Below are 230,686 nucleotides of genomic sequence, written 5' to 3'. Positions count from 1 at the left end.
GGAGATCGCCGGCCTGCTGGAGAAGCAGGGCATCTCCACCACCGTCGTCGACCCGCGCTGGGTCAAGCCCGTCGACGAGGCCATGGCCCCGCTCGCCGAGCGGCACCGCGTGGTCGTCACCGTCGAGGACAACAGCCGCGTCGGCGGAGTCGGCTCGGCGATCGCACAGGCCCTGCGCGACGCGGGCGTCGACGTCCCGCTGCGCGACTTCGGCATCCCGCCCCGCTTCCTCGACCACGCCTCCCGCGCCGAGATCATGGCCGAGATCGGGCTGACCGCGCCCGACATCGCCCGCCAGGTCACGGGTCTCGTCTCGAAGCTGGACGGCCGGTACGACAGGGCCCCCGCCGAGGCGGAGCCCGCCCGCGACTAGCGCCTTCCCAGCTCGGCCGTACGGGCCGGTGACACCACTCTTGGCAGTGGTGTCACCGGCCCGTTCGCGTGAATACGCCCGTGCCGGGGCATACGACCTACGCCCCCTCTCGATCATGTCGGGGACGACACAGCGTGGGAGGTACCCGTGAGCAGCACCCTCTTCCGGACGAAGAAGGTCGAGCAGTCCATCCTCGACACCGAGGAGCCAGAGCACGCGCTCAAGAAGTCCTTGTCCGCGCTGGATCTGACCGTCTTCGGCGTCGGTGTCATCATCGGCACCGGCATCTTCGTCCTGACCGGCACCGTCGCCAAGAACAACGCCGGCCCGGCGGTCGCCCTGGCCTTCGTCGTGGCCGGCGTCGTCTGCGCGCTCGCCGCGCTCTGCTACGCCGAGTTCGCCTCCACCGTCCCGGTGGCCGGGTCGGCGTACACCTTCGCCTACGCCTCCCTCGGTGAACTGCCCGCCTGGATCATCGGCTGGGACCTGGTCCTGGAGTTCGCGCTGGGCACGGCGGTGGTGTCCGTCGGCTGGTCCGGCTACATCGCCTCGCTGCTGGACAACGCGGGCTGGCATCTGCCGGCGGCGCTCGGCAGCCGTGACGGGGCCCACGGCTTCGGCTTCGACATCCTCGCCGCCGCGCTCGTCCTGGTGCTCACCGGAATCCTCGTCCTCGGCACCAAGCTCTCCGCGCGCGTGACCTCGATCGTCGTCGCCATCAAGGTGGCGGTCGTGCTGACCGTGATCATCGCGGGCGCCTTCTTCATCAAGGGCGACCACTACGACCCGTTCATCCCGAAGGCCCAGGACGTGCCGGCCGGTGACAGTCTCCAGTCACCGCTGATCCAGCTGATGTTCGGCTGGGCGCCCTCCAACTTCGGCGTGATGGGCATCTTCACCGCCGCCTCCGTCGTCTTCTTCGCCTTCATCGGCTTCGACGTCGTCGCCACGGCCGCCGAGGAGACCAGGAACCCGCAGCGCGACATGCCCCGCGGCATCCTCGGCTCCCTCCTCATCTGCACGACCCTCTACGTGGCCGTGTCGATCGTCGTCACCGGCATGCAGAAGTACACCGACCTGTCGATCACGGCCCCGCTCGCGGACGCCTTCAAGGCCACCGGCCACCCCTGGTTCGCGGGCTTCATCAGCTTCGGCGCCGCGGTGGGCCTCACGACGGTGTGCATGATCCTGCTGCTGGGCCAGACCCGGGTCTTCTTCGCGATGAGCCGCGACGGACTGCTGCCCACGTTCTTCTCGCACGTCCACCCGAAGTTCAGGACCCCGCACCGCCCGACCATCCTGCTCGGCGTGATCATCGCGATCGTCGCCGGCTTCACGCCCCTGAGCGAACTAGCCGAACTGGTCAATATCGGCACCCTGTTCGCCTTCGTGGTCGTCGCCATCGGCGTGATCATCCTCCGCAGGTCCCGCCCCGACCTGCCCCGCGCCTTCCGCACCCCGTGGGTGCCGTTCATCCCGATCCTGTCGGTGGCGGCCTCCCTCTGGCTGATGCTCAACCTCCCGACCGAGACCTGGCTGCGGTTCGCGATCTGGATGGTCATCGGCTTCGCCGTGTACTTCCTCTACGGCCGCAGCCACAGCCGCCTCGGCCGGAGCACGGCGACGACGGCCGGCAGGACGGAGTAACCCGGGGGTGCAGCCAGGCAGGCGGCTGCACCCACCTCCGGACGGCACAACGGCGTACATCGGAACGCGCTCACGGCCGAACCGTCCGCGGCCCCGCCACCTCCGCTCCCAACTCGCCGACCCGCCGCCGAAGTTCACGATCCGCGGTGACCACCAGCACAGGCCGCTCGCCGGCCTGTGCCACCAGCTCCACCATCCGGTCGTCCCCGCTTCCCGCGGCCGACTCCACCCGGACCCCCGGCACGGACTCCACCCCCCGGGCCGCCCCCTCCACCACCAGCACGATCTCGACCGCCCCGGCCCGCCCCGGTACCCCGTCCACCGCCAGCCGGTCCCGCAACCGCTCCGCGGCCCCCCGCCGGTCCCGCCACCATCCGTCCGGCACCGACCCGACGACATTCGCGGCATCCACGACGACCAGCAGCACGTCACTCATGCCCCCAGCGTCCCACGACCGGCCCACCCGAAGACGGTGCCAACAGCCCGATTAGAGTGGGCCCGTGTCAATGGTCCGTACAGTGAACGGCGACTGGCTCATCCGCGCCCGCGACGGCCGACTCGGCGTCTACGCCACCCGTGACGAAGCGGTGTGGTGCAGGGCGGAGAGCCGCCCGGGCGGCGACACCTGGCTGCCCTGGCGCAAGGTCGGCGGCGAGCAGCGCCTGCACCCCGGCCTCGCCGTGGGACACGGGGCCGACGGCTACGCACACCTCGCCGCCTGGCGGCCCACCAAGGGCCAGGAGTCGGGCCTGGTCCACTCCACGCACTTCCGCGTCCACCTCGCCGCCCTCGACTGGAGTCCGGTCGGCCACCCCGACAGAGCCGGCGCGCGCACCGGCACACCCGCCGTGGCCGTCGACGCGGAGGGCCGGGCGCATGTCTTCGTCCGCAACCGCGGCGACGGTGTGCACGCCCTCATCCAGAAGGAGCGCGGCGGCTGGAACGCCTGGGCCGACGTCGGGGGGACCGGCGTGCACGAGCAACTGACCGCCGTGACAGGGGAGTCGGGCCGGATCGAGCTGTACGGCACCGACCCGGCCGGCCTCCTGCGCTGGCGCCAGGTCGCGGCGGGCGCGCCTCCCGTCCCCGCCGACCCGCTGCCGGTGCGCGTCGAGCCGGGCACACTCAGCGCGCTGCCCACCTCGAAGGAGCACATCACCCTGTTCTTCGCGGACCCCGAGGGCATGCTCTACGCCTGGCGCCCGGACACCGAGCCCACCCCGCTGCTGGCGGCGGCGGGCCCCGGCCCGGCGGCCCTGCTGCGCTGCACCCTCGAGGGCCACGACTGCACGCTGCTCGCCCAGCGTTCGGCCTCCGGCCGGGTGGCCTTCGCCGCCTGTCCGACCGAGCAGGAGTCGGCGGGTCTGTGGTGGACGGAGTCCGGGCCGCAGTTGCCCGCGGGCACGGCCGTGGCCCTCGCCGAGGACGCGGACGGCCGTATCGTCGCCGCCACGGTGACCCCCGACGGGGACCTCCGGATCGCCCGTCAGAAGGACGAGCCGGGCCTGGCACTGGCCGCCTGGCAGGAGGTCTGACGGCCCGCCGCGGACAGCCGGGCCACGGGCGTCCCAGGGGTGGTGACCGTCGCTGCGAACGGCACGGAGGCGGTCGCGCCCACCCGGTTCCGGACCCGCGCGGCCTCGAAGAACCCGAGCTGTGCCGACGGTCCGGACGCCGACGGCTCGGCGCGGCCGAATCCGGCGAGGGCGGCGCGTGAGGGAAGCGACCTCCGAACAACTCGTCGCCGGGCCGAAGAATGCCGGGCCGCCGCCGGGACCGAACGCCGGAGGGCCTCCGTCCGGAAGCCCGGAGCGGAGGCCCTCTTCACAGCTGTACGAGCGTTACGCCGGAACCGACGCCACGCCCGGAGCCAGGAACTTCTTGCCGTTCACGCGCTCGGAGACACCCTCGCGGTCCAGGTACGGCGTGATGCCGCCCAGGTGGAAGGGCCAGCCGGCGCCCGTGATCAGGCAGAGGTCGATGTCCTGCGCCTCGGCGACGACACCCTCGTCGAGCATGAGCCCGATCTCCTGGGCGACGGCGTCGAGAACGCGCTCGCGGACCTGCTCCTCGGAGAGGACGACATCGCCCTGCTTGAGCAGCGCCGCGACCTCGGGGTCGAGCTCGGGCTTGCCACTGTCGTAGACGTAGAAGCCGCGCTTGCCCGCCTTGACGACGGCCGCGAGGTTCGGGGAGACCGTGAAGCGGTCCGGGAAGGCCCGGTTGAGGGTCTCCGAGACGTGCAGACCGATCGCGGGACCGACCAGCTCCAGGAGGACGAGAGGAGACATCGGCAGGCCCAGGGGCTCCACCGCCTTCTCCGCCACGTCGACCGGGGTGCCCTCGTCGATGACGTTCTGGATCTCGCCCATGAAGCGGGTGAGGATGCGGTTCACGACGAACGCCGGGGCGTCCTTGACCAGCACCGCGGTCTTCTTCAGCTTCTTGGCGACGGCGAAGGCGGTGGCCAACGACGCGTCGTCGGTCTGCTCGCCGCGGACGATCTCCAGGAGGGGGAGGATCGCGACCGGGTTGAAGAAGTGGAAGCCGACGACCCGCTCGGGGTTCTTCAGCTTCGACGCCATCTCGGTGACCGACAGCGAGGAGGTGTTGGTGGCGAGGATCGCGTGCGCCGGGGCGACCGCCTCGACCTCCGCGAACACCGTCTGCTTGACGCCGATCTCCTCGAACACGGCCTCGATGATGAAGTCCGCGTCGGAGAAGCCCTCCGCCTTGTCCAGCACACCGGTGACCAGGGCCTTGAGGCGGTTGGCCTTGTCCTGGTTGATACGGCCCTTGCCGAGCAGCTTCTCGATCTCGGCGTGGACGTAGCCCACACCCTTGTCGACGCGCTCCTGGTCGATGTCGGTCAGCACGACCGGCACCTCCAGGCGGCGCAGGAAGAGCAGCGCGAGCTGGGAGGCCATCAGACCGGCGCCGACGACGCCCACCTTGGTGACCGGGCGGGCGAGCGACTTGTCCGGGGCACCGGCCGGGCGCTTGCCGCGCTTCTGCACCAGGTTGAACGCGTAGATGCCGGAGCGCAGTTCGCCACCCATGATCAGGTCGGCGAGGGCCTGGTCCTCGGCGTCGTAGCCCTGCTGGAGGTCGCCGTTCTTGGCGGCGGCGATGATGTCGAGGGCGCGGTAGGCGGCCGGAGCGGCCCCGTGCACCTTCGAGTCCGCGATGAAGCGGCCCTTGGCGACGGCCTGGTCCCAGGCCTCACCGCGGTCGATCGCCGGGCGGTCGATGACGATCTCGCCCTTGAGGACGGACGCCGTCCACAGCAGGGACTGCTCCAGGAAGTCCGCGCCCTCGAACAGCGCGTCCGCGATGCCCAGTTCGTAGACCTGCGCGCCCTTGAGCTGCTTGTTCTGGTTGAGCGAGTTCTCGATGATGACCGAGACGGCCTTCTCGGCGCCGATCAGGTTCGGCAGCAGGGTGCAGCCGCCCCAGCCGGGGACCAGCCCGAGGAAGACCTCGGGGAGCGAGAAGGCGGGCAGGGCCGCGGAGACCGTGCGGTAGGTGCAGTGCAGACCGACCTCGACGCCACCGCCCATCGCCGCGCCGTTGTAGTACGCGAAGGTCGGCACCGCGATGCCCGCGAGGCGCTTGAACACCTCGTGGCCGCCCTTGCCGATGGCGAGCGCGTCCTTGTGCTCCTTCAGCAGCTCGACGCCCTTCAGGTCGGCGCCGACGGCGAAGATGAACGGCTTGCCGGTGATGCCGACACCGACGATCTCGCCGGCCGCGGCCTCCTTCTCGACCTGGTCGATGGCGGTGTCGAGGTTCGCCAGCGAGGCCGGGCCGAAGGTGGTCGGCTTGGTGTGGTCGAAGCCGTTGTCCAGCGTGATGAGGGCGAAGCGCCCCGCGTTGAACGGCAGGTCCAGGTGGCGTACGTGCGCCTGGGTGACGACCTCGTCCGGGAACAGCTCGGCCGCACCCTTCAAAAGCTCCGTGGTGCTCACTTGCTGCCTCCGGCGTCCTTGTGGTTCGGGTTCTCCCAGATGACCGTCGCGCCCATGCCGAAGCCGACACACATGGTGGTCAGGCCGTAGCGGACCTCGGGCTGCTCCTCGAACTGACGGGCCAGCTGCGTCATCAGACGCACACCCGAGGAGGCCAGCGGGTGACCGTACGCGATGGCGCCGCCGTACTGGTTGACGCGCGCGTCGTCGTCCGCGATGCCGTAGTGCTCGAGGAAGGCGAGGACCTGGACCGCGAAGGCCTCGTTGATCTCGAACAGACCGATGTCGGAGATGGACAGCCCCGCCTGCGCGAGGGCCTTCTCCGTGGCCGGGATCGGGCCGTAGCCCATGACCTCGGGCTCGACACCCGCGAAGGAGTACGAGACCAGGCGCATCTTCACCGGCAGGTCGTTCTCGCGGGCGAAGTCCTCGGAGGCGATGAGGGAGGCGGTGGCGCCGTCGTTCAGACCGGCCGCGTTACCGGCGGTGACCCGCCCGTGCACACGGAACGGCGTCTTCAGACCGGAGAGGTTCTCCAGGGTGGTGCCGGGACGCATCGGCTCGTCGGCCGTCACCAGACCCCAGCCGGTCTCGCCGGCCTCCGGGTTGGTGCGGCGCACCGAGATCGGCACCAGGTCGGCCTGGATCTTGCCGTTGGCGTACGCCTTGGCGGCCTTCTCCTGGGAGCGCACGGCGTACTCGTCGGCGCGCTGCTTGGTGATCGTCGGGTAGCGGTCGTGCAGGTTCTCCGCCGTCATGCCCATGAACAGGGCGGACTCGTCGACCAGCTTCTCGCTCACGAACCGCGGGTTCGGGTCCACGCCCTCGCCCATGGGGTGGCGGCCCATGTGCTCGACACCACCGGCGATGGCGATGTCGTACGCCCCGAAGGCCACGGAACCGGCCACCGTGGTGACGGCGGTCAGCGCACCGGCACACATGCGGTCGATGGAGTAACCGGGTACGGACTGCGGCAGACCGGCGAGGATCCCGGCGGTACGGCCGATGGTGAGCCCCTGGTCACCGATCTGCGTGGTCGCGGCGATGGCGACCTCGTCGATCTTCTTGGGGTCGAGACCCGGGTTGCGGCGCAGCAGCTCCCGGATCGCCTTCACGACGAGGTCGTCGGCGCGGGTCTCGTGGTAGATGCCCTTCGGGCCCGCCTTGCCGAACGGGGTGCGGACGCCGTCTACGAAGACGACATCCTTGACGGTACGAGGCACGATGGCTCTCCTCCAGATGCGGGATCTGCACTGCTGCGATGCGCTGAGCGCGCGCTCAGGACCCATGCTACTTATGAGTAACGTGACTGCACAGTCCTGGGGGAGGGAGCGGCGAAGGTCACACCGCGGGAGGCGCCGTGGAACCCCGCGGTGTCAGTACCGGAGTGGGTACGGGGTGCGAGCCGGGCCCCTCGCCGGTGATTACTCCGAACAGGGTCCGAGCCGCCTCGGCACCGAATCCGTGCACGTCGTGGCTCATCGCGGAGAGCGTGGGATGAGTGAGCCGGCACAGCTGGGAGTCGTCCCAGGCGAGCAGCGAGACGTCGCGCGGGACGTGCAGGCCCATCTCCGCGGCGACCGACAGCCCGGCCACCGCCATGATGTCGTTGTCGTAGACGATCGCCGTCGGCCGGTCCGTCGGCGGGGAGGTCAGCAGGGACCGGGTGGCCCGCCCTCCGGCCTCTCCCGAGTAGTCGGTGGTCACCTGCCAGGCCCCGGCCAGCCCGAGCCCGCGCGCCGCGTCGTCGAACGCGGCCGTCCGCATCGCCGTGTGCCCCAGCGCCGCCGCACCTCCGACCCGGGCGATCCGCCGATGTCCCAGTGCGGCCAGATACCGCACGGCCTCCGTCACGGCGGTCGCGTCGTCGGTCCACACGGAGGTGAGACCGCCGGTGAGGGAGGGATGCCCTACGGCCGCCACCGGCATCCCCAGCCGTTCGGCCGCCGCGACACGCGGATCGTCCGCCCGGAAGTCGACCAGGATCGAACCCCCGACCTGCCGTCCCCGCCACCACGACTCCTGGAGCCCGACCTCCTCCTCCACGTTCCGCACGAGCCGCAGCAGCAGGGAGCAGTTCCGCTCGATCAGCACGCTCTCCACGCCCGACACGAACTCCATGTAGAAGGGCTCGAGCCCCAGCAGCCGCGCCGGCCGGCAGATCGCGAGCCCCACCACGTCCACCCGAGACCCGGCCAGCGTCCGTGCCGTGAGGTTCGGCGCCCAGCCCAGCTCCCGCGCGGCCCGGAAGATCCGGTCCCGGGTCGCCTCCGACAGCCCCGGCTTGTGGTTGAAGGCGAGCGACACGGCCCCCTTCGACACGCCGGCGCGCGCGGCGACGTCCTTGATGGTGACGCGCGAGGCCGGCTGGGCTGTCATCGGCCGGGCTCCAGGCAGTACAGGGCGGACCGGGCGGCATCCGCGTCAGGAGTCTCCCAGCCGCTGACCCCGATGGTCACCCGCTCCCCGGGCAACAACGTCACCAGCCCCCGGTCGGCCCGCGCCGCCGGATCCAGCCGGTCGGCCTGAAGCAACAGATCCCGCACGAGGGTGCGCGCGGTCACCGTCACGGCGCCGGGCGCCACGGACACGTCGAACTCGGGCCTGGGATAGGGAATGTCACGATCGGGAGCGGGAAAGTACAGAGCCCTGAACGCCTCCGACATCTGGCCGCCCGCGGAGTCCTGGCCCGCGCGCGGGGCGGATTCGGAGTCCAGGCCCGTATCCGAGGCGCTTCCCCCCGCGTCCGCCACCAGGAACTCCTTCGCCCCCGCCGGCTCCAGCTCCGGCGGTACCGCCACCTCCGCGACCGCCCGCCGGTCCGCGTGGAACGCCACCTCGGTCTCGCCGATCAGCTCGCCGTCCACCGACATCCGTCGTAGCCGCAGCACCCCCGCCCACGGCTCGCCCACCTGATTGACGACGGCCAACACCCGCCCCTGGTCCCGCTGTTGAACCGTCAGCAGCCGGTCCGCGTACAGTCGCCGCAGCTCGTGGTAGAGCGGCTTCTCCCGTCCGTCCCCGTCGACGGCCGCCCAGGACGTCACCGGCCAGCAGTCGTTGAGCTGCCACACCACCGTCCCCGCACACACCGGCCAGTGCGACCGCCAGTGCTCGATCCCGGCGGCCACGGCCCGCGCCTGGTTGACCTGCATGAGGTAGTGCCAGCGGTCGAAGTCGCCCTCGGGGAACACGAAATGGCGCTCCAGGCCGCGCCGGAGCTTGCCGTTCCCGTCGTCCGCCTTCTGGTGGTGCAGCACACCGGGGGAGTCCGCGACGAGCTCCTCCCCGGGCAGCGCACGCGCGAGCGTCGCGTACGCGGGCGGTGCCTGCCACCCGAACTCGGCCACGAACCGCGGGACGTCGTCGCGGTACCCGGCGTAGTCGAGACGGTTCCACACCTCCCAGGAGTGGTGCGTCCCGTGCGCCGGGTCGTTCGGATGGTGCTCCCACGACCCCGACCAGGGACTGCCCGCCGCGTACGGCCGGGTGGGGTCCAACTCGGCCACCACCCGCGGCAGTACGCCCAGGTAGTACCCCTCGCCCCAGGAGTCCCCGGCGAGCCGCGCCTCCCAGCCCCAGTCCCGAAAGCCCCACAGGTTCTCGTTGTTGCCGTTCCACAGCACGAGCGAGGGATGCGGCATCAGCCGTACGACGTTCTCCCGGGCCTCCGCCTCCACCTCGCCCCTGAGCGGCTGCTCCTCCGGATAGGCCGCGCACGCGAACGGGAAGTCCTGCCAGACCAGCAGACCGAGTTCGTCGCAGACGTCGTAGAAGTCCTCGCTCTCGTAGATCCCCCCGCCCCAGACCCGCACGAGATCGACGCCCGCGCCGGCCGCCTGCCCGAGCCGCTCCCGGTAGCGCTCGCGGGTGATCCGGGAGGGGAACACGTCGTCCGGGATCCAGTTCACGCCGCGCGCGAAGAGCCGCTCGCCGTTGACGACCAGACAGAACCCGGTGCCGTGCTCATCGGCCGACCGGTCCAGCTCGACACTCCGGAAGCCGACCCGGCGCCGCCACACGTCCAGCGGGCCGCCCTCGTTCAGCAGCGTCAACTCCACGTCGTACAGCGGCTGTTCACCGTAACCGCGCGGCCACCACAGTCGCGCCTCCGGCACCTCGAGGCGTACGGTCCCCGAGGTCCCGTCGATCGCGGTGCGTGCCCGTACCCCGCCCACGGAAGCCTCCAGCGTCAGCGGCGCCTCGACCCTGGCCCGCTCCACGTCGACCGCCAACTCGACTACGCCCACGCCCTGTTCGACGCTCACCAGCGGCCGCACCCGGGCGATCCGGGCCGTCGACCACCGCTCGAGCCGCACCGGTCGCCAGATCCCGGCCGTCACCAGCGTTGGCCCCCAGTCCCAGCCGAACGAGCAGGCCATCTTGCGGAGGTACTGATAGGGCTCGGCATACGCGCCGGGCCGCTCGCCCAGCTTCCCGCGCACCGCCTCGGCCTCGGCGTAGGCGGAGACGAACCGCACGGCCAGCCGCCCGGACATGCCGGTCACGTCGAAGCGGTACGAGCGGTGCATGTTCCGTGTCCGGCCCAGGAGTCGGCCGTCGAGCAGGATCTCGGCCGCGGTGTCCAGGCCGTCGAAGACGAGGTCGGTCTGCTCGTGCCCGTTCGTGGGGGCCAGGTCGCGCTCGTAGGTCCACTCCCGCCGCCCCACCCACGCGACCTCACTCTCGTTGCGCCCGAGAAAGGGATCCGGAATCACCCCCGCGGCCAGCAGATCGGTGTGCACACAGCCCGGCACGACGGCCGGCAGCGCACCCCCGTCGTGCCGCAGGATCCATCCCTCGGTGAGCGGTGTGGCCTGAAGCATGTACCCACTCCCTAAACCGATCAAGTCCCGTACTGCGGAAGCTTTTTGACATCGCTGCCATCGTTGGCGAGATAGGGACTTTACCGGTTAAGAAAACGTTGTCAGAGTACCGAACCAGCCAACCCGCTCGTGCTCGTCCGTCCCGTGAACGGAGCTGATGCACATGAACCGCCGTACAGTCCTGGCCATGGCCGTGGGAGCCGCCCTGCTGATCCCGGGGTGCACCGGTACCGGAGGCTCGTCGAAGGGCGCCGACGCCAAGGCCGCTGCCGACCCGTCAAAGGTCTCCGGAACCATCAAGGTCCTCACCGTCCGCACCGACCTCGTGCAGGACGGCACGATGAAGAAGTACGCCGCCGAGTTCAACAAGACCTACCCCAAGGTCAAGGTGGAGTTCGAGGCCCTCACGAACTACGAGGCCGAGGTCAAGATCCGGATGAACACCGAGAACTACGGTGACGTCCTGCTGATCCCCGCGGTCATCAAGAAGGCCGACTACCCGAAGTTCTTCGCCTCGCTGGGCACCGAGGCCGAGCGCAGCAAGAAGTACCGCTTCACCGACTACACCACCGTCGACGGCAAGGTCTACGGACAGAGCCCGATCGGCGTGGCCCCCGGGTTCCTCTACAACAAGCGGATCTGGAAGGAGGCCGGGGTCACCGCATGGCCCACCACCCCGGCCGAGTTCCTCAAGGATCTCAAGGCCATCAAGGCCAGGACGGACGCGATCCCGTACTACACCAACTTCGCGGCCGGCTGGACGCTCACCTCGTGGACATCCGTCGACGGCGCCGTGCACTGCGATCCGCAGGCCACCACCAAGCTCGCCGAGGGCGACCCGTGGGCCAAGGGCGCCGATCTGCGGGTCGGTGACACCCTGCTCCACGACATCGTCAAGGCGGGCCTGGTCGAGAAGGACCCGACGACCAGCAACTGGGAGGAGTCCAAGCCCCGTACCGCCAAGGGCGAGATCGCCACGCAGTGGCTCGGCACCTGGGCGATCGTGCAGTTCCAGGACGCCGCCAGGAAGGCCGGGGTGAACCCCGACGACATCGGCTTCATGCCCTTCCCGTCGCAGACGGACGGCAAGTTCTGCGCGACCGTCGCGCCGGACTACAACCAGGCCGTCAACGTCCACTCCAAGTACAAGGAGGCCGCCCGCGCCTGGATCGACTGGTTCACCGACAAGTCCACGTACGGGAAGGACAACCTGGCGATCTCGCCGCTGAAGAACGCCTCCATGCCCGAGGTCCTCAAGCCGTACGAGGAGCAGGGCGTGAAGCTCATCGAGGTGGACGACTCCAAGGGCGCCCAGGTCAAGCAGGTCGACAGCGACTCAGAAGTGGGCATCTACGCCCCCGAGTACCGCCAGAACCTCGTCGACCTCGCCCGCGGAGCCCGCAAGGGCAGTCTCGACGGCTTCCTCGCCGATCTGAGCAAGCGCTGGACGGACGCCCAGAAGAACCTGGGGTCCTGATGACGGACACCACACAGAAGGCGGCCGTGGAGGTGATCCCGGCCGCCCCCGTCCCGGAGCCCGCCTCGCGCCGGACCCGGACATGGCGGCGCCTCACGCCCTGGCTGTTCCTGATCGCCCCCCTCGCCCTGCTGATCACCTTCACCTACGCGCCGATCGTCAACATGCTCGCGTACAGCTTCACCGACTGGGACGGCGTCAGCCCCGTGCTGCACTACACGGGCGCGGAGAACTACCAGGAGGTGTTCACCCGCCCGGATCTCTTCGAGGTCTTCTGGGTCAGCGGCTACTACCTGGCCGCCTCCGCGGTCCAGATCGTCCTGGCGCTCTACTTCGCGACGGTCCTGAGCTTCAACGTCCGCTTCCGGAACTTCTTCAAGGGCGTGCTCTTCTTCCCGTACCTGATCAACGGGGTCGCGATCGGGTTCGTGTTCCTCTACTTCTTCCAGGACGGCGGCACCCTCGACTCGGTGCTGAGCCTGTTCGGCGTGCACACCGACCACGCCTGGCTCGGCACCCCGGCCTCCGCCAACACCTCGCTGGCCGGCGTCTCGGTCTGGCGCTATCTGGGCCTGAACTTCGTCCTCTTCCTGGGCGCGATCCAGTCGATCCCGGGGGAGCTGTACGAGGCGGCGGAGCTGGACGGGGCGGGCCGCTGGCACCAGTTCCGCCACATCATCGCGCCGGGCATCAAACCGATCCTGACGCTGACGGTGATCCTCTCGATCTCCGGATCGCTGTCGGTCTTCGAGATCCCGTACATCATGACCGGCGGCGCGACCGGCACCGAGACCTTCGTGATCCAGACGGTCAACCTGGCCTTCCGGTTCAACAAGACGGGCCTGGCCTCGGCGGCCGCCGTCGTCCTCCTGCTGATCATCCTGCTGGTGACCTGGGTGCAGCGGCGCCTGGTCCCCGACGACAAGGTGGACCTCGTATGACCCGCCGTACGATCACCCGCGTCCTGGTCCAGCTGTCGCTGATCGCCGCGACGGTGGTGGTCCTGCTCCCGCTCGTGGTCGTCCTGCTGACCTCCCTCAAGTCGGAGAAGGAGATGGCGAACACCAGCGGCGCCCTCGACCTCCCGCACGACCCGCTGAACTTCCACAACTACGTGGCGGCGTTCCAGGACGGCGGGATGCTCTCCGCCTTCACCAACACGGCGATCATCCTGCTGGTCTCGGTCAGCGGCACGGTCCTCATCGGCTCGATGACGGCCTACGCCATCGACCGCTTCACCTTCCGCTTCAAGAAGCTGGTGGTGGCGCTCTTCCTGACGGCCGCCCTGGTGCCCGGCGTCACCACCCAGGTGGCGACGTTCCAGATCGTCAACAGCTTCGGCATGTTCGACTCGCTGTGGGCGCCGATCGCCCTCTACATGGGCACGGACATCGTCTCGATCTACATCTTCCTGCAGTTCGTCCGCTCGATCCCGATCTCCCTGGACGAATCGGCCCGCCTGGACGGCGCCAACGCCTTCACGATCTACCGGAAGATCATCTTTCCGCTGCTGAAGCCGGCGACGGCGACCGTGGTGATCGTGAAGGGCATCACCGTCTACAACGACTTCTACATCCCGTTCCTGTACATGCCCTCGAAAGATCTTGGCGTGATATCGACGTCGTTGTTCCGCTTCAAGGGCCCGTACGGCGCCCACTGGGAGGTCATTTCGGCGGGAGCGGTCCTGGTGATCCTGCCCACGCTCATCGTCTTCCTGTCGTTGCAGCGCTTCATCTACAACGGCTTCATGCGGGGCGCGACCAGATGACTCCCCAGGGGCGCGGGGAACCGCGCGAGCAACCACCACGCACCCGCAGCCGCCGTGCCTCAGGAATCACCCACGGCGGCTAGGCGGAAAGCGCGGCCACCAACACCGGAGTCACCTGTTCCACTTGCCACGCTCGAGCCCCGTAACCGGCCAACGCCGCTCCCACCGACTCCGCACTGACATCGGCCGGCGGCTCCCAGCAGACCCGCCGCACGGTGTCCGGGGTGATCAGGTTCTCCTGAGGCATGTTCAGGGTCTCGGCCAACGCGGAGACCGCGGCTCGGGCGGCGGACAGCCGGGCGGCCGCCGCGGGATCCTTGTCGGCCCAGGCGCGCGGGGGCGGAGGCCCCGTCACCGGCTGGCCGGGCTGCGGCAACTGCGCCTCGGGAAGGGCCCTGGCCCGGTCCACGGCCGCCTGCCACTGCTCCAGCTGGCGCCGCCCCATCCGATGCCCGAACCCGTTCAACGCGGCCAGCGCATGCACGGTGACCGGCACGGCGAGCGCCGCCTCGACGATCGCCGCGTCGGACAGCACCTTGCCCGGCGACACGTCCCGCCGCTGGGCGATCCGGTCCCGTGCCTCCCACAGCTCCCGCACCACGGCCAGCTGCCGGCGCCGCCGTACCTTGTGCATCCCGGAGGTCCGGCGCCAGGGTTCCTTGCGCGGCTCGGCCGGCGGGGCCGAGGCGATCGCGTCGAACTCCTCGAGCGCCCACTCCAGCTTGCCCTGCCGGTCGAGCTCCTTCTCCAGCGCGTCCCGCAGATCGACGAGAAGCTCCACGTCCAGGGCGGCGTACCGCAGCCAGGGCTCGGGCAGCGGACGGGTCGACCAGTCGACGGCCGAGTGGCCCTTCTCCAGCACGAAGCCCAGCACGCCCTCGACCATCGCGCCGAGCCCGACCCGGGGGAACCCGGCGATCCGCCCGGCCAGCTCGGTGTCGAAGAGGCGGGTGGGGATCATGCCTATCTCGCGCAGACACGGAAGGTCCTGTGTGGCGGCGTGCAGCACCCACTCCGCGCCGGAGAGGGCCTCGCCCAGACCCGAGAGATCGGGACAGGCCACGGGGTCGATCAGCGCGGTCCCCGCTCCCGCGCGGCGCAGCTGCACGAGGTACGCGCGCTGTCCGTAGCGGTAGCCGGACGCCCGCTCGGCGTCGACGGCGACGGGGCCGGAGCCCGCGGCGAACGCGGTGATCACCTCGGCGAGCGCGTCCTCGTCGGCGATCACGGGCGGGATGCCCTCGCGCGGCTCCAGCAGAGGGATCGGAGCCTCCGCGACAGAAGATCCGCCATCGTCCGGAGGGCCGCCTCCGGTGGTTCGCAGTGAAACGTCTGCTGCGGTGTCTTGGGCGTCGGTCACATGTCAAGGGTATCTGTGTATGGACAGCGCCTGCCGACGGAACGTTCCGTCGGCAGGCGCTTGGGGGTCGTAAACCAGTCAGCTCGGTGAAAGCCCTGGTTCACGTCCGTGAACAGTGCGGCTCGAAGAGCCTCAGTGGATGATGCCGGTACGGAGGGCCACCGCCACCATCCCGGCGCGGTCTCCCGTGCCGAGCTTGCGGGCGATCCGGGCGAGGTGGCTCTTGACGGTGAGTGCGGACAGGCCCATCGAGACGCCGATCGCCTTGTTCGACTGCCCTTCGGCCACCAGCCGCAGGACCTCGACCTCACGGCCGGAGAGCTCGCGGTAGCCGCCCGGGTGGCTCGGGGCACCCGGGGGGCGGCGGTGCATACGGGCGGCGGCGGCGCCGATGGGGGCGGCTCCCGGTCGGGTGGGGAGCCCGAGGTTGGTACGGGTGCCGGTGACGACATAGCCCTTGACGCCGCCCGCGAGGGCGTTGCGCACGGCGCCGATGTCGTCGGCCGCGGAGAGGGCGAGGCCGTTGGGCCAGCCCGCGGCGCGGGTTTCGGACAGCAGGGTCAGGCCGGAGCCGTCGGGGAGGTGGACCTCGGCGACGCAGATGTCTCTGGGACTGCCGATTCGGGGACGGGCCTCCGCCACGGACGAGGCCTCGATGACATCGCGCACACCGAGCGCCCAGAGGTGACGGGTGACGGTGGAGCGGACACGCGGGTCGGCCACAACCACCATGGCGGTGGGCTTGTTGGGGCGGTAGGCGACCAGGCTTGCGGGCTGCTCGAGGAGAACGGACACCGGGCCTCCTGGGGTGCGGGACGGCTTGGGAAGGTCACAGACGTCTTCGGCACCGAACCCGGCGTCCTTTAGAGAATGATCACGATCTAGTGAGTAACAATTAGTGCAATTCGGACGTACGGTCGATCGTTCGGTGAGCAAATCGGTTCGTTCGATGGCTCACTCCTGACTGAAAGTGGCCGTATCGACAAATTGATGCTCCATGTGGGTGGCCAGTACCGCTGGTCGGGCAGGGGGTCAGCGCGCCTGGGGATCCCGCCGCTGCGGCAACGTCACGACCGACGCGTCACCCGGGCCGGCCGGCGGCAGACCCGCGACCTGGGCCAGCAGATCGCACCAGGCGATGAGGTGCCCCGCCGTGTCCGGCACCCCGCCGAGGCCCTCGCGGGGCGTCCAGGAGGCACGGATCTCGATCTGCGAGGTCGCGGGGCGCTCGGACAGGCCGCCGAAGTAGTGCGAGCTCGCGCGCGTGACGGTGCCGCTCGGTTCGCCGTACGACAGCCCGCGCGCTGAGAGCGCGCCGGTCAGCCACGACCAGCACACCTCGGGCAGCAGCGGGTCGGCGGCCATCTCCGGCTCCAGCTCCGCGCGCACCAGCGTCACCAGCCGGAACGTGCCCCGCCAGGCGTCGTGGCCGTCCGGGTCGTGCAGCAGCACGAGGCGCCCGTCGGCGAGGTCCTGGTCGCCGTCGACGACGGTCGCCTCCAACGCGTACGCGTGCGGGGCGAGCCGCTGGGGCGCGCGGGTCGGCTCGATCTCGATCTGCGGCCGCAGCCGACTGCCGCGCAGGGCGTGAACCGCGGCCTGGAAAGCCGGCGGAGCCGCACCGCTCCCCTCCCGGTCACTCCCCTTCGCGTCGTCCATTCCACCCGAGTCGTCCGACAGTCGTCCCTGTGCCGCAGCCATGCGGGAAGGTTAAGGGGAAGGGGGGCGTGGTGCGGCCCTAGACACCCTGACTCGACTCCATGCCCACACAGACACCGCGCACTCGGCACTCATCGCACCGTGCGAGACTTTCCGACGTGAGTGCACTCGAGACGCCGCCGTCAGCCACGTACGAATCCGCCTTCCTCAAGGCCTGCCGGCGCGAACCCGTGCCGTACACCCCGGTGTGGTTCATGCGCCAGGCCGGGCGCTCACTGCCGGAGTACCGCAAGGTCCGCGAGGGCATCCCGATGCTCGAGTCGTGCACGCGTCCCGAGCTGGTCACCGAGATCACTCTCCAGCCGGTCCGCCGGCACGGCGTCGACGCGGCGATCTACTACAGCGACATCGTCGTCCCGCTCAAGGCCATCGGCATCGACCTCGACATCAAGCCCGGTGTCGGCCCGGTCGTCGAGCACCCCATCCGCACCCGAGCCGACCTGGCCCAGCTGCGCGACCTCACCCCCGAGGACGTCTCCTACGTCACCGAGGCCATCGGCCTGCTGACCCGCGAGCTCGGCCCGACCCCGCTCATCGGTTTCGCCGGCGCACCTTTCACCCTCGCGAGCTACCTCGTCGAGGGCGGCCCGTCCCGCACGTACGAGAACGCCAAGTCGATGATGTACGGCGACCCCGAGCTGTGGGCCGACCTCCTCGACCGCCTCGCCGAGATCACCGCCGCCTTCCTCAAGGTCCAGATCGAGGCCGGCGCCTCCGCGGTCCAGCTGTTCGACTCGTGGGCCGGCGCCCTCGCCCCCGCCGACTACCGCCGCTCGGTCCTGCCCGCCTCCGCGAAGGTCTTCGAGGCGGTCGAGGGGTACGGCGTCCCCCGCATCCACTTCGGCGTCGGCACCGGTGAGCTGCTGCCACTGCTGGGCGAGGCCGGCGCGGACGTCGTCGGCGTCGACTGGCGTGTCCCGCTCGACGAGGCCGCCCGCCGTGTCGGCCCCGGCAAGGCGCTCCAGGGCAACCTCGACCCGACGGTCCTGTTCGCGTCCACGGAGGCCGTCGAGGCCAAGACCCGCGAGGTCCTCGACTCGGCCCAGGGCCTGGAGGGCCATGTCTTCAACCTCGGCCACGGCGTCATGCCGTCCACCGACCCGGACGCGCTGACCCGCCTCGTGGAGTACGTCCACACGCACACCGCCCGCTGAGTCACCACGTGTGCCGGGGCCGCGCCTTCCTGCCGAACAGCAGACCGCGCGGTTCCGGCGGCGGGGGAGTGCCCGGCTTCAGCGGCCAGGCGAGCAGCATCCCGGCGAGGAAACCGACCACGTGCGCCGCGTACGCCACCGTGCCCGCCGCGGAGACGCCCTCGCCGGACGAGTACACCGCCTGGAGCCCGAACCAGAAGCCCAGCACCAGCCAGGCCGGCAGTCGCAGCGGCAGGAAGACCAGGAAGGGCACCAGGACCCACACCCTGGCCTTCGGATACAGCACCAGATAGGCGCCCAGGACCCCGGCGATCGCCCCCGAGGCGCCGATCAGCGGGTCACCCGAGTCGGCGTTGAGCAGCGCGAAGCCGTACGACGCCGCGTAGCCGCAGACGACGTAGAACAGCGCGAAGCGCACATGCCCCATGCGGTCCTCGACGTTGTTGCCGAAGATCAGCAGGAACAGCATGTTGCCCAGCAGGTGCAGCCAGCCGCCGTGCAGGAACATCGCGGTCAGGACCGACAGCGCGGGCGACTTGTCGTAGTCGGGCGGGGCCACCACACAGCCCGCCGAGCCCTGTGCGCTCGTGCCGACGTCGCCCGTGGGGACGAGCCGCGGCATCTGATGGTGGATCAACTCCTGTGGGACCGCCGCCCAGTGGTCCAGGAACGCCTGGAGATGGCACAACTGCGACAGGCTGCTGTCGCCCGCCCCGGAGCCGGCCAGGCCGGGTGTGTACAGGAACACCAGGATGTTCGCGGCGATGAGCGCGTATGTCACCACGGGGGTGCGGCGCACGGGGTTCACGTCATGGACGGGGATGACCACAAGGAAGTACTGCCCCCGATGGGCCCCTCGAATCGGTGCCTTGTCGGTGAACACCCGCACGCACGCGTGCGTATGTCTCCTCAACCGCCCGCGGCACGGGGAAGGCGGCCCGCGGGGACTACGTGAGGAACAGCGATGAACGACCGTATTACTCCGCCGATGCACGCTCTTCCCGACGGTGAGGCCGAACTCTCCCTGGTGGTGCGACTGCCGTGGGAGGACGTGGCCAGGCTCGGTCAGGAGGCCGGGCGGCTGGCGGCCCAGATGCAGCGGCCGGTGACGCTCGACGAGGCGGTGAGCAACCGGCTGCGCTCCACCCGGGCCGCGTCCCACGCCAAGCCGGCGGGTGAGCAGCCGGCCGCGATGCCCGGCAGCGCCAGCGCCTCCGTCTCGGCGCTGCCGCCCAGGCCGCCGGCCGACCAGGCCCGCCAGGCCATCGAGCGGATCAACGGGACGGCGTAGCGCTCAGGAGCCCCGCACCTTCGCGACGGCCTTCCTGGCCGCCACCAGCACCGGATCCCATACCGGGCTGAACGGCGGCGCGTACCCCAGGTCCAGGGCCGTCATCCGTTCCACCGTCATCCCCGCCGTCAGGGCCACCGCGGCGACGTCGACCCGCTTTCCGGCGCCCTCTCTCCCGACGATCTGCACGCCGAGCAGCCGCCCCGTGCGGCGCTCGGCGAGCATCTTCACCGTCATGGGGGAGGCGCCCGGGTAGTAGCCGGCCCGGCTGGTGGACTCGATGGTGACCGACACGATCTGCAGGCCCGCCCGACGGGCGTCCTTCTCGCGCAGTCCGGTGCGGGCGATCTCCAGGTCGCAGACCTTGCTGACGGCCGTGCCGACGACCCCGGGGAAGGTCGCGTAGCCGCCGCCGACGCCCGTGCCGATGACCTGGCCGTGCTTGTTCGCGTGGGTGCCGAGCGCGATGTGGCGCTCCTGCCCGGACACCAGGTCGAGGACCTCCACGCAGTCACCGCCCGCCCAGATGTTCTCGTGGCCGCGCACCCGCATCGCCAGGTCCGTCAGCAGGCCGCCGTGGCTGCCCAGCGGCAGCCCGGCCGCCCGCGCGAGCGTCGTCTCCGGGCGCACGCCGATGCCGAGCACCACCACGTCCGCCGGATACTCCGCGTCCTCCGTGGCCACGGCACGCACCCGGCCGTCCTCGTCCGTGAGCACCTTGGTCACCGCGGCGTCGTTGACCATGGTGATGCCGAGCCCCTCCATCGCCTCGTGCACCAGCCGGCCCATGTCCGGGTCGAGCGTCGACATGGGCTCACTGCCCCGGTTGACGACCGTGACCTCGTAGCCGCGGTTGATCAGGGCCTCGGCCATCTCCACACCGATGTAACCGGCGCCCACCACCACCGCCTTGCGGCCACGCGTGCGTGCCAGCGTGTCGATGAGCGCCTGCCCGTCGTCGAGGGTCTGCACCCCGTGCACACCAGGGGCGTCGGCGCCCGGCATGTCCGGGCGGATCGGGCGGGCGCCGGTCGCGATCACGAGTTTGTCGTACGACGTCCAGGACTCGGCCCCCGAATCGAGGTCACGCGCGCGTACCCGCTGCCGCTCGACGTCGATCTCCGTGACCTCGGTGCGCATGCGCAGATCGATGCCCCGCTCCCGGTGCTCCGCGGGCGCACGGGCGATCAGCTGGTCCGGCCCGGTGACGTCACCGCCCACCCAGTACGGGATGCCGCACGCCGAGTAGGAGGTGAAGTGGCCCCGCTCGAACGCCACGATCTCCAGCTCGTCGGGGTCTCTCATCCGGCGTGCCTGCGACGCCGCGGACATCCCCGCGGCGTCGCCACCGATCACGACCAGACGTTCCCTCGTGTCCCGCGTACGGCTCATGTTCATGTGAACACGCTACGAGGGCGGGGCATTTCAGCGAATTTTTGCGAGGAACCTCGGGCGTTTACGCCCGGGAGGAATCGCATCCCTGTGGTTGCGGCGCGGAGCGCCGCAGCATCACTGTGTCGGCTCGGCCGGGTGATGCGAGCGCGTGGTCGGTTGAGTCACTCGATGTGATGAGCGCGGCCGAACGCGTGGTGGCATCTCGTACGGGTGCCTACGATCAGTGATCGTGAAGCTGGTGGTGCAGGTCAAACTGGAGCCGACACCCGGACAGGCGGCGGCGCTTGAGGCGACCCTGCGCGGCTGCAACGAGGCCGCCACCTGGGTAAGTGAGATCGCTTTCGAGCGCGGGGAGTTCAAGAACTTCCCCCTGCGCAAGCACACCTACGCCGAGGTGAAGTCGAGGTGGAGCCTGGGCGCGCAGGCCGCCCAGCACGTGATCAAGAAGACCTGTGACGCGTACACCACGCTGAAGGCGAACCTGAAAGCCGGCAACCTCGGCAAGCCCGGCTCGAAGCGCTACCGCAAGGCCACCGAGAAGCCGATTGCCTTCCGCCCCCGGGGTGCCCAGCCCTACGACGACCGGATGCTCTCGTGGCAGATCGCCGAGCGCACGGTGTCGGTCTGGACCACGTCGGGGCGGGTCAAGAATGTGGCCTTCACCGCCTCGGTGGAGCAGCTCGCCACGCTCGCCCTGTACCGCAAGGGCGAGTCCGACCTGCTGGAACGCGACGGCATGTGGTTCCTCAGCGCCACATGCGAGGTCCCCGAGGCGGAGCTGAACACGGCTGCGGCGGACTTCCTCGGCATCGACCTGGGCATCGTGAACATCGCCACTACCAGCGACGGCGAGATCATGGCCGGGCGCGAACTCAACCGCGTCCGGGTCCGCGAGCGCGGCCTGCGCACCAAACTGCAGAAGAAGAACACCCCGTCCGCGAAACGGCGCCTGAAGAAACGCAGGCGCAAGGAGGCGCGGCGGGCGAAGGACATCAACCACAAGATCGCGAAACATGTGGTGGCCGAGGCAGAACGCACCGGTCGCGGAATCGCCCTGGAAGAGTTGACGGGCATCCGTGAGCGGGTACGGCTTCGCAAGCCCCAACGGGCCACCCACTCCTCCTGGGCGTTTTACCAGCTCGGAGAGTTCATCGCGTACAAGGCCCGCAAGGCCGGGGTGCCAGTAGTGCACGTCGACCCGGCGTACACCTCGCGCACCTGCGCCGAATGCGGGCACATCGACGGGGCGAACCGGGTCTCCCAGGCATTCTTCGCATGCCGGAACTGTGGATTCGTTGATCACGCAGACCGGAACGGCTCCCGCAACATTCGCGCCCGGGCGCGGGAGTTGTGGCGACGCGGGGCCCAGTCAACGGCCCCCGCCCCACCCCGGACATCCCGGGGTGGGGCTGGACGCAAACGCAGCATCACAGCCAGTGATGCCCGTTGTGCAAGCCCGGGACTTTAGTCCCGGGTAGTTGACTCCCGCTCGCCCCGCTCCTGCGTGCGTCCCGGCCCCTCCGCGCCTCCCGCGTCCGGGGCGGGACGCGCCACGGGCAGCGGGCCCAGCGCGGTCGAGGCGGCCGCGGGCGCGGGCCGGCGCGGCAGCCGGGGCCGGACCAGCCGCAGCCACACCAGCACGAGCAGCGCGATTCCCGCGAGGAACGGCAGCACCGCGGCCACCGCCACCACGACCCAGCGCAGCATGGTCACGAACGCGTCCCAGCCACCCGCCAGCGCGTCCACGACACCGGGGTCGTCGTCCTCCGCGGCCTCGACGACCGGCGACTCGGACAGGGAGAGGGTGATGGTGGCCAGGCTGGTGCGGTCCTTCAGGGAAGCCTGGCGGGCGAGCAGCGACTCCAGGTCGGCCTGGCGGGTGCTCAGTTCGCCCTCCAGGGTCACCACGTCGCTCAGTTTGGTCGCCTTGTCCATCAACTCGCGGATCCGCGCCACACTCGCGCGCTGCGTCGCGATCCGGCTCTCCACGTCGACGACCTGGTCGGTGACGTCCTGTGCGTTCGCGGTGCGCTCCAGGAGCTTGCCCGCGCCCTCCAGGTCGGCGAGGACCTCGTCGTACTTCTCGACGGGTATCCGCAGCACCACCTCCGTCTGCTCCCGGCCCTCCTCGTCCCGGGAGGTGGACTCCTTGCCGACGAACCCGCCCGCGCTCTCGGTGGTGGTGCGGGCCGCGGCGAGCGCCTTCGGCACGTTCTTGACCTGCACGGTCAGCGTGGCGGTGCGGATGATGTGGTTCACCGCGGGCTGGGGCGCGGTGGTGGCCTGCTTGCCGCCCGCGCCGGCCTCGGCGCCGGCCGCGCCGTCCGCCCGACTCTGCGCCGCCTTGTCGTCGGACAGGGCGCTGCCGCCGTCGCTGCTGCTGGCGCCTCCGCTGCACCCGGTCAGGGCGAGGCCCGCGGCGAGCAGGAGGCCGGCCAGGGCCTGCGCGGGCCGTACGAAACGTCGTGAATGTGATGTGCGCATGGGCGTCCCCCCGAGGGTCGTGAACAACTGACGGTCCTTCGACGCCGGAGGGGGCGCGAACGTTGGACTCCGGCGGTTCCGATGCGGTCACGGTCAGGACTCGTGAAGGACACCGGGCCGCCGGAGCACTGTCAGTGGGGTCTGAGAGGCTGGGGTCATGAGCGGATCACAGGTCGTCGTCGTCGGAGCCGGCATCGCGGGGCTGGCCGCGGCCCACCGGCTGCTGCAGAGCGGCGCGCGCGTCACCGTGCTCGAGGCGTCGGATCGCGTCGGCGGCAAACTGCTGCCCGGCGAGATCGCGGGCGCCCGCGTCGACCTCGGCGCCGAGTCGATGCTGGCCCGCAGGCCGGAGGCGGTGGCCCTCGCGCGTGAGGTGGGCCTCGACGAGCGCCTTCAGCCACCGGCCACCGCGACCGCCTCGATCTGGACCCGCGGTGCCCTGCGCCCCATGCCCAAGGGTCACGTCATGGGCGTCCCCGGCACCGCCGAGGCCCTCGCCGGGGTGCTCTCCGAGGAGGGCCTGGCCCGCATCGAGCAGGACACCGGCCTGCCCCGCACGGAGGTCGGCGAGGACGTGGCGGTCGGTGAGTACGTGGCGGCGCGCCTGGGCCGCGAGGTCGTCGACCGCCTCGTCGAACCCCTCCTGGGCGGGGTGTACGCGGGCGACGCGTACCGCATCTCGATGCGCTCGGCGGTCCCGCAGCTCTTCCAGGTGGCCAGGACGCACTCCTCGCTCACCGAAGGCGTGCGCGAGATCCAGGCGCGCATGGCGGCCAACCAGCAGACCGGGCCGGTGTTCATGGGCATCGAGGGCGGCGTGGGCACCCTTCCGCTCGCCGTCGCCGACGCGGTCCGCGCGCGGGGCGGCGAGATCGCCACCGGCGCCCCGGTGAGCGAGCTGCGCCGCGAGCCGTCCGGCGGCTGGAAAGTCGTTGCCGGGGACCGCGTCCTGCACGCCGACGCCGTGATCGTCGCCGTCCCCGCCCCGGCCGCCGCGGGCCTGCTGCGCGCCGAGGCCCCCGAGGCCGCCACCGAGCTCGACACCGTGGAGTACGCCTCCATGGCCCTGGTCACCCTCGCCTACCGCCGCTCCGACACGGCCCTGCCCGCGGGCAGCGGGTTCCTGGTCCCGCCGGTCGACGGCCGCACCATCAAGGCGTCCACCTTCGCCTCCCAGAAGTGGGGCTGGATCGCCGACGAGAACCCGGACGTCGTCGTCCTGCGCACCTCGGTCGGCCGCTACGGCGAGACGAAGATCCTGGAGCGCGACGACACCGACCTCGTGGACGTCTCCCGTCGCGACCTGCGCGAGGCGACCGGCCTCGACGCCACGCCCCTGGAAACCCGCGTCACCCGCTGGACCGACGGCCTGCCCCAGTACCCCGTCGGCCACCACGCGCGCGTGGCCCGCATCCGCGAGCACGTCGCCAAGCTTCCCGGCCTGGCGGTGTGCGGCGCGCAGTACGACGGCGTCGGCATCCCCGCCTGCATCGCGAGCGCCCACGCGGCCGTCGACCAGATCCAGGGCGACCTGACCGCCGTACGGGAGCTCACGGCCAACCCGGTGCAGAGCCTGCACGGCGGAGCGGGAGAATAGGGGCCATGAGCAACGACGCCCCCACCCCCGAGTCCGGCAGGGTCCCGAACAAGGGCAAGCTGGCCAAGGACCTCAACGAGGTCATCCGTTACACGCTCTGGTCCGTCTTCAAGCTGAAGGACGTGCTCCCCGAGGACCGCACCGGCTACGCCGACGAGGTCCAGGAGCTGTTCGACCAGCTCGCCGCCAAGGACGTCACGATCCGCGGCACCTACGACGTGTCCGGGCTGCGCGCCGACGCCGACGTCATGATCTGGTGGCACGCGGAGACCAGCGACCAGCTGCAGGAGGCGTACAACCTCTTCCGCCGCACCAAGCTCGGCCGCGCCCTGGAGCCGGTCTGGTCGAACATGGCGCTGCACCGCCCCGCCGAGTTCAACCGCTCGCACATCCCGGCGTTCCTCGCGGACGAGAACCCCCGGGACTACGTCAGCGTCTACCCGTTCGTGCGGTCCTACGACTGGTACCTGCTGCCCGACGAGGACCGCCGGCGCATGCTCGCCGACCACGGCAAGATGGCCCGCGGCTACCCGGACGTCCGCGCCAACACCGTCGCCTCCTTCTCCCTGGGCGACTACGAGTGGATCCTGGCGTTCGAGGCCGACGAGCTCTTCCGCATCGTCGACCTCATGCGCCACCTGCGCGCGTCGGAGGCGCGTATGCACGTCCGCGAGGAGGTCCCGTTCTACACGGGCCGCCGCAAGGACCTCGGCGACCTCGTGGCGGGCCTCGCCTGATCAGCGGGCCGGTGTGCCGGCCGCCTTCCGGGAGCCGCCCTTCGGCTCGGGCTCGGGGTGCGGGGCGCACGCGGCGCGCCGCACCGGGAGGCGGCCGTCCAGCAGGTAGGCGTGCAGGTATCCGTTGACGCAGGGGTTCGGGCCGCCCGCGATGCCGTGCGTGCCCGCGTCCCGCTCGGTCACCAGCACCGAGCCGGACAGCCGCCGGTGCAGCTCGAGCGCACCCTCGTACGGAGCGGCCGCGTCCCTCTCGGCGGCCAGGATCAGCGTCGCGGCCAGCTCACCGGGCCCCGTCCGCACGTCCAACGGCTCCTGCCGGGCCGCCGGCCAGTACGCGCAGGGCAGGTTCATCCACGCGTTGTCCCAGGTCTCGAACGGCGCCACCCGTGCCAGCCGGGTGTTGTCCCGGTCCCACACCTTCCAGTCCGTCGGCCAGGGAGCGTCGTTGCATTCGACGGCCGTGTAGACCGCGTTGGAGTTCTCCGCCTCCTTCGCCGCCTCCTGATGCGGTCCCGCCTGCTGGATCAGCGGCTTCGGATCGCCCTTGAGATACGCCGACAGCGCCTGCGCCCGGTGCGGCCACAGGTCGTCGTAGTAGCCGGCCGACAGGAAGGCCCCCTGGAGCTGGCCCGGTCCGACCTTCCCGCCGGCCGGCTCGGCGGCCAACTGCGCCGCCGCCCTCTCGTAGCTGAGCAGCACGTCCTCGGCCGTGGCTCCGAGCCCGTACACGTCGTCGTGCCGGGCGACCCACTCCCGGAAGTCCGTCCAGCGCTCCTCGAAGGCGGCCGACTGGTCCAGGTTGTTGCGGTACCAGACCTGCTCGGGGGCCGGGTTCACCGCCGCGTCGAACACCATCCGCCGGACATGCGAGGGGAACAGCGCCGCGTACAGCGCGCCGAAGTACGTCCCGTACGACGCACCCATGAACGTCAGCCTCCGCTCGCCCAGCGCGGCCCGCAGGACGTCGAGGTCCCGGGCGTTGTTCAGGGAGGTGTAGTACGGCAGAGCCGCGCCCACCCGGTCCGCACACCCGTGCGCGTACGCCTTCGCCTGCTCGACGCGTTCCTTCTTGTACGACGGCGAGGGGTGCGTCGGCGCCTGCGTGGGCGCCTTGAGGTACTGCTCGGGGTCCGTGCAGGACAGCGGTGCCGAACGGCCCACCCCGCGCGGGGCGTAGCCCACCAGGTCGTAGGCCGCGGCGAGCCCCTTCCACCCGGGGAGAGCGCCGACCAGCGGGAAGTACATGCCGGAGGCGCCGGGCCCGCCGGGGTTGAAGACCAGGGCGCCCTGCCGGGGCACCCGGCGCTTGCTGTTGTGCGGGTCCTTCTGGGTGGCCCGCACCCGGCTGACGGTCAGTTTGATCTGCCGCCCGTCGGGGCGCGCGTAGTCGAGCGGGACGGACACCGTGCCGCACTGGACGCCGTCGGGCAGGTCCTCCACCGCGGGGCAGGTGCCGAAGCGGACGCCGGCCGCCCCGGCGCGCGCGGCGGCGACGGCGGTGCCGTGGAGCTCCGCCGCGCCCGGGGCGGCCGGAGCGCCCCCGGCCGGTGCGGCGGTGAGCGTGGCCAGGAGCAAGGATCCGGCGGCCGTGTAGAGGGCGGGAGCTCTCATCGGTGTCCCTTCGGTGCGCGGCGGCGACAAAAGGGAAGTTTCGTCCGGCTGTGGGCGAGGGCAAGCATCGCCCCGCCGTTGTCGGCCCCAATGCCTCCGTGCGCCCCCGGGCGGGCTCAGTCGCGGTGCGGGCGGCGGTGTTTCTCGCCCTGTCCGCCGGGCCGCTCTCCGCGCCGCTCCTCGCCGTGACGGGCGTGGTGCTGCTCACGGTGGGCGAAGGCCGCGCGCAGGTCCGGTTCGCCGACCGCGCTGATGCCGCGCACGGCGACGCAGGTGAGATACGTCCGCTCGTCCGTGCCGCCGGCGCGCCGGGTCAGGGCGCCGAGCAGCCGCTGGCCCGCCGGGGACGCCCAGCGCGAGTACGGGTGGACCTCCATCCGCGCGATGGCCAGACAGCTCAGGCTGAGGGCGAGCGGCAGCGCGAACCAGAGGGCGACCAGGTGCCGCGGCATCTCCGACGGGGCGGGCGCCAGCAGCGCGATCGCGCCCAGCGCGACGACGGCCCCCGCGGCCAGCCGTACCTGGCGGACGCCCGCCGCCATGCCGGACCGGGCGCCGTCGGGCACGGCGAGCCCCGCGTCCACCAGCCGGTCGGCGAGGCTGCGCACCGCGTCCGCCGAGGCCGCGTCCGCCCGCACCGGAGCGATCCGGGACTGCCCCTCGGGCCCGATGGCCCCGATGACCGTGCGCTCCATCTCGTCCCGCCCGCGCGGATCGACGACGGTCGCCCAGCCGGTGTGGGCCAGCAGCAGCCGGCGCTGCCGGGCCATCGAGACGAGCGTGAGATCGGCGACCCGCCGCGGGCCGCCGGAGAGGAACGCGGCCTCGTACAGCGTCAGATCGTGTGCCCGGGCATCCGCGTCCGGGGCCGCCGCGTGTACGGCGGCCAGGCACAGCCGCGTACACGCGGTACCGGCGGCGGCCCAGGCCAGGAGCAGAAGCAGAACCCAGAACATGCCGCGTTTCTATGCCAAAGGCTCCTGGCGGCGCCATGGGCTGTTCACGATCCGGACGATGTGTTGTCGGTGTGTGACGTTCCGTTTGTCCGCGAGTGCACTACGACGGGACGGGCGCCGGGGGCGGACTGGAGGCGGCGGGAGGAAGGGTGAACGTCGTGGCGTACGGCGACGGGGTGACCGGGACGACCGCCCCCGGGTCGGCCGTCGGACCGGGCGGCGCGGGGGAGTTGGTGATCGGCGGGGTGCTGCCCGCGGCCAGGTCCCGGGCTAGGGCGCCGAAGTCGACGTATCCGGTGGCCTCCAGGATCTTGATGTGGTCCAGCACCGTGCTGTTGGCGTCGTCGGCCAGGGCGCGGACCAGGGAGTTCTGGGTGCTCGCGCGGACCTCGGCGACGACGGAGAACACCCTGCCGTGCGCGAGGCGCAGGATGTTGGCGAACTGGCGGTCGTAGTCGACGCCCTGGGCCTGGTTCAGGGTGCTGAGCCACTGCTTCTGCTGCTCGTTGGGCTCGTTGGGCAGGGCGAGTCCGAGCTTCGAGGCCACGTCACGCACGCGGGCGTCGAGGAAGGTGTGCCCCTCCACGAGGTGCTGCCCCGCCGTCCGTACGGCCTGCGTGGTCCCCTTCTGCTGCGCCTGCTGTCCCGCGGGCAGCTCCCACAGCCCCGCCAGCCGCACCTTCGTGACGAAGTCGCGGTCCAGCGCCGAGAGCGGCCCGTACGGCGTCGTCACGGTCCCGGCGTTGAGCACGCTCACTCCCGTGCCGGAGCGGTCGGCGTAGGACCAGATCGGGACGAGCAGCGCCACGAGGGTCGCGGTCAGGCCGGCGATGATGACGCCGGTGCCGGAGAAGATGCCTCGTCCCTTGACGGGCGGTCGTGGTCGCGGTCGCATGGTGCCTCCTGTTGCGGCACCGCACGCTAGTGAGTTTCAGGTGCGGGGTTGACATATTACTGCCGGGTCAATGTCGACTTCCCCGCGCACGTCCGCGACAGCGGCCGGTGCCCCCGGCCCTCCGTCCCGTCACCGCCGCAGCAGCACCCTCCGCGTGGCCCGGGCCAACCGGAGCGTCGGCCTCCGGGATCTCGGTGCCGGTCCCGACCGCTCCAGCCACCACTCCCGCAGCTCCCGCCGCACCCGCGCGTCCCCCGCATCCCCGCCCAGCGGCAGCTCCCCGCCCAGCAACAGCTGCTCGGCGAAGTTCAGCGCGTCCCGCCGGTACCCGTCCGTCATCGGCGCCCCCTGCGCATACCTCAGGAACGCCGGCCGGTACCCCGCCCCGAGGATCACCGGCAACTCCGGCGCAACCTTGGCCACCACATCCGCCCGCTTCCCCGCGAGCGCCCGCGCCTGCACCCCCAGCCGCACCCGGTCGAAGCCCTCCGGCACCGGCGTCCCGGCCACGAGCGCGGACAGGAGCGCGGTCTGGGCGAGGGCGAGCCGCTGGCGGGCGGAGTCGGTCGGGACGCTCGACGGCTCGGCGGCAGCGCGCCACTCGCCATTGGTCCGGGCACCGCCCCCCTTCTCCACCGCCTCCCGGATCGCCGCCAACTCCCCTTCCAGTTCGGCCGGTTCGGGAAAGTTCTCGTCCCGCTCCAGCAGCACCCCGGGCGGCGAGATGCGGGACGCGAGGTCGGTGAGGATGTCGAGGACCGGCCGCGGAACCGGGTGGGCGTGGCTGTCGTGCCACACCCCGTCCCGCTCGAAGCCGCCCGCGACATGGACGTAGGCGAGGGCCTCCAGGGGAAGCCCGGCGAGCGCCTCGGCCGGGTCCTCGCCGCGGTTGACGTGGTTGGTGTGCAGGTTGGCCACGTCGATCAGCAGCCGTACCCCCGTCCGGTCCGCGAGGTCGTACAGGAACTGGCCCTCGGTCATCTCCTCGCCCGGCCACGAGATCAGTGCGGCGATGTTCTCCACGGCCAGCGGCACCGGCAGCGCGTCCTGCGCGATGCGGATGTTCTCGCAGAGGACGTCCAGGGCGTCCCGGGTGCGCGGGACGGGCAGCAGATGTCCCGCCTCCAGTCGCGGGGAGGCGGTCAGCGGGCCGCCCGCCCGGACGAACGCGATGTGCTCGGTGACCAGCGGCGAGCCCAGCGCCTCGGCCCGCTCGGCGAGCGCCTGGAGCCGCCCGGCGTCGGGCCGGTCCGCTCCGCCGAGGCCGAGCGAGACGCCGTGCGGCACCACGGTCACCCCGCGCTCGCGCAGCCGCCGCAGCGACTCGGGCAGGTGCCCGGGGCAGACGTTCTCGGCCACGACCTCGACCCAGTCGATGCCCGGCATGCCCTCCACGGCGTCCGCGATCTCCGGCCGCCACCCGATACCCGTGCCCAGTCGCTCCATGGTCCGTCCCCTCCTCGGCCGCTCCCGCATCCGCTCCGGTCGTAGCCCCCTCGGCGTGACGGAGGTATGGCCCCGGGGCCCGCGCCCCAACCGTCCCGGCAGGACGTTCAGAGCAACATTTGAGGTTCGGGCGGGCGAGGTCACCCGCCCGTTCCGGGCCACGACTGCGGCTCCCGGCCCAGCAGCCGCAGCGTCTCCTCCAGCGGCCCTGCCCCCTCCGGAACCTTCAGCGCGGGCGCGAACGCGAACCCCGGGCCACGGCCGGCCGGATCCACCGGCACGCGCCGGGCCACCGCCAGTGCCGCGACGAGGACCTCGTCGGCCAGCCGGAGCCGCACGCCGAGCGCGGCCGCCACGTCCCACGCGTGCACGACGTAGTCGACGAAGTGGAAGCCGATCGCCGTACGGCCGGCGAACCCTCCGCCCAGCTCCGGCAGCACGAACTCCCTTTCCGGCATGCCCGGTTCGGCGAACGCCGAGAGCACCGCGTCCGCGGCCGCGCGATGCGCCGCGGTGGGGTCGCCCACCCCGTCCGGTTCCCGCCAGTACTCCAGCTCGCCGCCCACGCCCCGTGCCGCGGCCGCGAACCCGCGGTGCTGCGCGGTCATGTGCACCACCAGCCGCCGCAGGTCCCACCCCGCGCAGGGAGTGTCCCGCGCCCAGTCCCCGTCGTCTGCGCCCCGGGCCAGCTCCACCACCCGCACGGCCTCCCGTACGGCGATCCGGTCCAGCTCGACGACATCCATCCGAACTCCCATGAAGTCGGTGCCCATGCCCCGACCCTAAAACTAAACGAACGATCGTGCTACTAGTTTCCGAGAGTGAACCAGCTCTGCGACCGGCCCGCTCCAGCTCTCAGCCCCGCAACCGTGAGGCGATGCCCCGCCGGGCCCTGGCATAAGGCGCGGCCTCGCCGTGCAGCACCGACATCGCGTTCGCCGTCTCCATCAACGCGACGACCTCGAAGGCGAGTTGGGCCGGATCGGTGTCCGCGCCCAGCTCACCCGCGGCCCTCGCCCGCTCGGCACACCTCTCCAACTCCCCGAGCCAGGCGCGCTGTGCCTCGACGAGGGCGTCATGCACCGCCCCCTCGCGCGCGTCGAACTCGGCCATCACCCCATAGAAGAAACAGCCCCCCGGGAAGATCCGCTCCTCGGAATAGCGCAGCCAGCCCTCGCACAGGCCCCGCAGCCGGGCGAGCCCGTCGGCCGCCTCGGACACCGGGTCCAGCACCTCGGCGACGAAAATCCGCGAGGCCTCCCGCACGGTCGCCAGCTGCAGCTCCTGCTTGGACCCGAACAGGGCGAACACCCCGCTCTTGCTCAGCTCCAGCTCCCCGGCCAGCCGCCCCACGGACAGCGCCTCCAGCCCCTCGACCGAGGCGATGTCGACGGCCCTCCGCAGCACGGTCCGCCGGGTGCGGTTGCCCCGCTCGACGCGCCCGTCGACCCCGGTCATCGCAGCGCCGGATGGTCCGCGACGACCGTGCAGGAGCCCGGCGCGATCTCGGTGAAACCGGCGTCGCGGACCAACGGCAGCCCGCTGCCGGTCAGTTCGGCCCAGCGCCTGGGCTCCGCCGTCCGCACGGCGAGCGGGAACCCGGCGTCCCGCCAGGCCGCCTGCTCCTCAACCGACAGTTCCCACCAAGCCAGTTGGGCGCCGTGACCGGCCTGGGCCATCGCCTTGCCGGCCGACATGTCGAGATCCGGGTTCAACCACAGCACGGGGGCGGTCGTATCCGCCTCGACGGGTGGCTCGGGGTCGTCGAGGTCCGTACCGGAGACCTGGAGCCTGGCCAGCTCCTTGGGCCACCCGTCCAGGGGCACGGGCGGAAACACCCGCACCTCCGCCGACTTCCCCGTCACCGTGATCCCGGGCAACGCCTCGGCCCGCCGCCACTCGGCACCCCGGGCCCGCCGTACGACCTTGCGGATCCGGGCGTCCTGCCAGTCCCGCACGGCCTCGGCCCACTCCCCGTCGCCGGCCGAACGCTCGTCGCCGAGCAGGACGAGAACGGCGCGGGCGGCGGTCTCCAGAGCGTCGGTACGGGCGGGCGGAGCGGCCTTCTCGATGCGGACGACCAGGGGCAGCACGAACTGGGGTGCCTGGTCGCGTGCGGTCGGCTCGGTACGGAAGGGGCTGTCGGTCGAAGGCGTCACGTCGTGGCTCACCCGGACAACCCTAAGGTCACCCGGAGCAGGCCGTCCGCTGCGCCTCCTGCCACTCGCACACCGGGCACAGCGTGATCCCCTTGTACGACTCCGGATACTCCGTCGGCTCCCGGCACACCACGCACTCCGCGTACGGCGGCCCGTCGGCAGCCGGAGGCTTCGGCCCCTCGCCGGTCGTGCAGTAGTCCTCGCTCATACCTCCAGCCTAGAACCCGATCAGCCTAGGAACCGATCAGCTCGGACACCTTCACGAACCGGAACCCCCGTGCACGCAGCTCGGGCACCACCGCCCGCACCACCCGCTCAGTCGTCGGCGCGGCACTGCGCGTGCAGTGCATGACCACCACCGACCCCGGCCGCACCCCCTCCAGCACCTGCCGGGACACGGCCTCCGCGTCCGTGGCGAACGCGTCCCCGCTCACCACGTCCCATTGCACGGCGGTCACCCCGACCGGGGTCAGCGCCTTCAGGGCCCGCCGGTCGTAGCACCCGCCGGGAAAACGGAAATACGGCCTAGCGTCCGGCACCCCCGCCCTGCGGAACGCCGCGTACGCCCGCTCCACGTCGGCCCGCATCCGGTCACCGGAGACGGTCGGCAGCCCGTAGCAGTCGTCGGTGAAGGCGTAGTGGCTGTAGGAGTGGTTGGCGATCTCGAAGAGCGGGTCCCGCCCGATGGCACGGGCCTGCCGTGGGTACTCCTCGGCCCACCGTCCGGTCATGAACACGGTGGCCGGCACCTTCAGTGCCCGCAGCGCCGCGATCAGCCCGGGGTTGTCGAAGTGCTCGCCGGCCGCCGCCCGGGCCCCCTGGTCCGCGGTCATGTCGGCGTCGAAGGTGAGCGCGACCGTCCTGCCGTGGGTGCGGGAGCCGTTCGTGAAGACGGGGGTCAGGCCTCCGGGGCCGGGGGCGAGGGTGGGGGGCGCGGAGGGTGCGGACGTCGCGGAGGGTGCCGGGCGGGCCGGCCGAGAGGCCTGGTGGGGAGCGGCGGCGCAGGCCGTGAGGGCGGCGCCGAGGGCACAGACGGCGGTGACGCGTCGTACGAGAGTGATCACCGTATGAAAATATGGCGAACTGTCCTATTTACCTCTCACCCCGGCCGTGGACGTCACCCGCTCAGATGTCCCGCCGCTCCAGCGGCTTGGTCGCCGGTCCCTGGATCACCTTGCCGTCCGTGTCGAAGCGGGAGCCGTGGCACGGGCACTCCCAGGCGTCCTCGGCCCCGTTGAACGACACCAGGCAGCCGAGGTGGGTGCAGCGGGGGGAGACGGCGTGGAGGTTGCCGTCGTCGTCGCGGTAGACCGCGAGGCGGTCGCCGTTCACCCTGACCACGGCGCCCTCTCCCGGCGGCAGGGACTCCAGCGGGGGTGCGGGGCGCAGACGGTCGCCGACGAAGTGGCGGGCCACCTTCCCCTGCGTCTTGAGGAAGGTCGGGGCCTCGCGGACCGCCGACAGCAGGCGGCGCGGGTCGTACAGCTCGCTCCACGCGCACTGCTCGCCGGTGATCTGGGCCGCGAGCAGCCGGCCCGCCATGATTCCGCCGCTCATGCCCCAGCCGCCGAAGCCGGTGGCCACGTAGGTGTGCCGGGCCCCCGGGTGCAGCGGGCCGACGAGCGGCACGGTGTCGGTGGGGTCGTTGTCCTGGGTGGCCCAGGCGTGGGTGAGCTCGACGTCGGGGAAGTGCCGGGTGGCCCACGCGGAGAGGGCGTCGAACCGGGCCCGGGTGTCGCCCGTGCCGGGGGTGAAGTGCTCGCCGGTGACGATGAGCAGGCGCCGGTCGGCGTCCCAGGGGGCCGTACGGACCGAGCGGGTGTCCTCGTCCGGCGTGATGTACATGCCGTCCGGATCCTGCTCCCGGTCGATGGTCCCCGCGACGACCAGCTCACGGCGCGGGGAGAGCCGGGTGAACAGCAGGGCCCGGTCGAAGATCGGGTAGTGGGTGGCGACCACGACGTCCCGGGCCGTCACCGTGGCACGCGTGTCCGTCGACAGCCGGCACGGCTCGCCCTCGTCGAGCCCGAGGACGGCGGTGTGCTCGTGGACGGCCGCGCCGGAGGCGACGAGGTCCTCGGCCAGGGCCAGCAGGTACTTGCGCGGATGGAACTGCGCCTGCCCGGTCACCCGCACGGCGCCCGCCACCGGGAACGGCAGCCCGGTCTCCGTCACGAACGACGCCGGCAGCCCCGCCTCCCGGGCGGCCGCCGCCTCGGCCCGCAGCTCCTCGACCCGGCTCTCGTCACGGACGTAGGTGTAGGCGCTGCGCTGCTCCCAGTCGCAGTCGACACCCAGCTCCTCCGCGATCTCGGCGGCCCGTGCGATCGCCTCGCTCTGCGAGCGGGCGTACAGCCGGGCGCCCTCGGGGCCGCGGGTGCGGCGCAGCTTGTCGTAGATCAGTGTGTGCAGGGCGGTCAGTTTGGCGGTGGTGTGCCCGGTGACGCCGGCGGCCACCTGTCCGGCTTCCAGGACCGCCACCCGCCGCCCGGCCCGCGTCAGCTCCCATGCCGTGCTCAGCCCGGCGATGCCGGCGCCGATGACGGCCACGTCGACGTCGAGGTCCTCGGTCAGCGGCGGCCGGGGTCCGCCGGGTGCCGTCTCCAGCCAGTACGAGCCCTTGACATGCCGGTTCTCGGTCATGTGCCCCGGGTACCCCGGGAATCACTGTTCCAGCAGCCGCCTGCGGGCTTCCTCCACGTCGAAGTCCGCCTTCGGGTAGCGCGGGTCCAGCTCCGACAGGTGCTCCAGGAGGAGTCGGCTCACCGCCCAGTTGCGGTACCACTTGCGGTCGGCGGGGACCAGGTACCAGGGGGCGTGCGGGGTCGAGCAGCGCTCCAGGGCGAGCTCGTACGCCTGCTGGTAGGCGGGCCACAGGGCGCGGTCGTCGATGTCCGAGACGTTGAACTTCCAGTGCTTGTCCGGGCGGTCGAGGCGCTTGAGCAGGCGGTCGCGCTGTTCGCCGTACGAGATGTGCAGGAAGCACTTGACCACGGTGACGCCGTCGTCGGTGAGGGCCTTCTCGAAGCGGTTGATCTCGTCGTAGCGGCGCTCGATCTCGGCGGCCGGGGCGAGCGCGCGGACGCGGGCGATGAGGACGTCCTCGTAGTGCGAGCGGTCGAAGATGCCCAGCTCACCGGCGTGCGGGAGGGCCTTTTTGACCCGCCAGAGGAAGGGGTGTCCCAGTTCTTTCGGCGTGGGTGCCTTGAAGGCCCGGATACGGCAGCCGGACGGGTTGAACAGACCGATGGCGTGCTTGACCGTGCCGCCCTTGCCGCTGGTGTCCATGCCCTGCAGCACCAGCAGGACCCGGCGCCGGTCGCCGGCCGTGCTCGCCGCCCACAGGCGTTCCTGCAGGTCGGCGAGCGGGGTGGCCACGTCCGTCATCGCGGCCAGGCCCGCCCGCTTGTCACGGGGACCGGCCGGGGTCTCCCGGGCGTCGTGGGCGCTCAGGTCCACCGGCTCGCCGCCCGGCACGCGCAGCAGCTCGCGCAGGGCGAGGTCGTCCGCGCCCTGCTTCTTCGCCTTCTTCGCCGCGTGGGTCTTAGAGCCCTTCTTCGCCATGGGGCACCCCTTCCGGTCCGGGTCCGGCCCCTCGATCCTGCGCCGGGGGACCGGAGCGCGCCAGCCGTCGTGGAGGGCGGCTACCTGCGCCAGGGCCCCGTCACCGCGAAGGTTGTCCCGGGCGTGTAGCAGTTGACGTACATCGTCTGCCCGTCGGGGGAGAAGGTGACGCCGGCGAACTCGCCCCACTCGGGTGCTTCCGGGGTGCCGATGTTCTGCCGGCCGCGGGCCATGGCGTAGACCTCGCCGTGCCGGGTGACGCCGAAGACGTGCTGGGCGCCGCTGCCGTCCTCGCACACCATCAGGCCGCCGCTCGGGGCGAGGCAGATGTTGTCCGGGGACTCGCCGGGCAGCTGCACATCGGTGTCAGGGCCGAAGACGATCACCAGGGTCAGTCGGCGCTCCGAGGGGTCGTAGCGCCAGATCTGCCCGAAGTGGTCGGCGGCCGAACCCTCGGCGCTGTGCGCGAACGACGACACGAAGTAGACGCTCTTGCCGCCCCAGTAGCAGCCCTCCAGCTTCTGGGCGTGCGTGATGCCCTTCGGGCCGAAGTCCTGGAGCCGGACCGGGGTTTGGGTGGCAAGCGGGTCCGGTACGTCGACCCACTCGATGCCCTCGAAGCAGGCACCGGTCTCCTGGATCGCCGAGAGGTCCGGCACGCCCGGCACCCGCATCGCCTGGAGCCGGCCGCCCGCGCGCAGTGAACCGAGGCCGCCCTCGGGCCTGTTGGGCAGGAAGCGGTAGAAGAGGCCGAAGGGCTTGAGGAAGGCGTCCTCGGTCTCGTAGACGATGCCGCGTTTCGGGTCGATCGCGATGGCCTCGTGCTGGAAGCGGCCCATCGCGGTCAGCGGGACCGCGCCACTTTTGTGCGGGTCCGTCGGATGGACCTCGAAGATGAAGCCGTGGTCCTTGGTGTAGCCGTTGGTGCCGGCCCTGTCCTCGGTCTCCTCGCAGGTCAGCCAGGTGCCCCAAGGGGTGGGCCCGCCCGCGCAGTTGACGGCGGTGCCGGCGATGGCGACCCGCTCCGACAGCACGTTGTTGCGGGAGTCCAGCGTGAGGGCCGTACAGCCGCCCTTGCCCGCCGGGTCGTAGGTCAGGCCCTCGACGGTGGGGACGGCGATGGCCGCGGTGGGGCGGTTCTCGTGGTTGCGGACCAGGTGGACGCGACCGTGTCTGCCGGGCAGTGCGGTCATGCCGTCGTGGTTGGAGGGGACCTTGCCCTCGCCGGAGCGGAGCTGGTCGCCCTCGCGGGACAGGACCTTGTAGCGGAAGCCCTTCGGCAGGTCCAGCAGCCCCTTCGGGTCGGGGACGAGGGGGCCGTAGCCGGTGTGGCCGAGGGACTGGGCGGCGGCGGTGCCGGCGAAGAGTTCGGACAGGGCGCCGGTGAAGGCGATGCCCACGCCCAAGGCGCCGGTGCGGGCCAGGACCTGACGTCGTGTCGCCGGAGAACCGGACAGAGACATGGCGAAGCAACCTTCCTGCTGGCGGACAGGACTGTGACGTCGCTGTGTCTATCACCTGGGTCGGCTCGCGGGAACCACGCGCGTAGCGTGTCCCTGCCCCTCACGTCCCGGTCGGGCGCTCCTGCGCCCGTTCCAGGAAGCGCAGCAGCTCCACCGGGAAGGGCAGGACGAGCGTCGAGTTCTTCTCGGCGGCCACCGCCACGACCGTCTGCAGCAGCCTGAGCTGGAGTGCGGCGGGCTGCTCGGACATCTCCTTGGCGGCCTCCGCGAGCTTCTTGGAGGCCTGGAGCTCGGCGTCGGCGTTGATGATCCGGGCCCGCCGCTCACGGTCGGCCTCGGCCTGCCGGGCCATCGACCGCTTCATCGTGTCCGGCAGCGAGACGTCCTTGATCTCCACGCGGTCCACCTGCACACCCCAGCCGACGGCCGGGCTGTCGATCATCAGCTCCAGGCCCTCGTTGAGTTTCTCGCGGTTGGACAGCAGGTCGTCCAGCTCGCTCTTGCCGATGATCGAACGCAGCGAGGTCTGGGCCATCTGGGAGACGGCGAACCGGTAGTCCTCGACCTTGACCAGGGCGCTCGCCGCGTCGATGACCCGGAAGTAGACGACCGCGTCCACGCGCACGGTGACGTTGTCCCGGGTGATGCCCTCCTGGCCCGGCACCGGCAGCGTGACGATCTGCATGTTCACCTTGTGCAGCCGGTCCACGAACGGCACGACCACCGTGAACCCGGGCTCGCGCACCTCGCCCGCGAGGCGTCCGAGGCGGAAGACCACCCCGCGCTCGTACTGCTTGACGACCCGGGCCGCCGCCGCGAGGTAGACGACCCCGGTGGAAGCGGCCGCCACGGCCGCCGTCAACAGTTCCTGGAGCATTCCGACCCCCTCGTCGAGAGGTCTGTATGTCTGCTCCTGCAACGATATGCCCGGTGCCCGGTCCGGGGCCACGACGGGCCCCGGACCGGACGGGGAGCGCTACGGAGTGGTGGCCTTCGCCGGCTCCGGCTCCGTGACCCGGACGGGTTCGGTGCCGACCGCGCTGTGCCGCTCGGCCCAGTTCTCCAGGGCCGTACGGCAGGCGTGGTCCAGGTGGTGCAGACCGGACAGGTTCAGCTCCACGGGCCGGTCCTGGGGCAGCGACTCCAGGGTGTCGAGGATCTTCGGCAGCCGGAGGAAGGTCGCGTTGCCCGACAGGTGCGCCTGGATGGGGCCCGCGCCCTTGTCGACGATCTCCAGCTTGAGGTGCGAGGCCTCCCAAGCGGTCTTGACGACCGCCAGGGCCAGACCGATCAGCACGCCCTCGAACATGTTCACCGCGACGATCGAGACGGCCGTGGCCACCAGGATCAGCGCCTCGCCGCGGTGGCCGCGCCACAGCGACACGATCTCCCGGAAGGGGATCAGCTTGAAGCCCGCGTGGATCAGGATGCCGGCGAGCGCGGGCAGCGGGATCAGCGCCAGCGTCGAGGGCAGCAGGGCCGCGAACAGCAGCAGCCACACGCCGTGCATGACCCGGGACGCCTTGGTCTTCGCGCCCGCCTGGACATTGGCGGAGCTGCGCACGATGACCGCGGTCATGGGCAGGGCGCCGAGCGCGCCGCACACCGCGTTGCCCACGCCCTGGGCCATGAGCTCCTTGTCGTACTCGGTGCGCGGACCGTCGTGCAGCCGGTCCACCGCAGCTGCGCTGAACAGGCTCTCGGCGGAGGCGATCAGGGTGAAGGCGATGATCGTGCCGAAGATGGCGGGGCTCGCCAGTTCGCCGAAGGCGTCCATGCCGGGCGGCTGGATGGAGTCCAGCAGGCCGTTCACCTCGACGGTGGCGACCGGCGCGTCGAGGACCAGCGTGGCCAGGGTGGCCAGCAGGACCGCGGCGAGCGCACCCGGTACGGTCTGTGCCTTCTTGGGGAGCCTCTTCCACAGCAGGAGCACCGCGATGGTGCCCGCGCCGACGGCGAGCGAGGCGAGCGCCGTGGTGCTGCCGAGCGCGTCGACGGCGGCGCCGGGCAGCCCCAGGATCTTGTCGAGTCCGGAGGTGGGGGCCTTGAGACCGGCCGCCGAGTACAGCTGGCCCGCGATGATCACGAGGCCGATACCGGCCAGCATGCCCTCGACGACCGAGACGGATATCGCCCGGAACCAGCGCCCCAGCTTCAGGGCGCCCATGGCGAGCTGGATCAGTCCGGCGGCCAGCACGATGACTCCGAGCGCGGGGAGCCCGAACTCGTCGACCGCCTCGAAGACGAGCACGGTCAGACCGGCCGCGGGCCCGGAGACCTGGAGGCTGCTGCCCCGCATCAGGCCGGTGACTATGCCGCCGACTATGCCGGTGATCAGGCCGAGTTCGGCCGGGACACCGGAGGCGACGGCCACGCCCACGCAGAGCGGGAGCGCGACCAGGAAGACGACCAGGGAGGCGGCGAAGTCCTGCCGCAGGTGAGGGTATTTGGTCATCATGCCGATCACAGACCCTCGAACGCGTCGGTCTCGGCGCGGTGGACGCGCACCGCGCCCGTGTGCACCTCGTAGTACCAGGCGTGCAGGGTCAGTTGGTCCTCCGCGAGCTTCTTGTCGATGAAGGGGTACGACCTCAGGCGCAGGATCTGGGCGAGGACGTGGCTCTGCACGCCCTCGGCCACGCACGGGTCCTCGGCGGCTCCCGCCGGGCGGGGGGTGGCGCGCGTGAGCCAGTCGCGCACGGCCGGTACCGCGTCCAGGTCGTCGCCGCGGACGAGGGCGCCGACGGCGCCGCAGTGCGAGTGCCCGCAGACCACGATGTCGCGGACGCCCAGCACCTCCACGGCGTACTCGATGGTGGCCGCCTCGCTGGTGGGATGCTCCGAGGCGTAGGGGGGAACGATGTTGCCCGCGGTGCGCAGCTCGAAGAGCTCGCCCGGGCCGGCGCCCGTGATCAGGGCCGGGACGACCCTGGAATCCGAGCAGGTGATGAACAGGACCTGGGGGGACTGGCCTTCGGCCAGCTTGGCGAACTCCTCAGGGCGCTGTCCGAACGTACGGGCGTTGTCGATGAGGGGCTGCATGTGGTGACTCCTCCTGGCGCGCGTGGGGGCGCGTCCGGGTTACCTGGCGCGCCGAAGGGCGCGTCGGCTTACATGACAGGTGGGGGAACGCAGGTGGGGGGCTGCTCTGCTGTCAGCAGCGGAAGACCTGAAGTGCCGCCGGGGCGTGGGCTGTCGAGGGTCTCGACAGGGGGAATTCGCCCGATGCGACCCGCGCGGGCATGGCCGCCGCCCCCTGAGCCGCCAGTGAGCGCTCGGGCCCCTCGGGGGCGAAGTCGACGGCGCGGTGCCGGTCGCGGGTGCGCAGGGGACCGGTCGGGTCCCCGACGTGGTTGCAGTGGCGCTTGCCCAGGGCTTCGGCGCGTGACGCCTTGCCGGAGAGCTTGATTGCGGGAAGGGCTTTGGCCTCAGCCTGACGGCCTGTGTGCGCGGTTGCGAATGCCCCGGAGGATGCGAAGAAGGGGAACGCCAGAAGAACGGCGGCGAGGAGCGCTACCACGGTCCGTACCGTCGTACCTCGGAACATGCACCCCCCTCTCGACAGTTGGCACTTCTAGTCCAGACCAAGCACTGGTCAACGACTGGTCAAGAAACACCTTAGCTCGGCAAAGTCGTTTGCTGGGTTAACTTAACGTTTCCGGCTGAAGAGAGGCTGAAGCGCGCCGGGTCGCTGACGCGAACTGGCCCTTGACGTGCGAGGTTCCGCTGATTAACGGACGAGACCCTTGGCGTCGCGCGCCAGTGCCGTCAGCCGGGATATCGCACGGAAGTACTTCTTGCGGTAGCCGCCGTTCAGCATCTCGTCGCTGAACAGCCGGTCGAAGGGCAGCCCGGAGGCCAGCACCGGGACCTCGCGGTCGTAGAGGCGGTCCGCGAGCACCACGAGTCGCAGCGCCGTCGACTGGTCCGGCACCGGCTGCACGTCGGTGAGGCAGACCGCCCTCAGGTCGTCGGTCAGCGCACCGTAGCGGCTGGGGTGGACCTTGGCGAGGTGCGCAAGGAGGCTCGGGAAGTCGTCGAGCGAGGCGCCCTCGGTGGCGTACGCCGCCCCGGTGACCTCCTCGTCGGAGAACGGCGCCGGCGCCTCGGGCAGCCCGCGGTGACGGTAGTCCTCGCCGTCGATGCGCAGCGGGCGGAAGTGGGCCGACAGGCCCTGGATCTCGCGCAGGAAGTCGACGGCCGCGAACCGGCCCTCGCCGAGCTTGCCCGGCAGGGTGTTGGAGGTGGCGGCGAGCGCCACGCCCGCGTCGACCAGCTTGCCCAGCAGGGTGGAGACCAGGACGGTGTCGCCCGGGTCGTCCAGCTCGAACTCGTCGATGCACAGCAGACGGTGGCCGGAGAGCGTCTGGACGGTCTTCTGGAAGCCGAGGGCGCCGACCAGGTTGGTCAGCTCGACGAAGGTGCCGAAGGCCTTGAGGGAGGGCTCGGCGGGCGTGGCGTGCCAGAGGGAGGCCAGCAGGTGGGTCTTGCCGACGCCGTACCCGCCGTCGAGGTACACACCGCGGGGGCCCGCCGGGGCCTTGGCCGCCCGGGCCTTCCCGAAGCCCTTTCCGAGACCGAGGAAGCCGCGCTTGCCGCCGACCGCGTGCGCGCCGCCGAGGCCCGCCGCGAAGCCCTCCAGGACCCGGACGGCCTCGGTCTGGCTGGGCTGGTTAGGGTCCGGGATGTACGTGTCGAAACGCACCGAGTCGAACCGCGGCGGCGGCACCATCTCGGCGACCAGCCGGTCCGCGGGGACGTGCGGCTCGCGGTCGCACAGGGACGGCGGGACGGTCTCGGTCATCGAGCCGGACCCGGACGCGGCGGGGGAAGTAGACACGGTTCACCATGCTAAGCGCCGTGCCACACTGCACGACATGCGACGCCTGTTCCCTGTGACCGACGAGACAGTGACCCGGAGCCCGGAAGCCGAGGCCGACCATGACTGGAGCCTCGCCGAGCTGGCCGCCGCCTACGCGTACCCCGAGCTGGGGCCCGGCCCCGGGGGCCCCGAGGTGTGGCTGCGCGCCAACATGGTCTCCACGCTGGACGGGGCCGCCCAGCACGACGGCCGCTCGCACCCCATCTCCACCGCGACCGACATGCGGATCTTCGGGACGCTGCGGGCCCTCGCGGACGTGGTGATCGCCGGTGCGGAAACGGTCCGGCAGGAGGGTTACCGGCCCGCACGCGTGCGTGACGAGTTCGCGCAGGCGCGGGAGGCGGCCGGACAGGGCCCGGTGCCGGCGATCGCGGTGATCTCCGCGAGCCTCGACCTGGACTTCTCGCTCCCGTTGTACACCTCGCCCCTGGTGCCCACGCTGATCCTGACGGGCGCGGCGGCGGCCCCCGATCGGATCGCCGCTGCCGAGAAGGCGGGCGCGCGGGTGGTGATCGCCGGGGACGGTGTCGGCGTGGACCCCGCGCGGGCCGTACGGGCGCTGGCCGAGCTGGGGCACACCCGACTGCTGACCGAGGGCGGCCCGCGGCTGCTCGGGCAGTTGGTGGCCGCCGGGGTGCTCGACGAGCTCTGCCTGACCCTGTCCCCGATGCTCACCGCGGGAAGCGCGCAGCGGATCGCCGGGGGGCCGTCGGTGGCCGTGCCGGCACGGTTCGTACTGGACTCCCTGCTGGAGGAGGACGGATTCCTCTTCAGCAGGTATCGCAGGCACTGACCGTCCGGATGCGGGTTCGATCGGCATCGTCAGGACCGACATCGTCGGAATCTGTCGTTCCGGTTGGCTTCCGGCGGGCAAACTGAATCCGGCAGTACCCGTGCGATAACGGGGGCAGGATGGTTTCCGCAGCGCGCAGAGAAGGGGACGCCCGGTGTTCACCAGCGTTTTGATGATCGAGAAGGCCCTGACGTCCGCCGACGTGGAGTTCGTCACCACGTTGCACGGTGACGAGTCGGTCGCGTTCCATGTCCTGCTCCAGCCGCGCGGGGACCAGGCCGACCGGCTGTTGCGGGCCATCGACGACGTGGCGCTGGGCGAGCTGGACGAGGCCGTACGGGAGCGGGAGACGCCCGAGGGTGAGGCCGCGAAGGGCGTGGGGGAGCGGGCCCTGGAGGTCTCCCTGCAGGCGCTCAGGGTCTCCGGGAGCGAGGCGGAGGGCCGGCTCATCGAGGACCACCCCCTGGACGCGCTGAAGTCCCTGGTCGACGAGATCGGCGCGGACGAGGTGATCGTCCTGACCGACCCCCACTACGTGGAGGAGTTCTTCCACCGGGACTGGGCGTCCCGGGCCCGTCACAAGGTGGGCGTACCGGTGCTGAAGCTGTTCTCGCACAGCAAGGCATAGGCTGAGCCCGGCATCCGTACCGCACCACCTTGGGGAGACACACGCATGGCACCCGGCCTTCCTACCGCCATGGACCGACCGCACTTCATCGGGATCGGTGGGGCCGGGATGTCGGGGATCGCGAAGATCCTCGCGCAGCGCGGCGCGAAGGTGGCCGGCAGTGACGCCAAGGAGTCGGCGACCGCCGAGGCGCTGCGGGCGCTCGGCGCGACCGTGCACATCGGGCACGCGGCCGAGCACCTGGCGGCCGACGCCACCTGTGTCGTCGTGTCGTCGGCGATCCGGGCCGACAACCCCGAGCTGGCCCGCGCGGCCGAGCTCGGCATCCCGGTCGTGCACCGGTCCGACGCCCTCGCCTCGCTGATGGACGGCCTGCGCCCGATCGCGGTCGCGGGGACGCACGGCAAGACGACCACGACCTCGATGCTGGCCGTCTCCCTGTCCGAGCTGGGCCTGAAGCCGTCGTACGCCATCGGCGGCGACCTGGACGCCCCCGGCTCGAACGCGCTGCACGGCGAAGGCGAGATCTTCGTCGCCGAGGCGGACGAATCGGACCGCAGCTTCCACAAGTACGCCCCCGAGGTCGCGATCGTCCTCAATGTCGAGCTCGACCACCACGCCAACTACGCGTCGATGGACGAGATCTACGAGTCCTTCGAGACCTTCGTGGACCGCATCGCCAAGGGCGGCACGCTGGTCGTCAACGCGGACCACGAGGGCGCCCGGGAGCTGACCCGGCGGGTCACGGCGAGCGGCGTGCGCGTGGTGACGTACGGCGACGCCGAGGACGCCGACGTGCGCGTTCTGTCGGTCGCGCCGCAGGGCCTCAAGAGCGAGGTCACCGTTCTCCTCGACGGCGGGCAGCTCACCTTCACGGTCTCCGTCCCCGGCCGCCACTACGCCCACAACGCGGTGGCCGCGCTGGCCGCCGGTGTGGCCCTCGGGGTGCCCGCCGAGGATCTGGCGCCGGCCCTGGCCGCCTACACCGGGGTCAAGCGGCGCCTGCAGCTGAAGGGCGAGGCGGCCGGAGTGCAGGTCATCGACTCCTACGCCCACCACCCCACCGAGATGACGGCCGACCTGGAGGCCATGCGCGCGGCCGCCGGGGACGCCCGCATCCTCGTCGTCTTCCAGCCCCACCTGTTCTCGCGGACCCAGGAGCTCGGCAGGGAGATGGGCCAGGCCCTCGCACTCGCGGACGGCTCGCTGGTCCTGGACATCTACCCGGCCCGCGAGGACCCGATCCCCGGCGTGACGAGCGAACTGATCATCGCGGCGGCCCGGACCGCGGGCGCGGACGTGACACCGGTCCACGACAAGGCGGACGTGCCCGAGGCGGTCGCGGGAATGGCGAAGGCCGGTGATCTCGTTCTCACCATGGGCGCGGGTGACGTGACGGACCTCGGCCCGCTGATCCTGGACCGTCTCGCGAAGTAAGGGGCTGAGCTTCATGTCGTACGACGTCGAAAAGCCGGACGAGCAGTGGCGTGCGGAGCTGAGCCCGGCCGAGTACGCCGTACTCCGCCAGGCCGGGACGGAACCCGCCTTCACCGGTGAGTACACCAACACCAAGACCACAGGCGTGTACTCCTGTCGCGCCTGCGGTGCCGAACTGTTCACCTCCACCACGAAGTTCGAGTCCCACTGCGGCTGGCCGAGCTTCTACGACCCGAAGGACACGGACGCGGTCGAACTGATCCAGGACCGCTCGCACGGGATGGTGCGGACCGAGGTGCGCTGCGCCCGCTGCGGCTCCCATCTCGGCCACGTGTTCGAGGGTGAGGGGTATCCGACGCCCACCGACCAGCGGTACTGCATCAACAGCATCTCGCTGCGGTTGACGGCGGACGAGGACTGACAGAGCGGTTCCGGTCAGGTGTCCTTCGGGCACCGACCGATCAACTCCGGCCATGTGGGCCTTCTTTGTGATGCGGTGCCGAGTGCGCGGGCGGGATACGGTGCGGACTCGGTGATCCAGAAGGAGGCCCGATGCGCGTCGGGACAGTGTCCGAGGTCCGGCCCGTGTCGGAGTTGCTGGTCGAGAACGCCTCGCGGTACGGCGGCAAGCTCGCCTTCGCCGACGACCGGCGGGCGGTGAACTGGGCCGAACTGGACCTGCGCACACGGCGGTTGGCGGGCGCGCTCGGGGTGCGGCGTGGGACCAGGGTGGCGTTCTGTCTCGACAACAGCGTCGAACTGGTGGAGGGGTTGCTCGCCACGGTCCGGGCCGGTGCCGTCGGGGTGCCGCTGAGTCCGCGCGGGACCCATGCCGAACTCGCGGCACTGCTCGCCGACTGCGATCCGGACGTACTGGTCGTCGACCGGCGGCAGTTGGCACGGATCGCCAGCGTGGTCGGCGAGCGGTCACCGCGGCTGGTGGTGACCGGGGAGGGGCCGGCACCGGAGGGGGTCGTGCACTTCGACGACCTGATGGCGCACGGCAGTTCACCCGGGCCCCGCGACGACCTCGGTCTGGACGAGCCCGCCTGGCTGCTGTACACCTCCGGCACCTCGGGTACCCCCAGGGCCGCGGTCGCCAGCCAGCGATCCGCGCTGTGGTCGCCGGTCGCCTGCTATGTGCCCCGGCTGGGGCTCTCGGCGGACGACCGGCTGCTGTGGCCGCTGCCGCTCGCGCACACCTACGCCCACTCGCTCTGTGTCCTCGGTACGACCGTGGCGGGCGGCAGCGCGCGGATCACCGCGGAGCGGGAACCGGCCGCGCTGGTACGGCTGGTCGAGGAGTTCGCGCCGACCGTGCTGGGCGGAGTGCCGCTCACCTACCAGCAGTTGCTCGACGCCGGACTCGGCGAGGTGCCCTCGCTGCGGGTGTGTGTCACCGCCGGGGCACCGAGCGGTCCGGAACTGCGGGAACGGGTCGAGGAGCGGCTCGGGGCACCGCTGCTCGACGGGTACGGCAGCACCGAGACCTGCGGCAAGATCGCGATGGAGTCGCCGGCGGGGCCGCGGGTGCCCGGCAGCAGCGGGGCCGTGCTGCCCGGCATGGAGGTCCGGCTCGTCGATCCCGGCACCGGGGCGCAGGTCGTGGGCGCCGAGGGGGAGATCTGGGTGCGCGGGCCCGGCGTGATGCTCGGTTACCGCGACGGGGCCGGGGTGGACGCCGACGGCTGGTACCGCACCGGTGACCTGGGGCGGCTGGGCGAGCACGGGTACCTGACCGTCACCGGGCGCGCGAACGACCGGATCGTCCGGGGCGGGGAGAACGTCGACCCCGTCGAGGTCGAGCAGGTGCTGCGCGCTCTGCCCGGGGTGCTGGACGCGGCCGTGGTGGCGCGACCGCATCCGCTGCTCGGCGAAGTCCCGGTCGCGTTCGTCGTACCGGGGGAACGGGCCCTCGACACGGGCGCCCTGCTGCGGGCCTGCGCCGAGGTGCTCTCCGCGCACAAGGTCCCCGAGGACGTGCTGTTCACCCCGGCCATCCCCCGCACCGCGGCCGGAAAACCCCGGCGGGCCGTCCTCCGGGAGGGCCTCGCCGCCCGCCCGGCGGAGGAGGCCCTCGCCGGGCTCGCCGACCGGCCCCCGGCGGAGCGCCGGGCGGCGCTGACCGAGCTGGTGTGCGCACAGACGGCGGCGGTCGGCGGGGCGGGGAGGCCCGGTGGACCGGAGAACCCCGGCGAGCCCGTCGCGGCCGGCGCCTCGCCGGTCCCGGGCGGATCCGCGAGCACCCCGCCGGCCGTCCTTGGCGAGGCCCCCGTCACCGACGCCTCCGCGATCGACCCCCACACCGCCTTCACCGACCTCGGTCTCACCTCCATGGGCGCGATGACCCTGTGGCACCGGCTCGGCCTGCGCACCGGACTGCGGCTGCCCGCCACCCTGGTCTGGGACCACCCCACGCCCGCCGCGGTCGCCGCCCACCTGGACGAGCGGCTGCACGGCGGCGGGCAGGAGAGCACGGCCCCGCGCCGCGGCCCCGCCGCCGAGCCGATCGCGATCGTGGCCGTCGGCTGCCGTTACCCGGGTGGGGTGCGCTCGCCCGAGGACCTCTGGCGGCTGGTGTCCGACGGGGTGGACGCCACCGGGGAGTTCCCGGCCGACCGGGGCTGGGACGTCGACGCCCTGTACCACCCCGACCCCGACCGGCTCGGCACGACGTACACCCGGCGCGGCGGCTTCCTCACCGACGCGGCCGACTTCGACCCGCTGTTCTTCGGGATCTCGCCGCGCGAGGCCACCGCCACCGATCCGCAGCACCGGCTGCTGCTCGAAGTCGCCTGGGAGACGCTGGAGCGGGCGGGCATCCCCGCGCCCGCGCTGCGCGGCAGTGCCACCGGCGTCTACGTCGGCCTGATGCACGGCGGATACGGCGGCGGGGCCTCGCAGCACCCGCTGGAGGCGCACCTCGGCGCCGGTTCGGCGGGCAGCGTGGCCTCCGGGCGGATCTCCTACGTGCTGGGCCTGCGCGGCCCGGCCCTGACCGTCGACACGGCCTGCTCGTCCTCCCTGGTCGCCATGGACCTGGCCGCCGCGGCGCTGCGCGCGGGCGAGTGCACCCTCGCGCTGGCCGGCGGGGTGACCGTACTGGCCAGCCCGAAGCCGTTCGTGGTGTTCAGCCGGCAGCGCGGACTGTCGGCGGACGGCCGCTGCCGGTCCTTCGCGGACGGCGCCGACGGCACCGCCTGGGCGGAGGGCGTCGGCCTCGTGCTGCTGGAGAAGCTGTCCGACGCCCGGCGCAACGGCCACCCGGTCCTGGCCGTGCTGCGGGGCTCCGCCGTCAACCAGGACGGCGCGTCCAACGGGCTCACCGCACCCAACGGCGAGGCCCAACGGGAGCTGATCCGGCTGGCGTTGGCCGACGCCGGACTGGACACCGCCGATGTGGACGTCGTCGAGGGCCACGGCACCGGGACCGCGCTCGGCGACCCCGTCGAGGCGGGCGCCCTGCTGGCCACCTACGGCCAGGGCCGGGACCCCGGCGACCCGGTGTGGCTCGGCTCGGTCAAGTCGAACGTCGGGCACACCCAGGCCGCGGCCGGGGTGGCCGGCGTCATCAAGATGATCGAGGCCATGCGCCACGGCGAACTGCCCAGGTCGCTGTACGCGGAGCAGCCGTCGCCGCATGTCGACTGGTCCGGCGGGGCGGTACGGCTGCTGGAGCGGGCCCGGCCCTGGCCGGAGCGCGACCGGCCGCGCCGGGCGGCGGTCTCGTCCTTCGGGATCGGCGGGACCAACGCGCACGTGATCATCGAGGAACCGGAGGAAGCCGAGGCGGAGGACCGGCCGGAGAGCGTCCGCCCGGAGCCGGGCACAGTCATCCCCTTTCTCGTCGGCGCCAGCGACGAGGCCGGACTGCGCGCCCACGCACGGGAGTTGGCGGCCGCGCTGGCCGACGTCGACGGGGAAGCGGACGTCCTGGACGTCGCGTACTCGCTCGCGACCACCCGCGCGCCCCTCCGGCACCGCGCCGCCGTACTGGCCACCGGCGCCGACGGACTCCTCGCAGGACTGAGGGACCTGGCCGACGGCACCGACAGCCCCGCACTGCGCAAGGACACCGCGCGCGACACCTCCAAGGTGGCGCTGCTCTGCGCGGGCCAGGGCTCCCAGCGCACCGGCATGGGTCGTGAACTGGCAGCCCTGTTTCCCGTGTTCGACGCGGCTTACACCGAACTGTGCGATGCCTTCACCCCGTTGCTCGACCGACCCCTGCGCGAGGTGATCGACGACCCCGACAGCGAGCTCCTGCACCGCACCGACTACGCCCAACCGGCCCTGTTCGCCTACGAGGTCGCGCTGCACACCCTCCTCGCCGACTGCGGAGTACGGCCGGACTTCCTGGTCGGCCACTCGATCGGCGAACTGGCCGCCGCGCACATCGCGGGCGTGTTCTCGCGGGCCGACGCGGTACGGCTGGTCGCCGCACGTGGCCGCCTGATGGCCGAACTGCCCGCAGACGGCGCCATGTTCGCCGTACGAGCGCCACTGGCCGACGTGGTGAAACGGCTCGACGAGGAGCCCGGTGACCGGGTCGCCGTAGCGGCGGTCAACGGTCCCGAGTCCGTGGTGCTGTCCGGTGACGAGGAGGCGGTGTCCGCGCTGGCCGCCCGACTCGGGCGTACGGCGACCCGGTTGCGGGTCAGCCACGCCTTCCACTCGCCGCTGCTCGACCCCATGCTGGACGGGCTGCGGGAGGTCGCCGAGTCGGTCACCTACCACCGGCCGTCCCTGCCGGTGGTGTCGACGCTGACCGGCCGTCCGGAGCCGGACGCGATCCGGACCGCCGAGTACTGGGTACGGCAGGCGCGGGAGACCGTGCGGTTCGCCGACGCGGTGCAGTGGCTGGCGCGGACGGGCGTGACGGCGTACCTGGAGGCCGGGCCGGCGGCGGCGCTGAGCACGGCGGCCGAGGAGTGCGTCGAGCCGGGCTCCGGAGTGCTGTTCACCTCCGGGGCCGAGGCGGCCGTGGCCTTGGCGGAACTGCACGTCCACGGCGTGCCGGTGGACTGGCGGGCCGTGTACACGGGAACCGGCGCCCGGCGGCGGCCGTTGCCCACGTACCCCTTCCAGCGGCAGCGCTACTGGCTCGACGTGAGCGAGCGCGGCGGCGGTGACGAGGGGAAGCTGGTCGGCGAGGCGCAGCCGGACGCCGACGGGCCCGGGACCCGGTACAGCGGTGCGTTGTCCACCGCGCGGCAGCCCTGGCTCGCGGACCATGTGATCGGCGACCGGGTGCTGGTGCCCGCGACGGTCTTCGCCGAGCTCGCCTTCCGGGCGGCGGGGGCGGGCGTGGCGGAGGGCCCGCTACGGCTGTCCGAGCTGGTCCTCCACGAGCCGCTGGTGCTGACCGCGTCGGAGCAGGTGCCGATCCAGGTGGTCGCGGACGCCCCGGACCAGGACGGCAACCGGCCGGTCACCGTGTGGGCACGAGCGGGAGAGAGCTGGACCCGCCATGCCGGGGCGTCGGTCGCTCCGGTCGGCACACCTGCCGCGGTCGCTCAGGGCACGCCGTGGCCCCCTGCCGGTGCCGAGGAGGTGGCCGTCGGCTATGAGCGGCTCGCCGCGTACGGGCACCACTACGGGCGGGCCTTCCGCGCGGTCACCGGGCTCTGGCGGCGGGGTGCCGAGATCTTCGCCGAGGTGGCGCTGCGGCCGCGGGAGGCGGCGGAGGCCGGCGCGTACACCCTGCACCCGGCGCTGTTCGACGCCGCCCTGCACGCCGCGCTGCTGGCCGAGGGGCCGGGCGAGGGGCCGGGCGAGGCGCGGGTCCCGCTCGCCCTCACCGGCGTGACCGTGCACGCGAGGGGTGCCACCGCCGCGCGGGTACGGCTGGAGCGGCTGGGGGCCGACGAGGTACGGGTGACGCTGACCGGTGTGGACGGGCGGCCGCTCGCCACCGTCGATTCCCTGGTCACCCGGGTGACGAAGGTCCGCCCGGCGGAGCTGTACAAGGTGGCCTGGCGGCCCGCCACGGAAGACGGCCGCGCCGGTACCGAGCATGAACTCCTCGACACGGCAGACCTGTTGGCCGAGCCGTACGAGGACATGCCGGGCCGGGTGCGGGAGCTCGTCACGGCCGCCCTCGCCCGGGTGCGCGAGTGGGTCGCCGACACCCGTCCGGGCCGACTGCTGGTGCTCACCCACCACGCCACCGGGGACGACCCGGATCCGGCGCAGGCCGCGCTGGCGGGGTTGGTGCGCAGTGCCCAGTCCGAGCATCCGGGCCGGATCGTGCAGATCGACCTCCGCGGCGGCACCGCCACGCGCGCGGCACTGAACGCCACACTGGGCGCGGCACTGGACGCGGCCCTGCGCACCGGCGAGCCTCAACTCGCCCTGCACGACGGCACGGTCCTGGTGCCCAGGCTGGTCGCCGCGGGCCCCGCGACGGCCGCCCCGCCCGCCCTGGACCCCGACGGCACCGTGCTGATCACCGGCGGCACCGGAGCGCTCGGCGCGAGCCTCGCCCGGTATCTCGTGGCCGAACACGGGTCCCGGCACCTGCTGTTGGCGAGCCGTGGCGGCCGTACTCCCGACTGGGCCGCCGAACTCCCCGCGGAGGTAAGGGTGGTGGCCTGTGACGTGAGCGACCGGGCGGCCGTCGACGCACTGGTCGAGTCCTGTCGGCCGCCCCTGACCGCTGTGTTCCATCTCGCCGGAGTGGCGGCCGACGGCGTGGTGGACGGCATGACCCCCGAGCGGTTGGCGGAAGTGCTGGCACCCAAGGCGGACGCCGCCTGGCATCTGCACGAGGCGACCGCGGACCTGGGACTGGCCGCGTTCGTGCTGTACTCCTCGGCCGCCGGAGTGCTGGGCAGGCCGGGACAGTCCAACTACGCGGCCGCCAACGGCTTCCTCGACGCACTCGCCCAGTACCGGACCGCCCGTGGGCTGCCCGCGCGGTCCCTCGCCTGGGGCCCCTGGACCACCGCGCACGACGACGGCGGCATGGCCGGCCGGGTCGCGCCGCACCTGCTGACCGAGGGCGGGGTGCCCGCCGTCACCGAGCCGGAGGGCGTCGAACTGCTGGACTCCGCGCTGCGTACGGCGGCACCGGTGCTGGTGCCCGTCCCGTTCGCCCGCGCCACGCAGAGCGGCTCGCCGCTCCCGCTGCTCGCCGACCTGCGTCCGCAGCGCCCGGCCCCGGTCACCCTGTCACCGGCGGCCGACCAGGCTCCCGGCGCCTGGCGCAAGAGGCTCGCGGGCACTCCAGAGGCCGATCGCTCCGGGGTGCTGGCCGGTCTGCTCCGCGCCGAACTGGCAGCAGTGCTCGGCTTCCCAGACGCGGACGCGTTCCCCGCCGACCGCGAGTTCGGACAGCTCGGCTTCGACTCGCTGACGGCTCTCCAGTTCCGCAACCGGCTCAGCGCGTTCACCCGGGTGCGGCTGGCGCCGACGGTCGTGCTCGAACACCCCACGCTGGAGGGGCTGTCGGCGCACCTCCTCACCGCGTTGAGGGAGGCGGGTGCGCTGCCGGAGACGGCGGACACCCCGACGGCGGAGACGATCGCTCAAGTACCCGAGTCCGCGTACCCGTTCGCCACCCTCTACCACCGCGTCCTGCGCGAGCAGGGCCCGCTGGAGGCGATGACCCTGCGGTACGTCGCCTCGTACGCCCTGCCGTCCTTCACCGCGGCCGACCGCACCCGGTACTCCGTCGAACCCGTCCGGCTCGCCCGCAGCGGCAGCGGCGGGCAGGCTACGGCGCTCGCCTACCTCCCCGACTACCTCGCCCCCTTCCACCGTGTCCCCACCGGACTGGCCGCACAGTTCGACGGGGAACGGGACGTGTACCTGCTGGAACACCCTGGGTTCGGCGCCCGCCGGGCGATTCCCGACTCGATGGAGACGCTGGCGGGGGCGCACGCCGACGCGGTCCGCGAGCTCACCCGGGGCGGTCCGGTCGTCCTGGTCGGTTACTGCGCCGGCGGCGTGATCGCGCACGAGGTGGCACGCCGACTGGCGGCCGATGGAGTGCCACCGGCCGGTGTCGTCCTGATCGACTCCCACGCGGGCGTGCTCCAGCGCGGTGACGCACGCGCCCTCGCCCTGATGGCGGCCGGTGCCGCCCTGCCGGAGGACGTGGTCGCGGAGTTCGACGACTCGTTGCTGATCGCGGGCGGCGGCTATGCGCGCGTTCTCGAGGGATGGCAACCTGAGCCGGCCCCCGAGCCGTCCCCCGTACCGACGTTGCTGCTGCGCGGCCGGCCGACCGCCGAGATGCGGAGAACCGACTCCGAAGGGGACTGGCCGCCGCACTGGCCGCTGCCCCACGACGCCGTCGACGTCCCCGGCGACCACTACTCCGTCGTCCACCAGGACGCCGACACCACGGCCGCGGCGATCCGCGCGTGGCTGACCGCGTAACTCGTCCGATTGAGAAGTTGGAGTGCACCGATGAATCCCGAGTACGACCTGATCGTCGTCGGTGGCGGGCCGGCCGGCTCGACCGCCGCGGCTGCCGTGGCGATGCGCGGACACCGGGTGCTGCTGCTGGAGCGGGAGACCTTCCCGAGGTACCAGATCGGCGAGTCGCTGCTGCCGGCGACCGTGCACGGCCTGTGCGGCATCCTCGGTGTCGCCGACGAGGTCGCCGAGGCCGGGTTCACCCTCAAGCGCGGCGGCACCCTGCGCTGGGGGCGCGACCCGAAGCCGTGGCAGTTCTCCTTCTCCATGACACCCCGGCTGCCCGAACCCACGGCGACCGCCTTCCAGGTGGAGCGCTCCCGGTTCGACGAGATCCTGCTGCGCAACGCCGCCCGCGTCGGCGCCGAGGTCCGCGAGGGCAGCCCGGTGCGCCGGATCGTCGCCGACGACGAGCGGGTGCGCGGGGTCGAGTACACCGACAGCGACGGCAACGCCCGTACCGCGTACGGCCGTCACGTCATCGACGCGTCCGGCAACACCGGCCGGGTCCACTCCGGGGTGGACGGGAGGCGCGTGTACTCCGACTTCTTCCGCAACCTCGCCGTGTTCGGGTACTTCGCGGGCGGACGCCGGCTGCCCGAGCCGAACCGGGGCAACATCTTCTGCGCCGCGTTCGACGCCGGCTGGCTCTGGTACATCCCGCTGCGCGACGACCTGACCAGCGTCGGCGCCGTGATCTCGCCCGAGCACCACCCGGCCGTCCAGCGGGACCCGCGGGCCGCATGGCAGGACCTGATCCGCGCCTGCCCGGAGGTCGCCGAGCTGCTCGACGGAGTGCCGGCCGCGACCGAGCCGCCGTACGAACGGGTGCGCGTGCGCAAGGACTGGTCGTACTGGAACACGTCCTTCTGGACGCCCGGCATGGCGCTCGTCGGCGACGCCGCCTGCTTCGTGGACCCGGTGCTGTCCTCCGGGGTCCATCTGGCCACCTACGGCGCCCTGTTGGCGGCCCGCGCCGTCAACTCCGCGCTCGACGGCAGTGTGCCCGAGGAGCGCGGATTCGCCGAGTTCGAGGCCCGCTACCGGCGCGAGTACGGGGTGTTCTACGAGTTCCTCATCGCCTTCTACGACATGGAGCGCAACGACCAGTCGTACTTCTGGTCCGCGAAGAAGGTCACGAAGGTCGACAGCACCGAGGTGGCGGCCTTCGCCGAGCTGGCCGGCGGACTGGTCTCGGGTGATGCGGCGGTGCTGGGACCGGAGCGGTTCGGGGCCCACTGGAGTGCCGCGGCGGCCGAACTGGACGGCGCTGTGGGTCGGTTGGCCACGTCGGACGAGCGGACGAACCCGCTGCTGTCCACGCGGGTCGTCGGCGAGACCTTCCGGACGGGCAACGACCTCCAGGAACAGGCGCTCTACGGCGGCCCGCTGGACGACACCGCGCCCGCCGCGCCGGGCCACCTCGTCGCCTCCGCCGACGGGCTGGGCTGGGAGCGGGGGCTGTGAATGGCCGAACCACTGGTCTGTTGACTTTCGGCTGAGCGAGCCAGAGGATTCCCGGGGTGACCCCTACCGAGCACCCGTCCGCCCGCACCGCCCTCCCCGTCGACCTCGACGAGGCCGCCCACCGCTGTCTCGTCGCCGGGTTCGAAGGCACCACGGCCGTCCCCGACACCCTCAAGCGGCTCATCGACCGAGGGCTCGGCGGGGTCATCCTGTTCACCCGCAACGTGCGCGACGCGGAACAGGTGCGCCGCCTCACCGACACCCTGCGGGCCCTGCGCCCCGACCTGCTGGTCGCCATCGACAACGAGGGCGGCGGCATCGGGCACCTGGTCGCCGCGGGTGCCCCGGAGGTCCCCGGCTCCTACGCCCTCGGCGTCGTCGACGACCCGCACCTCACCGCCCGCTGCGCCGACGCCCTCGCCGGACACCTGGCCACCCTCGGCATCACCGCCTCCTACGCTCCCGTCGCCGACGTCCAGCGCGAGGCCGGCAACCCGATCGTGCGCACCCGCGCCTTCGGCACCGACCCCGAACTGGTCTCCCGGCACCTGAGCGCCTGGATCGCGGCCACCGAGGCACGCGGCATCGCCTCCTGCGCCAAGCACTTCCCCGGGCACGGCGGCACCCTCACCGACAGCCACCACGAAGTCGCCGTCGATCCGCGGCCGTACGAGGAACTCGACCTCGGCCCCTTCCGGGCGGCGATCGCCGCGGGCGTGCCGATGCTGATGAGCGCGCACGTCGTCTTTCCGGCGCTGGACGCCAACCGGCCGGCCACGCTCAGCCGGCGAGTCATCGGGGATCTGCTGCGGCACGAGCTCGACTTCGACGGGGTGCTGGTCAGCGACGCGCTGGAGATGAAGTCGATCGCGGACCTGTACGGGGAGGCCGCGGGGGCGCGGATCGCCCTCGCCGCCGGAGCGGACCAGGTCATCGTCGCCGTGGCGGATCTGGGGGTGACCCTGGAGTGCCGGGACGCCGTGCTCGAAGCATTGCGGGACGGGGTGCTGGGCGAGGAACGGGTTCGGGAGGCGGCGGGGCGGGTGCAGCGGCTGGTGGAGCGGTATGCGACGCCGGCGGACGAGGTCGCCGTATGGGACGAAGGGGCGGGCCTGGAGGCGGCTCGGCGGGCGGTGCGGGTACCTCCGGTGGGTCTGCGGGGGGCCCATGTCGTGGACCTGTTCCCGGCGCCGCACCCTGCTTTGAACTGGGGCGGGGAGGACCTGTTGACCGAGGTGCTGGCCGTTGACCCCACTGTCACGGGGACGGCGGTCGCGGGGGAGCCGGCGGATCTGGACGGTGTGGTCGAGGGGATTCTGGCCAAGGCCGGGAGCGCGCCGCTGGTGGTGGCCACGTGTGATGCGGGGCTGCATCCCTGGCAGGCCGGCATGCGGGACGAGCTGGTGGCCCGGCGGCCGGGGGTGGTGCGGGTGGCCACGGGGCTGCCGGAGGAGGGGGCGGTTTGTTCCTACGGGCGGGGGACGGTCAATTTGCGGGCGGTGGCTGAAGTACTGGTCGGGGCGCGGTGATTCGTCTGCGGGCCGGTGGGGGCTGGTCGCGCAGTTCCCCGCGCCCCTTAAGGGCGCTCACCTTCACGGAAACTGTATGAGCTCCTTGACTCCTCTTGCCGACAGGTAGGCCTCGTCCTCCGCCCGTTCCGCCAGTACCACCGCAGGACGCACCCCCTGCTGGCGCAACCGCATCCACTCCTCGAAGTACGCCCCGCCCGGTCCCGACACCGATCGCGTGGACGGTGTGCAGTCCAGGACCAGGGCCGTTTCGCGTGGCTCAGCCGACAGTGATCCAGCGCGCAGTTCGGCGATCGTCGCCGCCACCGCCTCCGCGATCGGCTTGGGTCGTCCCTCCGAGTCGAAGAGCCCCAGCGTGTACTCCAGTTCCGGGAAGTCCGACAGTGAGCGGTCCACGTCGTGGGAGCACCACCAGGTCACGCCCCACAGGCCCGCGCACCCCGAGGCGTTCAGGATCGTCTCGCGGGCGAAGTGCGGGGCGTCGGCGGCCGGGATGTGGGGTTCGGGGGCGCCCGTCTCCTGGATCCAGACCGGGCGGGACGGGTCCTCGGCGTAGGCCTTGGCGAGTTCCGTGCCGTACTCGGCGAGGTGCAGGACCTGGGGGGAGCGGGGGCCGTAGCGGCTCGCGCAGCCGCCGGAGAAGACCCAGGGGTGGACGGTGGTGACGTCCCCCTTGCGGGCCGAGGCCTCAGGGGTGAAGGGATGGTCGTCGCCGTACCAGGCCGCGTCGTACGCGGAGTGCGTGACCAGGCCGCCGGCCGTGCCGAGGCCCTCCCGGGCGGCCGCCAGCAGGGAGTCCAGGTAGTGGTCGACCTCGGCCGCGGTCACCGGGTTGTGCTCGACGAGGTTGTTGAGCTCGTTGCCCAGCTGGAGGCCGATGAGGTTCGGGCGGTCGGCGAGGGCGCGGCCGAGGGTGCGGAGCAGGTCCGCCTGGGCGTCGATCGCCTCCGGGTCGGTGAAGACGTTGCGGTGGTGCCAGCTGCGGGTCCACTCCGGGTAGAAGTCGAAGCTCGACAGATGACCCTGCACGCCGTCCACCAGCACGTCGAGGCCCGCCTCGGCGGCCAGGTCGACCAGCTGGGCCAGCTGGTCCACGGCGGCGGTGCGGATCAGCGTGCGGTTGGGCTGCAGGAGCGGCCAGAGGTGGAAGACCCGGACGTGATCGAGGCCGAGCCCCGCTATGTGGTCCAGATCCTCGCGGGTGCGGACCGGATCGAAGTCGTGCCAGGCGTGGAACCAGCCGTGGCGGGGCGTGTAGTTGACGCCGAAGCGGAGCGTGGGAATGGGATCCTCCTCGGGCCGGGCCTTGTCCTGCGCGAATGTATCAATCACCATAGTCATCGATGGGTAATGATTTGAACCAAGAGTTGGTCGTCGGTGAATTGGTCGTCGGCCTCGACGCCGGCGGCACCCGCACCCGTGCGGTGCTCGCCGCCGCCGACGACGGCCGGGTGCTGGGCGAGAGCACCGGCGGACCGGGCAACGCCATGACAGTCCCGGCCCCGCAGCTCACCGACCACCTCACCGAGACACTCGCCCGGGTGGTGCCCGAGAAACTGCGCCCCCGGGTGGTGGCCGTGACCGGCGGTTTCGCGGGCGCCACGGCGGCCGCCGAGGACGACCCCGGCACCGGCAGGGCCCGCGCCGCCCTCACCGAGGCCCTGCGCCGCCTCGCCGTCCCGACCGGTCGGGTCGGTGTCTGCAGCGACATCGAGGCCGCCTTCGCCGCCGCCCCCGGCACCCCCTCCGAGGGCCTCGCCCTGGTCGCGGGCACGGGCGCGGTCGCCATGCGCATCACCGGCTGGCATGCCACGACCACCGTGGACGGCGACGGCTGGCTCCTCGGCGACGAGGGCAGCGGCTTCTGGATCGGCCGCAGCGCGGTCCGCGCCGCCCTGCGCATGGCCGACGGCCGCGGCCGTCCGACGGTCCTCGCGGGCTGGCTCGGCCACGCCCTGGACCTGCCGGTCGACGTCCTCCCGAAGGGCGGAATCCCTTCCTACGACCGTGGCGGCACCGTCCTGCCGAGCGGTGCCGCGGCCCACCCCACCGGCGTCCCCGGCTGGGAACGCGCCCGGCGTGAGGACTTCCGCCGCCATCTGCTGCCCGCCGTCCTGGCCGATCCGCCGATCCGGCTGGCCCGTTTCGCCCCGCTGGTCGCCGAGGCGGCCGCCGAGAAGGACGCCGTGGCCGAGACCATCCTGAGCGAGGCGGCGGACCACCTGCTGGAGTCCGTACGGGCGCTGGACCCCCGCCCCGGTGAGCGGATCGTTGCCACCGGCGGGCTCCTCGGTCCCGAGGGGCCGCTCACCACCCCGCTGGCCGAACGGCTCCAGGCGCACGGCCTGACCCTGGACTGGGTGGCCGACGGCTGCCCCGGCGCGGTCGCCCTCGCACGGCTGGCGCACCTGTCGTGAGCGATGCCGTGTACCGCGACCCCGCCGCCCCCCTCGACGCCCGCGTCCAGGACCTCCTGTCCCGGATGACCCTGCGCGAGAAGGCAGGTCAGCTCAACCAGCGGATGTACGGCTGGGACGCCTACCGCCGCACCCCCGACGGCGGCTTCGAACTCACCGAGGCCCTGCACGCCGAGACCGACCGCTTCGAGGGACTCGGCGCCCTGTACGGCCTCCAGCGTGCCGACGCCTGGTCCGGCGTGGATCACGGGAGCGGACCCGGCGCGCGGGACGGGGCCGCCCTCGCCGAGCTGGTGCAGCGGCATGTCGTGGCCCGGAGCCGGCTCGGCATCCCCGCGCTGTTCGTCGAGGAGGTCCCGCACGGTCTCATGGCCCTCGACGGCACGGTCCTCCCGGTCAACCTGGCGATCGGAGCCACCTGGGACCCCGCCCTGTACGAGCGTGCCGCCGCCCACGCCGCCGCCGAACTGCGCGCCCGTGGTGGTCACGTGGCCCTCGTCTCGGCGCTGGACATCTCCCGCGACCCGCGCTGGGGCCGCACGGAGGAGTGCTTCGGCGAGGACCCGTACCTCGCGGCCCGGCTGACGCAGGCGCTGGTCCGGGGCATGCAGGGAATGCAGGGCAGCTCCCCGGAGGGCCTCTTCGCCGCCGACAAGGCGCCCGTCGTCCTCAAACACTTCGCCGGGCAGGGTGCCACCGTCGGCGGCCGCAACTCCGCCGAGTCCGAGCTGGGTTGGCGTGAGCTGCACGAGATCCACCTGCCCGCCGCCCGGGCCGGTGTCCGCGCGGGTGCCGCCGCCGTCATGGCCGCGTACAACGAGGTCGACGGCATGCCCTGCTCCGGCAACCGCGCCCTGCTCACCGGGCTGTTGCGCGAGGAGTGGGGCTTCGACGGGCTCGTCATGGCGGACGGCCTTGCCGTCGACCGGCTGGCCCGGATCACCGGCGACAAGGTCTCCGCAGGTGCTCTCGCTCTCAACTCCGGTGTGGACCTGAGTCTTTGGGACGAAGGCTTCACCCACTTGGAGGAGGCGGTCGAGCGGGGACTGGTCAAGGAGGCCGTTCTCGACGCCGCCGTCGCCCGCGTCCTGCGCCTGAAGTTCCGGTTGGGACTGTTCGAGCGACAGCACCCGACGGCCCCCGCGCCGGCCGGCGGGGACGAGCTCAGCAAGGAGGTCGCCCGGGCCGCCGTCACCCTCCTGCGCAACGACGGTGTGCTCCCCATCGGCGGGAACGTCTCACGGATCGCCGTGCTCGGGCCCCAAGCTGCCACCACCGCACACCAGTTGGGCGACTACACGGCCCCTCAGCCTCCCGGCACCGGCAGCAGCGTCCTCGACGCCCTGCGCAGACTCGCCCCACCCGGCCTGGACATCCGTCACACCCAGGGCTGTGCCCTCACCGGCGACGACCTCTCCGGCATCCCGGCGGCGATCGCCCAGGCCGCCGCGTCCGACCTCGCCGTGCTGGTACTGGGCGGCAGCAGCGCCCGTACGCCCGGGACCGAGTTCGACGCCAACGGGGCCGCGCGCACGGCGGTCTCCGAGATGACCTGCGGCGAGGGTGTCGACCTCGCCGGGCTGCGGCTGGGAGGCGCCCAGTACGCGCTGTTGGACGCCGTGGTGGCGACGGGCACACCGACCGCGGTCGTGCTGGTCCAAGGGCGCCCGCACGTCCTGCCGGACACCGCGCCCGCCCTGCTCACCGCCTGGTATCCCGGCCCCTGGGGCGGCGAGGCGATCGCCGAGGTGCTGCTCGGACTCACCGAACCGGCGGGCCGCCTGCCGGTCTCCGTCCCCCGCTCGGCAGCCCAACTCCCCGTCCACTACAACCACAAGGACACCGAGTACGGCGGATACGTCGACGAGAGCGCCGCGCCGCGGTACTCCTTCGGCCACGGGCTGTCGTACACGAGCTTCGCGTACGGCGAGCCGCGGTCGAGGGGACTCACCGTCGAGGTGGACGTCACCAACACCGGTCGGCGCTACGGTCGTTCGGTCGTCCAGGTCTATCTGCGCCGGCTGATCACCCCCACCTGGCCGCGCACCCTCGAACTGTGCGCGTTCGAGGGGGTGAGCCTGGCGCCGGGCGAGCGCCGCACGGTGACCCTGCCCCTGGAGGGCTTCTGCGGCACGGTCGAGATCAGGGTCGCCGCGTCCGCCCGGGAGGCGCTCGAAGCCCGGGGTCAGAGCTTGACGGCCCCCGACGAGACGCCCTTGTAGAACCAGCGCTGGGTGATCACGAACAGCACCAGCACCGGGACCACCGAGATCACCGAACCGGCCATGACCATCCGCTGGTCGTAGCCGAACGACGAGCTCTGCAGGCGCGAAAGCCCCAGCGTCAGTGTCATGTTGCTCTCGGAGCGCAGCACGATCAGCGGCCACAGGAAGTCGTCCCAGGCGCTGATGAAGGTGTTGATGACGACCACCAGGATCGCGCCCCACGCGGACGGCAGATACAGGTGCCGGAAGCGCTGCCACTCGTTCGCGCCGTCGAGCATGGCCGAGTCCTCGATCTCGCGCGGGACCGCGAGGAACGCGCCGCGCATGAGGAGGACGTTGATGGCGCCGACGAAGCCGGGCAGCCACACGCCGGCCAGGCTGTCGACCAGGCCCATGTCCCGGATGCTCAGGAACAGCGAGACCATGATCGACTCGAAGGGGAACATCATCGAGGCGATCAACACCACCCACACCGCCCTGCGGCCCTTCCAGCCGGGCTTGGAGAGCATGTAGCCGGCGGTGGTGGAGAACACCAGCTGACTCGTCACCGACAGGGCGACCACGATCAGGCTGTTCTTGATGTACGTGCCGACCGGCACCTGGTCGAAGACGGTCCGGTAGGCCCGCAGGGTCGGGTGGTGGGGGAGCAGGGTGGCGTTGGAACCGAAGACGTCCTCGCCGGTGCTCTTCAAGGAGGCCAGCAGTTGCCAGAGGAGCGGGCCCACGGTGAGGCCGAGGACCAGGAACAGCAGCAGATAACGGACGATCAGCTCGCGGGGGCGGCCGTAGTCCCGCCAACGCGGCGTCAGGCGGCGGCGCTTGGGAGCGACAGCGGTCGTCGTCATGCCTCGTCCTCCTTCGTCAGGCGCTGCGCCAGCAGGGTCAGCCCCAGCGTCAGCAGGAACAGGGCCACGCTGACGGCCGAGCCGTAGCCGGCGTTGCCGGTGAGGGGGTCCAGGCCGACGTCCCGGATGTAGAAGGGCAGGGTGCGGTCGGCGCCGCCGGGGCCGCCGGTGGAACTGCCGAGCATGTAGATCTCGGTGAACACCCGGAGCGAGCCGATGCCGGTGAGGGTGCCGACGAGCATCATGGCCTGCCGTACGCCGGGCACGGTGATGTGCCAGAAGCGGCGGGCCGCGCCGGCGCCGTCCATGGCGGCCGCCTCGTGGAGCTCCTTGGGGACGTTCCCGAGGGCGGCCAGGTAGAACACCATGTACCAGCCGAGGCCCTTCCACAGCGTCAGGCCCATCGCGGACAGCAGGATCAGCCAGGAGTCGGAGAGGAAGGGGATCGCCGACCGGATCAGATGGGCCTTCTGCAGCCAGGTGTTGACCAGTCCGTCGTCAGCCAGCAGCCACTGCCAGCTCAGACCCACGACCACGCTGGAGGCCAGCACCGGGGTGTAGAAGGCGGACCGGAAGAAGCCGATGCCCGGCAGGTTCTTCTCCACCAGCACGGCGAGGAGCAGGGGCAGCAGCACCATCAGCGGTACGACGATCAGGGCGTACAGGACGCTGTTGCGGGTCGCGAGCCAGAAGTCCGAGTCGTCCAGCATCCGCGTGTAGTTGGCGAGCCCGACGAAGCTCGACGCGCCGCCCAGCGGCTTGGCGTCGGTGAACGACAGCAGGACCGTGTTGAGGAACGGGAACACGCCGAAGATCACCGCGCAGGCGATCGCGGGCGCGGTCCACAGCCAGGGCAGCCACCAACGGCGGTACCTGGCAGCCCCGTTGGCGCCGGGAGCGGGTCCCGGCAGGACGGCCCTGGCGAGGCGGCGGGCGCGGGACGGGGCCGGGCCCGGTACGGAGACCTTCGCCTCCGTACCGGGCGCGGACACCGGCTGCGTGGTGTGCGTCGCCGCCATCAGCTGCTCTGCTTCAGCAGCTCGTTCGCCTTCTCCTGGGCGTCCTTGACCGCGTCCGCCGCGCTCTTCTTGCCCTGCATGGCGAGCTGCACCTGGCCCACGATGGCGTTCTGCACGGCCGAGGAGATGTTGGTCTGGTACGCGGTCGCCGTCTTCAGCTGCTCGGCGACCAGCTTGCGGGCCTGGGCGAACGGATCGTCACCGGTCACCTTCTGGAAGAACGGGTCGTCCAGCGAGGCCGAGGTGGTCGGGAAGATCACCACGTTCGGGTCCTTGCACCAGGCCGTCTGGTTCCGGGCGTCGGTGAGGAACTTCGCGAACGCCAGGGCCGTGGGGGCGTTCTTGCTGGTCGCCGCGGTCGCGATGTACTGCGGGGCGCCGGTGGTGTGGCCGAGCGCGTCGAAGGGCTGCTGGCCCACGGCGGTCCTGTCGTAGACCGACGGGCTGTTCTGCTTCACGAACCGCACGAAGCTCGGGTTGGTCGAGCCGTAGGCGACCTTGCCCTGGCTGTAGAGGGTGGAGGGGTCGTTGCTTGAGGACAGCGAGTCCTTCGGCATCGCGCCCTCCTTGTACAGCTTGGTCATCCATTCGACCCACTGGACCGTGCGCGGGTCGTCGGCGAAGACGGCGGACCTGCCGTCGGCGGAGAGCGTCCTGATGTTCATCTGGTCCCAGTCGGCCGGGATCCGCCACACCGGGTTGGCCATCGTCGCGTAGAACTTGCCCTTGCCCGCCTCGGCGACCTTCTCGTAGTCGGCGAACAGCCCGAAGATCGTGGTCGGCGGCTTGGCCGGGTCGACGCCCGCCTGCTTCAGCAGATCGGTGTTGTACGTCAGCACGATGCCGCCGGTGTACCAGGGCAGCACGGTGTGCACCGAGGCGCCGGAGGCATCCTTCATCACGCTGGACTTCCAGAAGGCCGGCACGAACGGCTTCGAGGCGTCCGGGTCCTTGACGCCCAGGTTGAGCAGGTACCCGGCCTTGGTGAGCGAGGTCGCGGTCGGGGAGTCGGTGTTGAGGACGTCCGGGAGGGTGCAGGCCTGGGCGTCGGCGACCGTGCGCTGGCTGAAGGTGGCGTCACCGGGGTCGTCGATCCACTTGACCTCGGTGCCGGGGTGGGCCTTCTCGAAGTCCTTGATCACGCCGTTGAAGAAGGTCCCGAAGTCTTTCTTCAGGTTGGTCGTCTGGAAGGTGATGCTGCCCTTGACCTCACCGGTGAGCCTGCCCGACCCGACGTTTCCCTTGTCGACCTTGCAGCCGCCGGCGGTGGCGGCACCGCTGTCGGATCCGCCGCCGAGGCCGCAGCCGGTGGCCGCGAGTGACAGAACGGCGATACAGGTCAGGGTGCGGGTCAGTCTCTTTGCGCTCATGTGATGCCCCTCCATGGCTGGTTCAATGAACCAACTCCGACTCTGATTGATGAAAATGTGGACCAGAATTCATCGGAGGTCAATGGTTCCCGTGTTGCGTTTAGGTTCCGTACGAGATCAGTGCCGGTGTTCGTGGTCCGGGTGCGAGGGATCGCCGGGGTGTTCGTGCCCGTGGGAGTACACGACGGTGCTCCTCGCCTGGTCCAGCCAGCCGAAGAAGGCACGTCTGCCAGCCGCCCTCCGCAACTCGCGTGCGATGCCGTCGCGGGCGGTGTCGTACGGCAGGAGGTCCTCCGGTGCCGTCGTCTCACCGAAGGGGTCCTCGCCCTGCCTGAGGGCCTCCGGAGTGAGGAAGCGGTCCCGGTTGCGGTCGTAGTAGTCCCGTACCGCCGTCTCCGGGACCGTCTGTTCGGCTTCCAGAGCGGCGAGGAGGGCGCGGGCGGCGGGAGAGTGGGCGAGGGCCGCGGCGACGATGCTGCCGAGGTCTGCCACGTCCGTCTCGGCGACGGCCAGGACGGAGACGGGGGACGCCTCTTCCGGCACCTTCAGGCCCCGGTCGGCGCAGGCCCTTCGGGCGAGTTCGTCGGTGACGATCACTTGGGTGGCCCAGCGGCGGCGTTGTCTCGCGACGGAGGGCGCCTCTGACTGTCGTCGGGCGGGTGCGTGTTCGTGGTGGCCGGCCGGCGCTTCCAGGAAGGCGTTCACCCGCTCTGTCGGGAGTGGCTCACCGTCTATCAGTGCCGCGTGTTCCGGCGTCACGGAGTCACCTCCAGGGCGATGGCCTTCGTGTACGCAACCTGGCCGTTCCACGCGGCCTTCGCCATGAGCCAGTACGCGCCCGGTGGGATCGACGAACCGTCCACCTCGATCACGAACTCCCGCTGCTCCCCGCCCGGCACCGTGAAGCCCTGCAATCCCGGCCCCACCCCCCGCCACGTGCCCCAGGGCGACACCGCCCACAGCTGACCGCCGACCGGGCCCCGGGTGGTGTTGCGCAGGCTCACCGGAACCTGAGCCCGCTCACCCCCGCGCACGGTGACCCGGTCGGCGGCCAGGTCGCACACCAGGCCCCGCCCGGGGGGCGGTCCGCCTGGTACGTCGAGGCCCACGACGTCCTCGTACGTCTGGCCGCCGTACGGCAGCCGGGCCGTGAGCCAGTGCCGGCCGGACTCGGCGCCCGGCGGCGGTGTCACCGTCACCTCGGCCAGCGAGAAGCCGCCGGGCCCGAGCGTGTACGGCAGTTCGGGGGGCTCGGCGGACCAGCCGGGCGGCACGTCGAAGACCACCGTGCCGTTCGCCGCCGTGTCCGTGAGCTCGGAGCTGATCCGGACGGTGGTGGTGACGGGGCCGCTCGCGGTGAGCGCGGTGGGGGAGAGGTGGACGGACACCGGCATGTTGCCGCGGGGGGCGGGGCCGGAGTTGTGCAGCCAGTAGCGGGTGTGGACGGGCTGGGCGGGCTCGTGGGCGGCGACGCCGGGGTCGGTCCTCGGCTCGGGTGCCAACGGGGGTACGGCCAGGACGGTGGCCACCTCGAAGCCGGTGAGCCCCGCCTCCAGTGCGCCCTCGCCGTCCGGCAGCAGGGACTCCCCGGGCCTTTCCAGTACGTCCGCCCGGGCGCCCTCGGTCCAGGCGACCGGCCCGCGCACCCGCGCCCGTACCGGCCGCCCGTTCACCTCGTGCACGCGGACCACGACCCCGCGCCCCGGATCCGCGGGCGCCGCGCTGCCCCTGGCCAGCGGGGAACCGAGCGGCTTGAAGGCGTCGAGGAGCACCTCGCGGGCCGGCTCCACCGCCAGCAAGGAGGTCTGCCGGGGCAGGAGCGCGGATTCGTTCCCGCCGCGCAGCCGGGCCGTGAGCGGATGGTTGAACTCATGCCCACGCGCGGGGAGTTGCAGGTCCCGCCAGTCGCCCTCGCCCGCGACGACCGCGTACTCGAAGGTGTGCGACCAGCGCTGGAGCTGGAAGCCCGAGCCGTCGGGGGTCGTGCGGCCGGGCGGGTCGATCCAGACGCCGGACGGCCAGCCGGTGCAGGAGCGCATCAAGGACATGTAGAGGTCGCCGGAGGTGGTGACCACACAGCCGGGCGTGCCCCGGTTCAGTACGGCGAACCCGCGCCCGTCCCAGGCGTCACCGGGCGGGAGCGCCTCGCCGCCGCCCGCCGCCGTGGCCGTGACGGTGAAGTCCTCCAGGTCCGCGATCAGCGCGTCGACGGCCTTCGCGTCCCCCGTATGGTCGGCGCCGGCGATCACCAGCAGCGGCAGCCGCTCCAGGTCGCGCAGGTCGGCGCCGGGCACCCACTCCTCGCGCAGGGAGGCGCGCGGCGCTACCCATACCGCCGCCACGCCCCGTTCGGCGACCTGGCGGCGCAGCTCGCGGCCGGCGGCCGGGTCCATGGCGAGCGCCTCGGCGACCAGGGAGTTGCGTTCGGGGCCGCCGACGGCGATCCGGATGTCGGGAAGGTTGGAGTCGACCTCCAGGTCGCCGTAGCGGGGGCCGCCCGCGATGGTCGAGGTCGCGGTGACGCCCGCACGGACCAGGGCCGCCGCGAGCGGGGTGCCCAGCTCACCCGCCTCGTCCCAGTCGGCGTACACCAACTCCGCCACGCCGATGGACCGTTGACCCAGCAGGGCGCCGGAGTCGTTCCGCAGGGCCACCCGTGCCGTGGACCCCAGGGCGAACCAGGTGTTGGCCGGGTTGTCCAGCGTCCACGGGAACCGCTCGCTGTCCACCTCCACGAACCCGAACCCCCGCCCGATCACCGCGTCGGCGACCTCGTGCACGGGCAGCCCGCCGCGCACGTCGGAGGGCCAGCGGACCCGGATGAGGCGGTCGGCGCCGTCGTAGCCGTCGATCGTCGTGGTGATGTCGAGACGGTCGACGCCCGTCCAGAGAGTGAGCGTCTGCGTGTACGTGAACAGGCCGAGGTCGGCCCGGACGGTGATCCGGGACCCGGCCGGGGAGTGCTCGAACTCGATGTCGGCGGTCACGTCGCGGCTGCGCGCGGCGGTCGTGCCGGTCGGGGTGAGGTGCCAGGGGCCCTCGCCGAAGCGCGGGTGCCTCGGGAATTCCTCCTGGACGACCAGTTCGTTGCCGAGGTCACCGGCGGGCAGCAGTTCCCGGCCGCCCTCGGCCAGGGCGCGCAGGCTGCTCACGGTCCCGCCGCGCGCGGGGTCGACCGTCACCTCGTAGAACTCGTTGCGGATGCTCGTGCCCTCGCCGGAGGTCCACTCGGGGAGTGAACCGGCCGCCAGGGGAAGGGACTTGAGACCCATGCCGGGCACCTGCGGGACGACGACCCGGAGGGTGCCGTCCTTCTCGCGTACGGCGGACAGCGGCTGGAAGTCGTCGCCGACCGGTACCAGGCCCGGGTCGTCGACGGTCAGCACGTCCTGCCGTTCCCAGGTGGCGGAGTTGAAGACCACCAGGTCGGGGCCGGTGCCCGGCTCGACCCGGTCGGCCAGCGCCTTCGTCGCGTCGGCGTGCACGGTCTCGGCGAGGTCGGCCAACTCCCGCCAGCCGGTGAGGAGATCGATGTACACCTGGTCCGACTCGGAGCCGGTGACGGCGTCGTGGTGGGCGCCGTAGACCAGTTGCCGCCAGGCCTTGTCGAGGGCCGCGTCCGGATACGGGTGCCCGGTGACGAGGGAGGCGAGGGTCGCCCAGGCCTCCGCGTCGGCGAGGAGCGTCTCGCCGTACCGCTGGGCCTGCTTGGTGTCGATGTAGGAGACGTCCTTGCCGGTGTAGATCGGGTTCATGTCCCGCGTCTGCGGCGAGGCCTTGCGGCCCTCTGTCTCCAGTTCGGCGCGTACGGCGGCGAAGAAGTCCCGGGGGATGCCGGAGACGAACCGCGGCCACACGTACCGGGCGTTCCAGTCCCGGTGGATGTCCATCACCCAGCGGCACGGCGGCGCGTAGTCCCCGCCGACCGGCAGCAGCACGTTCCGGGTGAGCGCGACCTTCTTGAGTCCCTTGAACAGCTTGAGGGCGGCGGCCTCCGCTGCGGGCAGGTCCGGCGCGCTGTCGATCGCCCAGCCGGCGGCGTAGTGGTTGACCATGTACGCGGTCAGCAGCCCGCGTCCCGAGGGGGCGATCCACTCGAACTCGGCCGGGAACTGCATCCGCCCGGGATCGCGCGGCTCCTCCCCGAAGACGGACATCGTGGGCCCCCACTGGTGGTGCGGCCCGCGCGCCCACGAACTGGAGGTCACCCCCGCATCCGCCATCAGCCCCGGGAACTGCGGATCGTGCCCGAACGCGTCCAGCTGCCAGGCGGTCTGCGGGGACGCCCCCATGATCCCGCGCTGGAACCCGTCGCCGTACAGCGCGTTGCGTACGGTCGCCTCGGCGCCGGTGAGGTTGGTGTTCGGCTCGTTGTAGGTGCCGCCCATGACCTCGACGCGCCCGGTGCGGATCAGCTCCCGCAGGAAGGCGCGCTCCTCCGGGAAGGCGTCCCAGTAGGGCTTGAGGTAGTCGACCTCGGCGAGCACGAAGGTGTACGCCGGGTCGCGCCGGGCCAGCTCGCTGTGCGCCCGCACCAGGCTCATCCCGGAGTCGCCGCGGTAGCCGAACGGGCGGGCGGGCAGGCCGGTGGCGGCGGGGTCGTCGACGACGTCCCAGGTCTCGGTGTAGGCGGCCTGGGTGTTCCACCAGACGGGGTCGTAGTGGAAGTGGCTGACCATGAACATGGTCCAGCCGGGCTCGGCGACCGTGAACTCCCCGGTGCCGCTCGCGGTCTCGTCCCCGTCGGTCGCGGTGACCGTGATCGGTCCGCCGGCGCCGGTCACGGGTATCTCGGCGCGTACGGTGCCGTCCTCGCCGACGGTGACGACGGTCTCCCCGGTGCCGCGTCCCTCGACCCGCACGTGGACCGAGCGGCCCGGGAGGTGCCCGATGTCGGCCGACACCACCTGGAGCGGTTGCTCGGGGGTACCGACGAACAGCTCGGTCGACTCAACAGAGGTGACGCGCATGGGGCTCCTACGAGATGACTCGGGGGAGCCCCATCCTGGCACCGAGAGGATGATTCAAACAACCATCATTGTGTTATCTCGGTGGTTCATCCATGCATGATCGTCCACGGTCAACGCGTGCGGCGGGCCTTCACCGCGTGCTGCGGGGTGATGTGGTCGGTCAGGGCGAGGGAGGCGCTGGCCCGCTGGTAGGCGACCTGGCCGACCCGGACGTAGAGGCAGTCGATGATCATCAGGACGGAGTGCCGGCCGCCGATGCTGCCGGTACGGAAGCTGGTCTCCGAGGTCGATGAGATGAGCCGGATGTCGGCGGCCCTGGCCAGCGGGGAGCGCGGGTCGGTGGTGATGGCGACGGTGGTCGCGCCCCGCTCCTTGGCCATCTCGAGGGGTTCGAGGGTCTCGCGGGTGGCGCCCGAGTGGGAGATCCCTATGGCCACGTCGGCCGGGGTGAGCAGGGCCGCGGAGGTGGCCGCGCCGTGCACCTCGGTCCAGCCGCGGACCTGGCAGCCGATACGGAACAGCCGGGTCTCGGTCTCCTGGGCGACCGCACCGCTGCCGCCGACGCCGTACACATCGATACGGCGGGCCTTGGCCACCGCCTGGGCGGCGCGTTCCAGGGAGTCGAGGTCGATGCGCTCGATCGTCTGCTGGATCGCGCGCAGATCCGCGCTGCCGACCACCTGGACGACCCGCTCCAGACTGTCGTCCGGGGAGATGTCGGGACCGATCTCGGCCGAACCCCAGTCGGAGACCTCGCCCCGGCCGCGCTCCTGCGCCAGCTCGATCAGCAGATGCTGGTAGGAGTCGAGTCCGACGGCGCGGCAGAACCGGGTCACCGTGGCCTGCGAGGTCCCGGTGCGGCGGCCCAGCTCGGCGGCGGAGCAGTGGGTGACGGCGGCCGGATCCTCCAGGATCAGCTCGCCCACTTTCCGCAGGGATCCGGGCAGCCGGGGCAGCTCGGTGCGGATCAGTGTGGTGACGTCGGTCGGAGGCATGGAAAGAAGGTAACAGCCACCCTTGGAGCCGTTGATTGAATACCAGGACCATACGGCTGCGGTTTGTTCATTCAATGATGGATAATTGTATGGTGGTTCAATCCATCAGTGGGGAGTGTCGCGTGTCCGTCGAGTCAGTCAGCGCCCAGGGCTTCGCCGAGCAGAGCCTGGAGGTCCTCCGTCGCGTCACCGAGGCCGCCCGCGAGGACGTGCGCCGCGCCGCCGGGCTGATCGTCGACTGCATCCGCGCCGACGGTGTGATCCAGGCCTTCGGCACCGGCCACTCCCAGGCGATGGTCCTGGAGGTCGCCGGCCGGGCGGGCGGCCTGGTACCCACGAACCGGATCCAGATGTCCGACCTGGTCCTCTACGGCGGTGCCGCGCCGAGCGTGCTCGACGACCCGCTGCTGGAGCGCGAGCCGGGGGTGGCCGGGCGCCTCTACGAGCTCGCCGCTCCCCGGCCCCGGGATCTCTTCGTGATCATCTCCAACTCCGGTGTCAACAGCGTCATCGTGGAGATGGCGCTGCACGCGAAGTCGCGGGGGCACAAGATCCTCGCGATCACGTCCCTCACGCATACGGGGGCGGTGCCCGCGGGGCATGCGAGCGGCAAGAAGCTGGTGGACCTGGCGGACGTGGTGCTGGACAACGCGGCACCGGTCGGGGACGCGCTGCTGCCGCTGCCCGGAGGTGGGGCGGTGGGGGCGCTGTCCACCCTGACCGGCGTGATGCTCGTGCAGATGGCTGTCACGGAGGCTTCGGGACTGCTGCTCGCCGCGGGCGAGCGGCCGCCGGTGTATGTCTCGGCCAACGTGCCCGGTGGGTTCGAGGGCAACCTGGAGTTGGAGAAGCGGTACGCGGGGCGGGTTCGGCGTACGGCGACCTAGGCGTTCAGGTGCCGCCGGGTGTTCACAGGGCCTTTCGGTGCACCAGGGCAGACATGCACAGCACCCCGGGCAGCAGCGGCAGCCACACCGTCAGGGCGCGGTAGCCGATGAGGGTGGCGGTGCCGACGCTCACCGGGACGCCGTAGACGGCGAGGGTGAAGACCATGGCCGCGTCCACCGGCCCGATGCCGCCGGGCGCGGGCACGGACCCGACCGCGCTGCTCGCTGCGAGGTAAGCGAACGCGACCTGCGCCCAGGACAGCGTCACGCCGAGCGAGGCGCCGACCGCGTGGATCACGCTCGCCTGGAGCAGCGGTGCGGCGGCCGCGCCGCCCCACAGGGCGAGGACCCGGCTGGGCATGGTGTGCAGACGGCGGGCGTCGGTCAGGGCGGTGCGCACGAACGTGACCGCCGGGCGGCGCAGCGGGCGGACGAGGGTCAACAGCAGCAGCGTGGCGCCGAGTCCGAGTCCCGCGGCCACCAGGGGCAGGAACAACATGCGCCGGTCCGGGACCAGATCACCGAGCCGCAGCAGGCCGGGCAGGGCGACCACGAAGCCGATCAGGACGAGCGTCTTGGCGATCGGCCTGACCAGCGTGTACAGGGCGAGCGAGGCGGTGGCACGGGCCAGCGGGACGCCCTGCCCCCGAAGGAAGCGCAGGGTCACGGCGTGGGCGCCGAGGCTCGCCGGCAGGACGTGGTTGGCGGCGCCGGCGGCGAACTGCGAGGCCACCAGGAGCCCCGACGGCAGCCGCTCGGGCAGCGCGCCCTGCCGTACGACGGAGGCGGAGAGCCAGCCCAGGCAGGTGTAGCAGAACCCGACGAGCAGCCAGCCGGGGTCCGCCGAGGCCAGCCGCGCGGTGCCGTCGTACAGGGCACGCCAGTCCAGCACCGCCCAGACCCCGATGAGCAGGAGGGGGAGCACGGTGAACAGACGGCGGCCGAGGCGGCTCAGGGAGCGGCGGGAGGCGGCGGGAGCGGGAGCCGGGGCGCTGATCGGAAGCGGGACCGGGGCGGGCGCGGGGAGCGGCCCCGGGGGACCTTCGAGCGGAAGCAGGGACACGGCGCACGTCGTCCTTTCGCGTCATGTCCCGTGCGGGACAGGGGGCATGACGGAGGCAAGGCGATGCAGAGGGGACGAGGGAAACGTGCCCACTCGGCGTGACGTTCAAATGTCCGGCAGCCGAAGGAGCGCGGGCGGGTGGGCGACAGGGGGTGCGGCGGACCCGGCGGTCGGGTGCGGCGGCCCCGGCGGCCGGAAGCAGAGAGTCCGTTGCGAGAAATATCGGAGAGCCCTCATACGAGCGCCCCCGGCCGGCCGTCCCTCAGCTGAGGACCATCTCTGCCCGCTGTCGAAATCCAGCCAACCGGCATTCGGAGGGGAAGCCCGGAGTCCGGCCGTCCCACACCGGTGCGAGGCCCTGATCAGGGTCGCGGCACGGCGACCGGCTGGCCCGATCCGGCCAGAGCCGCCCCGATCCCGTCGTCCGCGGACACCGCCCGTCGATATCGTCGAACACGCATCCGTGGGGCGGGCGGTACGGCGATCGGGGAACGATGCTCCAGGTACGTCTTCTCGGTCCGGTGGAGGTCTGGGAGGGGAACCGGCGGGCCCCGCTCGGCGGGGTCAGACCCCTGGCGGTACTGTCCGCACTCGTGGTCCACCTGGGCGAGGTGCTCTCCACCGAACGGCTCGTGGACTGTGTCTGGGACGAGCAGGCGCCCGCCACCGCCAGCGCCCTCGTCGCCACCCATGTCTCCGCGGTACGCCGTGCCCTGGCCCGCGTCGGCGAGGCGGAGGTGATCCGCACCCGGCCGCCGGGATACGTCGCCGACCTCGACGCCGGCCAGGTCGACGCCCGCCGCTTCGAGGAACTGCTCACGTCGGCCCGGGCGGAGGCCGCCGGGGGCCGCGCGGGCGAGGCCGCCGAGCTGCTGTCCGAGGCGCTGGGGCTGTGGCGGGGACAGGAGGCTCTCGAAGGGCTGGGCCAGTCCTTCGCCCGGATCGAGGCGGCCCGGCTCGCCGAACTGCGGCTGGTCGCCCAGGAGGAGTCCTTCGGCCTCCAACTGGAACTCGGCCGCGCGGACCGCACGATCGCCCCCCTGCTCGCGCACGTCGCCGCCCACCCCCTGCGGGAACGGCCACGCGGCCAGCTGATGACCGCCCTGTTCCGCACCGGACGGGTCTCCGACGCCCTGCACACCTACCAGGAGGGCCGCGAGGTCCTGCGCGAGGAGCTGGGCATCGACGCCGGGCCGGAACTGCGGGCGCTGCACAAGTCCGTCCTCACCAACGACCCCGCACTGCTCGGCCCCGGCCCCGAACCCCGCGGCGCCTCCTCGCGGCAGGGCACCGGCACCCGGCCGCCCCACGCCGCCTCCTCGCCGCACGACACCGGCTCCCGCCCCTCGGCCCAGGACGCGGACGGCTCCGCGCGGGCCCGGCAGCGGGCCACGGACCCGGCAGCGACGGCCGGCGGCACCGGCCCCGGCACCACGCAAGCGCGGCCCGCGCCCTCCCATCTCCCCCCGGACATCGCCGACTTCGTCGGCCGGGCGGACCAGATCGACTGGGCCGTCTCGCTGCTGGGCCGCGTCGACGACCTCGGCCGTACCGCCCCGCCGATCGGGGTGATCTCCGGGCGCTCCGGAACCGGCAAGACCGCCCTCGCCGTCCACGTCGGCCACCGCACCGCCGAACTCTTCCCGGACGGCCGCCTGTTCGTGGACCTGCGGGCCGCCGACACCGCCCCGCTGCAACCCGCCGACGCCCTCGCCCGGCTGCTGCGCGCCATGGGCGCCGGACTCGAGACCCTGCCGAGCTCCGTCGAGGAACTGACGGGGCTGTACCGCACGTACACCGGACACCGCCGCATCCTGCTGATCCTCGACAACGCCGCCGGCGAGGCGCACGTACGGCCGCTGCTGCCGCCCGGCCCCGGCTCCGCCGTGCTCGTCACGAGCCGGCGCCGGCTGGTGGCGCTGGAGGGAGCCGCCCACCTCGATCTGACCGTGCCGGACGAGGAGGAGGCCCTCGAACTCCTCGGACGGGTCGCCGGAGCGGACCGGGTGCACGCGGAGCCGGAACAGACCGCCGAGATCGTCTCCCTGTGCGGGCGGCTGCCGCTCGCCGTGCGCATCGCCGGGGCACGGCTCGCCGCCCGGCCGCACTGGGTGCCCGGCAGGCTCGCCGCCCGCCTGCGGGACGAGCGGCTGCGGCTCAACGAACTGCGCGCCGGAGACCTGGAGTTGCGCACCAGTCTGGAACTGGGTTACGCCGACCTCGATCCCCAGCAGCGGCGCGCGCTGCGCCGGCTGGCCCTGCTCGACCTGCCCGACTTCGCGGCCTGGATCGCCGCGCCCCTGCTGGACATCGGCACGGAGGAGGCCGAGGAGGCCGTCGAGCGGCTGGTGGACTGCCACTTCATCGATGTGATCGGCGTGGACGGCACGGGCCGCGGCCGCTACCGCATCCACGACCTGGCGCGCGAACACGCCCGCGAGCGATGTCTGTCGGAAGAGAGCGCCGAGGAGCGGGCGGCTGCCGTGCGGCGCCTCGTGGAGTGCTGGCTGGGGCTGGCAGAGAAGGCCGCTGCCCGGGGCCCCGGCGGCACGGCACGGTACTTCCCCGAACCGGCCGCCGTACGGCCCCTCGACCCGCTCGACCCGCGGGCCGAGGAGGAGCTGCTCGAACGGCCCGCGGCCTGGTTCGCCGCCGAACAGGCCGGTCTGCTGGCGGCGGTGGAGTACTGCGCCGACCACGGGATGGACCGGGCCGCCCGGGACCTCGCCGGGGCGCTGATCGCGAGCTCGGTCGCGCTGTACAACCAGTTCGACGCCTGGTCCCGCTCGCATACCGCGGCCATGGCGGCGGTGCGGCGCAGCGGGGACGGCGAGGGCGAGGCGTGGCTGCTCACCGGTCTGGGCCAACTCCGCTACGAACAGGACGAGTTCGAGGAGTCGTATGCCTACTTCCGGGACGCCCTGCGGCTGTTCGAGGCCCATGACGACGCGCAGGGTGTGGCCCAGGCCCTGCTCGGCATGGCCACGGCCCGGCGTGAACAGGCCTGCTACCCCGAGGCGTTGGAGCTGCTCGACCGGGCGCTGGAAAAGTACGGGCGGCTCGACGACCGCGGTGACCTGGCCCGGGTGCTCTACGGCCTCGGCTACGTGTACCGGGAGCAGGGTGACGACGCCGCCGCCCGCGAGGCCTTCGCCCAGGCCCTGGAGCTGTACCGGGCGAAGGACGACCGGCACGGCGAGGCACTGGTCCTGCGCGCGGTCGCCCTGTGCCACCGGGCGCAGGGGCAGTACCGGGACGCCGAGCGGCTGCTGCGGGAGGTGCTGCGGGTCTTCGCCGGCCTCCACGACACGTTCGGCGTGATGTACACGGAGCAGTCGCTGGCCAAGGTGGAGCTGCGGCTGGGGCTCCTGGACGCGTCGCGCGAACGGCTCGGGCGATGTCTGGAGCTGGCCCGGGAGCGGCAGGACCGGTTCGGCGAGGCGCTGGTGCTGCGGACGCTGGGGGAGTGGCAGCTGGCCGCCGGTGACGCCGGGAGCGCGCGGGACCCGCTGGAGCGGGCGCTGTCGCTGTGGGAGGCGTTGCGGCTTCCGCTGTGGCGGGCGCGGACGCTGTGGGACCTGGCGCGGGTGTGGGAGGCCGCCGGGGAGGCGGACGCGGCCGCGGGGGCCCGTGCCGAGGCGCTGCGCGTGTTCCGGGAGTCGGGGGCGCGGGAGGCGCGGGAGCGGGCGTAGGCGGGACGTGGGTGAGGGGGCGGTGAGGGTGGCGAAAACGCGGGGGTGGTCGCGGACGGTGGAGGGGATGTCGAGGCGGTCGTCTCCTGCCAGGCGAATCCGCCCTCGCCGCCACTGTTGCCCGCGACCTCCAGCACAACCGCGAAACCGCCCGCGAAGCCCTGGGCGACCATGCCGCGCTGTCGCTGCAGGCCCTCCCTCCGGCGCCTGCAGGTGATCTGCAGAGCATTTGCAGAGGACTCCGAGACGCTCTTCCCGTGACAGACATCATCACGCTCGCGGACCCCAGGGTCGCCGCGGTGACGCACGACGAGTGCGGGGAACCGCTCGTCGACCTGCGGGAGGAGGGGCAGTTGCTCCTCGATCCCCGGCAGGCCGACGACGAGGGCAGCTACGCCCATCTGAGGGCCGGCGCGCTGCGGCGGCTCGTGCGGGCGCAGCGGCTGCTGCCCATGGGGATCCGGCTGCTGGTGGTGGAGGGGTACCGGCCGCCCGACCTCCAGCGCCGGTACTTCGAGCAGTACGCGGCGACCATGCGGCGGGCCCACCCGGACGCGGCTCCCGAGCGGATCCGTGAACTTGCTAGCGCGTACATCTCGCCGCCGGAGGTCGCCCCGCACGTCAGCGGCGGCGCGGTCGACCTGACCCTGTGCGACCACGCGGGCCGCGAACTGCCGCTCGGCACGGAGGTCAACGCCACCCCGGAGGAGAGCGCGGGCGCCTGCCGCACCGACGCGCCCGGCATCGGCGCCCAGGCACGGGAGTACCGGGCCCTGCTGGGGCGGGTGCTCTCCGCGACCGGGTTCGTCAACTACCCGACCGAGTGGTGGCACTGGTCGTACGGCGACCGGTACTGGGCCCTGCTGCGCCGCGTACCCGCCGCCCGCTACGGCCCCGCCGACCGGCCCCGCCCTCCGGCCTGACCACCGGAAGCGGGACACCGCAGGAATCACCGCAAGGGGGAAACAAAATGCACCACAGCCACGCCACCTGTCCGCCTCCACCGCGTGAGGCGGACAACCGGATGAGCCCGGGGGACTTCGACGCGTCCTTCACGGCCGACATGCCACGCCTGCGACGACGGCTGCTGGCGCTGACGGGCAATCCGCACGACGCCGACGACCTGCTCCAGGAGACCTATCTGCGGCTCTCCCGGCGGGCCCGCTCCCAGAGCCTGACCCAGCAGCAGCACCCGTACGCCTACACCTGCGCCGTCGCCCTCAACCTGCTGCGCGACTCCTGGCAGCACCCCTCCCGCCGCGAACGCACCACGGACCAGCTGCCGGAGGCCGGCTGGGACGGCGGACTCGACTCCTACGAGGCCTCCGCCACGGCGCTCGCGCTGCTCGGCATGCTCTCCGAGAAGGAGGCCGCCGCGGTGATCCTCGTGGACCTGGAGGGACTCACCCACGACACGGCCGGGGAGCGGCTCGGCGCCCATCGCGGCACGGTCCAGCGCAACCGCCTGCGCGGCCTCGCCAAGATGCGCGCCGCCCTCCGCAACTAGCCCGGGTGGCACACCCTCACGGGGGTGGGGTGTGCCACCCGTGTCTCCGCCTCGTCACCGCGTCACCGCGACGCCTCGACCTAAGGAAGAGTCCTTGAAGACCATCAGCACGCGCCGTCGGACCAGCGGCGCGATCCTGGGCGCCTCGGCACTGGCGCTCACCGCCTTCTTCTCCGCCCCGGCCCACGCCGCCCAGGACGCCACCTGCGGTGTCCTCGCGCCCGGCGCCTCGGCCACCGCACAGGCCGCCGTCGACGCGGCCTGTTCGCAGATCGGCGTCTGGTACAGCTGGGGCGGCGGCCACGCGGCCACGCCCGGCGCCAGCTACGGCTTCTACGACGGCTCCGACCCGGACAGCCTCCACGACGGCGAGCGCAAGGGCTTCGACTGCTCGGGCCTGATGCGGTACGCCTACTACCGGGCGACCGGCAGGGACCTGCTCAACGGCACGGCCGACGACCAGTTCCACAGCTCGCAGGCCACCGCCCGGTTCTCCGCCGGACAGGGCACCGCCCCGCTGCTGCCGGGCGACCTGATGTTCTGGGGCAACGGCCACATCCACCATGTCGCCATGTACCTGGGCGGCGGCCAGATGGTCGAGGCGTACGAGTCGGGCACCCACATCCGGGTCACGTCCGTGCGCACCGGCGGCGACTACGCGGGCGCGATCCGGATCAACGGCTCCGGCACGCCCGTCCCGCCGCCCGCGAACGGCGGCACGGTCTTCGAGACCTGGGGCACCGGCGTGCGCACGCACCGGTCGCCGAGCGTGGGCTCCGACGTCGTCGACACCTTCCCCGGACCGACCCAGGTGTCCGTCCAGTGCCAGCAGCACGCGGAGACCGTGACCGCCGAGGGCTACACCAACGACGCCTGGGCCAAGCTCGCCGACGGCTCGTGGGTGACCAACATCTACATCAAGGGCCCGGCCTGGCTGCCCGGCATCCCGGACTGCGGCGGCAGCAGCACCCCGCCGCCGTCGGGTGGCAGCAAGGCGTTCCAGACCTGGGGCACCGGGGTGCGCACCCACAGCGAGCCCAACGTCAACGCCAGTGTGGTCGACTACTTCGCCCAGCCGACCACGGTCAACGTCGTCTGCCAGAAGCACGCCCAGGAGGTCACGGCCGACGGCTACACCAACGACGCCTGGTCGAAGCTGACCGACGGCTCGTGGCTGACCAACATCTACATCAAGGGCCCGGCCTGGCTGGACGGCGTGGCCACCTGCTGACCGAGCTGCCGCCGGCGTGACGGCTCACCACCCCGTGAGCAGCAGATGGTTCAGGAGCAGTGCGAGCACCGCCTGCCCGATGAGCCAGCCCCGCACCCCCGTCAGAAACGCACACGCCGGCAACAGCCACACCGCGAACGGCAACCAGATCCGCTCGGTCTCCGCCTTGCTCATCCCGGACAGATCCGCGATGAGCAGGGCCAGAGCGGCGGCGAGCACCAACACCGCCAAGGGGTGCGGGGAACTGCGCGACCAGCCCCCACCCGGCCGCAGCCGAACGGCGGCCCGCCGCACCCCCGCCACCGTCGCCGGCCCCACGATCAGCACCGTGCACGCGAGGTTCGCCCACACCCAGTACCCGTACGGCCGCACCCCGCCCGCCCCCTGGTAGTAGCGGGTCACGAGGATCCGATACCCCTCCCACCACGCGAACCCCAGCGCGGTGAAGACGACCGGCACGACCACGAAACCGGCCAGGGCGAACCACACGGGCCGACGGGAGGACCCCAGCCACACCACCGCCCCCGCGACGACGACCATCAGCGTCAGGCCGTACGACAGATAGACGGTCAGCCCGAACAACAACCCCGAGCAGAAGCCGTTCAGCCCCGGCCGGACCCCCCGCACCGCGAGGGCGAGCAGGGCCACCGCCCACGCGGCCACCGCCGCGAAGTACCCGTCGGCCGACGTGCCCACCCAGACCGCGGCCGGGGCCAGGACCAGGAAGGGGGCGGCGCGGCGGGCGAGCGACTCGTCGGCAAGGGCGCGTACGGCGACCAGGACCGCGACCGCCGCGGTCGTGCCGACGGTGATGCACCAGGTTCCCGCCCAGCCCCCGCCGCCCAGCCCGACCCGGTCCAGCAGGACGAAGGTGAGGGTGGCGCCCGGCGGATGCCCGGCGACATGGGCGCCCCAGTTGTCCGGCGAGCCGATCAGGATGTGCCGGGTGAAGTCCCGCAGGGCCGCCGGGATGTCGTGGAAGCGGCCGACGGCCCGGAGGTACTCGTTCTTGGTGGTGAGCTGCTCGGCGACACCCCGCTGCCAGCCGTCCACGAGGGCCAGGGACCACGTCCAGGCCATGCCCGCACCCCAGACGGCGAGCAGCAGCGGACGCCAGGGGAGCCGGGCGGCGAGCGAGGGCCCGTACGCCACCACGGCGGCCGCGACGACCACCGCGGCCGGGGTGCCGGGGCCGACGTGCGGGTCCCAACTCGCCAGCAGGGGCGGCCAGCCGACCCGCAACGAGCCGTTCCGGTGCTGGATCGCTGTGCCGACCAGTACGGCGGTCAGCACGAGGAGCGCGGCGCACACAGCCGCGTACAGGTCACGAACAAGGTCCCGGTTCACGCGGACGACGCTAGGCCGCACGCTCACCCGTGTGGGGCTGACATGCGACGACGTCAGAGTTTCGTCATGGTTCGCGGACCCGTTCCCGGGGTGGCGCGGGCCTACCGTCGGGGCATGGCACGGTCTCCCTTCACCCCCTCCTTCTGGCGCAGCCCGCTGCGCGGCCCCTGGCTCACCTCCGTCCTCGGGGTGGTGCTGCTCGGCGGCATCACGCTGCTGTTCGTGACGGGACTGCTGTCGTACGCCGCCTACAACCCCGATCTGTCGCCGGTGAACGACAAGACCCCGGACAAGGGGATCCTCGGCTTCTACCTCTTCTCCTGGCCCACCGACCCGCACTGGCTGTACCGGCTGACCCAGGGTGTCCACGTCACCCTCGGCATCACCCTGATCCCCGTCCTGCTGGCAAAGCTGTGGTCGGTGGCGCCGAAGCTGTTCACGCTGCCGCCCGCGCGCTCGCTCACGCACGCGCTGGAGCGGCTCTCGCTGCTGCTCCTGGTCGGCGGTGCGCTCTTCGAGTTCGTGACCGGGGTGCTCAACGTCCAGCTGGACTACGTCTTCCCGGGCTCCTTCTACCCGCTGCACTTCTACGGGGCGTGGGTGTTCTTCACCGCGTTCGTCGCCCACGCCGTACTGAAGATGCCGCTCGCCCTGCGCAACCTGCGTCACCTCAAAGAGGAACGCACCGAGTTGGTGTCACCGAACCCCGCCGAGCCGACCGTGTCGCGGCGCGGGGCGCTCTGGTTCGTCGCAGGCGGTTCGCTTCTGCTGTTCCTCACCACGGCCGGGCGGAGCTTCGACGGCGCCCTGCGCGAGACCGCCCTCCTCACCCCGCACGGCGGCGACGAGCCGGCCTCCGGGCCGGGCGGCTTCCAGATCAACAAGACCGCCGCGTACGCGGGGATCGACCCGGCGGAGACCGGCGAGGAGGCCTGGCGGCTGGTCGTCACGGGACGCGACGGCCGCACTGTTCGCCTCAGCCGTGCCGAACTCCTGCAACTGCCCTCGCACAGCGCGTCGTTGCCCATCGCCTGTGTGGAGGGTTGGTCGACCTCCGACCAGGAGTGGCGCGGGGTGCGGCTGCGGGACCTCGCGGCGCTCGTCGGGTACGGGGACGCCGCGCCGGACGTCCTCGTGGAGTCGCTGCAACGGCACGGCGCCTTCCGGCGGGCGGCCCTGCGCGCCAACCAGGTCGCCGACCCGCGGTCCCTGCTCGCCCTGTTCGTCAACGGCGCGGAGCTGACCCCCGACCACGGCCACCCGGCCCGGATCATCGTGCCCGCGGCGCCCGGTGTGCTGAACACCAAGTGGGTGGCGCGGCTGACCTTCGGAGACCTGTGATGCGGATCCCTCTCGGCAGCCCCCTCCAACTCCTCCTGCTCATCTGCTCGTTCGCCCTCGCGGGGTACGCGGGGGTGCGGCTGCTGGCAGGGGACCTCTTCGGGATCGCGCTGTGGTTCGTCGGGGCGGCCGTCCTGCACGACCTGGTGCTGTTGCCGCTGTACGCGGCGGCGGACCGGGCGCTGGTGAGGGCGGCGGGGTGGCACGTCCTGTACGTGCGGGTCCCCGCCGCCCTCTCCCTGCTGCTCCTGCTCGTGTGGTTCCCGCTGATCAGCGGGCAGGTCGCGGACCGTTACGCGTCGGCGAGCGGCTTGTCCCCGGACGGCTTCGCGGCCCGCTGGCTGCTGATCACGGCGGTGCTTTTCGGCGGTTCGGCGGCGGTCCTGGTCGTACGGCAGGGCAGGGCGAGGGTCCTTCGGCGGCGCAGGGCGACGAAGGAACGGCCGCCCGCCGTCCACTGATCCACCGCCGCCCATCCGGTGCGGGCCGCGTGCCGCAGCAGGGCGGGGGTGCCGAGCCGGGCCCACGGGAACGGGTTGCCGACGGCACCGCGGGCGTCGGTGACATGCACCTGGACGCGCTCGTCGAGGTCCGGGCCGGTGACCGTCTCGGCGATCAACAGGCCGCCCGGCGTGAGCAGTTGGGCGGTACGGTCGAGCAGGGCCTGCGGGTCGCCGCCGATGCCGACGTTGCCGTCGATCAGCAGCGCGGTGCCCCAGCGGCCCTCGCCGGGCAGGGACTCGAAGACGGACCGCCGCAGGGCCTGTCCGCCGAGCGCGACGGTCCGCGCGACCGCCGCCTCGCTCACGTCGATGCCGAGCACCCGCCGGCCACGGGCCCCGAGTGCGGCGACGAGCCGTCCCGGACCGCACCCGACGTCCAGCACCGCACCCTCGCAGCGCCGCAGCACCTCCAGGTCCGCGGCGTCCGCGGCGGCGCACCAGCGCTCCAGTTCGAGCGGGAGCAGCCAGCCGTCGGAGCGACGCAGGAAGAGGGGCCCGCGGCCGGTGCGCAGGGCCCGGGCATAGGGGTCGGCGGACCAGGTGCCGTCGTCGCGGCTGCCGTCCGTCGCGAGCGGCCCCGGGTCACCGGCGCCGGGTCCACCCGGCCCTGCACCCCGCTCGCCGTCCTGCGGCCCCGCGAGTGCCGTGTCCGTGGTGGGCCGTGTCACGACGGCGACCCGCGGCCCCCTCATCGCGGCACCCCCGCGAGCCGGGCGAGCTCCGCCGCGAACCGTCCGTCCGAGGCCGCTCGCGCGACCAGTTCCGCGTCGTACGCCGTGTCCACGTCCCGCAGCGGCGGCAGCTCCCGTACCCGCAGTCCGGTCAGCCGGGCGCGCTGGGCCGCGCCGGTGTGCGGTGTCGACATCGGGACCCCGCGCAGCCGGGAGGGGTCCGGTTCCGCCAGACCCAGTGCCCAGAAGCCGCCGTCCTCGGCCGGCCCGAAGTAGGCGTCGCAGTCGGTGAAGTCCACCGTGAGGAGCTCTGGGGTGACCTGGGGCGTGTCCATGCCGATGAGCAGGGCCGGTCCCTCGCAGCCCGCGAAGGCCGCGGCCAGCCGTTCGTCGAGGCCGCCCGCGCACTGCCGTACGACCTCGAAACCCGGCGGCAGCCAGGGGCCCGGCGTGCCCTCCAGGACCAGGACCCGGCGCCGGGCCGGGGTGCGGGCCACGACGTCGAGGGTGTCCGCGAGGGACGCCTCGGCCAGCGCGGCCGCCTCCTCGGGCGTGAACGGCGGGGTGAGCCGGGTCTTGACCCGCCCCGGCCGCGGCTCCTTGGCGATGACGAGCAGCGTGGTCATGCGTGCACCCCCTGCTCCGACTCGGACAGGACCTGGCTCATGTCCCGCACCGCCTGCCACGTGCCCCGCCAGGTGCCCGTCACCTTGGAGGTGCCGGTGCGCGGCCGGTACGGCACGTCGTGCTCGGCGATCCGCCAGCCCGCGTCGGCCGCCCGCACCACCATCTGCAGGGGGTAGCCGCTGCGCCGGTCCGTCAGGCCGAGGGCGAGCAGCGGCTCGCGCCGTGCGGCGCGCAGCGGCCCGAGGTCGTGCAGCCGCAGACCGGTGCGGCGGCGCAGCAGCCGGGCGAGCGCGAGGTTGCCCGCCCGGGCGTGCGGCGGCCAGGCACCGCGGGCCTGCGGGCGGCGCCGGCCGAGCACGAGGTCCGCCTCGCCGGCCAGCACCTCGGCCACGAACGGCACCAGGTCCGAAGGGTCAAGGGAAGCGTCGCAGTCGCAGAAGCACACGATATCGGCCGTGGCCGTGGTCAGCCCCGCATGGCAGGCGGCGCCGAAACCGCGCCGCTCCTCGCGGACCACGGTCGCGCCGAGAGCGTGGGCGATGCGGGCCGAGCCGTCCGTGGAGCCGTTGTCCACGACGAGCGCGCGCCAGCCGGGCGGGATGCGTTCCAGCACCCACGGCAGGGCCCCGGCCTCGTCCAGACAGGGCAGCACGACGTCCACGGACGCCGCCGGTTCGTTCACTGAAGGGGTCGTCACACCTCTCACCCTACGAACGCGAATCGGGCGAATCGGACTCCGGCTCCTTACGAAACAAGGACGTCGGCGGCCGTCCGCAGCGCATTCGCGCGCGTGGTGCGAGGCTGGCGGCATGGAGCAGCAGCATTACGCACAGACCCGGCCGCGGGTCCTCGTCGTCGACGACGACCCCACCGTCGCCGAGGTGGTCGCCGGCTACCTGGACCGGGCCGGCTACCTCGTGGACCGGGCCGCCGACGGCCCCGAAGCCCTCGCCCGCGCCGCCGCGCACCGCCCGGACCTCGTCGTCCTCGACCTGATGCTGCCCGGCATGGACGGCCTGGAGGTGTGCCGCCGGATGCGGGGGAGCGGGCCCGTCCCGGTCATCATGCTCACCGCCCGCGGCGACGAGGACGACCGCATCCTGGGCCTGGAGGTCGGCGCCGACGACTACGTCACCAAGCCCTTCAGCCCCCGCGAACTGGTCCTGCGCGTCGAGTCCGTGCTGCGCCGCTCGCGGCCCGCCCGGCAGACCGGCCACCTGGGCGCCGCCGGACTCTCGATGGACCCCGCGGCCCGCCGCGCCCTCAAGGACGGCACCGAACTGGCCCTCACCATCCGGGAATTCGACCTACTCGCGTTCTTCCTGCGGCACCCCGGCCGGGTCTTCAGCCGCGAGGACCTGATGCGCGAGGTGTGGGGCTGGGACTTCGGCGACCTGTCGACCGTCACCGTCCATGTGCGCCGGCTCAGGGGCAAGGTCGAGGACGACCCGGCCAGGCCCCGCCTGATCCAGACCGTGTGGGGCGTCGGCTACCGCTTCGACGGCTCACACGCGGAGGTGTGACCCGTGAACGACATGCTCCTCATCGCCCTCTACGCCTTCCTCGGCGCCGTCGCCGCCGGACTCCTCGGCGCCTGGGTGCTGGTGCTGGTCCGGCGCCGTTCGCTCTCCCTGCACCTCGCCGTGGTCGCCGCGGTCGGTGTCACCGCGATGCTCGCCGGGACCCTCGCGGTCGCCCAGGCCATGTTCCTGTCCGGGCACGACCTGCGGGTCGTCACGACCGTCGTCCTGATGGCCGCCGTGGTCTCGCTGGCCACCGCCCTGCTGCTCGGCCGCTGGGTCACCGGCCGCAGCCGGGCCCTCGCGCTCGCCGCCCGCTCCTTCGGCGACGGCGGCGACTTCACCTCGCCCGGCGGCTCCACGACCGCCGAACTCACCGAACTCAGTAGGGAGTTGGAGGCCACCAGCGCCAAACTCGCCGAGTCCCGGGAGCGGGAACGCGCCCTGGAGTCCTCCCGGCGCGAACTCGTCGCCTGGATCTCCCACGACCTGCGCACCCCGCTCGCCGGGCTGCGCGCGATGTCCGAGGCCCTGGAGGACGGCGTCGCCGCCGACCCCGCCCGCTACCTGCGGCAGATCCGCACCGAGGTCGAACGCCTCAACGACATGGTCGGCGACCTCTTCGAACTCTCCCGCATCCACGCGGGGGCATTGGCGCTGAGCCCGAGCCGGATCTCCCTGTACGACCTCGTCTCGGACGCCCTCGCGGGCGCCGACCCCCTGGCGCGCGAACACGGCGTACGGCTGGTCGGTCACCGGGTGGCGGCCGTGCCGGTCGAGGTGGACGGCAAGGAGATGAGCCGCGTGCTGGGCAACCTCCTCGTCAACGCCATCCGCCGCACGCCCGCCGACGGGACGGTCGCGGTGGCCGCCGAGCACCGCGCCGAGGGTGTCGTCGTGTCCGTCACGGACGGCTGCGGCGGCATCCCCGAGGAGGACCTGCCCCGCGTCTTCGACACCGGCTGGCGCGGCACCCACGCCCGGACTCCGCCTGCCGGGGCGGGACTCGGCCTCGCGATCGTCCGGGGCATCGTGGAGGCCCACGCGGGCCGGGCCACCGTACGCAATGTGCCGGGCGGCTGCCGCTTCGAAGTGCTGCTGCCGTCGGCCGCCTCCTGAAATGAAGAGGGGCCCCTTGAAGAGGGGCCCCTTGAAAATGAGGTGGTGCCGCCCGCGGCCGCTTTCTTTCACGGGCGGCACCACCGGTCCACCGCGGGCTACGCGTCCCGCATCCCGGCGCCCGCGAACTCCCGCATTCCCTCGGCGAATCCGACCTCCGCCTTCCACCCCAGCTCGGCCCGCAGCCGCGCCGAGTCCGCCGTGATGTGCCGTACGTCCCCAAGGCGGTACTCCCCGGTGACCACGGGCTCGGGACCGCCGTACGCCTCGGCCAGCGCGCGGGCCATCTCGCCCACCGTGTGCGGCTCGCCGCTTCCGGTGTTGTACGACGTGAGCGCGCCGCCCCTCGAACTCGCCTCCAGCGCCGCCACGTTGGCCGCGGCCACATCCCGTACGTGGACGAAGTCCCGGCGCTGACCGCCGTCCTCGAAGACGCGCGGGGCCTCCCCGCGGGCGAGCGCGGAGCGGAAGAAGGAGGCGACGCCGGCGTACGGGGTGTCGCGGGGCATGCCCGGCCCGTAGACGTTGTGGTAGCGCAGCGCCACCGCCGAACCGCCCGTGGCCCGCGCCCAGGACGCCGCCAGATGCTCCTGGGTGAGCTTGGTCGTCGCGTACACGTTCCGCGGATCGACCGGGGCGTCCTCGCCGACCAGACCGGGGGAGAGGTCCGCGCCGCACCGCGGGCACGGCGGCTCGAAGCGCCCCGCGTCCAGGTCGGCGACGGCGCGCGGGCCCGGCCGTACGGTTCCGTGCCGGGCGCAGGTGTAGCGGCCCTCGCCGTACACGACCATCGACCCGGCCAGCACCAGCCGCCGTACTCCCGCCTCCGCCATCGCGGCGAGCAGGACCGCCGTGCCGAGGTCGTTGTGGGAGACGTAGTCCGGGGCGTCGGCGAAGTCCACGCCCAGTCCGACCATGGCCGCCTGGTGGCACACCGCGTCCACTCCGCCCAGGGCGTCGCGGACGGCACCGTGGTCCCGTACGTCGGACGCCGGGTCGGCCCGGACGTCGTACAGGAGGGGCTCGTGGCCGTGTGCCGCGAGCGCTTCGACGATGTGGGACCCGATGAAACCGGCACCGCCGGTGACCAGTACGCGCATGCCCTCAACCTAGGGCCGTGAGCTGCCCGGACGGCCGGACCGCGGCCGTCACGTCACGGCTTCGTAAGACTCACGGCCGGGTCAGGCTCAGCGGCAGCGACACCGTGAACACCGTCGAGCCGGGTTCACTGCTCAGCTCGATCGTGCCGCCGTGCGCCCGGACCAGGGAGCTCGCCACCGCGAGGCCGAGACCGCTGCCGCCCCGGTCCCGGCTGCGGGCCTTGTCGACGCGGTAGAAGCGGTCGAAGACCCGCTCCTGGTCGGCGGCCGGAATGCCCGGCCCGGCGTCGGCGATCCGCACCTGGGCGTGCCCGCCCCGCACCCGCACCCCGACCGACACCTTCGTGCCCGCCGGGGTGTGCACGGCGGCGTTGGTGAGGAGGTTGTCGAGGACCTGGCGCACGCGCTGCGGGTCGAGCCGCAGCTTCAGTGCCTGGGGACCCGGCGCCACCGTCAGCGGATGGTCCGGGTGGCTCGCGCGCAGGGCGTCGGCCGCGTGCTCCACCAGCTCCACCAGATCCGTCTCGACGGGCCGGAGCGGGGTCTCCACCTCCGCCGCGTCGAGGCGGGCGAGCAGCAGCAGGTCGTCCAGGAGGAAGCCCATGCGGGCGGCCTCGGCACGCAGCCGGGCCAGGTGCCTGTCACGCTCCTCGGGGGCGTTGGCGGCGGCGTACTGGAAGAGGTCCGCATATCCCCGTACGGACATCAACGGCGTGCGCAGCTCGTGCGAGGCGTCGGCGACGAACCGGCGCAGCCGCTGCTCGGCCTCCGCGCGGACCGCCAGGGAGTCGTCGATGTGCTCCAGCATGGTGTTGAACGCCGTCCGCAGCTCCTCGACCTCCGGACCGCCGCCCCGCTTGTCGGCACGCAGCGGCAGCCGGGCCGCCGACTCGGTCAGGTCGTGCAGGGCGATGCCGTGCGCGGTGTGCGCCATGTCGCTCAACGGCTTCAGGCCCCGGCGCAGCAGTCTGCGGCCGACCACCACGAGAGCCAGCAGCGCGAGCCCGAAAGCGACGACCTGGACCGTGATCAGCCGCCGTACCGTGGCGTCGATGTCGTCCATGGGAGCCGCGCTGACCAGGACCACACCGGGCTCGACCTCACAGGCGCGCAGCCGGTACTCGCCCTGCCCCTTCAGGTGCTCGGTGGCCAGGACCTCGGTGTGCGCGAGGGTCTGCGTCTTCGCGACGGCGGTGAACGCGTCGACGTCCTCCGGCAGATCGGAGGGGTCCTCGGGCGTGCGCAGCCGCGGGGTGCCGTCCTTGACGTCGTACACCGCGTAGTACCAGCTCCAGTACTTCTTGCCCGTGAGCGTGCCGGACTCGGCGATGCTCTTCGACTGGGCGACCTGGGCGAGCGACAGCTGCTCGTTGAGCTGGGCCGACAGATAGTCCCGCATGTACGTGGTCAGCGCGGTGCCCACCACCGCGAACACCACCAGGGCCACCGCCCCGAGCCCCAGCGCGAGACGGGTACCGAGCCGCATCCTCCGGTACGCCGGACGCAGCCGACCGAGAAGGGACCTCACTCGGCGGCCTGCCGGATGACGTACCCGAAGCCCCGCACGGTGTGGATCAGCGGCACCCTGCCGTCGTCGGGCTCGTCCAGCTTGCGGCGCAGCCGGCTGACGACCAGCTCGACGACGTTGGAGCGGCCGCCGAAGCCGTACTCCCACACATGGTCGAGGATCTGCGCCTTGGTGAGCACGGTCGGCGACTTGCGCATCAGGTACCTGAGGACCTCGTACTCGGTCGGGGTGAGCGTGAGCAGCTTGTCGCCGCGCCGCACCTCACGGGTGTCCTCGTCCATCGTGAGGTCCGCGACCGCGAGCACCGAACGCTGGAAGCCGGGTCCGGCGCTGCGCCGCAGCACGGTCCGCAGCCGGGCCATCAGCTCCTCCACCGCGAACGGCTTGACCAGGTAGTCGTCGCCGCCCCGGGTCAGCCCCGCCACCCGGTCGGCGACCGCGTCCCGCGCCGTGAGGAACACCACGGGCACCATCGTGCCCGAGCGCCGCAGCCGGTCCAGGACGCCGAAACCGTCGATGTCGGGCAGCATCAGGTCGAGCACCACGATGTCCGGGCGGAACTCCGCGGCGCGGCTGAGCGCCTCCTCGCCGGAGTTCGCGGTGACCGCCTCCCAGCCCTCGTAGCGGGCGACCGTCGCCACGAGATCGGCGATCGGCGGGTCGTCGTCCACGACGAGGAGTCGTACTTTTTCCACCCGCTCATAGTGCTTCACGGCGCCCGGAAAGCCAGAGCCGGATGGGCCCCGTAAGCAGATCGATAACCTCTTGAAAGTTGTACGACAGCTGATCGACAGCTCCCACCGGAGAAGCTCGATAATCCAGAGGCCCCGATCAAGGAGCTACGACCCGTGACCACCGTCCAATCGCCCCCCGCGCCCCCCACGGCGATCAAACGCCCCAGGGTGGTGGCCCGCACCGGGCTCTACGCCGTGCTGGCCGCCAACGTGGCCGTGGTGGCCTGGTTCTTCGCCCAGGCCGGCTTCGCCTCCAACGCGCTCATCGTGCTCGGCCGCCTCACCGGCCTGTACGCGGCGCTCATCATGGCCTTCCAGCTGATCCTGGTGGCCCGCCTGCCCTGGCTCGACCGCCGCATCGGCATGGACCGGCTGACCTCCTGGCACCGCTGGACCGGCTTCGGCATCCTGTGGACGCTCCTCGCGCACGTCACCTTCATCAGCTTCGGCTACGCCGAGGGCACCGACGTGGGCCCGGTCGGCGAGATCGTCGACCTCGCCGAGACCACCGAGGGCGTACTCCGCGCGGTCGTCGCGTTCTTCCTGATCCTCGTGATCGGCGCGGTCTCCGCCCGCTACGCCCGGCGCCGCCTCGCCTACGAGACCTGGCACTTCATCCACCTGTACACGTACGCCGCCGTGGTGCTGGCCTTCACCCACCAGGTCGCCGTCGGCACCACCTTCACCGCCTCCTCCGTCGCCACCGGATACTGGTACGGCGTCTGGGGCGTCGCCCTCGGCTCGGTCGTCCTGGGCCGCGCGGTGCTCCCGCTGTGGCGCAACTGGCGCCACCAGTTCCGCGTCACGGCCGTCGTCCCCGAGAGCGACAACGTCGTCTCGATCTACATCAGCGGCAAGGACCTCGACCAACTCCCCGCCAGGGCGGGCCAGTTCTTCCTGTGGCGGTTCCTGACGGCCGACCGCTGGTGGCAGGCCAACCCCTTCTCCCTGTCCGCCGCCCCCGACGGCAGGACCCTGCGCCTGACCGCCAAGGCGGCCGGCGAGGGCAGCGCCGCCCTCAGGCACCTCAAGGTCGGCACCCGCGTCTTCGCCGAGGGCCCCTACGGAGCCTTCACCGCCCTGCACCGCACCCGCCCCGAGTCCGTGCTCATCGCCGGCGGCGTCGGCGTCACCCCGATCCGGGCGCTGCTGGAGGAGGTGCAGGGCCACGCCGTCGTCATCTACCGCGTCGGCTCCGACCGGGACGCCGTCCTCTACGACGAGCTGCGCGACCTCGCGCTCGCCAAGGGCGCCGAACTCCACCTGGTCACCGGCCCGCCGGTGCCTGACAAGCTCGCGGCGGGTGAGCTGGCGCGGCTCGTGCCCGACATCGCCGAGCGGGACGTCTTCCTGTGCGGACCGCCCCCGATGATGACCGCGGTCCTGGGCAGCCTGCGCGAGCTGGACGTGCCCAAACCGCAGATCCACTTCGAGCGCTTCAGCCTGGCGGGATGAGGAACAGACCGTGAAACGAGCCATACCTGTCGTCGTCCTGAGCATCGCCGGCCTGGTCCCCGTCTGGCTGTACCAGCCGTCGTCCGGCACCTCCACCGCCCAGGCCACCACGCCCGCGCCCTCGACGTCCTCCTCCGGGACGTCCGGAGCCTCCGGCACGAACGTGGTCAAGACCACCACGATCGACACGGAGAAGGGGCCCGTACAGCTCCAGGTGACCTTCGACGGTACGAAGATCACCGCCGTGAAGATGCTCCAGCAGCCCGACCACCCGCAGACCACCGCGGCCGTACCGAAGCTGATAGCCGAGACGCTTGAGGCACAGAGCGCGGACATCGACACCGTCTCCGGCGCGACCATCACCAGCGACGCCTACAAGGAGTCCCTCCAGGCCGCGATCGACGACAACGCGAAGGCGGCGTCGGCCTCACCCTCGGCGTCCGCCTCCGAGGCGTCTTCCCAGACCGTCGACGGTTCGGCCCTCAGCACGGAGAAGGGCCCCGTACAGGTCCAGGTGACCTTCGACGGTACGAAGATCACCGCGGTGAAGATGCTCCAGCAGCCGAACCACCCGCAGACGACGGCCGCCGTGCCGGTGCTGGTGGCGGAGACTCTCGAGGCGCAGAGCGCGGACATCGACACGGTGTCCGGTGCGACCATCACCAGCGAGGCATACAAGGAGTCCCTGCAGGCCGCGATCGACGCGAGGGGCTGAGGTACCGACCATGCTGCACCGCGTCGAACACGTCATGGGCTTCCCGGTCTCGCTCCGGGTCGACGACGAGCACGTCCCCGAGTCCGCCGCCGACGCGGTCTTCGCGTGGCTGCGCGAGGTCGACGCCCGGTTCAGCCCGTTCAAGGAGGACAGCGAGGTCTCGCGGTACGACCGCGGCGAACTGTCCGCGGACGTGCTGAGCGCGGAGCTGCGCGAGATCCTCGACCTGTGCGAGCACTACCGGGTCGCCACCGGCGGCGCCTTCGACGTACGGCTGCCCGGTCGCCGGCTCGATCCCTGCGCGGTGGTCAAGGGTTGGTCGGTGCAGCGGGCGGCGGAGCTGCTGACAGCGGCCGGCGCGACGCGGTTCGTCCTCAACGCCGGCGGTGACGTGGTCACCGCCGGCGGCCCCTGGCGGGTGGGCGTACGGCACCCCGAACACGCCGACAAGCTGTGCACGGTCCTGGAGCTCACCGACGGCGCGGTGGCCACCTCCGCCCGTTACGAACGCGGCGACCACATCCTCGACGCCCGCACCGGCCGCCCGGCGACGGGCCTGCTCAGCCTGACGGTCGTGGCCCCGACGCTCACGGAGGCCGACTCGGTCGCCACGGCGGCCTTCGCCCTGGGCCCCGGGGGCGTCGACTGGGCTGCCTCCCTGGACGGCTGCGAGGTGTTCGCGGTGGACGCGGAGCGACGGGTGCTGCGTACGCCCGGTTTCCCGGCCGTTCCCTGACAGCACCCGCCCTCCGCGTGACCGTGTATCGCGTGCTCGTCAGCCGAGGCGGTACAGGCCGCTGTAGGCGGAGACCGCCGTGCCGTTCTTCTTGACCCAGGTGGAGATCTCGGAGTTCGAGGAGCCCTGGCCGCTGCTGCTGATGACGATGTAGTGCAGCTTGCCGGACTTCACGAGGCTCTTGAGCTTGGCGAGGGTCATGGCGTTGTCGGAGCCGGACCAGCCGCCCATGGAGATCACCGGCTCGCCGGACTCCAGGATGATCGAGGAGGCGGTCTGGTCGGTGGCGACCGCGACCAGCCAGGTGGCGCCGTCCTGGTTCTTCTTCAGGTACGAGATCATCGCGGAGGAGACTTGGGCGTCACCGCCCATGCCGCCGGCGGTACGGCCGGACGCGGACTGGCTGCCGGAGCTGGAACTGGAGCTGCCGGAGCCGCTCGGCGCGCTGCCGCTGGTGCTCGTGCCGGTGCCGCCGTCGGGACCGCCGGTGCCGCTCGGCCGCTGGCCGCCGCCCATGCCGCCACCCCCGCCCACGCCGCCCATGCCGCCCGTGCTCGGACCGGCCGTCGGATTGGTGCCGTTGGTGCTGGAGGTGGCCGCCGAGGCGGAGTACGCGGCGGGACCGGCGAGCAGGGCGACGACCGCCGCGAGGGCCGCGATGCCCGTCAGCCGCTGCCGCCCCGTGAACCGGCCGAGCAGCAGCCCGATCACGGCGACCGCACCGGCGACCCCGGCCACCACTTCGGCGACCGTGTACAGCGTCCCGGAGCCGGAGACCCGTTGGAGCAGGACCACCGCCCACACCGTGCTGCCCGCGATCGCCGCGGGCAGCACCCACGCCCACTTCGCGGCCGCACCCTCACAGAAGGCCTGGTGGAGCATGACGCCGCCGATACCGGCCAGGGCCGCGATGCCGGGTGCCATGGCGGTGACGTAGTACGGGTGGAAGGTGCCCTCGGCGAGGGCGAAGGTCAGGTAGTGCAGGACGAACCAGCCGCCCCACAGCAGCAGCGCCGCCCGCTTGGCGTCCGTACGCGGGGCCCGGCCGCGCAGCACCAGACCGCCGATCAGCGCGACGAGGGCGAAGGGGATCAGCCAGGAGATCTGGCCCCCCATGATGCTGTTGAACAGCCGGTACAGACCCGCCTCGCCGCCGAAACTGGCGCCGTTGCCCTGCGAGCCCACCGACGAACTCGCCCCGAAGATCCGGCCGAAGCCGTTGTAGCCGATGACCAGGTCCCACACCGTGTTGTCGGTGGAGCCGCCGATGTACGGCCGGGAGGACGCGGGGATGAGGTCGACGACCACCATCCACCAGGCGCTGGAGACGACCAGCGCGACGGTGCCGACGGCGAGGTTGCGGATGCGGCGGCCGAGCGAGCCCTTCGCCGCCCACAGGTGGACCAGGAAGAAGGCCGGCAGGACGACGTACGCCTGCATCATCTTCGTGTTGAACGCGAAGCCGATCGCGACCCCGGACCACACCAGCGGCATGAGCCGTCCGGTCCGCACGGCCTTCATGAGCGCGGCCGCGCCCAGCAGCATCAGGAAGACGAGGATCGGGTCGGGGTTGGTGTCCCGGTCGATGGCGACGGTGATGGGCGTGAGGGTGAGCGCAAGCGCCGCGATCGTGCCCGCGACGGCACCGAAGTCCCGCTTGACCATGCGGTACAGCAGGGCCACCGAGCCGGTGCCGACGGCGACCATCGGCAGCATCAGCTGCCAGGTGCCGTACCCGAAGACCCGGGCGGAGAGTCCCATCACCCACAGGGCGAACGGCGGTTTGTCGACCGTGATGAAGCTGCCGGAGTCCAGGGCGCCGAAGAAGAACGCCTTCCAGCTCTTGGTGCCGGAGTACACGGCCGCGTCGTAGAAGGTGTTGCCGGTGAGGGACGACAGGTTCCAGGCGTACAGCGCCGTGGCCAGCACCAGGATCGCCCACAGCGCCGGGCGGGCCCAGCGGGGGTCATCGGGGGCACCGGTGAACATCCTGCGCAGCCGGCTGCTCGCGGCGGGCGGCAGGGCCCGGTGCCGGCCGTCCTGGGTGGTAGGCGGGGGCGGTGGGGCGAGGGTCGTCATGGCACGTACTCCAGGTCTCCGAGCGGTGGTGATGACGACCCTCGGGCCCGGTGCTGGGCGAACCCTGTGGCTTCGCTGAACGAAGGATGAGAATCAGGGAACTCACAGGTCGCGCACAGTGGGGGATCGACGCCACTGTTCGAATGTCTGCAACACAAGCGGTCTAGACTCAGCCGGACGGCCTGCTGGGCCGGCCGAACGCGGACAACTTCTGGCAGACCCGAAGGGTATGCGGCGCTTTGATACGGATAGATTCAGTCACCAAGCGGTACCCGGACGGCACGGTGGCGGTCGACCGCCTCTCCCTGGAGATTCCCGACCGTTCGATCACCGTCCTCGTCGGTCCCTCGGGCTGCGGCAAGACGACGACCCTGCGCATGATCAACCGGATGGTCGAGCCCAGCGAGGGGACCATCCTGATCGACGGCAAGGACAGCCGGCAGCAGCACGTCAACACGCTGCGCCGGTCCATGGGGTACGTCATCCAGAACGCCGGTCTCTTCCAGCACCGCACGATCGTCGACAACATCGCCACCGTGCCCCGGATGCTGGGCTGGGGCAAGGAGAAGGCACGGGCGCGGGCCCGCGAGCTGATGGAGCGGGTCGGCCTCGACGGCTCGCTCGCCAAGCGGTATCCCTACCAGCTGTCCGGCGGACAGCAGCAGCGCGTCGGGGTGGCGCGGGCGCTCGCCGCCGATCCTCCGGTCCTGCTGATGGACGAGCCGTTCTCGGCTGTCGACCCCGTCGTCCGCAAGGGGCTCCAGGACGAACTCCTGCGCATCCAGGACGAGTTGGGCAAGACCATCGTCTTCGTCACCCATGACATCGACGAGGCAGTCAAGATCGGCACGATGGTCGCCGTGATGCGCACCGGCGGCAAGCTCGCCCAGTACGCGCCGCCCGCCGAACTGCTCTCCAGCCCCGCCGACGCGTTCGTCGAGGACTTCCTCGGCACCGACCGCGGCATCCGGCGGCTCTCCTTCTTCCCCTCCTCCGGACTCCGGTTGCTCACCGGACCGGTCGTCGCCGTCGACGCCACCGCGGAGCAGATCGCCGCCCGCGACACGGCCGAGGCCTCCTACCTCCTCGTCACCGACGTGGACGGAAGGCCCCTCGGCTGGATCGAGCCGGGGAACCTGACCGCGGGCAGTGTCGACGCGACGCGACTGGTCTCGTACGGGCGGCCCTTCGTGGCCGGCACCGACTCGCTGCGGGCCGCGCTGGACTGTGCCGTGCTCTCGCCCACCGGGTGGGCCGTCGGCGTCGACGCCGAGGGGCGGGTGGCCGGAGTGGTCTCCCAGCAGGCCATCGGCGAGGCGATCCGCGGAGCGCACGCGGAGGGCCGTACGGACGCCAAGGCCGCCCGGTGAACGGCTTCTTCGACATCCCGAGCGACCTCCAGCACAGCTGGCTCGGGCTGATCGGCCTGCACCTCAGGGAAGCCCTGCTACCGGTCCTCGCCGGGCTGCTGGTCGCCCTGCCGCTGTCCCAGCTGTGCGTGCGTTTCCGGTTTCTGTACCCGCCCGTGCTGTGGGTGACGACCGTGCTGTACGCGATCCCGTCGCTGGCCTTCTTCGTGGTCCTGATCGACTACACCGGCCAGACCGAACTCACCGTGATGATCCCGCTCACCGTCTACAGCCTCGTCATCCTGGTCCCGGCGATCGTCGACGGCGTCCGTTCGGTGCCGCAGGAGACCCTCGCGGCGGCGACGGCGATGGGCTTCGGGCCCGTACGGCGATACGTGCAGGTCCAGTTGCCGATCGCCGTGCCCGCCATCATCGCGGGGCTGCGGGTGGCGACCGTGTCGAGCATCTCCCTCGTCAGCGTCGGCGCCCTCATCGGCAACCAGGGCGCGCTCGGCAACCTCATCAACGACGCCAACATCTACAACCGGCCCGAACTCGCCGTGAACGCCGTGCTGACCATGGCGGTCCTCGCGATCCTCGCCGACGGGCTGCTGGTCGTCGTACGCCTGCTCCTGACGCCGTGGATGCCGAGCGGCGCGCGTGCGCGGCGCTCGGAGCGGCCCGAACCGGAGGTCGCCGCCCGGTGAACGTCCTCAACTTCATCAACGCCTTCTTCAGCGACAGCGCGCACTGGCAGGGCTACGACGGGATTCCCACCCGGCTCGGCGAGCACGTCCAGTACACCCTGGAGGCCCTCGCCATCGCCGCGGCGATCGGGCTGCCGGTGGGACTCGTCACCGGGCACTACGGGCGGGGTGGCAACGCGCTGGCCTTCATCGCCGTCGCCGGGCGGGCCGTACCGACCTTCGGTCTGCTGGTCCTGATGACCCTGTCGCTCGGCTTCGGACTGATCAACGTGATGATCCCGCTGGTCGTGCTCGCCGTGCCGCCGATCCTGGTCACCACCTACGAGGCGATGCGGTCGGTGGATCCCGCCCCGGTGGACGCGGCCCGGGGGATGGGCATGCACCAGATCGAGGTGCTCTTCCGGGTCGAACTCCCGGTCGCCCTCCCGCTCATCCTCGGCGGACTGCGCTCGGCGGCCATCCAGATCGTGTCGACGGCCACCATCGCCGCGTACGTCTCCCTCGGCGGCCTCGGCCGCTACATCGTCGACGGCCTCTACCAGCGCAACTACGAGAAGGTCGTGGGCGGCGCCACGCTGGTCGCCCTGATGGCGCTGGCGACGCTGGCGCTGTTCTGGGGGATCACCCGGCTCACGGTCTCCCGCGGGGTGCTCAGGAGCAACTAGGACTTACCCGCCCGACGTGTATCCGTTCGTGTCCTGTGGGACCTCGTGATCGTTGCAGTGACCGGAGCCGAGAAGTGACGGCGTTCGGTCGGGGGCGCAGCGATGTGGAGGGTGCGGTGGTGAGCTCGCTCGACCCGGTGCTGCGGGTGCGAGGGGTGCGGAAGGGCTACCGGCGGCGTCCTGTCCTGCGCGGGGTGTCGCTCGACCTTCTTGCCGGTCAACTGGTGGGCATCGTCGGTGAGAACGGCGCCGGCAAGAGCACACTGCTACGCATCCTGGCCGGAGATCTCGTCGCGGACAGCGGGGTGGTGGAGCGGGCGGGCCGGCTGGGCAGCTGCCCGCAGGACACCGTGCTCCACCAGGCGTTTACCGTCGAGCAGCACTTGCACTTCTTCCGGACCGCCTACGGCATCAGCAGCCTGACCAGGGCCTTCGAGCTGTTGGAGCGGTTGAACTTCAGCGACTACCGGCACGATCGGGTGGCGGCGCTCAGCGGCGGCACGCGCCAGAAGCTCAATCTGGTTCTCGCCCTGATGCACGACCCCCAGGTGCTGCTTCTGGACGAGCCGTATCAGGGCTTCGACTGGGACACCTACCTGCGGTTCTGGGATGTGGCAGCCGACCTGCGGGACCGGGGCTGCGCGGTACTGGTGGTCTCCCACCTCGCGCATGACGCCTCCCGCCTGGACACCCTGTACCGCCTTGAGGCCGGCGTACTGCGGGAGACGGAACAGACCGGAGCAGGGATGGCGGCGGTATGACGCGGTGGTGGTCCTGCTTCCGTACGGCCGTGCGGTTCGCGCTGATCGAGCAGGCGCGCAACCGGCTGGCGCTGCTCATCGTGGTCCTGTTCGTGCCGTTGTGGACCACGCTGGCGTTCACGGTGGTGGCGTCCGCCCCCTTGCGGTTCCGGATCCGTCCGGTCGGCCGCACGGTGGTCATGGACGGCAACATCCTGCTCCAGATCAACGGTGCGCTGCAGGCCCTGTCGCTGGTCATCGCGTTCATGATGTTCGTCGCCACGGTGCGTTCCGCGCCGTTCGACCAGCGTTTGGTGCGGGCCGGCCTTCCCCGGTCGTGTCTCGCGCTCGCCAAGTGCAGTGCGCTCCTTCTGGCCGCGGCCGTGGTCGCCGCCTACACCACCGCGTGGATGCACTTGTTCTGGCGGCCCGAGCAGCCCCTGGTGCTCGCCGCGGGCATGTTCACCGGCGCCGTGGTCTACGGCGGAATCGGGATGGTGCTGGCGGCCGTGGTGCGCAGCGAGCTGGCCGGCATGTTCCTCGCCATCATGATCAGTTCCATTGATCTGGTGCTGCAGAACCCGCTGATCAACCCGGAAGCGGACAGTCTCGTGGTGCGTCTGCTGCCGGCCTACGCGGCGGTGCAGACCTCGGTGGCGGCTGCCGGTCTGCGGGTGGTGCCGGCCGGGTGCCTCCTGCTGGGGGGAGGCTGGGCGGTCGGCATGGCCGCGCTGGGCATCGCCGCCTTCGCCGCCCGGACCCGCACCCGCGTCCCGCGTACGGGGGACGAGGCACCGTCGGCGGGCGTCGAGCAGGCTGCGCCGGTGTCGTGACCGGCCCGGTGTGCGTGTCGTTCGGACGATGAACGCCGTGTACGGCGACAGCGTGACCACGTGAGGGACGGGAGAGCGCGGCGGTGCAGGAGGCGGTGCCTCGAACGGAAGCGCGCTGGGCGTGGCTGCTCAGCGACGGCGGCGAGCCCCGGAACTGGATGCTGCTCCTGGCCCCCCTGCTGGGCCGGCACACGGACGGCTGGGCCGGCCTCGGCTGGGGCGTGGTCGCGGCGGTGTTCACCGCGGTGCTGCCCACGGTGATCCTGCGGTTCGGCGAGCACCGCCGGTACTGGGGAGACCGCCATGTGCGCCGTCGGCAGGACCGCATCGTGGCGGCCCCGGCAGTGATGGCCTCGGTCGTCACCGGCACCGTACTGCTGTATGAGCTGGATGCTCCCGTCGAGGTGACGGCGCTGGTGACGGCGATGCTCGCCGTTCTCCTCGCCCTCCTGGCGATCACCTTCTTCTGGAAGGTGTCGGTGCACTCCGCCGTCGCCTCCGGTGCCCTGACCATCCTCGCGACGGTCTTCGGTCCCTGGTCGCTCGTGCTGGCTCCCGTGGTGGTGTTGATCGGCTGCTCCCGCCTCCGGCTGCGCTGCCACACCGCCGGCCAGGTCGGCGTCGGGTTCCTCATCGGCGCGGCCGTCAGCTCCCCCGTCTTCGACCTCGTGAGGTGATGGGCATGAACCCGTTCCCGGCTCCCGGCCCCGCCGATCTCGTCCTGGTCAGGGCTGAACAGCTTGCGGAGCATCCGGACGCCCACGCGAGGATCGGGGCAGTACTGCACCTGACCGGCGCCGTGCCCGATCTCGCCGGCCTGCGCGAGCACGTCACCGTCCATCTGGACGAGCTGCCCTGTCTGACGCATGTCCTGACCGGCGACGGACCGACCGCACAGTGGATGCGGGCCGACCTGGACATGACCTGGCACCTCCGCGCCCAGCATGTCGACGGCGAACCGCAGGCTCTCGAGGCAGCGGTGCGTCTCGCGCTGAAAGAGCCGTGGCCGGAGAAAGTGCCGGCCTGGCGCATGTTCCTTCTGCACGGTCACGTGCCCGACGGGTCCGCTCTGCTCTATCTCACGCACCACGCCGTTCAGGACGGCGCCAACATCGGCACGGTGCTGGACACGCTGTTCGGCCCGCGTCCGCTGCCCCGATTCCCCGCGCCCGCCCGGGCCGGCCTGCGCCGAACCGCCCGCAGTGCCGTGAGCCTGCTGCGGCACGCGCGCCGGGACCGCCTGTGGCAATCCGCCGCGCATCCGCTGTCGAGCCGCCGCCACCTGCTGTGGGCCCAGGCACCCTCCGCCGGTCTGCGCGCCGCGGCCCGCATCGGCGGGACCAGCGTCAACGACGTCTACCTCACCACTGTGGTCCACGCGATCACCCAGTGGGCCGAGGACGCCTGGCCCCACGCCACCGGCACGGCGATCCCCGTGATGGTCCCCGTCAACGTGCGCACGCCCGACGAGGTCGCGGCCCCCGGCAACCGGCTGTTCCTGACCCGGCTCGATCTGCCCGGCGGGACCATGCCGGTGGACCGGCGCCTGGCACGCACGGCGGCCGTCACCTCCGTACTCAAGTCCGCCGGACACAAGGCGGTGCTGAGAGCGGCCCTCACCCGGCTTCCCCGGCGGCTGCTCCAGCTCCTCGTGGACGCGAGCACGGTCCCTGGCCGGCTCACCATCTGCGCCTCCTACCTCGTGGTATGCCATCGCCTGTCCTACGGCGAGGCTGCCGTGCACCGCATCGACCCCATCATGTGCTGCCCGCCCGGCGTCCCCCTGGCCGTCGCGGCGACGACGTACGAAGACACCACCAGCGTCTCCTTCCGCATCGACACGGCCCTTCCCGGCGCCGACAGCATTCCCGAACGCTGGCGCGAGGCCGTCGCGGAGCTGACGCGCTCGGCCCCGCCACCAAGCACCTTGTAGGTGCGGCCGGTCACCTGGTGCGGTTGACGCTCCACAGCGGCAGCTGCTCGAAGAAGGTGACCGCCTCCTCCCGCCACCGGGACCGCCAGTCGGCGGCCACCGTGGACGCCTGCTGCGCATGGCGGTGCATGTCGGTTCTCAGTCGGTCCGCCACCCCGCGGCGTTCGCCGATCTCCCTGACGGCCGCGACGGTCTCCGGCGTGCAGGACGCATCGCCGAACGCGGCTTCCACCACGCGACGCTCCGGGCCGTCAACGGCTGCGAGCAGGGCGTGGAGAGCGTAACTGTGCTTGCCGTCACGGATGTCGGCGCCGGTCGGCTTGCCCAGAACGGCAGGGTCTCCGAACAGATCCAGGTAGTCGTCGCGCATCGTTTCGCTGATGCCGACCAGCCGGGCGTAATCACGCAGCTCCTTCTCGAAGAGGGAGGGCTGTTCGCCTGCGGCCAGCAGTCCCAGCTGCATGGGTGCGAGAAGCGAGTAGCGTGCGGTCTTGTAGTCGGACACGCAGTGCAGGATCTCTTCGTCCGGGGCGGCCATGAAGTCCCGCTCGACGTCGATGATCTGCCCCATGAACGTGTCCGCCGCAGCCCGGGTCTGGACCTCGACCATGGCCTGTCGCACCCCCACGGGCGCCTTCGTCTCCAACAGCACCTGCAGCGACAGGGCGAGGGCGAGGTCCCCCGCGAGCACGGTCAGACCGATCGCCGTGTGCGGATGATCAGGGAACCTCTCCCGGTAGACGTAGTAGGTGGACGGGCCTCCCCGGCGGACAGGACCGTCATCGATCACGTCGTCATGCACCAGGCCGGAAGTGTGGAGCAACTCGATGCTCAGCGCCGCCGCGTCCAGACCTTCGACCGGTTCGGCGGTCACCAGGCGAGCTGCCTCGTTCACTGCCACGGCCCTGAACCGTTTTCCGCCACGCAAGGAGAAATCCCGCAGCAGATCAATGCACTCCGGGGTGAAACGGCTGAACGGCGGCGCGTCCAGCCGGTCGCTCAACGTGTCGAAGTACTCCTCGAAGCGCGTGTTGAACCAGCGCTCATATCCGGCGACACGATCGAGAACCTGCTCGGTCATCACGAGTTCTTCCTGCTCGGGGGTCGGGTGACACTGCTGTGGTCGCGGCACGGGTCAGGAGGTGTACCGGGTGGCCCTGACCGCCAGGCGACGCAGAGCACGATCCGCGGACTGCGGGAACCCGGCCCCGTCGAGAACGCGCAGGACGTGTTCGTAGCGGGAAGCGATCATCTCTTCGGTCTCCTGTCGTGCCCCCGTCGCGAGCAGGATGGCCCGGATCTCCGCCGCTTCCCGCTCCTGAAGGCCGGCCCGGCCCACCAGCCGGCCGAGCCGCTTCCGCTGGACCGGGTCGGCGTTCCGCAGGGCCAGGGCCAGCAGCACGGTCCGCTTGCCCTCCCGCAGGTCGCTCAGGCCGGGAGCGCATGCGCCGTCCGGGCTGCCGAACACGTCCAGCAGGTCGTCCCGCAGCTGGAACGCCTCCCCCAGCGGCCGGCCCAGCCGGGTGAACACCTCCATCGTGGCCTCGTCGGCCCCGGCGACGGCAGCCCCCAGTTGCAGGGGTCGTTCGATCGTCGCGGTGGCGGTCTTGTAGTGGACGATCCGCAAGGCCGCCTCGACGTCATCGGCGTCACGGCCGGTACCCATGACGTCCAGGTACTGCCCGTACATCACCTCTTCCAGCATCGCGTCGTACAGCCCATGGACCAGCCGCCGCCGGCCGGAGTCCATCGGGGTGGTGTGCAGCAGTTCCTGAGCCCACATCAGAGCCAGGTTGCCCACCAGCAGCGCGCCGCCCGCACCCAGCCGCTCGGTCCGCTCGCCGGCTCCCAGCCGGGCACGCATCACGCGGTGCACAGCGGGCCGGCCGCGGCGGCTGGCCGAGTCGTCCATGATGTCGTCGTGGATGAGCGCGAAGGCCACGAACAACTCCAACGACGCCGCCACCCGCACCGCCGGTGCCACGTCACCACGGCCACCGGCGGCGTGCCAGCCCACGACGCACAAAAGCGCCCGGATCCGCTTCCCGCCGGCTGCCAGGAAGTCCCGTACGGTCTGCACCACCTCCGGCGGAAGCCCCCGGCCGGCCCCCGCACGAGCCTTCTCGGCCAGGAAGTCCTCGAGCACGCCGTCTACTTGGCGCTGCACCGCAGGCAGATCGAGCCGCGTCACCGATGTGGTCTGCATGATCCGTCCAACGACCCACACCGCTGAACAGCACGCGCGGCATTGTCGGCCTGCACGCCCGTGTCGTGGGCGAGCGTCAGGCCTCCGTGCGCGCCAGCGCCTGTTCCAGTACGACCAGCAGCGCGTCCCGTACCGAACCGCGCTCCCGCGCGTCGAACACGATCACCGGGACACGGTCGTTGACGTCGAGGGCCCAGCGGACCTCGTCCAGGGTGTGTTCGACCCTGCCGTCGAAGGCGTTGACGGCGACCGCGAACGGGATCTGCTTGTGCTCGAAGTAGTCGACCGCGGCGTAGCAGTCGTCCAGGCGGCGGGTGTCGACGATGACCAGGCCGCCGAGCGCGCCCTCGACGAGGTCGTCCCACATGAAGCCGAAGCGTTCCTGGCCCGGCGTGCCGAACAGGTACAGCTTCAGGGTCGGGTCGACGGTGATGCAGCCGAAGTCCATCGCGACCGTCGTCGTGGTCTTGCGCGGGGTGTGGCTGAGGTCGTCCACGCCCGCGGCGACCTCGGTGATGGCGGCCTCGGTGGTCAGCGGCTCGATCTCGGAGATCGAGCCGACCGCGGTGGTCTTGCCCACCCCGAAGCCGCCCGCGATCACCATCTTGACCGGCAGCGGCGGTCGTACGGCGGCGGCGGACGCGGCCGAGGGCCGGGTGGCCGGATCAGTCGGTGTCACGGAGTACCCCTCGGGAGTCGGGGATGGCGCGCAGGCCGTCGATGAGCCTGCGCAGGACGGAGGCGTCGTGGGTGACGTCGGTGTCGGGCACGTGCACCGTCAGCTGACCGGCCGTACGTAGGTCCTCGGCGAGGATCCGCACCACGTTCAGGTGCAGCCGCAGCCGGGCCGCGATCTCCGCGATGGACTGCGGGATCCGGCACGCGGCGACGATGTCGTGCTCTTCGAAGGCAAGCCGGTCGAGCACGGCGAGTCCCTCGGCGGTGGCCACCACCTGGGTCTCGACGGGCATCGTCCGGCCGGACGGATCGGGTGCCACCCGGCCGGCGGTGACGAGGAACGGCCGTACGGCGGGCACGGGACCGCCCGGCTCCGGACTCGGAGGCGTGCTGCCGTCCGCCATGACTGCGCTTCCTCCTCGGTCAGCGCTTCGACGCGGTGCCGACGCTGTTCTTCAGTTCGAGCACGAGCTGGGGGCTGAGCGCGCTGCCGGCCCGGTTCGCGAACAGCGTCATCTCGTACGCGATGTTGCCGAGCTTGGCCTCCTTGTCGGTGACGACGCCGAGCACGGCGCCGCTGCCGATCGCGGAGACCAGGACATGGCCGCCCTCCAGGTCGATGATGACCTTGTTGAGGCCACCGAGGCCGTAGTTGCCGGAGGCTCCGGCGGCCAGGCTCGTGATACCGGAGACGATCGCGGCGAGCCGCTCGGAGTCCGCGTGCTCACGCAGCTCCGACACGGCGATGAGCAGCCCGTCCGAGGAGACGGCGATGGCGTCGACGACGCCCGCGGTCTCCGTCGCGAAACGGTTCAGCAGCCAGGTGAAGTCGGCTGCGGCGGCCTGCAGGTCGGCGGGCGTGGTGCCTTCCGTAGGCGTGTCACCTGTGGACGTGCTCACTGCTCCGCTCCTTCCGGGGAGTGGTTCTGTTCGTGCGGGGGGTTGGATGCGGTCTGACGGGTTTCCACGTCGTCCCTGGGTACGGGTCTGGGGTGGCTGCCGGTCTCACTGTCCCGGTGGGCGCGCTCCACGGCCGCCTCGAACTCGTCGAGCGCGTCGCGTACGGCCTCCGCGTCGGCGGGCCGGACGGGCGCCGTCTTCTGTACGGCCTCGGCACCGACGGTGGTACGCAGCGTGGCACCACGGACCCGGCGGCGAAGGGGGCGGGCGCCGTCGCCGCCGTCGCCGTCGCCGTTCGCGGGCACCTCACCGGTGCGGGCCTGCGGGATGAACGGGGCTGCGGGGGAGGGAAGTTGAGCTGACGCGGCCGTGTCGCGGTGCGGAACCCGGCGGGGGAGAGGCGCGTGATCGCCGTCGGCGGAGGCGGCCACCGTGACGCCGGGCTCGGGGGCCGCCGTGCCCCGGGTCGTCGGGCCCGCGGCCGGCTCCTGGCCCGACTCGGGCCGTACGGCCGTAGGAGCTGCCGTCCGGACCGGATCCGGGACCGGTGCCGTCTGCGAGCCGGTGTCCGAGGCCCAGGCCGGTGCCGGGCGCGTACCCGTGGCCGTGCCCGGACCGACGCCCGCCACCGAGGCGGTACGGGACTTTGCCGCCGTACTCGACACGGGGCTCATCGTCAGCAGGAGGGAGGTGGGGATGGTCACCTCGGCCGTCACGCCGCCTCCCGGTGTGCGGGACAGGACCACGCTGACGTCCCAGCGGCGGGCCAGTGTGCCCACCACGAACAGGCCGAGGACCTTCGTGGGGACGAGGTCGAGGCGCTCGCGGCGGATGAGGCGGGCGTTCTCCTCCTCCAGGCGCTCGGCGCTCATGCCGAGACCGTGGTCGGAGATCACGACCAGTGCGCCCTCGTGGCTGTCCTTGACGATCACCTCGACGGGACTGCCGACGGGCGAGAAGGACACGGCGTTCTCGACGAGTTCGGCCACCATCAGGGTGAGGTCGCCGATGATGTCGGGCTCGACCATGGCTTCCGTGCCGGCCTGCAGGGAGACCCGCCGGAAGCCCTCGATCTGGCCGAGTGCGGCGCGCACCACGTTGGTGAGGGCGAGCGGTCCGGAGTCCAGGACCGTCTCGCGGATGCCGGCGAGCAGCATCAGGCTGTCGGCGTTGCGGCGCAGGCGGACCGCGATGTGGTCGATGCTGTAGAGGCGTTCCAGGAGCGCCGGGTCGGTCTCGCCGCGCTCGACCGCGTCGATCAGGGCGAGTTGCCGGGTGGTGAGGTTGCTGACCCGGCGGCCCACGTTGCCGAACATCTCGGCGACGTTGCGGCGGCTGAGCACCTGGCGTTCGAGGAGCGCGACCGCGGTGGTCTGCACCTGGTTGAACACGTCGGCGAGATCGCCGATCTCGTCCTTCGCGGTGACCGGCACCTCCTGGAGCCGCGGTGTTCCGGTGTCCTCGGTGTCGTCGTCGGCCACGCGGGCGAGCTCGCGGCCCGCCACCTCGGCGACCTGCCTCGCGGCACCGGTGAGCGCCTGCACCGGGCGCACCACCGAGCGTCGTACGGCGACCGAGAAGGCGAGCCAGAGCACGAAGCCCAGCAGGGCCGATCCGAGCAGCCAGGCGGCGTTGGAGCGCGCGTCGCGGGAGGCGGCGTCGGCGCGGTCGGCGATCTGGCCGATGAGGGAAGTGGTGGTGTTCAGCCGGGTGCGGGCCTGGGCGCGGTAGTCCGGGTAGGAGTCGAGCGCCGTCTGGAAGGCGTCCTTGATCTCGGACGGGGTCCCCGCCTGGAGCGAGCCGGGGTCGATCTGGAGCTCGGCGTACTGCCGGGCGATCGCCGCCTGGTGCGTGTTGTGCTCGATGTCGCCGAGTTCCTCGGCCTGCTGGGCCGTGGCGAACCGGCCGAAGCGCTCGACCTGGTGGGTGTACTCGTCGTAGGAGCCGATCGCGCCGATCAGCTCGATAAGGGCGTTGGAGTCGCCCGTCGTCGCGGAGAAGACACCGGTCTCGAAGGAACCGTGCGCGGCGTCGGCGCGCAGCAGGGAGTCGAGCAGGTTGCCGGTGAAGGTGGCGGCGAGGGCCGGGTTGCGGTCGAGCCCGAGGCCGTCGATCAGGCCCTTGGCGGCGTCGCTGTAGGCCGGGTCGATGTTGTCGGCGGGCAGGTAGGCCTTCTCGATGGTGTTGCGCAGGTCCTCCAGGCCGTTGACCTCGCGAAGGGCTTGGGCCTCCTCCTGCGGCAGCCGGCCGCCGAAGACCTCGCGGACCTTCTCGACCTGGTTGTCCACCCGGATCTGCGCCTCGCGGTAGGCGGCCTGCGAGGGGGCGCGGCCGTCCCAGCTGGACTGGTGGCGCACGGAGAGCAGGACGGCCTGCTGGTGCTCGGCCTCCAACTGCCCGACGAGCTTGGCCACTTCGGCGCTGTCCCGCACGAGCTGGGCCGCGTCCGACGCGTCCCGGGACTGGCCGACCTGGTCGGCGAAGAGATAGGCCAGCAGTACGGCGACCACCGCGAGGGGCACGCCCACCAGGATGTTCAGCTTGCGCCGGAACGGCCAGCGCTCGGCGAAGTCCCGTAGTCCCCGGTCGCCGCGTGCGCCGTCCCGGTTCGGCGGCGGTGCCGACCGGGTGGACACGTCCACCTCGTTCGTGGACACCAGCCCTCCTTCGTGGGTGTCTCGGACCGCGCGCGAGAGCGCGCCTGACCGATTCTGATCGCTACGGGACGGTGCGTAGGGACACCTGAGTGGCTCCTGCACGCCTGTGTGACCGGCGCCAACTGCGGCGAGACTACAGCCTCTTCGGACAGCGCTTGTTGCCGCCCTGAGTCAAGAATCCGTTACAACCCGAGTCGTACCCCGCGTGCCGGTTTCGCGTTTCCTTCACAATCGATCACGGGCTGATGCCAATTGTGACCAGGTCGCTCTTGACTGCGGGAGAACAGGCTGGATTGGATCAGTGCAAGGGCTTCCCCTCCCGGACGCCCCGAACACCTTGCATCCCCCTGAGTTCCGGAACGGGAATCGTGACTTCTACCGCCGCACACCGCAGGTCCCTCAGGAAGAACCCCGGCGTGGCCGCCGTCGCGCTCGCCGCCGCCACGGTCCTGCTGGCGGGATGTGGGTCCTCCGACGACGGCTCCGACCCGCTGAACGAGGACACGGGAGGCGCCGCCTCCGGCGACACTGTGGTCGTCGGCTCGAACAACTTCGCCGAGAGCATCCTGCTCGCCGACATCTACGGTGAGGCTCTGAAGGCCAAGGGCGTCAAGGTCACCTACAAGCCCAACATCGGCAGCCGCGAGACCACCTACGGTCTGCTGAAGAACGGCTCGATCACCGTCCTGCCCGAGTACAACGGCTCGCTGCTGGCCTATCTCGACAAGGACGCCAAGCAGGAGTCCGCGCAGGCTGTGAACGCCGGGGTCAAGGCCAAGCTCGACTCCAAGCTGACGCTGCTGGAGTCGGCGCCCGCGGAGGACAAGGACTCGGTCTCGGTCAACGCGGAGACCGCGAAGAAGTACAACCTGACCGCCGAGTCCACCCTCGCCGACCTCAAGGACATCGCCCCGAAGCTGGTCATCGGCGGCTCGCCGGAGTTCCAGACCCGGCAGCAGGGTCTGCTCGGCCTGGAGTCGCAGTACGGCCTGAAGTTCGAGTCCTTCAAGGCCCTCGACGCGGGCGGTCCGCTGACCCAGGCGGCGCTCAAGAAGAACACCGTGCAGGCCGCGGACATCTTCACGACCGACCCGACCATCACCAAGGAGAAGTTCGTCGTCCTCCAGGACCCGAAGAACCTCTTCGGCTTCGCGAACGTGACCCCGCTGGTCTACAAGTCCGGTCTCTCCCAGGAGGGCGTGGCCGCCCTGAACGCGGTCTCGGCCAAGCTGGACACCAAGGCGCTGCTCGACATGGACTCCCAGGTCCAGCTGGACAACAAGGACCCGCTGGACGTGGCGAAGGCCTGGCTGAAGACGAACGGCCTCGGCTGATCCCGGCCGGCGACCGGCGCGGGGGGTCTCCGCTGTAGCGGGGTTCCCTCATAACGGAGACCCGCGCCGGTCCCGACGGGGTCGTGCCCGGCCTGGACGCGAGCGTCGTGCTCGGCCTGGTCGCGGGCGAGGCCATGCTCGGCCTCGGCGCGGGCGACGCTGGGGCTCGGCTTCGGCATCGGTGACGCTGGGGTTCGGTCCCCGCTCGGCCGGGGCCGGGCTCCCACCCCGCCCGGTTCGCGCGACGCGCGCACCGCCCGGGGCGGCGTCCTGCCTGGCCTCCGGCCGGCCCGGTTTCTGTCCCGCTGGGAAGCGGCTTGTACTTCGCCTGGGCTCGGCTCCCGCTTCGCCGAGGTCCGGTTATCGCTCCTCCGGGGCCCGGCTGCCACCTCGCCGGGGCCTGGGGCCCACCCCTCCGGGGCCCGGCTCCCACCCCGCCCGGTTCGCGCGACGCGCGCACTGCCCGGGGCGGCGTCCTGCCTGGCCTCCGGTCGGCCCGCAGGTCAGATTGCGAGTTCCGCTCGCACCCGGGCCGCCGCGCCCACCGTCACCGCGTCCTCGCCGAGCAGCGCGGGCAGCACTCGTACCGGATGCCCGCTGACCGGTGGTTCGGCGGTCAGGGTTCGCAGGATCCACGGTTCGAGGAGTGGCCAGGCGCGGCTGACGCCCCCGCCGATCACGACGGTGGTGACGTCCAGGAGCCCCGCCGTGACGAGGAGCGCGCGAGCGACCGCGGCACCCGCGTCCTCGTACACCGCGAGCGCGTCCGGGTCGCAGGACTCCGCCACTTCGCGCGCGCTCAGTTGCCGCCCGGTCCGGTTCCCGTACCGCGCCGCGATCGACCGCCCCGACGCCAGCGTCTCCAGATGGCCGCGCCCGCCACAGGTGCACGGCAGGTCGCCGAAGCCCGGCACGTGCCCGATCTCGCCCGCCGCACCGTGCGGCCCGTCGTACAGAGCCCCGTCCAGCCACAACGCCCCGCCGACCCCGGTCCCGAGGGTCATCCCGAGGACATGCGGTTCGCCCGCGACCGCGCCGACCGTCGCCTCGCCGCGCAGGAACGCGTTGACGTCGTTGTCCAGGAACGCCGGCACCCCGAGCGCCTCCTCGAACGCGGACGTCACCGCGAACCCGGCCCAGTCGCGGAAGGAGTCGCTGGCCACCAGGATCCGCCCCGCGTGCGCGTCCACCACACCCGCCGCCCCGACCCCGACACCCAGCAGCCGTGCCGGCGTACGGTCGAGCAGCAGGATCGGTGCCACGGTCACCGCCGGTGCCGAGGTCGACGACCGGCACGCCGGCCCGCTCACCCTGACCGGGGTGGTGCACGCGATCCGGCACGGTGACGCGCACGCGGTGACCGAGGCGGTGCTGCGGGTGGGGAGCGTGTACGTGATCCTGACGCGGCTGAGAAAGCCGTACCACCACGAACACGACTTCACCGACCTGGAGTTGGCGCCGCGCGAGGCGGACGTCGTGCTCGTCAAGATCGGGTATCTGGAACCCGAGTTGTTCGCGATGGCCGCCGACTGGAAGATGGCCCTCACTCCGGGCGGCGTCGACCAGGACCTGCCGCGTCTGGGACACCACCGCATCCGCCGCCCGATGTTCCCCTTCGACCGCGAGATGCCCGACCCGGACCTCGGGGCCCGGCTGATCCCCTCCTCCGACGAGGAGCTGACGGGGCCGGACGAGTGAGGCGCCGCTACTCGACGGCCGCGGCGATCAGCAGGTCCATGAGGGCGATCAGCACGTCCCGGGACGACTCGCGGCGCCGTGCGTCGCACAGCACCACCGGAACGTCCTCCGGGAGGGCGAGGGACTCCCTGATGTCCTCGGCCGGATAGGGGTGCCGGCCCTCGAAGCCGTTCACGGCGACGACGAAGGGGATGCGCCGGCGTTCGAAGAAGTCCACCGCGGCGAAGCTCGACTCCGGGCGGCGGACGTCGAGGAGGACGACCGCGCCCAGGGCACCGACGGCCAGGTCGTTCCACATGAACCAGAACCGCTGCTGGCCCGGCGTGCCGAAGAGGTAGAGCACGAGTTCGTCGCTGATGGTGATCCGGCCGAAGTCCATGGCCACGGTGGTGGCCCGCTTCTCCTCGATCCCGGCGAGGTCGTCGACGCCCAGGCCGGCGACGGTGAGGGGTTCCTCCGTGCGCAGCGGAGTGATCTCGCTGACCGACCCGACCATGGTGGTCTTGCCGACGCCGAAGCCCCCGGCGATGAGGATCTTGACGGTGTCGGGTGCCGCGGGAGTACCGGCTGCCCCGGTGGCGAGCGTGTCAGAGCCGGCCAAGGCCTTCCCTCACTTTCTGCAGCAGGTCCAGGTCCGGCGAGCGGGGCGAGACCGGGCGCGGCGGGCGCGCGGTGATCAGGCCCGCTTCCAGCAGATCGCACAGCATGATCACGACCACGCTGACCGGGAGGTCGAGCCGCGCGGCCAGCTCCGCCACGGCGACCGGGCGGGCGCACCGGCGCAGGATGCGGGTCTGCTCGGCCTGCGGCCGCGGGGCCCCTTCCGGCGGCGGATCGACCGCGGTCACCGTCGTGATGAGGGTGAAGTCGGCGCGGCTGGGCCGGGTCCGTCCGCCGGTCAGGGCGAACGGTCGCACCATCCGGCCGGACGCGTCACTGTCGGTCACCTCACCCGCCGGTGGGGCCGATGCCGGCCCGTGGTGCCGCGCTCAGGTGCTCGCCGATCTTCTTCACCAGCATGTTCATCTGGTACGCCACGACCCCGACGTCGGCGTTCGGCCCCGTGAGGACGACGAGGTGGGCGCCGGGTCCCGCGGAGGTGAGGATCAGGAAGCTGTTGGCCATCTCGATGAGCGCCTGGCGCACCGGGCCGCCCCGGAAGTCCATGCTGACGCCCTTGCTCAGGCTCATCAGACCGGACGCGGTCGCCGCCAGCCGCTCGGCGTCGTCGCGCAGGAAACCGGTGGACTTGCTGACGACCAGCCCGTCCTCCGAGAGCACGACCGCCTGCGTCACGTCGGCGACCCGCTCCACGAGTCCGGTGAGCAGCTGGTCCAGCTGGGTGTGCGTGGCGGGGGTGGGGCGTGTCATGGCATGTCCTTCATGAGCGATCGGTGTGGGGAGTACGGGCGGCGACGGGCGGACCGTTCGTGTCGGCGGTGCACACTTCCTCGGGGGTGTCGAGCGGGTCGTCCTCGTCCCGGGCGCGGAGCGTGCCGCGCTGGAACCCGGCCAGCGAGGAGGCCGCGTGGTCCGCGGTGAACTCGTCGGCGTCCTCCTCCTCGCGAACGGCCGAGGCCTCCTCACGAAGCTCGACGGCGAGACTGGTCTGCGGCACCCGCCGGGGGAGCGGGGTGAGGCCGCCGGGGCGGGGCGTGCCGGTCTCAGGCGCCACGGGGTCCGCCTGGGCCCCCGTCCGCCCGGACGCGGCCCCGGCCGCCGACTCCGCGTCCGGCGCACCCACCGACTCCGCCGGGTCCGTCGTACGTTCCGTACCGGTCGGGGGAGCCGTAACCGCGTCCGTCTCCCCGGCCGTCACCCCTGCGGTGGCCGCTCCCGGCACCTCACCCCGGCCCTCCGGCTCCGGCTGCTCCTCCTCCCGTACGACGATCTCGTGCGGGATCAGGACGATCGCCGTCGTTCCGCCGTACGGCGAGGAGCGCAGGGTCACCTGGATGCCGTGGCGGTTGGCGAGGCGGGCGACGACGAACATGCCGAGGCGGAGGTCGTCGGCGAGGGCGACCACGTCGAACTTGGGGGCCTGGGCCAAGTGGGTGTTGAAGGCGGCGTACTCGTCCTCCGACATGCCGAGGCCCCGGTCCTCGACCTCGACGGCCAGCCCCTTGGCGACCAGCCCGGCCCGTACCCCGACCGGACTCGGCGCGGGGGAGTACAGCGTGGCGTTCTCTATCAGCTCGGCCAGCAGGTGGATCACGTCCGCGACCGCGGGCGGGGCCAGGCAGACCTCCTCCTCGGTGTGCACCTCCACCCGCTGGTACTCGGCGACCTCACCCACCGCACTGCGCAGGATGTCGATCAGCGCGACCGGCTCGGTCCAGCTGCGCCGCGGCTGCCCGCCGCTGATGATGACCAGGTTCTCCTCGTACCGCCGCAACTGGCTGGCCGTGGAGTCGAGTTCGTACAGTCCCGACAGTACGTCCGGGTCCTGGTGCTCGCGTTCCAGTGTGTCCAGCCGGCTGAGCTGCAGGTTGACCAGGTTCTGGCTCTGCCGGGCGATCCCGAGGATCACCTTCTGGAAACCCCGTCTGGTGTCGGCGAGTTCGACGGCGGTCACCACGGCCGTGCGCTGTGCCGCGTTGAACGCCTTGGCCACCTGGCCCAGTTCGTCCGAGCCGTAGTCCAACTCCGGTGCGGCCCGGTCCACATCGACCTTCTCGCCCCGCTCCAGCCGCGCGACCACATCCGGCAGCCGTTCCTGGGCGAGGCCCAGTGTGGCCTCCCGCAGGCCCCGCAGCCGCCGGGACAGCGATCGGGTGATCCGCCAGGACATGACGAGGCAGATCAGCAGCGCGATCAGACCGCCCGCGCTCAGCGACGCCGCCGTCAGCAGCTGCTCGTGCGCCTTGTCCGCGCTCCGGGTCAGCAGAGCGGAGGTCTGCTGCCGGATCAGGCCGGTGTAGCGGACGGAGACCTTCTCCATCGCGGCCGTCCACCGCTTGCCCGCGTCCGGCAGGGCCACCCGCCCGGTGCCGGCGGCCGGCCGCGCGGCGAGGACCTGGTCCTCGACCGCCGTCAGGGTCCGCCAGTCCGCGCTCGCCAGGATCCGCTCGGTCTGCGTCTTCGCACTGCCGCTCAGCGCGGGCACGATCTGGTCCTGGACCAGCCACCGGCGCGTGTTCACCAGCTGGACGAAGTGCTCCCAGGCCTTCTCGTCGAGATGCCCGGACGGCCAGGCCAGGGTGAGCGCCACGTCCTCCTGCGAGGTCAGCTCCGCCGCGTGCTCGAGGGCGACGAGCGGCCCGGCCTGCGAGGTGAGGTCACCGTCGTCGACCTGCGAGAGCTGCTGGAAGGCGTGTATCTGGGCGTCGATGATCGACGTGTACTGATCCAGGGCCTGCTCGGCGGTGATGTCGGTGGGGTGGTCCACCTGGTCGCGGTAGTACTCCAGGCTGCCCACCGAGCCGAGGACGGAGTACAGCTGGTCGGCGATGCGCGCCGGCGCCCGCTGGATCTCCTCGGTTCGCCCCACCAGCTTGGCGACCGCCGCGTCCGTGGCCGCCCGCTTCTCGTCCAGGGCGGCCTGGGAACCGGGCACCCTGGCCAGCCGGGCGGCGGACATCGCGCGTTCCCCCTGCAGCGCGAGGGTCGCCTCGGTGCCCATCGCACCGGTCGACCTGCTCAGGTCGGTCTGCGAGCGCAGCCGTAGGCCCTCGGAGAACAACTGCGTGGTCGTCACACCCCACATCGCCGCCAGCGTGACGCTCGGCACCAGCGCCAGCATGATGAGGGAGAGACGTATGGAGCCGAGACGGCGCCGGGCGCCTTTCCGGTCGGGCATGGTCGTCCTTGGGCGGTGGGGTGTTCCGGGGAGGGGGAGCGGTTGTCGGGACGGGGAGGTCACCGGGTGCCGGCGGCGGCGAACCTCGCGACCGCGGCGACGTTCGTGCGGGTGACGAACGCGGGCCCGGTGAGCACGGGAGCCACACCGCCCCCGCTGACGTTGCCGTTGGTCCTGTACAGCCACAGCGAGTCCACGGCGAGGTAGCCCTGCAGGTAGGGCTGTTGGTCCACCGCGAACTGCACGCTGCCGGCGCGGATCGCCTTGGTCAGGTCGCTGTTGAGGTCGAAGGTGGCGACCTGGGCCCTGCTGCCGGCGGCCTTCACCGAGTCCACGGCGTCCAGCGCGAACTGCGCGCCGAGCGTGACGACCTCGTCGATGCCGGGGTCCTGCCGCAGCCTGGAGGTGAGCACGGTGTCCACGGCCTCGGGGTCGGTGCCCTCCACGTAGAGGTTCTCGGTCTCGCCGCCGAACGTCTTCTTCACACCGGCGCAGCGCGCCTCCAGGGCGACGTTGCCCCGCTCGTGGATGACGCACAGCGCGTGCTTGGCCTTCAGGTCGTTCAGCTTGCCGCCGACGGCCGCTCCGGCCTCGATCTCGTCCTGGCCGAAGTACTCCAGCAGCCCCTGCGACTTCCAGGCGTCGATGCCGGAGTTGAGGCCGACCACCGGGATGCCGGCCGCCCGTGCCGCGGCCACCGGGGCCTTCATCGCGGCCGGCTTGGCCAGCGTCACCGCGATGCCGTCGACCCGATCACCGATCGCGTCGCGCACCAGCCGGGCCTGCCCCGCCGGATCGGAGTCGTTGGCGTACGTCAGCTCGATGCCGTCCTTCGCGGCGGCGGCCTCGGCCCCCTTCTGCACGAGCTCCCAGAAGGCGTCTCCTTCGCCGCCGTGGGTGATCAGGGCGACCCGCAGCCCCGCGGAGTCCGCCCCTTTCGCGGCGCTCGTACCCGTGTCGAGCCGGGAGTCGCCGCCGGAGCAGCCTACGAGCAGCAGGAGGGCGACGGAGGTGAGGGCGGCCAAGCGCAGGGATCTCACGGAAGTCCGAGGTGGGGGAGGAGTGTTCATGGGGTGCGGCACCTCGCTGTGCGGCCTGGCAGGCGGAACGCGAAAGTGCGGCCGGACGCGGGCGCGCCGACCGGTTGAACTTTCACTGGCCAGGAGCCAACCGCGTGTGACCGCCGGTAGTCAAGTGATCAGCCCCTTGTAATGACTTCTCGGTTCCGCATCGTAATGATCTTCACGGCGACGTGAGTCCTCGGGGAACGCGTCGGACCGCGCAGGCTGCCCGGTGTGTGGGGCATGCCTGCGCGGTCGAGGCTGCGGAAAAGGAAGGTGGCTCCGGGTCCGGGACTACTGCGCGGTCCTCGGTGCCACGGCCACCGTTCCCGACTGAGCCGTGTGGGTGTCGGTGCCGGCCGGGCCCGTCTCGGTCGGCCCGTTCTGTGTCGCCTGTTGGGCAGGACCGCGGCGCTCGCGGCGGCTCACTCGCGCGTCCTGGTCGGGCAGCCAGCCGAAGGTCAGGACGCTGCCCACGACCCCCAGGAGGAGGCCGACCATGAACCCGCCCATGTTCGAGGTCACCCAGGTGCCCATGGAGACCAGCACACCGGTGATCGAGTAGAAGAGGCGCTGGTCGGGGCTGAAGAGGATCAGGAGCCCCAGCAGCACCATCAGCGTCGGCAGGAGGTAGCCCGCCGCCCCCTGCATCCCGACGTGCAGGACGACCTTCAGGGAGGCCTTCATGGTGAGCAGGATCCATGCCCCGCCCAGGGTGAGCCACAGCCCGCCGAAGAAGGGCCGTCCATACACCCAGCGGGTGAACGCGTCCTGGCCGGCCGCGGGCTGCTGCTGAACGCCCGCCGGCTCCTGCCCCTCCATCAGCAGGCCTTGCTGCTGAAGCTCAGCTTGAGGCCGGGCAGCTTGAAGACACCAGCCGTGGTGGCGTAGTTGGTCTGCCGCAGGGTGTCGATGTACACGTGGTCGGCCTGCTGGCTGAAGACACCGAGGGGACCCTTCACGCCCGCCTTGGTGAGGGTGCTGGCGTCGTTGCCGATCTCGATGTTGTCGAATTTGGCGTTACCGGACATCTCGGTCGAGTCCGTGGTCAGGTCGGTCGCCTGGACCTTGTCCTTCCCGTTGCCCGCCTCGATCCTCAGGTTGGTGCCGCCCAGGTCGACGCTCTGGCACAGCTTGGAGAGGGTCGCGCTCTTGATGGCGGAGGTCACGATCAGCACCTGGCCACCGGTGTCACCGGCGTTCGGGCTGTTGTCCGCCATGTTGTCGAGGCCGCCGAACTGCTCGAACCCGGTGCCGTCGAGGCTCTCCGCGGTGACCGTGAAGGGCATGCCGGAGATGGCGAACTGGACGCCCAGCGCGCCCTGGGCGGTCATGATCGCGAGACCCGCGGTGATCGCGACGGCCGGCACGGCCATGATCGCGGCCCGACGACCGCGGACCCGCCCGCGTCTCGCCGGGCTGTCGGGGGCTTGAGGTGCGGAACCGCTTTCGGGGGTCTCGGAGGTGGTGCCGACGGACGAGGCCATGTGCTGCTCCCAGGGACATAGTCAACGCAAGTGGGGCTCACGTGCGGATGTGCGGCTTCAGGGCTTGCTGTCCTGGCGCGGACGGCGGCTGCGGTGCACGTCTCCTCCCGGCCCCCGGCGGCTGCAAGGGCTTTCCCGTACTCCGCAGTAACGCCACGGAAGTTACCGGCGGTTACGCCCGTGGGTCAAGCAAGTTGTGAGTAAAGGGTGTTGATTATGTGCCAGCCGTGATCAACAAGGCCCCTGACGACGGCAAAACCCGTCGATTCAAGATCAACTCCCGTGCCACACCTTGACGTTGACGGATGATCAGGTCTACAACTCTCCCTGGCTTCCCCGGATCCGTGGCGCCGGATCCAAGCCGTCGGGCGGCACCTGACCGCATTCCCGGACCAGCTGTCCCTCACGGGCTCTTCACCGCCCGAGTCCGACACCCTCCACGGCACCCGCACCGGCCGTTTCTCCCTGGGCCGTACCGGGATCGCCCTTTCTCGCCCGGCCCGGCCGGAGCCCTCCCCCATAGGGCCACCGACCGGTCGCCGGCCCGATGCCGTTGCCGGTCCGTCACGTACGGAGAAGGCGTGACGGTCGGCAACGGCGGACGCCGACGTGCGTCCGCGCCCCCCCACACCCACCCTCACCTCATGAAAGAGGCAATCCCCCATGCGTATGCGTTCTCTGCTCTCCCTCACCGCCGCTGCCGCCGTCTTCGCGCTTCCCGTGGCCGTGGCCGCGTCCGCCCCCGCCGCCGCGGACGACGTCGCGGTCCTCACCACCGGCTCGGTCGGCGGCCCCAGTGTCGCCGAGGGCACCACCATCAGCGCGTCCCTGGCCGCCGGCACCAACGCGACCCTCTACTCCAGCTCGACGGGCACCAGCGGAATCAGCTGCACGGCCTCCACCTTCACCGCCACGGTCGGCAGCAACCCTGCCGCGCCGGGCACCGCCGTCGAGTCCCTGACCGGGCAGACCTTCAGCAACTGCACCTCGAACGTGGTCGGTGTCCTCGGCGTCACCAGCATCACGGTGAACAACCTGCCGTACACCACCGACGTGTCCTCCGACGGCACCGTCTCCGTCACCCCCGCGAGCGGTTCCGCCATCCAGACCACCGTCGTGCTGCGCACCCTGCTGGGCAGCGTCAGCTGTGTCTACCAGGCCGCCTCCGGCCTGTCCGGCACGGCCGACAACGCCGACAACAGCATCACCTTCGCCAACCAGCAGTTCAGCCGGACGTCCGGTTCCTCGCTCTGCCCCGCCAGCGGTTTCTGGACCGCGAAGTACAGCCCGGTGACCGCGGGCGGCGAGCCGGTCTACGTCAACTGAACTCCGTAACCGCGTAGTTCAGCGCCGGCGCAGACGAAGCGCCAGGGCGGCGCCCCCGGTGAGCACCAGCACCGCGGCGGCGCCGCCCGCCATCATGGGCGCGGACGGTCCGGAGCCGGGATCGGCGTCGGCGGCCACCGGAGTGGAGTCGGGGGCGGCGGCACCGCCCGCCGAACGGACCACCGAAGGACTCGGCGTGGGCGCGGGGGCCGAAGTGGACGGCACCGGACTCTTCTCGGGCTCCTTCGCCTTCTCCTTCTGCACCGCCTTCGACGCCGTGGGCGACGCGGCGGCGCCCGCCCCGGCCCCGCCCTTGTCGGCCGCCGCCGGGAACACCACGTCCGAGCACGAGTAGTACGTGTCCGCCGTACTGCTGTTCTGCCAGATCGTGTACAGCACCTGCCGACCCGTCCGGTTCTTCGGCAAGGTCATCCTGATCCGGTACGCGCCGTCCGTCAGCGCCGGGTCCTTCACCTGGGCGAACGGCTGCTCCGGCAGATCGGACCACGTCAGCGGCTTCGACGGGTCGTAGCCGGGCTCGGTGAGGTACATGCGGAACGTGCCGGTGTGCGGGATCGTCGAGACGTACTTCATGGTCAGCGTCGCACCGGGGGACAGGCGCGTGGCCGGCCAGTCGGAGCGGGCCAGGTCGAGGCCCTTGTAGGCGGGCAGGCCGCCGCTGCACAGCTTGCCGTCGGGGATCGTCTGACGGTCCCGGCCGTTCACGTTCGCGACCCGCAGGTTGTCCCACGCCGTGAAGGGCGAGCCGTTCGCCGCCACGGCCGCCCGGCACGCGGCCGTGCCCGAGGAGGCGCCGTCGGGGGAGCAGGCGAAGACCCGGCTGACCGGATCCGTGGGAGCGCCGTGGGCGTGCGCGGGCGCCGCCGCGAACACGGTCAGCAGGAACGGGGACAGGGCGGCGACCGCCGCACTCGTACGGCGGGCGGTTGTCCAGGGCATCCGGGCCATCCGGAAACGCCTCCTCGGGCGGCGCGGGAACTACGGGCTTCCGTGCAGTACGGAACACGACCCTCACGCGTTCACCGGCGCACCGGACCGTCCGCCCGCCGGCTGACCTGATGCAGACCCGGCAAAGCGGCCATCCACGGTCAACCGGCCACCGCGCAGGGTGAGTTTCCGGCCGGGTCAAGGGTTTCCCCTGTATCCGCATGACCTGCTCTTTGCCTATCGTTCGACCACAGCTGACCCACAGGTAACCCCGAACGGGTCATGCGCCTCCAGCTGGCCGGCCGCCGCGCTCCAGGCTTCACCCCTGCCGCTTCACCCCCCGCCGCTTCACCCCCCGCCGCTTCACCGACGAAGCGATTCGACCGCCGCTCCGCGCTGCCCGGAGCACGGCCCCGAAAGGCAAGCCCTTGCGTACCTCCCCCTCCCTCCGGCGGAAGCTGATATCCGCCGCCGCCGTGTCCGCCGCCCTGCTCTCGGTCGGTACGGCCTCCGTCGCCGTCGCCCAGGACGCCCCCGCCCAGCAGGCCGCCGTCCCGGCCGCGCTCACCGAGGCCGCCCCCGGCATCCAGGCCGAGCGCCTCATCGTCGGCTACAAGTCCGGCGCCGCCGAGGCCACCTCGAACAAGGCCGCCGAGGCCGACGCCGCCGCCAAGGACGCCGACTTCCAGCGCAGACTCGGCACGGGCGCCGCCCTGGTCGACCTGGGCGCGGACCCCAGCAAAGCCGAAGTGGCCGACGCCGTCGCCGAGTTCAAGGCCGACCCGCAGGTCGCCTACGTCGTACCGGACCGCCTCAACAAGCCGCAGGCCGACCCGAACGACACCGAGTACGCCAAGCAGTGGGACCTGTTCGAGTCCACGGCCGGCATGAACGTGCCGGGCGCCTGGGCGACCTCGACCGGCAGCGGTGTCACCGTCGCCGTCATCGACACCGGCTACGTCACCCACTCCGACCTCGCCGCGAACATCGTCGGCGGCTACGACTTCATCTCGGACACCGCGGTCTCCGTCGACGGCGACGGCCGCGACAGCAACCCGGCCGACCCGGGCGACTACTACGCGGCCAACGCGTGCGGCGCGGGCATCCCGGCCTCCAGCTCCTCCTGGCACGGTACGCACGTCGCCGGCACCATCGCCGCGGTCACAAACAACGGCAAGGGCGTCGCGGGCATCGCGTACGGCGCGAAGATCTCCCCGGTGCGCGTCCTCGGCAAGTGCGGCGGCTACGACTCCGACATCATCGACGCCATCACCTGGGCGTCCGGCGGCACCGTCTCCGGCGTGCCCGCCAACACCAATGTCGCCAAGGTCATCAACATGAGCCTCGGCGGCGACGGCGCCTGCACCTCGGCGACCCAGACCGCCATCAACAACGCCGTGGGCCGCGGTACGACCGTCGTCGTGGCCGCCGGCAACGACAACGAGAACGTCTCCGGCCACTCGCCCGGCAACTGCAACAACATCATCTCGGTCGCCGCGACCAACCGCTCCGGCGCCAAGGCCTCCTACTCCAACTACGGCTCCCTGGTGGACATCTCGGCGCCCGGCGGCCAGACCAGCACCGGCACCGCCAACGGCATCCTGTCCACGCTCAACTCCGGTGCCTCGACGCCCTCTTCGGAGTCGTACGCCTACTACCAGGGCACCAGCATGGCCACCCCGCACATCGCCGGCCTGGTCGCCCTCGTGAAGTCGGCGAACCCCTCGCTGACCCCGGCGCAGATCGAGACCGCCATCAAGAACAACGCCCGCCCGCTGCCGGGCGCCTGCTCGGGCGGTTGCGGCGCGGGCCTCGCCGACGCGGCGAAGACGGTCGCGGCCGTCAGCGGCGGCGGTACGACGACGGGGACGACCTTCTCCAGCACCACCGCCGTCGCCGTCCCGGACAACGGCTCCGCGATCGAGTCCCCCATCACCGTCACCGGCCGCACCGGCAACGCGCCCTCGACCCTCCAGGTCGGCGTCGACATCACCCACACCTACCGCGGTGACCTGGTGATCGGCCTGGTCGCCCCGGACGGCACGGTGTACAGCCTGAAGGCGGCGAGTTCCTCGGACTCCGCGGACAACGTCAACACCACCTACACCGTGAACGCCTCCTCCGAGGTGGCCAACGGCACCTGGAAGCTCCGCGTCCAGGACACGGCGGCGCAGGATACGGGCACGCTCAACGGCTGGAAGCTGACGTTCTGAGCGAACTCCCCCGAACGAGCGGGCCGGCCGGTGCGGATGGGGCACCGGCCGGCCCCTCTTGCGTGGTGCCCGTACCCGATCGCACCTCCGCGCCCACCAGTTCACCCTTCGCGATGGAGGCCAGCACCCGAGCCCCGCGGTCGGGCCGGCTGTCGAGGCCGACCAGCAGCCCCGGCACCGCGATGCTCGGCAGCAGATGGGCCCACATCACGGAGATCCGGTGCCCGAGATCATCCCGCCCGCTCAGCGCCCGTGACATCAACTGCACCCCGGCGAACGCCCCCACCAGCAGATCCGCCGTGTCCCGCGGCTCCACCGTCGGCAGCAACTCGCCCTGCTCCCGGGCCGCTTGCAGCACCGCCACCAGATGCTCGCTCCACTGCCGGAACGGCCCCGTGTGATCGACACCGGGCGGCGCGCACTGGTCCACGGTCAGCCGCACGCTCCCCTTCAGAAGGGAGTTGGTCCGCAGCCGCTGCCCGAAGACGAACGTCATGTCGACGATCTCCTGCACCTTGCACGGACGCGGCGGAACGGCGCCCAGCGACAACTGCTCGTCGAGCACCGCCTGGGCCAGGGACTCCTTGGAGGGGAAGTGAAAATACAGGGCACCTTTGGTGACGTCGGCCCGCTCCAGGACCATCGCGATGGTGCTCGCGGCGTACCCGTGTTCGTCGAAGACGGCGCCTGCGGCCTCCACGATCGTCCTGCGTGTCCTGATGGCGCGCTCCTGTTTCGCCATAAGAACCCCTCCCATGCGCCGAGTTCGAATCTCGTCCCGGTCTTGCGGTCACGTTGAAAACAGACCGGAATCCCTCGTACTCTATCGCTCACCGGCGCGGACACCTCACCGTCCGTCATCGCTCAGGAGGAACGAGGGGGAACATGCCAGAGTTACGGCAGTTCGCGCAGACTCCGGCCGGGCCCTGGCCCGGCCGGTTCACCGTCGCCGCCCGGCGGTCGCGCGTCCACCAGTTACACGTGTCGCCGGATCGCTCGGCGCACGAGCTCCTGTGGGTTGCAGATGCAGTCCGCCAGCGTGGGGCGCTACTCGCCCGCAAAGCCCGCGAGGCCCATGAGGCCCCGCTCGGGCACCAGTTCGTCCTCCAGGGCCACCCCGCCGCACCGCGCGCCGGCGTCGGTGCCCTGCGGCTGCCTCGGCCACTGTGGGTCAATACCGCATACCCTGTTTTCTTCCACAACCCCCTGGGCCGCATCCCCGGCATGCTCCTGCTGAAGGCGGCCCGCCGGGCCGTACGGGCAGACGGAGGGGGTGGTGCCGCGTGCCGGTGGCGTTCCATTCCACGTTCCACCAGTACGCGGAGCTCGACAAGCCGGTCTGGACACAAGTGAGCGACGAGGCCGGCAACGACGTACAAGTCATCGCGTCGCAAGGGGAGTCGGTGGTCTTCGAGTGCAGGGTGGGCGTCGCCAAAGGGTGAGATATCGTCTACAAGGAGTAAGAAGCAAACGGCATGGGCCGTTCTTTTCCGTACCAGGAGGGTGCAGTCGATGGCGAGGCAGTTACGCGCTGAACAGACTCGAGCGGCGATCATCACCGCCGCTGCCGATCTGTTCGACCGTCGCGGCTATGAATCGACCAGTCTCAGCGACATCGTCGCGCACGCCCACGTCACCAAAGGCGCGCTGTACTTCCACTTCGCGGCGAAGGAAGATCTCGCGCACGCGATCATGGAGATCCAGTCGCGGACGTCGCGGCAGCTGGCGGGGGACGTGGACGCCCGGGGGTACACCTCGCTGGAGGCGCTGGTCCGGATCACCTTCGGGATAGCCCGATTGTCGGTGGAGGGGCCGTTGCTCCGGGCCGGTCTTCGACTGGCCACCGGGGGAGTCGAGGTGCGGCCGCCACTGCGGCATCCGTTCACGGAGTGGCTGGACCTGGCGTCGGGCAAGCTGCTGGGGGCGGTCAAGGAGTCCGACCTCCACCCCGACATCGATGTGGACGCGGTCGCGCACTCGCTCGTGTGCTCCTTCGTCGGCACCCGGGTGGTGGGGCGGCACCTGGAGCCGGTGGGACGGCAGCCGCGGCGGCTCGCGCAGATGTGGCACGTGATGATCCGGGGGCTGGTGCCGGTTCCACGGCGGGCGCGGTACCTGGCTCTGGTCAGTCAGCTGGAGCAGGAGAGCAGGGGCGGCTGAGCCGCATTTCGACGCGGCCCCGCCCGATCGAGGTGGCTACAGTCACCCGCATGTCTCCTTCCGCGGCCGTCATCCTCAGCAACGAACCCGGCTCCTTTCCGCACGGCGTGCTGGCCGAGCGGCATCCCGCGATCATCGGGCAGGTGCGGGAGGCGTTTCCCTACGGGCCCGAGCAGCACCGTGCGCTGGACGCGCTGCTCGACAACTGCACCAAAGGCGTGATCGAACCGCTCCCCGACGGGGCGTGGGCCGAGTGGGGAATCGACGACCACGTCGGCAAGTCCTGGTTCGACGTGCCGTGGCTCTGGTCCGAGAGCTACTTCTACCGGCGGCTTCTCGATGCCGTCGGGTACTTCGGGGACGGGCCCTGGCACGGCATCGACCCCTTCCGGCCCTCCAAGCTCGCCGAGCTCGGCTCCCGCGAGACCGACGAGGAGCTGGCGGCACTGGACGAACTCGCCGCCCTGCCCGTCGAGGAGCGGGGGGCGGCCCTGTTGCACGGGTCGCTGTGGGGGAACCGGGCCGACCTCGGGTTCCGGCTCTCCGAGGGGGAGGCCGAGGGACGGGACGCCGTGCCCGACCTGGTCGCCGACGACAGCGACCGGCTCCGGTCGCTGCTCGACGGTGCCGGCACCCTCTGCCTGATCGCCGACAACTCCGGACGAGAGCTGATCCCCGACCTCCTGTTCGTGGCGCACCTCCTCGAACACGGCCGTATCGAACGGGCCGTACTGCACGTGAAGCCGTACCCCTACTACGTCTCCGACGCGACCACCGCCGACGTGGTCGACGCCCTGCGCCGGCTCGTACGGGCGCCGGGGGAGGCCGCGGTGTACGGGAAGCGGCTGTGGGACGCCATGGCCGACGGGCGGCTCGAAGTCCGTGCGCACCCGTACTCCTGCGCTCCGCTGCCCTACGCGGAGATGCCCGACGACCTGCGTGCGGAGATCGCCGGGGCCGCGCTCACCGTCCTCAAGGGAGACCTCAACTACCGGCGCCTGGTGGGCGACCGGTGGTGGGCGCCGACCACACCGTTCGCCGACGTGACCGCGTACTTCCCGGGACCGGTCGCCGCCCTGCGCACGCTGAAGTCCGATGTGATCACCGGGCTCGACGGGCGCACGGAGAGCGCGCTGGTCGAGGCGGAGGGGCGGCGCTGGCGGACGAGCGGGACCCATGCGCTCATCCAGGCCCGTTCCTGAGGAGCGTTATGCTGCCGACCTGTACCGGTGGGCTGCGTCCCGCCGACGGGCAGCGAAAGAGGACGTCATTGACCCCGCGGTACCTGAGCAATCCTGGGGAGCCCGTCTACGACGTGGACGCGCGGCGCTATCTCGACGTCACGGACGCCCCCGACGAGGCCGACCTGCACGACGTGTTCACGGACATCTACCGCACCAACCGCTGGGGCTCCGACGAGACCCGCTCGGGACCGGGCTCCGAGCTGCAGCGCATGAAGCGGGTGATCGCCCGACTCGGCGCCCTCATCAAGGACTTGGGGGTGCGTTCGGTGCTGGACGCGCCGTGCGGGGACCTGAACTGGATGCGGCACGTCGAACTGCACGGCGCCTCCTACCTCGGCGGGGACGTCGTCGCGGAACTCGTCGCGGCCAACCGTGCCGAACACCCGGGCCCGGAGCGGGAGTTCCAGCTGCTCGACTTCACCGCCCAGCCCGTGCCGCGCGTCGATCTCATCGTGTGCCGGGACGCCCTCGTGCACTTCTCCTACCAGCACGTGGTGGAGGCGCTGACCCGGTTCCGGGAGAGCGGCTCGCGCTATCTGCTCACCACGACCTTCTCCAGGACGGCCGCCAACACCGACATCGTCACGGGCTGGTGGCGGCCGATCAACCTCCGGCTCGCCCCCTTCCGGCTGCCCGAACCGCTCCAGGTCATCGGCGACGACGAGTCCGACGACTTCTACGACGACAAGACCCTCTCCCTGTGGGACCTGGCGCAGATCCCGGCACGCTTCCCGGGCTACGAGCCGGTGGCCGCCGAGTCGGGATCCCTGGGCGCCTGATCCTCGGACCGCAGGCGGGCGAGGGCCTCCTGAGCGGCCAGTGTCCGTGGATGCCGTAACCCCAGGACCTCTTGGCAGGCATCCCGCACCTCCGTGAACTCCGCCTCGGCAGCCGTGAGTTCCCCCTTGAGGCAGAGCAGTCCTGCGAGGTTGTGCCGCACCGACAGGGTGCCCGGGTGCCGGGGCCCCAGCGTCTCCACGCAGTCCGCGAGCACCGTCCGGTACTCCGCCTCCGCCTGCTCGACGTGCCCGCGCAGATGCAGGACGTGCGCGGCACCGTGCCGCACGGACAGGGTGAGCAGATGCTGTTCGCCCAGCACGGTCCGCCGGGCCTCGTAGACCTCCCTGAACTCCTGTTCCGCCGCGGCGAGCCGGCCCTGGTCCTTGAGCAGGTCGGCGAGGTTGTGGCGGACCGCGAGCGTGCCCGGGTGGCGGGGGCCCAGGGTCTGCACGCAGTCCGCGAGCACCGTGCGGTACTCGGTCTCGGCCCGGTCGGTACGGCCCCGCAGGTGCAGGACGTGTGCGGCACCGTGCCGTACCGACAGGGTGAGCAGGTGGTGTTCGCCGAGCACCTCCCGGCGCGCCGCGTACACCTCCCTGAACTCCGTCTCGGCTGCCTCCAGTTGGCCCCGCTCCATCAACAGGTCGGCCAGGTTGTGCCGGACCACCAGGGTGTGCGGGTGCATGTCGCCGAGCAGTCTGCGCCGGACCTCGAAGACCTCCCGGAACTCGGTCTCCGCGTCACCGGGCCAGCCCCGGTCACGCAGCACGGTGGCCAGGCCGTGCCGTGCCGCCACGGTCTCGGGATGGTCCTCGCCGTAGGTGTCGGCGCGCAGCCCGAGCACGGTACGGAACTCGTGCTCGGCCTCGGCCAGCAGACCGCGGTCGCGCAGGACGTCGGCGAGGTCGTGGCGGACGGCGAGAGTGCCCGGGTGACGCTCGCCCAGTACGTCCTTGCACACCTGGAGCGTCTCCCGCAGCTCCTGCTCGGCCTGGCGGAACATGCCCCGCTCGTGCAGCACTTGGGCGGTGTCGTGCCGGGCGGACAGCGTGTCGGGGTGGCGGTCGCCGAGCGCGTCGCGGTAGGCGTCGAGCAGCAGGCGGTGCTCCTCCTCGGCCTCCGCGAGCAGCCCGCGCTGCTGCGACATGCGGGCCACGCCCTTGCGGGCGGCCAGGGTCTGCGGGTCACGGTCGCCGAGCAGGGTGCGACGCGTCGCGTACACCGAGCGGTACTCGACCTCGGCCTCCGCCGGCCGGCCCCGGTCGCAGAGCAGTTCCGCGAGGGCGTACCGGGCGTCGGCGGTCTCACCGGAGCCGTCGCCGAACAGGGCTCGCGTGTCCTCCAGGACCGAACGCACCAGTGTCTCGGCGGCGGCGAGCCGGCCTCGCAACTGGAGCAGGTGGGCAGCCGCCGAACGTACTTCGAGCGCGTCGGGGTCCCGCGGACCGCACGCGAGCACCACCGGCTCGCACGCCCCCAGCACCTCCTCGGCCCGGTCCAGCCAGCCCCGCCGGATCAGATGCCGGGCCCCGGCCGCCGCCGCCCGCAGCGCCTTGGAGACCAGGTCGTCCTCCGCCTCGTAGGGGTCGCCGATCAGGGCCAGCGGGGCGTCGCAGTGCGGGAGCAGCAGCCGCCAGCGCGGCCAGTCGCGCGGGTCGTCCTCGCTGAGCTCGGCGGTGGCGCAGACGACCAGGTCGGCGACGACGGCCGCGTACTCCCTCATGTGCTCGGCGAGGTCCCGCTGGAGCCGGCCGGCGTCCCGGACGAGGGGGTGCATCAGCAGGGTCCGCGTGTGGTCGTCGCCGCCGCGCGGGGTGTGCAGCTCGACCAGACCGAAGTCGGCCAGCGAGGTGAGCGCGGTGAACAGCTCCTGGGGTGTGACACCGGGCAGCAGCGAGGAGTCCGCCAGCCGGTCGGGGCGCAACAGACCGACCAGCGGCACCGGCGCCTCCCCCAGACAGCACAACAGCCGCATCAGGGGCCGGGCCTGGACGATGCCCCGCCGCTCCAGCAGGTCCAGCGACAGCTCCCAGGTGCCGGTCACCGGAACGGAGTAGTTGCTGCCCTGCTGCCCGGGCGGGCGCTCGTCGAGGAGTTCGGCGAAGCGCTCGTCGAGGGCCACGCGGTAGTCGGCGTACGTCCGCACGGTCGTGGTGCCCGGCCAGGCGGGGAACGCCGAGGCCGCCGCGAGATGCGAGCCCGCGATGCGCAGCGCCAGCGGCAGCCCGCCGAGCCGCCGGGTCAGCAGCCGGGCGTCCTCACGTGAACCGGCCCGCTCCCCGGCGAGGTCCCAGAGCACCTCGGTGGCGTCGGCCTCCTCCAGGGCGTCGACCGAGTGCAGCGTGGCCCAGGGCCCCCAGGTCGTCGGGCTGCTGTCCCGGCTGGTGATCAGCACCAGGCCTGGCAGTTCCGCGGCGGGCCGGATCCAGCCTCTGCCCTCGGCCAACCGGCCGTAGGGCGCCAGGTGTTCGGGCTCGTCGGCGTTGTCCACCACCAGCAGCCAGGGGTTCGGGGTGTCGCACAGCCGCCGCCACAGCAGGTCGGTCGCGCTGGAACGCCCCGACCAGGCACGGTCGATGAGATCCGCCGGGGTGCCGAGGGCGGCCACCACCTCGCGCATTCCGGCGCTCAGCGTGGCGGGGTTCTTCGCCGTCACCCACCACACGTCGACGTTCAGCGCGGCGGCGTAGGCGGCGATCTCCAGGGCGACCGTCGTCTTCCCGCTGCCGCCCATGCCGTGCAGCACCCGCACACCCGAAGTCGGCTTGCCCACCAGCTGTTTGAGGGTGTCCAGGAGTGGCTCACGGCCTCGCACCCGGCGGTCGAGCCGGCCCAGCGGAGGCGCGACGGTCAGCGCCCCCGGGGCCCGGACGGGCTCCAGCGGGGCCGGTGCCGGCTGGACCTGGATGAAGACCGGGCGCGCGAAACCGGAGAACTCCTGGACGAACTCGGCCAGCCGACCGGACAGCGCGGGATCCCGGGCCAGCAGATCGCGCAGGGTGGTGTCCCACTCCTGCCGCTGCTCGCGCAGCATGATCTCCTGCCGGTCCGGCGGCGCCGCGTCGAGTGCCGCTCGCGCCCGGTCCAGCCGCTCGACGTCCTCCCGCCGCAGGAACCGCGCCATCCGCTGCCGGGCCGCATGCCAGGCATCCGTGGTCATCAGTCCGACCATCGTGCCCGCGGCGGCTGCAGCGGTCTGGGTGAACAACTCTCCGCCGAACATCGAGGACCCCCCTGTCGGCACACACCTCGACGGTTACGTCCGAACCCCTCTCCCGTCTTCAGGTTCTCATGTCACGTGCCCCCGCAGGGACTTGATCCCGCCGATGAAGTGCGAAAAACGAGCCGTCCGGGCGTCTCGCCGGCCGTCCCGGTGGCCGTTTCCGTGGCGCGGCGAGGGATGAGCGGCGGCCGTCGCCTTGTTGGCCCAGGAGCACCACCCCCTGTCACCCCATCCCAAGGGAGTCGCACCGCATGCGTCTGGGAGTCGCACCGCACCGTCTGTGGCCCGCTCACGAGGACGAGCTCGACGACGTCCTCGAAACCGCCCGAACCGCCGAGGAGTTGGGCTTCGACCACCTCATCGCGAGCAGCCATCTGCTGGCGGGCGCGGTGGGCGTGACCCCGGACCCGGTGGTCCTGCTGTCCGCCGTGGCCGGGGCGACCACCCGGATCGGGCTGGTGACCAGCGTCCTGATCCTGCCCCTGTACAACCCGGTCGTCGTCGCCCACCAGGCCGCCACGCTCGACCGGCTGTCCGGCGGCCGCTTCACGCTCGGAGTCGGCACCGGCTGGGACACCGCGGAGTTCGACGCCGCCGGCGTCCCCTTCGCCGGGCGGGGCCGCCGCGCCGACGAACAGCTGGACACCGTACGGAAGTTGTGGCGCGAGGAGACCGAGGTACGGCTCGGGGTGCGGCCGCGCACACCCGGTGGGCCGCCGGTGTGGGTCGGCGGCCACAGCGACGCGGCCCTGCGCCGGGCCCTGCGGTACGGCGACGCGTGGCACGGTTCCGGGCTCGACGCGGCCGGACTCGCCGAGGTGCGGGGCCGGTTGGCCGAACTCGGGCGGGAGGCGGGGCGGGATCCGGCCACGCCGTTGGAGCTGACGGCGGGCCAGGTCCTCGTACCCCCGGGCTTCGAGGCGGCCGTACGACCGCCCGGTCGGCGCCCGTTGGGCGGGGCGGATGCGTCCGCCGAGCGGGTGCGCGAGGAACTCCGGCAGCTGGCCGACGCCGGGCTCACCGCCTGCTCGCTGTGGCTGCCGGTCGCCGGCGAGGCACTGCCGGACGCGCTCGGCTGGGTCGCCGAGGAGGTCCTTTCACGTGTCGCCGAGGAGTGAACGACGCGGCGTCGTCCTCGACCGGAGCGTTCAGGAGAGCGGCCAGGGAGTTCAGGGCACCTGAACGTCCTGCCGACTGTCCGAACGCCACACGTCCCGCCGAGAACTCCCGAGTTCCGCCCGGATTCACGCAATGGTGTGATCATGTGTGCCGCCACGGATGCCCGCCAAGAGCCATGGGTAGGGCCCGGTTCATGACGCAGCAGCCCTTCGAACTCCCGCACTTCTACATGCCGTATCCCGCGCGGTTGAACCCGCGCCTCGACGAGGCCCGCGCCCACTCGTCCGTGTGGGCGCGCGAGATGGGCATGCTGGAGGGGTCCGGGATCTGGGAGCAGTCCGACCTCGACGCGCACGACTACGGCCTGCTCTGCGCCTACACACACCCCGACTGCGACGGCCCCGCCCTCTCGCTCATCACCGACTGGTACGTGTGGGTGTTCTTCTTCGACGACCACTTCCTGGAAACCTTCAAGCGCACCCAGGACCGCGCCGGCGGCAAGGCATACCTCGACCGGTTGCCGCTGTTCATGCCGATGGACCTGTCGACCCCGATGCCCGAGCCCGAGAACCCGGTCGAGGCCGGCCTCGCCGACCTGTGGACGCGGACCGTGCCGTCGATGTCCGCCGGCTGGCGCCGCCGCTTCGCCGTAGCCACCGAGCACCTGCTCAACGAGTCGCTGTGGGAGCTGTCCAACATCAACGAGGGGCGGATCGCCAACCCCGTCGAGTACATCGAGATGCGCCGCAAGGTCGGCGGCGCCCCCTGGTCGGCCGGTCTGGTGGAGTACGCGACGGCCGAGGTGCCGGCGTCCGTCGCCGGAACACGACCCCTGCGTGTGCTGATGGAGACCTTCTCCGACGGCGTCCACCTGCGCAACGACCTGTTCTCCTACCAGCGCGAGGTCGAGGACGAGGGCGAGCTCAGCAACGGCGTGCTCGTCCTGGAGACCTTCTTCGGCTGCACCACCCAGGAGGCCGCCGACACCGTCAACGACGTCCTCACCTCCCGCCTCCACCAGTTCGAGCACACCGCCCTCACCGAGGTCCCCGCGGTCGCCCTGGAGAACGGTCTGTCGCCGGGCGAGGTGACCGCGGTCGCCCGGTACACGCAGGGCCTCCAGGACTGGCAGTCCGGCGGCCACGAATGGCACATGCGCTCCAGCCGCTACATGAACGCCCGTGCCGACACCACCTCGCCCTGGCAGGCCCTGACCGGCCCCGGCACCTCGGCCGCCGATGTCGGCGCCCTGCTCGCCGCGGCCGGCGCCGAGCGGCTGCGCGCCCACCGGCACGTGCCGTTCCAGAAGGTCGGCCCGTCCCTGCTGCCCGACTTCTACATGCCGTTCCCGACCGAACTCAGCCCCCACCTGCCCGGCGCCCGCCCCCGCCTCGCCGAGTGGGCGCACCGCATGGGCATGCTCCAGGAGGGCGTCTGGGACGAGGACAAGCTCGCCGCGGCCGACCTCCCGCTGTGCTCCGCGGGCATCGACCCGGACGCGAGCCCGGAGGCCCTCGACCTCAGCTCGGACTGGCTGGCCTGGGGAACCTACGGCGACGACTACTACCCGCTCGTCTACGGCGGGCGCCGCGACCTCGCCGCCGCCCGCCTGACCACCCAGCGGCTGTCGGACTGCATGCCCCTCGACGGCGAGCAGGTCCTCGTCCCCGCCAACGCCATGGAGCGCGGCCTGATCGACCTGTGGGCCCGCACCACGGCCGAGATGACCCCCGCCCAGCGGCGCACCCTCAAGGACTCCGTCAACGTGATGACCGAGAGCTGGGTCTGGGAGCTGGCCAACCAGATCCAGCACCGCGTCCCCGACCCGGTCGACTACCTGGAGATGCGGCGCGCCACCTTCGGGGCCGACCTCACCATGAGCCTGTGCCGCATGGGCCACGGTCCCGCCGTCCCGCCGGAGATCTACCGCAGCGGCCCCGTGCGCTCCCTGGAGAACGCCGCCGTCGACTACGCGTGCCTGGTCAACGACGTCTTCTCCTACCGGAAGGAGATCGAGTACGAGGGCGAGGTCCACAACTCGATCCTCGTCGTGCAGAACTTCTTCGGCATCGACTACCCGACCGCGCTGCGCGTCGTCCACGACCTGATGACCCAGCGCATGCAGCAGTTCGAACATGTCGCCGCGCACGAACTGCCTGTGGTCTACGACGACTTCGGGCTCTCGGAGGAGGCGCGCGAGGTCATGCGGGGCTACGTGACCGACCTCCAGCACTGGATGGCGGGCATCCTGAACTGGCACCGCACGGTCGACCGCTACAAGCCCGAACACCTGGCCGGCCGCACCCACGGCTTCCTCCCGGACCGACCTCCGGCCCTCCCCTTGGCAGGCTGACGAGCGGGGCCCCGACCACCTGGGACGTCCCGACCGCCTGGGACGTCCTGCCCGCTGGGGCTCTTCGACCGCCCGCGTGCCCACAGTCCGGCGGCTGCCGGAATGCCGGAAAGGGCCGGGTCCTGCTGCCCCTGTCGGCGGCCACCGGTGTACACGGGTGCGCCGAGCGGGGCGGCGGCGGACCTCGTCGACCCGCTGGTTCCGGCGGCTTCCCGTTCCTGACCACCCGTCAGTCTCACTCTTTCGTGGCTCGTCGCGGGCCCGTACGCCGGGTAGACACCAGCCGGTGGTGATCCAGCCGGAGGCGATCCATGGAACAGACTGCGTTGCGCCCCAAGCCGATGCCCGGTCGGGAGCCCGGCGGGGGCGGGAAGCCCGAGCCCGTCCGGCGCCCGCACGCCGCGCGCCGGCGCGGACGCCGGTTCACGACCCTGCTGTCCGGCGTGTTCGTCGCGGTCGTCCTGGTGTTGTCGGGGGTGGGACTCGGGACGGTCGCAGCCACGGTGATCGGCATGAGCAGACTGGCCGAACTCCAAGGGCAGACAGCGCCTCACCAGGGCGGCCCGCCCGCCTGGGCGCACCCGGGCCCCTCCGCGTCGTCCGCGGCTCGGTCGACCGCCCCCTCGCCCGCACCCGCCGTCGCGACCCTCGGCGTGGAGGCCGTGGACGCCGAGAAGGCGGGCGCGCTGGTGGTCGGCGTCCACGTCCCCGGCCCGGGCTACGCGGCGGGCCTGGTCCGCGGCGACGTCCTCCTCGCCTTCGGCCGGACCCGCATCAACACGGCCGACGACCTCGCACGCGCCGTCGCGGACGCCCGAGCGGGCCGCGAGATCGTACTGACGATCCGCCACCGCGGCGGCACCTACCAGCAGCTGACGGCCGTACCGGGAGTCGTCACATGAACTGCCGTCCCCGCCCCCGGCGTCACGGCACCACCCGGAAGTGCGTCGTCAGTCGTCCCTCGTCGTCCAGTACGTGGAAGGCCAGACCCACCGGCGCGTCCCGGTCCGCGATCTGTTCGCCCTCCCAGGGCAGCCGTAGCGTCCAGGTCACCCCCGGCCCGACGACCAGCGGCCGCCCGGCGAACACCGTCGCCGCGGGCGTGTGCGCGTGACCGGTGATCAGGCCGGCGATCTCGGGCCGCCGCTCCAGCAGTGCGGCCAGTCGGCCGGGCCCGGTCAGCTGGTAGGAGTCGGGCAGTGGGTGGTGCAGGGCGACCGGCGGATGATGGAAGGCCAGCAGAGCCGGAAGACACCCGTCCAGTGCGTCGAGCGTCGCCTCGATCCAGTCGTACGTCTCCTCGTCCAGGGCCCCTGCGTCGCTCCCCGGGATGCTGGAATCGCACATCAGTACCGCACCGCCGGCGAAGACCCGCACGTTGTTCACCGGCCCGTCGGCCACGGGCTCCCGCAGGAGCGCCTTGCGGTACGGGGCGCGGCTGTCGTGGTTGCCGGGGCAGGTGAGCACCGGGAACGGGGCGTCGCCCTCGTGCAGTCCGAGGATCCGCGCGGCCTCCTCGTACTCCGCCTCGGCGCCGTGATCCGCGATGTCACCGGTCACCAGCAGGGCGTCCACCTGCCCCGGCAGCTGCCACAGCCGGTCACGCACCCGCTCGGCGCGCTCCGTCGCCCGTGCGGTCCCGTCGAGATGCAGATCGCTGATGTGTGCGAGCACGAGCACGACGTACCCCCCGTCTAATGGTTGACATTGATACAAGCATTAGAAGTGATGCCCGATCAAGTCTCTCGAGTCCCTTCCGTCAGCCGGGGCGGAAAACCACTGGTCCGGATCCGGCCGCCGAGGTCACGATGAACCCATGCCGACCACGCTCCTCGCCTTCCTGGGGGCCTGCACCCTCATCGCCGCGTCACCCGGCCCGAGCACCGTGCTGATCATCAAGCAGTCGCTGCACAGCCGACGCGCCGGTTTCCTGACCGTCCTCGGCAACGAGACCGGGGTGTTCATCTGGGGCGTCGTCGCCGCCCTCGGCCTGACCGCGCTGCTGACGGCCTCCGAGATCGCCTACGACGTGATGCGGATCGTCGGTGCCGTCGTGCTCGTCGCCTTCGGCGTCCAGGCGCTGCGGCAGGCGCGCCGCGCCAAGGGGGCGGCCGACGACGGTGGCTGGGAGAGCACCGGCAGGACCGGTTGGGCCGCCTACCGCGCGGGACTGCTCCTCAACCTCGCCAACCCCAAGGCGGCCGTCTTCGCGATGTCCTTCCTCCCGCAGTTCGTGCCCCAGGGCGCCCCGCACCTGCCCACCATGGTGGGGCTAGCCGCGCTCTGGGCGGTCTACGAGATCGGCTACTACAGCCTCTACGTGTGGTTCGTCGGCCGGTTGCGGACCGTGCTGTCCCGCGCGGGCGTGCGCCGGCGACTGGAACAGGTCTCCGGAGGCGTCCTGCTGCTCCTCGGCGTCCGCATGGCCCTGGAGAGCTGACGTACGCCCGGCGCCCCGTCCGGGCCGACCGAAGACACGTCGACCGAAAGACGTGCCGACCGGCTCGCGCGCCCCTCGCCGTCCGGGCAGGATGCTGCCCAACGACCCTCACCCGCCCCAGGAGGCCCGGATGACCGGCATCGCAGCGCCCTTCGTCGCCGACGACTACAGGGCCCGCATGGAGCGCGCGGCACGGTCGGCCGCCGAGGCCGGGCTCGCCGGACTCCTGGTGGCCCCGGGACCGGACCTGGTGTGGCTCACCGGCTACGCGCCCCCCGCCGTCACCGAGCGGCTCACCCTGCTGGTCCTCGCCCCCGGACAGGACCCCGTCCTCGTCGTGCCCACCCTGGAGGCACCGGACGCCGCCAAGGCCGTCGGCGCCAGCGCCCTGACCCTGCGGGACTGGACCGACGGCAAGGACCCCTACGCCGCCACCGCCGCCCTCCTGGACGCCGGCGGCCGGTTCGGCATCAGTGACAACGCCTGGGCCATGCACCTGCTGGGCCTGCAGAAGGCCCTGCCCGGCACGTCGTACGCCTCCCTCACCGATGCCCTGCCGATGCTCCGCGCCGTCAAGGACGCGGCGGAACTGGAGCTGCTGGCTGCCGCGGGCGCGGCCGCCGACGCGACGTTCGAGGAGATCCGGAACGTTCCCTTCGGTGGCCGCAGGGAGTCGGAGGTGGCCGCCGACCTCGCCGATCTGCTGCGCCGCTTCGGTCATTCCCAGGTCGACTTCACCATCGTCGCCTCGGGACCCAACGGCGCCAACCCGCACCACGAGGTGGGGGACCGGGTCATCGAACGCGGCGACATGGCCGTCCTCGACTTCGGCGGCCTCAAGGACGGCTACGGCTCCGACACCTCCCGCACGGTCCACGTCGGCGAACCCACCGACGAGGAGCGCCGGGTGCACGACCTCGTGCGCGCGGCACAGGAGGCGGGCTTCCGGGCGGTACGGCCCGGCGTGCCCTGCCAGGAGGTCGACCGGGCCGCCCGCGCGGTCATCGCCGACGCCGGGTACGGCGAGTACTTCATCCACCGCACCGGGCACGGCATCGGCGTCACCACGCACGAACCGCCGTACATGATCGAGGGCGAGGAGCAGCCCCTCGTGGCGGGCATGTGCTTCTCCGTGGAGCCCGGCGTCTATCTGCCGGGCCGTTTCGGGGTACGCATCGAGGACATCGTCACGGTCACCGAGGACGGTGGCCGCAGGCTCAACGACACCACCCGCGAGATGGTCATAGTGGACTGACCGACCCTCCCAGGAGCCCCTCCACCCTTCGAGCGACTACGGCGCGACCATGACCCAGGCACCGACACCCACCGCGGACACGGTCCGCCGGCTGGTCCGTTCCCTGCTCAAGGACAGCACGCCCGACACGGGCGGACCCGAGATCCGGCCGGTCACCGAGGGCGGGCCGTCCACCTGGTGGGTCGGCACCCGCCATGTCCTGCGTCTCGCCGGCGACCGCGAGGCCTCCACCCTCAGCCGCCGCGAACTGCGGCTGCGCGACCTGGTCCGCCCGCACGTGCCGGTCGCGGTGCCGACCAGCGTGGCGCAGGGCGAGTGGGCGCCCGGGCTGGCCTACACGCTCGACACCAAGGTTCCCGGCGGTTCGGCGGAGGAGCACGACGTGTCCGCCGTAGGCGAGGCCGACCTGGCCGGCCTGCTCACCGGGCTGCGCGAGGTGCCGGTACGACAGGCCGAGGCGCTCGGCGTCCCGCGCGTCGCCCCGCGCTCCCTGGAAGCGCTGCGCCGGGAGGCCGGCCGGGCCGCGGAACGCCTCCGCGCGGCCGACGAGTTCGACCCGGCCCGGCTCCAGCAGCTCACCTCGCCGGCCGCGGTCCAGCTCGCCGCGCAGTCGGGCGGTGCGGTCCTCGTGCATCACGCGCTGACCGGCGAACACCTCGTGATCAGCGCCGACGGCCGGGTGCGCGGCGTCCTGGACTGGACCGGGACGGTCGTCGGCGACCCCGCCGAGGACATCGCGGGTCTCGCCCTCGCCGTCGGCTCACCCGCCGCCGTCCGCGCCGCCACCCTCGCCGGATACGGTGCCAGGCCCTGCCTACGCGGTCTGTGGCTCGCCCGCTGCGACACCGTGATCCGCCTCGCCGCCGGCCTGGACGGGCGCGTCACCGAGCCCCTGCCCCTGCTGCGCACCCGGCTGTGGCGGGCCTGGGAGGCGATCCTGCTGGAACGCGTCACCGAGCTGCGGGACGAGGAGACGGACGACGCGGAGTTGTAGGCGGCTCCACCCGGTCTTTTCCACCCTCGTTCCACCCACGGGTCGAGGCGCGCGACCGTGCCGGAGCCGGATGGTCGAGGCATGACGATCTCCCGATCCTGCTGCCACTGGCGCTGATCGGCTGGGCGGCCGCCACCTGCCTTCACGACATCCCCACGGCGGGCAACGACCCGGTGCTGATCGGCGCGTTCACCGGCACCGGCGCCGAGCACACGGCCCGTTTCTCCGTCGACCACGACATCAACGGCGCCCCGGCATGGGTCGCCGCCCTGGTCCTCATGGTCTTCGGCGAGCTCGTCGCCCGTCTCGCGGTCATCGTTGTCCGCGGCCGCATCCTCCGGACCCGCGCCGGCCTGCAGGCGCGACACGCCCTTCCGGTCGCCTCATGAACCGGGGGAGCCCATGAGGTCACGCCTGCAGCAGCACCACGCACGACTCCCCGGGCACATGCAGCACCCCGTCCGCGCCCGGCGCGTCCACCGGCTCCCAGGCGGCCAGGACGCGGGCCTCGCGGGGACCCAGGGGGATGGCCACCGGGGACTTCGCGAGGTTCACGGCCACCCGGACGTCCCCGCGGCGGAAGGCGAGCCAGCGCTGGTCCGTTTCGTAGGCGACCTTGGTGTCGGCGAGGTCGGGGTCGGTGAGGTCCGGCTGCTCGTGCCGCAGTGCGAGAAGCCGGCGGTACCAGGCGAGCACACGCGCGTGGGGCTCGCGGTCGAGCTCGGACCAGTCGAGGCAGGAGCGGTCACGGGTCGCCGGGTCCTGCGGGTCGGGCACGTCCTCCTCGGCCCAGCCGTGCTCCGCGAACTCCCTCCTCCTGCCCCGCCGTACGGCCTCGGCGAGCTCGGGGTCGGTGTGGTCGGTGAAGAACTGCCAGGGCGTGCTCGCCGCCCATTCCTCACCCATGAACAGCATGGGCGTGAAGGGCGCGGTCAGCACGAGCGCCGCCGCACAGGCCACCAGGCCGGGGGAGAGGGACGCCGCCAGCCGGTCGCCCTGGGCGCGGTTGCCGACCTGGTCGTGGGTCTGGGAGTAGCCGAGCAGCCGGTGCGCCGCCGCGCGGGTACGGTCCAGCGGACGCCCGTGGCTGCGGCCGCGGAAGCTGGAGTAGGTGCCGTCGTGGAAGTAGCCGCCGGTGAGGGTCTTGGCGAGCGAGGCCAGGGGCGCGCGGGCGAAGTCGGCATAGTAGCCCTGGGACTCGCCGGTCAGCGCGGTGTGCAGGGCGTGATGGAAGTCGTCGTTCCACTGCGCGTGCAGCCCGAGACCGCCCTGGGCGCGGGGCGTGATGAGCCGCGGGTCGTTGAGGTCGGACTCGGCGACGAGGAACAGCGGCCGTCCCAGTTCGGCGCCCAGGTTGTCGACAGCCGTCGACAGTTCCTCCAGGAAGTGGCACGCGCGCGTGTCGGCGAGCGCGTGCACCGCGTCCAGGCGCAGTCCGTCGATCCGGTAGTCCCGCAGCCAGGACAGCGCGCTGCCCAGCAGATAGGCGCGCACCTCGTCGGAGCCCGGGGCGTCCAGGTTGACCGCGGAGCCCCAGGGCGTGTGGTGCGTGTCCGTGAAGTACGGTCCGAAGGCGGGCAGATAGTTGCCCGACGGGCCCAGGTGGTTGTGCACCACGTCCAGGACGACCCCGAGGCCCACCTCGTGCGCCCGGTCGACGAAACGCTTCAGGGCCTCGGGACCGCCGTAGGGCTCGTGCACCGCCCACAGGGAGACGCCCTCGTAGCCCCAGCCGTGCCGTCCCGGGAAAGGACACAGCGGCATCAGCTCCACGTGCGTGACGCCGAGTTCGACGAGATGGCCGAGTCGGGCGGCGGCCGCGTCCAAGGTGCCCTCGGGCGTGTAGGTGCCCACGTGCAGCTCGTAGAGGACCGCTCCCGGCAGGGGACGGCCCGCCCACCGGGTACGCCAGGCGTACCGCTCGTGCTCGACGACCGCGCTGAGCCCGTCCGGGCCGTCCGGCTGACGGCGTGAGCGCGGGTCGGGCAGCACCGGGCCGTCGTCCAGCGCGAAGCCGTACCGGCTGCCGTCCCCGGCGTCCGCCTCGCCCCACCACCATCCCGAGCGCTCCGGATCGCGCTCCAACGCGCGCGTGGCGCCCTCGCAATGGAGCGTCACACGGTCGGCCTGCGGTGCCCACACCTCGAACTGCACGGACGGTCCCCTTCGTCTGCTCCCCGTGATGTAGCCCGTCCATGGTGCTTCAAACGCGATCAATCCGCCGTGAAATCTTCCCCCTTGCGGCAGGTGTCGTCAGGTACGCACCGGTGGCGGCCGTTGTCTCGTTTTCTGGACACCCGGGGTTCGCTGCCCGACAATCACCAACGTGACGTCGTCCTTCGAGTTCAACACGTACCCCGCGCGCCTGTCCGACGCGGAGCGCGACAAGGTGCTGAAGGTGCTCCGTGACGGCGTCGCCATGGGCCGCCTGTCGCACGACACGTTCGTGCGCCGCATGGAACTGGCCCTCATCGCGCGCCGGTCCGACGAACTCGCGGTGCTCACCGCGGACCTGCCCCAGGAGAGCCGCGTCTCCCGGCTGGTGTTCGGCACCGTCGAGGCCGTCTCCGGCTTCACCGTGCGGCTGCGCAGGGCGTGGCAGGCCGAGCGCCTGCCCAAGCTGCTGCTGCCCCACCCCGGCAGCGGCCACGCGCTGCGCATAGGCCGCGACCCGGCCAACGGACTGCGGCTGACCCACGAGACGGTCTCCCGTGTCCACGCCGAACTCAGCCGTCAGGGCGGCATGTGGGTCCTGCGCGACCTCGGCTCCACGAACGGCACCACGGTCAACGGCCGACGGGTCATCGGCGCCGCCGTCGTCCGCGAGGGCGATCAGGTCGGGTTCGGCCGGATGGCCTTCCGGCTCGCGATCAACTGAGCCCGACCTCACCTCTGGCCTGGGCTTTACCTGCGGTCGCGGCCCAAAGCCCTTTCCGCCGCACGGTGTTGACGTACCTCTCAAGTCGTGACTGACTGTGCGTACACCGTGCACACCAGGTGAACCGACGGCACCACATTGTGGAGGTGTGCCCTGCCGCCCCTCCTCCGCTACCCGACCGTCGACGATCTCGGCGCCCGGGCAGCAGCGTTCGTCGCCCGTCATCCCGCAGACGCCCGGCTGCGCCGCGCCGGCACCTCCCGCGCGGGCAACCCCCTGTGGCTGCTCTCCGTCGGCCACGGCAGCCGCCAGGCCCTCGTCGTCGCCGGCCCGCACGCCAACGAGCCCGTGGGCGGCGGCACCGTCCTCAGACTGGCCGAGCGCGTGCTGGCCGACCCCCGGCTCACCGTCGGTGCCGACGCCACCTGGAACCTGCTGCTCTGCCTCGACCCCGACGGCCTGCGCCGCAACGAGGGCTGGCTGCGCGGCCCGTACTCCCTCGGCCGCTACTTCCGCAACTTCTTCCGGCCCGGCTTCGGCGAACAGCCGGAGTGGCTGCCCGACGGCGCGGACGCCGCCGCACTGCCGGAGACCCGCACCCTCCTCGCCCTCCAGGACGAACTGCGGCCCTTCCTGCAGTGCTCCCTGCACGGGGTCGACGTCGGCGGCGGCTTCGTCGAACTTACCCGCGACCTGCCCGGCCTCGCCCGGCGCGTCGCCCACACCGCGGCCCGGCTGCGCATCCCGCGCGAGCTGGGACCGTACGACACCCTCTACTGGCCGTGTCTGGGACCCGCCGTCTACCGCATCCCGCCGCCCCGCCGCGGCGACCTGGCCGCCGCCATCACCGAGGCCGCCGTCGAGTCGACGTGGTACCACCCGCACCGGCACGGCACCGTGACCGCCGTCGTCGAGGCGCCCATGTGGGGCGTGGCCGCCGTCGAGGACGGCAGCACACCCACCGACGCGGCCGCCGTACTGCGCACCGTCAGCCACACGCTGCGCCGCGACGCACGGCTCCTGGAGGGCGTCCTCGCGCGGATCCGCCCGCATGTCTCGGCCGCCCCGGACGCGGCCCGGCTGCTCGCCCCGGTCGAGGACTATTTACTGGTCGGCCCCGGACTCGCCGACGCCTGGGACCCCGACGTCACCGACGGCGGCCGCCCGCTGCCCCCGCTCAACACCGGTCATCTGGCCGCGCTGCGCATCGCCGGACGGCGCCTCGCCCTGCGCACGGCCGGGCTCCTGCACCAGCTCGTGACCCGCGCGGGCGCCGATCCGGCCGGCGCGCTGCCGGAACTGGACGGGCTCATCGACCTGTGGTGCGCCGACTACCGCGACGGCTGCGGCGCCCGCTGGATCCCTGTCCCGCGCCAGATCGAGTACCAGTCCCGGGTCGTGCTCGCCGCCTTCGACCTCGCCGTACGGCACGCGCCCGCGTGTTCCCGTTCGGGTGAGCCGGGCTGGGGATCCGAGGCCGTCGTGCCGATGCATCGGGAATGACGTACACGAGCACACCGACAGCGGTACGGCGAGCGGCACACCTGGGCCTGACGGCGGCAGCCGCCCTGCTCCTGGCCGCCGCGGCCCCCGCGACGGCAGGATCCTCCGCCGGCGGCGACCATCTCTACCTCATGGTGACCACGGGCGACGGCCGCTCCAGCGAGACCCGCGGCACCCTCCTGCTGTGCGACCCGCCCCAGGGCCACGGCCGCGCCGCCGAGGCCTGCGCCCAACTGGACTCCGTCGGCGGTGACATCGCGGCCCTTCCGCCCGCGGACGTCTACTGCCCGATGCTCTACGCGCCGGTCGCCGTCCAGGCACGCGGACAGTGGAACGGCCGACCGGTCGAGTACCGCCAGACCTTCTCGAACGGCTGTGTGATGAGGGCGCGGACCGGGGCGGTCTTCGCACTGGAGAGCTGACGCCCACGCGTGCGGGGCGGGGCGGTGCGCGGGGCGGGCTCAGTCCGCCCGCACGCGCGCTTGCAGCGCCACCGCCACGACCGTGCGGGCCTGATGCTCCACCTGGTGTTCCAACGGCACCCAGCGGGCCCCGAAGCGTTCCGCGAAGGAATCGCTCCACGCCTTGACCAGCCGTTCGAGACGCGGGGCCGCGGGGTCGTCGGCCTCCCGCAGGACCCGTAGCAGCATGGCCGCGGCCCGCAGGGGCAGCCGGCGGGAGAACGCGTCCACACTGCCGATGTACGCCTTCGAGTCGTCCGCGGGCCGGGTGTGGACCCAGTCCGCGGCCAGCCCCGGCACCAGCTCCAGACCCCAGGCGGCGGCCCGCAGCAGCGGCCCGTCCACGCCCTCCAGACGCGGCAACGCCTCCGCCAGCACATGGTCCACCGCCCGCGACTCACACAGCAGCCGGCCCGCCAGCCGCCGCATCGCCGCCGCCGGCGCCGGATGCGGGGCCGGATCGTCCACCAGGTCGCTCGCCCACATCGGTACCTCGACCACCGCGGTCAGACCGCCGTAGCGGTGCGCGTGGTGCCAGGTACTGCGCCGCGCGTCGTCCGGCATGCTCGGGTACGCCGCCCCGGCGCCCGGCGCCGGCATCACATGCACCCCGGGCCCGGACGCCGGCCAGCCCGCCGCGTCCGAGGCGCCGGTCTCCACCGGGATGTGCAGCTCCGCCGCGGACTTGGCGAACGGTTCGGCGACACCCGGGACGTCCTTCGTCAACTGCACCCAGCTGCCGCCCAGGTCGGTGCCGTGCAGCGTCACCTGGAGGTAGGGCCGCAGTTCGTCGATCACCCCGGTCAGTGCGCGGGTCTCCGGCGGCAGCCGGTCCGGCGGCAGCATCGCCGGGGCCCACTCCGGCTGCTCCGGCCCGGCCGGCCGGAAGAAGCCGAGGTGGTAGTCGAAGAGGCTGCGCGGTGCCGGGGTGACGTGGAGGCTCGCCGCGTCGGGATCCGCGCACAACAGGAAGTGCCAGGACGTGTCCGACCGCAACTCCTCCTCGGCCAGAACCCGTCGGGCCACGGCCAGAGCCGCGGGGCCGCCGGCCGGTTCGTTGGAGTGGGCGCCCGCGACCACCAGGACGGCTCTGCGGGCCCGGCCGATCGACAGCACATGCAGGGGCCTGCCCGCGCGCGAGACACCCACCTGCCTCAGCCGGCAGACGCCGGGCCACTGTGCGGCCAGCGCCCGCGCGGACCGGACCAGTTCCGTCACCGTGGGGTAGCGCAGCTCCGGCAGCAGACTCACCCCCGACACGTCCGACCGGCGTCGCCATCCGCAGTACCCCACGGTCTGGTTGCGCTGTCAAGCACGCCGTGGGGGAGCCTCCCGGGGGCGCCCGGAAGCACGTCCCGGCAACCGGCACGGCCGATGGGCGCCAGCGACCTTGCCCGCGCTCCGCCACCCGGGCTCCCGGGCTCCCGCACAGGACGCGGCCTCACTCACCCGCGCCCCGTCAATCCGTGGCGACCCGTTCCAGCAGCGCCACCGGCGACTCGCCCAGCAGCTCCGCCACGCGCACCTGCCCGGAGAACTCCCGCTCCGGCACCAGCACGTCACGCCAGACGCCCGGCGGTAGCGGCAGCACCGTCTCCCGCCAGCCGCCCGCCTCCGCCAGCCGCAGCGACAGCCGGGTCACCGCGGTGATCACCTCCCCGGAGCGCGCGAACGCCACGCAGTGCGCCGCGGCCGGCCCCTCCGCGGCCAGCGGCGTGTACGTCGCCGCGTCGCCGAAGACATCCGGCCGGCGTCGGCGCAGCCGCAGCGCGGCGGCCGTGAGCGCGCCCTTGTCACCGGCCTCCTGCGGCGGGAACCCCACGGCCCGCCGGTTGTCCGGGTCCACCAGCGCCAGGTACCTGCCCTCCGTGCCCTGGTACACATCCGGCACCCCGGGCATCGTCAGCTGCACCAGGGCCGTGCCCAGCTCGTTCGCCCGGATGTGCGGTTCGAGTCGGCTGCGCAGCGCGGCCACCTGCTCGCCCTGGGGCCCGCCCGGGCCGGCCGCGACGAAATCCGCCACCGCCTCCTCGTACGCCGGCTCCTGTTCCGTCCAGCTCGTGTACAGGCCCGCCTCGCGCACATGCTTCAGCAGCGCTTCCCGCACCCGTTCCGGGTCCGCGGGGCCGAGCCCGAACACCGTCTGCCAGGCCGCCCACGCCAGCTGTGCGTCCGGATCGCCGTCGCCGGCACGGGTCACCTCGGCCAGCGTGTCCGCCCACCACTCGGGACACTCGGTGAGCACGGCCAGGGCCGCGCGCACATCGGCACTGCGCTTGGTGTCGTGCGTCGACACCACGATTCCCGTCAGCGGCCAGTCACGCTGCGCGCGCGCGCAGTAGGCGTGGAACTCCTCGGGTGCGACGGCCGGGCTCCCGGGGTTGCCGCCCACCTCGGTCGCCGACAACAGCGGCACGTACCGGTAGAACGCCGTGTCCTCCACGGACTTGGCCCGCAGCGCCGACGCCGTCTGCGCGAACCGGGTGCGGAACTCCACCTGGTCCGGCCCGTCACCGGCCCGCCCCAGCACCAGATCCCGTACGACGTCGACGGCGCCCGCCTCCTCCGGGACCGCGAAAGCGAGCCGGGCCTCGGCCGCGGCCTCCTCCGTGACGACGGACGCGGCGTCCGAGGAGCCGTAGGGCCGGTAGACCTCCATCCGCACCAGCAGTTCCTGGAGCGCCGTGCGCAGCGCCCAGGGCGCGCGGTCGCGCAGCGCGGGCTCCGAGGACGTGGCACACACGCGTGCCGCCACCCGGGTCAGCCGGTCGGTCTCCGCGGCCAGCTCGTGCGTGATCACCTTGTACGCCGCCCGCCTGGCCGTCGCGGCCCAGTCGCCGCCGCGGTCGGTCTGCGGGGCCGCGAACCTCCGGTACTGCCCGAGGAGTTCCCCGAACCCCGCCGGGTCCGTGAACAGCCCGTCGATGTGCCGCAGCGCGTCGTACCCCGTCGTGCCCGCCACGGGCCAGGACGCCGGGAGCCGTTCCCCGTCCGCCAGGATCTTCTCCACGACCGTCCAGCGCCCGCCGGTCGCCTCGTGCAGCCGTTGGAGGTAGGCGCCGGGGTCGGCGAGGCCGTCGGGGTGGTCGACCCGCAGCCCGTCCACCACGCCCTCGTGCAGCAGCTGGAGGATCTTGGCGTGGGTGGCCTCGAACACCTCGGGGTCCTCGACCCGCACCCCGATCAGCTCCGAGATGCTGAAGAAACGCCGGTAGTTGAGCTCCGTACGGGCCAGGCGCCACCACACCGGGCGGTACCACTGCGCGTCCAGGAGCTGCGGCAGAGGGAGGTCCCCGGTGCCCTCACGGAGCGGGAACACGTGGTCGTAGTAGCGCAGGACGTCGCCGTCCACCGTGAGGTTGCCGAGCTCCGCGCCGACCGGGTGCCCCAGCACCGGCAGCAGCACCTGTCCGCCCTGTGCCTCCCAGTCGATGTCGAACCAGCGCGCGTACGGCGACTTCGGGCCCTCCCGCAGCACCTCCCACAAGGCGCGGTTGTGGCGCGGGGCCATCGCCATGTGGTTCGGCACGATGTCCATCACCAGGCCGAGCCCGTGCTCCCGCGCGGTCCGCGACAGCGCGCGCAGCCCGTCCTCGCCGCCCAGTTCGTTGCGCACGCGCGCGTGGTCCACGACGTCGTAGCCGTGCGTCGAACCCGGGACGGACTCCAGGACGGGGGACAGGTGCAGGTGCGAGACGCCCAGCGAGGCCAGATACGGCACGGCGGCCGCCGCGGCCGCGAACGGGAACTCGGGCTGCAGCTGCAGCCGGTACGTGGCCGTCGGCACCGACGGGTCGGGTCGCTCAGATGTCATGCAGACCTACGTACCCGCCCTGCCGCCTTTCGTGTCATCGCGTGCTCCATGTGTACGGAACACCGATGCCGGGACCCCGACGTCGGGACGGTCCCGTCCCGTCCCGACGTCAACGTGCTAGACAGGCCGTTGCAGCACCACCATGCTCCGGTCCACCAGCGTCAGCTTGTCCCCGGCCTGCACCTTGGGTCCCGTGCCCGGCGGCACCCCGTCCGGACGGGCGGTGTCGACCACGACCTCCCACTGCCGGCCGTGGTTGACCGGCACCACGAAGTCCAGCGATTTCGGCGAGGCGTTGAACATCAGCAGGAACGAGTCGTCGACGATCCGTTCCCCGCGGGCACCGGGTTCGGAGATCGCGTTGCCGTTGAGGAAGACCGTCAGTGCCGACGCCTGCGCCCGGTCCCAGTCATGCTGGGTCATCTCCTTGCCCTCGGGAGTGAACCAGGCGATGTCCGACAGCTCGCCGTGGGTCCCCTCCACGGGCCGCCCGTGGAAGAAGCGGCGGCGCCGCAGGACCGGATGGTCCTTGCGCAGCCACACCATCGCGCGCGTGAAGGCCAGCAGCTCGGCGCCGAGCCCCGCAGCCCCGTCCCCGGCCTCCTCCGGCCACCGCACCCAGGCCAGCTCGCTGTCCTGGCAGTAGGCGTTGTTGTTGCCGCGCTGGGTGCGCGCGACCTCGTCGCCGTGACTGATCATCGGCACGCCCTGGGACAGCATCAGCGTGGCGATGAAGTTGCGCATCTGACGGGCGCGGAGCTCCCGCACCGCGGGATCGTTGGTCTCGCCCTCCGTCCCGCAGTTCCAGGACCGGTTGTGGCTCTCGCCGTCGCGGTTGCCCTCGCCGTTGGCGTCGTTGTGCTTGTCGTTGTACGAGACCAGGTCGTGCAGGGTGAACCCGTCGTGGCAGGTGACGAAGTTGATCGAGGCCAGCGGACGCCGGCCGTCGTCCTGGTAGAGGTCGGAGGAGCCGGTCAGCCGGGACGCGAACTCCGCCAGCGCGCGCGGCTCGCCCCGCCACAGGTCCCGCACGGTGTCGCGGTACTTGCCGTTCCACTCCGTCCAAAGCGGCGGGAAGTTGCCCACCTGGTAGCCGCCCTCGCCGACGTCCCAGGGCTCCGCGATCAGCTTCACCTGGGAGACCACCGGGTCCTGCTGCACCAGGTCGAAGAACGAGGACAGCCGGTCCACCTCGTGGAACTGCCGGGCCAAAGTGGCCGCCAGGTCGAAGCGGAAACCGTCGACGTGCATCTCGGTGACCCAGTACCGCAGCGAGTCCATGATCAGCTGAAGGACGTGCGGGGACCGCATCAGCAGGGAGTTCCCGGTGCCGGTGGTGTCCATGTAGTACTGGGGATCCTCGGTGAGGCGGTAGTACGACGGGTTGTCGAGCCCCTTGAAGGACAGCGTCGGGCCCAGATGGTTGCCCTCGGCGGTGTGGTTGTAGACGACATCCAGGATGACCTCGATGCCGGCCTCGTGCAGTGCCCTGACCGCCGACTTGAACTCCAGGACCTGCTGGCCGCGGTCGCCCCAGGAGGCGTACGCGTTGTGCGGAGCGAAGAAACCGATCGTGTTGTAGCCCCAGTAATTGTTCAGGCCCATGTCGACCAGACGGTGGTCGTTCACGAACTGGTGGACCGGCATCAGCTCCAGGGTGGTGACGCCGAGCTCCACCAGGTGCTCGATGATCGCCGGGTGCGCGAGCGCGGCGTAGGTGCCGCGCAGCTCCTCGGGCAGCCCCGGGTGCTGCATGGTGAGGCCCTTGACGTGCGCCTCGTAGATCACCGTCTCGTGGTACCCGATCCGCGGCCGCCGGTCGTCGCCCCAGTCGAAGTAGGGGTTGACCACGACCGACGTCATGGTGTGCGGCGCCGAGTCGAGGTCGTTGCGCTTGTCGGGCGAGTCGAAGTGGTAGCCGTACACCTCCTCGCCCCAGCGGATCGAACCGCTGATCGCGCGGGCGTACGGGTCGAGCAGCAGCTTCGACGAGTTGCAGCGCAGGCCGCGCTCAGGCGCGTACGGTCCGTGTGCGCGGAAGCCGTAGCGCTGCCCGGGCATCACGCCCGGCAGATACGCGTGCCGGACGAACGCGTCGCTCTCGCGCAGTTCCACCGCCGTTTCCGAGCCGTCGTCGTGCAACAGACACAGCTCTACTCGGTCCGCGGCTTCGGTGAAGACCGCGAAGTTGGTGCCGGCGCCGTCGTACGTGGCACCGAGTGGATACGCCTCTCCAGGCCAGACCTGCATGAACCGACTCTTTCAGCTGTCCCGCGCCGCATGGGGCCCCTTGGCCCCGAGTGTCCACGAAAGTGATGGAACCACCTATGACTTACATCCCTCTTACCGATCGACCAGTGCACGGGGCGATCACAGGATCGTCCTGTGCCGAACCAGTGGGGCAGACACATACTCCCGGAGCTTGCCCGGGGAGTAGGGGGAAGATGTGCGCAAGATAGTGCACCGCCACCTCGGGAAGGTGGTGGCAGGTGCGGCCATCGCGGTGGCAGGGACCGCCGTGATGGTCGGGATCACCCTGCCGGGCACCGCGGGGGCGGACGACACGGGGGGCGGCAAGACGGCCTCGGGACAGTCCGCGGCGCAGGCGGGACAGGGTGCGGACGGGGCCGTCGCGCCCGGGGTCGTCGAAAAGGCGCCGGCCGCCGAGGGGGCGAAGGGCAAGGGCCGTGACCCGCTCACCGACGACGAGATCCAGCGGGTCGAGCAGATCGCCGTGAACCCGCAGCTGCTCAACGCCAGTGAGGACGTCGAGGGCGACCGCGGCCCCGAGCGGCTCACCGTGGACCTCGCCGACCCGAAGGTCGGCGAACTGGACGACCCGAACGCGCCCCGCCGCGCGAATGTGACGTTCTACGACTACCGGGACGACACCCTCGTCACCAGGACCGTCGACCTCGACGGCGGCAAGGTCGTCGCGACCGGCACCCAGCACGGCGTCCAGCCGCCGCTGAGCAGTGCCGAGTACGCGGAGGCCGCGAGTCTTCTGATCGCCGACCCGCTCGGCGCGGACCTGAAGGCCGACTACAAGGACGCCACCGACAAGGAACTCACCGACCCGAATCAGCTGCTGCTGACCGGCGCCGTGTACCGGGCCGTCCCGGGCGGGCAGCCGGCCGTGCTCGACAAGTGCGGCGAGCACCGCTGTGTGCGGCTGTTCCCGAAGGTGAAGAACGGTCCCTGGATCGACGCCAGGTCCTTCGTGATCGATCTGAGCGCCCGCAAGGTCGCCAAGCTCGACAGCTGATCCGCCCTCTTCGTCCGCTATTCCCACCTTGTCCTTCCGCAAGGGAGTCATCTCTTCATGCGTGTCAACAGAATCAGCCGCGCGCGCAGGCACGCGGCCCTCGGCGTGTCCGTGGCCGCGCTGGCCGCCGGTGTCACCACCGGTGCGGGACCGGCCGCAGCCCAGCCGAAGGCCGCCGCCGCGGCCGCGGCGGAGTGCAGCACCGCCTACAAGATCGAGCAGAAGCTCTCCAGCGGCACGACCTGGCGGATGTGCTGGCGCTACGACAGCAAGGCCGGCCTCGTCCTGGAGGACATCTCCTACCAGCCCAAGGGCGAGGCCGCGCCGATCAAGGTCCTCAACAGTGCCCGGCTCGGCCAGATCCACGTCCCCTACGACGACGGCAGCGTCGAGTACGACGACCTGACGGGCTTCGGCTTCGCCCAGGGCCTGATGAACCTGGACCCGGGCGAGTGCCCCGGCGGCACCATCAAGAGCGTCAAGGTCCCCGACTCCTGGGACCCGGACAACTCCGACGTCAACGGCCTGTGCACCACGACCCGTTCGCGCGGCCACGCCTACCGCATGCAGGGCGACAGCGCCAACAAGGTCTACCAGGCCCAGGGCAAGGACCTGCTCGTCTACTCGGTCAACCAGGTCGGCTGGTACGAGTACATGACCGAGTGGCGCTTCCAGGACGACGGCACCATCACCATGAACCTCGGCGCGACCGGCAGCCTCTCCTTCGAGGACTACGACGCCGGGGACGGCCGCGGCTGGCCCATCGGCAAGGGCCCCCGCGCCCAGGCCACCAGCCACAGCCACAACGCCTTCTGGCGCCTGGACTTCGCCCTCGACGGCTCCTCCAAGAACCGGGTCGAGCAGTACGACTCGACGGTCACCGCGGCCGCCCAGGGCCAGCAGGCCGCGACCGTCAAGACCACCCGCACCCCGGTCACCAAGGAACTCGCCGGCGACTCCAAGAGCTACCGCTGGTGGCGCATGGTCAGCGCGGCCGGCAAGAACAAGGACTGGCACCAGCGGTCGTACGAGATCGTCCCCGGCCCGACCACCAGGTACCCGGGCCGCAGTTTCACCAAGCACGACGTGTACTTCACCGAGTACAACCCGTGCGAGCAGTTCGCCAGCAACAACACCGCCGACTGCGGTGCCGGAGCGGGCAAGTCCGTCGACAAGTGGGTCAACGGACAGACCCTCACCCACCCGGTGGTCTGGATGAACGTGGGCTTCCACCACATCGCCCGGGACGAGGACCAGCAGCCCATGCCGGTCCACTGGCAGGGATTCTCCATCGCCCCCCGGGACGTCACGGCTATGAATCCGCTCACTCCGGCCGAGCTCGCCGGGCAGAACGGGCACTGGGAGTTCGGTAGTTGAGAAAGACCCTGTCCATCCGGCTGCACCGCCGACCGCTACCGGAGTACCCTTCCTTGATCGTTGGCAAGGGGAGTGCTCGGGGGAGCGGAAGGCGGTGCGCGGGTGGGCTCGGGAGGGCTGGAGTTGCCCCCTGGTGACGAGGGTCACGAGGGGAACTCCGCAGACGCCCCGCCCGGCACGGTGTCCCTGGCACGGCCGATGGACGCGGGAGCGACGATCGGGCCGGAGCTGGACTGGGACGCCGACGCCTGGCGCGAGGTACGTACGCGCGCACAGCGGGCCGGCCGGGCCTACATCTGGCTGAACCTCGTCGAACAGCGGCTGCGGGCCGTCGTGGCCGCCGTTCTGCGTCCCATCTACGAACCCGTCCACGGCCACGACGACTGGGTGGTCGCGGCCGCCGGACCCGCCGGACAGGAGTGGGTCCAGCGTGCGGTCGCGGTCCGCGAAGTCAGCCGCCGCAAGGGTTACTTGCTCGACCCCGCCGACGACAACGTCCTCAGCTTCCTCACCCTGCCCCAGCTGCGTGAGCTGATGGTGCAGCACTGGCCGTGCTTCGAGCCCTACTTCGACGACCGCCGGGACGTCGAACTGGCCCTGGACGAGCTGGAGGTGACCCGTAACGTCGTCTCCCGCAACCGGGCCCTGTCCGAGGCGGTCCTCGGCCAGGCCGAGCGCGCCGCCGCCAAGCTGCTGGAGATACTCGGCACCGGCGGTGACGTGCCGTCCGCCCGTCGGCTGCCCGTCGACGCGGTCGAGGACCTGGTCGGCGACCGGTACGCCGACGTGGTCGCCGTACACCCCGACCGGGTGCGGCTGCTGCGCCAGTTCCCCGCCGAGGACATCTTCGGCGGCGCCCGTCGCCTCGACGCCGTCGGTATCGGCCTCAACCTCCTCGTGCAGAACTTCTCGGGGCGCCGCCTGGTGCGCCTGGCCGAGGCAGGGTGCCGGGCGCGGCTGCTGTTCCTGAACCCGGCCTCCAGCGCGGTCAAGCGGCGCGAGCGGGAACTGGGCATGAAGCGCGGCGAGTTGAGCCGCGCCGTCGAGATGAACATCCTGCACATGCGCCGGGTCCGGTCGAAGCTGCGCGACCCCGGCGCCTTCCAGATCCAGGTCTACGACGACACCCCCCGCTTCTCGGCCTACCTGGTGGACGGCGACGGCTCGGACGGCATCGCGGTCGTGCAGTCGTATCTGCGCCGGTCGCGGGGCATGGAGGCACCGGTTCTCGTGCTGCGCAGCGGCAACCGGGTGGTCAAGGCGGGCGACGTGGACGACAGCGGCCTCTTCCCGACCTACCGCGAGGAGTTCGAGACGAACTGGGCGGATTCGCGGCCGGTGTCCTGAACGTCCCGTGGTGCAGCGCGTCAAGCGGAACGCGGTCCTCTGATTGTCAGTGGCACATGGGAAGGTGGGGACCACTGGGGGAAAGCACCACCAAGAAGGGGGACCGCCCATGGGCTGGCACCGAGAGCTGCTGATCGGCTTCGACCTGGAAACCACCGGCACCGATCCGCGCGAGGCGCGCATCGTCACGGCAGCCGTGATCGAGGTCAGGGACGGGCAGCCCATGGGGCGCCGGGAGTGGCTGGCGGATCCGGGCATGGAGATCCCCGCGGAAGCGGTGGCGGTGCACGGCATCAGCAACGAGCGGGCGAGTGCCGAGGGCCGCCCCGCGGACCAGGTCGCCGACGCCATCGCGGACGTCCTCGCTACCTACTGGAAGACGGGCGTCCCGGTCGTCGCCTACAACGCCGCCTTCGACCTGAGCCTCCTCTCCGCCGAACTGCGCCGCTACGGCCTGCCGTCCCTGCGTGAGCGCCTGGGCGGCCTCGACCCCGCACCCGTGATCGACCCGTACACCATCGACCGCTCGGTGGACCGCTACCGCCGCGGCAAGCGCAACCTCGAAGCGGTCTGCACGGAGTACGGCATCGCCCTCGACACCGCCCATGACGCCGGCGCCGACGCCCTCGCCGCGGCCCGGCTGGCCTGCGCGATAGCCGCGCGCCACCCCAAGGTCGCGGCCCTCGGCCCGGCGGACCTGCACCGCCGTCAGATCGAGTGGTACGCGGAATGGGCGGCGGACTTCCAGAACTTCCTGCGCCGCAAGGGCGACGAGACAGCGGTGATCGACGGCACGTGGCCCCTGCGCGAGCCGGCGGACGAGACGGTGTGACGGGGGCGTTGGCGGGCGGCGGTTTCCGGCCGGCGCATTACTCCGGCGCCGGACCCGCGATGGGCTCCACCCGCGGGTTCGCCGACCGTTCGTAGTCGGGCCCCGACAGGCACAGCGACCTGTCGAGTCGGGCGGCGTTGAAGTAGAGCCGGGGCTGCTTGACCACGTCCGGGTCGGCGACGAGCTCCAATTCGGGGTCGAAGCTGAACGGCAGGACCGTGCCGGGGATCGCCCGGGCCAGCCGCTCGGCGGTCTCCGCGTCGCTGAACCCGACATAGCGCGCGGCGAACAGCGTCCGGATCGCGTCCAGGTCCACGCGCCGGTCCCCGGGGACGACCGCGAGGACATGCCGGGTCGTCCGGCGGTCCACCTTGACCCGCAGCACGATGCACTTCGCCGCCTCCGAGGCAGGGTGCCCGCGCAGCGCGCACACGGCGTCCGTGGTGCCCTCGGGCGCGTGGTCGATCAACTGGTAGTCGACCGAGGAGGTGTCGAGCAGGGTGATCAGACGGTCGTAGGTGTCGTACGGCTCGTAGGCGTCGTCGTCTGGCATCGGGTGTCCTCTCCGGTGGGCGTGGGCTCAACTTCGGTGCGGGACAAGGCGGTTGCGCGGTGGGAGCGTTCCACGGACTGCCCCCAGTACGTGCCGGTGATCATCATGACCGCCCCGAGCCCGGTCAGTGCGGTGAAGTGCTCCCCGCCCAGGGCGACCCCCGCCGCCGCGGCCCAGATCGGCTCCGTGCCCAGCAGCAGACTGGCCCGGCTGGCCGAGGAGCGCTGCACCGCCCAGGTCTGGGCGAGGAAGGCGAACACACTGCAGAACAGGGCGAGATAGACCAGCTGCGTCCAGGTCGCCGAGTCCGCGTGGACCAGGGCCGGAAGGTCGCGCGCGGCCAGAGGGAGGAACAGGACCGTGCCGACGAGGGTCTGCACGGTCGTGAGGTGCAGCGGCCGTACCGCCCGGCCCGCGGTGAGCCGGCCGACGAGTGCGACATGACCGGCCCGTACGACCGCGGCACCCAGCATCAGCAGGTCGCCGAGGCGGGGCGCGTGGAAGCCGTTGCCCGCCATGAGGATCCCGACGGCCAGCACGCAGACCCCGGCGGCGGCGTAGAACACGGGCGGCAGGCCGCCCCGGTGACCGGTGCGGTCGAGGAGGGGGGTCAGGACGATGGTCAGGCTGATGATCAGCCCAGCGTTGGCGGCGCTGGTGTGGGCGACGCCGTAGGTCTCGACGACCAGGACCGCGGCCTGGGTGAGACCCAGGGGCAGCCCCGCCCGCAGTTCCTCGCGGGTCCACCGGCGCGGGCCTCGCCCGGGGAGGACGACGACTCCCAGGCAGGCGAGCGCGGACAGGGCGTAGCGGGCGAAGAGCACCAGCAGGACGGGGAGAGCGGACGTCGCGGTCTGGGCGGAGAGATAACTCGAACCCCAGACGATCGCGACCAGCAGAAGTACCAGGTCGGTACGGCGGGCGTCGGACACCCGTCCACCCTGCACCGAGCCGTCCCTGAAGCCCAGAACCAGTTCCTTCAACGATCTTTTAGTACTCCTACACTGTCGAGATGGACGAACGACAGCTGCGGATCCTGCGGGAACTCGGCGAACTGGGCAGCGTCACCGCCGTCGCCGAAGCGCTGCTGGTGACCCCGTCGGCGATCTCGCAGCAGCTGAGGCTGTTGCAGCGTTCGGTCAAGGTGCCGCTGACCGAGCGCGAGGGCAGACGGCTGGTGCTCACGGACGCCGGGCAGGCCCTGGCGGGCGCCGCCATCGAGGTGGAGACGGCGCTGGCCCGCGCCCGGCACACGGTCCAGGAGTTCGTGGACCGGCCCGAAGGCGAGGTCTCGGTGGCCGCCTTCCACAGCGCGGGCGCGGCCTTCTTCCCCCTGCTGCTGCGTGCCCTCGCCGACCCCGGCACCCCCGTCCCGAGGCTGGCCGACGAGGACGTACCGCAGGAGGACTTCCCGCGCCTGACCCGCACGTACGACATCGCCCTGGCCCACCGTCTCGACCACGCCCCCGCCTGGCCGCCCACGGTGACGGCCACCACGCTCCTGCGGGAACCACTGGACGTCGCCATGCCCGCCGACCACCCGCTGGCGGCCGGACGCCGGGTGACCCCGGCGGACGTGGCGGGCGAGCCCTGGATCACCGCCCACGACGGCTTCCCGATCGTGGCCACCATCGAGGCGATCGCGGCGGCGGCGGGCCACCGTCTGCACCTGGCCCACCGCATCAACGAGTTCTCGGTGGCGGCCGAGGCGGTGGCGGCGGGCGGAGGCCTGGCGTTGATGCCCCGCTGGACGATGCGCCGGCATCCGGCCCTGGCGCTCAGACCCTTGAGCGGCGTCCAGGCGAGACGTCACATCGACGCCCTCTACCGCCCGGAGAGGACGGCGAGGAGAGCGGTGCGTACGGTCCTTGCGGAGCTGAGAAGAGCGGCACGGACAATCCAGGGCGGAGATGACCCACACAGGGACGCGGGTAACGGCGCGACCAGCCACGACGGATCCGCAGCCGCCTCTTGATCAGAACGCGTACCAGCGCACTTCCTCATCGCCGTCCCGCAACGAGGCAACCCTGCGCTCGAACTCGGCCAACGCCTTGGGATTCGACGGCGCATGCTGCGCCACCCACGCACAACTGGCCGTCTCCCGAGCCCCCCGAAGCACCGAGCATCCCTCCCACTCCCGCACATCCCACCCGTACGCGGCGGTGAAGGAGTCATAGGCCGCCGCAGGCAACCCGTACCGGTCCCGGGACAGCACCATGACCACCAGATCGTGCTCCCGCAGATCCGAGGAGAAGGTCTCCAGGTCGACAAGGACGGGCCCGGACGGACCGACGTGCACATTGCGGGGAAGCGCGTCCCCATGGATCGGCCCCGGCTCCAACCGAGGCGTGACCGCGGCCGCCGCCCCCGCGAAGCCGTCCCGGCGCTGTCGCAGATAGTCGGCGTCGGCGGAAGAGATCGCATCGCCCGCAAGCCGCAGCCACCGCTCGACACCGCCCAGCAGCTCACGGGGAGGCAGGGCGAAGGACGGCGCGGGCAGCGCGTGCACCACCCGCAGCAGCTCGGCCAAATCCCGCGCCTCGGCGGGCCGTACGGCATCCGGAAGCCGGTGCCACAGCGTCACCGGATGTCCCTCGACCAACCGTGCCTTCGGCTCGGCCGCCCGCACCGCCGGCACCTCCGCCTCCGCCAGCCACACGGCGATGTCCAGTTCCCGGCGTGCCCGGTCGAGGAGCTCGGCGTCGCGCCCCACCTTGACGACCAGGTCACCGGCGGCGAACACGGCGTTCTCGCCCAGGGCGATCAACTGGGCCGACCCCGCAGGCAACCCCGCCGCGGCCAGTACGTCCCGTGCCCGTGCCTCGTCCATCGTCCGGCCTCCCGGTTCTGACATGTCCCGCATGCCTGTGCAGTGCCACCGCGAACGGCGTCGACTTCGCGCCAACGCCCCGGTCAGTCTCGCATTCCCACAGGTGGGCCGGTGTGCGTGCTGTCTTGACGGCGCATACCCCCTTCACGACCATGACGGGGTCCCAGGCCAGGAGGGCCGGATCGTCACGAGCCGTGCGAAGGAGCCGATGACGTGACCTTGGTGACCGCGAAGGAGCGGTCGGCGCAGGGCGCACCGCGCGCCGAGGGGGACCGTCGCCCGACCGACCGCGCGGCCTGGTTCCTGGTGCTGCCCGCGCTGATCCCGATCCTGGTGCTGAGCGTGGGGCCGCTGCTGTACGGGATCCTGCTGGCCTTCACCGACGCCCAGTCGGGCCGGACCCGGGCCACCCAGTGGATCGGCGGCCTCAACTTCCAGGACCTGCTGCACGACACGCTGTTCTGGGAGTCGTTCCGGATCGGCCTGGTGTGGGCGGTCGGCGTGACCGTCCCGCAGTTCCTGCTGGCGCTCGGTCTCGCCCTGCTGCTCGACCAGGACCTCAAACTGCGCTGGCTCGCCCGCGCCCTCGCGATCATCCCCTGGGCCATGCCCGAGGTCGTCGTCGGTGTCATGTGGCGTCTGGTCTACAACCCGGACGCCGGTGTCCTCAACGAGACCCTGCGCACCCTCGGTCTCGGCGACGGCCGGGACTGGCTCAGCGGCCTGTCCACCGCCCTGCCCGCCGTGATCGTCGTCGGCGTCTGGGCCGGGATGCCGCAGACGACGGTCACTCTGCTCGCCGGCCTCCAGAACACCCCGCGCGAACTCCACGAGGCGGCCGCGATGGACGGCGCGGGTGCCTGGCGACGATTCCGCACGGTCACCTGGCCCGCCCTCAGACCGGTCGCGCTCGCGATCACCGCGCTCAACTTCATCTGGAACTTCAACTCGTTCGCCCTGGTGTACGTGCTGACCAGCGGCGGACCGGGCGGCCGCACCCGCCTGCCCATGCTCTTCGCCTACGAAGAGGCCTTCCGCTACGGCCAGTTCGGCTACGCGGCCGCGATGGGGCTCGTGATGGTGGCCGTGGTCTCCGTCCTGCTCGCCCTGTTCCTCATGGGCCGTCTCAAGGGAGGTGACGACGCGTGAGGACCAGCCCCTCAGGCCGCGTCGGCCAGTACGCCGCCCTCCTCGCCTATCTCGTCTTCCTCGCCTTCCCCTTCCTCTGGCTGGTCTCCACTGCCTTCAAGTCCCCGCGGGAACTGGGCAGTCTGCACCCGACCTGGATCCCCCGGGATCCCACCCTCGACAACTTCCGGCAGGCCTTCGACGAACAGCCCCTGCTGCGCGCCGCCGGAAACTCCCTGCTCGCCGCGCTCACCGCCGCGGTGATCGCCGTACTGATCGCGACCCCGCTCGCCTATGTCATGGCCCGCCACCGCACCCGGCTCGCCAAGGCCGCCACCGGCTGGGTGGTGGTCAGCCAGGCGTTCCCGCTCGTGCTGGTGATTATCCCGCTGTTCCTGGTCCTGAAGAACCTGCGGCTGATCAACTCCCTGGTGGGGCTGGTGCTGGTGTACGTCGTGTGGGCGCTGCCGTTCGCGCTGTGGATGCTCGTCGGATACGTCCGTGCCGTGCCGACCGAACTGGAGGAGGCGGCGGCCGTCGACGGGGCCGGGCGCCTGCGGACCCTGGTGTCGGTGACGGCGCCGCTGCTCGCGCCGGGGATCGTGGCGACGGCGCTGTTCGCGTTCATCACCGCGTGGAACGAGTTCTTCTTCGCGCTGGTGCTGCTGAAGACCGCGGACAAACAGACCCTGCCGGTCGTCCTCACCCACTTCATCGGAGCGGAGGGAGTCGCCGACCTCGGCCCGCTGGCGGCGGCCGCCTTCCTCGCCACCCTTCCCTCGCTGATCATCTTCGCGATCATCCAACGCCGTATCACGGGAGGCATGTTGACCGGGGCGGTGAAGAGCTGATGCGCGCACGTTGGATCGTGGGAGTCCTCGTCCTGCTCCTGGCGGGATGCACCGGCACGGGCACGCCCGAGGACGAGGACGGCCGTATCACCCTCCGCTTCCAGTCCCTCGCCTGGCAGGAGGAGTCCGTCGAGGCCAACAAGGCTCTCGTGGAGGAGTGGAACGCGACCCACCCCGGCGTCAATATCGACTACGTGCAGGGGAGTTGGGACAGCGTCCATGACCAGTTGCTCACGTCGTTCGAGGGCGGCGAGGCACCGGACATCATCCATGACGCCTCCGACGACCTCGCGGACTTCGCCTACGGCGGCTACCTCGCCGATCTCAAGGGCCTGCTGCCCGAGCGGCTGAAGTCGGACATCCCACAACGGAGTTGGCAGACCGCCACCTTCGGCGACGGCGTCTACGGCGTGCCCTTCCTCCAGGAGCCCCGCGTCCTCGTCGCCAACGCCGACTGGCTGAAGGAGTCCGGCGTCCCGATCCCCACCCCCGAACACCCGTGGACCTGGCCGGAGTTCCGGCGGATCACCGGGCAGCTCAGCGGTGCCGGCAAGTACGGCGTGGCCTGGCCGCTCAAGGAGCCCGTCTCCGCGACCCTCAACCTGTCGCTGTCGGCGGGCGGAGAGCTCTTCCACCGGGGCGCCGACGGAAAGGTCACCGTCCGCTTCGAGAAGGCCGACGAGACGGTGCCCCGCACCATCCACGACCAGGCGAACACCGACCACAGCGCCTCGCCCACCACGCTCGGCAGCGGCGGCTCCGACACCCTGCCCGGCTTCTTCGGCGGCAAGTACGCGATGGTGCCGCTCGGGTTCTCCTACCGTCAGCAGATCGCGCAGCAGGCGCCGAAGGGCTTCCGGTGGCAGGTGCTGCCCGCCCCGGCCGGCGCCGAGGGGCTCACCCAGGGCGTCAGCCCGCAGACCCTGTCCGTCGCCGAGGACAGCCCGCACAAGAAGGAGGCCGCCGAGTTCATCGCCTTCCTGCTCCGGCCGAAGAACATGGTCCGGCTCGCGCTGGGGGACTGGATGCTGCCCACGGGGACGCGGGCGCTCGCCGATCCGGCCCTGCACACCACGAAGGACGGCTGGGCCACCGGCACGGCCCTCGCCTCCCACCTCACCACGGCCCCCGCGCAGTCCGTCCGCGGCTACCCGGAATGGAAGGACAAGGTCGCCACACCGGCCTTCCAGGAGTACTACAGCGGTGCCATCGGCCTCGGTGAGCTGCGAAAACGCCTGGAGGACGACGGCAACCTGGTGCTGGCCCGCTACCAGCGCTGAGGGATCGCGGTCGTCGGCCGGCGACCGCGATGCCGCTCGGTAATCACTTTGCACGATACGTATCGTCTCGCTTAGCCTCGCTCCCATGACCCCTCGCTCGCACATCGCCATGTTCTCCATCGCCGCCCACGGCCACGTGAACCCCAGCCTGGAAGTGATCCGCGAGCTCGTGGCCCGCGGACACCGGGTCACGTACGCCGTTCCGCCCCTCTTCGCCGACAAGGTCGCCGAGACCGGGGCCGAGGTGAAGCCGTGGAACTCGACCCTGCCCGGTCCCGACGACGACCCGTCGGCCTGGGGCACCGAACTCCTCGACCACGTGGAACTCTTCCTCGCCGACGCGATGCAGGCCCTGCCGCAGCTCGCTCAGGCGTACGACGGCGACGCACCGGACCTCGTCCTGCACGACATCACCGCCTACCCGGCCCGCGTCCTCGCCCACCGCTGGGGCGTGCCCGCGATCTCCCTGTCGCCGAACCTCGTCGCCTGGGAGGGCTACGAGGAGGAGGTCGCCGAGCCGATGTGGGCCGGGCCGAAGAGCACCGAACGCGGGCAGGCCTACTATGCCCGGTTCCAGAAATGGCTGCGGGACAACGGGATCGACCTGCACCCCGACCCCTTCGTCGGCCGCCTCGACCGCTCCCTCGTCCTGATCCCCAGGGCGCTCCAGCCGAACGCCGACCGGGTCGACGAGAGCGTGTACACCTTCGTCGGCGCCTGCCAGGGGGACCGCGGCTCCCAGGGGGAGTGGCAGCGGCCGGCCGGAGCCGAGAAGGTCGCTCTGGTCTCCCTCGGCTCCTCCTTCACCAAGCGGCCCGACTTCTACCGGGAATGCGTCCGGGCCTTCGGCGACCTCCCCGGCTGGCACCTCGTGCTCCAGATCGGCAGGCACGTGGACCCGGCCGAGCTGGGCGCCGTACCGGACAACGTCGAAGTGCGTTCCTGGGTGCCGCAGTTGGCGGTCCTCAGGCAGGCCGACCTGTTCGTCACGCACGCCGGCGCGGGCGGCAGTCAGGAGGGACTGGCGACCGGCACGCCGATGATCGCCGTACCTCAGGCCGTGGACCAGTTCGGCAACGCCGACATGCTCCAGGACCTCGGGGTCGCCCGCCGGATCGACACGCAGGACGCGACCGCCGAGGCGCTGCGGGAGGCCGCCCTCGCGCTCGTCGACGACCCGGAGGTGGCCCGCAGGCTCAAGGAGATCCAGGCGGAGATGGCCCAGGAGGGCGGCACGCGCGGGGCCGCCGATCTCATCGAGGCGGAACTGCGCGCATGAGTGAGGGCCCGTTGGCACCCCGGTTGCCAACGGACCCTCGGTAGAAGGGGGTTCAGCCCTGTCGCCAAGGGGCTCAGACCCTCAGCGGCTCACCCTCGTCGTCCCGCGCCGTGGGCGCGGCCACCGCGTCCACGGCCTCGTCGTGAGTGAGGTCGGGCAGCCGGTGCAGCCACTTCGGCAGGTACCAGTTGCGCTCGCCGAGCAGTGCCATGACCGCCGGGAGCAGCACGCCCCGGATGATCGTCGCGTCGATGAGCACCGCGGCCGCGAGGCCCACACCCATCTGCTTCATGGACTGCATGGACAGCGTCCCGAAGATCGCGAACACCGCGACCATGATGACGGCGGCGCTGGTGACCACACCGGCCGTGGTGACCACGCCGTGCTGGATCGCGTCCTTCGTGCTGCGGCCCCGCAGGTGCGCCTCGCGGATCCGCGAGACCACGAACACGTGGTAGTCCATCGACAGGCCGAACAGGATCACGAAGAGGAACAGCGGCAGCCAGGTGATGATGGCGCCGACACCCTCCGCGCCCACCAGCGAGGCGCCCCAGCCGTGCTGGAAGACCGCGACGAGGATGCCGTAGGCGGCGCCCACCGACAGCAGGTTGAGCACGATCGAGGTGATCGCGACCGTCAGCGAGCGGAACGACAGCAGCATCAGCACGAAGGCGAAGACCACGACGAACGCGAACACCGGGACGACCGCTCCGGCCAGTTGGTCGTTGAAGTCCTTGGAACCGGCGACCTGTCCGGTGATCGGTGCCTCGACACCGTCGACCTTGCCCAGGGTGGCCGGACGCACCTCGTCGCGCAGTGTGTCCAGGCTCCGACCGGCCTTGTCGAGGTCGGAGCCGCCCACCAGCGGGACGTACACGAAGGCGAGGTTCTGCGCGTCGTGCAGCTTGATCTCGACCGGGCCGCGCGAGGCGCCCGAGGAGATCGCCTTCGCCTTGAAGTCGGCCAGCGCGCCGGTGACTGCGGGGGCGTTGATGTCGGCCGCCTTGACGACCACCTCGGCCGGCTCGGAGCCGCCGGGGAAGGCGTCGTTGACCCGGTTGTAGGTCTGCACGATCGGCAGCGAGTCGCCGAACTCCTGGTCCAGGGTGAGGTTCTGGGTCTTCATGCCGAGCGCGGGCGCCGAGATGGCGAGCAGCGCGCCGGCCGCGACCACGACCGAGATGACGGGCCTGGCGAGCACGCCCTTCAGTACGGCGGTCCAGAACCGGCTCTCCGGGTTGACGCCCCGCTTGCGGCGCAGCCGGCTCTCCGGGTGCAGGAAGGGGATCTTGCCCTTCTCGACCCGCCCGCCCAGCAGGGAGAGCAGCGCGGGCAGCACGGTCACGGAACCGACCATGGCGACCGCGACGACCATCAGCGAGGCCAGGCCCATCGCCTCGAACTCGGCGAGCCCGGTGAACAGCATGCCCGCCATCGCCACGCACACCGTGACACCCGAGACGATGATCGCGCGGCCACTGGTGGCGGCGGCGATGCGCAGGGCGGTCTGGGCGTCCCGTCCGGCCTGCCGCTCCTCGCGCTCACGGCGCAGATAGAACAGGCAGTAGTCGACGCCCACGGCCAGGCCGACCAGGAGCATCACCGAGTTGGCGGTGTCGCTCATCGGCATCACATGGCTGACGACGCCCATCAGGCCCATCGTCGCCATGATCGCGGTGACCGCGAGGGCCACCGGCAGCAGCGCCGCGACCAGCGCGCCGAACGCGATGAGCAGGATGCCGAGGGCCACCGGTACGGCGGAGAGCTCGGCCTTCTCGAAGTCGTCGCCGAACGCGTCGTCGAACGTCTTCATCATGCTGGCGCCGCCGATCTCCTCGATCCGCAGCGACCCGTGCTCCTTCTGCACCCCCTCGACGGCCTTCAGCACCGGCTCGACCCGGTCCCCGGCGGTGTCCGCCTCGCCGCGCATGTCGAACTGCACGAGCGCGCTGCGGCCGTCCTTGGAGATCGTGTTCGTGTCGTACGGCGAGGTCACGTCGGTGACCTTGCCGGTGCCCTCGACCGCCTTCACGACCGCGGTGACGGCCGCCTTGAAGTCGGCGTCGGTCGCCTTGCCACCGGCGTCCTTCGCCTGGATCAGCACCGTCTCACTGGCCGGCTCGTCGATCCCGGCGTCCTCGATGATCTTCGCGGCGGTGTGGGTCTCCCCCTTGAGCTGGTCGCTGTCCTTGACGTCGACCCGGCCCGCCGCCGAGCCGAGTCCCATCGCCAGGACGACGAACAGCACCCAGATACCGACGGCAGCCCATCGGTGCCGTGCGCTCCAGCCGCCGGCCCGGGCGGCCAGGCCACGCACCCTTGTGTCTCCGTTCCCCATGACGGGCTTGCCCCCTTGTGAGCGGTGGCAGCCCCCTGCCGCCACCTTTCACTTAGAAGGTATGAGCCGGATAAACCCCTCTCGTCGTGCTGTCCGGTGAAGTGCGGGGACCGCAGGCTCCTCCCAAGGGACCGCGCGCCCTCCGTACTGGGGAGGACCGTGACCCTTACATCTAAAGAACCGTGTGCGGGGCGGTGATCGGGGTCCGCGCGAGCGCCGTCCTAGGGTGGGCGCATGACGACCACGTACGCGGCGCTGCTGCGCGGAATCAACGTCGGCGGCAGCAGGAAGGTCCCCATGGCCGACCTGCGCACGCTGATGGAAGACCTCGGACACAGCGGGGTACGCAGCTACCTCCAGAGCGGGCAGGCCGTGTTCACCGCCGACCACGGCGACGAGGACTCCCTGGCCGCCGAACTCACGGACGCGATCGAGAAGCGGTTCGGCTTCACGGTCGACGTGATCGTCCGCGACCACACCTACCTGAAGGCGATCGCCGACAACTGCCCTTTCCCGGCCGCCGAACTGGAGGGCAAACAGCTCCACGTCACCTACTTCTCCGCCCCCGTCGACGCGGCCCGCTTCGCGGAGGTCGACCAAGCCGCCCACCTCCCCGAGGAGTTCCGCCTCGGCGACCGCGCCCTGTACCTCTACGCCCCGAACGGTCTGGGCCGCTCCAAGCTCGCCGAGCAGCTGTCGAGGCCGAGGCTGAACAAGGGCGTGATCGCCACCAGCCGCAACTGGAACACGGTCGTCAAGCTGGTGGAGATGACGGGTGCCTGACCGCGACCCCGCCGTGGAGGCCGCGGTTCAGGGCGAGTTGCGGCTCCTCGACCCCGAAGTTCGCGCCTCGCCCGAGGCGGTGAGCGCGCTGCTGCACCCCGAGTTCCACGAGTTCGGCGCCTCGGGGCGGCACTGGGACCGAGCGTCGATCATCGCCGCCCTGGCCGGGGCCTCGGATCAGCAGGCCGGGCCGATCGCGGCGTTCGGGATGAAGGGGGTCCGGCTCGCGCCCGACGTCGTTCACATCACCTTCGAAACGGAGCACAACGGCAGCCGGGCGCACCGCAGTTCACTGTGGCGGCGCACGCCGAGCGGATGGCTGCTGTACTTCCACCAGGCCACGCCGTTCGCAGAATGACCGGCTGGACGCACAGCGGCCGACACCCCTGTGCGAGGCTCGTCCCATGCGTTACATCATCATCGGGGCAGGGGCGGTCGGCGGGGCCGTCGGGGGGCGGCTCGCGGGAGCCGGGCACGAGGTCGTGCTGGTCGCGCGGGGTGCGCACCTCGCGGCACTCAGGGACGGCGGACTGCGGCTGAGAGTGCCGGACGGCGAGTTCACCCACCGGCTCCCGGTCGTGGACGGACCGGCCCCGCTGGGTGCCCTGCGCGCCGACGACGTGCTCGTCCTCGCCGTGAAGACCCAGGACACGCAAGGCGCCGTGGACGCCTGGGGCCCGGCCCCGGTCCAGGGCGGTGGCACGGCGGCCGAGCGGCTGCCGCTGCTGTGCGCGCAGAACGGCGTGGAGGGCCAGCGCATGGCCCTGCGCCGCTTCCGGCACGTCTACGGCGTCTGCGTCTGGCTGCCGGCGACCTTCGTGGAACCCGGTGTCGTCAGCGCCGCCTGCGCCCCGCTCACCGGGATGCTGCACCTCGGCCGTTACCCGCACGGCATCGACGAGATCCTGCACCGGATCGCCGCCGACCTGGAGAAGTCCAGGTTCGAGGCGCCGGTCGTGGCGGACGTGACGCGTTGGCAGTACGCCAAGCTGCTGACCAACCTCGGCAACGCCCTGATGGCCCTGAGCGGCCCCGACGACGGCGGAGCGGACAGCAGGTCCCTGCGCCGTCGGGTCCGTGCCGAGGGCGAGGCGGTGCTCGACGCGGCAGGGATCCCGTACGCGAGCGCCGAGGAGCAGCGGACGACCCGCGGCGACAAGGTCACCGCCGTCCCGCTCGACGGCGTCCCGGTCGGCGGCTCCTCCTGGCAGTCCCTCGTCCGCGCCACCGGCACCATCGAGGCCGACTACCTCAACGGTGAGATCGTCCTCCTGGGCCGCCTGCACGGCGTCCCGACGCCGCTGAACGAACTTCTCCAGGGCCTGGCCAACACCTTCGCCCAAGAGCGCAGGGCAGCCGGGTCGCTGCCGGTGGGGGAGTTGGCACGGCTGGCCGACGAGGCGGTGGCGGCTGCCGAGGAGTAACTCCTAGGCGCTCACCGTCAGCCGCGGCAGCCCCCGCGCCGCCGCCGCGTCGTACCGCCGCAACAGCACCCGCGCCACCTCCGGCGCCGGCCCCAGCACCCCGGCCAGGACGTCCGCCTCGGCCGCGCCCCGTGCGATCCGGTCGGGCAGGAACCCGGGAGCGAGGACGTACGGCGCCACGGCCACCTTCGCGCAGCCGAGAGCCCGCAGTTCGCGCACCGCGTCCTCGGTGCGGGGCAGGGCCGCGGAGGCGAACGCAGGCCGCACGGCGCACCAACCGGTGTGCCGCCACTCCCGCGCGATGTCAGCGATCACTGCGATCGCCTCCGGGTCGGTGGACCCCGCCGAGGCCAGTACGACCCCGGTCGAGGACTTGTCGGCGGGCGTCAACCCAGCCTCGTACAAACGCCGTTCGAGCGCGGACAGCAGCAGCGGGGACGGGCCCAGCACCTCCGCCTGCCGGATGCGGAGCTGCGGCGGCGCGTCCCTGAGGACCGCGGGGATGTCCGCCTTCGCGTGGAACGCCCGCGTCAACAGCAGCGGCAGCGCTACGACGTCACGGACGCCCTCCGCCGCCAGGGACTCCAACACCCCCTGCACGGAAGGGATGTTGAAGTCCAGGAAGCCCGTCTCCACCCGTACGTCCGGGCGCAGCGAGCGCACCCGGCGGACGAGGGCGTGCACCGTCGCGGCGTGCCGAGCATCGCGGCTGCCGTGGGCGATGACCAGGAGAACGGGCTTCATGGACTCAGCTCTTCACCAGCAGACCGCGGCTGCGCAGCACCCACCGCTCCAGCGGGCTGAAGATCAGCAGGTCGATCGCGATGCCGACGAACAGGATGAGGAGGATGGCCTCGAACACCATGGCCATGTCGCTGTTGGTGCGGCCGTTCTCCAGCAACTGGCCGAGGCCCACGCCCAGGTCGGGGAACTGGGCGATGATCTCCGCGGCCATCAGAGAGCGCCAGGAGAAGGCCCAGCCCTGCTTGAGGCCCGCCACATAGCCGGGCAGCGCGGCCGGCAGCGTGACGTGCCAGATGCCCTTGATGCCCGTCGCACCCATGGTGCGGCCGGCCCGCAGGAACAGCGGCGGCACCTGGTCGACGCCGGACACCAGGCCGTTGGCGATGGAGGGGACCGCGCCGAGCAGGATCACGGCGTACATCATGGAGTTGTTCAGGCCCAGCCAGATCACGGCCGGCGGCACCCACGCCACCGAGGGCAGCGACTGGAGACCCGACAGGATCGGGCCGATGGCCGCGCGGATGAACTTCACCCGGGCCACGATCAGGCCCAGCGGGGTGCCGATGAGCAGGGCGAAGAAGAAGCCCAGCAGACCGCGCGAGACACTGGTCCAGATGTAGCCGAGCAGATCGCCCTGGAGCCATGCCTCCTTGAACGTGGCGCCCACGGCCGCCGGCGACGGCAGCTTGGACGGGTCGTCGACGACCGGGTAGAGGAGCGTCCAGATCACGAGGACCACCGCGAGCGCGATGACCGGCGGCAGGATCTTGTTGACGAGGGTCTGCCGGAGGGTCGGGCGGCCGGTGGCCCGGGTCTCCAGCGCGTCGAGGCCCGCCTCTACGCTCCCGGCGTCCTGGGCCGGTGTCGTGTCAGTGCTGGCCATGACGGCGGATCTCCCCACGCAGTTCTTCGGTGATCTCACGGGCCAGTTCGGCCACGGGCGCGTCCTCGATGCGGCGCGGCTGCGGGATGTCGACCGTCCACTCGCGCGCGATCCTGCCCGGGCGGGAGGACAGCAGGATCACGCGCTGCGCGAGCCGTACCGCCTCGCGCACGTTGTGCGTGACGAACAGGACGGAGATCCCGGTCTCCGTCCAGATCCGGGTGATCTCGTCGTGCAGCACGTCCCGCGTGATGGCGTCGAGGGCCGCGAACGGCTCGTCCATCAGCAGCAGGTTGCTCTCCTGCCCCAGCGCGCGGGCCAAAGCCACGCGCTGGCGCATGCCGCCCGACAGTTCGTGGACGCGCTTGCCGTACGCGCCCTTCAGTCGGACCAGTTCGAGCAGCTCCTCGGCCTTGCCGCGTCGCTCGGGTTTGGGAACTCCCCTCAGCTTCAGGGCGAGTTCGATGTTCTTGCCCGCGGTCAGCCACGGGAAGAGGGCGTGCTCCTGGAACATCAGGGCCGGGCGGCCGTCGGTCGTGATGGCGCCCGTGCTCGGCTGGTCCAGCCCCGCCACCAGGTTCAGCAGCGTGGACTTGCCGCAGCCCGAGGCCCCCAGGAGGGTGACGAACTCGCCCGGCGCGACATCGATGCTGATGTCGTCCAGGACGAGCTGCTGTCCACCCGGTCCCGCGAAGGACTTCGAGACGTGCTCAAGGCGTGCGGCGTACTCGACGGACTCGTCGGCCTTGGCGAGCGTCGTGGTCGTGGCCATGGTCGTCACCTCCTGGGAACTCTTCGGGAACCGGACTCAGCTGGTGCCGAGACCGGCGGCGTCGACCGTGGACTCGCCGTCGGCCTTGAGGACCTTGTTGAGGATGGTGAGGTCGTAGATCCCGTTCAGGTCGGGCTTCTTGAGCAGACCGGCCTTGACCGCGTGCTCCGCCTCCGTGTTGAGCGTGGCGGCCAGCGGGTCGTTGGTGAACTGGATCGACTTCCAGGCCGGGTCCAGGACCTCGGGCTTGAGCGCCTTCCCGGAGTCCGCCTCCAGCTGCTTGTTCGCCGCCGCCTTCGCCGCGTCCGGGTTCGCGTTGATCCACTTGTTGGCTTCCACCGACGCCTTCAGGACGGCCTCGACCGCCTTCGGGTGCTCCTTGAGGAAGTCCTGGCGCACGATGATGTTCGTGATCACGAACTTCTTGTCCGGCCACAGCGACGCCTCGTCGAGCAAAACCTTGCCGCCCTCGGCGACCAGCTTCGACGCGGTCGGCTCCGGCACCCAGGCGCCGTCGATGGAACCGGACTTGTAGGCGTCCGGCGTGATCTTGTTGTCGGTGCGGACGACGGTGACGTCACCCTTGCCGCTCTGCGCGTCGACCTTCCAGCCCTGGTCGGCGATCCAGTTGAGGAACGCCACGTCCTGCGTGTTGCCGAGCTGCGGGGTGGCGATCTTCTTGCCCTTGACGTCCTTGAGGGATTTGATCTTGTCGGGGTTGACGACCAGCTTCACACCGCCGGAGGCCGAACCGCCGATGATCTTCAGGCTCTTGCCGCCCGACTTGACGTAGCCGTTGATCGAGGGGGAAGGGCCGATCCAGCCGATGTCGATCGACTTGGAGTTGAGCGCCTCGATCTCGGACGGGCCGGCGTTGAAGGTCGCGTACGAGGCCTTGGTGGCCCCGAGCTCCTTCTGGAAGAACCCCTTGTTCACCCCGACCAGCGCGGTGCCGTGGGTCAGGTTGCCGAAGTAGCCGATCTTGACGGAGTCGAGCCCGTCGATCTTCTTGGCCCCGGCGGCGACCTTGGCGGTGCCGTCGTCCTTGGCCTGGGAGCCGTAGCCGCAGGCGGCGAGGGTGAGCAGTGGGAGCGCGGCGATGACCGCGAGGCTGCGGCGAAGAGCGGATGTAGCAGGCACGGGAGGTGTTCCTCTCGGAGGCCCGGCGGTCACGGTCTCTCAGGTCGTGGCCGGGAGGTCGGCAGGTCTGCGTCTACGGCTGTGGGGGGACGGGGCGCGCAAGCGGTGCGCGTACGTCAGCGCACACATCGCGCAACTCCGCCCTGCCCGCTGCCGAGCGCGCCGCTGCCTACGCGGCCGCCCTCCTTCGCGAACGTGGACCAGTAGTCGGTGGAGTTCATGTCAGAAGTCCCACCCGTCGTCCTCGGACTCGTCCTTGACGGGCTCGGGGGACGCGAACGACTCGCCGACCATGCCCGCGGTGAGGGTGGTGCCGTCGTTCGGGTCGATGAGGATGAACGAACCGGTGCGCCGCGAGTCGGAGTAGGAGTCGACGGGCAGCGGCTCGGCGGTACGGATCTTCACCCGGCCGATGTCGTTGGCGACGAGCTGCCCCGGATGCGGGTGCAGGGACAGGTCGTCGAGCGTGAGCCGGGACGGGATGTCCTTGACGATCGCCTTGACCGTGCGGGTGCCGTGCTTGAGCAGCACCCGGTGGCCGACGGTCAGCGGCGCGTCGGCGACATGGCAGACGGTCGCCTCGATGTCCTGGGTGGTCGGCGGGGCGTCCTTGCTGGGCACCAGCAGGTCGCCGCGCGAGATGTCGATGTCGTCCTCCAGGAGGATCGTCACCGACTGGGTCGTCCAGGCCACGTCGACCGGCTCACCGAGCAGGTCGATCCCGGCGATCTTCGTGGAGCGGCCCGAGGGCAGCACGGTGATCTGCTCGCCCACGTGGAACGAACCGGCGGCGATCTGACCGGCGTAGCCCCGGTAGTCGGGGTGCTCGGCGGTCTGCGGCCGGATCACGTACTGCACGGGAAGGCGGGCGTGGCAGTGGCTCAGGTCATGAGCGACCGGGACCGTCTCCAGGTGCTCCAGGACGGTCGGACCGCCGTACCAGTCCATGTTGGCGGACGGTTCCACCACGTTGTCGCCGGCGAGCGCCGAGATCGGGATGGCGGTGACGTCCGGGACGCCCAGCTCGGTCGCGTACGCCGTGAACTCCTCGGCGATCGCGGCGAAGACGGGCTCGGCGTAGTCGACGAGGTCCATCTTGTTGACCGCGAGCACCACGTGCGGCACCCGCAGCAGCGCGGCGAGGGCCGCGTGCCGGCGGGTCTGCTCCACGACCCCGTTGCGGGCGTCGATCAGGATCACCGTCAGCTCGGCCGTGGAGGCACCCGTCACCATGTTGCGGGTGTACTGCACATGGCCGGGGGTGTCGGCGAGGATGAACCGGCGCCTGGGCGTGGCGAAGTAGCGGTAGGCCACGTCGATGGTGATGCCCTGCTCGCGCTCGGCGCGCAGACCGTCCGTCAGCAGCGCGAGGTCGGGCGCTTCCTGACCCCGGCTCAAAGAGGCGCGCTCCACGGCCTCCAACTGGTCGGTGAGGACCGACTTGGAGTCGTGCAGCAGTCGGCCGACGAGGGTGGACTTGCCGTCGTCGACGGAACCCGCGGTCGCGAACCGCAGCAGGGTGGACTCCGAGAGCACCTCGGAAATGGTCGTGCTCATGTCTAGAAGTACCCCTCGCGCTTGCGGTCTTCCATCGCGGCCTCGGACATCTTGTCGTCGGCGCGGGTGGCGCCGCGCTCGGTGAGCCGGGAGGCCGCGATCTCCGTGATGACCTTCTCGATGCTGTCGGCGTCGGAGTCGACGGCACCCGTGCAGGACATGTCACCGACGGTCCGGTAGCGCACGAGGCGCTTCTCGACGGTCTCGCCGTCCTTGGGCCCGCCCCACTCGCCGGCCGTCAGCCACATGCCGCTGCGCGAGAAGACCTCACGCTCGTGGGCGAAGTAGATGTCCGGCAGTTCGATCTTCTCGCGGGCGATGTACTGCCAGACGTCCAGCTCGGTCCAGTTGGACAGCGGGAAGACCCGGACGTGCTCGCCGGGGGCGTGCCGGCCGTTGTACAGGTTCCACAGCTCGGGGCGCTGGCGGCGCGGGTCCCACTGCGAGAACTCGTCGCGCAGCGAGAACACCCGCTCCTTGGCGCGGGCCTTCTCCTCGTCCCGGCGGCCACCGCCGAAGACCGCGTCGAACTTCTCCGCCTGGATCTTCTCGGTGAGCGGCAGGGTCTGGAGAGGGTTGCGGGTCCCGTCCGGACGCTCCTTGAGCACACCGCGGTCGATGTAGTCCTGTACCGAGGCCACATGGAGGCGCAGCCCATGGGCGGCCACCACACGGTCGCGGTACTCGAGCACCTCGGGGAAGTTGTGGCCCGTGTCCACGTGCAGCAGCGAGAACGGGATCACCGCGGGGGCGAACGCCTTCAGCGCCAGGTGCAGCATGACGATGGAGTCCTTGCCGCCGGAGAACAGGATCACCGGCCGCTCGAACTCGCCCGCCACCTCACGGAAGATATGCACGGCCTCGGACTCGAGGGCGTCCAGGTGGGACAGGGTGTACGGAGCCTCCGTACCGCCTCCGCCCTTCACCGCCGCGACGGTCGTCGTCATGCCAGTCCCCTCTCGGTGAGCAGCGCGTGGACCGCGGCCGCGGACTCCTGGACGGTCTGGTTCTGCGACTCGATCCGCAGATCGGGCGACGCGGGCTCCTCGTAGGGATCGTCGACCCCGGTCAGCCCGGACAGCTCACCCGCGGCCTGCTTGGCGTACAGGCCCTTCACGTCGCGTACGGAGCACACCTCGACCGGAGTCGCCACGTGGATCTCCAGGTACGCGGCACCGCTCTCCTGGTGGCGCTTGCGCACTGCCTCACGGCTGTCGGCGTAGGGCGCGATGACCGGGACCAGCGCCTTGACGCCGTTGCGGGCGAGGAGTTCGGCGAGGAAGCCGATGCGCTGCACGTTGGTGTGCCGGTCCTCGCGGCTGAAGCCGAGACCCGCGGAGATGAACTCGCGGATCTCGTCGCCGTCGAGCACCTCGACGAGGTGGCCCTCCTCACGCAGCCGGCCCGCCAGCTCGTACGCGATGGTGGTCTTGCCGGCACTCGGCAGACCCGTGAGCCAGACGGTGGCTCCGGTCGTCACGTGCAACTCCTTGGTAGATGTCGTCATCCGTGCAGCCCGCACTCGGTCTTGGAACGTCCGGCCCAGCGGCCGGCGCGCGCGTCCTCGCCCTCCAGGACACGGCGGGTGCAGGGGGCGCAGCCGACGGACGCGTAGCCGTCCGTCAGCAGGGGGTTGGTCAGGACGCCGTGCTCGCTGACGTACGCGTCCATGTCGTCCTGGGTCCAGCGGGCGATCGGGGAGATCTTGACCTTCTGCCGCTTCTCGTCCCAGCCGACCACCGGGGTGTTCGCCCGGGTCGGGGACTCGTCGCGGCGCAGCCCGGTCGCCCAGGCCAGGTAGTCCTTCAGACCCCGCTCCAGCGGCTCGACCTTGCGCATCCTGCAGCACAGGTCGGGGTCGCGGTCGTGCAGCTTCGGGCCGAACTCGGCGTCCTGCTCGGCGACCGTCCGCGTCGGCGACAGCGTGATGACGTTCACGTCCATCACGGCCTCGACCGCGTCCCGGGTGCCGATGGTCTCCTCGAAGTGGTAGCCGGTGTCGAGGAAGACGACGTCCACGCCCTTCCTCGCGCGGGACGCGAGGTGGGCGACCACCGCGTCCTCCATCGAGGAGGTCACACAGAAACGCTCGCCGAAGGTGTCGACCGCCCACTGGAGGATCTCCAGCGCGGAGGCGTCCTCCAGGTCGCGGCCCGCCTGCTCGGCGAGGGCCTTGAGGTCGTCGGTCGTGCGCTCTTCCTGAATCGCGGTCATATCTGATCTCCCCCTGCGTCGGTGTGTCGAAGGCCCCGGGCGAGCAGCCCGAGGAACTTCAACTGGAATGCGCGGTTGCACGCCGCGCATTCCCACGTGCCGTGGGTGCCTTCCAGGGCTTCGCTCGGACGCAGGTCCTCGTCGCCGCAGTAGGGGCAGTAGAAGGGGGCGGCCCGCTCGCTCACGACAGTGCCTCCTCGCTGGCACGCGAGGCCCAGGCGGCGAAGCGCTCGCCCTCCTCGCGCTCGGCCTGGAACCGCTTGAGGACCCGCTCGACGTAGTCCGGCAGTTCCTCGGCGGTGACCTTCAGGCCACGCACCTTGCGGCCGAAGGCGGCCTCCAGGCCGAGCGCGCCGCCCAGGTGCACCTGGTAGCCCTCGACCTGCTCGCCGCGGTCGTTGAGGACCAGCTGGCCCTTGAGACCGATGTCCGCCACCTGGATACGGGCGCAGGCGTTCGGGCAGCCGTTGAGGTTGATGGTGATCGGCTCGTCGAACTCCGGGATCCGGCGCTCCAGTTCGTCGATGAGCGAGGAGCCGCGCTGCTTGGTCTCGACGATGGCGAGCTTGCAGTACTCGATGCCGGTGCAGGCCATGGTGCCGCGCCGGAACGGGGAGGGCTTCGCGGTGAGATCCAGCGCCTCCAGGGCCTCGACCAGCGGCTGGACCTGCGCCTCCTCGACATCGAGGATGATCATCTTCTGCTCGACGGTGGTCCGGACCCGGCCCGAGCCGTGCGCCTCCGCGACCTCGGCGATCTTCGTCAGCGTGGTGCCGTCGACGCGGCCGACGCGCGGGGCGAAACCGACGTAGAACAGGCCGTCCTTCTGGCGGTGCACGCCCACGTGGTCGCGCCAGCGGCCGGAGGGCTCGGCGGGCGCGGGACCGTCGACCAGCTTGCGCTTGAGGTAGTCGTCCTCCAGGACCTGGCGGAACTTCTCCGGGCCCCAGTCGGCCACGAGGAACTTCAGGCGCGCGCGGGTGCGCAGGCGCCGGTAGCCCCAGTCGCGGAAGATGCCGACCACACCGGCCCACACCTCGGGCACCTCGTCCAGCGGCACCCAGGCGCCGAGCCGGACGCCGAGCTTCGGGTTGGTGGACAGACCGCCGCCGACCCACAGGTCGAAACCGGGGCCGTGCTCGGGGTGCTCGACGCCGACGAAGGCGATGTCGTTGATCTCGTGGACCACGTCGAGCAGCGGGGAGCCGGAGATCGCCGTCTTGAACTTGCGGGGCAGGTTGGAGAACTCCTTGCTGCCGATGTACCGCTCGTGGATCTCCTCGATCGCCCAGGAGCCGTCGATGATCTCGTCCTCGGCGATGCCGGCGACCGGCGAGCCGATGACGACACGCGGGCAGTCGCCGCAGGCCTCGGTGGTGGAGAGGCCGACCGCCTCCAGGCGGTTCCAGATCTCCGGGACGTCCTCGATGCGGATCCAGTGCAGCTGGATGTTCTGCCGGTCGGTGACGTCCGCGCTGCCGCGCGCGAACTCCTCGGAGATCTCGCCGATCACGCGCAGCTGCTGGGTGGTGAGCCGGCCGCCGTCGATGCGGACGCGCAGCATGAAGTACTTGTCGTCCAGCTCCTCCGGCTCCAGGATCGCGGTCTTGCCGCCGTCGATCCCGGGCTTGCGCTGGGTGTAGAGGCCCCACCAGCGCATCCGGCCGCGCAGGTCGTTGGGGTCGATCGAGTCGAAGCCGCGCTTCGAGTAGATCGTCTCAATGCGTGTCCGCACATTGAGACCGTCGTCGTCCTTCTTGAACTGCTCGTTGCCGTTCAGCGGGGTGTGGTGCCCCGCGGCCCACTGACCCTCACCGCGGTGACGGCTCACCTTGCGGCGGGGCGCTGCGTCGGCAGGGTTCTGCGGGGTGGCGGCCATGGTTGTTACGTCCTTCGGGACAGGCGGAAAGCGGCTCTTACCTGCGCGTACACGGGCGCATGGGTGTACCTGCGCGTCATTGCGCGGGGAGGAGAACGAGGGGATGTGCCGGGTGACGCTGCGGCTCGTCAGCGCACCGGACAGATGGCGCTGGACATGCGGCCGAGGTCGACGTGCCGCCGACTCACCAAGGCAATTCCAGTTCCAGACATGACGGAAGCGTGTCACGGCGATCTGGACACAGTCCAGCTTTATCCGCCATGTGGACACCCTTGTCTCGAAAGGCGAGACGAGGGTGTCGTTGGTCACAAAGATCGCGGGGACTCTTGTTCCCGCAGGTCAGGCCGGGTAGGCGCCGGGCCAGGGGCCGGGGGCGGGCACCTCCGCCTCCTCCTCCACCTTGGTGTCGAAAAGCTGGAAGCCACGGCGCTGGTAGTTGGCCATCGCGTGCTCGCCGTCCTTGGAGCAGGTGTGCAGCCAGACCCGCTTGGTGTCGGTCAGCCCCGGCCAGCGGTCCGCGAGGTCCCAGGCGCGGGCGGTGCCGTAGGAGAGGAGGTGGCCACCGATCCGGCGGCCGCGGAAGGCGGGGATCAGGCCGAAGTAGGCGATCTCCACGACACCGTCGTCCTGGGACTCCAGCTCGACATAGCCGGCGGGCGTGCCGCGGTCGTAGGCCACCCAGGTCTCCACGCCCGGCCGCTCCAGGTGCTCCCGCCACCGCGCGTACGTCCAGGAGAGCCGGTCGGTCCAGCGGATGTCGCCGCCCACCGACGCGTAGAGGAAGCGGCTGAACTCGGGGGAGGGGACTTCCGCGCGGCTGATGCGGACATCGCCCTCCGGGGGTTCGGCCGGGAGGAGGTCGGTCGGGGCGCTCTGTTCCAGGGACCAGGTGGTCACGGGGATGTTCGGCATGACCGTCAGGGAATCATCTAGCCCAGAGATCTGTCGATCGAGGCCAGCGGCAGTGCGAACAGCATCCGGCCGGACTGGGACCACACATCGCCCGTCTGTTCCCAGTACGACAGCGACTCCGACTCGCCGCTCCAGCAGTTGCGGGTCTCGTCCGTGCCGCAGCGGGTGGCCTTCGCGGGGGTCGAGGTGTTCTGGCGCCAGAGGGTGCCGTGGTCGCCGTCCGTCCCGGCCGCCCGGCCCAGATACCACTGGGAGTCGTACGACAGGACGGGCCCGGAGCCGGCGGCCTTGGTGGCGTACGCATCGGCCACACGTGCGTAGCCGCCGCTGCCGGTGGCCAGGAGGCCGGAGCGGCGGGGGTCGGCGCTGAAGTCGTAGCGCCACACGCGGGCGTCCCTGTCGTCGTCCCCGGAGACCCACTCGCTCCCGACCAGGCTGTCCGGTGCGGTGCTGCGGTCGAGGGAGAGGTAGTCGGGGCGGGTGGCGCCCGCCGTGTCGGTCAGGCGGTAGGAGCCGACGGCGGGCAGGACCCACTGGGCGCCGTGCGCCGACCAGCCGCCGCGGACTCTGCCGACCGCGCTGCTGTCGACGGTGGCGCGCTGGACGCGGTCCATGTCGTAGACGTACAGCGCGTCGCCGCCGTCGCCGCTCGCGGTGACCAGCAGCTTGTTCTGGTACCAGACCATGCCGGAGACCTGTGAGACGAGGCCGCGGAAGTCATGTCCGTCGTCGACGGGGACGGCGAGGAGGACCCAGGAGTAGGTGAGTCGGCCCAGGTCGTTGGCGTCGACGAAGGCGACCCGGGCCAGGCCCCCGTCGTCCGCGGCGGTGCCGGTGCGGCTCCACGCGGACAGGATCACGCGGTTGGCGCCCCACAGGCCGTCGTCGTCGGCGTCCCCGGAGGTGGTGACCGCCCCGGCCCGCCAGGAGCGGGTGTCGGCGGCGTCCCAGCAGTAGGCGGCGGTCGCGGCAGGCTCCACGGGCAACGCCGTGCGCTCACCGGCCGTGCAGCCGATCGCGTCGCGCAGGGTGCGGTCGGCGGAGGCGAGGACGGCGGAGACGCCGACCGGACGCCCCATCTCGGAGGAGAGCCGGTCCAGGGCGCTCTTCGGGACCTGGGACTCCTTGAGGCGCAACGGGGTGGTATCGGCGGTCGAGGTGAGCGGCTTCAGTGTTCCGGGATTGGCCGCGACCGTGGCCTGTGAGGCGCTGATCATGGTGGCGGCGGCGGTCAGAGCGAGGGCCGTCCCGGCCAGGAACGCGCGGACCGCTTGGCCCCGCTTGCGCCTGCGGTGTCTGCCGCGTTGCTTCATACGTCCTCCCGAGGCGGGCCAACTGCGCCTGTTGATCCGTACGTTGACCGAGGAGCAGGTGGGGTGGCCCGTAGAGGATGCTACGGCAGTGCGGCATCGCTGGGGCGAAGACCGTGCAATTATGCGGAAGATCCGCCCAGATCGAGGGTTTTCACTCGGTCTCGGCGCCGACCCTGGCCCCGAGTACGGCCGGGGCCGTCGAGTGCGGCAGCAGGTCGCCCGGGTTGCCCGGCAGCACCACCTCGACCTCGGCGTCCTCGCAGAAACGATACGGCCGGTGTTCCAGGAACGCCCCGAGATAGCGCCGTACCCGGGACATCTCCGCACGCACGGTCACCGTGCGGCCCGGATCGCCGAACATGTCCTTGGCCAGGCCCGCCGCGCTGCGGCCCGAGGGGTGCAGGGCCAGCAGATAGAGCAACTCGGCGTGCCGGGGACTCAGTTCGTGACTCCATGTGCCCGCGCCGCCCGACACCGTCACCGTCCAGCGGCGCGGATGTGCGAGGTCCAGCACGATCCGGGTGGTGCCCTGCGGCTCCGGTTCGTCGCCGGCGCGGACCAACCAGCCGCCCGCCAGCGGTTCCAGGGTGCACAGACCGAGCGCCGGCAGCCATCGGCGGCCCGGCGCGGGCGACTTGGGCAGTGCGATCCGGTGCGGATACGGCATTCCGGTCACCGCCGCCGTCCAGCCGTCCCGGTCCACCACCAGGGCCCGGCCGGTGAGCCGGGCGAGCACCGGCGCCGCCACGGCCCGCAGTCGCTCCAGCGAGACCAGATGCATCTCGCGCAACCGCGACTCGGCGAGCTTGGCCACCGAGTCGACCCAGGCGAGGGTCGCCGGGTGCATGGTGTCCAGAGGGCCGCTGACGTCCACCACGCCGATCAGCCGGCCGTCGCGCGGGTCCTTGACGGGGGCGCCGGTGCAGGTCCAGGAGGTCTGTGAGCGCACGAAGTGCTCGGAGGCGAAGACCTGGACGGGGCGGCGCACCACCGCCGGGGTGCCGATGCCGTTCGTGCCGACGACGTTCTCCCGCCAGTCGGCGCCCAGTTCGAAGCCGGTGCCGTCGGCCTTGCGCAGCACGGGCGAGCTGCCCTCCCGCCACAGCACGCGGCCGTCCTCGTCGGCGACCACCATGATGTGGTGGGCGACGTCCGCGACCGACAGCAGTCCCTCCCTGAGTTCCGGCAGGACGTGCCTGAGCTGCGTGCTCTCCCGGCGCCGCTGCACCTCTTCGGGGGGCAGCAGACCTGACCGGAAGTCGTGGTCCGGGTCGACGCCGCCGCGCAGCATACGGCTCCAGGACTCCTCGATCACGGGGCGCGGTGCGAGGGGCGTGCGCCGGCCGGAGAGGGTGGCGGAACGGATGTCCTTCAGAACCCGGGCCGCACGTGCGGTGTCCACGGCCGCTAGGTGGGTCACGTGCGTCGGCGAGAGCGGCACTGGTCCTCCCGGTCCCGAGTCCATTGACTGACCGTCTCATAGTGCCGGTCGTGGCTCGGGGAGGAACACAGTCCGGCCACAGTCACCAGGAAGTTGCAACCCCCTGCAACCCTGGTGGTGGGCTCCGGCTTGATTGAAACTTGGGCGAACGCCGTCTCGCAGCGGCGTGTTTCGGCCTCCGAGGGCCGTCAACGGGGGTGGTGCCGTGTCGGCGCAGCACCACCCCCGTTCTCACCCCGGTCCGCTTCTCACTCCGGTCCGCGACCGGCGAAGCTCACTCCACGGGCCGGGCCCGGTCCACCACGGACGCGAGGTCCAGGGTCGTGGGCAACGTACCGAAGGCCGTGCCCCTGTCGCCGCCCAGGCGGGCCGCGCAGAAGGCGTCGGCCACTTCCGCGGGGGCGTGGCGGACGAGCAGGGAGCCCTGCAGGACGAGCGCGAGTCGTTCCGTCAGGTGGCGGGCGCGGCCCTCGATGCCCTCCAGATCGGCGAGTTCGGTGAAGAGGTTCTTCGTCGCAGCGTCCAGGCGGTGGTCGGCGCCGCGGGTCTCGCCGATCTCCAGGAGGTAGGCGTTCAGGGCCCGGGGTTCCCGCTGGAGGACCCTCAGGACGTCCAGGGCCTGGATGTTGCCCGCGCCCTCCCAGACGGAGTTGAGTGGTGACTCGCGGACCAGGCGGGGCAGGCCCGACTCCTCCACGTAGCCGTTGCCGCCCAGGCATTCGGCGGCCTCCACCGTCAGCGGGGCGCAGCGCTTGGTGATCCAGTACTTGGCCGCCGGTACGGCGATCCGCAGGAAGGCCCGCTCCTGCTCGCCGCCCTTGTCGTAGGCGGCCGCCAGGCGCAGGGCGAGGGTGGTCGCCGCCTCGGACTCCAGGGCGAGGTCGGCGAGCACGTTGCGCATCAGCGGCTTGTCGACGAGCTTGCCGCCGAACGCCTCGCGGTGGGTGCAGTGGTGGATCGCCTGGGCGACGGCCTGACGCATCAGGCCCGCCGAGCCGAGGACACAGTCGAGGCGGGTCGCCGCGACCATCTCGATGATGGTGCGGACCCCGCGCCCCTCGTCGCCGACGCGACGGGCCAGGGTCCGGTCGAACTCGACCTCGGCGGAGGCGTTGGAGCGGTTGCCGAGCTTGTCCTTGAGGCGCTGGAGGAGAAACGGGTTGCGGGTGCCGTCCTCCAGGACGCGGGGGACGAGGAAGCAGGTGAGTCCGTCCGGGGCCTGGGCGAGGACCAGGAAGCCGTCCGACATGGGGGCCGAGCAGAACCACTTGTGGCCGGTGAGCTCGTAGGTCTCGCCGTCGGGCAGGGCCCGGGCGGACGTCGCGTTCGCCCGGACGTCGCTGCCGCCCTGCTTCTCCGTCATCCCCATCCCGAACAGCGCCCCCGCCTTGAGGTGGGCGGGGCGCAGCTCGCGGTCGTAGACCATGGACGTCAGACGCGGCTCCCACTCGGCGGCCAGGTCCGGGTCGGTGCGCAGAGCGGGCACCGCGGCGTGGGTCATCGACAGGGGGCAGCAGTTGCCCGCGTCGACCTGCGTCCACAGGAGGAAGGCCGCCGCGCGCCGTACATGTCCCGCGGGGCGGGCCCAGGCGGCGGTCAGGCCCGCGGAGACGCCCTTGCCGAGCACTCGGTGCCAGGCCGGATGGAACTCGACCTCGTCGATACGATGGCCGTGGCGGTCGTGGGTACGCAGCCGGGGCGGGTTCTCGTTGGCCTGCAGACCCCACTCCTGCACCTGCGCCGAGCCGCACGCCCGGCCGAGCGCGGCGAGCTCACCGTGCACCTCGTCGCGCAGGGCGGGGTCGAGGTGCCGTTCGACGGCCTCCTTGAGAGCGCGGTCGGCGCTGTAGACGTCGTAGCCGATCAGAGGCGGGGGCTGATTGGTCACGGTGTGCGTGGTGCCTGCCATGCCTGCGAACGTACCCCGGGGCACGGTGCCGGTCACCTCACGGGCACGGCGCGGGAGGGGGTGATCGCGGAGAGGGCGGGTGGTGCTCGGGTGTGCCGTGGCGTCGACCTGACACGGCACGCGACCGCCCCGCCCGGCATCGCGTCGCCCCGCTGGGCGGAGGCGGCCCGCGGTGCCCGCGTGTGCTGCGGCCCCCGCCCGACACCGCCCCCGACCGCCCGGCATCGCCTCGCCTCGCCGGGAGGAGGTGGAGGCGGCGCGTGGTGCCCGCGTCTGCAGGGACACCGGCCGTCACCGCAGCCGACCCCCTCGTATCGCATCGCACCGCACCGCCCCGCCGGGTGGAGGTGGCGGCGGTTGGAGTCCGCGTGTGCTGCGGCGTCGGCCGGGCAGCGCCCCCGCCCGCCCCGCGCGCCGTGCCCGGCATCGCCTCGCCTCGCCCGGAGGAGGTGGAGGCGGCGCGTGGTGCCCGCGTCTGCTGGGACACCGGCCCGTCGCCGCACCCGACCTCCTCGCATCGCCCCGCCGGGTGGAGGTGAAGACGGCGCGTCGTGCCCGCGTGTGCCGCGGCGCCGGCCCGGCACCGCACCCGACCGCACCGAGACCCGACCGCCCCGCCCGCTCGGCACAGGGCGAGCGGCAACGCCGCGGTCGGGTGCCCGGTGCTCAGGCCAGGTGGGCCATCACCTCCGCCGTCTCGTGGACCGGGTCCGTCTCGGGGTGGCCGTGGGGCCAGCCCGGGCGGTACACGGTGTCGAGGTAGCGCTCGCCGAGGTCCGGGGCGATTGCCACCGCGGTGAGGCCGCGGCGGCCGTGGGCGGACAGCCACTGGTGGGCGCCGCTGACGACCGTCCCGGTGGAGCCGCCGAACAGGAAACCCCGGGCGGCCAGCCGACGGCAGACCTGGAGGGTGTCCGGTTCCTCGACCAGCACCACGTCGTCGATGTACGACTTGTCGAGCAGCTGCGGCGGCACGCTCGTGCCCAGCCCCGGGATCATCCGGACGCCGGGCGGCCCGCCGAAGGTGATCGAGCCGACGCTGTCCACGGCGATGATCCGCACCGGCCGCCGCCACTGCCAGAACCAGCGGGCGCAGCCCATCAGGGTCCCGGTGGTGCCGGCCCCGACGAACAGGACGTCCAGGTTCGGGAAGCGCCGCGCGATCTCCGGCGCCGTGGTGCGGTAGTGCGCCCGCCAGTTCCCCTGGTTGCTGTACTGGTTGAGCCAGACGTACCGCTCGTCCGCCGCGCACAGCGCCCGCACGTACGCGAGCCGCGCGCCCAGGTAGCCGTCGCGCAGGTCCGGCTCCCTGACCACGTGCACCCGGGTGCCGAGCGACTCCATCAGCCGGATCGTCGCCGCGTTGCACCGTGAGTCGGTCACGCACAGGAACCGGTAGCCCCGGCTCGCGGCGATCACACTCAGGGCGACCCCCAGGTTCCCCGACGACGACTCGACCAGGACCGACCCCGGCCGCAGGGTGCCGTCGCGCTCGGCGGCGTTCACCATCTCGCGGGCCGCCTTCAGCTTGATGGACCCGGCGAAGTTGAAGCCCTCGCACTTCAGGAACAGCGGAAGCTCCAGCGCGGCCCGCAGGTCGACGTAGAGGTCTGACTCGTTGAACTCCGAAGGATCAGATATGACGGGCATGACGCCCCCCTCCTCATGCGCGCAGCTCGTTCAGCCGTACCGGCGCAGCTCGTTGAAGAACCCGTCGACGACGTGCAGTTCGCCGCGCCGGGCCAGTTCGTCGTGGACGAACCGGCCGACGGCGAGGTCCAGCACCCCCAGGCCGAAGGGGGAGAACACCACCGTCCGGTCCGTCGGGACGGTCACCCGTCCGGTCAGCACGTCGTCCAGCGTGCCGTCGATGAAGTCCCTGCTCCCCGTGAGCCGTTCGGCCAGATGCGGGGAGGTCTCGGCCTTGAGGCAGTGCTCCACGTCGTCGACGAAGTTCGCGGACGCGAGCAGGATCTCCGGGGCGAGGTCGCGCAGGGACACGTGCAGGACCAGGGGGTGATGGCCGAACCACGACGGATCGTGGACGTGCGGCTCACCGGCGACCGTCGCGAAGACGACCAGGTCGCTGGAGCGGATCAGGGACACGGCCGAGTCGTGCACCGTCACCTTCCCCGGCGCACCGGACCGCTCCAGATAGCCGCGGAACCCGGCGGCGCTCTCGGCGGACAGGTCGTGCACGCCCGTCTCCTCGAACTCCCAGCCGGTGGCGGTGAGATGGGTGTGGAGGTAGCGGGCGATCAACCCGGTGCCGATGAACCCGACCCGGGTCGGGCGGACCCTGCCCGCACTGAGCTTCCCGGCCGCCAGCGCCGCCGACGACGCGGTGCGCGTGGCGCTGATGACCGAGCTCTCCAGGCAGGCGAACGGATAGCCGGTCGCCGGATCGTTGAGGATCAGCACCGCCGACGCGCGCGGCAACCCGGACCTGACGTTCTCCGGGAAGCTGGAGACCCACTTCAGGCCGTCCACCCGCAGCGGTCCGCCCAGCGAGGCGGGCAGCGCGATGATCCGGGACGACGGACGGTCCGGGAACGTCAGGAAGTACGACGGCGGGTTCACCGAGTCGCCCGCCCCGTGCAGCCGGTACACGGCCTCGACGAGGTCCGCGATCTCCCGTTCCCTCCCGTGCAGGACCTGTTGTACCTGTGCGCCGGTGATCAGCGCGAAGGACGGGGCGTCGGCGGTGCTCATACGCCACTCACCTCGCCGTCGGCGCGCAGCACCGGGTCGCCGAGGGCGGCCAGCACCTCGCGCGGCCCCTCGAAGGGCTCGCGGCTGTGCGCCGTACGGATGTTGTCGACGAGCAGGAGGTCACCGTCCTGCCAGGGCTCGCGCACCGTGTGGGCGTCGTACACCTCGTTGATCGTGCGGACCACGTCCGCGTCGATCGGACTGCCGTCGCCGAAGCGGGTGTTGAAGGGCAGCCCGTCGGCGCCGTACATGTCCACCAGGTATTCGTGCACCTCGGGCTCCATGGTCCACTCGTTGAGGAACGCGATCTGGTTGAACCAGCAGGGCAGGCCGGACTCCGGGTGCCTGAGCACCGCGCCGCGCCGCTGCCGGGTGTGCAGGGAGCCGTCGCTCTGCCAGGCGAACTCGATGGCGTGCCGGCGGCAGTAGCGCTCGACGGCGGCACGGTCGGCCGTGCCGAAAACCTCCTCGACCGACGCGCCGATCTCCTCGTGGTACGCCCGGGTCAGCAGCCAGCCCTCCCGTTCGAAGCGGGAGACCAGCTCGCGGGGCAGGGCCCGCAGCACCGCCGACGCGTCGGCGAACGCGGTCGCGCCCCCGGTCGCGGGAGCCTCCAGGCAGGCGAACAGGAGCAGACCCGGGAACTCCAGGCCGTAGCTGACCTCATGGTGCATGCACATCTGCTGGTTCGGCGGCCACTTGGTCGTCGAGTACACGCCGTCCCCGTAGCTGCGCCGCGGCGCGAAGGGCTCGCGGTCGGGCATCAGAGCGCTGGTCAGCCGCCGGAAGACGGCCTCGGTGGTCGCGGGGTCCGAGAGGCCCAGACCGCGCACCAGGACACCACCGTGTTCCAGGACGAGGGCACGCAGCGCGTCGTGGTGCTCGGCAGCCCAACTCGCCGGATTGTCAACGGACTTGGCGAGCAGGATCGGCGGACTGTCCGGTGTCAGGTCCAGGTCCGGAAGGAGATTCGTGGAGGACATCTCGGGATTCCTTTCAGTGCTGCCGGTCGAGCAGGCCCGCCAGGTCCGCGAGGACCGGGTGACGGACGACGTCCTGGAGGGTGACCGCCCGGTCCAGGGCGATCGCGAGACGCACGGCGGACAGTGAGCTGCCGCCGCGGTCGAAGAAGTGGTCGAGGCGGCCGATCCGGTCGGCGGGCACGCCGAGCACCTCGGCCCAGGCATCCGCAAGCCGCCGCTCGGCTCCCGTCACGGGCCCGCCCGCCGCGCCGGCGTCGAGGTCCTCGGCGAGCGCGGTGAGCGTCCGGCGGTCGGTCTTGCCGTTGGCGGTCAGCGGCAGCCGCCGACGCCAGTGCACGACGGCGGGGACCATGTACGACGGCAGCGACACGGCCAACCTCTCCCGTACCGTGTCCGCGGCCACCGGCTCGGGCCCGGCGCAGAACGCGGCGAGCTGGGTGCCCCGTACGACCACGACGGCCCCGTCGCGCACCCCGTCCACCCGCAGCAGCGCGTTCTCGATCTCGCCGATCTCCACGCGGAACCCGCGGATCTTGACCTGGGTGTCCCGGCGGCCGAGGAACTCCAGCTTGCCGTCGGACCGCCAGCGCCCCACGTCACCGCTGCGGTAGAGCCGCTCGCCGGGCCGGTACGGGTCCTCCAGGAAGGCGGCCGCGGTGCGCTCGGGGTCGTTGACGTACCCGCGCCCCACGCACACCCCGGAGAAGACGATCTCGCCTGGCGCCCCCAGCGGCACGGGCACCAGGTCCTCGTCGACGACGTACACGCGCACATTGCGCACCGGCCGCCCGAGCGGTACCCGTTCACCGTCCGGGACCCGGTCCATGACCTCGTGGTTGGTGTCGTCGGAGGTCTCGGTCAGGCCGTAGGCGTTGGCCAGGCGGATGCCGGGCGCGGTGGCGAACCAGCGCTGCACCAGCTCCCGTTTCACCGCCTCGCCGGTCACCGACACACAGCGCAGGTCGGCCAGTTCGCGCGGCCGCTGCCCCAACTCCGCGAGCACGGCCTCCAGATACGACGGCACGACCTGGAGCACGTTGACCCGTCCGCGGACCACCGTGTCCACGAACCGCGGCACGTCCAGGATCGTGTCCTGCCCGACGATCAGGGTCCGCCCGCCGACGACCGGCCCGGCGAGCAGCTGCCACAGAGAGATGTCGAAGCACTGCGGCGCGGTCTGCGCGACCACGTCGTCCTCGCCGATCCCCAGGTCCTCGACCTTGGCGAGCACATGGTTGAGGAAACCGGCGTGCTCGCACATCGCGCCCTTGGGCTCACCGGTGGAGCCGGACGTGAAGTAGATGTAGGCCGGCCGGCCTGCCTGGACCGGGATCCCGAGATCGTCGCCCGGGTGGCCCTCGGCGTACACGGCGTCCACGAAGAGCGTCTCGGCGGCGGTACCGGAGAGCGATCCGGTGCTGCCGTCCTCGGTGACGAGGAACGCGCAGCCCGCCCGGGACAGCGTCCTCGCGACCCGCTCGGCCGGGAAGTGCGGCTCGATCGGCAGATACACCCCGCCCGCCTTGAGGACGCCCAGCACGGCCGCCATCCAGTCCAGGTTCCGTTCCATGACGACGGCGACGACGTCCTCGGCCTCCAGGCCGCGGGCCAGCAGTGCCCGACCGACCTGGTTGGCGCGGGAGTTGAGCTCGGCGTACGTCCACCGCCGCTCGTCCTGTACGGCGGCCACGGCGTCCGGGTGCTTCTGGACCCGCTCCTCGAACAGCTCGTGCACCCGCCGGTCCGGGAGTTCACGCACCGGGCCCGCCAACTCCTCCAACTGGAAGCGGAGTTCGTCCTCGGACAGCAGGCTCCCGCGGTCCGGGTCGGCGAGCGCGGTGAGGTGGTAGCCGGCCATACGGGCCGCCGCCTCGGCGTCCAGGGTGCCGGTGCGGTAACGCAGCCGCAGTTCGCCGTCGGTGACGGTGACGCGCAGGTCGTCGCTGGGAGCGCCCTCCGCCTCGCCCGAGAGGGCGGCCAGCACCTTGGTGTGGGCCGCGAGCAGCGCGGCGGGATCGGTCGGTGTGCCCTCGGGCAGCCGGACCGCGTACTCCGTGACATCCGGTATCGGACCGGGCGTCGGGTGCGGAGCTGTTTCCATGACTTGTCCCCCTGTTTTTCTTCGTTCAGGCAGTTCAGCCAGTTCATTTCAGGCAGTGCGGGCGGTTCAGGCGCGTCGCAGCGCCACCGCCGGATTCCCGCCCCAGTGCGCCCCCGCCGGCATCTCCTCGCCCTTCATCAGGAAGGCGTCGGTACCGAGCACGGCGCCGTCGCCCATCGAGACGCCGTAGTGGACCAGCGCGCCCGCCCCGAGGGTGCAGCCGTCGCCGATGACGATGTGGTCGGACTTGAAGGTGCCGTCCTCCTCGGAGTGCGCCTGCACCTTGGAGTGGTGGCCGAGTGTGGTGTCGCTGCCGATCGTGACCAGCGTCCGCTCGGTGAGGTAGCAGCCGTCGTCGAAGACCCGGCGGCCGATCCGCACGCCCAGCAGCCGCCAGATCAGGTTTTTGAACGGGGTGCCGTCGAACACCGCGAGATGGTGGTCGGGCACCTTCCACAGCCGCTCGTGCCACCAGAAGTACGGCTCGTAGATGGAGCACAGCCGCGGCTCCAGCGGCCGGAACCGGGTGATCACGCGCTCCACCAGCGCCCAGTAGCCGACGGTCACCGCGAGGCCCGCCATCAGGTAGCCGCCGATCAGCAGTGCACCGAGGGCGCCTCGGCCGCCGTGGAGATCGATCGCCGCGAAGCCGAGCAGCGTCAGCAGGAACCAGTTCAGCCAGCGCAGGAACAGGAACAGGGCCATGGTGCGCGCGTTGGACCGGTTCTTGGCCGACAGGCGGCGGCGCAGCTCGTCGCCCTCGCGGAAGTGGTCGAAGCGCATGTCGCGCTCCACCGTGCGCGGGATCTCGAAGGGCGGCGAGCCCAGCAGGCCCACGCCCTCGCGGAGTTCGCCGTCGAGCGGCACCAGCACCTTGGTGGCGAGCAGGCAGTTGTCCCCGGTGCGGCCGCCCACGGGATAGGCGATGTGGTTGCCGAGGAAGTTGTGCCCGCCGATCGTCACCCGCGAGACGCGGAACGAGGTGCTGGAGTACTCGGCGTTGAGGACCGACAGCCCGTCGGCCACCATCGTGCCGCTGCCGACAGTGACCAGGTACGGCGTCTCGTGCGCCACCTCGGTGCCGAAGTTGGAGCCGGTCTGCTCGACGCGCGAGAGGTCGTAGCCGAGGGCCCGCAGGTAGGGGACGATGTACGAGCTGTCGCCGCACAGCCACTTGAAGAACCTGATGTTGGTCACGCGGGCGATCGCGCGCTGCACCGAGTAGTGGAAGCCGTACAGCGGATAGACCCGGTCGGCCCTCAGGGTCAGGTTCAGCAGCCGCGGGAGCACCGTCACGGTGACGAGGCCGAGGAGCACGGAACCGGTGAACAGGGCGACGGACAGGACGAGCGTCTCGGCGTAGAAGGGCGCCGACTCCAGTTCCCTCGCGTTCGGTTCGAGCAGCGGGTCCAGTGCCGGCACGAGGCCCATCACCAGGAAGACACCGCCGATGCCGAGCGGCACATACACCAGCAGGGTCTGCAGCAGGGTCACGAGGGCGTAGCCGGCCCGGCGCGGGGTGGTGCAGCGGGTCGCCGGGACGCGGATGTGGTCGACGTCGGTGGGGCGGGCGGGTGAGCCGTGCCAGCGCTCGCCCGCGGGGATCGCGGCACCGTCGTACAGGGCGGAGGAGTGGCCCAGCTGGCCGCCGTCGCCGATGGACGTGCCGATGTCGAGGACGGTCTTCTCGCCGACGAAGACGTCCCGGCCGAGGGTGACCGGGCCGGTGCGGATGCGGCCCGCGTGCGCCCGGTAGCCGAGGAACAGGGCGTCCTTGCGGATCACCGTGCCGGCGCCCACGGTGAGCAGGTCGGTGCAGACCGGCACCGAGTGGGACAGGATCGTGACGCCCGGGCCGATGCGGGCGCCGAGGGCCCGCAGGTAGAGGACGTACAGCGGGTTGCCGGTGAACAGGACCATCGGATTGGCGTGCAGCAGCGCCTTGACCAGCCAGAAGCGGACGTAGGCGGGACCCCACACCGGGAACTCCGTCTCCTTCCACCGGCCCACCAGCACCCACTTCGCCACCACGGGCAGGGTGCACAGGGCGAGGAACAGGGCGCCGCCGAAGACCAGCGAGCGCAGGTAGACGGCGAGCAGGCCGTCGGCGCCGGATATCCAGGAGTACCCCACTGCGGTGGCAGCACCGGCCGCGAGACAGTACGCGGCGAAGACGAGGAACTGCGCGAGGCCGCACAGCACATAGCGGGCGCTGCTGCCCGGCGGCGGGGGTGGCTCGGCCGGCCGCGCCGGGGCCGGTCCGGCGGCGGGGCCCTCGGCGAGGGCCGTCGCCAGGGAGCGGATCGTCGGGTGGCCGTAGACGTCCCTCATCGACACCTGCGGCAGATCGTCCCGCTTGCGGACCCGGGCGCAGAACTGCGCCATGACCAGGGAGTTGGCGCCCAGATCGTCGAAGAAGTGGCTGTCGAGGGGTACTTGATCCGTCTTGACGACCCCGGCCAGCACCTCGGCGAGGACGTGGGCGGTGCCGTCCACCGGGGCGACTGTCGTGATCTCGCCAGGATTTACCACCACTTGAGCTCCTAGATCATTACTTTTGGGTTTATGGACTATTCCGTGTGCCTGCTAAGTCGGGCCGGGCGCTCCACCGGTTCCGGGGGCCGCGGTGGTGTTACGGCCTCGCGACACCGCCGGGCTGCGCCTGCGACGACCGTTTCCAGCGGGCCACGCCCGACGTGCCGCCACGAGAGGGCGAAGAGGAGCGCTCCGGTGGTCATGACGGCGTAGAGGAGCCCGGGGGAGCCGGAGAGCGCACCGGTGGCGAGTAGGAGCACATGGGCGGCGTACAGGGTCAGCGGCATGCTGCCCGCCGCCGCGAGCGGCGCGAGCGCCCGCGTGAGAGGGGCGCTCCTGGTCAGCAGCAGGGCGCCGCCGAGGATCGCCGCGGCCGAGCCCAGGGTGAGGAGCAGGTCGAAGGGGGTCGTCGAGTGCGGCGCGCGGGACAGCAGCGCCCACCACGTCACGCCGTCCGGGCTGTCCCACAGGGCCTCGGCGCGGGAGGCGCCCGGGAACTCCGCGCGCCACAGGTGCCGCAGCCCGTCGAACCGGAACAGGACCAGGGACGACGCCAGCCAGACCCCGGCCACGAGCGCGAGGCCGCCTCCGAGGAGCCGGGGCGCGACCTTGCGTGACGTCAGGTCCAGTCGGCCCAGCGCGAGTCCTGCGCACAGATAGGCGGTCCAGGCGAGCACCGGGTAGTCGCCGTGCACCAGCAGGTCCGACACCAGGCCGAGCGGATCGGTGACCACGTCCGGGAGGGTCGGGTCGCCGTCGAACGCGGGCTCGGGCAGGACGCCCCGCAGTGCGTGGACGGCGAACGGCGCCCCGACGGCCAGGGTCAGGGAGAGACCCGCCAGGGTTCGCGGGGCGAGGTCCAGAAGCGGGATCGCGATCAGGAACAACAGGGCGTAGAACACCAGGATCACGTCGACGTCCAGGTCCGCCGCGCGTGAGGCGAAGCCGAGGAGCAGTCCGATCAGCGCGATGACACCGGCCCGTGCGGCCACCGCGACGGCCGCGGGCCGCCCGGTCGCGGGCCGGCGCCCGCCGGTCGTGAAGGCCAGACCGATCCCGGCCGTCACGGCGAACGTCGCCGAGGAACGGCCGCCCGCGAACATCCAGGCGGGCGTGGGCGATCCGGCCTCGTCGAACGCGCCGAACACGTGAACGGAGAACATTCCGAGCAGGGCCAGGCCCCGTGCCACATCGACTCCCGCGATGCGCGGCACGGCTTGCTTCGGCACGTTCGGAACAGGCATGAAAATTCTCCAGGGTGGGATACGGCGGAATATCGGGCGCTGTTCACCGCGCGCCGAAATCGGGAAAGAAGAACCCCCGTGGTTCCGGTGTTCCGGAAGAAAGAGAAGTGCCGCGAGACACGGAATGGAATGAGAGAAGGAGCGGTTCGGTATGCGGCTGGAGGGACCACGTGACGGGGGGCGGTGTGGTCGGCTCGGGCCTTGGTCAGGGCCCTGAGAATGCAATCCGAATTGTTTCGACGGGCTCATGAACGGGTCAAGCACATTTCAGTCAATGGCGGTTTCTTGCTGGTCGACCGTTCGCCGGTGTCATGACTCGTTCGTGGCGCTCGGTGACGCCACCGGGGAACTCACCTCATGGACGGTGCATATGTCACCCGGTATTCCGGTTCCCGGGGCCGCGAAATTCGGCCAGCGGGTGCATGACAGAAAAAGGGTTCGATTTCCTTGGTGATTTCCGCGCAGTTGCCCGGTGTTTTCCGCGGTATGACGAAACCGAACACGAGCGGGCGTTCCCCGCACGGGCGTGCCCCGGACCGGGACGGGGGGATGAGTGCACGCTCCCACGGCGGATACCTTTAGGTCGTGCAGGCAGCAAGCGAATCCCCTCAGCCACCCTCCGGCCGGCTCCACCGGGCCCGTGCCCTCTACCGGAACGTGTCGAAGCGCAGGACCGCCTGGCTGCTGGTCAAGGACACCGTCAACTCGTGCATCGAGTACCGCATCCTCGGGCTCGCCGCCGAGGCCGCCTTCTTCTCGCTGCTGTCCGTACCGCCGCTGCTGCTCAGCCTCATCGGACTGCTCGGCTACGTCGACGACTGGACCGGCACTGACAGCATCAGCAGCCTGGAGGCCAACCTCCTGGACGCCGCGCGCACGGTCCTGTCCGACAAGGGGGTGCGGCAGATCGCCCAGCCGATCCTCGACGACGTGATGAAGGGCGGCCGCCCCGACGTCATCTCCGTCGGCTTCCTGTTCGCCCTGTGGTCCGGGTCGCGCGCGGTGAACGTCTTCATCGACACCATCACTGTCATGTACGGCCTCGACGGGGTCCGCGGCATCGTCAAGACCCGCCTCGTGGCGTTCGCGCTGTTCGTCGCCGCACTGCTGATCGGCTCGGTGGCGCTGCCGCTGATGGTGGCGGGGCCGGACGCGGTCGTACGGATCGTGCCGTGGTCGACGACGGTCGTCCAGGTCCTGTACTGGCCCGTGGTGATCATCCTGTCCATCGCCTTCCTGACCACGCTGTACCACGTGTCGGTACCGGTGCGCTCACCGTGGATCGAGGACGTCCCGGGCGCACTGGTGGCCCTGGCGATGTGGGTGCTGGGAAGCTTCCTGCTCCGGATCTACCTGCAGAGCACCATCGAGGGTGCGACGATCTACGGCTCGCTCGCCGCCGCGGTGGCGGTGCTGCTGTGGATCGGCGTGTCGGCCTTCGCGGTCCTGGTGGGCGCCGCGATGAACGCCGCGATCGACCGCGTGTGGCCGGCCGCGGCCACGGCGGCGGCGCGTGCGGCGAACGAGCGGGTGCGCGAGGCGCAGGTGGCGCACTACGTGGCCCGCGCGGCGGCCCTCCACAACGACCCCGACCCGGACGACCCCGACATGCCCTCGGAGTTCCCGGAGCGCTGGTCGCGGTTCCTGCCCCCGGAGGACGTGACCTCCCGCCTCCGGGCTCACGCGAAGACGACGCATCCCCCGCAGAAGCCGGAAGGCTCCTGACAGGGGTACGCCGCCGGCGGCGTACCGCTCACGCCGTCCAGGTGCCCGTCGCCGCCGCCTCCCGCGCGAACTCCGTGAAGTCCCGCGGCTCCCGGCCCAGAACCTCCCGCACCCCCTGCGACAGATGCGCGTTGCGCCCGTCCAGCAGCTGGGCGAACGCCTCCACCAGCGCCTCCACCTCCTTCGCCGGCACCCCGAACCCGAGCAGGTTCTCCCCGTACTCCCGCGGCGACACCGCCCGGTACGAGAGCTCGCGCCCCGTCGCCTTCGCGATCTCCGCGACCGCCTCGCCGAAGGAGAGCAGCCGCGGCCCCGACACGGCGATCGTCTCCCCGGCGTACCGGTCGCCCGCCGACAGTGCGGCTACCACCACGTCCCCGACGTCCCGCACATCCACGAACGGCTCCCGCACCTCACCCGCCGGAAACACCAGCTCCCCGCGCAGCCGCAGCTCCTCCACCAGCGGCCCCTCGCTGAAGTTCTGCGCGAACCACGCGGCCCGTACGACCGTCCAGTCGGCCCCCGACGCGTGCAGCGCCTCCTCCGCGTCCCGCGCCCGGTCCTGCCCCCGCGACGACAACAGCACCAGCCGCCGTACGCCGGCCCCCACCGCCTCCCGCGCGAGCGCCCCGACCGCCTCGGCGGCCCCGGGGGCGCCGATGTCCGAGGGGTGCACCAGATACGCCGCGTCCGCGCCCCGCAGCACCTTCGCCCACGTCGACCGGTCCTGCCAGTCGAACCCGTGCGCCCGCGAGGCCGCCCGCACCGTCAGCCCCGCGGCCTGCGCGGACCGCGCCACCCGGCTGCCCGTACGACCCGAGGCACCGGTCACCACCACCGTCGTCTTCCGCGTGTTCTCCGTCATGCCGTCGAGTCAACTCCCGTGCCGGGCAAGGGACCATCGCTGAACGGCTCATTCCCATGCGTGCGCGTCTACGCTGGCCGCATGGACGCTCTGGCAGGCCTGCTGGAAGGACCGCGGGCGCGTGGCGCCTTCATGATCCGCGCGTGTTTCGACCCGCAGTGGGCGGTGCGGGTGGAGGACCGGGCGCCGTTGACGGTCATGCTGCTGGTCCGCGGGCAAGCCGTGATCGTGCCCGACTCCGGCGAGCCGGTCCGGCTGCGTCCCGGCGATCTCGCCATCGCCCGCGGCCCCGACCCCTACACCTGCGCCGACGACCCCGGCACGGCCCCGCAGGCGCTGATCCTGCCCGGCGGGGAGTGCCGCCACCCCGACGGGCGGGAACTGAACGGCTCCATGGACCTCGGGGTGCGCACCTGGGGCGACCGGCTCGACGGCGAGACCGTCATCCTCATCGGGACGTACCTGATGGACGGCGAGATCAGCAACCGGCTCCTGGACGCGCTGCCGCCCCTGCTGTCGCTCACCACCGACGTGTGGGAGTGCCCGCTGACCCCCCTCCTCATGGAGGAGATCGTGCGCGACGAGCCGGGTCAGGAGGTCGTCCTGGACCGGATGCTGGACCTGCTGGTCATCGCGGCGCTGCGGGCCTGGTTCTCGCGGCCCGAGGCGGAGGCGCCCGCCTGGTACGCGGCGCTGGCGGACCCGGTCGTGGGACGGGTGCTGCGGCTGATGCAGGACGACCCCGCGCATCCGTGGACGGTGGCGTCCCTGGCCGCCAAGGCGGGAGTGTCGCGCGCGGCACTGGCCCGGCGGTTCAGCGACCTGGTGGGGGAGCCGGTGATGACATATCTGACCGGGTGGAGGCTGGCGTCGGCGGCGGACCGGCTGCGGGAGGGGGACACGACGCTGGAGGCGATCGCCCGGCAGGTGGGCTACGCAAGCGCGTTCGCCCTCTCCAGTGCCTTCAAAAGGACGTACGGAGTCAGTCCGCAGGAGTTCCGGCTGCGGGCCGGCCCGCCGTAGCCTGGGGACGTGTACACGGAACGGCCGTCCCGGCTCGCCGGTGCCGTCGTCTGGACCGGTGACGGGTCCGGACGCGTCCTGCCCGACGGGTGCATGGATCTGCTCTGGACCGAAGGGCGACTGCTCGTCGCCGGACCCGACACCCGCGCGTACGTCCCCGCCGGCGCCCCCCGTACCTGGACCGGCCTGCGCTTCCACCCCGGTTCCGCGCCCGCCTTCCTGGGCGTGCCCGCCCATGAACTGCGGGACCGGCGGGTGGAGTTGGCCGATCTCTGGCCGGCGTCGGAGGTACGGCGGCTGCGGAGCCGTATCGGACGGGCCCCTGACCCCGCCACGGCACTCGAAGACATCGTCCTGGAGCGCGCGGCCCCTCCCGACCCCCTTCTGCGCGCACTCGTCACCGCTCTCGACGCGGGCCGCCCCGTCGCCGCGGTTGCCGACGAAATCGGCCTCGGGGCGCGGCAGTTGCACCGCAGGTCGCTCGTGGCCTTCGGGTACGGGCCGAAGACGCTGGCCCGGATCCTGCGGCTGCGGCGAGCCCTCGCGCTGGCCGGGGCCGGAGTGCCGTTCGCGGAGACGGCGGCGCGGTGCGGATTCGCCGACCAGGCCCATCTCGCGCGGGAAGTAAGGGAGTTGGCGGGCGTGCCGCTGGGGCGACTACTCGCCGTCGGCTAGCGGGGCGTACAGGTCGACGCCGTTGCCGTCGGGGTCGTGCAGGGACGCGTACCGCTGGCCCCAGTCGGCGTTCCACGGCTTGAGCTCACCGTGGAAACCCTCGCCGACCAGCTCCTCGTACACGGCGTCGACCTCGGCCGGGCTGTCGCAGCGCAGCGCGAGCGCGGTGCGGCTGCCGCCGGCCGGCGCCCGCCACCCGGGGTGGAAGGAGCGGACCGTCTCCTCGGTGTCCAGCATCAGCCGCACCCCGCCCGGCAGTTCGGCCTCCGCGTGCGGCTGCGACTCGGTCCCCTCGGGGAACGGAAACCCGAGCCGCCGGTAGAAGGCGACGGAAGCGGCCATGTCGGAGGCCACCAGACCGATGGCATCGAATCGTGGAGTCATGCCCCCACCGTAGGCAGCGCCTCGACGCCCGGTCTTGAAGGAATCGGACACACCGGCCGAAGGCCACCGGCCGGGGGCGATGCGGAGGGGGCGGATCTGGCCGGGTCGTCACCAGCGGGCCCGGGCCGCCGCCACCACCGCGGCCGGCTCGGGCGGCCTGATCGCCCAGGTGACAGCGGGCGCCGGACAGCGTGGCGACGCCGAAGGGGCGCGGGCTCATCGGATCCGACCGTTCCGGGCCCGGGCCGATGATCTCCCGACAGTCGGTGTCGCCCGGAACCGGGCACCCTTCGGCGGGCGCACCCGAGAGCGGCCTACGCTCGGGACCATGGCTCCCCGACTCCTCGTCCACACCCGCACCACCGCCTACCGTCACGACTCCATCCCGGCCGCCGTCGACGCCCTCCGTGCCCTGGGAGGCTTCGAGGTGGACGCGAGTGAGGACCCGGCGGCCCTGGAGCGGCCCCTGGACCGGTACGCCGCCGTCGTCTTCCTCTCCACCAGCGGCGAGATCCTCACCCCGGCCGGGCGCGAGCGGCTGGCCGCTCACGTGGAGTCGGGCGGCGGATTCGTCGGGGTGCACGCGGCCGCCTGCACCGAGTACACCTGGCCCTACTACGGCGAGCTGCTGGGCGCCCGGTTCGACAGGCACCCCGCGTTCCAGCCCGGCAGGGTCCGCGTCGAGGACCGCGACCACCCGGCCACCCATCACCTCCCCGCGGTATGGGAGTTCACCGACGAGTGGTACGACTTCCGGACCAACCCCCGAGGGTCCGTACGGGTGTTGGCGTGCGCCGACGAGTCCTCGTACGAAGGCGGCGGCATGGGCGCCGACCATCCGCTGGTCTGGTGCCGGGAGCAGGGCGCGGGCCGGGTCTTCTACACCGCGCTCGGGCATGCCGCCGAGGCGTACGCGGACCCGGACTTCCGGGCCCATCTGCTCGGCGGGATCACCTGGGCGGCACGCCTGGGGCGGAGCGGGGCCTGAGCCCGTCCCGTCCCGTCCCGGCAGGTCCCCGTACGGCCCGCGCTCCCGGACCGCACCGCCGTACCCGGCACGGACCGTCCCCGGCCGGTCCGGGGACGGCGGCAGCCCTCGCCGTGTGCACCCCGGCCCTGTGAGGCTGTGCCGTGTTCGAGCGGAGCGAACCGCCCCAGGGGGAACCACGGGGGGAACCACGGCGGTTCGGAAAGGGAGACTTCCATGAGCATGCGCAAGCGGGCCGTCGCGACGGTGACGGCCGCGTTGCTGGGCGCCGGGACACTCGGCCTGGCCGTGGCGCCGGCGGCCGAGGCGGACTCGTACCACGGCATCGACGGCAACGGCGTGGTCAGCGACGACTGGCAGGACGAGGAGAACCTGAGCGTCGACGACCACACCAACGGCAACGCCACGGCCCTGTGGCAGTCCGTCCTGTACGCGGACGGCGCCAAGTGGCAGGACGAGGACGGGGACTGGCACACCTACTCCAGGAACCAGATCGACGGTGCCTTCGGCGCGCGGACCGAGTCGGCCACCCAGTGGTGGCAGGAGCGCTACGGCCTCACGGAGAACGACGGCGTGGTCACCGACCAGAGCTGGGAGTTCGCCCAGCAGTGGCTCCACGGCCCCTTCTCGGGCGGCCAGGTCCGCTACGACGGCGACCAGCGGGACGTCGACTTCAAGCGGGTCAGCGGCAAGTACCGGGTGAAGCTCAAGGGCACCGGCGCCTGGCGGAACGCGTACTACGACCAGGTCGGCTGACCCCGGCCGGCGGGGGAGCGGGCGGCCCCACGGTCACCCGCGCCCCGACGGCCACGCCCACAACAACCCCGCCACCAGCAGCACGATGACGGCGAAGGCGACCAGCGCCGCCGCACGCCACCACCGGTACTCGAGACCGGCCGGAACCGCCACCGCCACCTCCGGCACGACCGCGGTCACCGGCGTACCGTACGGCCACACCGGGTCGGCCAGGTCCCACAGCGCCAGCAGCCGCGCATGGTCCGCGCCCGCCACCCGGCACAGCGCCTGCACCGCACCCCGCGGCGGCTGCTTGGCCCCGCTGAGATACCGCTGCCAGGACGACTTGCTGTACGCGGTGCGCCGGGCCAGCTCGGCGAGGCTCAGATCCGCACGGTCCTTGAGGTGCCGCAGTTGCTCGACGAGATGCCGCGCCTCCCTCGGAAGCGAGTCCGGCAGCGGCCGCCAGCGCGTCATGGTCGTCCCCCAAGTGCTCGCCGCCGCCCCGGCAGGGGCAGCGGCCCCCTCCCCGCCGCATCGTTCGACGCCCCTTTGCCCCGGCCAGTTCCCCTCGCCCGCGGATGACCGAAGCTGAACGAATCCGGCGGTGGGTGGCCCCTGCAGCCGGTCGACGGTCAGTCGCGCGGCGGGGCCGTGCTGGCCCGCTCCACCAGCCGCGTCGACAGCTCGGTCCGGGTGCTCTCCGGCCGGTCGCCCTCCACCATGCGCACCAGCAGCCGCAGGGCCGTCGCCGCCATCTCCGACAGGGGCTGACGGACCGTGGTGAGGGCCGGAGTGGTCCAGCGGGCCTCGGGGAGGTCGTCGAAACCCACGACGCTGATGTCGTCGGGGACGCGCAGGCCGCGTCCGGCCAGGGCCTCGTACACGCCGAGGGCCATGTGGTCGGAGCAGACGAAGACCGCGGTGGGCGGTTCGGGCAGATCGAGGAGTTCCAGCGTGCGGCGGCGGGCCGTGCTCTCGTCGAACCCGGCGTGGCGGACGTACTCGGGACGCTGCCGTATCCCCGCCGCGGCGAGCGCGGAACGGTAGCCCGCCACGCGCGCGCTGCTGCACATTCTGCGCTGGTGACCGGCGACGACCGCGATGCGCTCATGGCCGAGCGCGAGCAGGTGCTCGGTCGCGGTCACCCCGCCCTGCCAGTTCGCCGCACCCACCGAGACCACGCCCGGCGGCGGCTCCAGATCCGGGTCGATCAGAACGTACGGGATGCGCTGCTGGTCCAGCCAGCCGTACTGCGACGACGTCAGCTCGGCCAGGTTGAACAGCACCCCCGAGGAGCCGCGGGCGGTGAGCTTGTCCATCCAGCCGCGATCCGGGCGCCCCGCCCGGTTCCGGGGCAGCCCGGCCGAGACCACGACCTCCAGGCCCGCGTCGTGGGCGGCCGCCTCCACCCCGTGCAGCACCGCCCCCGACCAGGAGGTCTCCAGGGAGTGCACGACCAGGTCGACGAGGCCCGACGACTTCGCCGCGTCGAACCTCGGTCTGCGGACGTACCCCAGCCGGTCCAGTGCCTCGGTGACCCGGCGACGGGTCTCGGGAGCGACGTCCTCGCGGCCGTTGACCACCTTGGAGGCGGTCGGCACCGAGACACCCGCCTCCCGGGCCACGACCGCCAGCGTGGGACCGGCCGCCACGCTCGCACTCCCCGTGCGGACCATCGGGAACCACCTCTCCGGCCCGCCCGAGGGCCATGAAAGTTTCGACCAGCGCGGAAATAGTAAGCGCTTCCTACCCTAGGTTCGCCCGATGAAGTCGGGAAGAGGTCCGGCTTGGCGGGTCTTCAGGTCCTCCTGACTTTCGAAACGTCGAATTGCAGTGCTGCCGCGGGCCCCTTCTCTCCCGCGAGCCGGCCCGAGATGCTCTCGGTGGCTGCGCGGATGAGTTCATCCGGCGAATTCACGGCACCCCCATGTACGCCGAGTAGCGGCCGAAGCGCGCTCTGCCCCGGAATACGGAGCGGAAATGTGGTGCTCTGTTGTTCATGGTGCAGTAGTGCGCTGAGGAGGCTGGGGATGACAGGAGTCCAGTCGGACCCCGTGGTCAGCACGCCGTACGGGCACGTGCGTGGTCGGTACGAGGACGGCGTCGCGGTTTTCCGGGGCATCCCGTACGCGGCCCCGCCCTTAGGTCCCCGCCGCTTCCGGCCGCCGCAGCCGCCCGAGCCCTGGGACGGTGTCCGCGACACGGTCGACTTCGGGCCGACGGCGCCGAAACCGCCGTACTCCGACGCCTTCGCGCAGTACCTCTCCGACCCGTCCGTGCCCGGCGACGACTGCCTCAACCTCAACGTGTGGACCCCCGAACCCGGCCCCGGAGCCCGCCTCCCGGTCCTGGTGTGGCTGCACGGCGGCGCCCTGACCAGAGGATCCTCCGCGGTGCCGGTGTACGACGGGCATTCCTTCGCCCGGGACGGCGTCGTGTTCGTCTCGGTCAACTACCGGCTCGGCGTCGAGGGCTACGGCCTCTTCCCGGACGCCCCCGCCAACGCCGGCCTGCGCGACCAGCTCGCCGCGCTCACCTGGGTCCACTCGGCGATCGAGGCCTTCGGCGGCGACCCCGGGCGGGTGACGCTGGCCGGGCAGTCGGCCGGCGCGATCAGCACCGGCGCCCTGCTGGCCGCTCCGCAGGCCCGGGGACTGGTCCGGCGTGCGGTTCTCCAGAGCGGGCCGCCCGAGGTGGGCGACCGCGACAAGGTACGGCGGATGGTGCGCCGGATGGCCACCCGGCTGAAGGTCCCCGCGACCGCGGCGGCCTTCGCCGACATCGACCGTGACCTGCTGCTGCGCACCCAGGCCGAGGTGGGCCGGCTCAACAGCCCGGTCCTCGGCGGCCCCGCGTTCGGGATCGTGGTCGACGGCGACCTCGTGCCCCGTGATCCGCTGGAGGCGCTCACCGACCCGGGTGCCGGCGTCGCGAAGGACGTCGAACTGATGCTGGGCTGGACCAGCGACGAGTACCGCCTGTGGCTCGTCCCCGGCGGCCTCCTGGAGCGCGTCGAACGGCTCGGCCCGGTCGCCCTCGCCGGTGCCATGGCCCGCTGCCACTGCGGCTCCGAGGTGGTCCGCGGCTACCGCGCCCTGCACCCCGACGCCGGCACCGCCGAGACCGTCGGCCAGATGGTCACCGACCACCTGCTCCGCATCCCGCTGCACCGCCTCGCCGAGGCCCGCCCGGGCACGTCGTACGTCTACGAGTTCGCCTGGCCCTCCCACCTGCCGCACCTCGGCGCCTGCCACGGCCTGGAGCTGGGCTTCGTCTTCGACACCGGCGACACCCCCGAGTCCGCCAAGCTCGCGGGCGAGGGCACCCCGACCGAACTCGCCGACGCCATGCACGGGGCATGGGTGCGCTTCGCCGTAGACGGCGACCCCGGCTGGCGGCCCTGGGACGCCACCCACCCCGTGCAGATCTTCGGCAAGGGCGACCCCTACGTCACGTCCGGCCCTCGGGACGACGATTTCGCGGTGTGGACGGCGGACCCGACGACCGAGGAGACGGCGCCCGTGTCGGAACCGGCGGAGGGCTGGCCGGCGCGCACGGCGGAACTGCGCTCGGTCGTACGACGGCTGCGGCGCTCGGGACTCGCGCGGCGGCACTGAAGGCGGGCGGCCCGGGCCTCAACTGCCGGTCGCCCCGACCGAGTCCCGGGCCACCACGTGGGTGCCCAGCAGGAGGTGCTCGGCGGGGTCCTCCGCCGTACGGCCCAGCGCGGTGTGTACCGGTTCGACGACGACGGCCGCCTGCGACGTCGGCTCGGGGCCGCCACGCACAGGTTGTCAGCCGGACGCGATGCTTTCGGGGTCGTCCGCCGGGGTGCCGACGCGGAGCCACCGATAGCCGTACGGGGGCAGGTCGACGTGGAACATGCCGTCCTCGCCTGCCTTGAGACCGGTGTGTCCCTCGTCGAGCAGGTCTGTCAGCCGTCCGCCGGATCCGGCCTCGGCCAGTTCCAGCCGTACGGTGTGAGGCCGGTCCGCGAAGTTGTGCACGGCCAGCACGGTGCCGTCGCCGGCGCGGCAGACGTGCGCCAGGACCGCGTCCTCTCCCGTGTTCAGCAAGCGGTAGTCGCCCCACGCCAGTTCGGGGGCCTCCCGGTAGCGCTCGATGAACAGACGCATGCGGCTGAGCAGCGAACCGGGATCCCGGCTCTGCTCGTACACGTTGATCTTCCGGGGACCGAACGCGCCCTCCACCAGTGGGTTGGGGAAGGCGTCCGGCTCGGCGGTGGAGAACCCGGCGCCCTTCTCCGGGGTCCACTGCATCGGGGTGCGTACGGCCTGGCGTCCCTCCGCGGCCAGGTTCTCGCCCATGCCGAGTTCCTCGCCGTAGAAGAGCACGGGGGTGCCCGGCAGGGTGAACAGCAGGCTGTAGGCCAGTTCGACGCGGCGTCGGTCGCCGTCGACCATGGGCGGGAGCCTGCGGCGCAGCCCTCGGTCGTACAGCTGCATGTCCTTCTCCGGGCCGAAGGACGCGAAGACCTCGGCCCGTTCGGCGTCGCTGAGTTTGTCGAGGGTGAGTTCGTCGTGGTTGCGCACGAACACGGCCCAGTGGGCGTCGCGCGGCGCCGCCGGGCGGTCGCGCAGTGCGGCGGCCAGCGGCCTGGCGTCGTGGCGTGCCATCGACAGGTACATCTGCTGCATCGCGACGAAGTCGAAGCACATGGTGAGTTCGTCGCCGCGGTCCGAGGAGGGGTCGCCGAAGAAGCGCGTGGTGCCGTCGTAGGGCAGGTTGACCTCGCCGAGCAGGACCGACTCGCCGTTGCGGCGGCCGAGGAAGGCACGCAGGTCGGCGAGGTACTCGTGCGGGTCGGGCAGTTCCCCCGCGTCGCTCTGTCCGTCGGTCTCCAGCAGGAAGGGCACGGCGTCGACCCGGAAGCCGGACAGGCCGAGCTGGGTCCAGAAGCCCATGATGCGGGCGATCTCGTCACGGACCTCCGGGTGGGCGACGTTGAGGTCGGGCTGCTGCTTGTAGAAGCGGTGCAGGTAGTACTGGCCGCTGCCCTCGTCGTACTCCCACAGGCTGTCCTCCGCGTCGGGGAAGACCACGCCCTGGGGACCGTCCTTTGGTGGCTCGTCCTTCCAGACGTACCAGTCGCGGTGGGCGGAGTCCCGGCCGGAGCGGGCGTCCTGGAACCAGGGGTGGTCCTCGGAGGTGTGGTTGACGACGAGATCGGCGATCACGCGGATGCCGCGGTCGCGCGCGGTGCGGACGAACTCGGCGAAGTCGCCGAGGGTGCCCAGGCGCGGGTCCACGCCGTAGAAGTCCGTGATGTCGTAGCCGTCGTCGCGCTCCCGCGTGGGATAGAAGGGCATCAGCCACACGCAGGTCACGCCGAGACGCACCAGGTGATCGATGCGCTGGGTGAGCCCCGCGAAGTCTCCGATGCCGTCGCCGTTGCCGTCCTGGTACGTCTCGACGTCCAGGCAGTACACCACCGCGTTCTTCCACCACAGGTCGGACGTGCGTGTCAGACGCATCGGTACTCCTTCGCCGTGGCGGGGATCGGGCGGGTCACGTCGAGTCGCGGCAGTACGTCGGCGCCGAACGCGTCGATGAACGCGGCCTGTTCCCGGCCCACATGGTGCAGCATCACCGCGTCGAACCCCAGGTCGGCGTACTCCTGGAGCCGGGCGGCGTGCCGGCCGAGGTCGGAGGAGACGTCGACCGTGCGCGCCACCTGCTCGGGGCTGACGTGCTCGCTGACGACGTCGAACAGTTCCGCGGAGTCGAGGTCCCAACTGACCGGTGGAGCGTGCACGTTGGTCCGCCACTGGTCGTGCGCGAGGGCGAGCGCCTCGGCCTCGTCGGGCGCCCAGCTCAGGTGCACCTGGAGGTGGAGGGGTCCACGGCCGCCCGCGTCACGGTACGCGCCGATGATCTCGCGCAGGCGTTCGCGCGGGGCGTTGACCGTGATCAGCCCGTCCGCCCACTCGGCGCACCAGGCCGCGGTGGCGGTGCTGCACGCGGCTCCTATCAGCGGCGGTTCCTCGGGCGGCAGCGTCCACAGCCGGGCCCGGTCCACGGTCACCAGCCCGTCGTGGCTGACCTCCTCGCCCCGCAGCAGCGCCCGGATGACGTCGACGCACTCCCGCAGGCGCGCGGAACGGATGTCCTTGCGGGGCCAGCCCGCGCCGGTGATGTGTTCGTTGGAGGCCTCTCCAGTGCCGAGCGCTGTCCAGAACCGGCCCGGGTTCATGGACGCGAGCGTGGCGATCGCCTGGGCGACGACGGCGGGGTGGTAGCGCTGGCCGGGCGCGTTCACCACACCGAACGGCACCTGGTCGGTGGCCTGGAGAGCGGCTCCGAGCCATGACCAGGCGAAGCCGGACTCCCCCTGACGCACGCTCCACGGCGAGAAGTGGTCCGAGCACATGGCGGCGGTGAAGCCCGCCTGCTCCGCGCGTACCACGGCGTCGAGCAGATCCGCGGGTGGAATCTGCTCGTGCGAGGCGTGTAATCCGTAGACAGTCATGGAAAGCGACTACCCCCCGGACGGTCCCTCAGCGGGCGCCGACCGCCGAGTGTCGGCGCCGTCGGAACTCCTGCGCCGCGCGATGCGTGTGGTGGGGTCGAGGGGCGCGGGAGGAGGCCTCGGGAGGTGTCCTGGGAGAACGTCCACGGGTGGCGGCCCTCGAAGCCGACGGCTTCGTGTCCGGCCGAGCGCCGCCGCAGGTCCGCAGGACCCGGAACCGCAGGTCCGCGGGTCAGGCGCTCGCGTGGCGACGCACGGCCGGCCTCCGTGGAGCGGCGTGGTGGGCGGGCCGGTCGGCGTTCTCGGACCGGTGCTGCCGCAGCCACAGGGTCGTCGCGGACAGCAGGCCGGCGAAGACGACCAAGAGGAGTACGGGCACCCACATCTGCCGACTGCCGAAGTTCTGCCGGCCTCCCCAGGCGGCGGTCGCCGCCCAGAGGAGAGTGCCCAGCGCGTAGAAGGCTCGGATGCGGCGCATCTGCCGTACCGTGCGCTGGAGCTTGGAGTGATCGTTCTTCGGTGCCATGCGGGCCGTGTACCCCCGATCCCTCCTCTCGATCAGCCCGAGTGGACTTGTCGCAGCGGGCAGTGGACGACGACCTCGGGCCGGTTCGTCCTTGACGACCGTCACCCCTTACCAAGGCCCGGTGCCGGTCACATGTCTTCGGCCCCCGGCGCTGTGCGCCGGGGGCCGAAGGTCGGTCATGCGCGTCAGCGCTCCGTCGTACCGCTGTCCCGGTAGGAGCGACGGGCCGTGTCGGCGGCCTTGTCGGTCTGGGCGTCGTACTTGTTCCCGGTCCGCTCGTCGACCATGCGCTCAGCGCGCGTCACGCCCTTGTCGGCCTGGTCCGGGTGGCCCTTCGCCATTGCCTTGGCCTTGTTCGCCATGTCGCCCAGCTTGCCCATGGGGTACCTCCCGCGATAGCGCGTGCGTCGTACCCGACGGCGAGTACCCGGTGGGCCCGGGGCAAATCATCCCGAACGGACCGGCGGACAAACCGCGCGGACGCGAGCAACCACGACGAATGCAACAGCCGCCGGACAACAGCCCCCGGGGGCGAAAACACGCACCGCTCCCGCTAACGCACCGCTCCCGCAATCCCCGAGATCGCCTCAGGACCCACCCGGCAGCATCCCCCGATCAGCCGTGCGCCCGACTCCCTCCACCCCATGACCTCGTCCGACGTGAACGAGGACCGTCCCTCCCAGCGGCGCGCCCCCGCGTTCCAGGACTCCCCGCTGTTGGGGTAGACGACGACCGGCTTGCCGGTGACCCGCGCGGCCGTCTCGATCGCGTGGTCCACGTCCTCCGGCACACAGCAGTTGACGCCGACCGCGATGATCTCGTCCGCGTCGGCGGCCAGGGCGAACGCCTCCTCCAGGGGCTGGCCCGCCCGGGTGCGGTCGCCGGCGATGGAGTAGGAGAGCCAGGCCGGGACACCGAGGCCACGGATCGCGCCGAGCAGCGCCTGCGCCTCGTCGCTGTCGGGGATCGTCTCCAGGGCCAGGACGTCGGGCCCGGCCGCCGCGAGCACCTCGAGGCGGGGCCGGTGGAAGGCCTCCAGCTCGGCCACGCTCAGGCCGTAGCGCCCCCGGTACTCCGAGCCGTCCGCGAGCATCGCGCCGTACGGCCCGACCGAGGCCGCCACGTACAGCGGCCGCCGGACCCCCTTCGCCCGGGCCTGCCGCGTCGCCTCTCGCGCCAACTCGACGCTCAGGGAGAGGAGCTCGGCCGCCCTCGCGCGCTCGATCCCGCGCTGGGCGAACCCCTCGAAGGTGGCCTGGTAGCTGGACGTGATCGCCACGTCGGCGCCCGCCTCGTAGTACGCGAGATGCGCCTCGGTGATCGCCTCGGGCCGCTCCGCGAGCAGCCGCGCCGACCACAGTCCGTCGCTCAGGTCGTGCCCGGCGGACTCCAGCTGGTTGGACATGCCGCCGTCGAGCACGACCGGGCCGGCCACGAGGGCCTCGGCGAAGGGGCGGGTGAGGGCGTCGGGGACTTCCGGGGTGTCGCTGGTCATGCCTCGACGCTAACCGAAGGGCCGGAAGACGGCCGCGGATGTCCGGTCCGCGAACACCGGGACCAGCATGCGGGACCACGCTTCACCCGCAGGCACGACCCGGACACCGGCCTCGTGGCGGCTGAAGCGGTGGAGATCCCCCGCCCGCCCCGTCCCCGGCACGGGCCGGGTTCCCGCGTGGAGCGGACGGCGGCGCTCAAGGGCCTCACCGGGACCCAGGACATCACCGGACCGTGGGCGGCCGCCCGGGGAGGCCCGGCACGGGAACTACGGTCGAGGAAGGCAGGGCGGCCGAGCACAGGTCGATCGACGGGCGCGTACGACAGGCCCACCCTCCAGGGGCGGCCGGCTCTTCCCGCCCCGCCCCGCCCCGGCACCGATCACTGCGCCGCATGGCGTCCGCCCCGCTGCCGCCTGCCCTGCCTTCTCACCGTCGGCGGGATCACCAGGCCGATCAGCAGCCCCACCGCCAGGAGGTACGGCCACCAGCCCAGCCCCTCGGACACCTCAGCCGTGGCGTGGGGTGCCACGGCCGCTGCCCCCGACGTCGTGGCGGAGCGGACGCTCGGGGACGCGGTTGCCGAGACGGCGGTCAGTACGACGTCGTTGCCGTCGCCGCCCCGATAGGTGATCCGGTACGTCGTGTCGGCGAGCTCGAGCCGCGTGCCCTCCTTCAGCCCCTTGAAGGCACCCTTGGTCTTCGACGTGCCCTTGTGGTCCAGCACGGTGATCCTGCGCGCCGGGTCGGTCCCGGCTGCCGAGAAGTCGAGCTCACCGGCGAGCCGTACCGGGCCCGTCACCTTCAACGGAGCGCCTCGTAGGACCAGTTCACCCTTCGCGCTCTGCGTGTAACCGCCGTTGACCGTGAGACCGCCCGCCACCACACCCTCGTTGGTGACCGCGCCCTTCACCGTGCCCTTGCCGGACAGCGAGGAGACCACGCGAAGGCCGGCCGAGCCCGCGTCCAGACGTGCGGCCGTCGAGGTGAGCCGGATTCCCTTGCTGTGAGCGAGAGTTGCTCCGGACCGCAGGGCGAGCGTGCCCTTCTCGACCGTCGTCGTCCCCGAGTACGTCACCGCGCTTCCGGTCAGTGTCGTCGTCGCCCTGCCCGCCTGGGTGAGGGAGCCGCTGCCGCTGATCCGGGGCAGGGTGAGGGACTTGGCCGCGTTGTCGAGCACGAGCGAGCCGTCGTTCACGACCTTGTAGTGGGCGCCCCCGGTGTAGAGGCCGCCGTCGCCGCCGGACCTGCCGTTCCCGAGCCGGAGCACGGCGCCCTTCTCGACGGTCGTGGAGCCGTCGTAGTACTGGACGGCCGCGAAGGCGACGTCATTGCCCTTCGTCCCCTTGATGACGATGTCACCCGCGCCGGGCGCAGACAGGGTGTCGTGGAAGCGGCCGCCGCCGATGGGGGCGCCCAGGGTGACCGGGCCGTTGTAGTCGAAGGCCAGGAGTGAACGGGAGCGCGCGGCCAGCAGGTTGATGTAGACCGTCTGTGCCGTGCCCGGCATGAAGATCCTGTGGGTCGTCCCGTCTCCCCACTGGACGTTCGCACCCTTGATGTTGGTGCCGCGCTTGTTGACGTTCTTGGTGGCCGGCGTCCAGTTCAGGGCGGGGTCGCTGAGCGAGGGGTCGGTGTCGCCGCCCCGGTTCGACCAGCTGTACTGGCCCGTGAGGATCACCTTGCCGCCCGGCCGGGACTGGACGTTGATGTCACTGCCGTACTCGCGCTGGTAGAAGTCCATCCGCTGGGTGACGGTCTGCCCCAGCGGGGTGTCCACGGTCCAGGTGCCCTGGTTGAGCACCTTGCGGAGGTTCGGCAGTGCGGTCGCGTACTCGGGCCGCCCGGCGTTGGCCTGTGTGCCGTTGTCGATGACCCCCGCGAACGGGCCGGACGTCAGGTCCCAGGTGCCCCAGAGGAAGCGCGGCTGGGTGATCAGGCCGGAGCCGCTGACGGTGCCCAGGTTGTAGGCGCTCTTCAGGGACAGCCGCAGGGTGCCGTCGACCCGGATGTTGTCCTGGTTCAGCCGGAACGTCGGTGTGTTGTACGGGAAGTGGCCGATCAGGCCGGTCGTCCCGCCGTTGCCGTACTGGAGGGTCGCCCCGCGCTCGACCGTGACCGCGGGCGGGTCCGGGCGGGTCGTGGTGACGTACGGGTGGTTGCCGCCGAGCGTCCGCACGGACTGACGCTGCCGGGACCCGGGCAGCGTGAAGTCACTGTCCCTGGTGAGGATCAGCGTGCCGCTGCCGCGCACGGTGAGCGTGCCCTGGCCGCGGAAGACCCCGTCGTACGTCGTCGTCCCCGGCGGCACGGTGACGACCGTGTCGCCGGTCAGGGTGACGTCCCGGTCCGCGAGGACGTCGGCGGTGGCGTCCCGGGGACCGGCGGCCAGAGCCGGGGGAGCCCAGGCCAGGAGGGTGACGAGGGCACCCACGGCGGCTGCTGTCTGGTGGATTTGGCTGCGCACATGATCGGAGACGCGCGGAGGTCGGACCGATAACAGAAATCTGGAAGGCAGAAAGCGCCTTCTTCTGATCGCGTCCGACCCGTTGACCTCCTGGTTCCCCAGCCGTACCTTTCGGCTGTTCGTAATAACAACAGATGTTCTCAATATCGAACATCGCTCTCAGGACACCCCCCATCCGAGAGGCAGTCCGTATGAGCCGCGCCCCCGAAGTCCCCCATCGACGACTGCTGCTGAAGGGTGCCCTGGCCGCGGGCGCCCTGGCCGTGACCCCCACAGCCGCCGAAGCCGCCCCGCGCCCGAAGAAGGCCGCGCCCTTCGTGAACCCGCTCGTCCGCCAACGCGCGGACCCGTACATCCACCGTCACTCCGACGGCTACTACTACTTCACCGCCACCGTCCCCGAGTACGACCGCATCGTCCTGCGCCGCTCGCGCACCATCAACGGCCTCGCGAGTGCCGACGAGTCCGTCATCTGGACCAAGCACCCGACCGGTGGCATGGGCGCCCACATCTGGGCGCCCGAGATCCACCGCGTGGGCGGCAAGTGGTACATCTACTTCGCCTCCGCGCCCGCCGAGAGCGTGTGGGACATCCGTATCTGGGTCCTGGAGAACTCCAACCCCAATCCGTTCAAGGGGACTTGGGTGGAGAAGGGCCAGATCAAGACCGCCTGGGAGACCTTCTCCCTGGACGCCACCACCTTCTCCCACCGGGGCACCCGCTATCTCGCCTGGGCCCAGCACGAGCCCGGCCTGGACAACAACACCGGCATCTTCCTGTCGAGGATGGCGAACCCCTGGACCCTGACCGGCCCTCAGATCCGGCTCTCCACCCCGGAGTACGACTGGGAGTGCATCGGCTACAAGGTCAACGAAGGGCCCTCGGTCATCGCCCGCCACGGCCGGCTCTTCCTGTCCTACTCGGCCAGCGCCACCGACTACCACTACTGCATGGGCCTGCTCACCGTGGACGCGGACGCCGACCTCATGAACCCGGCGAGCTGGTCCAAGTCGCCGACGCCGGTCTTCACCAGCAACGACACCACCAGGCAGTACGGCCCCGGCCACAACTGCTTCACCGTCGCCGAGGACGGCCGCAGTGACGTCCTCGTCTACCACGCCCGCCAGTACAAGGAGATCGTCGGCGACCCGCTGAACGACCCCAACCGCCACACCCGCGTCCAGAAGCTCGGCTGGCACGCGGACGGCACCCCGAACTTCGGCATACCGGTGGCGGACACCGCCACGAACACGGAGGTCGCGTCATGAGACGTGCATACGCCGTACTGCTCGCCCTGTGTCTGGCCCTGGCCGGCGCCCTGGTGACCGCCGGACCGGCCCAGGCCGCTCCGCTGACCATCCCGAACGGCGTCCAGTTCACGGACACCTCGGGCAACGCCCTGCACGCCCACGGCGGCGGGGTCATTAAGGTCGGCTCCTACTACTACTGGTTCGGCGAGGACCGCAACGCCGACAACACCTTCCGGTACGTGGACGCCTACCGCTCCACCGACCTGAAGAACTGGGAGTTCAGGAACCACGTCCTGACCCAGTCCAGCGCCGCCGAGCTGGGGACCGCCTACATCGAGCGGCCCAAGGTCGTCTACAACGCGTCCACCGGCAAGTTCGTGATGTGGATGCACAAGGAGAACGGCACCGACTACAGCCAGGCCCGCGCGGCCGTCGCCGTCTCCTCCACGGTCGACGGGAGCTACACCTACCAGGGCAGCTTCCGCCCGCTGGGCGACAACATGTCCCGCGACATCACGACCTTCGTCGACACCGACGGCACCGGCTACATGGTCTCGGCCGCCAACGAGAACTACGACCTGCACATCTACAAGCTCACCGCCGACTACACCGGCATCGCGAGCCTGGTCGCCAACCCGTGGGTCGGTGGACACCGCGAAGCACCGGCGCTGTTCAAGCGGGGCAGCGTCTACTTCATGCTCACCTCGGGCGCCACCGGCTGGAACGCCAACCAGCAGCAGTACGCCACCGCCACCTCCCTCGCCGGCCCGTGGACCGCGATGACGAACGTCGGCGACTCCACGGCCTACAACTCGCAGACCGCGTACGTCCTCCCGGTGCAGGGGACTTCGGGCACCTCTTACCTCTACATGGGCGACCGCTGGGGCAACTCCTTCGGCGGGACCGTCAACGACTCGCGGTACGTGTGGCTGCCGTTGACCTTCCCGAGCTCCACCACGATGTCCCTGTCCTGGTACCCCGAGGTCACCGTCGACACGGCGGCCGGGACGGTCGGCGGCACCAGCGCCACGTACAACACGCTGATCGCCAGGCACTCCTCCAAGTGCGCCGACGTGACCAGCCAGTCGCTGTGGCAGGGCGCCCAGATCAAGCAGTACGACTGCAACGGCGGAGGCAACCAGAAGTACTGGTTCAAGTCCGTCGGCAGCGGCTACTACCAGCTGGTGGTCAGGAACAGCTCCCTGTGCGTGCAGGAGAACGCGAACACGATCAGCCAGGAGAACTGCGGCGCGTCCGCCACGAGCCAGCAGTGGTCGCTGACCACCACCGGCTCGTACGTGAACATCAAGTCCCGCGCGAGTGGTAAGTGCCTGGACGTGAACGGCGCGTCCACCGCCAACGGCACCGCCATCATCACGTACACCTGCGGAACAGGCACCAACCAGCAGTGGACCAGGGGTAGTTAGCAGTCGATTTCACGACGGACCGCCGAGGACCGGGGTGACCCGCCTCGGCGGTACCCGCCGCGCCGGAGATCAAAGACTCGGGCAACGGGACCTCACTCCCGGGTCGCTCGGGAAAAGGCCAGGTCGTTCCGAGAGAGCCATGATGAGCCTCGACGGCGATGAAGCGACTGGTGAACTGCGCCTCCACCCATTACTACAACGGCACGTAGCAGGCTGCGGGCTCGAGGGACGACGACTCGACCGGGTCCAAGCTCACCGCCTGCAACGGCGCCGCGTCCGACTCCTATGGGGACGGCTCCCATCTCCTGGCCGCCGACACCCAGAACATCAACGCCCGACGCGTCGGCTACCGCTCGGACCAGAGCTGCCCCCGGCCCGCGGCAACGGTGGCCCGGCGCGTCGCGCGTCGAGCCACCGTGCCGGCCCGGACGTCAGGACAGGAGGTCGATCGCGTCGATCGACGTGCCCGCACTGAGGAAGGACGTCGACCCCGAACCGCTCGCCACATAGATCTTCAGCGTGTTGTAGGCACTGGTGTCCGTCAGCCAGGCGGACGCCGGCACGTTGTAGGTGAACGTGTAGTTGTTGCCCCGGTACGAGCCCACGGTCAGCGACCGGGTGCTCGGCTGGGTGGGCGGCGAGGGGACGGCGGAGGTCCAGGTGTCGTTGACGACGACCTGCGGGCGGCCGTTGGCGTAGGCCGTCGTCACGCCCATGCGCAGGGTGTGCGCGGCGGCGGCCTGGGCGGCCGTCAGCTTGAAGTAGACGATGATCCCGCTGTTGACGTCCTTCCACAGATAGCAGGGGAAGGACGAGGTCTCGGTGCCGCTGCCGACGACGACGTTCCCGGTCCAGGAGGAGGCGCGGACATCGGACGGATGGGCGTACGTCATCAGGTCGGCGTTCTTGAAGCCGCTGGGCGTGCCGTTCCAGTCGTTGATGCGCCAGATCGCGCTCGCGTTGCTCGGGTCGTTCGAGGACGGGATCGCGATGGAGTTGAGGGTGGTCGTGCCGCTCGCGCTGACACTCACCGAGCTGGTGTGGACGGCGAGTTCACCCTTGAAGACGGTCAGCGTGTACGTTCCCGGCAGCACGCCCCCGATGGAGAAGTAGCCGTCCGACGACCGTGCCGAACCCCAGTACTGGGCGGCGGAGTTGGCGAGTCCGACCGTGTAGGGGTGCGCCGTGTTCCGGCCGGTGATGCCGACGCCCGCGACCTTGCCCCGACCACTCGCGGGGACGTAGCCGGAGATGCCGAGCGAGTCCGCCCACGAGGTGGTGAGGGTCCCCGGGTACAGCGCGGAGGAGGGGGCGCCGCCGTCGGTGAAGGCGATGACGTAGGGGCCCTGGAGGCCGAAGCGCTGGGCCTCCGTCTGGTTCTCGCCGTAGTAGAGGATCTCGTACAGGCCGCCGCCGTCGGCGCTCTGGTGGCGCAGCAGGGAGCGGTAGAAGGGGCCGCCGGAGGCCTTCTCGTGGTTGGAGCGCACGATGTACAGGCCGACGCTGCCGGTGGTCCAGCCGACGTAGTTGTAGTCGATGACCCGCGCCTTGGCGTAGTGCTTGGAGCGGGTCTGGCCGTCGGATTTCGCGAAGACGTCCTGGGCCTCGATGGTGGTGGGCGCGTAGGTGTACGAGTCGGGCTCGTCGTTGAGGAACTTGCCCGCGTTGACGCGCAGGATGTAGCGGGTCGCCGAGACCGAGGCGTCGGCCTTGTTGGTCCACAGGTAGACGTTGTTCTCGCCGCTGCGGGCCGCGTAGTAGTGCTTCAGCGTGCCGTACGCGACCGAGATCAGGATCGTCGTACCGGACTGCTTGATGCTCACGGTGGAGGTGCCGAGGCCGGACTCGATGTGCGAGTTCTTGCCGCCGTAACCCTGGTACTGCGTGCCCTTGTAGACCAGCGAGGTCAGATCGCCGTTGGTCTTGCTGACCTTGAAGACGAGGTTCGCGCCGGTGTCGACGACGTAGTTGGAGCCGTCGTCGCTCCAGCCGAAGGTCGCGGCGGACGCGCTCTGGGCGAGCGGCCCGGCGAGCGCGGCGGTCCCTGCCGCGGCCGCGGTGCCGAGAACGAAGGTGCGGCGTCCGACCGGTCGATGCACGGGGGATTCGGACATGGGGGTGCCTCCTTCGAGACATGTGGGGGTGGTGCGGGTGCTTTGGAGAGTGACAGTTGAATCGATTTCGCGAAAGGGCTTTCGCCTCTTGGAGGTTGGCGATTTTGTGAAATCGGTTCGAGGTCTAGAAAGCGCTTGCAGATGGCGGTACGGTCCGGCGCCAGGTGTTGTCCCCCTGACGGAGGAACCGCGAATGAGACGTTTCAACCTGGCCCTGCTGGCGGCGGTGGCGCTGGCCTCGGGTCTGACGGCCGTACCGGCGCAGGCACACACCGGACGTGCACTGGGCCTGGAGAACTGCACGGCGGCCGGCTGCCACTTCGACGTCCCGCCGGGCACGTACGACGTGAAGGTCCTCCTGGGCGGCGATGCGGAGTCGCACACCGCGATCAGCGGCGAGACCCGGCGTTCGCTCCTCCCGGAGACGGCGGCCGCGGCCGGTGAGAGGGTCTCCCGCAGCTTCACCGTGAACGTGCGCACCCCGGAGGGCGAGCCGACCGGACCCGACGGCACCCCGGGCCTGGACCTCGTGCTGGGCGGCTCGGCCCCCGCGCTCGCCGGCATCAAGGTCACCCCCGCCCGGCACGCCCGCCAGATCTTCCTGGTCGGCGACTCCACGGTCTGCGACCAGCCCGGCGACCCGTACTCCGGCTGGGGTCAGCAACTGCCCCAGTACCTGCGCAAGGGCGTGTCCGTGGCCAACTACGCCGACTCCGGCGAGAGCACGGTGACGTACCTGTCCGAGCCGCGCCTGTGGGCCACGGTCCAGCCGCTGATCCGCCACGGCGACCTCGTCCTGATCCAGCTCGCCCACAACGACAAGACGACCGACGAGGCGACGTACCGGGCGAACCTGGAGACTCTGGTCGCGGGTGTGAGGGAGAAAGGCGGGAACCCTGTCCTCGTGACGCCCATCGTGCGACGCTGGTTCAACTCGGACGGCACGCTGAACAACGGGACGGCCCTGCTGGTCAACGGCCTCGGGGTGGACCATCCCGCGGTGATCCGCTCGGTGGCCGCAGCAGAGGACGTCCCGCTGATCGACCTGACGGCGAAGACGAAGACGCTGGTGGAGTCCTTGGGAGTGGAGGGCTCGAAGGCGATCTACCTCTACAACGAGAAAAGGGACAACACCCACACCTCCGTACACGGAGCCACCGTGTACGCGGGCCTGGTCCGCGACGAACTGCTCGCGCAGGGACTGGTGCCCAAGGGGTCTGTGAGGGTGGGATAGACGCCTGGGGCGTCCCGACCGGAACCGGGGCGCCCCAGGTCTGTGATGCGAGCCGCGAGCCTGTGAGTGGAAGAAAGAGAACCGATGCAGTTGCCCCCCGAGGACCGCACCCTCAGTCCGCACACCGGCTACGCGCGCGCCCATTGGGAGGCCGCGGCCGATGCCCTGCTCGCCGCGGTGGAGCCGTACGCCACCGAGGACCGCGCCCTCTACCACCTCCCCGGTGACCGGCAGAGCTGGTCCGGCCACCTCTCCGACGGGCTGGAGGGCTACGCCCGTACGCTCCTGCTGGCGGCCTTCCGCCAGGACGGCCCCGCACTCGAGCGGTACGCGGACGGGCTCGCCGCCGGAGTCTCGGGAGTCTGGCCCCGGATCGAGGACCGCAGCCAGCCGTTGGTGGAGGCGGCGTCGATCGCCTTCGCGCTGCGGATCACGAAGCCGCTGCTCTGGGACCGACTGGACGACGCCGTACGGCAGCGGGCCGCGGCCTGGCTCGGCGACGCGCTCACCGCCGAGGCCTGGCCCTGCAACTGGGAGCTGTTCCCGGTCACGGTCGCCGGCTTCCTGTCCTCGGTCGGCCATGAGCCGGAGGCCTCCCGCAAGGCGATCGACCGCGGCCTGGAACGCATCGAGCAGTGGTACGTCGGTGAGGGCTGGTACACGGACGGCGACGGCCGCAAGTTCGACTACTACAACGGCTGGGCCATGCACCTCTACCCGGTGCTGCACGCGTGGCTGGCCCAGGACGACGGGTCGATGGACCTGTACGGCGGCCGCCTCTCCCGCCATCTCGACGACTACGCCCGCCTGTTCGGCGCAGACGGCGCCCCGATGCACCAGGGCCGCTCCCTGACGTACCGCTTCGCCACCACCGTCCCGCTGTGGCTGGGCGCGCTGACGGGCCACACCCCGCTGTCCCCGGGCGAAACCCGGCGACTGGCCTCCGGGGCCCTCAAGTACTTCCTGGACCGGGGCGCGGTGGACTCCCGCGGCCTGCTCACCCTCGGCTGGCACGGCCCCAACCCCGGTGTCCTGCAAGGCTATTCGGGCCCGGCATCGCCGTACTGGGCGAGCAAGGGCTTCCTCGGCCTGCTCCTCCCGGCCGACCACGAGGTGTGGACGGCGGTGGAGGAACCGGGTCCGGCGGAGCGCTCCGACGCGCTCACCCCGATCGCCGCCCCCAACTGGCTCCTGCAGTCCACGAGTTCCGACGGCGTCGTCCGCCTCCACAACCACGGCAGCGAGGACGTCCGCTACGACCCGTACTACACCCGCCTCGCCTACTCCACGGTGACCGAGCCCTCGGCGACGTACGACAACAGCCTGATCCTGGACGGCGATCCGAGCCGTACGGAGATCGAGCCGCTGGGGGTGGGGGAGGGGTGGGCGGCCTCGCGCCACACGGCGGCCGGAGGTACGCAGGTCTCCAGCGTCGTGCTCGCACAGGGAGCGGTGGAGGTACGCGCCTTCCTCGTGGCCGGGGCCGAGCCCGGGACGCCGGTGCGGGTGACGGGGTGGGCCCCGCGGGACGGTGTCCGCGCCGAACTGCTGCCCGCCGTGGCCCTCGACGAGGAGCTGAGCGGGGTGACGGGAGAGGGCGACACGCTGTTCGTCGCCCTGGCCCGACTCACCGGCGACGCGGACGCGGTGCCGTTGGAGGCGACGGTGACTGTACGGGCCGTAGGGGCCGGTGAGTTGACGGTGGTGTGGAGCGGGGGCCCAGAGGTGCGGGTTCGTCTGAACGGCTCGGCAGTGGAGATCACCGCCGGGGGCTGAGCCGTCACGCACATCCGCAGTGCGGCCGCTCGCCACCCCCTGGTCGAGCGGCTCGTACCGCTCAGGGCTTGAGGCGGGCGATCCGCAGGCTGGTCGAGGTCGGGGAGGCACCCGTCAGCGGCTTGGCGTACGACGGTGTCACCGGGACGTATGCCCAGGCCAGCGTGCCGTCCTTCTGGACCGCGATGTCACCCGTGATCCGGACCGGCACCACCTTGTCCGCGCTCTGGAACGTGCCGTTCCAGTCGACGAGCCGGAAGTGCGTGCCGGTGAAGGTGCCGGTGCAGGTACCGCTCGCGCACTTGGCGTTCTTCAGTGACTCCCAGGACACGAGAAGGCGGTTCTTGCCGTACGGCGCCACGTGCACGTTGACGTTCTCGACGGTCTTTGCGCTGGTGAGATAGATCGCCTTGCCGGGGCCGGAGCTGCGGTTCTTCAGGAAGGCCACCGCCACCTGGTGGGTGCCGGTCTTCGGCTTGACCGTCCAGCCGCGGCCGCTCGAGTCGTCCGGGTTCTTCTTCGCGGAAGCGGCACCGCGCGAGGCGAAGGCGGTCGCGTAGCGGCCCGTTGCGGACTTCACCAGGTCGCCGGTGCGGCCGGGGAACGTACCGCCGCAGTATCCCGCCCAGCACTGCTCGCGCTGCACGACCGGAGCCACGTCCGGGGCGCCGATGCCCGTCGACACGAACAGTCCCGAACGCCAGTCGTCGAAGCAGAGGGAGGTGAAGTCGCCGGTGGCCTCGGCGTGCAGCGCTATGCCCTCGTTGTGGCTGCACCCCCAGCCCCAACCCCCGCTGAGCTTGGCGCCTTTGGCGCTGACGTACGACAGCTTGTCGCCGAAGTGCCCGTCCGCGAAGCCGCCCGCGCCGTGCACGACGTAATAGGCGCCGTACTTCGAGCCGTTCCAGGTGAGTTGGCCGTCGAGGGTGGGGGAGGTGTCGTGGGAGGCCGTGCCGGTGAGCTTGGTCCGGAAGGTCTGTTTGCCGTTGGTGTACCGCACGATCGCGGCCGCCGTCTCCTTCCACTTGTTGGTGTCGGCGACCCGGGTGAGCAGGGCGAAGCCGTCGTTGTGCGCGACCAGGCCGCCGACCTCCTTCGCCCCCTTGACGACGGTGTCCGTGCCCGAGCGCTTCCCGGCGGACGTCAGCGGGGTGACATGGATGCCGTCCGCGGCAGGCCAGGCGACGCGCAGGGTGCCGTTGGGTGCCGCCGCCGTCGCCGTACGCGCCCACTCGCGGGTGTTGTTGTAACCGGCTGACAGATAGGGGAACTTGGCGGTCAGGGTCACGGCCGTGCTGTTGGGCGCGAGCGCGGGGGCGGTGGCCGCGCCGGCGGTGGCGTACCAGGCACCGGCCAGCGCTGCGGTCGCGGCGAGGCCGGCGATGACGGGCTTACGGGCGGCGCGGACCCGGCGGTGGCCGGGGCGAGGGATGTCGCGAGCCGCGCCGCGAATCGTGTCGCGAGCCCCGCCGTGAACGGGGCCTCGGGGGGTGTCGGCGTCGCGCGATGTGCGTCTTGCGGAAGTCATACCCTCAGGTCGCCGCAGAGGGTGCGAACGTTGCCGCCGATCTTGCGGTGCTTGGCCCGTTGCCGTGCCGTCAGGACCTGTCGCCGTCCCCGAGCAGCGTCCGCGTGAGCCGTTCGGCGAAGTCCACCGGGTGCTGGAGGATGCCGAGATGCCCGCCGGGGAACTCGACGAAGTGGGCCTGTTGCGCCTTCGCGAGGAACTCGGCGGTTCGGTAAAGGAGGTGTCCACGGGAGTCGGTGCCCGCGGCGATGGTGAGGCGGGTGTGCGAGGGGCCCGCGTCGGGGACGTACGACGTGAAGGGCCGAAGGACATGGGCGAGTTGGAGTGCCATCGGGCTCGACAACTCCTCCTCACGGCTGAGGGGTTGGCCCTCAGGGAGCTCCCCCGCCGCCCGATCCTCCAGTACGGCGCTCATCAGGGCGCCCGCCGCCGCGAGCCCCTTGGCCCGGTAGACGTCGCAGACCTCCCCGAACGCGGCCTGGTGCCGCGCCCCGTCCGGCAGCACCCCGACGCACGGCGGCTCGTGCGCGACGACGTGCCGCAGCCGCTCCGCGTGCCGGGCGGCCAGGTCGAGCGCGGCGATGGCTCCGGCGCTGGTGCCGAAGACGTACGCCGACTCGCCCTCCGGAAGCGTCTCGTCCAGCACGCGCCGCGCCCCGTCGCTCCAGTCCTGGACCCGCTGGTCCTCGACGGGTTCGCCGAGTCGGCCGTGGGCGAGGCCGAGGTGGTCGTAGGTGACGACGGTGAAGTGCCCGGCGAGCGACTCCGTCATCGGGCCGAGGCCCATCGGGTGTCCGGCGCCGCCGGGGAGCAGCAGCAGTAAGGGGCCGTGGCCGGTGATGTCGTAGTGCGGGTCAGTCATCGGTGTTCTCCTCTTGGGGCCAGTTCTCGAGTGCCACGTGCAGGGCGTCGACCGCCCTGTCCCAGGACTTCTGTACGTCGCGGGGTGCGCCGAAGCCGCCCGTCGACTCCAGGGCGCAGTAACCGTGGAAGGTGGCGCGCAACAGGCGTACCGCGTCGGTGAGATCGGGTTCGGCGAGGCCGTAGGCACGGAGCATGCCGTAGGTGATCTCGACGGTGCGCCGGAGCGCGGGGGTGCCGGCGATGAGCGACTGGTCGATCCGGATCTGCGTGGCCGCGTACCGTCCCGGCCGCTCCAGCGCGTACGCCCGGTAGGCACCGGCGAAGGCGGTCAGCGCGTCCTTGCCGGCCCGCCCCGCCACCGCGACGGCGATCCGGTCGATCAACTCGCCGCCGGCGAGCAGGGCCACCCGGGTGCGCAGGTCCTGAAGGTTCCTGACGTGCGCGTACAGGCTCGCGTCCTTCACGCCGAAGCGCTTGGCGAGGGCGGCCAGGGTGACGTTCTCGAAGCCGATCTCGTCGGCGAGGTCGGCGGCGGCCTCGGTGAGGCGGTCGGCGGTGAGGCCTGCTCGGGGGCTCATGGGAGCAGATTACCTAGGGGTCCTAGGTTGTTGCCAAGGGTTTTTCGGAGAGCCTGGAGAGGATCAGGCGCCAAGCGCCAAATGCCCTGCCAGGACAGTAGGTTCACGTCATGAGTGATGACGAGGAGTACCTGGACAAGAGCCCGGCCGCCGCACGGATGGGGAAGGCCGCCGAGTACCTGGTCGCGGCTTCCTCGATCCTCGCCACGGGCGGGGAGCTGAACGTCTCCACCTCACTCGTGGACGACGAGGGCGTGGACCTCGTCTTCCACCGGCGCGGCAGCGCCGTGACCCTGGCCGTGCAGGTGAAGGCCAGGATGTCCACAGGAGTCCAGGTCCGACAGGGCAGGCTGATGGCCTTCGTCCGCTCGCAGACGTTCCAGCCGCGTTCCGACCTCGACATGCTCTTCGTCGCCGTGGACGTGGAACGGGGGGCGATCATGACCGCATGGCTGGTACCCAGCCTCGATTTCGCCGAGATGGTGCCCGAGCCGAACAGCAAGGGCCGCTTCCGGTTCTCCGCGTCCATGAAGCCGGCCTCCCTGGACCGCTGGACCCCGTTCCGGCTGGAGGCGGCCGAACTGCCCCGCCGCATCCTCGCCCGACTCGCCGAGTTGGAGGAAGTGCCCGCCCCCAGCCTGTAACGGCTGCCCAGGTCGGCTCCGCGAGGCGAAGGCGACGACGGGGGACGGCAGCAGCCGACTTCCATCGGCCGAAAGTCGTTTCCGTGCCGGCGTCGGCGATCCTAAGGTTGCCAGGTCGTCCGGGACGGACCAGGGAGGGGCATGGCTCAGGAGGCTCAGAGGGACGGCACGGCCGACAAGTCCCCGCCATCGCTGGCTTGTTCTCCTCCGCTGTGGCGGCAGCGCGACTTCGCCGTCTTCTGGGCCGCCCAGACCCTCTCCGTCCTCGGTGACTCCTTCGCCCTGATCGCCCTGCCCCTGCTCGTGCTGGAGGCCACCGGCTCCCTCGCCCGGATGGGACAGCTGACGGCGGTCGGCGGGGCCGCCTCGGTTGTCGCCGCCGTGTTCGCGGGCGTGGTGGTGGACCGGGTCGACCGGCGGCGGCTGCTCATCGGCTGCGACCTCGTGCGCATGGTGCTGTACGGCGTGATCCCGCTGGTGTGGCTGTTCGGGCCGCGGGTCTGGCTGCTGTACGCGGTGCTGCCGGTGTGCGAGGCGGTCGGCATGCTGTTCGCCGTCGGGTACGTCACCGTCGTACGGAGTCTCGTCGGGACCGGGCAACTGACGGAGGCCAACGGGCGGTTGAACGCGACGGCCGCCGCGGCCGGGGTGCTGGGACCGGTGTGCGCGGGAGTGGTGGCGGCCTGGACCGGCCCCGCCACCGCGGTCGGCGTGGACGCGGCGAGTTTCGGGGTGTCGGCGCTGTGCACGCTCTTCGTGCGGTTCCGCCCACGCCCCGCCGAGACTCCCGAACGCACCGGCCTGTGGCGGGACTTGCGCACCGGAGTGGCCTTCCTGCGCGGCCATCGCGTCCTGCGTACTCTCACCGCGCTGCTGTTCGTGTTCAGCTTCCTCACCTTCGGCCTGAACGACCTGATCATCTACCACCTCAAGTACGACCTGGGCCACGGCGACGACACGGTCGGCACCGTCATGGCCGTCGGCGCGCTCGGAACGATCACCGGCGCCCTGCTGGTGGCCCGGGTCCGCCGCCGGCTCGGCTTCGGTGTGACCTGGACGGTCGCGGTCGCGGTGTGCGGCCTCGCCTTCGCCGGTATGGGCTGGGCGCGGGACGTGCCCGTCGTCGCGGCCCTGAGCGCCGCCTTCCTGGCTTGTGTCGCCGTGGCGGGCACCTGCTCCATGTCCCTGCGCCAGGAGATCACCCCGGAACCCCTCCTGGGCCGGGTCACCGCCGCCTTCTGGACCCTGCACTACTCAGCGGCCCCGATCGGCGCGGCGGTGCTGACCTGGGCGGCGGAACGTCAGGGGACCGCGCCGGTGGGCCTGATGGCGGGCACCGCGTGCGTACTCGTGGCGGGCGCGGCCCTCCTCACACCGATCCGACGTTCCTGAGGCCGCGGCATCACCGGCGTCACCCGTTGACCCCCGCGTAATGCCGAAGACTCCACCCCCACAGCACCCGCGACCCCAGATACGCCACCACGCCCAGCAGCGGCGACACCGCCGCCAGCCAGTACGGGGCGCCGGTGTCGTGGCCGTGGCCGGTGAGGACCGCCGCCGGGAAGTAGGCGACGAAGGCGAGGGGGAGGCCGTAGGTGAGGAGGCCGCCGACCGCCTTCGGGAGGACGTTCAGGGGGTAGCTGCCGAAGGTGCCGAGGAGTTCCTCCAGCCAGCGGCTCCAGTAGTCCGCGGCCGGGAAGCGCAGCGCCGCGCAGGTGATCGCCGTGAAGAGGGCCGCCTCCAGGAACATGCCGCCGATGACCGCGGCGATCAGGTAGGAGACGCGGCCCGGCGTCCAGTCGAGCTGGCTGCGGCTGAGCGCGCCGACCATCAGGCCCACCGCGACCGTCAGGTCGCCGATCGCGTTGGTGGGGAAGAAGGCCAGCTGGAGCTGGCGGTACACCGGCATCGGGCGGGTCAGGTAGATGTCGATCCTGCCCTCCTGGATCTGCCGGCCCGCGCCGTGCACCCGGCCCAGCAGCAGGACGAACAGTCCGTGCGCGAGCATCCTCGTCGCCGGGATCAGCAGGACCTCAGAGCTGTCCCAGCCGCCCATCCCGGTGAACCGGGTCAGCAGCACGGTGGCGAACACGATCACCGACACCTGCCAGATCGCACCGATCGCGATCATCAGCAGGAACTCCGTGCGGTACTCCAGCTGGGCACGGAAGTTGAGACGCGTGACGCGCCACGCGATCCGCATGCCGTTCACTGGCCTCAGCCTCCTTGGGACATGACGCGGCGGGCGGCCCGCCGCCACAGGAAACGGGTGAACAGGGTGAGCGCCACGACCCAGAACGCCTGGATCGCCAGCTGCTCGAAGGCGTCCGACAGGGGGATGCGGCCGATGTAGATCGACAGCGGCACGCTCAACGTCGCCTGGAACGGCAGGAATCCGCTCAGCGTGATGAACCAGTCCGGGAAGAACCACAGCGGCGCGTACACCCCGGACAGCAGGTTCTGCGCGAAGATCAGGATCAGCATCGCCGCGTTGTTGCGGACCGTCCAGAAGCACAGCTGGTCCAGCAACAGCATCACGTGGTACAGGACGCACTGGCCCAGCAGCAGGCTCAGCGCGAACACCCCCGCCACCGCGGCCGACCTGGGCGGATCCACCACCCCGGCCGCCAGACAGACCAGGTAGCCGCCGAGCGCCCACGCGAAGCCGTACAGCTGCTCGCCGAGGGCGCGCAGGGCGTGGTAGCGCTGGGGCGGCAGCGGGCGCAGATACCAGTAGACGATCGTGCCGAAGTGCATGTGCTGGAGCACGGTGTCCCGGCCCGCGTACTGGTCCAACTCCCTGAGCCGGGAGGCGAGTACGGCCAGCACGGCGTACGTGACGGCCTGGCCCTCGGTGAGGCCGGCGGTGGTGCCGGTGTGCGAGTAGAGGCCCTGCCACAGGGAGGCCACCAGGACCACCTGGACGGCCAGCCGGACCAGGACGGCCGTCATCCGGGGCGGTGCGTGCAGCTCGCCGAGCGGGGTGACGCGGGCGGCGCGCCAGGCGTGCAGGACGGCCATGTCAGACCGCCTCGGTCGCGGGTTCCGCGTGGACGTAGGCCGCCCGCATCACGTCTTCGAGATCGGCCTCGTCGATGGCGACGCCCGTCACCTCGTACCGTTCGATGACCGCCTTCAACGCCTGGTGCACGGTGGGGGAGTCCGGCCCGTCGGGGCTCTCGGGGCCGAACACGACCTGCGGGCCCTCCTTGCTCAGTACCGCGATCCCCGGCAGCGGCACGACGTCCGTGTGCACGTCGGCGAGGGTCGCGCGGACCTGCCACGTGGAGCCGAACCTGCGGCGGATCTCGTCGAGCGAGCCGTCGAGGACGAGCCTGCCGTGGTTGATCAGGACGACCCGCTCCGCGAGCCGCTCCACCTCGGTCATGTCGTGGGTGGTCAGCAGGACTGTACGGCCGCGCTCCTCGACCTGGTGGCGCAGGAACTCCCGCACCTGCTCCTTGACCACCACGTCCATGCCGATGGTCGGCTCGTCGAGGAAGACGACCGGCGGGTCGTGCAGCAGCGCGGCCGCGAGGTCGCAGCGCACGCGTTGGCCGAGGGAGAGATGACGGACCCGGGTGTCCCAGAAGGTGGACAGTTCCAGGATGTTGTCGAACTCCGCGAGACGCGCGGCGTGTTCGGCCTTGGGAACCTCGTAGATGTCCCGGAGGATCGAGAAGGACTCGCGCACCGGCAGGTCCCACCACAGCTGGGTGCGCTGCCCGAACACCGCGCCGATGTTACGGGCGTTGCGTTCGCGATCCTCGTACGGCACCACGCCCGCCACGCGGGCCTCGCCGGAGGTGGGCGTGAGGATGCCGGTGAGCATCTTGATGGTGGTGGACTTGCCGGCGCCGTTCGGGCCGAGCAGGGCGAGGAGTTCGCCGGGCGCCACGTCGAAGGTGATGTCCGAGACGGCGTGCTTGGCGACCCGCTCCGGGTTGACCAGGGAACGAAGGGTGCCGGCGAGGCCGGGGCGGCGGACGGTGGTGTGGAAGGTGCGGGACAGGCCGCGAACCTCGATGCTTCCGGGCACGCTGTGAACTCCCTTGTTGGGAACAAGAGTTGCGGCCGGTCGGCTTGGAGGGCCGACCGGCCGCGGGTACACCATGACCGTCGCAGAATCCCGATCACACTGGCAATGGATTAATCCACCGGTGAATTGGACTAATCGATCACCGGCAGGTCATTGGCAGGTTCACCGGCAGATCACCGGGAGAGCACCGAGAAGACGAACGAGAACTCCGCCGGCTCGGCCCGAAGGTGGTACTGCGGGAGCGGGCCCGGACCGCAGGACGCGGTCCCGATGCCGTGATGGCCGTGGTCGAGGTTCACCCACACCGTGTCACCGGCCTTCAGATCCGTCAGATGCGCCGCCGCGTTCAGCTGCTCGGTCGTCCAGCGCCGGGCCGTGAAGGCGAACTCCGGGTCGCCCTCGATCCGCAGTCCGCCGAGCTCCACCCAGCGGACATCGGCGCGGGCGCCGTTCTCCTGCGGGCGCAGATACGGCGTCTGCAACGCGTCCACCGTCGAGTCCCAGCGGCCGACCACCGAGGCCTTCCGGGTGTCCGGGTAGGCCTCACCGGGACCGCCGCCGAACCACTTCACCTGGTCGGCCTCGGGAAGTCCGAGCCGGACGCCGAGCCGGGGCAGCGGCACCGTCCACTCGCCGTCCGGGGCCACGGACACGGTCAGCCGCAGCCGGTCGCCGTCGGACGTCCAGCGGTAGACCACACCCAGGCCCACCTCGCGGGCCGCGGGCGCCACCCGGGTGCGGACCGTCAGCGCGTTCTCGCCCAGCTCCACCGAGTCGAGCCGGTGCTGCATCCGGTGCAGGCCCAGGGTCCGCCACAGCGTGCTGTAGCGGATGCCGGTGGCCCACTCCGTGCCCTCGTCGTTGTCGGTCGTCGCCCGCCACACGTCCAGCCGCGGGCTCTCGACGGCAACCCCGCCGATCGCCTTGAGCGCGCCGGTACGGCCGTCGAAGGACGCCGGGCCCAGGGTGATCAGCTTCTCGCCGCGCACCGGCCGGTCGGTGGGCGCGACGGAGGGCCGTACGGGCGCGGTCGCCGGGAACTGGCCCCACGCGACGACGTGGTCCTTCGACGCCCAGGACGTGTCGGACGCCAGCAGCGCCCGCACCGTCCACTGCGCCTCCGCACCCTCGTGGGCGGGCGGCTCCGGCAGCTTCAGGTCCGCCGACTCCCCGGGTGCCAGCTCCGGCACCGACAGCGTGCCGGCCTCGACCGTCTCGCCGTCCACCTCGTACGACCACTCGAAGGCGAGCTCGGACAGGTCGGCGAAGTCGTACTTGTTGGTGACGCGTACGGTGCCGTCGGCGCCGTCGATGCGGACCGGCTCGATGACCTTCTTGTACTCGATCAGGCCGGGGGAGGGCGTGCGGTCCGGGAAGATCAGGCCGTCGCAGACGAAGTTGCCGTCGTGCAGCTCCTCGCCGAAGTCGCCGCCGTAGGCGTAACCGAGCTCGGCGTGCTTGACGCCGTGGTCGATCCACTCCCAGATGAAGCCGCCCTGGAGACGGTCGTACGTCTCGAAGAGCTCCTGGTAGTCGGCGAGGCCGCCGGGGCCGTTGCCCATGGCGTGGGCGTACTCGCACTGGATGAAGGGGAGTGCGCGGCGCTTGTGGGTGCCGCCGTCGAGCTCCTTGCCGATCTGCTCGACCTCGGCGTGGTTCGCGTACATCCGCGAGTACACGTCGGTGTCCCGGCAGTTCCAGTCGCCCTCGTAGTGCACCAGGCGCGAGGAGTCGCGGGCGTGGATCCACTCGGCCATCGCGGTCAGGCCGCGGCCGGTGCCGGCCTCGTTGCCCAGCGACCAGAAGACGATCGAGGGGTGGTTCTTGTCGCGCTCGACCATGCGGGCCGCGCGGTCCAGGAGGGCCGGGGTCCAGCGGTCGTCGTCGACGGGGTTGTCCCGCCAGTCCTGCTCGGTGAAGCCGTGGGTCTCCAGGTCGCACTCGTCGATGACCCACAGGCCGTACTCGTCGCACAGGTCCAGGAAGGCCGGGTGCGGCGGGTAGTGCGAGGTGCGCACGGCGTTGATGTTGTGCCGCTTCATCAGCAGCACGTCCTCGCGCATGGTCTCCAGGTCGAGGGTGCGGCCCTTCTCGGGGTGCCACTCATGCCGGTTGACGCCCTTGAACAGGACCGCCTTGCCGTTGACCTTGATCAGACCGTCTTCGAGAACGACCGTACGGAAGCCGATGCGCAGCGGGACCCGCTCGCCCTCGGTGACCAGCTCGCCGTCGTAGAGCCGGGGGCTCTCGGCGCTCCACGGTGCCACCAGGGTGGTGGCGGACTCGCCGGTGGCGACATCGATGTCCAGGGCGGGCACGAGCACCCGCCCGTCGACGTCGGAGTCGACACGCAGCGTGCCCTCGCCCGTGAGGTGGTCGTAGGAGGCGTGCACGAAGAAGTCGAGGACGGCGCCCGCCGGGCGGTGCAGCAGGGTCACCTCACGGAAGATGCCCGGCAGCCACCACTGGTCCTGGTCCTCCAGGTAGGACCCGGCCGACCACTGGTGCACCCGGACCGCGAGGACGTTGCCCTTCGGCTTCAGCAGATGGCCCACGGCGAACTCGTGCGCGAGGCGGGAGCCCTTGAACTCGCCGATGTCCGTGCCGTTGAGCCAGACGCGGGCGCAGGACTCGACACCGTCGAACCGGATGACCGCGCCGCCGTCGGCGGGCCAGTCCTCGGGGAGGTCGAAGACCCGCAGGTGGTCGCCGGTCGGGTTCTCGGTGGGGACGTGCGGCGGGTCCACCGGGAAGGGGTAGAGGTGGTTGGTGTAGATGGGCAGCCCGAAGGCCCCGTCCCCCTGAAGGACCCAGTGCCCGGGGACCGTGACCTCGGCCCAGCCGTCGGCGTCGTATCCCTCCTCGGCGAAGGAGTCGTCCTCGGCGTCGGCGGTCGCCGAGAGCCTGAAGCGCCAGGCGCCGTCGAGGGAGAGTGCCTTCGCGTCGGAGGACGGGTACCAGGCGCGGGGCGGGAGGGCCCCGCTGCCCGGTGAGACGTCCTCGACGTAGTCGAAAGCGCTGCTGGTGGTGCGGAAGGACATCGGTCTCCAGGTCCTGAGAGAAGGTGTCAGCCCTTGATGCCGGTCTGCGCGATTCCCTGGACCAGCCAGCGCTGGAGGAAGAGGAACACGAACACCAGGGGCAGGATGGAAATGGCGGCGGCCATGAAGATCAGGTGGAAGTTCACGGTCTGGTTGGTGATGAAGGAGGAGAGCGCGACCTGCACGGTCCAGGAGCTCGGGTCCTGAGCCAGGACCAGGGGCCACAGGAAGGAGTTCCAGGCGCTGATGAACGTGATCGTGGCGATGGCCGCGAAGAAGTTCAGCGAGTTGGGTACGACGATCCGCCAGTACGCGCCCCAGTAGCCGAGCCCGTCCACGCGTGCCGCCTCCTCCAGCTCCTTGGGGAATCCCAGGAAGTACTGCCGGAACAGGAAGCAGGTGAAACCGCTGAACAGGCCCGGGATGATCAGACCACGATACGTGTCCACCCAGCCGAGGGACGAGACCAGCACGAAGCTGGGCACGAAGGTCACGGCCGTCGGGACCATCAGGGTCGCCAGGACGGCGTAGAAGACCTTGTCGGCGTGCTTGTAGGGGATGCGGGCCAGGCCGTAGCCGGCCAGGGAGCACACCAGGAGGGTGCCCAGCGTGGTCGAGACGGCGACGACCAGCGAGTTCACCATGGAGCGGCCGAACTCGACCGTGGGGTCGTCGAACAGTTCGGAGATGTTGCCCCACTGGAAGGAAGGCAGCACCTTCCAGTTCTCGCCCGTGATCTCTAGATCCGTGGAGAGGGCGTTGCGAACGATCAGGTAGAAGGGGATCAGGAAGAGCAGGGCGGCGATGCCGACGGCGACGTACAGTCCCGAGTTGCCGAGAACGCCCCGGCCCTTCTTGTGCTGCTTGCCGACCTGAGGAGTGGTGGTGGTCACTTGCCCTCCTCCCCCCTTCCGAAGCCCATGAACTTGCCCTGGATCAGGGTGACGAGACAGATGAGGAGCGACAGGATGACCGCGCCCGCGCTGCCGGCGCCGTAGTCCTGGTTGGTGCCGAGGGCCGTCTTGTAGAGCTCCATGAGCGGTGTCTGGGCCCAGGTCGCCTTGAGGGTGATGATGTTGAAGAACTCGTCGAACGCCTGGTACGCGGCGATGAGCAGCAGCAGGATCACGGCGGTCGAGGTGGCGCGCAGCTGCGGCAGCGTGATGTACCGGAAGGTCTGCCAGCCCGGCTTGGCGCCGTCGATGGCCGCGGCCTCGTACAGCTCGCCAGGGATGTTCTGCAGCGCCGCAAGGAACAGGATCATGTAGAAGCCGGACTGGATCCACAGCCGCAGGCTCACGATGACCACCCAGTACCAGGGCGGGCTGGGGTTGGCCAGATAGGCGATGTTCTCGACGCCGAACCAGCCGAGGACGGTGTTCATCAGGCCGAAGCGGACACCGCTGAAGATGGACATCTTCCAGATCAGCGCGGCGGCCACGTAGGAGACGGCGGTCGGCAGGAAGAACACCGAGCGGAAGAACGCCCGCATGAACCGCAGCCGGTGCACCAGCAGCGCCAGCCCCAGCGACAGCGCCCAGGTGGTCGGCACGATGAATGCGGCGAACACGCTGAACGTCAGCAGTGAGTCGGGGAAGCCGCTGTTGGTCAGGATCTGCTTGTAGTTGTCGAAGCCGATGAAGTGGCTCGGTGTGACGGTGTACCGCGCGTCGAAGAAGCTGAGCCAGATGCTCCAGAAGATAGGAACGAAGACGAAGATCACCAGGCCGATGAGGAAGGGCCCGGTGAAAAGCCAGAAGTTGAAGGTGGGGTTGCCCCGCAGGCCCCGCCGCGGCCGGGCCGGAGAGGCCTTGGCCGGGGCGGGCTGGGCGACCCCGCGCGTGGTGGTGGTCGACATGTCGTGGAGTTCCCTGCGGCCTATCCGAACAGCTTCTTGAGTTCGACGTTGACCTTCTTGTCGCAGGTGTCGAGCGCCGACTCCGGGTTGCCGTTCTTACGGATGGAGGACGCGATCACCTCGGCGAACGCGGTCTGCATCGTCTGGTCGTAGGCGATGTTGTCGAAGTGGCCGTAGTCGGTGAAGAGCTTGACGCCCTCGGCGGGCAGGCCCGTCTTGAGCTTGGTGGCCGAGTTGGCGATCGAGGTGCGCGGCGGGATGTGGAAGCCGTACGAGGTGGCCCAGTCCTCCTGGTACTGCTTCTGGTCGATCCACAGCCACTTGACGTATTCCTTGGCGGCCTCGACGTTCTTGCCCTTGGCGTTGACGAAGATCGACCAGCCGCCGTTGTAGACGGACTGCTTGCCGGCGGACCCGATCTTCGGGAAGGGGAAGATGCCGAGGTCGTCGCCGAGCGCCTTCTGCATGGCCGGCATGGACCACATGCCGCCCCACTGCATGGCACACAGGCCCTGGTTGAGCGAGGAGGGGTCCCAGAAGTCGGTGGGGGCGTCCAGGAGCACGTTGCCGCTGGTGAACAGCTGGCGCAGCTGCTTGAGGCCCTCGACGACGCCGTCCGTGTGGTAGGCGATCTCGTTCTTCTCGTTGATGGTGTCGGCGCCGGCGGACCAGATGATGACGTTCTGGATCGCGGTGAAGTCGTTGCCGAGGAAGACGCCCTTGACCTTGTTCGTGGTGAGCTTGGCGGCGGCCTCGATCAGCTCCTCCAAGGTGGTGGGGACCTCGACCTTGGCCTTCTCGAACATCGACTTGCGGTAGTAGAAGAACTGCGGGTCGTCGATCATCCGTATCCCGTAGATCTTCCCGTCGACCGTGTGGGACTTGATGTCGTTCGGGTTGAAGTCGTCCTTGACCGGGTCGATCAGGTCGGTCAGGTCGGCGACCTGGCCGCTCTTGACGAGCTGCAGCTGCGGGTGGAACTCGAAGACGTCGGGCGCCTTCTTGGTGAGCAGGGCCGCGAAGAGCGCGGACTCGAAGTTGTCGCCCGTGATCCAGTTGGTGCTCACGTTGGCCTTCTTGTACGCGGCCGCGTACTTCTTGATGGCCTGCTCCGTGCCCGCCTCGCCGTAGGCGTGGAAGTACTGGGTGAGCGCGTCGCCCGACCCTCCGCCGCTGCGCCCGGTGTTCCCGCCGCACGCGGCCAGCCCGCCCGCGGCGGCCAGACCCATCGCGGCCTGCAGAACGCTTCGACGGTTCCAGTTGGTGTTGCTCATTGCCGACATGCTGACGTCCTTGTCTCGAATACGGCTGCGGCTCTGCGCCATGGCTCTGCGGCTCAGTGCCAGGTGGCTCAAATGGACCTGCGGTGCGGGACGTTAACCTTCGGCTAAGGCTTCGGCAAGGGGTTGGACGAAGTCTGCACGAAGCGTTGTGCGGCGTTCGGGATACCGGACGCCCCGGGGTCGCGGGCCGCCGCACCAGCGGCCCGCAACCCCCCTGTAGCGGTGAGGTGTTACTGCTTGAACCAGGCCTGGTTGGTCCCGCCGTTGCAGGTCCACAGGCCGACCTTGCTGCCCTCGGCCGTCGCCTGTCCGCCGACGTCCAGGCAGGTGCCCGACGCCTCGCTGACGACTTGGCCGTTGGAGTTCAGCAGCCACTGCTGGCTGCCGTCACGGGTCGCCTCCGGGCTCGTCGTGAGCCCCGAACTCCCCGCGGCCAGATAGCCGTTCACGCCCTTCAGGCGGCCCTTCGCGTCGTACGACCACACCTGCTCGGACCCGCCCGTGCAGCTGCTGATCGCCGCACCCGAGGCGCTCGCGGTCAGGCACTTGCCGGACTGCTTGCCCACCAGCGCGCCCGTGACCGCCGACGTGCCGTGGCCCTTCTGGTCGAGGACGTACGTCGTGATGGACCGGGCCGGCAGGGTCGCCGACGCCGTGCCGCCCTTGACCGACGGCTTCGCGACGTTCGCCCAGCTCTCGGTCGCCGAGGTCCGCACGGCCTTGCTCGCGCGCACCGGCGCCTTGCTGTTGAAGTGCAGCTTCACCGCGGTGTCGGTGGTGTTGTGGTTGTTGACCACGACGACCCACTTGCCGTGGTCGTCGTACGTCGACACCTCGACGCCGTCCGGCGTGCCGGTCACGTTGTGGGCGACCGCGCCCGGCCGGACGAACTTGCTGTACTGGCCGAGCGCGTAGTAGCGCTTGGTGAAGTACAGGGTCTGGTTGCCGTTGGTCGCGTAGTTGGGGTCGTAGTAGATCAGGCCGTCGTTCCAGCCCTCGCTGTTCTTCGCGAGGGGGTCGGAGCCGATCTGCTCCGACAGGGCGACCCACCACTGGAACGCCGAGTCGTGCGCGGTCGCGAAGTCCTTGTAGATGATCCGGGAGAGGTTCAGACCACCGTCGATCGTGGGGTCGTACTCCTGCGCCCAGCCCGTGCCGCCGTTGCCGAAGCAGCAGATCTCCGTGGACCAGGACTGCTTGCCGACCGACTTGGACGTCTCGTAGATCTTCGCCCGCTGGTCGTCGCCCGGGTTGTTGTACGTGTGATGGGCGAGCTTGTCGACGTACTGGGCGGTGTCCGGCTGCGAGATCCACTGCGGGACCTCGGTGTTGAAGCTCACCGTGGAGCTGGACTCGTCCGCGATGATGCCGGTCTTCTGCTTCCGGGCCTGCTGCTCGGCGCCCAACGCCCGCACGATGTCGTCGCGTTGGTCGACCGGCACCAGCATGCCCTCCTGGCCGCAGCTGTCGAAGCTGTTGGTCGGCTCGTTGAAGGGGCTGATGTAGTCGAACTTCACGCCCTGCTTGGCGAAGTGGGCGGTGACGTCGGCGACGTAGTCCGCGAAGTCCTGTGTGTTCTCCGTCTTCAGATAGCCGCCGCAGCTCTTGGCGTTGGTCTTCCACTGCGCCGGCGCGCTGTTGGCGAAGGCGATCAGGTCCTTCACGCCGTACTTGGCGGCCGCGTACAGGAACGTACGGCCCGCCTTGTCCTTGCTCCAGTCGTACGAGCCGTCGGCCTTCAGGAAGTCCTCGGGGGCGCGCGGCGCGTACGTCACGCCGGTGCCGCCACCGCCGATGTTGTAGCGGTAACTGCTGAGCGCCAGGCCGTCCTTGGAGAACAGCAACTTGGACACCCGGGCCTGGACCTTCGGGTCGAAGTTCTTCAGGTCGTTGACCCACCAGGCGCCCGAGGCACCGATGTTGTCGATGGCCTGGGCGGCGTGCGGGGACACTTCGGCCACCGTGGGGGTGGAGGCCGACGCGGGCGGGGCGGATATCAGCGGTCCCGCGACAGCGAACGCGGCTGCGGCTGTCAGCAGGGCCGATCTCTTGTGGTGGGGGTGAGACACGTGCATCCCTTCCGTCGTCATGAAGGTGGTGCGGTGTACGGCTCCTAGCGGAGGTCGTGCGCCTTGCTTCTCGCAGGAGTGGTGCGCTTTGTTGCGGTCCTCTGCCCGACCGACTGGAGCGCGCCCTCGAGCGCGAACGTCGCCGCGCCCAGGCATGCCGGGTCCGTCGGGATCGGGGAGAGGACGATCTCGGTGGCGGCCATCGGCCGGGGCAGCGCGTGCCGGGCGACGGCCTCGCGCACCTCCTCGACCAGGGGCTCGCCGAGGGCGGACGCGACCCAGCTGCTGAGCACGACCACCTCGGGGTTGAACAGGTTGACCAGGTGCGCGATGGAGGCGCCCAGATAGCGGGCGGTGTGCCGGACGACCTTGACCGCCTCCGGGTCCCCGGTGAGCATCCCGCGGGCCAGCGCGGCGATCGTCGCCGTCTGGTCGCCCGGGTGCAGCAGCTCGCTGTCGGGGCTCAGCTCCCGCAGG

Annotated in this window: 195 protein-coding genes and 1 pseudogene (2 of these 196 cut by a window edge); 81 read left to right on the top strand and 115 right to left on the bottom strand. The window is 71.5% G+C overall.

Going from position 1 to position 230,686, the window contains the following annotated elements:
- Together dxs and ACZ39I_RS30385 are read left to right on the top strand one after the other, a co-directional pair.
- Positions 1-373, top strand: the end of a protein-coding gene (gene dxs / locus ACZ39I_RS30390; RefSeq protein WP_467247964.1) for a 1-deoxy-D-xylulose-5-phosphate synthase. Its footprint begins 1,547 nt before the window's first position; 373 of the gene's 1,920 nt are visible here — the last part of the coding sequence; its start codon lies beyond the left edge, outside the window; it ends in the stop codon at positions 371-373.
- Between the two features lie 147 nt (positions 374-520).
- Complete coding sequence (locus tag ACZ39I_RS30385; protein ID WP_467247962.1) at positions 521-2,020, top strand: amino acid permease; 1,500 nt, start codon at positions 521-523, stop codon at positions 2,018-2,020.
- 70 nt (positions 2,021-2,090) lie between these two features.
- Here ACZ39I_RS30385 and ACZ39I_RS30380 read toward each other — a convergent pair whose 3' ends face one another.
- Positions 2,091-2,456 (bottom strand): NTP pyrophosphohydrolase, encoded by a 366-nt coding sequence (locus ACZ39I_RS30380; RefSeq protein WP_352382101.1) that lies wholly within the window; start codon positions 2,454-2,456, stop codon positions 2,091-2,093.
- 70 nt (positions 2,457-2,526) lie between these two features.
- Here ACZ39I_RS30380 and ACZ39I_RS30375 point away from each other — a divergent pair, with 70 nt between their 5' ends.
- Positions 2,527-3,555, top strand: coding sequence for a DUF8189 domain-containing protein (locus tag ACZ39I_RS30375; protein WP_467248086.1), 1,029 nt, complete (start codon positions 2,527-2,529; stop codon positions 3,553-3,555).
- A gap of 306 nt (positions 3,556-3,861) precedes the next feature.
- Here ACZ39I_RS30375 and ACZ39I_RS30370 read toward each other — a convergent pair whose 3' ends face one another.
- The 4 genes from ACZ39I_RS30370 to ACZ39I_RS30355 all read right to left on the bottom strand — a co-directional run bounded on the left by ACZ39I_RS30370 (position 3,862) and on the right by ACZ39I_RS30355 (position 10,814).
- Entirely contained in the window at positions 3,862-5,988 is a 2,127-nt protein-coding gene (locus ACZ39I_RS30370) for a 3-hydroxyacyl-CoA dehydrogenase NAD-binding domain-containing protein (RefSeq protein ID WP_467247960.1), read from the bottom strand.
- Entirely contained in the window at positions 5,985-7,211 is a 1,227-nt protein-coding gene (locus ACZ39I_RS30365) for a thiolase family protein (RefSeq protein ID WP_467247958.1), read from the bottom strand. The genes ACZ39I_RS30370 and ACZ39I_RS30365 overlap by 4 nt, the downstream gene beginning before the upstream one ends.
- 118 nt (positions 7,212-7,329) lie before the next feature.
- Positions 7,330-8,367 (bottom strand): LacI family DNA-binding transcriptional regulator, encoded by a 1,038-nt coding sequence (locus ACZ39I_RS30360; protein WP_467247956.1) that lies wholly within the window; start codon positions 8,365-8,367, stop codon positions 7,330-7,332.
- A complete protein-coding gene (locus ACZ39I_RS30355; RefSeq protein WP_467247954.1) occupies positions 8,364-10,814 on the bottom strand; it encodes a glycoside hydrolase family 2 protein in 2,451 nt (816 codons plus the stop codon). The genes ACZ39I_RS30360 and ACZ39I_RS30355 overlap by 4 nt, the downstream gene beginning before the upstream one ends.
- 163 nt (positions 10,815-10,977) lie before the next feature.
- On the opposite strand from ACZ39I_RS30355, the gene ACZ39I_RS30350 reads away from it, so the two are divergent.
- From ACZ39I_RS30350 to ACZ39I_RS30340, 3 genes are read left to right on the top strand one after another with little or no spacing between them, the layout of a single operon-like run.
- A complete protein-coding gene (locus ACZ39I_RS30350; RefSeq protein WP_467247952.1) occupies positions 10,978-12,291 on the top strand; it encodes an ABC transporter substrate-binding protein in 1,314 nt (437 codons plus the stop codon).
- A complete protein-coding gene (locus ACZ39I_RS30345; protein ID WP_352382091.1) occupies positions 12,291-13,232 on the top strand; it encodes a carbohydrate ABC transporter permease in 942 nt (313 codons plus the stop codon). The genes ACZ39I_RS30350 and ACZ39I_RS30345 overlap by 1 nt, the downstream gene beginning before the upstream one ends.
- Positions 13,229-14,059, top strand: a complete 831-nt coding sequence (locus tag ACZ39I_RS30340) for a carbohydrate ABC transporter permease (protein WP_467247951.1) — start codon at positions 13,229-13,231, stop codon at positions 14,057-14,059. The genes ACZ39I_RS30345 and ACZ39I_RS30340 overlap by 4 nt, the downstream gene beginning before the upstream one ends.
- A 79-nt stretch (positions 14,060-14,138) precedes the next feature.
- Here ACZ39I_RS30340 and ACZ39I_RS30335 read toward each other — a convergent pair whose 3' ends face one another.
- From ACZ39I_RS30335 to ACZ39I_RS30325, 3 genes are all read right to left on the bottom strand, one after another.
- The gene (locus ACZ39I_RS30335; RefSeq protein WP_467247950.1) at positions 14,139-15,419 is read right to left on the bottom strand and encodes an HRDC domain-containing protein; all 1,281 of its coding nucleotides are present in this window, start codon (positions 15,417-15,419) and stop codon (positions 14,139-14,141) included.
- Between the two features lie 132 nt (positions 15,420-15,551).
- Positions 15,552-16,214, bottom strand: a complete 663-nt coding sequence (locus tag ACZ39I_RS30330; protein WP_031044887.1) for a helix-turn-helix transcriptional regulator — start codon at positions 16,212-16,214, stop codon at positions 15,552-15,554.
- 237 nt (positions 16,215-16,451) lie between these two features.
- A complete protein-coding gene (locus ACZ39I_RS30325) occupies positions 16,452-17,120 on the bottom strand; it encodes a DUF3000 domain-containing protein (RefSeq protein ID WP_467247949.1) in 669 nt (222 codons plus the stop codon).
- A gap of 116 nt (positions 17,121-17,236) precedes the next feature.
- Between ACZ39I_RS30325 and hemE the strand changes: the two genes are divergently transcribed.
- Positions 17,237-18,292 carry a uroporphyrinogen decarboxylase gene (gene hemE, locus ACZ39I_RS30320; RefSeq protein ID WP_467247948.1) on the top strand — a complete coding sequence of 352 codons (1,056 nt, stop codon included), beginning with the start codon at positions 17,237-17,239 and terminating at the stop codon, positions 18,290-18,292.
- A gap of 1 nt (position 18,293) precedes the next feature.
- Here the strand turns inward: hemE and ACZ39I_RS30315 are convergent, their stop codons facing one another.
- Entirely contained in the window at positions 18,294-19,121 is an 828-nt protein-coding gene (locus ACZ39I_RS30315) for a rhomboid family intramembrane serine protease (protein WP_467248084.1), read from the bottom strand.
- A gap of 135 nt (positions 19,122-19,256) precedes the next feature.
- On the opposite strand from ACZ39I_RS30315, the gene ACZ39I_RS30310 reads away from it, so the two are divergent.
- On the top strand, positions 19,257-19,583 hold the full coding sequence (locus ACZ39I_RS30310) for a hypothetical protein (protein ID WP_467247947.1): 327 nt from the start codon (positions 19,257-19,259) through the stop codon (positions 19,581-19,583).
- Positions 19,584-19,586: 3 nt separating this feature from the next.
- Here the strand turns inward: ACZ39I_RS30310 and ACZ39I_RS30305 are convergent, their stop codons facing one another.
- Positions 19,587-20,981, bottom strand: coding sequence for an FAD-dependent oxidoreductase (locus tag ACZ39I_RS30305; protein ID WP_467247946.1), 1,395 nt, complete (start codon positions 20,979-20,981; stop codon positions 19,587-19,589).
- 226 nt (positions 20,982-21,207) lie between these two features.
- Here ACZ39I_RS30305 and ACZ39I_RS30300 point away from each other — a divergent pair, with 226 nt between their 5' ends.
- Entirely contained in the window at positions 21,208-22,446 is a 1,239-nt protein-coding gene (locus ACZ39I_RS30300; protein WP_467247945.1) for an RNA-guided endonuclease InsQ/TnpB family protein, read from the top strand.
- Here ACZ39I_RS30300 and ACZ39I_RS30295 read toward each other — a convergent pair.
- On the bottom strand, positions 22,443-23,462 hold the full coding sequence (locus ACZ39I_RS30295; protein WP_467247943.1) for a DUF4349 domain-containing protein: 1,020 nt from the start codon (positions 23,460-23,462) through the stop codon (positions 22,443-22,445). The two genes, ACZ39I_RS30300 and ACZ39I_RS30295, sit on opposite strands and share 4 nt — an antisense overlap.
- Before the next feature lie 157 nt (positions 23,463-23,619).
- Here ACZ39I_RS30295 and hemG point away from each other — a divergent pair, with 157 nt between their 5' ends.
- Positions 23,620-25,059, top strand: coding sequence for a protoporphyrinogen oxidase (gene hemG, locus ACZ39I_RS30290; protein ID WP_467247941.1), 1,440 nt, complete (start codon positions 23,620-23,622; stop codon positions 25,057-25,059).
- Between the two features lie 5 nt (positions 25,060-25,064).
- Positions 25,065-25,796 carry a hydrogen peroxide-dependent heme synthase gene (gene hemQ, locus ACZ39I_RS30285; protein ID WP_467247939.1) on the top strand — a complete coding sequence of 244 codons (732 nt, stop codon included), beginning with the start codon at positions 25,065-25,067 and terminating at the stop codon, positions 25,794-25,796.
- Here hemQ and ACZ39I_RS30280 read toward each other — a convergent pair whose 3' ends face one another.
- The 17 genes from ACZ39I_RS30280 to zapE form a co-directional block, all read right to left on the bottom strand.
- A complete protein-coding gene (locus tag ACZ39I_RS30280) occupies positions 25,797-27,407 on the bottom strand; it encodes an alpha/beta hydrolase (RefSeq protein ID WP_467247937.1) in 1,611 nt (536 codons plus the stop codon).
- Positions 27,408-27,523: 116 nt separating this feature from the next.
- Positions 27,524-28,363: a TIGR04222 domain-containing membrane protein gene (locus ACZ39I_RS30275; RefSeq protein WP_467247935.1), complete on the bottom strand. Its 840-nt coding sequence runs from the start codon at positions 28,361-28,363 to the stop codon at positions 27,524-27,526.
- A 100-nt stretch (positions 28,364-28,463) separates the two neighbouring features.
- Complete coding sequence (locus ACZ39I_RS30270) at positions 28,464-29,258, bottom strand: DUF4142 domain-containing protein (protein WP_467247934.1); 795 nt, start codon at positions 29,256-29,258, stop codon at positions 28,464-28,466.
- A gap of 129 nt (positions 29,259-29,387) precedes the next feature.
- Positions 29,388-30,704 (bottom strand): MbnB/TglH/ChrH family RiPP precursor modification enzyme, encoded by a 1,317-nt coding sequence (locus ACZ39I_RS30265; RefSeq protein WP_467247933.1) that lies wholly within the window; start codon positions 30,702-30,704, stop codon positions 29,388-29,390.
- Positions 30,705-30,844: 140 nt separating this feature from the next.
- Entirely contained in the window at positions 30,845-31,477 is a 633-nt protein-coding gene (locus tag ACZ39I_RS30260) for a TIGR03086 family metal-binding protein (RefSeq protein WP_467247932.1), read from the bottom strand.
- An 82-nt stretch (positions 31,478-31,559) separates the two neighbouring features.
- Positions 31,560-32,162: a TetR/AcrR family transcriptional regulator gene (locus tag ACZ39I_RS30255; RefSeq protein ID WP_467247931.1), complete on the bottom strand. Its 603-nt coding sequence runs from the start codon at positions 32,160-32,162 to the stop codon at positions 31,560-31,562.
- Positions 32,159-32,875 carry a peptidyl-tRNA hydrolase gene (locus tag ACZ39I_RS30250; protein WP_467247930.1) on the bottom strand — a complete coding sequence of 239 codons (717 nt, stop codon included), beginning with the start codon at positions 32,873-32,875 and terminating at the stop codon, positions 32,159-32,161. The genes ACZ39I_RS30255 and ACZ39I_RS30250 overlap by 4 nt, the downstream gene beginning before the upstream one ends.
- Before the next feature lie 16 nt (positions 32,876-32,891).
- On the bottom strand, positions 32,892-33,071 hold the full coding sequence (locus ACZ39I_RS30245; RefSeq protein WP_467247929.1) for a hypothetical protein: 180 nt from the start codon (positions 33,069-33,071) through the stop codon (positions 32,892-32,894).
- A 25-nt stretch (positions 33,072-33,096) separates the two neighbouring features.
- On the bottom strand, positions 33,097-33,927 hold the full coding sequence (locus ACZ39I_RS30240; RefSeq protein ID WP_467247928.1) for a polysaccharide deacetylase family protein: 831 nt from the start codon (positions 33,925-33,927) through the stop codon (positions 33,097-33,099).
- Positions 33,928-33,988: 61 nt separating this feature from the next.
- On the bottom strand, positions 33,989-35,506 hold the full coding sequence (locus ACZ39I_RS30235; RefSeq protein ID WP_467247927.1) for an FAD-dependent oxidoreductase: 1,518 nt from the start codon (positions 35,504-35,506) through the stop codon (positions 33,989-33,991).
- A 21-nt stretch (positions 35,507-35,527) separates the two neighbouring features.
- Positions 35,528-36,427: a PPK2 family polyphosphate kinase gene (locus tag ACZ39I_RS30230; RefSeq protein ID WP_467247925.1), complete on the bottom strand. Its 900-nt coding sequence runs from the start codon at positions 36,425-36,427 to the stop codon at positions 35,528-35,530.
- Positions 36,428-36,507: 80 nt separating this feature from the next.
- On the bottom strand, positions 36,508-37,890 hold the full coding sequence (locus ACZ39I_RS30225) for a PhoX family protein (RefSeq protein WP_467247923.1): 1,383 nt from the start codon (positions 37,888-37,890) through the stop codon (positions 36,508-36,510).
- 100 nt (positions 37,891-37,990) lie between these two features.
- A complete protein-coding gene (locus tag ACZ39I_RS30220) occupies positions 37,991-38,767 on the bottom strand; it encodes a slipin family protein (protein ID WP_467247921.1) in 777 nt (258 codons plus the stop codon).
- Positions 38,768-38,866: 99 nt separating this feature from the next.
- Positions 38,867-40,348: a SulP family inorganic anion transporter gene (locus tag ACZ39I_RS30215; protein ID WP_467247920.1), complete on the bottom strand. Its 1,482-nt coding sequence runs from the start codon at positions 40,346-40,348 to the stop codon at positions 38,867-38,869.
- A 5-nt stretch (positions 40,349-40,353) separates the two neighbouring features.
- On the bottom strand, positions 40,354-40,932 hold the full coding sequence (locus tag ACZ39I_RS30210) for a carbonic anhydrase (RefSeq protein ID WP_467247919.1): 579 nt from the start codon (positions 40,930-40,932) through the stop codon (positions 40,354-40,356).
- Positions 40,933-41,044: 112 nt separating this feature from the next.
- On the bottom strand, positions 41,045-41,437 hold the full coding sequence (locus ACZ39I_RS30205; protein WP_467247917.1) for a hypothetical protein: 393 nt from the start codon (positions 41,435-41,437) through the stop codon (positions 41,045-41,047).
- A gap of 183 nt (positions 41,438-41,620) precedes the next feature.
- On the bottom strand, positions 41,621-42,730 hold the full coding sequence (gene zapE, locus ACZ39I_RS30200) for a cell division protein ZapE (RefSeq protein WP_467247915.1): 1,110 nt from the start codon (positions 42,728-42,730) through the stop codon (positions 41,621-41,623).
- 37 nt (positions 42,731-42,767) lie between these two features.
- Here zapE and ACZ39I_RS30195 point away from each other — a divergent pair, with 37 nt between their 5' ends.
- The 7 genes from ACZ39I_RS30195 to ACZ39I_RS30165 all read left to right on the top strand — a co-directional run bounded on the left by ACZ39I_RS30195 (position 42,768) and on the right by ACZ39I_RS30165 (position 57,050).
- On the top strand, positions 42,768-43,565 hold the full coding sequence (locus ACZ39I_RS30195; RefSeq protein ID WP_467247913.1) for a pyrimidine reductase family protein: 798 nt from the start codon (positions 42,768-42,770) through the stop codon (positions 43,563-43,565).
- 154 nt (positions 43,566-43,719) lie between these two features.
- A complete protein-coding gene (locus ACZ39I_RS30190; RefSeq protein ID WP_467247911.1) occupies positions 43,720-44,193 on the top strand; it encodes an indole-3-glycerol phosphate synthase in 474 nt (157 codons plus the stop codon).
- Positions 44,194-44,238: 45 nt separating this feature from the next.
- Positions 44,239-45,630: a UDP-N-acetylmuramate--L-alanine ligase gene (gene murC, locus ACZ39I_RS30185; RefSeq protein ID WP_467247910.1), complete on the top strand. Its 1,392-nt coding sequence runs from the start codon at positions 44,239-44,241 to the stop codon at positions 45,628-45,630.
- A 13-nt stretch (positions 45,631-45,643) separates the two neighbouring features.
- A complete protein-coding gene (gene msrB / locus ACZ39I_RS30180) occupies positions 45,644-46,051 on the top strand; it encodes a peptide-methionine (R)-S-oxide reductase MsrB (RefSeq protein WP_389996796.1) in 408 nt (135 codons plus the stop codon).
- Between the two features lie 131 nt (positions 46,052-46,182).
- Positions 46,183-54,015 (top strand): SDR family NAD(P)-dependent oxidoreductase, encoded by a 7,833-nt coding sequence (locus ACZ39I_RS30175; protein WP_467247909.1) that lies wholly within the window; start codon positions 46,183-46,185, stop codon positions 54,013-54,015.
- Between the two features lie 30 nt (positions 54,016-54,045).
- The gene (locus tag ACZ39I_RS30170; RefSeq protein ID WP_467247908.1) at positions 54,046-55,521 is read left to right on the top strand and encodes a tryptophan 7-halogenase; all 1,476 of its coding nucleotides are present in this window, start codon (positions 54,046-54,048) and stop codon (positions 55,519-55,521) included.
- Between the two features lie 56 nt (positions 55,522-55,577).
- Entirely contained in the window at positions 55,578-57,050 is a 1,473-nt protein-coding gene (locus ACZ39I_RS30165) for a glycoside hydrolase family 3 protein (protein WP_467247907.1), read from the top strand.
- A 63-nt stretch (positions 57,051-57,113) separates the two neighbouring features.
- Here ACZ39I_RS30165 and ACZ39I_RS30160 read toward each other — a convergent pair whose 3' ends face one another.
- Complete coding sequence (locus tag ACZ39I_RS30160) at positions 57,114-58,385, bottom strand: glycoside hydrolase 5 family protein (RefSeq protein ID WP_467247906.1); 1,272 nt, start codon at positions 58,383-58,385, stop codon at positions 57,114-57,116.
- 8 nt (positions 58,386-58,393) lie between these two features.
- Between ACZ39I_RS30160 and ACZ39I_RS30155 the strand changes: the two genes are divergently transcribed.
- Together ACZ39I_RS30155 and ACZ39I_RS30150 are read left to right on the top strand one after the other, a co-directional pair.
- Complete coding sequence (locus ACZ39I_RS30155; protein ID WP_467247905.1) at positions 58,394-59,467, top strand: N-acetylglucosamine kinase; 1,074 nt, start codon at positions 58,394-58,396, stop codon at positions 59,465-59,467.
- 65 nt (positions 59,468-59,532) lie between these two features.
- Positions 59,533-61,689: a glycoside hydrolase family 3 N-terminal domain-containing protein gene (locus ACZ39I_RS30150; protein WP_467248082.1), complete on the top strand. Its 2,157-nt coding sequence runs from the start codon at positions 59,533-59,535 to the stop codon at positions 61,687-61,689.
- Here the strand turns inward: ACZ39I_RS30150 and ACZ39I_RS30145 are convergent.
- The 6 genes from ACZ39I_RS30145 to ACZ39I_RS30120 all read right to left on the bottom strand — a co-directional run bounded on the left by ACZ39I_RS30145 (position 61,653) and on the right by ACZ39I_RS30120 (position 70,891).
- On the bottom strand, positions 61,653-62,537 hold the full coding sequence (locus tag ACZ39I_RS30145) for a carbohydrate ABC transporter permease (RefSeq protein ID WP_467247903.1): 885 nt from the start codon (positions 62,535-62,537) through the stop codon (positions 61,653-61,655). The genes ACZ39I_RS30150 and ACZ39I_RS30145 overlap by 37 nt on opposite strands.
- The gene (locus tag ACZ39I_RS30140; protein WP_467247902.1) at positions 62,534-63,556 is read right to left on the bottom strand and encodes a carbohydrate ABC transporter permease; all 1,023 of its coding nucleotides are present in this window, start codon (positions 63,554-63,556) and stop codon (positions 62,534-62,536) included. Before ACZ39I_RS30140 ends, ACZ39I_RS30145 begins: the two co-directional genes overlap by 4 nt.
- Positions 63,556-64,926 carry an extracellular solute-binding protein gene (locus ACZ39I_RS30135; protein WP_467247901.1) on the bottom strand — a complete coding sequence of 457 codons (1,371 nt, stop codon included), beginning with the start codon at positions 64,924-64,926 and terminating at the stop codon, positions 63,556-63,558. Before ACZ39I_RS30135 ends, ACZ39I_RS30140 begins: the two co-directional genes overlap by 1 nt.
- 117 nt (positions 64,927-65,043) lie before the next feature.
- Complete coding sequence (locus ACZ39I_RS30130) at positions 65,044-65,685, bottom strand: peptidyl-prolyl cis-trans isomerase (protein WP_467247900.1); 642 nt, start codon at positions 65,683-65,685, stop codon at positions 65,044-65,046.
- Positions 65,682-69,896: a glycoside hydrolase family 38 N-terminal domain-containing protein gene (locus tag ACZ39I_RS30125; protein WP_467247898.1), complete on the bottom strand. Its 4,215-nt coding sequence runs from the start codon at positions 69,894-69,896 to the stop codon at positions 65,682-65,684. The genes ACZ39I_RS30130 and ACZ39I_RS30125 overlap by 4 nt, the downstream gene beginning before the upstream one ends.
- 110 nt (positions 69,897-70,006) lie before the next feature.
- Positions 70,007-70,891 (bottom strand): MurR/RpiR family transcriptional regulator, encoded by an 885-nt coding sequence (locus ACZ39I_RS30120; RefSeq protein WP_467247897.1) that lies wholly within the window; start codon positions 70,889-70,891, stop codon positions 70,007-70,009.
- A gap of 122 nt (positions 70,892-71,013) precedes the next feature.
- Here ACZ39I_RS30120 and ACZ39I_RS30115 point away from each other — a divergent pair, with 122 nt between their 5' ends.
- Positions 71,014-71,778 (top strand): sugar isomerase domain-containing protein, encoded by a 765-nt coding sequence (locus tag ACZ39I_RS30115; RefSeq protein ID WP_467247895.1) that lies wholly within the window; start codon positions 71,014-71,016, stop codon positions 71,776-71,778.
- A gap of 22 nt (positions 71,779-71,800) precedes the next feature.
- Here the strand turns inward: ACZ39I_RS30115 and ACZ39I_RS30110 are convergent, their stop codons facing one another.
- Entirely contained in the window at positions 71,801-72,841 is a 1,041-nt protein-coding gene (locus ACZ39I_RS30110; protein ID WP_467247893.1) for a lysylphosphatidylglycerol synthase transmembrane domain-containing protein, read from the bottom strand.
- A 494-nt stretch (positions 72,842-73,335) separates the two neighbouring features.
- Here ACZ39I_RS30110 and ACZ39I_RS30105 point away from each other — a divergent pair, with 494 nt between their 5' ends.
- From ACZ39I_RS30105 to ACZ39I_RS30090, 4 genes are all read left to right on the top strand, one after another.
- Positions 73,336-76,533 carry an AfsR/SARP family transcriptional regulator gene (locus tag ACZ39I_RS30105; protein ID WP_467247891.1) on the top strand — a complete coding sequence of 1,066 codons (3,198 nt, stop codon included), beginning with the start codon at positions 73,336-73,338 and terminating at the stop codon, positions 76,531-76,533.
- 257 nt (positions 76,534-76,790) lie between these two features.
- A complete protein-coding gene (locus ACZ39I_RS30100; RefSeq protein ID WP_467247889.1) occupies positions 76,791-77,456 on the top strand; it encodes a M15 family metallopeptidase in 666 nt (221 codons plus the stop codon).
- A gap of 47 nt (positions 77,457-77,503) precedes the next feature.
- On the top strand, positions 77,504-78,040 hold the full coding sequence (locus ACZ39I_RS30095) for an RNA polymerase sigma factor (RefSeq protein WP_451476693.1): 537 nt from the start codon (positions 77,504-77,506) through the stop codon (positions 78,038-78,040).
- Between the two features lie 94 nt (positions 78,041-78,134).
- Positions 78,135-79,271, top strand: coding sequence for a C40 family peptidase (locus ACZ39I_RS30090; RefSeq protein ID WP_467247888.1), 1,137 nt, complete (start codon positions 78,135-78,137; stop codon positions 79,269-79,271).
- Between the two features lie 24 nt (positions 79,272-79,295).
- Here the strand turns inward: ACZ39I_RS30090 and ACZ39I_RS30085 are convergent, their stop codons facing one another.
- Entirely contained in the window at positions 79,296-80,618 is a 1,323-nt protein-coding gene (locus tag ACZ39I_RS30085; RefSeq protein WP_467247887.1) for a hypothetical protein, read from the bottom strand.
- A 114-nt stretch (positions 80,619-80,732) separates the two neighbouring features.
- Between ACZ39I_RS30085 and ACZ39I_RS30080 the strand changes: the two genes are divergently transcribed.
- Both ACZ39I_RS30080 and ACZ39I_RS30075 read left to right on the top strand, forming a co-directional pair.
- Positions 80,733-81,959 carry a molybdopterin-dependent oxidoreductase gene (locus ACZ39I_RS30080; protein WP_467247885.1) on the top strand — a complete coding sequence of 409 codons (1,227 nt, stop codon included), beginning with the start codon at positions 80,733-80,735 and terminating at the stop codon, positions 81,957-81,959.
- Positions 81,959-82,420, top strand: a complete 462-nt coding sequence (locus tag ACZ39I_RS30075) for a hypothetical protein (RefSeq protein ID WP_467247883.1) — start codon at positions 81,959-81,961, stop codon at positions 82,418-82,420. The genes ACZ39I_RS30080 and ACZ39I_RS30075 overlap by 1 nt, the downstream gene beginning before the upstream one ends.
- Positions 82,421-82,548: 128 nt before the next feature.
- Here ACZ39I_RS30075 and ACZ39I_RS30070 read toward each other — a convergent pair.
- From ACZ39I_RS30070 to ACZ39I_RS30060, 3 genes and pseudogenes are all read right to left on the bottom strand, one after another.
- Positions 82,549-83,154: pseudogene (locus tag ACZ39I_RS30070) on the bottom strand (class I SAM-dependent methyltransferase); the annotation flags it as partial.
- The gene (locus tag ACZ39I_RS30065) at positions 83,151-83,759 is read right to left on the bottom strand and encodes a TIGR04282 family arsenosugar biosynthesis glycosyltransferase (protein WP_467247882.1); all 609 of its coding nucleotides are present in this window, start codon (positions 83,757-83,759) and stop codon (positions 83,151-83,153) included. The gene ACZ39I_RS30065 and the pseudogene ACZ39I_RS30070, both read right to left, overlap by 4 nt.
- Entirely contained in the window at positions 83,756-84,466 is a 711-nt protein-coding gene (locus tag ACZ39I_RS30060) for a glycosyltransferase family 2 protein (protein ID WP_467247880.1), read from the bottom strand. The genes ACZ39I_RS30065 and ACZ39I_RS30060 overlap by 4 nt, the downstream gene beginning before the upstream one ends.
- 103 nt (positions 84,467-84,569) lie before the next feature.
- Between ACZ39I_RS30060 and ACZ39I_RS30055 the strand changes: the two genes are divergently transcribed.
- Together ACZ39I_RS30055 and ACZ39I_RS30050 are read left to right on the top strand one after the other, a co-directional pair.
- Entirely contained in the window at positions 84,570-85,283 is a 714-nt protein-coding gene (locus ACZ39I_RS30055) for a response regulator transcription factor (protein ID WP_467247878.1), read from the top strand.
- Between the two features lie 3 nt (positions 85,284-85,286).
- Positions 85,287-86,399: a sensor histidine kinase gene (locus ACZ39I_RS30050; RefSeq protein WP_467247877.1), complete on the top strand. Its 1,113-nt coding sequence runs from the start codon at positions 85,287-85,289 to the stop codon at positions 86,397-86,399.
- A gap of 98 nt (positions 86,400-86,497) precedes the next feature.
- Here ACZ39I_RS30050 and ACZ39I_RS30045 read toward each other — a convergent pair whose 3' ends face one another.
- The 3 genes from ACZ39I_RS30045 to ACZ39I_RS30035 all read right to left on the bottom strand — a co-directional run bounded on the left by ACZ39I_RS30045 (position 86,498) and on the right by ACZ39I_RS30035 (position 89,698).
- A complete protein-coding gene (locus tag ACZ39I_RS30045) occupies positions 86,498-87,499 on the bottom strand; it encodes an NAD-dependent epimerase/dehydratase family protein (protein WP_467247876.1) in 1,002 nt (333 codons plus the stop codon).
- Between the two features lie 70 nt (positions 87,500-87,569).
- Entirely contained in the window at positions 87,570-88,985 is a 1,416-nt protein-coding gene (locus ACZ39I_RS30040) for a sensor histidine kinase (RefSeq protein ID WP_467247875.1), read from the bottom strand.
- A 38-nt stretch (positions 88,986-89,023) separates the two neighbouring features.
- The gene (locus ACZ39I_RS30035) at positions 89,024-89,698 is read right to left on the bottom strand and encodes a response regulator transcription factor (RefSeq protein WP_467248080.1); all 675 of its coding nucleotides are present in this window, start codon (positions 89,696-89,698) and stop codon (positions 89,024-89,026) included.
- Between the two features lie 177 nt (positions 89,699-89,875).
- Between ACZ39I_RS30035 and ACZ39I_RS30030 the strand changes: the two genes are divergently transcribed.
- Genes ACZ39I_RS30030 through ACZ39I_RS30020 form a run of 3 tightly spaced genes read left to right on the top strand, consistent with a single transcriptional unit; the run spans position 89,876 to position 92,667 of the window.
- A complete protein-coding gene (locus ACZ39I_RS30030; protein ID WP_467247873.1) occupies positions 89,876-91,216 on the top strand; it encodes a ferredoxin reductase family protein in 1,341 nt (446 codons plus the stop codon).
- Between the two features lie 10 nt (positions 91,217-91,226).
- Entirely contained in the window at positions 91,227-91,931 is a 705-nt protein-coding gene (locus tag ACZ39I_RS30025; protein ID WP_467247872.1) for an FMN-binding protein, read from the top strand.
- 10 nt (positions 91,932-91,941) lie between these two features.
- Positions 91,942-92,667, top strand: a complete 726-nt coding sequence (locus ACZ39I_RS30020; RefSeq protein ID WP_467247871.1) for an FAD:protein FMN transferase — start codon at positions 91,942-91,944, stop codon at positions 92,665-92,667.
- A gap of 39 nt (positions 92,668-92,706) precedes the next feature.
- Here ACZ39I_RS30020 and ACZ39I_RS30015 read toward each other — a convergent pair whose 3' ends face one another.
- On the bottom strand, positions 92,707-94,746 hold the full coding sequence (locus ACZ39I_RS30015) for an ArnT family glycosyltransferase (protein WP_467247869.1): 2,040 nt from the start codon (positions 94,744-94,746) through the stop codon (positions 92,707-92,709).
- A gap of 239 nt (positions 94,747-94,985) precedes the next feature.
- Between ACZ39I_RS30015 and ACZ39I_RS30010 the strand changes: the two genes are divergently transcribed.
- The 7 genes from ACZ39I_RS30010 to ACZ39I_RS29980 all read left to right on the top strand — a co-directional run bounded on the left by ACZ39I_RS30010 (position 94,986) and on the right by ACZ39I_RS29980 (position 100,973).
- Complete coding sequence (locus ACZ39I_RS30010) at positions 94,986-96,116, top strand: ABC transporter ATP-binding protein (protein WP_467247868.1); 1,131 nt, start codon at positions 94,986-94,988, stop codon at positions 96,114-96,116.
- Positions 96,113-96,802: an ABC transporter permease gene (locus ACZ39I_RS30005; protein WP_467247866.1), complete on the top strand. Its 690-nt coding sequence runs from the start codon at positions 96,113-96,115 to the stop codon at positions 96,800-96,802. The genes ACZ39I_RS30010 and ACZ39I_RS30005 overlap by 4 nt, the downstream gene beginning before the upstream one ends.
- Positions 96,799-97,467, top strand: coding sequence for an ABC transporter permease (locus ACZ39I_RS30000; RefSeq protein WP_352381960.1), 669 nt, complete (start codon positions 96,799-96,801; stop codon positions 97,465-97,467). Before ACZ39I_RS30005 ends, ACZ39I_RS30000 begins: the two co-directional genes overlap by 4 nt.
- Positions 97,468-97,586: 119 nt before the next feature.
- Complete coding sequence (locus ACZ39I_RS29995; RefSeq protein ID WP_467247864.1) at positions 97,587-98,228, top strand: ABC transporter ATP-binding protein; 642 nt, start codon at positions 97,587-97,589, stop codon at positions 98,226-98,228.
- A complete protein-coding gene (locus tag ACZ39I_RS29990; RefSeq protein WP_467247862.1) occupies positions 98,225-99,040 on the top strand; it encodes an ABC transporter permease in 816 nt (271 codons plus the stop codon). Before ACZ39I_RS29995 ends, ACZ39I_RS29990 begins: the two co-directional genes overlap by 4 nt.
- Before the next feature lie 95 nt (positions 99,041-99,135).
- Entirely contained in the window at positions 99,136-99,717 is a 582-nt protein-coding gene (locus ACZ39I_RS29985; RefSeq protein ID WP_467247860.1) for a hypothetical protein, read from the top strand.
- A 5-nt stretch (positions 99,718-99,722) separates the two neighbouring features.
- The gene (locus tag ACZ39I_RS29980) at positions 99,723-100,973 is read left to right on the top strand and encodes a hypothetical protein (protein WP_467247858.1); all 1,251 of its coding nucleotides are present in this window, start codon (positions 99,723-99,725) and stop codon (positions 100,971-100,973) included.
- Positions 100,974-100,983: 10 nt separating this feature from the next.
- Here ACZ39I_RS29980 and ACZ39I_RS29975 read toward each other — a convergent pair whose 3' ends face one another.
- The 6 genes from ACZ39I_RS29975 to ACZ39I_RS29950 all read right to left on the bottom strand — a co-directional run bounded on the left by ACZ39I_RS29975 (position 100,984) and on the right by ACZ39I_RS29950 (position 107,414).
- The gene (locus ACZ39I_RS29975) at positions 100,984-102,054 is read right to left on the bottom strand and encodes a polyprenyl synthetase family protein (protein ID WP_467247856.1); all 1,071 of its coding nucleotides are present in this window, start codon (positions 102,052-102,054) and stop codon (positions 100,984-100,986) included.
- 54 nt (positions 102,055-102,108) lie between these two features.
- A complete protein-coding gene (locus tag ACZ39I_RS29970; RefSeq protein WP_467247855.1) occupies positions 102,109-103,179 on the bottom strand; it encodes a polyprenyl synthetase family protein in 1,071 nt (356 codons plus the stop codon).
- A 76-nt stretch (positions 103,180-103,255) separates the two neighbouring features.
- A complete protein-coding gene (locus tag ACZ39I_RS29965) occupies positions 103,256-103,858 on the bottom strand; it encodes a GTP-binding protein (RefSeq protein WP_467247854.1) in 603 nt (200 codons plus the stop codon).
- A complete protein-coding gene (locus tag ACZ39I_RS29960) occupies positions 103,845-104,261 on the bottom strand; it encodes a DUF742 domain-containing protein (RefSeq protein ID WP_059207068.1) in 417 nt (138 codons plus the stop codon). Before ACZ39I_RS29960 ends, ACZ39I_RS29965 begins: the two co-directional genes overlap by 14 nt.
- Before the next feature lie 19 nt (positions 104,262-104,280).
- On the bottom strand, positions 104,281-104,757 hold the full coding sequence (locus ACZ39I_RS29955) for a roadblock/LC7 domain-containing protein (protein WP_031052307.1): 477 nt from the start codon (positions 104,755-104,757) through the stop codon (positions 104,281-104,283).
- Entirely contained in the window at positions 104,754-107,414 is a 2,661-nt protein-coding gene (locus tag ACZ39I_RS29950) for a sensor histidine kinase (RefSeq protein WP_467247851.1), read from the bottom strand. Before ACZ39I_RS29950 ends, ACZ39I_RS29955 begins: the two co-directional genes overlap by 4 nt.
- Positions 107,415-107,782: 368 nt before the next feature.
- On the opposite strand from ACZ39I_RS29950, the gene ACZ39I_RS29945 reads away from it, so the two are divergent.
- Positions 107,783-108,748 carry an ABC transporter substrate-binding protein gene (locus ACZ39I_RS29945; protein WP_467247850.1) on the top strand — a complete coding sequence of 322 codons (966 nt, stop codon included), beginning with the start codon at positions 107,783-107,785 and terminating at the stop codon, positions 108,746-108,748.
- Positions 108,749-109,251: 503 nt separating this feature from the next.
- Here the strand turns inward: ACZ39I_RS29945 and ACZ39I_RS29940 are convergent.
- Entirely contained in the window at positions 109,252-110,145 is an 894-nt protein-coding gene (locus ACZ39I_RS29940; protein ID WP_467248078.1) for an ROK family protein, read from the bottom strand.
- Between ACZ39I_RS29940 and ACZ39I_RS29935 the strand changes: the two genes are divergently transcribed.
- Entirely contained in the window at positions 110,069-110,446 is a 378-nt protein-coding gene (locus tag ACZ39I_RS29935; RefSeq protein ID WP_467247849.1) for an MlrC C-terminal domain-containing protein, read from the top strand. The two genes, ACZ39I_RS29940 and ACZ39I_RS29935, sit on opposite strands and share 77 nt — an antisense overlap.
- Before the next feature lie 7 nt (positions 110,447-110,453).
- Here ACZ39I_RS29935 and ACZ39I_RS29930 read toward each other — a convergent pair whose 3' ends face one another.
- The 7 genes from ACZ39I_RS29930 to ACZ39I_RS29900 all read right to left on the bottom strand — a co-directional run bounded on the left by ACZ39I_RS29930 (position 110,454) and on the right by ACZ39I_RS29900 (position 116,793).
- Positions 110,454-111,047: a GTP-binding protein gene (locus ACZ39I_RS29930; protein WP_467247848.1), complete on the bottom strand. Its 594-nt coding sequence runs from the start codon at positions 111,045-111,047 to the stop codon at positions 110,454-110,456.
- The gene (locus ACZ39I_RS29925) at positions 111,034-111,366 is read right to left on the bottom strand and encodes a DUF742 domain-containing protein (protein ID WP_467248076.1); all 333 of its coding nucleotides are present in this window, start codon (positions 111,364-111,366) and stop codon (positions 111,034-111,036) included. Before ACZ39I_RS29925 ends, ACZ39I_RS29930 begins: the two co-directional genes overlap by 14 nt.
- Before the next feature lie 28 nt (positions 111,367-111,394).
- Positions 111,395-111,817 (bottom strand): roadblock/LC7 domain-containing protein, encoded by a 423-nt coding sequence (locus ACZ39I_RS29920; RefSeq protein ID WP_030313681.1) that lies wholly within the window; start codon positions 111,815-111,817, stop codon positions 111,395-111,397.
- Between the two features lie 10 nt (positions 111,818-111,827).
- On the bottom strand, positions 111,828-114,245 hold the full coding sequence (locus tag ACZ39I_RS29915; RefSeq protein WP_467247847.1) for a sensor histidine kinase: 2,418 nt from the start codon (positions 114,243-114,245) through the stop codon (positions 111,828-111,830).
- A 59-nt stretch (positions 114,246-114,304) separates the two neighbouring features.
- Positions 114,305-115,315 carry a substrate-binding domain-containing protein gene (locus tag ACZ39I_RS29910; RefSeq protein ID WP_467247846.1) on the bottom strand — a complete coding sequence of 337 codons (1,011 nt, stop codon included), beginning with the start codon at positions 115,313-115,315 and terminating at the stop codon, positions 114,305-114,307.
- Between the two features lie 285 nt (positions 115,316-115,600).
- Positions 115,601-116,128: a DUF6114 domain-containing protein gene (locus ACZ39I_RS29905; protein WP_467247845.1), complete on the bottom strand. Its 528-nt coding sequence runs from the start codon at positions 116,126-116,128 to the stop codon at positions 115,601-115,603.
- Entirely contained in the window at positions 116,128-116,793 is a 666-nt protein-coding gene (locus tag ACZ39I_RS29900) for a DUF6230 family protein (protein WP_467247844.1), read from the bottom strand. The genes ACZ39I_RS29905 and ACZ39I_RS29900 overlap by 1 nt, the downstream gene beginning before the upstream one ends.
- Positions 116,794-117,456: 663 nt before the next feature.
- Here ACZ39I_RS29900 and ACZ39I_RS29895 point away from each other — a divergent pair.
- The gene (locus tag ACZ39I_RS29895) at positions 117,457-118,119 is read left to right on the top strand and encodes a Tat pathway signal sequence domain protein (RefSeq protein WP_467247843.1); all 663 of its coding nucleotides are present in this window, start codon (positions 117,457-117,459) and stop codon (positions 118,117-118,119) included.
- A gap of 18 nt (positions 118,120-118,137) precedes the next feature.
- Here the strand turns inward: ACZ39I_RS29895 and ACZ39I_RS29890 are convergent, their stop codons facing one another.
- On the bottom strand, positions 118,138-119,088 hold the full coding sequence (locus ACZ39I_RS29890; RefSeq protein ID WP_467247842.1) for a lytic polysaccharide monooxygenase: 951 nt from the start codon (positions 119,086-119,088) through the stop codon (positions 118,138-118,140).
- Positions 119,089-119,495: 407 nt separating this feature from the next.
- Here ACZ39I_RS29890 and ACZ39I_RS29885 point away from each other — a divergent pair, with 407 nt between their 5' ends.
- Entirely contained in the window at positions 119,496-121,280 is a 1,785-nt protein-coding gene (locus ACZ39I_RS29885; RefSeq protein ID WP_467247840.1) for a S8 family peptidase, read from the top strand.
- Here the strand turns inward: ACZ39I_RS29885 and ACZ39I_RS29880 are convergent.
- Positions 121,255-122,022, bottom strand: a complete 768-nt coding sequence (locus tag ACZ39I_RS29880) for a ScbR family autoregulator-binding transcription factor (protein WP_467247839.1) — start codon at positions 122,020-122,022, stop codon at positions 121,255-121,257. The two genes, ACZ39I_RS29885 and ACZ39I_RS29880, sit on opposite strands and share 26 nt — an antisense overlap.
- A gap of 547 nt (positions 122,023-122,569) precedes the next feature.
- Here ACZ39I_RS29880 and ACZ39I_RS29875 point away from each other — a divergent pair.
- From ACZ39I_RS29875 to ACZ39I_RS29860, 4 genes are all read left to right on the top strand, one after another.
- Complete coding sequence (locus tag ACZ39I_RS29875) at positions 122,570-122,722, top strand: hypothetical protein (protein WP_467247837.1); 153 nt, start codon at positions 122,570-122,572, stop codon at positions 122,720-122,722.
- A gap of 70 nt (positions 122,723-122,792) precedes the next feature.
- Complete coding sequence (locus ACZ39I_RS29870) at positions 122,793-123,440, top strand: ScbR family autoregulator-binding transcription factor (RefSeq protein WP_467247836.1); 648 nt, start codon at positions 122,793-122,795, stop codon at positions 123,438-123,440.
- A 50-nt stretch (positions 123,441-123,490) separates the two neighbouring features.
- Positions 123,491-124,642 (top strand): damage-control phosphatase ARMT1 family protein, encoded by a 1,152-nt coding sequence (locus tag ACZ39I_RS29865; RefSeq protein ID WP_467247834.1) that lies wholly within the window; start codon positions 123,491-123,493, stop codon positions 124,640-124,642.
- A gap of 68 nt (positions 124,643-124,710) precedes the next feature.
- Positions 124,711-125,463 carry a class I SAM-dependent methyltransferase gene (locus ACZ39I_RS29860; protein ID WP_352381909.1) on the top strand — a complete coding sequence of 251 codons (753 nt, stop codon included), beginning with the start codon at positions 124,711-124,713 and terminating at the stop codon, positions 125,461-125,463.
- On the opposite strand, the gene ACZ39I_RS29855 is transcribed toward ACZ39I_RS29860, so the two are convergent.
- Positions 125,421-128,708 (bottom strand): tetratricopeptide repeat protein, encoded by a 3,288-nt coding sequence (locus ACZ39I_RS29855; RefSeq protein ID WP_467247832.1) that lies wholly within the window; start codon positions 128,706-128,708, stop codon positions 125,421-125,423. The two genes, ACZ39I_RS29860 and ACZ39I_RS29855, sit on opposite strands and share 43 nt — an antisense overlap.
- Before the next feature lie 230 nt (positions 128,709-128,938).
- Here ACZ39I_RS29855 and ACZ39I_RS29850 point away from each other — a divergent pair, with 230 nt between their 5' ends.
- The 3 genes from ACZ39I_RS29850 to ACZ39I_RS29840 all read left to right on the top strand — a co-directional run bounded on the left by ACZ39I_RS29850 (position 128,939) and on the right by ACZ39I_RS29840 (position 133,061).
- Entirely contained in the window at positions 128,939-129,805 is an 867-nt protein-coding gene (locus ACZ39I_RS29850) for a TIGR03619 family F420-dependent LLM class oxidoreductase (RefSeq protein WP_467247830.1), read from the top strand.
- A gap of 194 nt (positions 129,806-129,999) precedes the next feature.
- Positions 130,000-132,159, top strand: a complete 2,160-nt coding sequence (gene cyc2, locus ACZ39I_RS29845; protein ID WP_467247828.1) for a germacradienol/geosmin synthase Cyc2 — start codon at positions 130,000-130,002, stop codon at positions 132,157-132,159.
- Positions 132,160-132,470: 311 nt separating this feature from the next.
- Positions 132,471-133,061 carry a PDZ domain-containing protein gene (locus ACZ39I_RS29840; protein ID WP_467247827.1) on the top strand — a complete coding sequence of 197 codons (591 nt, stop codon included), beginning with the start codon at positions 132,471-132,473 and terminating at the stop codon, positions 133,059-133,061.
- Positions 133,062-133,083: 22 nt separating this feature from the next.
- Here the strand turns inward: ACZ39I_RS29840 and ACZ39I_RS29835 are convergent, their stop codons facing one another.
- Positions 133,084-133,839 (bottom strand): metallophosphoesterase, encoded by a 756-nt coding sequence (locus ACZ39I_RS29835; protein WP_467247826.1) that lies wholly within the window; start codon positions 133,837-133,839, stop codon positions 133,084-133,086.
- Positions 133,840-133,975: 136 nt separating this feature from the next.
- Here ACZ39I_RS29835 and ACZ39I_RS29830 point away from each other — a divergent pair, with 136 nt between their 5' ends.
- The 4 genes from ACZ39I_RS29830 (at position 133,976) to ACZ39I_RS29815 (ending at position 137,237) form a co-directional block, all read left to right on the top strand.
- Positions 133,976-134,599 carry a LysE family translocator gene (locus ACZ39I_RS29830; protein ID WP_467247825.1) on the top strand — a complete coding sequence of 208 codons (624 nt, stop codon included), beginning with the start codon at positions 133,976-133,978 and terminating at the stop codon, positions 134,597-134,599.
- Between the two features lie 130 nt (positions 134,600-134,729).
- Positions 134,730-135,854 carry an aminopeptidase P family protein gene (locus ACZ39I_RS29825; RefSeq protein WP_467247823.1) on the top strand — a complete coding sequence of 375 codons (1,125 nt, stop codon included), beginning with the start codon at positions 134,730-134,732 and terminating at the stop codon, positions 135,852-135,854.
- A gap of 49 nt (positions 135,855-135,903) precedes the next feature.
- Positions 135,904-136,848 carry an aminoglycoside phosphotransferase family protein gene (locus ACZ39I_RS29820; protein ID WP_467247822.1) on the top strand — a complete coding sequence of 315 codons (945 nt, stop codon included), beginning with the start codon at positions 135,904-135,906 and terminating at the stop codon, positions 136,846-136,848.
- A gap of 173 nt (positions 136,849-137,021) precedes the next feature.
- On the top strand, positions 137,022-137,237 hold the full coding sequence (locus tag ACZ39I_RS29815; protein WP_467247821.1) for a hypothetical protein: 216 nt from the start codon (positions 137,022-137,024) through the stop codon (positions 137,235-137,237).
- Positions 137,238-137,256: 19 nt separating this feature from the next.
- Here the strand turns inward: ACZ39I_RS29815 and treZ are convergent, their stop codons facing one another.
- Entirely contained in the window at positions 137,257-139,002 is a 1,746-nt protein-coding gene (gene treZ, locus ACZ39I_RS29810) for a malto-oligosyltrehalose trehalohydrolase (RefSeq protein ID WP_467247820.1), read from the bottom strand.
- Positions 139,003-139,174: 172 nt separating this feature from the next.
- Between treZ and ACZ39I_RS29805 the strand changes: the two genes are divergently transcribed.
- From ACZ39I_RS29805 to ACZ39I_RS29795, 3 genes are all read left to right on the top strand, one after another.
- On the top strand, positions 139,175-139,726 hold the full coding sequence (locus ACZ39I_RS29805) for a DUF1707 and FHA domain-containing protein (RefSeq protein WP_352381892.1): 552 nt from the start codon (positions 139,175-139,177) through the stop codon (positions 139,724-139,726).
- Between the two features lie 138 nt (positions 139,727-139,864).
- The gene (locus ACZ39I_RS29800) at positions 139,865-141,229 is read left to right on the top strand and encodes a M14 family zinc carboxypeptidase (protein WP_467247819.1); all 1,365 of its coding nucleotides are present in this window, start codon (positions 139,865-139,867) and stop codon (positions 141,227-141,229) included.
- Entirely contained in the window at positions 141,226-141,651 is a 426-nt protein-coding gene (locus ACZ39I_RS29795) for an SSI family serine proteinase inhibitor (protein WP_467247818.1), read from the top strand. The genes ACZ39I_RS29800 and ACZ39I_RS29795 overlap by 4 nt, the downstream gene beginning before the upstream one ends.
- Before the next feature lie 39 nt (positions 141,652-141,690).
- On the opposite strand, the gene ACZ39I_RS29790 is transcribed toward ACZ39I_RS29795, so the two are convergent.
- The 3 genes from ACZ39I_RS29790 to glgX all read right to left on the bottom strand — a co-directional run bounded on the left by ACZ39I_RS29790 (position 141,691) and on the right by glgX (position 147,754).
- Positions 141,691-142,941 carry a M14 family zinc carboxypeptidase gene (locus ACZ39I_RS29790; RefSeq protein ID WP_467247817.1) on the bottom strand — a complete coding sequence of 417 codons (1,251 nt, stop codon included), beginning with the start codon at positions 142,939-142,941 and terminating at the stop codon, positions 141,691-141,693.
- 208 nt (positions 142,942-143,149) lie between these two features.
- A complete protein-coding gene (treY, locus tag ACZ39I_RS29785; protein WP_467247816.1) occupies positions 143,150-145,504 on the bottom strand; it encodes a malto-oligosyltrehalose synthase in 2,355 nt (784 codons plus the stop codon).
- A 117-nt stretch (positions 145,505-145,621) separates the two neighbouring features.
- Positions 145,622-147,754 (bottom strand): glycogen debranching protein GlgX, encoded by a 2,133-nt coding sequence (gene glgX, locus ACZ39I_RS29780; RefSeq protein WP_467247815.1) that lies wholly within the window; start codon positions 147,752-147,754, stop codon positions 145,622-145,624.
- Positions 147,755-147,950: 196 nt separating this feature from the next.
- Between glgX and ACZ39I_RS29775 the strand changes: the two genes are divergently transcribed.
- The 4 genes from ACZ39I_RS29775 (at position 147,951) to ACZ39I_RS29760 (ending at position 152,325) form a co-directional block, all read left to right on the top strand.
- On the top strand, positions 147,951-148,769 hold the full coding sequence (locus tag ACZ39I_RS29775; protein ID WP_467247814.1) for a Tat pathway signal sequence domain protein: 819 nt from the start codon (positions 147,951-147,953) through the stop codon (positions 148,767-148,769).
- A 57-nt stretch (positions 148,770-148,826) separates the two neighbouring features.
- A complete protein-coding gene (locus ACZ39I_RS29770; RefSeq protein WP_467247813.1) occupies positions 148,827-150,146 on the top strand; it encodes a copper amine oxidase in 1,320 nt (439 codons plus the stop codon).
- A gap of 102 nt (positions 150,147-150,248) precedes the next feature.
- Complete coding sequence (locus ACZ39I_RS29765) at positions 150,249-151,493, top strand: SAV2148 family HEPN domain-containing protein (RefSeq protein WP_451474975.1); 1,245 nt, start codon at positions 150,249-150,251, stop codon at positions 151,491-151,493.
- A 109-nt stretch (positions 151,494-151,602) separates the two neighbouring features.
- Complete coding sequence (locus tag ACZ39I_RS29760) at positions 151,603-152,325, top strand: 3'-5' exonuclease (protein WP_352381877.1); 723 nt, start codon at positions 151,603-151,605, stop codon at positions 152,323-152,325.
- A 37-nt stretch (positions 152,326-152,362) separates the two neighbouring features.
- Here the strand turns inward: ACZ39I_RS29760 and ACZ39I_RS29755 are convergent, their stop codons facing one another.
- Complete coding sequence (locus ACZ39I_RS29755) at positions 152,363-152,878, bottom strand: YbaK/EbsC family protein (RefSeq protein WP_467247812.1); 516 nt, start codon at positions 152,876-152,878, stop codon at positions 152,363-152,365.
- Complete coding sequence (locus tag ACZ39I_RS29750; RefSeq protein WP_467248074.1) at positions 152,830-153,810, bottom strand: DMT family transporter; 981 nt, start codon at positions 153,808-153,810, stop codon at positions 152,830-152,832. The genes ACZ39I_RS29755 and ACZ39I_RS29750 overlap by 49 nt, the downstream gene beginning before the upstream one ends.
- Before the next feature lie 80 nt (positions 153,811-153,890).
- On the opposite strand from ACZ39I_RS29750, the gene ACZ39I_RS29745 reads away from it, so the two are divergent.
- Positions 153,891-154,853: a LysR family transcriptional regulator gene (locus ACZ39I_RS29745; protein WP_467247811.1), complete on the top strand. Its 963-nt coding sequence runs from the start codon at positions 153,891-153,893 to the stop codon at positions 154,851-154,853.
- Here the strand turns inward: ACZ39I_RS29745 and ACZ39I_RS29740 are convergent, their stop codons facing one another.
- A complete protein-coding gene (locus ACZ39I_RS29740) occupies positions 154,854-155,708 on the bottom strand; it encodes a phosphotransferase enzyme family protein (RefSeq protein WP_467247810.1) in 855 nt (284 codons plus the stop codon).
- A gap of 213 nt (positions 155,709-155,921) precedes the next feature.
- Between ACZ39I_RS29740 and ACZ39I_RS29735 the strand changes: the two genes are divergently transcribed.
- From ACZ39I_RS29735 to mgt, 4 genes are all read left to right on the top strand, one after another.
- The gene (locus tag ACZ39I_RS29735; protein WP_467247809.1) at positions 155,922-156,857 is read left to right on the top strand and encodes a carbohydrate ABC transporter permease; all 936 of its coding nucleotides are present in this window, start codon (positions 155,922-155,924) and stop codon (positions 156,855-156,857) included.
- Complete coding sequence (locus ACZ39I_RS29730) at positions 156,854-157,687, top strand: carbohydrate ABC transporter permease (protein WP_467247807.1); 834 nt, start codon at positions 156,854-156,856, stop codon at positions 157,685-157,687. The genes ACZ39I_RS29735 and ACZ39I_RS29730 overlap by 4 nt, the downstream gene beginning before the upstream one ends.
- Positions 157,687-158,967, top strand: coding sequence for an ABC transporter substrate-binding protein (locus ACZ39I_RS29725; protein ID WP_467247806.1), 1,281 nt, complete (start codon positions 157,687-157,689; stop codon positions 158,965-158,967). The genes ACZ39I_RS29730 and ACZ39I_RS29725 overlap by 1 nt, the downstream gene beginning before the upstream one ends.
- Positions 158,968-159,052: 85 nt before the next feature.
- Positions 159,053-160,246, top strand: coding sequence for a macrolide-inactivating glycosyltransferase (gene mgt / locus ACZ39I_RS29720; RefSeq protein WP_467247805.1), 1,194 nt, complete (start codon positions 159,053-159,055; stop codon positions 160,244-160,246).
- A gap of 73 nt (positions 160,247-160,319) precedes the next feature.
- On the opposite strand, the gene ACZ39I_RS29715 is transcribed toward mgt, so the two are convergent.
- Positions 160,320-162,584, bottom strand: coding sequence for an MMPL family transporter (locus tag ACZ39I_RS29715; RefSeq protein WP_467247804.1), 2,265 nt, complete (start codon positions 162,582-162,584; stop codon positions 160,320-160,322).
- 234 nt (positions 162,585-162,818) lie between these two features.
- Between ACZ39I_RS29715 and ACZ39I_RS29710 the strand changes: the two genes are divergently transcribed.
- The 3 genes from ACZ39I_RS29710 to ACZ39I_RS29700 are packed head-to-tail and all read left to right on the top strand — an operon-like array spanning position 162,819 to position 164,791.
- Positions 162,819-163,367, top strand: a complete 549-nt coding sequence (locus tag ACZ39I_RS29710) for a DUF1697 domain-containing protein (RefSeq protein ID WP_467247803.1) — start codon at positions 162,819-162,821, stop codon at positions 163,365-163,367.
- Positions 163,360-163,725: a nuclear transport factor 2 family protein gene (locus tag ACZ39I_RS29705; RefSeq protein ID WP_467247802.1), complete on the top strand. Its 366-nt coding sequence runs from the start codon at positions 163,360-163,362 to the stop codon at positions 163,723-163,725. Before ACZ39I_RS29710 ends, ACZ39I_RS29705 begins: the two co-directional genes overlap by 8 nt.
- A gap of 46 nt (positions 163,726-163,771) precedes the next feature.
- Complete coding sequence (locus tag ACZ39I_RS29700; protein ID WP_467247801.1) at positions 163,772-164,791, top strand: ketopantoate reductase family protein; 1,020 nt, start codon at positions 163,772-163,774, stop codon at positions 164,789-164,791.
- 3 nt (positions 164,792-164,794) lie between these two features.
- On the opposite strand, the gene ACZ39I_RS29695 is transcribed toward ACZ39I_RS29700, so the two are convergent.
- The 21 genes from ACZ39I_RS29695 to ACZ39I_RS29595 form a co-directional block, all read right to left on the bottom strand.
- A complete protein-coding gene (locus ACZ39I_RS29695; protein WP_467247800.1) occupies positions 164,795-165,535 on the bottom strand; it encodes a sirohydrochlorin chelatase in 741 nt (246 codons plus the stop codon).
- 4 nt (positions 165,536-165,539) lie between these two features.
- Entirely contained in the window at positions 165,540-166,418 is an 879-nt protein-coding gene (locus ACZ39I_RS29690) for an ABC transporter permease (protein WP_467247799.1), read from the bottom strand.
- Positions 166,405-167,190: an ABC transporter ATP-binding protein gene (locus tag ACZ39I_RS29685; RefSeq protein ID WP_057611332.1), complete on the bottom strand. Its 786-nt coding sequence runs from the start codon at positions 167,188-167,190 to the stop codon at positions 166,405-166,407. Before ACZ39I_RS29685 ends, ACZ39I_RS29690 begins: the two co-directional genes overlap by 14 nt.
- A gap of 36 nt (positions 167,191-167,226) precedes the next feature.
- Positions 167,227-168,330, bottom strand: coding sequence for an aliphatic sulfonate ABC transporter substrate-binding protein (locus tag ACZ39I_RS29680; RefSeq protein WP_467247797.1), 1,104 nt, complete (start codon positions 168,328-168,330; stop codon positions 167,227-167,229).
- A gap of 222 nt (positions 168,331-168,552) precedes the next feature.
- Entirely contained in the window at positions 168,553-169,887 is a 1,335-nt protein-coding gene (locus ACZ39I_RS29675; protein ID WP_467247796.1) for a sulfate adenylyltransferase subunit 1, read from the bottom strand.
- Between the two features lie 2 nt (positions 169,888-169,889).
- Positions 169,890-170,834: a sulfate adenylyltransferase subunit CysD gene (gene cysD / locus ACZ39I_RS29670; protein ID WP_467247795.1), complete on the bottom strand. Its 945-nt coding sequence runs from the start codon at positions 170,832-170,834 to the stop codon at positions 169,890-169,892.
- Complete coding sequence (cysC, locus tag ACZ39I_RS29665) at positions 170,831-171,394, bottom strand: adenylyl-sulfate kinase (RefSeq protein WP_467247794.1); 564 nt, start codon at positions 171,392-171,394, stop codon at positions 170,831-170,833. The genes cysD and cysC overlap by 4 nt, the downstream gene beginning before the upstream one ends.
- Complete coding sequence (locus tag ACZ39I_RS29660) at positions 171,391-172,101, bottom strand: phosphoadenylyl-sulfate reductase (RefSeq protein WP_467247793.1); 711 nt, start codon at positions 172,099-172,101, stop codon at positions 171,391-171,393. Before ACZ39I_RS29660 ends, cysC begins: the two co-directional genes overlap by 4 nt.
- A complete protein-coding gene (locus ACZ39I_RS29655) occupies positions 172,098-172,286 on the bottom strand; it encodes a hypothetical protein (protein ID WP_467247791.1) in 189 nt (62 codons plus the stop codon). The genes ACZ39I_RS29660 and ACZ39I_RS29655 overlap by 4 nt, the downstream gene beginning before the upstream one ends.
- Entirely contained in the window at positions 172,283-173,980 is a 1,698-nt protein-coding gene (locus ACZ39I_RS29650) for a nitrite/sulfite reductase (protein ID WP_467247790.1), read from the bottom strand. The genes ACZ39I_RS29655 and ACZ39I_RS29650 overlap by 4 nt, the downstream gene beginning before the upstream one ends.
- A 128-nt stretch (positions 173,981-174,108) precedes the next feature.
- The gene (locus ACZ39I_RS29645) at positions 174,109-174,192 is read right to left on the bottom strand and encodes a putative leader peptide (protein WP_349817346.1); all 84 of its coding nucleotides are present in this window, start codon (positions 174,190-174,192) and stop codon (positions 174,109-174,111) included.
- Positions 174,193-174,319: 127 nt separating this feature from the next.
- Positions 174,320-174,892 (bottom strand): GNAT family N-acetyltransferase, encoded by a 573-nt coding sequence (locus ACZ39I_RS29640; protein WP_467247789.1) that lies wholly within the window; start codon positions 174,890-174,892, stop codon positions 174,320-174,322.
- A 17-nt stretch (positions 174,893-174,909) separates the two neighbouring features.
- Positions 174,910-176,205 carry a hypothetical protein gene (locus ACZ39I_RS29635; protein ID WP_467247788.1) on the bottom strand — a complete coding sequence of 432 codons (1,296 nt, stop codon included), beginning with the start codon at positions 176,203-176,205 and terminating at the stop codon, positions 174,910-174,912.
- Between the two features lie 151 nt (positions 176,206-176,356).
- A complete protein-coding gene (locus ACZ39I_RS29630; RefSeq protein ID WP_467247787.1) occupies positions 176,357-177,670 on the bottom strand; it encodes a GAF domain-containing protein in 1,314 nt (437 codons plus the stop codon).
- Positions 177,671-177,920: 250 nt separating this feature from the next.
- A complete protein-coding gene (locus tag ACZ39I_RS29625) occupies positions 177,921-179,555 on the bottom strand; it encodes an acyl-CoA dehydrogenase family protein (protein ID WP_467247786.1) in 1,635 nt (544 codons plus the stop codon).
- 666 nt (positions 179,556-180,221) lie between these two features.
- Positions 180,222-181,205 (bottom strand): 2,3-diaminopropionate biosynthesis protein SbnA, encoded by a 984-nt coding sequence (gene sbnA / locus ACZ39I_RS29620; RefSeq protein ID WP_467247784.1) that lies wholly within the window; start codon positions 181,203-181,205, stop codon positions 180,222-180,224.
- A gap of 30 nt (positions 181,206-181,235) precedes the next feature.
- A complete protein-coding gene (sbnB, locus tag ACZ39I_RS29615) occupies positions 181,236-182,267 on the bottom strand; it encodes a 2,3-diaminopropionate biosynthesis protein SbnB (RefSeq protein WP_467247783.1) in 1,032 nt (343 codons plus the stop codon).
- Positions 182,264-183,250 carry a TauD/TfdA family dioxygenase gene (locus ACZ39I_RS29610; RefSeq protein ID WP_467247782.1) on the bottom strand — a complete coding sequence of 329 codons (987 nt, stop codon included), beginning with the start codon at positions 183,248-183,250 and terminating at the stop codon, positions 182,264-182,266. Before ACZ39I_RS29610 ends, sbnB begins: the two co-directional genes overlap by 4 nt.
- Before the next feature lie 13 nt (positions 183,251-183,263).
- Positions 183,264-185,351: a non-ribosomal peptide synthetase gene (locus ACZ39I_RS29605; protein WP_467247781.1), complete on the bottom strand. Its 2,088-nt coding sequence runs from the start codon at positions 185,349-185,351 to the stop codon at positions 183,264-183,266.
- Between the two features lie 66 nt (positions 185,352-185,417).
- Positions 185,418-187,886 carry a Pls/PosA family non-ribosomal peptide synthetase gene (locus ACZ39I_RS29600; RefSeq protein ID WP_467247780.1) on the bottom strand — a complete coding sequence of 823 codons (2,469 nt, stop codon included), beginning with the start codon at positions 187,884-187,886 and terminating at the stop codon, positions 185,418-185,420.
- 35 nt (positions 187,887-187,921) lie between these two features.
- Positions 187,922-189,130: a heparan-alpha-glucosaminide N-acetyltransferase domain-containing protein gene (locus tag ACZ39I_RS29595; protein WP_467247779.1), complete on the bottom strand. Its 1,209-nt coding sequence runs from the start codon at positions 189,128-189,130 to the stop codon at positions 187,922-187,924.
- A 585-nt stretch (positions 189,131-189,715) separates the two neighbouring features.
- Here ACZ39I_RS29595 and ACZ39I_RS29590 point away from each other — a divergent pair.
- Positions 189,716-190,855: a YihY/virulence factor BrkB family protein gene (locus tag ACZ39I_RS29590; protein WP_467247778.1), complete on the top strand. Its 1,140-nt coding sequence runs from the start codon at positions 189,716-189,718 to the stop codon at positions 190,853-190,855.
- A gap of 28 nt (positions 190,856-190,883) precedes the next feature.
- On the opposite strand, the gene ACZ39I_RS29585 is transcribed toward ACZ39I_RS29590, so the two are convergent.
- Positions 190,884-191,720 carry an NmrA family NAD(P)-binding protein gene (locus tag ACZ39I_RS29585; protein WP_467247777.1) on the bottom strand — a complete coding sequence of 279 codons (837 nt, stop codon included), beginning with the start codon at positions 191,718-191,720 and terminating at the stop codon, positions 190,884-190,886.
- A gap of 81 nt (positions 191,721-191,801) precedes the next feature.
- Here ACZ39I_RS29585 and ACZ39I_RS29580 point away from each other — a divergent pair, with 81 nt between their 5' ends.
- Both ACZ39I_RS29580 and ACZ39I_RS29575 read left to right on the top strand, forming a co-directional pair.
- On the top strand, positions 191,802-192,743 hold the full coding sequence (locus ACZ39I_RS29580; RefSeq protein ID WP_467247776.1) for an AraC family transcriptional regulator: 942 nt from the start codon (positions 191,802-191,804) through the stop codon (positions 192,741-192,743).
- Between the two features lie 9 nt (positions 192,744-192,752).
- The gene (locus tag ACZ39I_RS29575) at positions 192,753-193,418 is read left to right on the top strand and encodes a helix-turn-helix domain-containing protein (RefSeq protein WP_467247775.1); all 666 of its coding nucleotides are present in this window, start codon (positions 192,753-192,755) and stop codon (positions 193,416-193,418) included.
- On the opposite strand, the gene ACZ39I_RS29570 is transcribed toward ACZ39I_RS29575, so the two are convergent.
- Entirely contained in the window at positions 193,401-193,802 is a 402-nt protein-coding gene (locus ACZ39I_RS29570; protein WP_467247774.1) for a VOC family protein, read from the bottom strand. The two genes, ACZ39I_RS29575 and ACZ39I_RS29570, sit on opposite strands and share 18 nt — an antisense overlap.
- A gap of 328 nt (positions 193,803-194,130) precedes the next feature.
- Here ACZ39I_RS29570 and ACZ39I_RS29565 point away from each other — a divergent pair, with 328 nt between their 5' ends.
- Together ACZ39I_RS29565 and ACZ39I_RS29560 are read left to right on the top strand one after the other, a co-directional pair.
- Positions 194,131-194,790, top strand: a complete 660-nt coding sequence (locus ACZ39I_RS29565) for a ThuA domain-containing protein (RefSeq protein WP_467247773.1) — start codon at positions 194,131-194,133, stop codon at positions 194,788-194,790.
- Between the two features lie 216 nt (positions 194,791-195,006).
- Positions 195,007-195,546 carry a peptidoglycan-binding domain-containing protein gene (locus ACZ39I_RS29560; RefSeq protein ID WP_467247772.1) on the top strand — a complete coding sequence of 180 codons (540 nt, stop codon included), beginning with the start codon at positions 195,007-195,009 and terminating at the stop codon, positions 195,544-195,546.
- Between the two features lie 33 nt (positions 195,547-195,579).
- On the opposite strand, the gene ACZ39I_RS29555 is transcribed toward ACZ39I_RS29560, so the two are convergent.
- Positions 195,580-196,002: a helix-turn-helix domain-containing protein gene (locus ACZ39I_RS29555; protein WP_467247771.1), complete on the bottom strand. Its 423-nt coding sequence runs from the start codon at positions 196,000-196,002 to the stop codon at positions 195,580-195,582.
- 158 nt (positions 196,003-196,160) lie between these two features.
- A complete protein-coding gene (locus ACZ39I_RS29550) occupies positions 196,161-197,204 on the bottom strand; it encodes a LacI family DNA-binding transcriptional regulator (protein ID WP_467247769.1) in 1,044 nt (347 codons plus the stop codon).
- A gap of 354 nt (positions 197,205-197,558) precedes the next feature.
- Between ACZ39I_RS29550 and ACZ39I_RS29545 the strand changes: the two genes are divergently transcribed.
- On the top strand, positions 197,559-199,145 hold the full coding sequence (locus ACZ39I_RS29545; RefSeq protein ID WP_467247767.1) for a carboxylesterase/lipase family protein: 1,587 nt from the start codon (positions 197,559-197,561) through the stop codon (positions 199,143-199,145).
- Between the two features lie 18 nt (positions 199,146-199,163).
- On the opposite strand, the gene ACZ39I_RS29540 is transcribed toward ACZ39I_RS29545, so the two are convergent.
- From ACZ39I_RS29540 to ACZ39I_RS29510, 7 genes are all read right to left on the bottom strand, one after another.
- Entirely contained in the window at positions 199,164-199,316 is a 153-nt protein-coding gene (locus ACZ39I_RS29540; RefSeq protein ID WP_467247766.1) for a hypothetical protein, read from the bottom strand.
- A gap of 6 nt (positions 199,317-199,322) precedes the next feature.
- Positions 199,323-201,023, bottom strand: coding sequence for an alpha-amylase family protein (locus tag ACZ39I_RS29535; RefSeq protein WP_467247765.1), 1,701 nt, complete (start codon positions 201,021-201,023; stop codon positions 199,323-199,325).
- Positions 201,014-202,018, bottom strand: coding sequence for a TIGR03885 family FMN-dependent LLM class oxidoreductase (locus ACZ39I_RS29530; protein ID WP_467247764.1), 1,005 nt, complete (start codon positions 202,016-202,018; stop codon positions 201,014-201,016). Before ACZ39I_RS29530 ends, ACZ39I_RS29535 begins: the two co-directional genes overlap by 10 nt.
- 232 nt (positions 202,019-202,250) lie before the next feature.
- Positions 202,251-202,544 (bottom strand): hypothetical protein, encoded by a 294-nt coding sequence (locus tag ACZ39I_RS29525; RefSeq protein ID WP_467247762.1) that lies wholly within the window; start codon positions 202,542-202,544, stop codon positions 202,251-202,253.
- Positions 202,545-202,729: 185 nt separating this feature from the next.
- Positions 202,730-202,924 carry an antitoxin gene (locus tag ACZ39I_RS29520; protein ID WP_467247761.1) on the bottom strand — a complete coding sequence of 65 codons (195 nt, stop codon included), beginning with the start codon at positions 202,922-202,924 and terminating at the stop codon, positions 202,730-202,732.
- A gap of 173 nt (positions 202,925-203,097) precedes the next feature.
- Positions 203,098-204,039 (bottom strand): homocysteine S-methyltransferase, encoded by a 942-nt coding sequence (mmuM, locus tag ACZ39I_RS29515; protein WP_467247760.1) that lies wholly within the window; start codon positions 204,037-204,039, stop codon positions 203,098-203,100.
- A 380-nt stretch (positions 204,040-204,419) separates the two neighbouring features.
- Positions 204,420-206,504, bottom strand: coding sequence for an autotransporter (locus tag ACZ39I_RS29510; RefSeq protein WP_467247759.1), 2,085 nt, complete (start codon positions 206,502-206,504; stop codon positions 204,420-204,422).
- A 191-nt stretch (positions 206,505-206,695) separates the two neighbouring features.
- On the opposite strand from ACZ39I_RS29510, the gene ACZ39I_RS29505 reads away from it, so the two are divergent.
- Together ACZ39I_RS29505 and ACZ39I_RS29500 are read left to right on the top strand one after the other, a co-directional pair.
- Positions 206,696-207,772, top strand: a complete 1,077-nt coding sequence (locus tag ACZ39I_RS29505) for a glycoside hydrolase family 43 protein (protein ID WP_467247758.1) — start codon at positions 206,696-206,698, stop codon at positions 207,770-207,772.
- The gene (locus ACZ39I_RS29500) at positions 207,769-209,181 is read left to right on the top strand and encodes an RICIN domain-containing protein (RefSeq protein ID WP_467247756.1); all 1,413 of its coding nucleotides are present in this window, start codon (positions 207,769-207,771) and stop codon (positions 209,179-209,181) included. Before ACZ39I_RS29505 ends, ACZ39I_RS29500 begins: the two co-directional genes overlap by 4 nt.
- A gap of 431 nt (positions 209,182-209,612) precedes the next feature.
- Here ACZ39I_RS29500 and ACZ39I_RS29495 read toward each other — a convergent pair whose 3' ends face one another.
- Entirely contained in the window at positions 209,613-211,295 is a 1,683-nt protein-coding gene (locus tag ACZ39I_RS29495; protein ID WP_467247755.1) for a rhamnogalacturonan lyase B N-terminal domain-containing protein, read from the bottom strand.
- Positions 211,296-211,488: 193 nt separating this feature from the next.
- Between ACZ39I_RS29495 and ACZ39I_RS29490 the strand changes: the two genes are divergently transcribed.
- Positions 211,489-212,529 carry a rhamnogalacturonan acetylesterase gene (locus ACZ39I_RS29490; protein ID WP_467247754.1) on the top strand — a complete coding sequence of 347 codons (1,041 nt, stop codon included), beginning with the start codon at positions 211,489-211,491 and terminating at the stop codon, positions 212,527-212,529.
- 84 nt (positions 212,530-212,613) lie between these two features.
- Positions 212,614-214,305 carry a DUF2264 domain-containing protein gene (locus ACZ39I_RS29485; RefSeq protein ID WP_467247753.1) on the top strand — a complete coding sequence of 564 codons (1,692 nt, stop codon included), beginning with the start codon at positions 212,614-212,616 and terminating at the stop codon, positions 214,303-214,305.
- Positions 214,306-214,366: 61 nt separating this feature from the next.
- Here the strand turns inward: ACZ39I_RS29485 and ACZ39I_RS29480 are convergent, their stop codons facing one another.
- From ACZ39I_RS29480 to ACZ39I_RS29470, 3 genes are all read right to left on the bottom strand, one after another.
- Positions 214,367-215,833, bottom strand: coding sequence for a hypothetical protein (locus ACZ39I_RS29480; protein ID WP_467247752.1), 1,467 nt, complete (start codon positions 215,831-215,833; stop codon positions 214,367-214,369).
- Positions 215,834-215,903: 70 nt separating this feature from the next.
- Complete coding sequence (locus tag ACZ39I_RS29475; RefSeq protein WP_467247751.1) at positions 215,904-216,695, bottom strand: alpha/beta fold hydrolase; 792 nt, start codon at positions 216,693-216,695, stop codon at positions 215,904-215,906.
- On the bottom strand, positions 216,688-217,275 hold the full coding sequence (locus ACZ39I_RS29470; protein ID WP_467247749.1) for a TetR/AcrR family transcriptional regulator: 588 nt from the start codon (positions 217,273-217,275) through the stop codon (positions 216,688-216,690). The genes ACZ39I_RS29475 and ACZ39I_RS29470 overlap by 8 nt, the downstream gene beginning before the upstream one ends.
- Before the next feature lie 110 nt (positions 217,276-217,385).
- Here ACZ39I_RS29470 and ACZ39I_RS29465 point away from each other — a divergent pair, with 110 nt between their 5' ends.
- Together ACZ39I_RS29465 and ACZ39I_RS29460 are read left to right on the top strand one after the other, a co-directional pair.
- On the top strand, positions 217,386-217,919 hold the full coding sequence (locus ACZ39I_RS29465; protein ID WP_467247748.1) for a hypothetical protein: 534 nt from the start codon (positions 217,386-217,388) through the stop codon (positions 217,917-217,919).
- A gap of 141 nt (positions 217,920-218,060) precedes the next feature.
- Entirely contained in the window at positions 218,061-219,311 is a 1,251-nt protein-coding gene (locus ACZ39I_RS29460; protein ID WP_467247746.1) for an MFS transporter, read from the top strand.
- A gap of 19 nt (positions 219,312-219,330) precedes the next feature.
- Here the strand turns inward: ACZ39I_RS29460 and ACZ39I_RS29455 are convergent, their stop codons facing one another.
- From ACZ39I_RS29455 to ACZ39I_RS29415, 9 genes are all read right to left on the bottom strand, one after another.
- The gene (locus ACZ39I_RS29455; RefSeq protein WP_352381763.1) at positions 219,331-220,131 is read right to left on the bottom strand and encodes an ABC transporter permease; all 801 of its coding nucleotides are present in this window, start codon (positions 220,129-220,131) and stop codon (positions 219,331-219,333) included.
- A 5-nt stretch (positions 220,132-220,136) separates the two neighbouring features.
- Positions 220,137-220,940 carry an ABC transporter permease gene (locus ACZ39I_RS29450; RefSeq protein ID WP_352381761.1) on the bottom strand — a complete coding sequence of 268 codons (804 nt, stop codon included), beginning with the start codon at positions 220,938-220,940 and terminating at the stop codon, positions 220,137-220,139.
- A gap of 1 nt (position 220,941) precedes the next feature.
- Positions 220,942-221,958: an ABC transporter ATP-binding protein gene (locus tag ACZ39I_RS29445; protein ID WP_467247745.1), complete on the bottom strand. Its 1,017-nt coding sequence runs from the start codon at positions 221,956-221,958 to the stop codon at positions 220,942-220,944.
- Positions 221,959-222,131: 173 nt separating this feature from the next.
- Complete coding sequence (locus ACZ39I_RS29440) at positions 222,132-224,999, bottom strand: glycoside hydrolase family 2 TIM barrel-domain containing protein (protein WP_467247744.1); 2,868 nt, start codon at positions 224,997-224,999, stop codon at positions 222,132-222,134.
- A gap of 26 nt (positions 225,000-225,025) precedes the next feature.
- Complete coding sequence (locus ACZ39I_RS29435; protein WP_467247742.1) at positions 225,026-225,892, bottom strand: carbohydrate ABC transporter permease; 867 nt, start codon at positions 225,890-225,892, stop codon at positions 225,026-225,028.
- Positions 225,889-226,857, bottom strand: a complete 969-nt coding sequence (locus ACZ39I_RS29430; RefSeq protein ID WP_352381754.1) for a carbohydrate ABC transporter permease — start codon at positions 226,855-226,857, stop codon at positions 225,889-225,891. The genes ACZ39I_RS29435 and ACZ39I_RS29430 overlap by 4 nt, the downstream gene beginning before the upstream one ends.
- A gap of 20 nt (positions 226,858-226,877) precedes the next feature.
- Positions 226,878-228,140 carry an ABC transporter substrate-binding protein gene (locus tag ACZ39I_RS29425; protein WP_467247741.1) on the bottom strand — a complete coding sequence of 421 codons (1,263 nt, stop codon included), beginning with the start codon at positions 228,138-228,140 and terminating at the stop codon, positions 226,878-226,880.
- Positions 228,141-228,370: 230 nt separating this feature from the next.
- A complete protein-coding gene (locus ACZ39I_RS29420; protein ID WP_467247740.1) occupies positions 228,371-230,215 on the bottom strand; it encodes a glycoside hydrolase in 1,845 nt (614 codons plus the stop codon).
- Between the two features lie 38 nt (positions 230,216-230,253).
- Positions 230,254-230,686, bottom strand: partial view of an ROK family transcriptional regulator gene (locus ACZ39I_RS29415; RefSeq protein WP_467247738.1) — the 3' portion only. 842 nt of this gene lie beyond the right edge of the window; the window shows 433 of its 1,275 coding nt (coding positions 843-1,275); its start codon lies off the right edge, out of view; its stop codon occupies positions 230,254-230,256.

This window comes from Streptomyces sp. NPDC024687 (assembly GCF_055559055.1).
This window is presented reverse-complemented; position numbering and strand designations above follow the sequence as displayed.

Bases quoted from the DNA above. Each gene is read 5' to 3' on its own strand.
- ACZ39I_RS29900 (WP_467247844.1), bottom strand. From the start codon at position 116,793: ATGGCCTCGTCCGTCGGCACCACCTCCGAGACCCCCGAAAGCGGTTCC.
- ACZ39I_RS29550 (WP_467247769.1), bottom strand. From the start codon at position 197,204: ATGGTCCGCACGGGGAGTGCGAGCGTGGCGGCCGGTCCCACGCTGGCG.
- ACZ39I_RS29460 (WP_467247746.1), top strand. From the start codon at position 218,061: ATGGCTCAGGAGGCTCAGAGGGACGGCACGGCCGACAAGTCCCCGCCA.
- ACZ39I_RS29630 (WP_467247787.1), bottom strand. From the start codon at position 177,670: ATGGACTCGGGACCGGGAGGACCAGTGCCGCTCTCGCCGACGCACGTG.
- ACZ39I_RS30170 (WP_467247908.1), top strand. From the start codon at position 54,046: ATGAATCCCGAGTACGACCTGATCGTCGTCGGTGGCGGGCCGGCCGGC.
- ACZ39I_RS30260 (WP_467247932.1), bottom strand. From the start codon at position 31,477: ATGGGCACCGACTTCATGGGAGTTCGGATGGATGTCGTCGAGCTGGAC.
- ACZ39I_RS29640 (WP_467247789.1), bottom strand. From the start codon at position 174,892: ATGCCGAACATCCCCGTGACCACCTGGTCCCTGGAACAGAGCGCCCCG.
- ACZ39I_RS30155 (WP_467247905.1), top strand. From the start codon at position 58,394: ATGGGTAATGATTTGAACCAAGAGTTGGTCGTCGGTGAATTGGTCGTC.
- ACZ39I_RS29910 (WP_467247846.1), bottom strand. From the start codon at position 115,315: ATGAACACTCCTCCCCCACCTCGGACTTCCGTGAGATCCCTGCGCTTG.
- ACZ39I_RS29695 (WP_467247800.1), bottom strand. From the start codon at position 165,535: ATGAAGCCCGTTCTCCTGGTCATCGCCCACGGCAGCCGCGATGCTCGG.
- ACZ39I_RS29645 (WP_349817346.1), bottom strand. From the start codon at position 174,192: ATGTCTGGAACTGGAATTGCCTTGGTGAGTCGGCGGCACGTCGACCTC.
- ACZ39I_RS30310 (WP_467247947.1), top strand. From the start codon at position 19,257: ATGAACGACCGTATTACTCCGCCGATGCACGCTCTTCCCGACGGTGAG.
- ACZ39I_RS29905 (WP_467247845.1), bottom strand. From the start codon at position 116,128: ATGGAGGGGCAGGAGCCGGCGGGCGTTCAGCAGCAGCCCGCGGCCGGC.
- ACZ39I_RS29625 (WP_467247786.1), bottom strand. From the start codon at position 179,555: ATGGCAGGCACCACGCACACCGTGACCAATCAGCCCCCGCCTCTGATC.
- ACZ39I_RS29560 (WP_467247772.1), top strand. From the start codon at position 195,007: ATGAGCATGCGCAAGCGGGCCGTCGCGACGGTGACGGCCGCGTTGCTG.
- ACZ39I_RS30215 (WP_467247920.1), bottom strand. From the start codon at position 40,348: ATGATGACCAAATACCCTCACCTGCGGCAGGACTTCGCCGCCTCCCTG.
- ACZ39I_RS30105 (WP_467247891.1), top strand. From the start codon at position 73,336: ATGCTCCAGGTACGTCTTCTCGGTCCGGTGGAGGTCTGGGAGGGGAAC.
- ACZ39I_RS30340 (WP_467247951.1), top strand. From the start codon at position 13,229: ATGACCCGCCGTACGATCACCCGCGTCCTGGTCCAGCTGTCGCTGATC.
- ACZ39I_RS30140 (WP_467247902.1), bottom strand. From the start codon at position 63,556: ATGGCGGCGACGCACACCACGCAGCCGGTGTCCGCGCCCGGTACGGAG.
- ACZ39I_RS29450 (WP_352381761.1), bottom strand. From the start codon at position 220,940: ATGGCCGTCCTGCACGCCTGGCGCGCCGCCCGCGTCACCCCGCTCGGC.
- ACZ39I_RS29475 (WP_467247751.1), bottom strand. From the start codon at position 216,695: ATGACTGACCCGCACTACGACATCACCGGCCACGGCCCCTTACTGCTG.
- ACZ39I_RS29490 (WP_467247754.1), top strand. From the start codon at position 211,489: ATGAGACGTTTCAACCTGGCCCTGCTGGCGGCGGTGGCGCTGGCCTCG.
- ACZ39I_RS30015 (WP_467247869.1), bottom strand. From the start codon at position 94,746: ATGACGACCCTCGCCCCACCGCCCCCGCCTACCACCCAGGACGGCCGG.
- treY (WP_467247816.1), bottom strand. From the start codon at position 145,504: ATGACATCTGAGCGACCCGACCCGTCGGTGCCGACGGCCACGTACCGG.
- ACZ39I_RS29685 (WP_057611332.1), bottom strand. From the start codon at position 167,190: ATGGCCACGACCACGACGCTCGCCAAGGCCGACGAGTCCGTCGAGTAC.
- ACZ39I_RS29830 (WP_467247825.1), top strand. From the start codon at position 133,976: ATGCCGACCACGCTCCTCGCCTTCCTGGGGGCCTGCACCCTCATCGCC.
- ACZ39I_RS29700 (WP_467247801.1), top strand. From the start codon at position 163,772: ATGCGTTACATCATCATCGGGGCAGGGGCGGTCGGCGGGGCCGTCGGG.
- ACZ39I_RS29850 (WP_467247830.1), top strand. From the start codon at position 128,939: ATGCGTCTGGGAGTCGCACCGCACCGTCTGTGGCCCGCTCACGAGGAC.
- ACZ39I_RS29585 (WP_467247777.1), bottom strand. From the start codon at position 191,720: ATGACGGAGAACACGCGGAAGACGACGGTGGTGGTGACCGGTGCCTCG.
- ACZ39I_RS30280 (WP_467247937.1), bottom strand. From the start codon at position 27,407: ATGAGAGCTCCCGCCCTCTACACGGCCGCCGGATCCTTGCTCCTGGCC.
- ACZ39I_RS30055 (WP_467247878.1), top strand. From the start codon at position 84,570: ATGGAGCAGCAGCATTACGCACAGACCCGGCCGCGGGTCCTCGTCGTC.
- msrB (WP_389996796.1), top strand. From the start codon at position 45,644: ATGTCGTACGACGTCGAAAAGCCGGACGAGCAGTGGCGTGCGGAGCTG.
- ACZ39I_RS29960 (WP_059207068.1), bottom strand. From the start codon at position 104,261: ATGGCGGACGGCAGCACGCCTCCGAGTCCGGAGCCGGGCGGTCCCGTG.
- ACZ39I_RS30375 (WP_467248086.1), top strand. From the start codon at position 2,527: ATGGTCCGTACAGTGAACGGCGACTGGCTCATCCGCGCCCGCGACGGC.
- ACZ39I_RS29880 (WP_467247839.1), bottom strand. From the start codon at position 122,022: ATGGCGAAACAGGAGCGCGCCATCAGGACACGCAGGACGATCGTGGAG.
- ACZ39I_RS29480 (WP_467247752.1), bottom strand. From the start codon at position 215,833: ATGACTTCCGCAAGACGCACATCGCGCGACGCCGACACCCCCCGAGGC.
- ACZ39I_RS29770 (WP_467247813.1), top strand. From the start codon at position 148,827: ATGCGTGTCAACAGAATCAGCCGCGCGCGCAGGCACGCGGCCCTCGGC.
- ACZ39I_RS30380 (WP_352382101.1), bottom strand. From the start codon at position 2,456: ATGAGTGACGTGCTGCTGGTCGTCGTGGATGCCGCGAATGTCGTCGGG.
- murC (WP_467247910.1), top strand. From the start codon at position 44,239: ATGGCACCCGGCCTTCCTACCGCCATGGACCGACCGCACTTCATCGGG.
- ACZ39I_RS30150 (WP_467248082.1), top strand. From the start codon at position 59,533: ATGACCCTGCGCGAGAAGGCAGGTCAGCTCAACCAGCGGATGTACGGC.
- ACZ39I_RS30360 (WP_467247956.1), bottom strand. From the start codon at position 8,367: ATGACAGCCCAGCCGGCCTCGCGCGTCACCATCAAGGACGTCGCCGCG.
- ACZ39I_RS29530 (WP_467247764.1), bottom strand. From the start codon at position 202,018: ATGACTGTCTACGGATTACACGCCTCGCACGAGCAGATTCCACCCGCG.
- ACZ39I_RS29895 (WP_467247843.1), top strand. From the start codon at position 117,457: ATGCGTATGCGTTCTCTGCTCTCCCTCACCGCCGCTGCCGCCGTCTTC.
- ACZ39I_RS29760 (WP_352381877.1), top strand. From the start codon at position 151,603: ATGGGCTGGCACCGAGAGCTGCTGATCGGCTTCGACCTGGAAACCACC.
- ACZ39I_RS29980 (WP_467247858.1), top strand. From the start codon at position 99,723: ATGAACCCGTTCCCGGCTCCCGGCCCCGCCGATCTCGTCCTGGTCAGG.
- ACZ39I_RS29865 (WP_467247834.1), top strand. From the start codon at position 123,491: ATGTCTCCTTCCGCGGCCGTCATCCTCAGCAACGAACCCGGCTCCTTT.
- ACZ39I_RS30325 (WP_467247949.1), bottom strand. From the start codon at position 17,120: ATGGCTGCGGCACAGGGACGACTGTCGGACGACTCGGGTGGAATGGAC.
- ACZ39I_RS30145 (WP_467247903.1), bottom strand. From the start codon at position 62,537: ATGACGACGACCGCTGTCGCTCCCAAGCGCCGCCGCCTGACGCCGCGT.
- sbnA (WP_467247784.1), bottom strand. From the start codon at position 181,205: ATGCCCGTCATATCTGATCCTTCGGAGTTCAACGAGTCAGACCTCTAC.
- ACZ39I_RS30065 (WP_467247882.1), bottom strand. From the start codon at position 83,759: ATGACCACGCTGCTCGTCATCGCCAAGGAGCCGCGGCCGGGGCGGGTC.
- ACZ39I_RS29440 (WP_467247744.1), bottom strand. From the start codon at position 224,999: ATGTCCTTCCGCACCACCAGCAGCGCTTTCGACTACGTCGAGGACGTC.
- ACZ39I_RS30040 (WP_467247875.1), bottom strand. From the start codon at position 88,985: ATGCGGCTCGGTACCCGTCTCGCGCTGGGGCTCGGGGCGGTGGCCCTG.
- ACZ39I_RS30125 (WP_467247898.1), bottom strand. From the start codon at position 69,896: ATGCGCGTCACCTCTGTTGAGTCGACCGAGCTGTTCGTCGGTACCCCC.
- ACZ39I_RS30225 (WP_467247923.1), bottom strand. From the start codon at position 37,890: ATGTCTCTGTCCGGTTCTCCGGCGACACGACGTCAGGTCCTGGCCCGC.
- ACZ39I_RS30205 (WP_467247917.1), bottom strand. From the start codon at position 41,437: ATGTTCCGAGGTACGACGGTACGGACCGTGGTAGCGCTCCTCGCCGCC.
- ACZ39I_RS29485 (WP_467247753.1), top strand. From the start codon at position 212,614: ATGCAGTTGCCCCCCGAGGACCGCACCCTCAGTCCGCACACCGGCTAC.
- ACZ39I_RS30245 (WP_467247929.1), bottom strand. From the start codon at position 33,071: ATGAGCGAGGACTACTGCACGACCGGCGAGGGGCCGAAGCCTCCGGCT.
- ACZ39I_RS29635 (WP_467247788.1), bottom strand. From the start codon at position 176,205: ATGAAGCAACGCGGCAGACACCGCAGGCGCAAGCGGGGCCAAGCGGTC.
- ACZ39I_RS29675 (WP_467247796.1), bottom strand. From the start codon at position 169,887: ATGAGCACGACCATTTCCGAGGTGCTCTCGGAGTCCACCCTGCTGCGG.
- ACZ39I_RS30045 (WP_467247876.1), bottom strand. From the start codon at position 87,499: ATGCGCGTACTGGTCACCGGCGGTGCCGGTTTCATCGGGTCCCACATC.
- ACZ39I_RS29925 (WP_467248076.1), bottom strand. From the start codon at position 111,366: ATGGTGCGACCGTTCGCCCTGACCGGCGGACGGACCCGGCCCAGCCGC.
- hemQ (WP_467247939.1), top strand. From the start codon at position 25,065: ATGAGCAACGACGCCCCCACCCCCGAGTCCGGCAGGGTCCCGAACAAG.
- ACZ39I_RS29795 (WP_467247818.1), top strand. From the start codon at position 141,226: ATGACGTACACGAGCACACCGACAGCGGTACGGCGAGCGGCACACCTG.
- ACZ39I_RS30355 (WP_467247954.1), bottom strand. From the start codon at position 10,814: ATGCTTCAGGCCACACCGCTCACCGAGGGATGGATCCTGCGGCACGAC.
- cysD (WP_467247795.1), bottom strand. From the start codon at position 170,834: ATGACGACGACCGTCGCGGCGGTGAAGGGCGGAGGCGGTACGGAGGCT.
- ACZ39I_RS30265 (WP_467247933.1), bottom strand. From the start codon at position 30,704: ATGGAGCGACTGGGCACGGGTATCGGGTGGCGGCCGGAGATCGCGGAC.
- sbnB (WP_467247783.1), bottom strand. From the start codon at position 182,267: ATGAGCACCGCCGACGCCCCGTCCTTCGCGCTGATCACCGGCGCACAG.
- ACZ39I_RS29470 (WP_467247749.1), bottom strand. From the start codon at position 217,275: ATGAGCCCCCGAGCAGGCCTCACCGCCGACCGCCTCACCGAGGCCGCC.
- ACZ39I_RS29555 (WP_467247771.1), bottom strand. From the start codon at position 196,002: ATGACGCGCTGGCGGCCGCTGCCGGACTCGCTTCCGAGGGAGGCGCGG.
- ACZ39I_RS29420 (WP_467247740.1), bottom strand. From the start codon at position 230,215: ATGCACGTGTCTCACCCCCACCACAAGAGATCGGCCCTGCTGACAGCC.
- ACZ39I_RS29525 (WP_467247762.1), bottom strand. From the start codon at position 202,544: ATGGCACCGAAGAACGATCACTCCAAGCTCCAGCGCACGGTACGGCAG.
- ACZ39I_RS29915 (WP_467247847.1), bottom strand. From the start codon at position 114,245: ATGCCCGACCGGAAAGGCGCCCGGCGCCGTCTCGGCTCCATACGTCTC.
- ACZ39I_RS29545 (WP_467247767.1), top strand. From the start codon at position 197,559: ATGACAGGAGTCCAGTCGGACCCCGTGGTCAGCACGCCGTACGGGCAC.
- ACZ39I_RS30095 (WP_451476693.1), top strand. From the start codon at position 77,504: ATGCACCACAGCCACGCCACCTGTCCGCCTCCACCGCGTGAGGCGGAC.
- ACZ39I_RS30080 (WP_467247885.1), top strand. From the start codon at position 80,733: ATGGCACGGTCTCCCTTCACCCCCTCCTTCTGGCGCAGCCCGCTGCGC.
- ACZ39I_RS29425 (WP_467247741.1), bottom strand. From the start codon at position 228,140: ATGTCGGCAATGAGCAACACCAACTGGAACCGTCGAAGCGTTCTGCAG.
- ACZ39I_RS29820 (WP_467247822.1), top strand. From the start codon at position 135,904: ATGACCCAGGCACCGACACCCACCGCGGACACGGTCCGCCGGCTGGTC.
- ACZ39I_RS29610 (WP_467247782.1), bottom strand. From the start codon at position 183,250: ATGTCCTCCACGAATCTCCTTCCGGACCTGGACCTGACACCGGACAGT.
- ACZ39I_RS29605 (WP_467247781.1), bottom strand. From the start codon at position 185,351: ATGGAAACAGCTCCGCACCCGACGCCCGGTCCGATACCGGATGTCACG.
- mmuM (WP_467247760.1), bottom strand. From the start codon at position 204,039: ATGACCAGCGACACCCCGGAAGTCCCCGACGCCCTCACCCGCCCCTTC.
- ACZ39I_RS29505 (WP_467247758.1), top strand. From the start codon at position 206,696: ATGAGCCGCGCCCCCGAAGTCCCCCATCGACGACTGCTGCTGAAGGGT.
- ACZ39I_RS30195 (WP_467247913.1), top strand. From the start codon at position 42,768: ATGCGACGCCTGTTCCCTGTGACCGACGAGACAGTGACCCGGAGCCCG.
- ACZ39I_RS29825 (WP_467247823.1), top strand. From the start codon at position 134,730: ATGACCGGCATCGCAGCGCCCTTCGTCGCCGACGACTACAGGGCCCGC.
- ACZ39I_RS30270 (WP_467247934.1), bottom strand. From the start codon at position 29,258: ATGCGACCGCGACCACGACCGCCCGTCAAGGGACGAGGCATCTTCTCC.
- ACZ39I_RS29870 (WP_467247836.1), top strand. From the start codon at position 122,793: ATGGCGAGGCAGTTACGCGCTGAACAGACTCGAGCGGCGATCATCACC.
- ACZ39I_RS30210 (WP_467247919.1), bottom strand. From the start codon at position 40,932: ATGCAGCCCCTCATCGACAACGCCCGTACGTTCGGACAGCGCCCTGAG.
- ACZ39I_RS29570 (WP_467247774.1), bottom strand. From the start codon at position 193,802: ATGACTCCACGATTCGATGCCATCGGTCTGGTGGCCTCCGACATGGCC.
- ACZ39I_RS30075 (WP_467247883.1), top strand. From the start codon at position 81,959: ATGCGGATCCCTCTCGGCAGCCCCCTCCAACTCCTCCTGCTCATCTGC.
- ACZ39I_RS30295 (WP_467247943.1), bottom strand. From the start codon at position 23,462: ATGCGCACATCACATTCACGACGTTTCGTACGGCCCGCGCAGGCCCTG.
- ACZ39I_RS29990 (WP_467247862.1), top strand. From the start codon at position 98,225: ATGACGCGGTGGTGGTCCTGCTTCCGTACGGCCGTGCGGTTCGCGCTG.
- ACZ39I_RS29650 (WP_467247790.1), bottom strand. From the start codon at position 173,980: ATGGCCGCCACCCCGCAGAACCCTGCCGACGCAGCGCCCCGCCGCAAG.
- ACZ39I_RS29975 (WP_467247856.1), bottom strand. From the start codon at position 102,054: ATGACCGAGCAGGTTCTCGATCGTGTCGCCGGATATGAGCGCTGGTTC.
- ACZ39I_RS29690 (WP_467247799.1), bottom strand. From the start codon at position 166,418: ATGGCCAGCACTGACACGACACCGGCCCAGGACGCCGGGAGCGTAGAG.
- ACZ39I_RS30350 (WP_467247952.1), top strand. From the start codon at position 10,978: ATGAACCGCCGTACAGTCCTGGCCATGGCCGTGGGAGCCGCCCTGCTG.
- ACZ39I_RS30275 (WP_467247935.1), bottom strand. From the start codon at position 28,363: ATGTTCTGGGTTCTGCTTCTGCTCCTGGCCTGGGCCGCCGCCGGTACC.
- ACZ39I_RS30230 (WP_467247925.1), bottom strand. From the start codon at position 36,427: ATGGCGAAGAAGGGCTCTAAGACCCACGCGGCGAAGAAGGCGAAGAAG.
- ACZ39I_RS30160 (WP_467247906.1), bottom strand. From the start codon at position 58,385: ATGGTGATTGATACATTCGCGCAGGACAAGGCCCGGCCCGAGGAGGAT.
- ACZ39I_RS30175 (WP_467247909.1), top strand. From the start codon at position 46,183: ATGCGCGTCGGGACAGTGTCCGAGGTCCGGCCCGTGTCGGAGTTGCTG.
- hemG (WP_467247941.1), top strand. From the start codon at position 23,620: ATGAGCGGATCACAGGTCGTCGTCGTCGGAGCCGGCATCGCGGGGCTG.
- ACZ39I_RS30020 (WP_467247871.1), top strand. From the start codon at position 91,942: ATGCTGCACCGCGTCGAACACGTCATGGGCTTCCCGGTCTCGCTCCGG.
- ACZ39I_RS30255 (WP_467247931.1), bottom strand. From the start codon at position 32,162: ATGACCGGGGTCGACGGGCGCGTCGAGCGGGGCAACCGCACCCGGCGG.
- ACZ39I_RS29580 (WP_467247776.1), top strand. From the start codon at position 191,802: ATGGACGCTCTGGCAGGCCTGCTGGAAGGACCGCGGGCGCGTGGCGCC.
- glgX (WP_467247815.1), bottom strand. From the start codon at position 147,754: ATGCAGGTCTGGCCTGGAGAGGCGTATCCACTCGGTGCCACGTACGAC.
- cyc2 (WP_467247828.1), top strand. From the start codon at position 130,000: ATGACGCAGCAGCCCTTCGAACTCCCGCACTTCTACATGCCGTATCCC.
- ACZ39I_RS29740 (WP_467247810.1), bottom strand. From the start codon at position 155,708: ATGGACGAGGCACGGGCACGGGACGTACTGGCCGCGGCGGGGTTGCCT.
- ACZ39I_RS29725 (WP_467247806.1), top strand. From the start codon at position 157,687: ATGCGCGCACGTTGGATCGTGGGAGTCCTCGTCCTGCTCCTGGCGGGA.
- ACZ39I_RS29520 (WP_467247761.1), bottom strand. From the start codon at position 202,924: ATGGGCAAGCTGGGCGACATGGCGAACAAGGCCAAGGCAATGGCGAAG.
- ACZ39I_RS29430 (WP_352381754.1), bottom strand. From the start codon at position 226,857: ATGTCGACCACCACCACGCGCGGGGTCGCCCAGCCCGCCCCGGCCAAG.
- ACZ39I_RS30305 (WP_467247946.1), bottom strand. From the start codon at position 20,981: ATGAACATGAGCCGTACGCGGGACACGAGGGAACGTCTGGTCGTGATC.
- ACZ39I_RS30235 (WP_467247927.1), bottom strand. From the start codon at position 35,506: ATGACCGAGAACCGGCATGTCAAGGGCTCGTACTGGCTGGAGACGGCA.
- ACZ39I_RS29745 (WP_467247811.1), top strand. From the start codon at position 153,891: ATGGACGAACGACAGCTGCGGATCCTGCGGGAACTCGGCGAACTGGGC.
- ACZ39I_RS29890 (WP_467247842.1), bottom strand. From the start codon at position 119,088: ATGGCCCGGATGCCCTGGACAACCGCCCGCCGTACGAGTGCGGCGGTC.
- ACZ39I_RS30120 (WP_467247897.1), bottom strand. From the start codon at position 70,891: ATGCCTCCGACCGACGTCACCACACTGATCCGCACCGAGCTGCCCCGG.
- ACZ39I_RS29660 (WP_467247793.1), bottom strand. From the start codon at position 172,101: ATGACCGCGATTCAGGAAGAGCGCACGACCGACGACCTCAAGGCCCTC.
- ACZ39I_RS29755 (WP_467247812.1), bottom strand. From the start codon at position 152,878: ATGCCAGACGACGACGCCTACGAGCCGTACGACACCTACGACCGTCTG.
- ACZ39I_RS29920 (WP_030313681.1), bottom strand. From the start codon at position 111,817: ATGACACGCCCCACCCCCGCCACGCACACCCAGCTGGACCAGCTGCTC.
- ACZ39I_RS29465 (WP_467247748.1), top strand. From the start codon at position 217,386: ATGAGTGATGACGAGGAGTACCTGGACAAGAGCCCGGCCGCCGCACGG.
- ACZ39I_RS29565 (WP_467247773.1), top strand. From the start codon at position 194,131: ATGGCTCCCCGACTCCTCGTCCACACCCGCACCACCGCCTACCGTCAC.
- ACZ39I_RS29495 (WP_467247755.1), bottom strand. From the start codon at position 211,295: ATGTCCGAATCCCCCGTGCATCGACCGGTCGGACGCCGCACCTTCGTT.
- ACZ39I_RS29535 (WP_467247765.1), bottom strand. From the start codon at position 201,023: ATGCGTCTGACACGCACGTCCGACCTGTGGTGGAAGAACGCGGTGGTG.
- ACZ39I_RS29715 (WP_467247804.1), bottom strand. From the start codon at position 162,584: ATGGGGAACGGAGACACAAGGGTGCGTGGCCTGGCCGCCCGGGCCGGC.
- ACZ39I_RS29710 (WP_467247803.1), top strand. From the start codon at position 162,819: ATGACGACCACGTACGCGGCGCTGCTGCGCGGAATCAACGTCGGCGGC.
- ACZ39I_RS29970 (WP_467247855.1), bottom strand. From the start codon at position 103,179: ATGCAGACCACATCGGTGACGCGGCTCGATCTGCCTGCGGTGCAGCGC.
- cysC (WP_467247794.1), bottom strand. From the start codon at position 171,394: ATGACGACATCTACCAAGGAGTTGCACGTGACGACCGGAGCCACCGTC.
- ACZ39I_RS29840 (WP_467247827.1), top strand. From the start codon at position 132,471: ATGGAACAGACTGCGTTGCGCCCCAAGCCGATGCCCGGTCGGGAGCCC.
- ACZ39I_RS30135 (WP_467247901.1), bottom strand. From the start codon at position 64,926: ATGAGCGCAAAGAGACTGACCCGCACCCTGACCTGTATCGCCGTTCTG.
- ACZ39I_RS29595 (WP_467247779.1), bottom strand. From the start codon at position 189,130: ATGCCTGTTCCGAACGTGCCGAAGCAAGCCGTGCCGCGCATCGCGGGA.
- ACZ39I_RS30345 (WP_352382091.1), top strand. From the start codon at position 12,291: ATGACGGACACCACACAGAAGGCGGCCGTGGAGGTGATCCCGGCCGCC.
- ACZ39I_RS30220 (WP_467247921.1), bottom strand. From the start codon at position 38,767: ATGCTCCAGGAACTGTTGACGGCGGCCGTGGCGGCCGCTTCCACCGGG.
- mgt (WP_467247805.1), top strand. From the start codon at position 159,053: ATGACCCCTCGCTCGCACATCGCCATGTTCTCCATCGCCGCCCACGGC.
- ACZ39I_RS29500 (WP_467247756.1), top strand. From the start codon at position 207,769: ATGAGACGTGCATACGCCGTACTGCTCGCCCTGTGTCTGGCCCTGGCC.